The organism is Pseudomonas sp. S2_H01, assembly GCF_054668305.1.
In genome coordinates this window covers 748,326-979,011 of the sequence record NZ_CP162756.1, presented here as the reverse complement: position 1 = coordinate 979,011, position 230,686 = coordinate 748,326, and the positions used below count along the sequence as shown (strand labels likewise).

Below are 230,686 nucleotides of genomic sequence, written 5' to 3'. Positions count from 1 at the left end.
ACTGCTGGCTCGCCGTTACGAGCGCCTCATGAGCTACGGCGTTTAATCGAAGCGAGCCTCTCATCGAGGCCTGCATCGAGGTCCGGCCAGCGTAACGCAGGGTTAAACCAGCATGACCAGGCCGGACACCATCAGGAAAGAGTTATCCAAACGGCTGTTGTCACGCCTTTCCACCTGGCGTGACGCAGCCGGTTGGCGCATTGCCTTCTCGGGTGGGCTTGATTCCACCGTTCTGTTGCACCTGCTGGCCGATCTGGCGCAGCACCATCGTCTTCCTCCTCTGAGCGCCGTCCATGTTCACCATGGTTTGCAAGCCGTTGCCGCGTCGTGGCCAGGGCATTGCCGCCAGATGTGTCAGATTCTGGGGGTGCCGTTTCAGGTCATCGAGGTGCAGGTGCGTCCGGGCGCGAGCCTTGAGCAGGCTGCGCGCGACGCCCGTTATGCGGCGTTCGATGAGGTGCTTCTCCCGGGTGAGGTGCTGTTGGCTGCGCAACACCGTGATGATCAAGCCGAAACCCTCATGTTTCGGCTGCTGCGAGGCGCGGGCGTCAAGGGGCTGGCTGCCATGCCCGCCCAACGGGTATTGGGCAGGGGGCATCTGTTTCGGCCGCTGCTGGATGAACCGCGTGCGCTGCTTGAAGCCTATGCCAAGGAGCAAGGGCTGAGCTGGATCGAAGACCCCAGCAACAAAGACACCCGGTTTTCTCGCAACTACCTGCGCAACCATGTGCTGCCGATGCTCACGGCGCGCTGGCCGCAAGCGATCGCAAGCTTCAATCGCAGCGCCGCGCATCTGGCTGAAGCGCAAGGTCTGCTCGATGAGCTGGCGTTGCAGGACCTGACGCAAGCGGACATACCCTGCCCGTGGCCTTGGCTGAACGTGCCTTCACTGGAGCTGGCGCCGCTGGAGGCCCTGTCCGACGCACGGCAGCGCAATGCGCTGCGTCACTGGCTCGGGCCGCTGACGCGCTTGCCGGACAGCGACCACTGGGCCGGCTGGAATTCGTTGCGCGATGCCGGGCCGGACGGCCGTCCGATCTGGCGCCTGGCGGATGGGCAATTGCACCGCGCCGAAGGACGCATCTGGTGGTTGTCGGGCATCTGGCTCAAGGACGTTGCCGGTTCGCAGCATTGGTCCATGGCGTCGCAGCCTTTGCATCTGCCTGGAAACGGCATGCTGGAAATTCTCGGTGAAATCCCTCGAGGCGGCTTGCATGTCCACTACCGGCAGGGGGGGAAGTCCTCGATGTGCCCGACCGCGGACGCAGGGATCTCAAACGGCTGCTCAACGAAAAGGGCGTACCGGTCTTTCTGCGCGGCCGATTGCCGCTGTTGTATCGCGGCGAGCAGTTGCTGGCCGTTGCCAACCTGCCGGGACTGGACGCCGACCCCCGTGGTGACTGGCGATTGCATTGGCAGCCACCGACGAATGACCACAGTTTGAGATGAGAGCCCGTTTCCGGTAGACTACGCTCCCTTCTTGATACAGCTTCTGTCGATCCTTTCGGAACGACGCAAGTTGCCGATTACCAGCCAGTCTTTACTGGGCGATTCTCAAAATGTGGCGAGCAATGGACAGGTCCGATTTCGACCAGTCGTTTTTAGCGCGGCAATTTCAGAACTGCATCGTGAGATTTGCAGGTCATCGGGGGCTTCGGCCTTCCTTCGCTTTCCCCGGCGGCTCTGACCGCTTTAACGCAGACTTCTAGGGTTTTTCATGACGCGCTACATCTTCGTCACGGGCGGTGTTGTTTCTTCATTGGGGAAAGGCATTGCCTCGGCTTCATTGGCGGCCATCCTGGAGGCGAGGGGACTTAAGGTCACCATGCTCAAGCTGGACCCCTACATCAACGTCGACCCCGGCACCATGAGCCCGTTCCAGCACGGCGAGGTGTTCGTCACGCACGACGGCGCCGAGACCGACCTGGACCTGGGGCACTACGAGCGTTTCATTCGCACCACCATGACCCAGAACAACAACTTCACCACCGGCCGTGTGTACGAACACGTCCTGCGCAAAGAGCGCCGTGGTGATTATCTGGGCGCCACCATTCAGGTGATTCCGCACATCACCGACGAAATCAAGCGTCGCATCATCAAGGGTGCCGGCGATGCCGACGTGGCCCTGGTGGAAATCGGCGGCACCGTGGGTGACATCGAGTCGCAACCGTTCCTGGAAGCCATCCGCCAGCTGCGTTTCGAAGTGGGTGCCAAGCGCGCCATGCTGATGCACCTCACGCTGGTGCCGTACATTGCAACCGCGGGCGAAACCAAGACCAAGCCGACTCAGCACTCGGTCAAGGAATTGCGCTCCATCGGCCTGCAGCCTGACGTGCTGATCTGCCGCTCCGATCACGCCATCGACGTGTCGTCGCGCCGCAAGATCGCTCAGTTCACCAACGTTGAAGAGCGCGCGGTGATTGCGCTGGAAGACGCGGACACCATCTACAAAATCCCGGGCATCCTGCACTCGCAGGGTCTGGACGATTTCGTTGTCGAGCGCTTCGGTCTGCAATGTGCAGGCGCCGACCTGTCCGAGTGGGAAAAGGTCGTGGACGCCAAGCTCAACCCTGAGCACGAAGTCACCATCGCCATGGTCGGTAAATACATGGAGCTGCTGGACGCTTACAAGTCGCTGATCGAAGCGATGAGTCACGCCGGTATCACCAACCGCACCAAGGTCAACCTGCGTTACATCGACTCCGAAGACATCGAGAATCAGGGCACCGGCCTGCTGGAAGGCGTGGACGCGATTCTGGTGCCTGGCGGCTTCGGTCTGCGTGGCGTGGAAGGCAAGATCACGGCCGTCCAGTTCGCCCGCGAAAACAAGGTGCCTTACCTGGGCATCTGCCTGGGCATGCAGGTGGCAGTCATCGAGTTCGCACGTAACGTGCTGGGCTGGAAAGACGCCAACTCCACCGAATTTGACCGCACCAGCCCGCACCCTGTAGTCGGTCTGATCACCGAGTGGGAAGACGCCACCGGCGCGGTTGAAACCCGTACTGAGACGTCCGATCTGGGCGGCACCATGCGTCTGGGTGCTCAGGAGTGCCAGCTGGAACCAGGTTCTCTGGTGCACGACTGCTACGCCAACGATGTGATCGTCGAGCGTCACCGTCATCGCTATGAAGTGAACAACAAGCTGCTGCCGCAACTGATCGAGGCCGGTCTGAAAGTGTCGGGTCGCTCCGGTGACGGCGCGTTGGTTGAAGTGGTCGAGTCCAAGGACCATCCGTGGTTCGTGGCCTGCCAGTTCCACCCTGAGTTCACCTCGACTCCGCGCGACGGCCACCCGCTGTTCAGCGGCTTCGTGAAGGCTGCGCTCGCTCAACACCAGAAGAACAACTGATAGGGAATTCCATTACATGGCACAGAAAATCATCCGCGTCGGCTCCATCGACATTGCCAACGACAAGCCGATGGTCTTGTTCGGTGGCATGAATGTCCTGGAATCGCGGGACATGGCCATGCAGGTCTGCGAAGAATACGTACGAGTGACCGAGAAGCTCGGCATCCCTTACGTGTTCAAGGCCAGCTTCGACAAAGCCAACCGTTCTTCCGTGACCTCCTATCGCGGCCCGGGCCTGGAAGCGGGCATGCGCATCTTCGAAGAGATCAAGCGCACTTTCAACGTGCCCGTGATCACTGACGTGCATGAGCCGCATCAGGCGGCCGCCGTTGCCGAAGTCTGCGACATCATCCAGTTGCCGGCTTTCCTGTCGCGTCAGACCGATCTGGTGGTTGCGATGGCGAAAACCGGTGCCGTGATCAACATCAAGAAAGCCCAGTTCCTCGCGCCACAGGAAATGAAACACATCCTGAACAAGTGCGAAGAAGCCGGTAACGACCAGTTGATCCTCTGTGAGCGTGGTTCGAGCTTTGGCTACAACAACCTTGTGGTGGACATGCTCGGTTTCGGCATCATGAAAGCGTTCGAGTACCCGGTGTTCTTCGACGTGACCCATGCGCTGCAGATGCCTGGCGGTCGTTCGGACTCTGCTGGCGGTCGCCGTGCCCAGGTCACCGATCTGGCCAAGGCCGGCATCAGCCAGGGGCTGGCGGGCCTGTTCCTTGAGGCGCATCCTGATCCGGATAACGCCAAATGCGACGGTCCTTGCGCGCTGCGCCTGAACAAGCTGGAGCCGTTCCTGACCCAGCTCAAGGCGCTTGACGATCTGGTCAAGAACTTCCCGACCATCGAAACGGCTTAAAACCCGCTTCTCCGGCACTGAAGCCTCCGGTACAGTGCCGCTCGTTTCTTTCCCGACCAATGGGTCGGGAATTTTTGTCGTCTCGGGCCTGCCCGCTGTCTAGTGCCTCGAGATGCCAGTCGTTTTTCCCAGCTGCGTCGTTTTCGTCAATCTTGGAGTGTTAACAACAATGGCAAAAATCGTCGACATCAAAGGTCGTGAAGTTCTCGACTCCCGTGGCAATCCCACCGTGGAAGCAGATGTGCTCCTCGACAACGGCATCATCGGCAGTGCGTGCGCGCCGTCCGGTGCTTCCACCGGCTCGCGTGAAGCGCTTGAGCTGCGTGATGGCGACAAGAGCCGTTACATGGGCAAGGGCGTTCTGAAGGCAGTGGCCAATATCAATGGCCCGATCCGCGATCTGCTGCTGGGCAAGGACCCGGTTGATCAGAAAGCGCTGGATCGCGCGATGATCAAGCTGGACGGCACCGAAAACAAAGCCAGCCTGGGTGCGAACGCAATCCTGGCGGTGTCCCTGGCGGCTGCCAAGGCTGCGGCGCAGGATCAAGACCTGCCGTTGTATGCGCACATTGCCAACCTGAACGGCACACCAGGTGTTTACTCGATGCCGGTCCCGATGATGAACATCATCAACGGTGGCGAGCACGCCGATAACAACATCGACATCCAGGAGTTCATGATTCAGCCAGTAGGCGCCAAGACCTTCTCCGAAGGCCTGCGCTGGGGCACCGAGATTTTCCATCACCTGAAAGCTGTTCTGAAGGCCCGTGGCCTGAACACCGCCGTAGGTGACGAAGGCGGTTTTGCACCGAACCTGAACTCCAACGCCGATGCACTCGACGCGATCGCCGAAGCGGTGGCCAAGGCCGGTTACAAGCTGGGCACCGACGTGACCCTGGCGCTGGACTGCGCAGCCAGCGAGTTCTACAAAAATGGCAAGTACACCCTGAGCGAAGAAGGCGAGTACGACTCCGCCGGTTTCGCCGATTACCTGGCTGATCTGGTCAGCAAGCACCCGATCATCTCCATCGAAGACGGCCTTGACGAGTCTGACTGGGACGGCTGGAAAGTCCTGACTGACAAGATCGGTGACAAGATTCAGCTGGTGGGCGACGACCTGTTCGTGACCAACACCAAGATCCTGAAAGAAGGCATCGACAAGAAAATCGGTAACTCGATCCTGATCAAGTTCAACCAGATCGGCACCCTGACCGAAACCCTGGAAGCCATCCAGATGGCCAAGGCCGCCGGTTACACCGCGGTGATCTCCCATCGTTCCGGTGAAACCGAGGATTCGACCATTGCTGACCTGGCAGTGGGCACGGCCGCCGGTCAGATCAAGACCGGTTCTCTGAGCCGCTCCGACCGTATCGCCAAGTACAACCAACTGCTGCGTATCGAAGAGCAATTGGGTGCCAAAGCGGTTTACCGTGGTCGCGGTGAGTTTCGCGGCTGATTGCAAGATGGTAAAAAGGCAGCAGGCGCGGTAGGGCATTTCGCTGAATGCGATTTTCCTGACGCCCTGATCCATGAGCCCGGTGACCACCGGGCTCTTGGTCATTTGAAATGGTCGGTTTTGCTGTCTTTCTCCACCGGGTAACAGATATTCACAATGCGCAGTCCTAACTGGTTGTTCCTCGTTCTGCTCTTGCTGCTCGCCGGCTTGCAATACCGCCTATGGGTGGGCAATGGCAGCCTTGCGCAGGTGGCCAGTCTGACCCAGCAAATCGCCGATCAACATGCCGAGAACGACGCTTTGCTCGAGCGTAACCGGGTTCTGGACGCAGAGGTGCTGGAGCTGAAGAAAGGTCTGGAAACCGTTGAAGAGCGTGCCCGTCATGAACTGGGCATGGTCAAGGACGGCGAGACCCTTTATCAGTTGGCACAGTGATGTTGGTGTAATGACTCAATCCCTTCCTGCCTTCTGGGCAGTGATTCCCGCAGCGGGTGTCGGTGCCCGTATGGCGGCAGACCGTCCCAAGCAATACTTGCTACTGGGCGGCCTCACCATTCTTGAACACAGCCTGCTTTGTTTTCTCGATCACCCCCGACTCAAGGGATTGGTGATCAGTCTGGCTGTGGACGATCCTTATTGGCCGACCTTGCCCTGTGCCCTGGATTCACGAATCCAGCAGGTCGCGGGTGGCAAGGAGCGTGCGGATTCGGTCCTCAACGCGTTGCTTCATTTGCACGCCAATGGCGCGGACGACAATGACTGGGTGCTGGTGCACGATGCCGCGCGGCCGAATCTTGCGCGCTCGGACCTGGACAACCTGCTCAGCGAGCTGAAGGACGACCCGGTTGGCGGCTTGCTCGCAGTGCCTGCCAAAGACACCCTGAAACGCGCGGACGCCAACGGCCGGGTCACGGAAACCGTGGATCGCAGTCTGATCTGGCAAGCCTACACGCCGCAGATGTTTCGCCTTGGCGCGTTGCACCGGGCGCTGGCGGACAGTCTGGTGTCGAATGTCTCGATCACCGACGAAGCGTCGGCAATCGAATGGGCCGGCCAGTCGCCGCGCTTGATCGAGGGGCGGGCGGATAACATCAAGGTCACCCGGCCGGAAGACCTCGAGTGGCTGCGTCAGCGGCGTGGCGAGTTCAATCGCTGATCAGACCTGACCCGTCACGTAGTTCCATTGTAGGAGCGCGCTTTCCCGCGATTGCGGTGTGTCTGCTACCGGAACTGTTGAGCTTGCCTACGTCATCGCGGGCAAGCGCGCTCCTACAATGTAACGCTTTACTGCCGGTACTCCTCACGCATGGCCAACCCCGCTTTCAGATAATCCACCAGCTTCCGGACCTTGGGCGATAAGTGCCTTTGTTGCGGGTACAGCGCCCACACCGCCGTATTCGGCGGCTGATGGGCATCGAGCAGCGACACCAGCGCGCCGCTTTTAAGGTGCTCAAGCACGTAGTAATCCGGCAACTGACACAACCCTACGCCGAGCAGCGCCGCATCCAGCACCGCCTGTCCACTGTTACAGCGCCAGTTCCCGTGGACGCGCTGGGAAAACTCCTTGCCGTTCTGCTGCAGCAACCAACTGTCGGAACTGCCTATCAAGCAGTTATGGCGGCTCAACTCCGACACGCTGTGCGGTCGGCCGTACCGTTCCAGGTAAGAAGGCGATGCGCACAGGTACATGCGGCGGGGGGCAAGGCGCGTGGCGACCAGTCTGGATTCCTGCAAGCGACCAAGGCGGATCGCCAGGTCCATGCCTTCATGCAGCAGGTCCAAGGTGTTGTTGGTCAATTCGATGTCGACCCGCAGCTGTGGGTATTCATCCATGAAGCGCGTCACCAATGGCGCAATGAATCGTTCCCCGTAAGCGACCGCGCAGGTCATGCGCAGCAGGCCCTTGGGCTCGCTGGTCAGATCGCCCACTGCCCGTAACGCTTCTTCACGTCCATCCTGTAAACGCTGGCAATGATGCAAGAACGTCTGACCCGCTTCGGTCAGTGCGACCTTGCGCGTACTTCGGTACAGCAGGCGGGTCTGCAACCGTTCTTCCAGGCGAGCGATCTGTCGGCTGATGTGGGACGAAGAGACACCCAGCCGCTCGGCGGCGGCCGTGAACTGACCGCACTCTGCCACGGCGACGAACTCATCCAGGCCTTCCCAGCGATTGGCGTGCATCGATTATCCCTGTCCAGCATTAATGTTTTGCTTTTGCATGGATTATTAATCAAACGGCACTGCTTTACACTCGGGGTTCGTTTTTACTTCGCTGGAGATCATGATGATCAAGTCACGTGCCGCCGTCGCCTTCGCGCCCAACCAACCGCTGCAGATCGTCGAAGTGGACGTTGAGGCGCCGAAAGCGGGTGAAGTGCTCATCCGCACCGTGGCGTCAGGTGTCTGCCACACCGATGCCTACACCCTGTCCGGTGCTGACTCCGAAGGTGTATTCCCGTGCATTCTCGGCCATGAAGGCGGCGGTATCGTCGAAGCCATCGGCGAAGGCGTGACCTCACTGGCCGTCGGCGACCACGTGATCCCGCTGTACACCGCCGAATGCCGCGAGTGCAAATTCTGCAAATCCGGCAAGACCAACCTCTGCCAGAAAGTCCGCGCCACTCAGGGCAAAGGCCTGATGCCGGACGGCACCACCCGCTTCAGCTACAACGGTGAGCCGGTCTATCACTACATGGGCTGCTCGACGTTCTCCGAGTACACCGTGGTCCCGGAAATTTCCTTGGCCAAGATTCCCAAAGAAGCGCCGCTTGAGAAGGTCTGCCTGTTGGGTTGCGGTGTGACCACTGGCATCGGTGCGGTGTTGAACACCGCCAAGGTGGAAGAGGGCGCTACGGTCGCAATCTTCGGCCTGGGCGGCATCGGTCTGGCGGCGATCATCGGTGCGAAAATGGCCAAGGCCTCGCGGATCATTGCGATCGACATCAACCCCGCCAAATTCGATGTTGCCCGTGAATTGGGTGCGACCGACTTCATCAACCCGAAAGAGCACACCAAGCCGATTCAGGACGTCATCGTCGAATTGACCGATGGCGGCGTCGATTACAGCTTCGAATGCATCGGCAACGTGCAGCTAATGCGCGCAGCGTTGGAGTGCTGCCACAAGGGCTGGGGCGAGTCGGTCATCATCGGCGTCGCACCGTCGGGTCAGGAAATCGCCACGCGTCCCTTCCAACTGGTGACCGGTCGCGTCTGGCGCGGGTCGGCGTTCGGCGGCGTCAAAGGCCGTACCGAGCTGCCAAGCTACGTCGAGAAGTCTCAGACGGGCGAAATCCCGCTGGACACCTTCATCACCCACACCATGGGCCTGGACAAGATCAACGAAGCGTTCGACCTGATGCATGAAGGCAAGAGCATCCGTTCGGTCATTCACTTCTAACAGCAGGCCCAGGCTGCAAGCCGTAACGTGCAAGCAAGAGCGCCTCGCGCTTTTGCCGGTTGAGGCTTGCAGCTTAAGGCGGGGAGTTCACGACGTTGAACCTTGAAAATCTTTCGTGCCAGAAAAGCTTCGGCGGCTGGCATAAACGCTATAAACATCACTCCGATGTGCTGGGCTGCGACATGGTGTTTGCAGTCTATCTGCCGCCTCAGGCAGAACAGGGCGTCAAGCTGCCGGTGGTTTACTGGCTCTCGGGCCTGACCTGCACCGACGAAAACTTCATGCAGAAGGCGGGTGCTCAACGCATGGCGGCCGAACTCGGGCTGATCATCGTTGCGCCGGACACCAGCCCGCGTGGCGCCGATGTACCGGGCGATCCCGACAACGCCTACGACTTCGGTCTGGGCGCAGGCTTCTACCTCAACGCCACGCAGCAGCCGTGGGCTCGCCACTACCGCATGTACGATTACGTGGTCAGTGAGCTTCCGGCGTTGATCGAAGCGCATTTCCCGGCCTCGGACAAGCGCAGCATCAGCGGCCATTCGATGGGTGGGCATGGCGCGCTGGTCTGTGCGTTGCGCAATCCGGGGCGCTACCAGTCGGTGTCTGCGTTCTCGCCGATCAGCAACCCGATGGATTGCCCGTGGGGCCAGAAAGCCTTCTCGCGCTATCTGGGTGAAGACCGCTCACGCTGGCGCGAATGGGACGCCAGTGTGCTGATCGCTGAAGCGCAGGAGCGTCTGCCGTTGCTGGTGGATCAGGGGGATCGTGACGATTTCCTCGCCCATCAACTCAAGCCCGAATCGCTGGTTCAAGCGGCGAAAGCCACGGGTCATCCGCTGGAGTTGCGCATGCAGCCTGGCTATGACCACAGCTATTACTTCATCGCAAGCTTCATCGAAGACCATCTGCGCCATCACGCAGCGGCCTTGGCGGGCTGACGCCAGGGCACTCAATCGCAACCCGGTATCGTGCAATTGAGTGCCATCAGGCCCTAATGTCCGACAAAGTAGGTAGAATCACGCCCTGACTTTTTCAGGGCGTTTTTTTATGCGTATTGGCCACGGCTACGATGTGCACCGTTTCGCTGAGGGCGACTTCATTACCTTGGGTGGGGTGCGTATCGCGCACACGTTTGGGCTGCTCGCCCATTCTGATGGCGATGTCCTGCTGCACGCGTTGAGCGATGCCTTGCTGGGCGCTGCAGCGCTCGGTGACATCGGCAAGCATTTTCCCGACACCGACCCGCAATTCAAGGGCGCGGACAGTCGCGTCCTGCTGCGTCATGTTCTGAAACAGGTGCAGGCCAAAGGCTGGAAGGTCGGTAACGTCGACGCCACCATCGTTGCCCAGGCCCCTAAAATGGCACCCCACATCGACACCATGCGCGCATTGATTGCCCAAGACCTGCAAGTCGACCTCGATCAGGTCAACGTCAAAGCCACCACCACCGAGAAGCTGGGGTTTACCGGTCGTGAAGAAGGCATCGCGGTTCATGCCGTTGCGCTGTTGATCGCCGCATGACCGAATTCGAACTTCTGGGCCCCCGAGCCTATGGCGATGCGTTGGGCACCGCAGTGCTCAAAGCGACGGCCGAGGACTTCCAGGTGGATGAGGTGCTAGACATTCCGCTGTCTGGCGACGGCGAGCACCTGTGGCTGTGGGTTGAAAAACGCGGTTTGAACACAGAAGAAGCGGCGCGCCGGCTGGCCAAGGCGGCCGGCGTTCCCCTGCGCACGGTCAGTTACGCCGGTTTGAAGGACCGTCAGGCGCTTACCCGGCAGTGGTTCAGCATTCAATTGCCGGGCAAGGCTGATCCGCAGATGTCGGCAGCCGAGAACGACACCCTCAGAATTCTCGACAGCAAGCGGCACAAGCGCAAACTGCAGCGCGGCGCCCATGCTGCCAACGGCTTTACGTTGCGTCTGACCCAGTTGCAGGCTGAAAAGGCTGAACTGGATACGCGCCTTGAAGCCATAAAGCTCGGCGGGATTCCCAATTATTTCGGCGCCCAGCGTTTCGGTCATGAGGGTGGGAACGTCGGCGAGGCGCGGCATTACGCTGAGCGCCAGGCTCTGCCGGAACAGCGCAATGTGCGTTCGCGCCTGCTTTCTACGGCGCGCAGCTATCTGTTCAATCGTGTATTGGCCGAGCGGGTTGCCAACGGCAGCTGGGACACGGCGCAAGTAGGCGATTTGCTGGCATTCACCGACAGCCGCAGCTTTTTCCCGGCGGGCGAGGCCGAGTGCAGTGATCCGCGTCTGGCGATTCTCGATCTGCACCCGACCGGGCCGCAGTGGGGCGAGGGCGATTCGCCTGCGGGCGGTGCCACGGCAGCGCTCGAAAACAAGGTCGCTCAAAACGAGTCGTCGCTCTGTAACTGGTTGATAAAAGCGGGAATGGAACACGAACGTCGCATCCTGCGACTGCCCATCGGGCGGTTGACGTGGCATTATCCCGAGCCTGACATTCTGCAACTGGAATTCGTCCTGCCGGCCGGATGCTTCGCCACCGCATTGGTGCGCGAACTCGTCGATCTGGCGCCTGCGGGACAGACGGACAGCTCATGCGTATTCTGATTTCAAATGATGATGGGGTCTCGGCACCCGGCCTGGCTGCGCTCTATGGAGCGCTGGCGGGCTATGCCGAGTGCGCAGTCATCGCGCCCGATCAAGACAAGAGCGGCGCCAGCAGTTCCTTGACGCTAGACCGGCCATTGCACCCCCATCTGCTCGACAACGGCTTTATCAGCCTGAACGGCACGCCCACCGATTGCGTTCACCTGGGGCTGAACGGCCTGCTGGAGCAGGAACCCGACATGGTGGTCTCCGGTATCAATCTGGGCGCCAACCTGGGCGATGACGTGCTGTATTCCGGCACCGTCGCTGCAGCGCTGGAAGGGCGGTTCCTGCAACGCCCGTCGTTCGCTTTTTCATTTCTGTCCCGTCAGGTCGATAACCTGGCAACGGCCGCGCATTTCGCCCGGCTTCTGGTCGAGGCCCACGAGCGACTCGATCTTCCACCGCGTACCGTATTGAATGTGAACATTCCGAATTTGCCGCTGGAACACGTCCGCGGCATCCAGCTGACCCGCCTGGGGCACAGAACACGCGCTGCTGCGCCTGTTCGGGTGGTCGATCCCCGTGGCAAGGCCGGCTACTGGATTGCTGCGGCCGGCGATGCCGAAGACGGTGGTCCGGGCACGGATTTTCACGCCGTGATGCAGGGGTACGTGTCGATTACGCCGTTACAGCTGGATCGGACCTATCAGGACGGTTTCAACAGCCTGAACGCATGGCTGGAGGGAATGGCCTGATGTCGCGTGAGCAAGATGATCTGTTACGTCGTGGCGTGGGAATGACTTCCCAGCGCACGCGTGAGCGGCTGATTCAGCGGTTGTACGAGGAAGGCATCAGCAACACGCACGTGCTGGACGTCATCCGCAAGACGCCTCGGCACCTGTTCGTCGACGAGGCACTGGCCCATCGTGCGTACGAAGACACCGCGTTGCCGATTGGCAACAACCAGACCATTTCCCAGCCTTACATGGTCGCTCGCATGAGCGAGTTGTTGCTGGCGGCCGGGCCGCTGGACAAAGTGCTGGAGATCGGCACCGGGTCGGGTTATCAGACGGCCGTGCTGGCGCAACTGGTGGAGCGGGTGTTTTCCGTCGAGCGGATCAAGGTACTCCAGGACCGAGCCAAGGAACGCCTGGTGGAGCTCAACCTGCGCAACATGGTGTTTCGCTGGGGTGACGGCTGGGAGGGCTGGCCGGCGCTGGCACCTTACAACGGCATCATTGTCACGGCGGTCGCGACTGACGTGCCGCAGGCGCTGCTGGACCAGTTGGCCCCGGGAGGGCGTCTGGTGATTCCGGTGGGGGCGGGTGAGGTGCAGCAGTTGATGCTGATCATCCGTGAAGAACACGGCTTCTCGCGTCACGTGCTTGGAGCGGTGCGGTTCGTGCCTTTGCTCAATGGGCCGCTGGCGTAACCACTGTTTTGCAACTGCAATGAATTCCGTGAGGCGCAGCCTGTCTACAGGCTGGCGATTTGCGATGAGGGCCTTACCCACTCGCTGAGTGTCGTCATGAACACATTTGTAACTACTTTTTTCATGGCTGTCCGTCATCACCGCGACACAATGGGCAGCTTTAATTCAGTCACCAGTAAAGGGAGTGGCGGGTGAGTCTCACAGTCATTCGGCAGCGTACGTCTTCAACAAGCTTTCCACGTCTGGTGATTGGCATTGCCCTTAGTGTCCTTCTGGTTGGCTGCTCCAGCGCGCCGTCGGGCGGGGTGCGCGTTGTTGATCGCAACAATGGCAAGCCTGCAGCACCGACCCGTCAACCGGTGACCACGGGCCAGTACGTCGTCAAGCGTGGCGACACGCTTTTCTCGATCGCATTCCGTTACGGTTGGGACTGGAAGGCGCTCGCCGCCCGTAACAATATCCCGGAGCCCTACACGATCCACGTCGGTCAGGCGATTCGCTTCGACGGGCGTTCAAATTCAACATCCTCGGTCGTGGCGGTTGCACCTGTCGTTGTTCCTCAAACGGGGAGCGGTGGCGCCACCAGTAGCACGACAACCAATTCCAGTTCGCCTTCCGGCTCGCTAAAAACCACCGTTATTACACGGCCTGTCGGCTCAACTTCAGGTAGTGCGACAACCCCTGGCACTACCCCGATAACAACGCCGGTCAACACGCCTGTTGTGACAGGGGCGCGTTCAGCCAGCGGTTGGGGATGGCCAACGAGCGGTGTTTTAATCAGTAAATTTTCTTCAAACGGTAGTTTGAATAAAGGAATTGATATCGCCGGAGATTTGGGACAGCCTGTTTTGGCCGCGTCTGATGGTTCAGTGGTCTACGCCGGGAGTGGTTTAAGGGGCTACGGCGAGTTAGTCATCATCAAACACAGCGATACCTACGTCAGTGCTTACGGTCACAACCGTAGGCTGCTGGTTCGGGAGGGGCAACAGGTCAAGGCAGGGCAGACAATTGCCGAGATGGGTTCCACGGGGACTGACCGGGTGAAACTGCATTTTGAGATTCGCCGTCAGGGTAAGCCTGTTGATCCGCTGGAATTTTTGCCACGTCGTTGATCAGTTACCAGCCTGTTCCTGCCGTAGAGGGGACAGGCTCAAGTGTTGCCAAGGAAGAAGGCGTCACTGGAGCTTGAGGTCGAACTCACCAAAGGACTATAACAATGGCTCTCAACAAAGAAGTGCCGGAGTTTGACATAGACGACGAAGTTCTCCTTATGGAGCACGGGATCGTCCTGGATTCTGCAGCGGATGAGAAGCCAGCTACACCTTCTGTTCGTGCGAAGACCAAAAACTCCACAGCACTCAAGCAGCACAAGTACATCGACTACACGCGGGCGCTGGACGCCACGCAGCTGTATCTCAATGAAATCGGTTTTTCTCCTTTGTTGTCCCCGGAAGAAGAGGTCCACTTTGCGCGTCTGTCGCAGAGCGGTGATCCGGCCGGACGCAAACGCATGATTGAGAGCAATCTTCGTCTGGTAGTGAAAATCGCCCGACGCTACGTCAATCGTGGTCTGTCATTGCTGGACCTGATCGAAGAGGGCAACCTTGGCCTCATTCGAGCGGTCGAAAAATTCGATCCGGAGCGCGGTTTCCGGTTCTCTACCTATGCGACATGGTGGATTCGTCAGACCATTGAACGCGCGATCATGAATCAGACGCGGACCATCCGCCTGCCCATTCATGTGGTCAAGGAGCTCAACGTCTACCTGCGCGCCGCACGTGAGTTGACTCAAAAGCTCGATCACGAGCCTTCCCCTGAAGAGATCGCCAACCTGCTCGAGAAGCCGGTCGGTGAGGTCAAGCGCATGCTCGGTCTCAACGAACGTGTGTCTTCGGTGGATGTTTCTTTGGGGCCTGATTCCGACAAAACCCTTCTCGACACGCTGACGGACGATCGCCCGACTGACCCGTGCGAACTGCTGCAGGACGACGACCTGTCGCAGAGTATCGATCAGTGGCTTTCGGAACTTACCGACAAGCAACGCGAGGTGGTGGTACGCCGCTTCGGCTTGCGCGGGCACGAGAGCAGCACGCTGGAAGATGTAGGGCTCGAAATTGGTCTGACCCGCGAGCGAGTGAGGCAGATTCAGGTCGAAGGCCTCAAACGTCTGCGCGAGATCCTGGAGAAGAACGGCCTTTCAAGTGAGTCATTGTTCCAGTAACGGTGCTCTCTGATTGCGCTGTTAGATAGCACATTAGCATCAACTAAAAACCCCGACGTGTCGGGGTTTTTTTATGCGACCGGTTCGAGTCCTCCCCATGAATAAACGATGAACTTCGCCTCCGATATGTCAGGCTTAATATGAGTGATGCTCGTCGGCTGATATAACTTCCGTTGTAAGAAGCTTCGTACACGAGATGTCAGTTATTTCGCCAAATATCGGAGGCATAACTCCCGGTTGACAGAGCGAATATAGTCATGTTGTTGATTTTACAAGGGTTAATATTTTTAATTCGAACAGCCGTGTAGTGTTTTGAAAACTCAGGGGTGTTGCTCTCGCCGCTCAAATCACTAAGATCAGAACTGTGCCGAGGGATTGGCACAGGCGGTCAAGGAAGACAGCCGAAAGGACATCGCAGGATGCGATTCATCAGGATGATGAAAAAGGATTAAAGGGATTACGGAAAAAATGTGGGCGGGTCAAACCGCCCCTTTTTTTGCCTGCTGAAAAGTGGGGCGATGGCGTTGCTATCCCGGCAATGCAAAAAGGCCCCGAGGGGCCTTTTGCAGAGTCCGGCTTGAGCTTAACGCTCCAGGTCGGCGATCTTGCCAGTCTTGCCGTCCCACTCTTCAGCATCCGGCAGCGCTTCTTTGCGCTCGGTGATGTTGGGCCAGACGTCTGCCAGCTCGGCGTTCAGCTCGATGAAGTTCTCCATGCCGGACGGAACCTCGTCTTCCGAGAAAATCGCGTTGGCGGGGCATTCAGGCTCGCACAGTGCGCAGTCGATGCACTCATCCGGGTGAATCACCAGGAAGTTCGGGCCTTCGTAGAAGCAGTCCACCGGACAGACTTCTACACAGTCGGTGTACTTGCACTTGATGCAGTTGTCGGTGACGACGAAGGTCATTTCTAATTCTCTCCTCAGGCGGCGGCAGCAGAGCCCTTCACGGCAGGGTTGCTCGGTTGGGAACGTTCCCGGGCCATTCAGAACGCAGTCAGCTCGCCTCATGCCGACAGGCGTGAGCGCGAAGCTTTGGTTCGCTGTGTTCGAACGCGGCTCGGATCTCTTACGGCCCGGCTACAAGCCGTACCATTCCCAAACCGCGCGGGATTCTAACAGCTTGTTGCAAATACCGTTAGATCCGGTTTTGCAGTCCATATAACCATTCGATAGCTTGGCGCGGCGTCATGTCGTCGATTTTCAGCTTCGACAGTTCATCGAGCACCGGGTGCGGCAATGTCGCGAACATGTCGGCCTGCTGCGGCGCTGGCGCCTTGCCGGGCTTTGGCTTGGGCTGTTCATGGGGCAGGCTGGTGGTTTCCAGGCGCTGCAAGTGCTCCTTGGCACGACTGATCACCTTGCCTGGAACGCCCGCCAGTTGGGCCACGGCCAGACCGTAGCTCTGACTGGCAGGGCCGGGCAGCACGCGGTGCAGGAACACGATACGTTCGTTGTGCTCCGTGGCATTGAGGTGAACGTTGGCCACCAGCGGTTCGCTTTCCGGTAGCACCGTCAGTTCGAAATAGTGGGTGGCAAACAGCGTGTAGGCGCGCAGCTGGGCGAGACATTCTGCCGCAGCCCAGGCCAGCGAAAGTCCGTCAAACGTGCTGGTGCCGCGGCCAACTTCATCCATCAGCACCAGGCTTTTGTCTGTGGCGTTGTGCAGGATGTTCGCGGTTTCGCTCATCTCGACCATGAACGTGGACCGTCCTCCCGCCAGATCGTCGCTGGAGCCGATACGGGTAAAGATGCGGTCAACCAACGAAAGCTCGCAACTGGCCGCGGGAACAAAGCTGCCAATGTGAGCCAGCAAGACGATCAACGCGGTCTGGCGCATGTAGGTGGATTTACCGCCCATGTTAGGACCGGTGATGACCAGCATGCGGGTGTTGTCGTTCAGGTCCAGATCGTTGGCCACGAAGGGCGATGACAAGACTTGCTCGACCACCGGGTGACGACCTTGCTCGATGCGCATGCACGGCTCATCGGTGAAACGCGGTCGGTTCAAGTCAAGGTTCAGCGCGCGCTCGGCGAGGTTGCTCAGCACGTCCAGTTCGGCAAGCGCTGCTGCGGTGTCCTGCAGCGGTGCCAGATGACCGATCAGGTCTTCAAGCAACCTTTCGTAGAGCATTTTTTCGCGAGCCAGTGCGCGGCTCTTGGCCGACAGCGCCTTGTCTTCGAATTCCTTCAGCTCCGGGGTGATGAAGCGCTCAGCACCCTTGAGCGTCTGGCGACGGATATAGTCGGCAGGCGCCTGTTCGGCCTGTTTGCTCGGCAGCTCGATGAAGTAGCCATGCACGCGGTTGTAACCGACCTTGAGGTTGGCAAGTCCGGTGCGCGCCTTTTCACGTGCTTCCAGATCGATCAGGAACTGGCCAGCGTTCTCGCTCAGTGACAGCAGCTCGTCGAGCTCGGCGTCATAGCCGGTTTTCAACACGCCGCCATCGCGGATCACGGCGGGCGGGTTATCGATAATGGCCCGTTGCAGCAGATTGGCCAGCTCTGGGTAAGTGCTGGTGGTCTGGGCCAGTTGCTGAATGTGCGGTGCTTCAAGGTCGGCCAGAGCCTGTTGCAGTTCCGGCAGCGCGCCAAGGGCGTCACGCAGACGCGCGAGGTCGCGAGGACGCGCATTACGCAGGCCGATGCGCGCGAGAATCCGTTCGATATCGCCAATTTCTTTCAACTGCGGCTGCAGGTTCTCGAAGCGATAGCGCTCAAGGAAGCAACCGATCGATTCCTGACGCGCCTGCAACACCTTCAAATCGCGCAACGGCCGATTCAGCCAACGCGTCAGCAGGCGCGTGGCCATAGCGGTCTGGCAGCGGTCCATGACCGATTGCAGCGTATTGTCGCGACCGCCAGCCAAGTTGGTGTCCAGCTCCAGGTTGCGGCGGCTGGCACCGTCCAGAATGACCGTGTCATCCATGCGTTCGTGACGCAGGCTACGCAAGTGTGGCAACGCCGTGCGCTGGGTTTCCTTGGCATAACCCAGCAGGCAACCCGCCGCGCCGATGGCGAGGGTCAGCGTCTCGCAGCCAAAGCCTTTCAGGTCTTGAGTCGAGAATTGCTGGCAGAGGCTCTTGTGCGCCGAGTCGCGCTCGAAATCCCAAGGGGCACGGCGACGCGCGCCTCGGCGTTTCTCAGCGGGCAGCCCTTGTGGCCAGTCGTCGGGAATCAACAGCTCAACCGGGTTGATGCGTTCAAGCTCGGCGAGCAGGTTTTCCCAGCCCTTGATTTCCTGAACGGTGAAGTTACCGCTGGTGATGTCCAGAACCGCAAGCCCGAATAGGCGCTCATCACCCAGCACCGCAGCAATCAGGTTGTCGCGACGTTCGTCGAGCAACGCCTCGTCACTCACGGTGCCCGGCGTGATGATGCGCACGACCTGGCGGTCGACGGGGCCTTTGCTGGTCGCCGGATCGCCGATCTGTTCGCAGATCACCACGGACTCGCCCAGCTTCACCAGTTTGGCGAGATACCCTTCTGCCGCGTGATACGGGATGCCGCACATGGGAATGCTTTGCCCGGCCGACTGCCCACGGGCGGTCAGCGTGATGTCGAGCAGCTTGGCTGCCTTTTTGGCGTCTTCGTAGAAGATCTCGTAGAAGTCACCCATGCGATAGAACATCAACTGGTCTGGATGCTGATTTTTCAGCTTCCAGTACTGCTGCATCATCGGGGTGTGCGAAGAGAGGTCGGAAATTGCTTTATTCATCAGTTATTTAGGCAAATTCGTTGGGAGATTGAGGCAAATGAGGAGCGTCGCGTGGAACTCCACCTACGTGGGCCGACGTCAGATCCGATTGCTTTTTCGATGGGCGCAAGGTTACCACGCACGTTCGCAGGCCGCAGGTTCGGGTTATTCGTTGCCTCACGTTTCCGAAGCGACACGAGGGGCTCCGGGCTGTCTAGGCTGTCGAGGCTGCTGTCCGATTCCGGGCAGGCATTTCGAAAAAGGACTTTGTGTATGCGACGTAAACGCGGAAGGGATTCCACCAATGGACGTTTTATCACCCTTGAGGAAGCGCGTCGGCGGCCTCGGGAAACCATCATCGAAACCGTGAGGAAGCGATGCCCCGAAAAACAGGAGCGCACTTAGGTGACGGGAGCACGCGTGGCCGGGTTTTCAGTCACGCGTCTTCTTGCGCATGAGCAGCGCTCGTGTAGCGTGTGCCCATGGTGTGATCGATAGAGGAGCGTTTCGTGGACGACATCACTCAACTGGCTGCCACACTGGGCCATCGCCTGCTGGAGTCAGGTGCCCGGGTCAGCACCGCTGAATCCTGTACCGGTGGCGGGATCGCTGAAGCGATCACGCGTATCCCCGGCAGTTCGGCCTGGTTCGAGGCGGGATACGTCACGTATTCCAACCGCCAGAAGACGCAACAACTGAACGTGCCTGAAGCGTTGTTCAGTCAGGTGGGCGCGGTCAGCCGGGAAGTGGTCGAGGCCATGGCCCAAGGTGCTCGACTCAACAGCGCCGCGCAATTTTCGGTTGCGGTCAGCGGTGTTGCGGGCCCGGACGGAGGTTCTGCGGACAAGCCGGTGGGCACCGTCTGGATTTGCTGGGGCGCTGCGCAAGGGTTGATTGCGCACCGCTTTCAGTTTGCCGGCGACCGTGATGCCGTGCGCCGACAAACGGTGAAGGCCGCGCTAGAGGGGCTGATTCAGCTCAGTCGCGGAGAAATACCAAATCAGGGGTAGGCGCGCGCCTAGCCCTGTGGAATAATACTGTCTACTTATACAGTTATATCGGCCATCAGGCCTAACCGATTACGAGAGGACTTCAATGGACGACAACAAGAAGAAAGCCTTGGCTGCGGCCTTGGGTCAGATCGAGCGTCAATTCGGCAAAGGCGCCGTGATGCGCATGGGTGACCATGACCGCCAGGCTATTCCTGCTATCTCCACCGGCTCGCTCGGTCTCGATATCGCGCTGGGTATCGGCGGCCTGCCAAAAGGCCGGATCGTTGAAATCTACGGTCCTGAGTCTTCCGGTAAAACCACGATGACCCTGTCGGTCATCGCTGAAGCACAAAAGATGGGCGCGACCTGTGCGTTCGTTGACGCCGAGCACGCACTCGACCCAGAGTACGCTGGCAAACTGGGCGTCAATGTCGACGACCTGCTGGTTTCGCAGCCAGACACCGGTGAGCAAGCGCTGGAAATCACCGACATGCTGGTGCGTTCCAACGCGATTGACGTCATCGTTGTCGACTCCGTTGCCGCGTTGGTGCCAAAGGCTGAAATCGAAGGCGAAATGGGCGACATGCACGTCGGCCTGCAAGCACGTCTGATGTCTCAGGCGCTGCGTAAGATCACCGGTAACATCAAGAACGCCAACTGCCTGGTCATCTTCATTAACCAGATCCGTATGAAAATCGGTGTGATGTTCGGCAGCCCGGAAACCACCACCGGTGGTAACGCGCTGAAGTTCTACGCCTCGGTTCGTCTGGACATCCGTCGTACCGGCGCGGTGAAAGAAGGCGACGAAGTGGTGGGCAGCGAAACCCGCGTCAAAGTCGTGAAGAACAAGGTAGCGCCTCCGTTCCGTCAGGCTGAATTCCAGATCCTGTACGGCAAGGGCATCTACCGTAATGGCGAGATCATCGACCTGGGCGTGCTTCACGGTCTGCTGGAGAAATCCGGTGCCTGGTACAGCTACCAAGGCAGCAAGATCGGCCAGGGCAAGGCCAACTCGGCCAAGTTCCTGCAGGACAACCCGGAAATCGGCGCGACCCTGGAGAAACAGATTCGCGAGAAGCTGTTGACCGCCGCTCCTGATGTCAAAGCCCAGTCGTCCCGGGTGGCCGAAGACGACATGGCTGCAGTCGAAGCTGACGCCGATCTCTGATTGTCGTCGTCATGCCGGTAGTGCTTGATACGCCCGTCGCCGTACGGCGTACCGCAATGGACCTGCTCGCACGTCGCGAGCACGGTCGAGTCGAGCTGACGCGTAAACTGCGTCAGCGCGGCGCCCCGCCTGAAATGATTGAAGCCGCCCTCGACCGGTTGACGGAAGAGGGTCTGCTTTCAGAATCCCGTTACCTCGAAAGCTTCGTGTCCTACCGTGCCCGGTCTGGCTACGGCCCTTTGCGCATTCGTGAAGAGCTGGGTCAACGAGGTCTGCAACGTTCGGATATCGAGCAGGCGCTGCGGGAATGCGGCGTCGACTGGCGAGAAAAGCTGGAAGAATCCTGGCAGCGAAAGTTCGCCGGACAGTTGCCCAGAGACGCCCGGGAGCGCGGCCAGCAGATGCGCTTTTTGAGCTATCGCGGGTATCCGCCGGAGCTCATCAGCCGCTTGTTAAGCGGGAAGGGCGGCGACGACTATTAGTCGCCGCGCCACTGTTATAACGCGTTGTGAGATGCGTCCCATGCACGGCATGGGAACACCCATCTAAAGCCTGTTTACGGCTTTCGAGTCATGTCGCCTGCATTGGCTCTCGTCCGCGCGACGGTCTTGTCTGCGCAGGGTTTGCCCAGTTCTCGCTCTGATTAATGAAATCCACCAGCATGCGCAGTCGCCCGTGGTTGCGCCCGTTGAAGGTGAACGCCAGCCGGGTGAGGTGGCTGAACTGTTCTTCGTCATGCTCTTGTTGATACCCGTGCTGATGGAAATCATCGCTCAAACGCAGGTCGGCGAACGCTTGCTGCATATGGGCCAAGGCTTTCTCGCTCAGTGCGTGGTGCATGCGAATGACGAAGGTGTTTTTCAGCCAGCGGCTTGAATGAAAGTTGCTGTAGAACTGGTTGATCTCTTCGACCGCCTCGTCGGCGCTATACACCAGTTTCAGCAGGTTCATGTCGGTGGGCAGGATATAGCGGTTGGCCTCCAGCTCGTTCTTGATAAACGTCAGTGCGCCTTCCCAGAACGTGCCGCCAGGTGCGTCCAGCAACACGATCGGTACCAGTGGGCTTTTGCCCGTCTGAATCAGGGTCAGGACCTCCAGCGCTTCGTCCAGTGTGCCGAAGCCGCCGGGGCAGAGCACCAGCGCGTCGGCTTCTTTGACGAAGAACAGCTTTCGGGTGAAGAAAAAGTGGAACGGCAGCAGATTGCCGGTGCCATCCACGGTGGCGTTCGCGTGTTGCTCGAAGGGCAGGGTAATGTTGAACCCAAGGCTGTAATCCAGTCCCGCGCCTTCGTGGGCGGCAGCCATGATGCCGCCGCCGGCCCCGGTAATGACCATCAGATCAGAAGCGGCGAGTTTCTTGCCCAGTTCCCGCGCCAACGCGTACATCGGATGCTCGACGGGGGTACGCGCGGAGCCGAACACCGTCACTTTACGACGGCCTCGGAATTGTTCGAGTACGCGAAAGGCATTATCCAGTTCGCGCAGTGCCTGGAGGGTGATCTTGGCGTTCCAGCGATTGCGGTCGTCCTGGGCCATGCGCAGGACGGTCAGTGTCATGTCCCTGTACAGCGGAAGATTAGGGCTGTTGGGAGCGACCAGGTTCAACTGTTCTTCGACCTTGGCGGTGAGGTCGACGCCGTTGCTCTGGAAGTGACGAGACAACACATCATTGGGTACGTAAGGCATTCAGACTTTCTCCTTCTGCAGAATCATCGATCCTGACTGTCTCGACAGGATCACGACGCCTCATGCGTCGCTGCTGATAGCCCACCTCTGGCGAGGGTCAAGTACGGGATGGCGTCGCGTGGCGCCACACTGATTCTGTCTATGTCCTTGGGTTGAAAAGAAAAACGTTGAGATTGGCGACAGTGGAAAGGCAACCCCCTTTTGCCTGTAAAACGTGACCGAGACAAGACTGTCCGGGTAAAACCAATGGTTTGATGATGTGCCCGAAACATTGATGCTGGCAACGACTCTTTGTGCGGAGAGCTGAATGTGTTTCCCGCTCGTCGGCGGGTGTGGTCAGCTCTTTTGCGTCTGATTTACTGAATGACAGGGCAGGTTAAATGCCTTTGCAACCTGGATAGCGCCGCCGCCTGGCATCACTTGCACATGGGTGGGCCAGAAGTCATCGAGGTTTGCCCGCGCAGGCACAGCGCGTGGACGAGCCAAGGAGGGATGAAATGGAAATCATCAGGCTGGAAGTCGATCAGGATCTGTTTCGCTCACTCAGCGAGGCGGCACGGTGTAACCATTCGACGCTGGAGCAGGAATGCGTGAAGCGCCTGAGGCAGAACGGCAGGCGTTCTTATTATCTGCAGGCCCTTGTGGCTGAACTGCGCGCCGAGGATCAGCAGCGGCGCGCGGCGCACTAGAGAGGGGAGTTACTTCTTCTTGGCAGGTGGTTTCGCGGCGCAATCGGCGGCAGTGATCTGCTGAGTCGTGATCGCGCGATTGGTTTTGTATTCCGTAAACTCGTAGCGCAGGATTGCGCCCTTGGCCATCAGCTGGCGGTAACCGGGGTTGCGACATACGCTCGTGCCCAACTGACGCCCGACCAGCTCAGGGTTCTCGCGCATCTGCTGGGCTTGACCCGCCTGGACGCTCAGATGGTCGATGAGGATGTTTCCCTGGACGGTGTAGCCTTGGTCAAGGATGTCTTCGCTGATCGCATTGGGCTTTCCGACGTTGCTTTTCGCCGCGACTTGTTCCAGCTCTTTGTTCAGTTCGTAATCCTGTTTGGACGCCGCGTTGGCGCACAGCGGAGCGATGAGCAAAAGCGTGAGAGCGGGGGCAATGAGGCGCAGCATTGGATTCTCCTGGGGCAGTGAACGAGGTTGGACCGGTGACATCCACCTGCGTTCACTCGTGACATAAGGCTTTCAAGGCCGGCCAGTATAGGTGAGTCGCATCGACGGACACCAGTGAACCGGGCGCCTCTGATAGACTGCGCCGACTTTTTTCCTGCCGGATATTCTTCGTGTCACTGTCTTCCTGCCGTCCAGCGCCGCGCTGCGGGTGCGTGAGCTCATGAGCCACGCAGTCTCGCGTTTGCGCGCCGAGCGATTGGCCCGCAGCACCAAGCCGTTCATTGCTCGCGGCTCGCGGGCGCCTCGGTGCCCTGGCTGTCGTGTCATCGAAAGTTATTGCCTGTGTGCCTGGAAGCCCTCGGTCAACGCCTCATCGGCCGTGTGCCTGTTGATGTACGACACCGAGCCCCTGAAACCCACCAACACCGGTTGGTTGATCGCCGACGTGATCAAGGACACCGAGGCATTTACCTGGTCGCGAACCGAGGTGGATGAAAAGCTGCCCGCGCTGCTGAACGATCCACAGTGGCAGCCCTATATCGTGTTTCCGGGGGAGTTCGTCGCGGCCGAGCGGGTGGTGACAGAGGTGAGCGTTGCGCCGGGTAAGCGGCCGCTGTTCATACTGCTCGATGCGACGTGGCCTGAAGCCCGCAAGATGTTTCGCAAAAGCCCATATCTGGATCATCTGCCGGTGCTGAGCCTGGCGCCGGAGCAGATGTCGCGTTACCGCTTGCGCCGTTCGAAGCGCGACGATCATTTCTGCACAGCAGAAGTGGCGGCCCTCTGCCTGGAGCTGGCGGACGACCAACAGGCGGCAGGTGTGCTGGATGCTTACCTGGATGTGTTCAGCGCTCATTACCTCGGGGCGAAGTTTCAGCGGTCCATCGATCCGGACGACGCCCCGCACAGCCACCTGAAAGCATTCATTCAAAAGGCCGTCCCGACCTGATGTCGCCCGGCGTATTCAAGGTGAACGTGGCCCCGTCGCAACCTCGGAGAAGCCGACCCGACCTGAGGAATGACTCAATGGGCGACGTCAGCTCTCCTTGGCCACAACTGTGCCAACAGCATCCCCGCCAACATCAGTGCGCAGCCCGCATAGCCGCGTAATTGCAGTGCTTCGCCCAGTAGCCAGGCACCGGCAATGGCGGCAAAGACGGCCTCAAGGGACAGGATGATCGCGGCGTGGGACGCGATGGCGTGCTTCTGCGCGACCACTTGCAACGTATAACCGATTCCCACGGCGACCACGCCGCCATACACCAGGGCGGGGCCCGCCGCGAATATGGCGTCCATTGCGATGGGTTCAAACACCAAGGCCAGGACCAGGCTGACCACCGAGCACGTCACGAACTGAAGAAACGCCAGGCGAATCGGGTCGTGGCGGCTCGCGAACACCCCGACCAGAATCACATGGCCGCCCCAGACGAACGCGCCCATCAATTGCAGCCAATCTCCGGAGGCGACATGGAAGTTGTCGCCTACGCTCAGCAAGAACATTCCGATGACGGCCAACAGGCAGCCCAGCCATGTGCCGATGCCGGTTTTATGGCCCAGGAACAGGCCCAGCAGCGGAACTACAATCACGTAAAGACCGGTGATGAAGCCTGCGTTGGTGACACTGGTGAACAGCAGGCCGACCTGTTGCAGGTTGATGCCCAGCGCCAGTGCGAGGCCCATGACAATGCCGCCTTGCAGCAGGCCGCGGGTCAGTAATGGCTCGGGAGCGGGCCCCGTCGCAGGACGGCGTAACACCCATGGCAGCAGGCAAAGGGAACCCAATGCGAAGCGCAGCCCGGAATACAGATAAGGACCAATGTGGTCCATGCCAGCTGTTTGCGCGACGAAGCCGGTGCCCCAGATCAGCGCGGTCAAGAGCATGAGCAGATCCGCTCGCAGGGCGTGTTTTTGCATGATGGCACTCGCAAGAATCGGGGGCGCAGACTGTGCCGCAAACCACCGAACTTGACCACCCTGAGTTCGCTGGGCATCCTTGGCGCCGCATGAGTGCTTGAACGCCACTCCCCGCGTGCGCTGGCGTTGTTTGCGTCGTACTGACGCGCTGTAAAAAAGTGGCATTTCCCGATGCCATCGTGAGCGCTGAATCCGTCGGCTCTCACCTATAAACAGGATCATGAAATGACCTACGAAATCCTGATCGCCGATGACCATCCCCTGTTCCGCAGTGCCTTGCACCAGGCCCTGACCCTGGGCTTGGGCCCCGACGCCCGACTGGTCGAAGCGGAAAGCATCGCCGATCTGGAGGCGCGTCTGACGGAGAAGTCCGATTGGGATCTGGTGTTACTGGACCTCAATATGCCCGGCGCGTACGGATTCTCAGGGCTTGTGCTGCTCAGGGGACAATACCCGCAGGTGCCGGTGGTCATGGTGTCGGCGCAGGAAGAAGCGGCTGTGGTGGTCAAGTCGAAGGAGTTCGGCGCCAGCGGTTTCATTCCGAAGTCCAGTTCGCTGGAAACGATTCAACAGGCGGTGCGCACGGTGCTCGACGGCGACGTCTGGTGGCCGCCACAGGTCAACGAAAACGTGAGCGTCTCGCCGGAGGCCAAGGCCGCCAGTGAAGGCCTTGCCAGCCTGACCCCGCAGCAGTTCCGCGTGCTGACCATGGTCTGTGAAGGCTTGCTGAACAAACAGATTGCTTATGAGTTGAGCGTGTCCGAAGCCACCATCAAGGCCCATGTGACCGCGATCTTTCGCAAGCTGAACGTACGAACGCGCACGCAGGCCGCTTTGCTCTTGCAACAAATGGAATCGATTTCGCCCAGCTGATGCGTCTGTTTTACCGCTTTTCGCGGCCTCCAGCGGCGGTTCTTCACACTTTTTTGACCGCCGCTGAACTAGCCTCCACCGTCTTCTTTTATCAGTAGTTTTCCTATGACGTCGCCTTTCAAAGGTCAAACCGGCCTTAAACGTATTCTCAATGCTTCCGGGTATTCACTTGACGGCCTGATTGCCGCCTTTAAAGGCGAAGCCGCGTTTCGCCAACTGGTGTTGCTCAACGTCATCCTGATCCCGGTGTCGTTTCTGTTTCATGTCAGCCGGGGCGAGCGGGCGATTCTCATCGCCGTGTGCTTGCTCGCGCTGATCGTCGAGTTGCTGAACTCGGCCATTGAAGCGGCCATTGACCGAATTTCCCTGGACCGCCACCCGTTGTCGAAGAACGCCAAGGACATGGGCAGCGCGGCGCAGTTCGTCGCGCTGAGCATGATCGCTGTGGTCTGGGCGTTGATTTTGTTGGGTTGACCGTACTGCGTTTGCCCGGCGTCGCTTCAGGCGATACTGGGCAACACGATCTCGTCACTGCGCTGCACGCCGGCCGTGAAGGCGCGGCAAAGGTCCAGAAATTCGCGGATGGCCGAGGTCTGGTATTTTTGCTTGTGCCAGATGAAGTAGAACTGGCGCACCAGATCCAGTTCCGGTGTTTCCACCGCCACCAGGCTGCCCCGGCGAAACGCGTCACGCAACGCCAGCCGGGATATGCAACCAATCCCCAGTCCGGATTCCACCGCGCGTTTGATCGCCTCGGTGTGCTCAAGCTCAAGGCGCACGTTCAGGCTGTTGAGGTGGTGACGCATCGCCTGATCAAACGTCAGGCGCGTGCCTGAACCCTGCTCCCGAAGAATCCAGGCTTCCTGCGTCAATTCTGCCAGTGTGGCGTGCCCGCGCTTGGCCAGCGGGTGCTGAGGCGCACAAAACACCACCAACTCGTCCTCCACCCAGGTTTGCACCTCGATGTCGGGATGGCTGCAATCGCCCTCGATCAAGCCCAGGTCGATTTCGTAGTGCGCGACCTGCTGCACGATATTGGCGGTGTTCTGCACATGCAGCTTCACCTGGCTTTCCGGGTGACGTTGCATGAAGCTGCCGATCAACAACGTAGCCAGATAATTGCCAATGGTGAGTGTGGCGCCGACCGCCAATGAACCGAAACCGGACTTGCCGTTGAGCAGGTCTTCGATTTCCTTGGCCTGATCCAGCAATGCAACGGCCTGAGGCAACAATTGCCGTCCGGTGGCATTCAGGCTCAGGCGTTTACCGGCGCGATCGAACAACTGGCAACTGGATTGCCTTTCGAGTTCGGTGATGGAGGTACTGGCCGCCGATTGCGACAGGGAAAGCTGCACGGCAGCGCGTGAAACGCTTTCCTGTTGGGCCACGGCGACGAAGACTTGCAGCTGACGAAGAGTAAATCGCATATCTATATAACCGATAACCCATATCTTGATAATTCAGTTAACAGATATTGTGTCTGCCACTAGAATATCGCGCAATGGCGCTTTGACCGGCGCAGGCACATTTCAGGAGTTCCCACGTACCATGAGCAACATGAATCACGAGCGTGTCCTCAGCGTTCATCACTGGAACGACACCCTCTTCAGTTTCAAGTGCACCCGTGATCCAGGCCTGCGCTTCGAGAACGGTCAGTTCGTCATGATCGGTCTGCAGCAGCCAAACGGGCGCCCGCTCATGCGTGCCTACTCCATCGCCAGCCCGAACTGGGAAGAGCATCTGGAGTTCTTCAGCATCAAGGTGCCGGACGGCCCGCTGACCTCGCAGCTGCAGCACCTCAAGGAAGGCGACGAGATCATCATCAGCAAAAAGCCTACCGGCACGCTGGTGCTCGATGACCTCAAGCCAGGCAAGCACCTGTACCTGCTCAGCACCGGCACCGGTCTTGCGCCCTTCATGAGCGTGATTCAGGACCCGGAAACCTACGAGCGTTTCGAGAAGGTCATCCTGTGCCACGGTGTGCGTTACGTGAACGAAGTCGCCTACCGCGAGTTCATCACCGAGCACCTGCCACAGAACGAATTCTTCGGCGAAGCGCTGCGCGACAAGCTGATCTACTACCCGACCGTTACCCGCGAGCCATTCGAAAACGAAGGCCGCCTGACCGACCTGATGCGCAGCGGCAAGCTGTTCAGCGATATCGGTCTGCCGCCGATCAACCCGCAGGACGACCGCGCCATGCTCTGCGGCAGCCCAAGCATGCTCGACGAAACCAGCGAAGTGCTGAACAGCTTCGGTCTGACCGTTTCGCCACGCATGCGTGAGCCGGGCGATTACCTGATCGAGCGTGCATTCGTCGAGAAGTGATACTGAACCCGCAGGTCTTAAAACTTGCGGGGCGTTTTTGACTGAAGATATTCAGCGTTTAATGCGGCCCCTTCCCGAGCACGCTCGGTCCCACAGGGTTTTGCAGCTGGCTGAATATCGGGGCTTCGTCTGGAGTCCTCTGTGGGAGCGAGTTTCCTCGCGAAGAAGTCAGTGCGGGCGCTAGAGGTTTAGTGCCTGACAAAAAAACCGCCTGGAGGTCACGGACCAGGCGGTTTTTTTGTGGGCGATCGCTGAGTGGCGAGCAGGGTTCAACAGGCAGGGACGATTTCCAGCACCCGAATCAGGCCGGCTTGCGGATAATGCCAGCGCACGTCCAGGTCCCAGAATTGCGCGCCATACACACGCTCTGGCGCTGGCACCTGATACGCCGGCCGTGGGTCTTGGGCCAGGCACTGATCGATCAGCTCCACCAGTGGCTCATCGAGGCGCAGGGCATGTTCACGCGCCTGCACGAGCGCTGCATCGTTCCATTGCACGGGAATCAGCGCCGGGGCGGCATCAGCCATGCGGTTGCTCGCACCGGTAACAACATCGGCATAGGGCACGTAAGGTTTGACGTCCAGCACCGGTGTGCCGTCCAGCAGGTCGATGCCTGACAGCCACAATCGTCCGGCTTCGACCTTCTCCAGCTTCACCACCGATTGCCCGATGCCGTTCGGCCGGTGGGTAGCACGGGTGGCGAACACGCCCATCGACTGATTACCCCCAAGACGAGGAGGGCGCACTTTCAGTCGGGGTTTGTCCTCCAGCGCTTGATGGAACACAAACAGCAGCCAGACATGGCTGACCTGTTCCAGCCCCTGTACGGCCTCACCCTGATCAAACGGCGCCACCAGTTCAAGTACGCCACGGGCGGCCGGTGCCAGTTGTGGCTGGCGCGGGATGGCGAACTTCTCCCTGAAGCAAGAGCGCACGAAACCGATGGGAGAGACGCTGTAACTCGGGTTCATTGGGTCATCGACAGCCTTCAGCCGCGTACGCGCAACGTCAGCCCGCGCAGGAAATTGCGCAGCAGCTGATCGCCGCATGGGCGGTAGTTGTTGTGCCCGGCTTTGCGAAACAGGGCGCTCAGCTCAGGCTTGGAGACGGGAAATTCGGCGGCCTTGAGGATCGCGTGCATGTCGTCTTCCTTCAGTTCGAAAGCGACGCGCAGCTTTTTCAGGACGATGTTGTTGGTCATCGGCAGTTCGATCGGCAACGGAGGGCGGGTTTCATCCTTGCCGCGCTTGAAGAAAACCAGGCCGTCGAGAAAGTAGGCCATGACTTCGTCGCTGCAAGGCTCGAAACCCTCTTCTTCGTCTTTCTTCATGTAGGCCATGATCTGGGCCTTGGTCACGTCGAAGCCGCCCAGCTTGATGATATCCACCACCTTGGCGTCGCTGATATCGAGCATGTAGCGAATGCTACGCAGTACATCGTTGTTCATCATGATGCGTGAGTCCTGATCAATCGGGTGTGAGCGCGCGCGGGTGCCGCGTTGCGCTGGAAATGCGGGTTAGAACTTTTCTTTATCGGTCATGTAGCGCCATTGGCCTTCCGGCACCTTGCCGATCGAGACGCCGCCGACGCGGATCCGCCGGATCGACACGACTTTCAAGCCAACCGCTTCGCACAGTTGCGCGATGACACCGGGCTGGGGGTTCTTCATGGCGAAGCGCAGGCGGGTTTCGTTCTGCCAGCTGGCCTTGACCTTGGGCAGTTCCTTGCCCTTGTACATCAGGCCGTGGTTCAGGCGGTTGAGGCCGTGAGCAACCATCTCGCCATCGATCTCGACCACGTACTCCTGTTCGATCTTGCTGCGGTCGTCGGTCAGCTTGCGCAGGATTTTCCAGTCCTGGCTGAACACCATCAGGCCGCTGGCATTGGCCTGCAACGTCGAGATGGCTTCCAGGCGCAGGAAATGACCCTTGAGCGGACGCTTGCTGAAGCTGTGCTCGGCCGACAACGACTCGGGCGTAATCAGTGACAGGGCTTTTTCAGGGCTCATGCCGACGGGGACGTTGAACAGGATGGTCACGGCTTCAGGGGTGACGGCCTTGGCATCGGGGCTGAGAACGACGGTCTGGTTCTCGACCTTGAATTGCGGCTCGTCGACGACAACGCCGTCCACCGTGACCCAGCCGCCTTCGATGAACAGCTCGGCTTCGCGGCGCGAGCAGCCGACCTGCTCGATAAGGCGTTTGGAAAGGCGAATGGGGTCAGTCATGAGAAAAGCCGTAACAGAAGGGAAAGGCGCCTATTGTACCCGTGCAAGCACCGTTAATCGCGGCAACATTGAAAATGCTTCTTGAATGAGACTCCATCTGAAGGATTTTTCCGGGAGTAGCGTTGGTCTGCTCTTGATTCCCACTTCATATGGAGCTTTTTCATGACCAAATGGTTACCCGCGCTGCTGATGGGCATCAGCTTGCCTTTGCTGGCGGCGCAGACGCCTTCCTATGGCCCGCAACTGGAAGGGTTTCAATACCCGTTCGCGGCGCAGAATTTCAGCTTCGAGTCGCAGGGTGCGCAGGTGCAGATGGGGTACATGGACATCAAACCCACCGGCACGCCCAATGGCAGGAGTGTGGTGATGCTGCATGGCAAAAACTTTTGTGGCGCGACCTGGGAGGGCAGCATTAAAGCGCTGACGGCTGCGGGCTATCGTGTGGTGGCGCCGGATCAGATCGGCTTTTGTCGTTCCAGCAAACCCGCTGACTACACCTACTCGTTCGAGCAACTGGCGCAGAATACGAAGGCACTGTTGACTCACTTGGGCATCGATCATGTGACTGTGGTCGGACACTCCATGGGCGGCATGCTGGCGACGCGTTTTGCCTTGATGTACCCGGATCAGGTGGATCAGTTGCTGCTGGTCAACCCGATCGGCCTTGAAGACTGGAAAGCCAAAGGCGTGCCCGATCGAAGTTTCGACGATTGGTACGCCCGTGAACTGAAAACCAGTGCCGAAAGCATTCGCAAGTATCAGCAATCGACCTATTACGCCAACGAATGGCGGCCGGAGTTCGATCATTGGGTCGACATGCAGGCCGGCATGTTCAACGGCAAGGGCAAGGAAGAGGTCGCCCGGGCGTCGGCGAAGACCTACGGGATGATCTTCAATCAGCCGGTCTTCTACGACTTTGAAAAGCTGAAGATGCCGACGGTGTTGTTCATCGGCCAGAAGGACAACACCGCCATCGCCAAGGACGCCGCGCCGCAAGCCCTGCGCAAGACGCTGGGCAACTATCCCGAGTTGGGCAAGGCGGTCGCCAAGCGGATTGCGCAGGCGACGCTGATCGAGTTCGCAGGGTTGGGGCACGCGCCACAGATTCAGGACCCGCAGCAGTTCAATAAAGTGCTGCTGGAGAGCTTGAAGCGCTGAGCGAGTCGCTGATTTGCGCCTGACACGCTGCATGAACAACCCTGTAGTGTAGGAGCCGGCTTGCTGGCGAATGCTGTAGATCAGCCAACCATCAACGTGTCTGATTCAACGCGTTCGCCAGCCAGCCAGCTCCTACAGAATCACGCGTCACGTTCAAGTTTTGGTTTCAGGCGCATCCGCAACATCGGATACGGGCGTCCCAGGCCGTCCACCTCAGAGCGGCCCACCTGCTCGAACCCCTGCTTCTCATAGAACCCCAAGGCTTGCGGGTTCTGCTCGTTCACGTCGAGTTCGGTCACCCTGTAGTGCTCGATGGCATAGTCCAGCAGCTTCTTGCCCAGCCCCAGGCCGCGATAATCCGGTGCGACGAACAGCATCTCCAGTTTGCCGGGGGTCGTTCCGCCGAAACCGGTAATGTTCAGGTGCGAGTCACGGGTGCAGAACAGGTTCACCGAGTCCAGGTACTGCGTCTCCAGCAGGTTCCTGAGCAGGGTGATGTAGTTTTCCGGCAGGAAGTCATGGGTGGCGCGAACCGAGGCCTCCCACACGCGGGTCAGTTCGGCGTAATCGTGCTGCTTGGGCAGGTAAATGACCGAGTGGTGGGTCATGTTGCCTCTTCTCCTGTTCTGTCGTTGTCCTGATGTGGAGACGATAGCCAGAAAAAACAAACCCCGCCGTTTGAAGGGCGGGGTTGTCATGAAGCTTGACCGGATCGGCGCTTAGACCGGTTCGGCCCACAGGTCATATTCGTCTGCGTCAACCACGCGGCACATGACCTTGTCGCCTGGCTTCAAATCACGATCGCTCTCGACAAAGACGTTGCCGTCGATTTCCGGCGCATCGAAGAAGGAGCGGCCCACGAAGCCTTGCTCGTCAACTTCGTCGATCAGCACTTCGATTTCCTTGCCGATCTTCATCTGCAGGCGTGCGGCGCTGATGGCCTGCTGGTGGGCCATGAAGCGGTCCCAACGGTCCTGCTTCACATCGTCCGGCACGATCGGCGCGTCCAGCAGGTTGGCGGGTGCGCCTTCGACTGGCGAGTACTGGAAGCAACCCACGCGATCAAGCTGCGCTTCGGTCAGCCAGTCCAGCAGGTACTGGAAGTCTTCCTCGGTTTCGCCCGGGAAGCCGACGATGAACGTCGAACGGATGATCAGGTCCGGGCACTGCTCGCGCCATTTTTTGATGCGCGCCAGGGTCTTGTCTTCAAAGGCCGGGCGTTTCATCAGCTTGAGGATCTTGGGGCTCGCGTGCTGGAACGGGATGTCCAGGTAGGGCAGGATCTTGCCCTCGGCCATCAACGGGATGATTTCGTCGACGTGCGGGTACGGGTAGACATAGTGCATGCGGACCCAGACGCCCAGCGAGCCGAGGGCCACGCAGAGTTCGGTCATACGGGTCTTGACCGGTTGGCCGTTCCAGAAGCCGGTGCGGTATTTGACGTCGACGCCGTAGGCGCTAGTGTCCTGGGAGATGACCAGCAGTTCCTTGACGCCGGCCTTGACCAAGCGCTGGGCTTCGTCGAGCACGTCGCCGACCGGACGGCTGACCAGCTTGCCGCGCATGGACGGGATGATGCAGAAGCTGCAGCTGTGGTTGCAGCCTTCGGAAATCTTCAGGTAGGCATAGTGGCGCGGGGTCAGCTTGATGCCTTGTGGTGGCACCAGATCGATCAGCGGGTTGTGATCGAGTTTCGGCGGCGCGGCGTCGTGGACGGCGTTGACTACTTGCTCGTACTGCTGCGGACCGGTTACGGCCAGCACGCTTGGGTGGACGTTGCGAATGACGCTTTCGTCCACGCCCATGCACCCGGTGACGATCACCTTGCCGTTTTCGGCGATCGCTTCACCGATGGTGTCCAGGGATTCGGCCTTGGCGCTGTCGATGAAACCGCAGGTATTGACCACGACCACGTCGGCGTCCTGGTAGGTCGGCACGACCTCATAGCCTTCCATGCGCAACTGAGTGAGGATGCGCTCGGAATCGACCAGGGCCTTCGGGCAACCGAGGCTGACAAAGCCGACCTTGGGGGCGGCAGACGTGGTGACGGTGGACATTGACTAACCTCGGCGTAGGTATGCCTGGGCGATTGACCGAGGCATTGATTGGGCGCTGGGTGCGCCTCTGATCAAAAAGTGCGCAATTCTAGCGATCAGTCGAACGATTGACCAGTGTTATACCGAGAATTACGACGAGTGCTGCGCTATGCTTCGCGCCTTGAGCCCGGCGGCGGTGTCTACCGGGCTCATCGGAATTTACCGGTGTGAGTCAGGTCCATGGGACAGCACCGCACCGTTGTGCTCGAGTCATGGTTTCAGGAGTGGTAAATGGGTCACGCAACTAGTCAGGCCGAGGCCGGACATCAAACGGCGAAACCACTGAGTCTGCTGGTAGGCGCGGTAGGGGTGGCGTACGGGGACATCGGCACCAGCCCGCTGTACACGATCAAGGAGGTATTCGTCGGTGGTTATGGCGTGCAGGCCGGTCACGATGCTGTGCTGGGTATCCTGTCGCTGATCTTCTGGTCGTTGGTGTGGGTGGTGTCGTTCAAGTACATGGCCTTGGTGCTGCGCGCCGATAACGACGGCGAAGGCGGCATCATGGCGCTCACGGCGCTGGCCCGCCGGGCATCGGCCAGGTTCCCGAAACTGCAGGCCACCATGATTGTGTTTGGTCTGTTCGGTGCGGCGCTGTTCTACGGCGACAGCATGATCACCCCGGCGATCTCGGTGCTGTCGGCGATCGAGGGGATGGAGCTGGCGTTCGACGGCCTCGATCACTGGGTCGTGCCGATCGCGCTGATCGTGCTGGTGGCCTTGTTCCTGATTCAGCGGCACGGCACCGCGCGGATCGGCGTGATGTTCGGTCCGATCATGGTGCTGTGGTTCGTGACCCTCGGCGCGCTCGGCATTTTCGGCATCGCGCGTCAGCCGGAAGTGCTCCACGCGGTCAATCCGGTCTGGGCTGTGCGCTTCTTTATCGACCATCCCGGTATTGGCGTGGCCGTGCTCGGCGCGGTGGTGCTGGCGCTGACCGGTGCCGAAGCCCTTTACGCGGACATGGGCCACTTCGGTCGCAAGCCGATTTCACGCGCCTGGTTCGGTCTGGTACTGCCCGCGCTGATGCTCAACTATTTCGGTCAGGGCGCGCTGGTCATCCAGGACCCTGAAGCCGTGCGTAACCCGTTCTACCTGTTGGCGCCGAGCTGGGCGCTGCTGCCACTGATCGGCCTGTCCACGCTGGCAACCATTATTGCGTCGCAAGCCGTGATCTCCGGCGCGTTCTCGATGACGCTGCAGGCGATTCAACTGGGTTACATCCCGCGCATGTACATCCAGCACACCTCGAGTGACGCACAAGGGCAGATCTATATCGGTGCCGTGAACTGGGCGCTGATGGTGGGTGTGATTCTGCTGGTGCTGGGCTTCGAATCTTCTGGCGCACTGGCCTCGGCATACGGCGTCGCGGTGACGGGCACGATGCTCTGCACCACCATTCTCGTTGCGTCCGTGATGCTGTTGGCATGGAAGTGGTCGCCCTGGATTGCAGTGCCTATCCTGGCGGGCTGTCTGTTTGTAGACGGTATGTTCTTCGCGGCCAACGTGCCGAAAATCTTTCAGGGCGGCGCTTTCCCGTTCCTGGCCGGCATCGCGCTGTTCATCTTGATGACCACCTGGAAGCGCGGCAAGCAACTGCTGGTGGACCGTATAGACGAAGGCGGCCTGCCGTTGCCGATCTTTATCAGCAGTATCCGCGTTCAGCCGCCGCATCGCGTTCAGGGGACGGCGGTGTTTCTGACTGCCCGTCCGGATGCAGTGCCGCACGCCCTGTTGCACAACCTGCTGCACAATCAGGTGCTGCATGAGCAGGTGGTGTTGCTGACGGTGGTTTATGAGGACGCGCCACGGGTGCCTGCTTCCCAGCGCTTTGAAGTCGAGGCGTACGGGGAGGGCTTCTTCCGGGTCATCCTGCACTTCGGTTTCATCGACGAGCCGGACGTGCCGGCGGCGCTGAAACTGTGCCATTTGCCTGACCTGGATTTCAGCCCGATGCGGACCACGTACTTCCTCAGCCGTGAAACCGTGGTGTCCACCAAACTGAAGGGCATGGCCCGCTGGCGTGAAGGGCTGTTTGCTTTCATGTTGAAGAATGCGAACGGCAACCTGCGCTTCTTCAAGCTGCCTTACAACCGGGTGATCGAGCTGGGGACGCAAGTGGAGATGTAGTTACCGCGGCTGCGCCTGTTTGCAGGCGCGAGCTTGCGTGCTCGCGATGCGGTGTGTCAGTCGACATACGCGTTAACGGACAGACCGCATTCGTCACCGTCGTAACCGCCGGCAGCACCTACAGTTGGCGTGTTTGGAGCCAAAAAAATCCCCGCAGTCGTGAGAGTGCGGGGATTTTTTATGCTCCGGATTTACTCGGCGCCGGCCGACTCGGGCGCTTCCTTGCCTTTCCATTTGTCGATGACAGCAATCAGGCGCTTGGCCAGCGCCGGGTAGTCCTCATCGAAGTGATGGCCACCCGGCAACTGCAGTTTCTGGCCAGGGGCGGTCGCTTCGGTGCAGCCGCTCTCATCCTTCTCTTCCACGCCATAGACGCAGAACACCTTGTCACCCGGCAGCTTGGCCATTTCCGGACCGGTAGCCGCTTCCTTGCCCGACGCGCCGAGCCAGCCTTCGACAGCGATTTCGAAGCTGCCGCTGCGCGCGAAGGCGAGGAGGATGATGCCGTCGACACGGGCTTTGTCGTCTTCCGGCAAGCGGTTGTAGATCGCCGGCAGCACGTCGGCGCCGAATGAGTAACCGGCAAGAACGAAATGCTTGGCGCCCCATTTCTGGCGATAGTGGGCCATCAGCTCGGTGAGGTCCGCTGCGGTCTGCTCAGGGGATTTGTGCTCCCAGTAGTAGCGCAGGGTGTCGATGCCGACGACCGGATAGCCGCCCGACTTCGCCATGTCGCCGGCCACGTCCTTGTCCAGATCCCGCCAGCCGCCGTCGCCGGACAGGAACAGGGTGACGGTATCCGATGGCTGGCTCGAAGGCACTTCAACCACGGGAATGTTCAGGCCGCCGCTGGCGTCATCGGCGATCAGCAGATGACGGACTTCGGTGTTCAGAATCTGTGGGTACTTGATGTCGTAGTCGCTGATTTTGGTCTCGGCGTTGGGCGTGTCACGCACGAATACAGCGGTTTCATCGTCCGGACCGTCGTTCCAGGCCACGGTCCATTTGCCGTGGGCAGCGGCTTTGGGTGGAGGGACCTTGCAGTCAGGCTGATTGAGGACAAAGTTCACGGAGATCGCTTTGGCTTTGTCATTGTTCTGGCCGGCCAGCCAGTCCCACGCCACCGAACCGCCAGCACTGATGCCAGCGACTACGTCCGGAGTGCCATCGAGCTTCTGCAACGCGGCGCTGAAGGTCTTCTCTTGCAGTTGGCAGTCGTCCTTCGGCAGGACAACCTGAATGACCTGAGCCGAGGCGTCGTAGCTGAGCGCGAGGACCTGCTTTTCGGTCAACGCATCGTCGGTGGTCACGGCCAGTGCGACCCGTGTCTTGACCTTGGTCGATGGCGTGGCGCGAATCAGCGCCGAGCCATCCTCCAGTGTCATGCGTTCCAGCGTCGGTTGTGCGGCAGGGCGGTTCCACAGCCAGAACCCCAATGCCACCACCAGAATTACCAGGGCTGCGAGTAAAAAGCGCCAGTAGCGTTGAATCATCAGCGTTTCACCAATCCAGTCAGGCCGCCCGCAATAAGGGCGGCGGTATCTGCCAGTGCCACCAGCGGATCGAGTCCTGCGGGCACAGCCATATAACGAGGTTCCCAGTCAGGCTGGAATTTGTCTTTGAAGCGGCGCAAGCCCTGGAAGTTGTAGAGCTGCTCGCCACGGCTGAACACCATCGAACCCAGACGCTGGGTCAGTGGGGCACCGCGCCGTGGCTGAAGGCCCGACAGCGGCACCATGCCGAGGCTGAAGCGCGCGTAGCCTTCCTTTTTGTAATGCAGAATCAGGCCGACCATCATGAATTCCATGGTCAGCTTCGGTGCTTCCGGGTGCGAACGCATCAGATCAAGGCTGGCCAGATCATGGCGAGAGGTTTCCAGCAGGTTGGAAAACGCCACGGGCTTGCCTTCGAAATGAACGATGGCGATGCGGAAGTGCTTGAGGTAATCCAGGCTGAAACGGCCGAGTGAGAAGCCTTTCTCGCGCACATTCTTACCGGTCAGCCAGGCATCGGAAATCACTTTCAGCTCATCCATCGGGGCTTGGCCGACTTCGTAGATTTCCAGTGACAGACCATCGCGACCACCCCGGTTCCAGGTGTAGCGCAGGTCCTTCATTTCCTTGCCCTTGGCCTCGATGTCGAACTTGTGCAGGTCGACGCGCGCCTCTTCACCCAATTTGATCGCGGTCAGGCCGATGTCCATGTAGAACGGCAGGTTTTCCGCGCGCACCTGATAGAACACGGGGCGGGCGTGGTGCACGTCACACAGGTCTCGGAACTGCCAGATCAACTCGGCGCGCTGTTGGGTCGGGCCGATCGGGTCGTAAAGCGCGACCAGACTGCGGCCACGATGGGCATACATCAGAAAAGCATTGCCATCGGGGTGCAGCAACACCGCTTTGTCACCGGTCAGTACCAGGCCGCCGTCAGGCTGGTTGGAGGCCTTGATGATCTCGGCGGCCTTCGCCAGCTGCGCTTCGTCCGGCAAATCGATTTGCGGACGTGCGGTACGCAGCAGCCAGGTCAGCGAAACGATGACCAGCAACACCGCGCTGCCCAGTGCCGAGCGCAGCCCGCGCGGTGCATCGGCATCAAGGGTGAACTGCCACCACAGCTGATGGCTGTAAGGCACGTCCTGATAAGCGAACAGCAGCAACCAGAACGAGGCGCCCAGCACGCAGATACTGGCGACCAGATACAGCGGCGAGAACGGCAGTTCCAGCAGCCGGCTCGGCCGATAGAAGGAGCGACGGAAGATCGCCAACAGGCAGGCAGTCAGCAACAGCAGGCTGGCTTCTTCCCAGTCGAAGCCTTTGAGGATCGACAGGATGGAGCCGACGAACAGCAGAATCGTGGTCAGCATCCAGGCGGCGGACAGGCGACGACGCAGGCCCTGAGCGAGCAGCAGGCACAGCACGCCGATCAAGCTGGCGCCGAAGTGCGAGGCATCGATCAGGCGATGAGGGATCAAAAAGCCGAGGCTTTCCAGGCGCGTATCGATTTCGGGCGTCGCGCCGGAAAACAGCAGGACCACGCCGGACAGAAACACCAGCAGCGCCAGAATCGGCGCCCCCAATCCTGAAGCGACGCGCATGGCCTGACGGGCGAACAGGAACCGTTTGGCTTCGCTGAACAGCAGCACCAGGCACGCAATCAGCAACGGCAGGAGCACATAGATCAAGCGATACAGCAGCAGGGCCGCTGCAAGTGGCGCTGCTCCCAGTTCATCGGCAAAGGCGGTCAGCAGGATGGCTTCGAATACGCCAACGCCGCCCGGGACGTGGCTCAGCACGCCGGCCGCTAGCGCCAACAGGTACACCAGCAGGAACGCGCCGAACGGCGGGGCAGAAGGAAGCAGTAGATAAAGGACAGCGGCGGCGGCGGCCACGTCCAGCGCGGTGATCACCAGTTGCATCAAGGTCAGGCGCAGGCCGGGCAGACGCAGTGTACGGCGTCCGGCGCGCACCAGCAGATTGTGCGGGATGGTCTGTTCCGGGAGGCGACGGCGGTAAATCGCGAAGGCCAGAATCAAGCTGATCGCCAACACGGCAACCGCGACAGTCGCCAATACGGGGACCGACACATGCAGCGCCAGCGACGCCGCGGGCAGGTCACTCAATGTAGCCAGCGCGGCCAGTGGTGGCAGCGCGCAACCCAGCGAAAGGCTCGCGAACAGAGTCATGTGGGCGACTTCGCCCGCCCCCAGTCCCAGTCTGGAATACAGCCGGTAGCGCACGGATCCGCCGGACAACATCGACAAACCTACGGCGTTACCGATGGCAAACGCGCAGAAGCCGCCCATGACCAATGACTTGGCGGGCAAATTAACGTTTGCATAGCGGCTGGCGGACCACTCATAACCCAGCAGGATGGTGAAGCCGATGGCGGTCGCCAGAACGGCGCCGCCCAGTGAAGGCAAAGGGACGCTGAGCAGGGAGTCCTGCAGGGCGTAAATGTCGAGTTCGGTCAGCATGTGCCGACAGGCAATCAACGCCAGGGCGAACAGGAGGATAGTGACAGCCAGACCGATAGGCTGACGGTACTTGCTCACCAGTTCGCGCACGCGCAGTCGGGCAGGGGGGACCGGAGTATTCTCCGGAACTGCTTCGTTTGTGTCGGATGGGTTGGCGCGCATCAATCACTCCTTGGATCGTGCGCGACAGGATGGGGGTATACAGCCAAGTTACCAATCCCTACGCAAAAAATAATTCAGGATGTTAGCGCTTCAACGTCTAACGGGCGAATACAGCGGATACGTCTTGGTGACCGTTCAGTCTAGGTTCAGTTACTGGCAAGCGTATCGGCTGGGGGGACAAAAACTGTCGCACCCGGCAACATAAAGTAACAAGCCATTGAAGGCGGAGCCGTACTGACAATGAATTGTGACAAGCGTTTGGTCATGCTGTTCGGGAGCTTTTCGTCAGGGCAAAAAAAAGGCCACTCTTTCGAGTAGCCTTTTTAGACGTTTGGTTGCGGGAGCCGGATTTGAACCGACGACCTTCGGGTTATGAGCCCGACGAGCTACCAGACTGCTCCATCCCGCGTCTGTGAGGCGGCATTCTACAGTCGAACGACGAGGTGTCAACCTTTAATGCTCAGGATCGACAAAATAACCACATTCGTTGTGCCGGTACGCTTAAGTGACCGATGGACAAGGCTTTTATCCCGTCAGGCACTGATTTGCAGCTGGCCATGATCGACGGGCAATGTTTCAGTTGTATGAAGCGGCTGGGGCGGCGTGAAGGGGTAGCAAAAGCAGACGCGCACAAAAAAGGCCACTCTTTCGAGTAGCCTTTTTTGATGTTTGGTTGCGGGAGCCGGATTTGAACCGACGACCTTCGGGTTATGAGCCCGACGAGCTACCAGACTGCTCCATCCCGCGTCTGTGAGGCGGCATTCTACAGAGGAACGACGGGCTGTCAAGCAAATGACAGAAAAAAGTGCTTTTTCTTCAATTGGTTAGCGCCCACCTTCAATAGAAGTGGCTTGCCGAGGCTTGCCACACGGGCCTGTCAGCGGATTCGCCGTGAGGCTGCTGGTGCATTTCTCGTCAGTGATTTGGCGTGGTGAGTGTCAGACCGATACTTGAGTGAGATACTGCCCAACCTGTTTTCCTACGACCACACGCTATGCCGCAGCGCAAAATTATCCATATCGACTGTGACTGCTTTTACGCTGCCATTGAAATGCGTGACGATCCGCGTTTGGCCGGCAAGCCGCTGGCAGTCGGTGGGTCGGCCGACCGGCGTGGCGTCATCGCAACCTGCAATTACGAGGCGCGCGCCTATGGCGTGCGTTCAGCGATGTCGTCGCGGCATGCGCTGACGTTGTGCCCGGATCTGACCATCGTGAAGCCGCGCATGGATGCATATAAAGAAGCGTCGAAGGAAATTCACACCATTTTTCGAGACTACACGGACCTCATCGAGCCACTGTCGCTGGATGAAGCCTATCTGGACGTTTCTGAATGCAGCCATTTTGCCGGGAGCGCCACGCGCATCGCTCAAGACATTCGCCGACGTGTGTCTAACCAGCTGCACATCACCGTTTCCGCAGGTGTGGCCCCCAACAAGTTTCTGGCCAAGATCGCCAGCGACTGGCGAAAGCCGAACGGGTTGTTCGTCATCACGCCGGATCAAGTCGAAGCATTCGTGGCTGACCTTCCTGTCTCCAAGCTGCATGGCGTGGGCAAGGTCACCGCCGACAAGCTGGGTCGCCTGGGCATCGTCAGTTGTGCGGATCTGCGGGGATGGGCCCGGTTGTCACTGGTGCGCGAGTTCGGGTCGTTTGGCGAACGGCTGTGGAACCTGGCGCACGGTATCGATGAGCGGCCAGTCCAGAACGATAGCCGCCGCCAGTCGGTGAGTGTCGAGAATACTTACGACACCGACTTGCCTGATCTGGCCAGTTGCCTGGAAAAGCTACCCGCGCTGCTGGAGAACCTGAATGGTCGGATCGCCCGCATCGACACGCTTTACCGGCCAGGCAAACCTTTCGTGAAGGTGAAGTTTCATGACTTCACCCAGACGACGCTGGAGCAGGCCGGGGCGGGGAAGGATCTTGAAAGTTATGAGCAACTGCTGACTCAAGCCTTCGCACGCGGTGACAAGCCGGTGCGACTGCTCGGCATCGGGGTGCGGCTGCACGATCTGCGCAGCGCCCATGAGCAGCTGCAGTTGTTCAATTGACGTAACGTTATTCGCTGCCCACCGGCACAGCCACCAGACGACCCGCATCTTTCGCCAGAGACTTCAGGAATTCATGCTGCAATTGAGGATCGTTGCGGGTCATCTCGATTAGCGACTGTTCGAGTTCGCTGGCTTCCTCTTCCAGGCCCAGCTCCGACAAGCGTTTGACCCGGTGCACCCACTGGCTCACTTCATCGTCTTCCAGATCGTCGTAAATCAGGTCGTGTGCTTCGATCAACTTGCCGCGCAACGACTTGCTCAAGGGCAAGCTGGCGCTGGCGTGCACATGGGTTTGCTCATCCTCGACCTTGAGGCTTAGCTGGGTCACACGGCTCAGGTCCTTCTCGGCGAAGGGGCTGTCCAGCAAGTTGACGCGCAGAACGCCGTTACGGTCTGTGTTCAGCTCGTCGGTGTCCTTTCCGGCTCTGACCTCAACCGGGCTCTCGCTCCACGGAAGGCTGGAGTGTTCGATTCGGTGGTCGCGCTGGACTTCGTCGATGCCGGCCAGGTTCTGTTGTGCGCGTCCATGCGAGGGGACGTTCATGAACGGGTTGATGCCAGCGACTCCGTAGTTGAGCCAGTCTTTGGTCACGCTGTCGGGCAGGCTGCCAAAGGTCAGCACGTTGACCACATTCGCGCCGACCCCTGCGACGATTGCGACGGCCCCGAGCGGGATCTCGTAGATTTCGCGCCAGGGTTGGTAGGGGGTGTAACGGTCGTAATGACGAGTGACATCGTACTCGGTGATGTCAAAGGTTTTCAGCTCGTGAATACGGACACGGCGTTGCGGCAGCTCAAGGGTCTTGGGCTCGCCGACGTCGATTTGAAAGCTGTGGTCGAGCAGTTTGCGCTCGATGCGTTCTTCGTGTTCGCTGCGTTGAGACAGATGGTTGGCGCAACCGCTGACGAGCAGACTGCCGCACAATGCGGCGCCTGCGAGGCTTGAGGAACTTCGCTTAAACATGAGATCTCTTGTTGCAGGCGGACTTGCCTGGACAAAACAGGTAAAAGCGCGCCCGCTTGAAGCGGGCGCGCCATTGACTCAGCGCTTGATCCGGTCCTTGATGAAGGACAGTACGTCGGCCACCGGCAAGGCCTGAGCTTCAGCCTCGGTGCGGCTCTTGTACTCCAGATTGCCTTCGGCCAGACCGCGGTCGCTGACCACGATACGGTGCGGAATGCCGATCAGCTCCATGTCCGCGAACTTGATGCCGGGGCTGGTTTTCTTGTCACGGTCATCCAGCAATACCTCGAAACCCGCAGCGGTCAGTTCCGCGTAGAGTTTGTCGGTGGCTTCACGAACGGCTTCTGTTTCATAGCGCAGGGGAACCAGCGCGATCTGGAACGGTGCCAGTGCGTCGCTCCAGATGATGCCGTTCTCGTCATTGTTCTGCTCGATGGCAGCAGCCACCACGCGGGAAACGCCGATGCCGTAGCAGCCCATGGTCAGTGTTACCGGTTTGCCGTTCTCGCCCAGGACCTGACACTTCATCGCGTCGCTGTACTTGGTGCCCAGCTGGAAGATGTGACCCACTTCGATGCCGCGCTTGATGATCACGGTGCCTTTGCCATCCGGGCTTGGGTCACCTTTGACGACGTTACGCAGGTCGGCAACTTCCGGAACCGGCAGATCTCGCTCCCAGTTCACGCCGAAATAGTGCTTGTCGTCGATGTTGGCGCCAATGCCGAAATCGCTCATCAGTTCGACCGAACGGTCGATGATGCAAGGCAATGGCAGGTTCAGCGGCCCAAGGGAACCGGCGCCTGCACCGATGGCGGCACGCAGTTCGGCTTCGCTGGCCATGACCAACGGGCTTGCAACCAGCGGGTGGTTGGACGCCTTGATCTCGTTGAGCTCGTGGTCGCCACGAATGATCAACGCGATCAGCTTGCCTTCTTCAGCGGCATGAACCACCAGCGTTTTGACCGTTTTTTCGATCGGCAGACCAAACTGCTCGACCAGTGCGGCGATGGTTTTCGCGTTCGGGGTGTCGACCAGGCGCAACGCTTCGGTCGCGGCACCACGGGATTTCTCGCGTGGGACGGCCTCGGCTTTCTCGATGTTGGCGGCGTAGTCGGAGGTATCGCTGAACACGATATCGTCTTCACCGGATTCGGCGAGTACGTGGAACTCGTGGGAGCCCGCGCCACCGATCGAACCGTTGTCTGCCACCACAGGGCGGAAGTTCAGGCCCAGGCGAGTAAAGACATTGCAGTACGCCTGATGCATGCGGTCGTAGGTTTCCTGAAGGGAGTCCTGAGTCGCATGAAAGGAGTAGGCGTCCTTCATGATGAATTCACGGCCGCGCATCAAACCGAAGCGTGGGCGGATTTCGTCACGGAACTTGGTTTGGATCTGGTACATGTTGATCGGCAGCTGTTTATAGCTGCTCAGTTCGTTGCGAGCCAGGTCGGTGATCACTTCCTCGTGGGTCGGGCCGGCGCAGAAATCACGGTCGTGACGGTCCTTCAGGCGCAACAGCTCAGGGCCGTACTGCTCCCAGCGACCGGATTCCTGCCACAGTTCCGCAGGCTGAATACCGGGCATCAATACTTCCAGTGCACCTGCAGCGTCCATTTCTTCACGAACGACGGCTTCGACCTTGCGCAGCACACGCAGGCCCATCGGCAGCCAGGTGTAAAGACCGGAAGCGAGTTTGCGAATCATGCCGGCGCGAAGCATCAGCTGATGGCTGATCACGACCGCATCGTTTGGCGTTTCTTTCTGTGTGGCGAGCAAATATTGACTGGTACGCATGGTCGGCCGTTGTCGGTTGCTGTGACTGGGAAATGACCTGGCATTGTACGGTGGTGATACGGTCGAGTACAGGGCGGACGGGCTTCGCAGCGCAAGGGATTGGCAGAGTTGCAGGCATGAAAAAGCCCGGCACAAGGCCGGGCTTTTCTATGACGAGTGTCAGACTGTTCGATTACAAGACCGAAATCGGGTAGTCGACGATCAGACGGAACTCGTTGATATCGCCTTCGCCCTCGTCGGTGTTGGCACGGTGCCAAGCTTGACGGATGCGGAACGACAGATCTTTGGCCGGGCCAGTTTGAACGACGTATTTGCTCTCGAAGTCGATTTCGTGGTGGCTACCGTCAGCACCGTACAGACCGGCGTAGGCGCTGTTCGCTGGAGTGTTAGTACCATCGATGTTGGTGCCGCTGACATAACGAGTCATGAAACTCAAACCAGGTACACCATACGGAGCCATGTTCAGGTCGTAACGACCTTGCCACGACCGCTCACCCGGGGCGTTAAAGTCGGAGTATTGAATCGAGTTCGCCAGGAAGATCGAGTCGCCACCGCGGTTGTTGTCGCCGATACCGATGTAGTCGAACGGTGTATCACCGTTAACCTTCTGGAATGCCAGAGTCAGGGTATGGGCGGCCAGGAACGAGTAGGCTGCAGAAAGCGAGTAGGTGTTGTTGCTGATATCGCCTGCTTTCTTGCTGCCAGTGTCCTGGGTGTTGTAGTAGTTGAAGTCGAAGGCCAGGGACTGGTCATCGGTCAACGGCAGTGCGTAGTTCACGTTGCCGTAGTACTGGTTCCACACGTCTTCCAGTTTGTTGTAGTAGAAACCAACACCCAGGTTGTCGGTGACCGAGTACTTACCGCCACCGTAGGTGGACGACTTGGAGGTCACGCCCGCGTACGTTGCCCAGATGTCACCGTTGTGGGTCATGTCGTCTTGGCTGGTGCCCGACGTGAAGCGACCCGCTTCAACGTCCAGACCTTTGATCTCGCTGCTCTGCAAGGTCACGCCAGTCGCCGTTTGTGGCAACAGGCGGGAGCCGCCGACTGCGAAGACAGGGTTCTGCGGCTGCATGTCGCCGATTTTCAGTTCGGTTTTCGAGATGCGGAACTTAACAGCGCCACCGGCTTTGCCGAAGCTGTCTTCGTTTTTGCCGTTGCTGTCAGTAACCAGGTTGCCCGAACCGGAGTACTTGTCGGAGCCGTCCAGTTTGAAGCCGGCATAGCCGAACGCATCAACGCCCACGCCGATCAGACCTTGGGTGTAACCGGAGCTGTAGTTAGCCCAGAAACCTTGCGTCCAGTCTTTGTCATCGACGTTGTGACGGAAAGGGTTGAAGGTGTCTTTCTTGTCACGGTTGAAGTAGTAGTTGCGGGCCTTGACGTCCAGCGTGCTACCTTCAACAAAACCAGTTGCTTCGGACTGATCGCTTACGAATGCCGCAGCCGATGCCAATTGGGTACTGGCCGCAGTAACTGCCAGGGCGATTGCGCTCCACTTCATCACTCTCATCGTGACTTTGCTCCTTTGGTTTTAAGAAGAGTACTGCCGTCCACCTGTTTTTTTATCTGGGCGGCTCTTTCTTTTTGGTGTCGGCGAAACTTATAGCACGCTGACATTATTGGCGATAGTTACGAACCTATCCTTTCAATTTCTTTACGGCCATGTCGCAAATCAGCTCTGTCCATGTCGCTACTGAACAGCTCCTTTTCCGTAGACGTACAACTACCACAGTACTTTTCGACAGTCAGGGTTCTTATCCGCAGTGATCTGAACCCTGTCAATCCAAACGCCCCCAGGAGCTTGCTCGCCGTTTTTGTCTTTGACCGATGCTGAGGTCAAAGACCCGCGCTGTTCGATCCTGTGTGTGACAAAGCAACAACCGTGCACAAAGTTCCCACCTGCGTGAAAAAAATGTGGTTCGGCGCCTAAATACCTTCAGTTGTCCTTCTAATCCATTGTTTTTTATGGATAAAAAAATTTCAGAAAAATGCTTTGCGATGCCTGTGGGAATGAGGTTAACCCGGAAAAATGTCACTGGCGTTACCTGTTACCGCGACGAAGTGGGTAAATCGCGGATAGGGGTTGCGGTTTATGTCCTGGGAGTGAGTCGTTTTGGTGCGCAGAGGTGCCATGTCGCCTGAATTTGGTACGACTGTGCCGCTTCCGCAGGCGCGGTTGACCTGAGAGTCAGTGAGTGGATGACCCAAGCATGCTGAATACCTTGATTCCCAAGGTCTGTAGCCAGGTTCGCAACGCAGAGATGTTGTCCGGAGTGGTTCGATCGTCTGCGTCATGACAGTGCGGGCACGATTTGCCTGAGCTGCGCTGGTGCGCCTGGAGCTTTTTATCTGGAGTGACTCCAGGCCAACAGCGTATGGGCAGAATGTTCGCAAAAAAGGAGTGGCGGGGTGATTCATCGTGTATTCCCGAGTATCCTGCTCGGTATTAAAGACAATGAGTTTCGACGGTTCAATATGTCGAAAACCTAACCCGGCGATCAGGAGTTATTGCGTGTTCGTTTTGGATCCGCGTTTGTTACAGGACACTTTACCAGTCGGCGATTTCCCGCTGTCTCGTCTTTTATTGTCGAATGACTCGCAATACCCGTGGTTCATTCTGGTGCCACGCCGGGCGGAAATAAGCGAAATATTCCAGTTGCCCGACGCTGAGCAAACGCAACTGTGGAAGGAGACAACGGCTCTGTCCAAGGCGCTTAGCCAGTTGTTTCAAGCGGACAAGATGAATGTCGGGGCTTTGGGTAACGTGGTGAGCCAGCTGCATATGCATGTCATTGTCCGTTACAGACACGACATCGCCTGGCCAGCGCCCGTCTGGGGCAAACATCCGGCAGTGCCGTATTCGTCGGAGCAAGTGGCGGACCTCCTCGCGCGTCTGAAGACGGTGCTGACAGAAGATTTCACGTTTACGGAAGCGCAGCCATGAACCTTGACGAGCGGGTAATGGAGCTGGAGAGCCGGCTGGCTTTTCAGGACGACACCATTCAGGCACTCAACGATGTCCTGGTTGCGCAGCAGCGAAGCCTGGAGCGCATGCAGTTGCAGATGGCGGCGTTGATCAAGCGTCAGGAGGAGATGGGTGGGCAGTTCGAAGCATTCGAAGAAGACGCGCCGCCACCTCATTATTAAGTGTCGGCTGGCATAAAAAAACCGCGCCCTCGAGCGCGGTTTTTTTTGAGGCAACGTTTAGCGACGTGGCAGTGCGGCGATCACGTCCTCGGCCTGCAGGCCTTTGTCACGGTTCATGACGGAGAACTCGACACGCTGACCTTCGACAAGCACACGATGGCCTTCGCCGCGAATGGCGCGGAAGTGCACAAAGATATCGTCGCCTGAGTCGCGCGAGATGAAACCGAAGCCCTTGGAGGTGTTGAACCACTTCACGGTGCCGGTATCACGGTTGCCGAGCTCATGGGGTTGCGCGGCGGGAGAAGGAGACGACTTGTAGAAGCTGACGGCGAGGTGGATTGCCACAGCGACCACGACCGCCAGCAGGCTCACCAGAACAGCCGGCTGGCCAGCGATGGTTTCAAGCGGGACGAGCAGCGTAAGAATTTGAAGAACGACGGCCAGTACCAGCAACACACTGACCAGATTCTGCAGTTGGTGACGCGGACCTTTGTTCCAGTAAGGGATCACTGGCGCAAGCACCAGATTGATAAGGCCAAAGAATGCCAGGTACAGCGCATCCGGTTGAGACAGGTAGGAAGACAGCGCTTCACTACGCAGGCTGGGTATGAATGAGAGCAGCAGGGCAGCTGCGCCCGTTAGCAGGTGGACTATTTTCAACATTTTGATAACTCACATTTAAGATGGATCACGAGGAAATAGCTGGCAGCGTTCGGTACGCTTCTGAAAAAAGGGAGGCGTGATACACGAGCGCGGGTCCAGCCTATGCGCTACAGCCTGTTGGCACGTCAGTAGCGACACATCTGTATTTAACAGCAAAGGCGAGAGCTACTCAAATCAAGCGCTTAGGGCGACTGATCACAGGGGATGCTGGCAATTTGTCCACTTTTTACGGGGTGTCGCTAAAGCCACGTTCCAGAGCCGTTATGGCGACAAACACGTATTTTCAAGGCGTGTGATGTTTACCAAGGCGTCCTTTGCCTGACGTTTAGTTGGGCAAGCCACTGCTCCGGCTCGTGTTCGCGTGCAGGTGTCATACCCTCAGATGGCTGCGCGGGCGTCCATGTCTTGATAGAGTGCTGATAGCTAATTTGAAAAAAACCATCATATAAAGAGGGCAACGCATGGCAATCGATATCGGTATCAGCGAAGAAGATCGCAAGTCCATCGTGGAGGGTCTTTCCCGTCTGCTGGCAGATACCTATGTGCTGTATCTGAAAACCCATAATTTTCACTGGAACGTCACCGGGCCGATGTTTCGTACCTTGCACCTGATGTTCGAGGAGCAATACAACGAACTGGCGCTGGCGGTGGACTCTATCGCCGAGCGGATCCGTGCACTGGGCTTCCCGGCTCCAGGCACCTACTCGACGTATGCACGCCTTTCCTCAATTAAAGAGGAGGAGGGTGTTCCCTCGGCTGAGGACATGATCCGTTCTCTGGTGCAGGGCCAGGAAGCTGTCACGCGAACTGCCCGCGGTATTTTCCCACTGCTGGACAAGGTCAGCGATGAGCCTACAGCCGACTTGCTGACGCAGCGCATGCAGGTCCACGAAAAGACTGCATGGATGCTCCGTGCGATGCTCGAAGGCAAGTAATGCCTTGGGTGAGCGGCATGCATTGCCGCTCACTGCACCGCTTGAGTTCGAGACGCGCAGGCGGATTTACAGGCGCAAGCGCAATGCTCAAAGCGCGGATACTGCAGTCCTGGGCTCGTGTTGAGCTGATACTTTTTTTGGCTGCGCCGTGTGCGTTTACTGGCAAAAATATACATATATAACGCCATTTTTTTATTTTGGATTTTTCGGGTCATGATTCTCGAAATTCCCCCTTTTACTGTGGTGATGTCCTACGCCATCTGAGTGTGGGTTCTACTGGTTAACCCCCCGTGAATAGGGCTTGATAGACGTGTTGTTGATTTGATTTCAAACATTTCTATGGCCGTATTCGTCACTGCGTCAAAGGGGGTTAAATGAGTCAAGATGCTGCACGGGAAATCAAGGAAGCTCATCGATGTTTTAAGATTCAGCACGATCCATTCATCGAAAGCTTCAACATGAACCTCGCGCAACCTCAAGCGCGTTCGGTCAGGCTTAACGGGCTGGCCACATGCCTGAGGCTGGAGGAGGTTTACTGGGGCATTCTGTCCGAGATTGCACGCTGTAACAGTTGCTCCATCAATGCCGTATTGTCTTACATCGATCGGGAAGTTCACCTGCGCTACGGCGGGGTAAAGAACTTCAGTGGTCTGATTCGCGTAGTGTGTGTCGCGCATCTGTTGAAAGCCCAAGGCTTCCAGCTGTCGCCTGTCTGAATCCGGATCAGTCCGGCAACATCTCTTTTTGCGGGTGCGCCCTCGGCGGACCCGCCTTCGGTAACGGTTACCCGGCAGCGAGACACGTTCGTGCCGGGTGACTTCTTTACGCGTATCGCCCGACGCGGCTGCACAGCCTTGATTAACCCTATATAATCCCCCGCCTTACTATGGAAGGCAGGGACTGACCGTCGGGTTGAACTGCATGCCAAGGCTCCTGCACCATTGCGCACTGGCGACGGGCGAGAGCTCCACCGAATTCGAATTACGAGAAGTGAACACACGATCATGATGCGCAGCCATTATTGCGGCCAACTGAACGAAAGCCTGGAAGGTCAGGAAATTACCCTTTGCGGATGGGTCCACCGCCGTCGCGACCACGGGGGTGTGATTTTCCTCGACATACGCGATCGTGAAGGTTTGGCTCAAGTGGTCTTCGATCCGGATCGTGCTGACACCTTTGCAATCGCCGACCGTGTTCGCAGCGAGTACGTGGTCAAGTTGACCGGCAAGGTCCGTGCGCGTCCCGCCGGTGCGGTCAACCCGAACATGGCCTCCGGTGCCATCGAAGTGCTGGGTTACGAGCTGGAAGTCCTGAACGAATCAGAGACGCCACCGTTCCCGCTCAATGAATACTCGGACGTCGGCGAAGAAACCCGCCTGCGTTATCGCTTCATTGACCTGCGTCGTCCCGAGATGGCCGAGAAGCTGCGTCTGCGCTCGCGCATCACGTCCAGCATCCGTGGCTTCCTGGACGGTAACGGGTTCCTCGACGTCGAGACCCCGATCCTGACTCGCGCCACTCCTGAGGGTGCTCGCGATTACCTGGTCCCGAGCCGTACCCACGCCGGCAGCTTCTTTGCCTTGCCGCAATCGCCTCAGCTGTTCAAGCAACTGCTGATGGTCGCGGGCTTCGACCGTTACTACCAGATCGCCAAATGCTTCCGCGACGAAGACCTGCGTGCCGACCGTCAGCCTGAGTTCACTCAGATCGACATCGAGACCAGCTTCCTCAATGAAGCCGACATCATGGGTCTCACCGAGAGCATGATTCGCAAGCTGTTCAAGGAAGTGCTGGATCTGGAATTCGGCGATTTCCCGCACATGACCTTCGAAGAAGCCATGCGCCGCTACGGCTCCGACAAGCCTGACCTGCGTAACCCGCTGGAGCTGGTGGACGTTGCCGATCAGCTCAAGGACGTCGAATTCAAGGTTTTCAGCGGCCCGGCCAATGATCCGAAATGCCGTGTGACTGCCCTGCGTGTCCCGGGCGGTGCGAACATGCCGCGTAGCAAGATCGACGATTACACCAAGTTCGTCGGCATCTACGGTGCGAAGGGTCTGGCCTACATCAAGGTCAACGAGCGCGCCAAGGGCGTCGAAGGCTTGCAGTCGCCAATCGTCAAGAACATCCCGGAAGCCAACCTGAACGTGATCCTGGATCGCGTCGGCGCGGTTGACGGCGACATCGTGTTCTTCGGTGCCGACAAGTTCAAAGTCGTCAGCGAGGCGCTGGGTGCCTTGCGTATCAAGCTGGGTCACGACCTCAACCTGCTCACCTGTGAGTGGGCGCCGATGTGGGTCGTTGACTTCCCGATGTTCGAAGAGAACGACGACGGCAGCTTCACGGCGCTGCACCACCCGTTCACTGCGCCCAAATGCTCGCCGGAAGAACTGGCAGCCAACCCTGCGACCGCACTGTCCCGTGCCTACGACATGGTATTGAACGGTACCGAGCTGGGTGGCGGTTCGATCCGTATTCATCGCAAGGAAATGCAGCAAGCGGTCTTCCGTCTGCTGGGCATTGCCGAAGACGAACAGCAAGAGAAGTTCGGCTTCCTGCTCGACGCGCTGAAATACGGTGCACCACCGCACGGTGGTCTGGCGTTCGGTCTGGACCGTCTGGTCATGCTGATGACCGGCGCTCAGTCGATTCGTGAAGTCATCGCCTTCCCGAAAACCCAGAGTGCCGCCGACGTCATGACTCAGGCGCCTGGCCTGGTCGACGCCAAGCAGCTGCGTGAATTGCACATCCGCCTGCGCGAAACGCCGAAGGCTGAGTAACGACGGAGCGGGGCGAGTCGTTTCGACGATTCGCTCCGGTTCCCGGCCCGAGAGGGCAAGATTCGAGTAAAGCGTCCTCGTTCGAGTGATCGGATCGAGGACGTGTGTGTTTCAAGGTTTGGAGCGTGTTATGGCTGGTCATTCCAAGTGGGCGAACATCAAGCACCGCAAAGAGCGTCAGGATGCCAAGAAAGGCAAGATTTTCACCAAGTGGATTCGTGAACTGACGGTTGCGGCCCGTCAGGGTGGCGGTGATCCGGCTTCTAACCCGCGCTTGCGTCTGGCTCAAGACAAGGCGCTGGGCGCCAACATGAGCCGCGACATCATCGACCGGGCTATCGCCCGGGGCGCAGGCGCCGCCGATGCCGACGATATGGTTGAGCTGGGTTATGAAGGCTATGGCCCGGGCGGTGTGGCGGTCATGGTTGAAACCATGACCGATAACCGCAACCGTACGGCGGCCGCTGTTCGTCACGCCTTCAGCAAGTGCGGCGGCAACCTGGGCACTGACGGCTCGGTGTCGTATCTGTTCGAACGTAAAGGCCAGATTTCATTTGCGCCGGGCGTCGATGAGGATGCGTTGATGGAAGCGGCAATGGAAGCCGATGCCGACGACGTTGTGACCCATGAAGACGGTTCGATTGACGTATTCACCTCGTTCGCCGGTTTCTACGCTGTGCGAAACGCGCTGGAAGCGGCGGGTTTCAAGGCCGCTGACGCGGAAATCGTGATGCAGCCGACGACCAGTGCGGTGCTGGATCTTGAAATGGCGGAAAAGGTGCTCAAGCTGATCGACATGCTCGAGGACCTGGATGACGTGCAAAACGTTTATTCCAACGCAGAAATTCCGGATGAGGTGATGGAGCAGCTTGGCTGATCACAACCCTTGTCTGGACATGAGGCCGGAGGCACGAAGCGCTGATTCGATCATCGCTATCGGCCTCCGGCTTCTGCCTTTATGCTGCGTGCAATTGTGCGCATCACTTCTCAAGCTGCAGGCGTTATGACTCTTATTCTAGGTATCGACCCCGGTTCGCGAATCACCGGCTACGGCGTGGTGCGTGACACTGGGCGCGGCTGCGAATACGTGGCTTCAGGTTGTATCCGCACCGGCAGTGGTTTGTTGCATGAGCGGTTGCAGATCGTTTATCGCGGAGTGCGTGAGGTGATTCAGACGTACGGACCGGTGACCATGGGCATTGAGAAGGTGTTCATGGCTCGCAACGCCGACTCGGCACTTAAACTCGGTCAGGCGCGGGGCGCTGCCATTGTCGCCGGGGCCGAGGAGGGGCTGGAGATTGCCGAGTACACCGCCACGCAGGTCAAACAGGCGGTTGCCGGCACGGGCGGGGCGACCAAGGATCAAGTCATGATGATGGTCATGCATTTGCTCAAACTGACGCAAAAACCGCAGATTGACGCCTCGGACGCATTGGCAATTGCGTTGTGCCATGCTCATACGCGCTCCAGCCTGATCCCTCATGGTCTGAATACCGCACGCAGTCGTGGTGGTCGCCTGCGTCTCTGATAGCATCATCCGCTTATAAATTTTCACTTGCAGCTCGTGTGAGTCCTGCAACCATGGCGACCAGGGTTCAGCCCGGTCCATCGCAGCGACGGGCTACTGGAAAGGATCTGATACGTGATTGGACGTTTACGTGGTGCGTTGGTCGAGAAGCAACCGCCGCACCTGGTGCTGGATGTGAATGGTGTGGGCTATGAGATCGAAGTCCCCATGACTACGCTGTATCGCTTGCCCCATCTGGGCGAGACGGTGACGTTGCACACCCATCTGGTGGTTCGTGAAGACGCGCACTTGCTGTTCGGCTTTTACGAGAAGCGCGATCGCGAAATGTTTCGTGAGCTGATCCGTCTCAACGGCGTCGGGCCCAAGCTTGCGCTGGCATTGATGTCCACGCTGGAGGTCGATGAGTTGGTCCGCTGTGTTCAGGCGCAAGACACCTCCGCCCTGACGCGGGTGCCCGGCGTCGGCAAGAAGACGGCCGAGCGCCTGCTGGTCGAACTGAAAGACCGCTTCAAGGCGTGGGATGCGTTACCGGGTACGTTTGCGCTGGTGTCCGAAGGGCCGGGCGCGCCTGTTCAGGTTGCAACTGCCGAGTCGGATGCCATCAGTGCCCTGGTTTCGCTTGGCTACAAGCCGCAAGAAGCGAGCAAGGCGATAACCGCCATCAAAGACAAGAATCTAAGCAGTGAAGACCTGATTCGCCGCGCACTCAAGGGGATGATGTAAGTGATCGAAGCAGACCGGCTGATCGCCGCCACTGGCCGCGACCGAGACGAACAACTGGATCGTGCCATCCGGCCATTGAGTCTCGCCGATTACATCGGTCAGCCGACGGTTCGCGAACAGATGGAGCTTTTCATTCAGGCGGCTCGCGGTCGCAACGAAGCGCTCGATCACACGCTGATCTTCGGCCCGCCAGGGCTGGGTAAAACAACGCTGGCCAACATCATTGCCCAGGAAATGTCGGTTTCGATCAAGAGCACCTCGGGACCTGTGCTCGAAAGGCCGGGGGATCTGGCGGCGATCCTGACCAACCTGGAGCCCCACGATGTGCTGTTCATCGACGAAATCCACCGTCTGTCGCCCATCGTCGAAGAGGTCCTGTACCCGGCCATGGAGGACTTCCAGCTCGACATCATGATCGGTGAAGGCCCGGCAGCGCGCTCCATCAAGCTCGATCTGCCTCCGTTTACGCTGGTGGGCGCAACCACCCGTGCCGGTATGCTCACCAACCCGCTGCGTGACCGCTTTGGTATTGTCCAGCGTCTTGAGTTCTATAGCACAGCCGACCTTGCCACGATCGTGTCGCGGTCAGCCGGCATTCTTGGCCTGCATATCGAAGACGAAGGCGCCTTCGAGATCGCTCGCCGCGCCCGAGGGACGCCTCGTATTGCCAACCGCCTGTTGCGGCGGGTCCGGGATTTCGCCGAGGTGCGAGCCCAGGGGCATATCACCAAGGCCATCGCCGACCTGGCGTTGAACCTGCTGGATGTCGATGAGCGTGGTTTCGATCATCAGGACCGGCGCTTGCTGTTGACCATGATCGAGAAGTTCGATGGCGGTCCGGTCGGCGTAGACAACCTCGCAGCGGCGATCAGCGAGGAGCGCCATACGATCGAGGACGTACTGGAACCCTATTTGATCCAGCAAGGCTATATGATGCGCACACCTCGGGGGCGCATGGTCACGCGGCACGCGTATCTGCACTTCGGTTTAAACATCCCGTCCCGGATGGGCGAGCGGTCGATTCCGGATGAACCGGTCGGCGATGCTGATGAATAAAAGCAGCAGCGACCGATTTATTCGGGCGTTTGATGGTCAGACGGGCAGTCACGGCAATGTGATGGCCGCCTGACAGTGAAATTCGATGAAAAACAGTTGCCTGGCCGGATTGGCAACCTGAGGAGTAAGCACTAGAGTATGCGCGCGCAAAACGGGGCTCAGTCGTTCGCACATCGCTGTCGCGTTTATTACGAGGACACCGATGCCGGCGGCATCGTCTACTACGTCAATTACCTGAAATTCATGGAGCGGGCTCGGACCGAGCGGCTGCGGGAGTTGGGCTTCGCTCAATCCGCAATGGCCGGTGACGAGAACCTGTTGTTTGTCGTGCATTCGAGCGAGGCGCGGTATCACTCGCCGGCGCGCCTGGACGATGAGCTGCTGGTCAGCGCCGAAGTAACCGAATTGAACCGTGCCAGCCTGCGCTTTCTGCAACAGGTCAGGCGGGCTGCGGATGATGTACTGCTCTGCGAGGGGCAGTTTTTGGTGGCGTGTGTGCGCGCCGATAGTTTGAAACCCCGGGCCATTCCCGAAACTCTGCGCGCGGCCTTTGCCGGCCAGAGCGGCGCGGGTACACATTCAGAGCAGGAGATACAGCGTGGAAGCTAACGTCGTCGACCATTCCTCCATGTGGAGTTTGGTCAGCAATGCCAGCGTGGTCGTACAGTTGGTAATGCTGATCCTGGTGGCCGCATCGGTCACTTCGTGGATCATGATTTTTCAGCGCAGCGCCATGCTGCGTGCCGGGCGCCGTGCGCTGGACAGCTTCGAAGAGCGCTTCTGGTCGGGCATCGACCTGTCCAAGCTGTACCGTCAGGCGGGCAGCAACCCAGATCCTGATTCGGGCGTGGAGCAGATTTTCCGCGCAGGCTTCAAAGAGTTCTCGCGTCTGCGTCAGCAGCCGGGCGTTGATCCGGACGCCGTGATGGAAGGCGTTGCACGTGCCATGCGCGTCGCCATCTCCCGTGAAGAAGAGAAGCTGGAGCAAAGCCTCCCGTTCCTGGCCACCGTCGGTTCCACCAGCCCGTATGTCGGCCTGTTCGGCACCGTCTGGGGGATCATGAACTCCTTCCGTGGTCTGGCCACTGCGCAACAGGCCACACTGGCCACCGTCGCACCGGGTATCGCCGAAGCACTGATCGCGACCGCCATCGGTCTGTTCGCCGCAATCCCTGCAGTAATCGCCTACAACCGTTTCGCCGCCCGTGGCGAGAACCTGATCGGCCGTTACTACACATTCGCCGACGAATTCCAGGCCATCCTGCACCGTAAAGTGCACACCAGCGAAGACTAAGCAGGTATTTCCCAATGGCTTTAATCGCTCGCGGCCGACGCAGCAAACGCAAGCCGGTCGCCGAAATGAACGTGGTGCCTTACATCGACGTGATGCTGGTGCTGCTCGTCATCTTCATGGTGACGGCTCCAATGATTAACCAGGGCGTGAAAGTCGATCTGCCCAAGGTCTCCAGCGAGGCCTTGCCGCAGGACAACAACAATCAGGTCCTGACCATTTCGATCAAGGCTGACAAGACCTACTACTGGAACCTTGGCAGCGAAGTCGATACCGACAAACAGATGGACAAGGCCATGACCTTGCCACAGCTGACCAGCGCCGTGACCAAGATCATCGCCGCAGGGCGTGAAGCCGGCAAGCAGACCCAGGTCTTCATTCGTGGCGACAAAACCGTCGATTACGGTGCTGTAATGGGCACGATGGGCGGGTTGCAGAAGGCCGGAGTCGGGAACGTTGGTCTGATTACCGAGGCGCCCTGATGCAGCCGATTCGAGAGCCGTCAGCCTCGGAAAGCTACTTCTGGCCCTCAGTCTGGGCTGTGGCACTGCACGTCCTGATTTTTGGTCTGTTGTTCGTCAGCTTTGCGATGACGCCGGAGCTGCCTGAGTCGAAGCCGATCGTTCAGGCCACGCTCTATCAGTTGAAGTCGAAAAGTCAGGCGACGACCCAGACCAACCAGAAGCTTGCTGGCGAGGCAAAGAAATCCGCTGCGCGACAGACAGAAGTCGAGCAGATGGAGCAGAAAAAAGTTGAACAAGAGGCGATAAAGGCGGCGGAACAAAAGAAAGCCGATGCCGCTCAAAAAGCCGAAGAGCAAAAGGCCGAGGAAGCGAAGAAAGCAGAAGAGGCCAAGAAGGCCGACGATGCGAAGAAAGCCGAGGCCAAAAAAGCGGACGACGCGAAGAAAGCCGCAGAAGAGAAACAATTGGCTGATATAGCCAAGAAGAAAGCCGAAGACGACGCGAAGAAGAAAGCCGAGGAAGACGCCAAACGCGCGGCCGCCGAAGAAGCCAAGAAACAGGCTGCCGAGGACGCTAAGAAGCAGGCTGCTGAAGACGCGAAGAAAAAGGCCGCTGAGGACGCGAAGAAAAAAGCGTCTGAGGATGCCAAGAAAAAGGCTGCTGACGACGCGAAGAAGAAAGCCCAGGATGCTGCCCGTAAATCGGCGGAAGAGAAGAAGGCGCAGGCATTGGCCGACTTGCTTTCCGACAAGCCGGAACGCCAACAGGCGCTGGCCGATGAAAAGGGTGACGAAGTGGCTGGCAGCTTCGATGACTTGATTCGCTCGCGGGCTGCAGAAGGTTGGGCACGCCCACCGTCCGCGCGCAAAGGCATGACAGTCGTGTTGCAGATCGGCATGTTGCCGGACGGTACGGTTTCTTCGGTGACCGTGGCCAAGTCCAGTGGCGATGGTCCTTTCGACAGTTCGGCAGTAGCAGCGGTCAAGAATATTGGTCGTTTGACAGAGATGCAGGGTATGAAACCTTCGGATTTCGCACCTTACCGTTCATTCAAGATGACATTCACACCTGAGGACCTAGCCTTGTGATTAACCTTCTTCGAGGATTGCTTGTCGTTCTTTGTTGTGCAGCGGGTTTCGCCGCTGCCGACGAAAAGAACATTCTGGTCACCAGCGGCAGTGACCGCGCCACGCCGATCGCCATCGTGCCGTTTGGCCTGCAGGGTGGCAGCGTATTGCCAGAAGACATGGCTTCGATCATCAGCAATGACATGCTGAACTCGGGCTATTACTCGCCTATTCCAAAGGAAAACATGATCAGCCAGCCTAGCCAGGCCAGCGAAGTCATCTTCCGCGACTGGAAAGCGCTGGGTGCCCAGTACGTCATGGTCGGCAGCATCTCGCCGGCGGGTGGTCGTCTGCAGGTTCAGTACGCACTGTTCAACGTGGCGACCGAGCAGCAAGTGCTGACCGGTAACGTGTCGGGTACCACCGACCAGCTGCGCGACATGGCGCACTATATTGCCGACCAGTCGTTCGAGAAACTCACCGGCATCAAGGGTGCGTTTTCCACGCGTATCCTTTATGTCACCGCTGAGCGTTTCGCGGCCAACAACACGCGTTACACCTTGCAGCGTTCGGACTACGACGGTGCGCGCGCAGTGACCCTGTTGCAGTCCCGCGAGCCGATCCTTTCGCCGCGCTTCGCGCCGGATGGCAAGCGTATCGCCTACGTGTCGTTCGAGCAGAAGCGTCCGCGCATCTTCGTTCAGCACATCGACACCGGTCGTCGCGAGCAGATCACCAACTTCGAAGGCCTGAACGGCGCACCTGCGTGGTCCCCGGACGGCAGCAAGCTGGCGATGGTTCTGTCCAAAGACGGCAACCCGGAAATTTATGTGATGAACCTGGCTTCGCGTCAGCTCTCGCGAGTCACTAATGATTCGTCCATCGATACGGAACCTTTTTTCGGTAAAGATGGCTCGACCATTTATTTCACTTCGGATCGTGGTGGTAAACCACAGATCTATAAAACGAGCATTAATGGTGGCGGCGCTGAACGAGTCACTTTCATTGGTAACTACAACGCCAACCCTAAGTTGTCGGCTGATGAAAAGACTCTGGTCATGATCCATCGTCAAGATGGCTTCACAAACTTCAAGGTAGCGGCTCAGGATTTGCAGCGCGGTAGCGTAAAAATCCTTACAGATAGCAACCTTGATGAGTCGCCTACTGTTGCGCCCAACGGCACCATGGTAATCTACGCCACCCGCCAGCAGGGCCGGGGAGTCTTGATGCTCGTGTCCATTAATGGACGCGTAAGGCTCCCGCTTCCTACCGCTCAAGGCGAAGTCAGAGAACCTTCCTGGTCCCCTTACCTGAACTGACGCGGCGCTTTACGTTTTACTTAACACACTGGGGTTCATTAGGAGTTTCACGATGGAAATGCTGAAGTTTGGTAAATTTGCTGCGCTGGCTCTGGCCATGGCTGTAGCTGTAGGTTGCTCGTCCAAAGGCGGCGACAATGCCGGTCAAGGCGCTGCTGTAGATCCAAACGCTGGTTATGGCGCAAACACTGGTGCCGTTGATGGCTCCCTGAGCGAAGAAGCTGCTCTGCGCGCAATCACCACTTTCTACTTCGAATACGACAGTTCTGACCTGAAACCAGAGGCCATGCGCGCTCTGGACGTTCACGCCAAGGACCTGAAAGCTAACGGCGCTCGCGTTGTGCTGGAAGGTAACACTGACGAACGCGGTACTCGCGAATACAACCTGGCACTGGGCGAGCGTCGTGCGAAAGCCGTTCAACGCTACCTGGTTCTGCAAGGCGTTTCGCCAGCTCAGCTGGAACTGGTTTCCTACGGTGAAGAGCGTCCAGTTGCTACCGGCAACGACGAGCAATCCTGGGCTCAAAACCGTCGCGTCGAACTGCGTAAGTAATTTGACATGCGAACGTGCCGCCGTGCTTTAACCGTTTTGGCTCTCACCCTTCCTCTTGCAGCGATGGGTGCGGTTCCTGTGGTCGATGACAACTCTGGCTCCGCTGGCAGCAGTTATCCGCCATCGGGTTATGGTACGGCGGGCGCCTACGCCGGAGGTGGGGTTACGACCCAACCTTCGGCGCAAGGTCAGCTGTTCATGCAGTTGCAACAAATGCAGGACGAAATTTCGCGCTTGCGCGGAATTGTCGAAGTCCAGCAGAACGATATCCAGCAAATGAAGCAAGAAGCGCTGGATCGTTACAAGGACCTCGATTCTCGCATCGGAGCAGGCGGCGCACCCGCTGCACCCGCTGCCAACAATTCTGCTTCCGACGGCGGCGTCAATGCCGGCGGAACACCCGTAGCACCTGCCGCCGGTCAGGCACCGCAAACCAGCAGCGAACCCGGTGATCCGGCGAAAGAGAAGCTCTATTACGACGCTGCTTTCGACTTGATCAAGGCCAAGGATTTCGACAAGGCCAGCCAGGCGTTCTCAGCGTTCTTGCGCAAGTACCCGAACAGCCAGTACGCCGGCAATGCCCAGTACTGGTTGGGCGAAGTGAATCTGGCCAAAGGCGACCTTCAAGGTGCTGGCCAGGCGTTTGCCAAAGTGAGCCAGTTGTACCCCAAGCATGCCAAGGTGCCTGACTCTCTCTATAAGCTGGCGGATGTCGAGCGTCGTCTCGGTCACACCGACAAGGTCAAAGGCATTCTGCAGCAAGTCGTCGCCCAGTACCCTGGTACGTCGGCGGCACAGCTGGCTCAGCGCGACCTTCAGCGTCTGTGATGACCCGCTAGTTTGACCACCGATTCAAGAAAGCCGCGCGTTGCGCGGCTTTTTTCGTTAGAATCTCGCACCCGAAATTCCGGTATTGATTACGCTTCTGTGGATTCTGCGAGTGCAGGGTGTACGGAAGTGCCTGACGGAGGCGGATGGCCTGTTTAGCCGTTACGCCCGTGGCCCCTATGCAAGACACATTACGCATCACCGAAGTTTTCTACTCTTTGCAGGGTGAAACGCGCACGGCAGGCCTGCCTACCGTATTTGTGCGTCTCACCGGCTGCCCTCTGCGCTGTGGTTACTGCGACAGCGAATACGCCTTCACGGGCGGCACCCTTCAGACCCTCGACTCGCTCATGGAGCAGGTTGCCAGCTATCGTCCCCGCTATGTCTGCGTGACGGGCGGAGAACCTTTGGCTCAGCCAAACGCGATCCCGCTGCTCAAGCGCCTGTGTGATGCCGGGTATGAGGTCTCGCTGGAAACCAGCGGGGCGCTGGACATCTCGAAGGTCGATCCGCGCGTCAGTCGTGTGGTGGACCTGAAGACGCCGGGCTCTAAAGAAGTCACTCGCAACCGCTATGAAAATATCGACCTGCTGACCGCTAACGACCAGGTCAAATTCGTGATCTGTTCGCGGGAAGACTACGACTGGGCGGTCTCGAAGATCATCCAGTACGGGCTTGATCGCCGCGCGGGCGAGGTGCTGTTTTCTCCCGTGCACCGCGATCTGAATGTCAGGGATCTGGCTGACTGGATCGTTGCTGACAATCTGCCGGTGCGGCTGCAGTTGCAGCTGCATAAAATTCTCTGGGACGACGAGCCGGGGCGCTGACATGAGTGAACAAACGATGACTGAGAAACGAGCGGTAATCCTGCTGTCGGGTGGTCTGGATTCCGCGACCGTGGTTGCCATGGCAAAAGCGGACGGTTTCGCCTGCTACACCATGAGTTTCGATTACGGCCAGCGCCATCGTGCCGAGCTTCAGGCTGCCGAGCGCGTGGCGAAAGATCTGGGTGTGGTCGAGCACAAGGTGATTGGCCTCAACCTGAATGGCATCGGTGGTTCGGCGTTGACCGACAGCAGTATCGCCGTGCCGGAAACACCGGGTGAGGGCATCCCCGTCACTTACGTGCCTGCGCGCAATACCGTCTTTCTGTCACTGGCGCTGGGTTGGGCTGAGGTGCTGGGCGCGCGTGACATCTTTATCGGTGTGAACGCCGTCGATTACTCCGGTTACCCGGACTGCCGCCCCGAGTTCGTCGAGTCGTTCGAGCGCATGGCGAACCTGGCGACCAAGGCCGGTGTGGAGGGGCAGGGCTTCACGATCCAGGCGCCGCTGCAGATGCTCAGCAAGGCTGACATCGTCAAGGCAGGCACGCGTCTGGGCGTCGATTACGGGCTGACGGTTTCCTGCTATCAGGCTGACGATCAAGGCCGTGCGTGCGGGAAATGTGACAGCTGCCGACTGCGTGCAGAAGGCTTCTCGGCAGCGGGCGTAACGGACCCAACGCGTTATTTTTAATTTTATTTGCAATAAGGTGTTGAATTACTGAGAGAAAGCGGTAATATACGCGCCACCACGAAGCGGGTCGTTAGCTCAGTTGGTAGAGCAGTTGGCTTTTAACCAATTGGTCGTAGGTTCGAATCCCACACGACCCACCATCTTCAAAACCCGAGAGGTCCACGAAAGTGTGAATTCTCGGGTTTTTTTTTGCCCTGGATTCAGTGAATTCACTCAGGCAATGCTGAGCCGTTCAAGGTAAGCGCAAAACATGTCGGCCATGGCGTTCGAGTAGTTCTCGATCTCGGCGGCGGTCCGAGGGTGCTCGGAAAACTCCTTACCCACGGTGCTCAGCGTTGTCTTTATCAGCTCGGCTGCCTGGATTCTCGTCGTCTGCTGTGCCTCGGGCAGGACCTCCTCCATAAAACGTTGTATGGCGCGCTCGCCGGTCGCCTTGGCTTCCTGTGCCTCGGGCGCATGCCGATACAGAGGCGCTGCATCGTCGAGTGCGATTCGCATGTCGGCTTCCTCGCACTCGGAACAGATGAAGGTGTGGACCAGGTCCCGTAGCCGCTTAAAGGGCGGCGTGGCGGTGTCACCGAGGATGCGGGTCAGCAGTTCAGTCGTTTGTTTCCATTCATCACTTTGCAGTCGGAACAGGATGGCGGCCTTGTTCGGAAAGTACTGATACAGCGAGCCAATGCTCACGCCTGCTTTTTCCGCGACTCTGGCGGTGGTGAAACGGGCAGCGCCTTCCTTTGCCAAAACCTGAATAGCCGCTTCGAGAATGATGGAAACGGACGCTTCCGAGCGCGCCTGTTTTGGCTTTTTACGCAAAGAAATCGAGGGGTTGCGGGAATCGGTCATGGCGGCTCGGCAATGCGAATATTAAATGTGAGTGATTCGTCGCATTCTAGTCCGGCGTTGAGATTGACGCATCTTCTAACCCGGAGACACCCATGAACACACTGACTACCGCCCCCGTCGCCCCGTTGCTGAACCGCCTGTTCGCCCAAGCATCCGAACGATCCCCGATGTCCATGCCGGGCGTGTCCGAGCTCTCACGCGACGAGCTGGATCGACTGATGCGCAGCAAGACCGACTACCTGGATTTCTACGGCCGTTTGAAAGATTTTCCGCTGGCCGTGTCGCGCGACACAGGCGCGCTGCTTTACATGCTGGCGTGCAGTTGCAAGGCACGCACCATCGTCGAGTTCGGCACATCGTTTGGGGTTTCCACGTTGCACTTGGCCGCAGCGCTGCGAGACAACGGCGGCGGTCTGCTGATTACCAGTGAATTCGAATCGTCAAAAGTGGCGCAGGCCCGCAGCAATCTGATCGCTGGCGGCTTGCTGGACCTTGTGGAAATCCGCGAGGGCGATGCCCTGCTGACATTGGGCAAGGACCTTCCCGACAGCATCGACCTGGTCCTGCTCGACGGCGCCAAGGCCCTCTATCCCGAGATCCTGAACTTGCTGGAAAGCCGCCTGAAGCCTGGGGCGCTGATCGTTGCTGACAACGCCGACTACGCGCCTGAGTATCTGGCGCGTGTCCGTTCTGCGGAGCAGGGCTACATGTCCATCCCGTTCGCCGATGACGTCGAGCTGTCGATGCGGCTGGGGTGAGGAGGGCGGTCGGTAAGTGATCGCTCAACAGGTTACGTGATACATTCGCCGCCGCTTTGCGCGACCTCCCGCTGCTGTCCTCAAACGACTGCAATGCGGGAGGAAAGCGCGTCGCTAATACTATTCGCCGCACGCCCAACGAGGCGTGTGCAAGGCCGGAAACTTCATGACCGTGAGGGTTTCCCGCCTTGATTTGTTGCCTGTTGTTCAGGTGTAAACTCGACGTTCGCGCTTACGCGCATTCAGGTCCTGCGAACATGACACAGATTTCCGAACGCCTTCTGGTGCAGGCGCACCTAGACGCCAAGCAGCCCAAGCCACTGACACCGGAAGAAGAAGCCGAGTACCGCCGCCTGATCGCTGCCGAGCTGAAGGCTCAAGACGCCGTGCTCGTCGCCCACTATTACTGCGACCCGGTTATCCAGGCCCTGGCGGAAGAAACGGGCGGTTGTGTAGCGGATTCACTTGAGATGGCACGTTTCGGCAAGAACCATCCGGCGAAGACCGTGCTGGTGGCCGGGGTGCGTTTCATGGGTGAAACCGCAAAGATACTGACGCCTGAAAAACGCATTCTCATGCCGACCCTGGAGGCGACCTGCTCGCTGGATCTGGGTTGCGGTGTCGACGAGTTCACCGCGTTTTGCGACCAGCATCCTGCACGCACCGTGGTCGTCTACGCGAACACCTCGGCTGCCGTGAAGGCTCGCGCGGACTGGGTGGTGACCTCCAGCTGTGCGTTGGAAATCGTCGAGAGCCTGATGGACAACGGTGAAAAAATCATCTGGGCGCCGGACAAGCACCTCGGCCGCTACATCCAGCGGGAAACCGGCGCTGACATGCTGTTGTGGGACGGTGCCTGCATCGTGCACGAAGAATTCAAGTCGCGTCAGCTCGAAGACATGAAGGCGCTGTACCCGGACGCCGCGATCCTGGTGCATCCGGAGTCGCCGGAGTCGGTGATCGATCTGGCTGACGCGGTGGGCTCCACCAGCCAGTTGATCAAGGCGGCACAGACGCTGCCAAATACGACGTTTATCGTGGCCACCGACCGCGGCATTTTCTACAAGATGCAGCAGCTGTGCCCCGACAAGGTTTTTATCGAAGCACCCACGGCGGGTAACGGTGCGGCATGCCGCAGCTGCGCGCACTGCCCGTGGATGGCGATGAACACGCTGGCGCGCACGCTGCAGTGCTTGCGTGAAGGGACGAATGAGATTTTCGTCGATCCGGCGATCATCCCGCAGGCCGTTCGACCGCTGCAGCGGATGCTGGACTTCACGCAGGCCGCTCGCTTGAAGCTTTCAGGTAACGCCTAGTCAACAACTGCAGGAGCACGCCTGCCCGCGATAGCAGAGTGTCGGCCGCCACAACGGCTCAGGCACTCTGCAATTGCGGGCAAGCGCGCTCCTGCATCAGGCTTTTGATCAATTCATCATCTCTTTCACCGCCCGCTCCTGAGCGATGATTTCCTGCTGCCGCGCATCGATCCGCGAAGCCAGCTGGAAGTTGTTGTTCGCGCGTCGCTTGGCGAACTCGAGCTGTTGAACGGCCTGCTTGAAATCCCCCATCAAGGCGAAATATTCCGCGCGCGCCTGATGCAGGCCGATGGTGTTGCCTGAGAGGCCGCGGGTGTCGGCCACCTGATTCCAGATGTCCGGGTCATCCGGGCGGCTTTTAAGCAGCGTTTCCAGCGATTTCAGTGCTTCAGGTGCCTTGGACTGCTTCAACAGGACGTCGACCTTGGCCTGATTGAGCGGGTAGTTGTCCGGGTACAGGTTCAGCATCCGGTCAACCCGCTGCTGAGCGTCGGGCAAACGGTTGTTGGCAATGTCCAGATTGACCGCCGCCAGGTTGTACGTGATGTTGTCCGGCGCCTTGTCCAGCAGCGGTTTGAGCGTTTCCCGGGACTCGTTCAGCTGACCGGCTTTGGTTTGCGCCAAGGCCAGACCATAGCGGGCTGCATCGTTTTTCGGGTTCTCTGCCAACTGCGCGCGAAAGCGCTTGGCGGCCATGCCCGGTGTTTCCTCGTAGATCAGCACGACCCGCGAGCGCATCAGCTGATACCCAAGGCTGTCTTCCTTGCCTCCCGGTTTGGCCTGCTCGGCGCGGTTGCGGGTGTCGGCAATACGGGACTCCGTGACCGGGTGGCTCATGAGAAACTCAGGTGGCTTGGCGTCGTAGCGATACTGACGGGCCAACTGCTCAAACATGTTAGGCATGTTGCGTGGGTCGTAACCCGCTTTCTCCAGATTGAGGATACCGATTCGGTCGGCTTCCGCTTCGTTCTGGCGGGAGAAGCGGGCCTGTTCCTGAATCGCAGCGGCCTGTGTGCCGGCAATGGCGGCGATACCGGCGTCACCCGCACCCGCAGCGGCCATGACAATGCCGGCGAGCATGGCCGCCATCACAGGCACCTGCATGCGTTGTTGCGCCTGAACGCCACGGGCAAAGTGGCGTTGCGACAAGTGAGCCAGTTCGTGCGCGAGCACTGCGGCGTATTCGCCTTCGGTTTCGGCGTGCAGGAAAAGACCGCCGTTGACCCCGATGATCCCGCCAGGCGCCGCGAAGGCGTTGATTTCGGGCGTGTTGATCAGAATGAATTCAAGGCGTCGGTCCTGCACCTGGCTGGTTTCGGCCAAGCGGTAAACCGACGTCTCGACGAAGTCTTTGAGTTGCGGATCGGAGAGCTGAGACACCTGCGCCCGCAGCAACCCGAGCCAGGCCCGACCCAGGTCGTGCTCCTGCTGGGGCGAAACGATGGAGGAGCTGGCATCGCCCAGCGATGGCAGGTCGTCCGCGAAAGTCGGGCTTGCCATCAGGCAGGCGAGCGTCAGCAGTGTGGGGCGCAAAAAATTCATGCACGAAACTCTGAGGCAGAAAGTCGTTACTGTAGCTGGCTCAATGGCTTGCTGACCAGAGTGGGGTATTCTTGCACGCGTGTAAGAAGGTTCTTCCTCGTTTTGTTTAGCGTTTCCGTGCAATTGGATGTGTCTACCTGGAGAGAAACGATGTCTGACGCTGTAGGGCGCCCTGCGACTTGCGATGCCGAGCTGGATGCCAGTGGCCTGAATTGTCCGCTGCCGCTGCTAAAGGCCAAGATGGAGCTCAATCGTCTGGCCAGTGGAGCGGTGCTCAAGGTCACAGCCACCGATGCGGGTTCCCAGCGTGACTTCCGCACCTTCGCCAAGCTGGCCGGCCATGCCCTGTTACACGAAGAAGCCGCCGATGGCATTTATCGGTACTGGCTGCGCAAAGCCTGACGTTTCCACACCACCGCCTTCTACCCCTTGGCCCAAAGGTTCATTGATGTTCAAAGTGCTTCGCGACTGGATGCAACGCTATTTCTCGGATGAAGAGGCGGTGGTGCTGGCGGTGCTGTTGGTGTTGGCGTTCACGATTGTCCTGACATTGGGCGGCATGCTCGCACCTGTGCTTGCGGGTCTGGTGCTGGCGTTTTTGATGCAGGGGATGGTCGTTCAGCTTGAGCGTGTGCGCATGCCTGAAGGGGCTGCAGTCGGGCTGGTGTTCGCCTTGTTCATGGGCGCGCTGGCGGTGTTTTTGCTGGTGATCGTGCCGTTGCTTTGGCATCAATTGATCACCTTGTTCAACGAACTGCCAGGCATGCTCGCCAAATGGCAGTCGCTGCTGTTGCTGCTGCCTGAGCGCTATCCGCATCTGGTGTCTGACGAGCAAGTGTTGCAGGCCATCGAGGCCGCCCGTGGCGAGATCGGCAAGTTCGGTCAGTGGGCGCTGACCTTCTCGCTGTCCAGCCTGCCGCTGCTGGTCAACATGATGATCTACCTGGTGCTGGTGCCCATCCTGGTGTTCTTCTTCCTCAAAGACCGTCGGATGATTGGCCGCTGGTTCAGAGGCTATCTGCCCCGTGAGCGTACGTTGATCACTCGCGTTGCTGAGGAAATGAACCGGCAGATCGCAAACTACATCCGTGGGAAGGTCATCGAGATTTTCATCTGTGGCGCGGTGACCTACATCGCGTTTGTGACGATGGGCCTCAATTACTCCGCGTTGCTGGCGATGCTGGTGGGGATTTCCGTCGTCGTGCCTTACGTGGGCGCGGTGGTGGTGACGGTACCGGTGGCGTTTATCGCGCTGTTTCAGTGGGGGTGGAGTGACCAGTTCATCTACCTGATGGCGGTCTACGGCATTATCCAGACGCTGGACGGCAACGTGCTGGTGCCGCTGCTGTTCTCCCAGACGGTGAGCCTGCACCCGGTCGCCATCATCTGCGCGGTGCTGCTGTTTGGCGGGCTGTGGGGATTCTGGGGGATCTTCTTCGCGATCCCGCTGGCGACCCTGTTCAAGGCCGTGCTGGACGCCTGGCCGCGTAACGAACCGACGGTGGCGCCGCTGTTGTAAATGGCGCTCCGCGGTGTGTTTTTGTAGGCGCGCTTGCCCGCGAATGATGGGTGAGCGGACAGGTTCTCTGGCGCCTGTTACATCCCTTCGCGGGCAAGCGCGCTCCTACAGAAGGACCACTCAGGCGTTATTGAGCGCCTGAGCCTGTTCCAGGACCGCAGTCACATGCCCCGGGACCTTCACGCCACGCCATTCCTTGCGCAGCACACCGTCCTTGTCGATCAGGAAGGTGCTGCGATCAACGCCCAGGTATTCCTTGCCGTACAGCTTTTTCAGCTTGATCACGTCGAACAGCTGGCAGAGGGATTCGTCCTTGTCCGAGATCAGCTCGAACGGGAATTCCTGCTTGGCCTTGAAGTTCTCGTGAGACTTCAGGCTGTCGCGCGACACACCAAACACCACGGTGTTGGCCGCCTTGAAGTCGGCGTACGCATCACGGAAGCCCTGGCCTTCGGTGGTGCAGCCAGGCGTGCTGTCCTTCGGGTAGAAATAAATCACCACTTGCTGACCCTTCAACGCAGACAGGCTTACGGCCTGATCGCTGGTGGCCTGTACCTGAAAGTCGGCAACGGGTTTGTCCAGTTCTACAGCCATTGTGGTTTCCTTACATAGGGGCTTGCGGGCGCCATGGTTCGATCAGCGCGTCGAGATTGAGTGCGTCGGCGAAGTCCAGGAACTGGTCGCGCAGCCAGCTGATCTGGGTGCCGGCAGGCAATGTCACGGTGAACGTCGCGTTGAGCATCGTGCCGCCGGTCTGCGGCGCCTGATAAGTGTCGCAGATCAGGTTTTCCAGCTCGACGTGATGGTCGATGAAGAACTGGCAGAGTTCATTGATGATGTCCGGGCGATACGCCGAGCTGACGTACGCCACGTACGGCAGGGCTTCTGGACGGCTTTCCAGCGATGCACTGCGCACGACGTTGACGGTGAACGCGTGTTTTTTCGACAGATTGGGCAGGCCGGTCTCGAGGCGCGCCAGAGCGTCCCAGCTGCCGGTGACCTGCAGGATTAACGCACTGCATTCGCCGTGGCGGGTGAGGCGCGAGCTGACCACCGAGCAACGGTTTTCATGACTGGCGCGGCACAGGACGTTGGTCAGCTCCATTGGGTTTGCGCCAAGGGCACTGATGACAAGGAATTGTTCGCGAACTGTGGGGATGGACGACATGCAGCATTCCTAAGCGATGAGCGGTCGGTACATTGTTGGCTTGTGCGGCGGATTCGATGATCGCACGACTTGCAACGTCGACCCGGCCCCTGTCGCGTGTGTCCGGGATGAACCGGTCAACCCGAGTGACAGGCGACGCTGGAGCGGGGTTTGCGACGATGAAAGCGGACAGTCGAACGAGCTGCGCAGATGACCAGTACCGATCAAAGACCGAAGGGTAGCGAAAACCGTCGCTCAGGGGAATGCTCGCCTTGTGCAAGGATCATGGCGCCAGTACCATTACCGCTCTCTTTTTCCGGCAGGAGCGGTTTGCATGATTGCGGGCAGTATGGTGGCACTGGTCACACCTATGGATGCACAGGGTCGTCTTGACTGGGACAGCCTGAGCAAACTGGTGGACTTTCACCTGCAAGAGGGCACCAACGCCATTGTTGCCGTCGGCACTACAGGTGAGTCTGCGACGCTTGACGTCAACGAGCACATTGAAGTCATTCGCCGTGTTGTCCAGCAGGTCGCTGGCCGCATCCCGGTGATTGCCGGCACGGGCGCCAACTCCACCCGCGAGGCGGTCGAACTGACCACCAACGCCAAGAATGCCGGTGCCGATGCCTGCCTGCTGGTGACCCCGTACTACAACAAGCCGACCCAGGAAGGCCTGTACCAGCACTTCAAGCACATCGCCGAAGCCGTGGACATCCCGCAGATCCTCTACAACGTGCCAGGCCGCACCGCCTGCGACATGTCGGCCGAGACCGTGATTCGCCTGTCCAAGGTCAAGAACATCATCGCCATCAAGGAAGCCACCGGTGACCTGCAGCGCGCCAAGGACATCCTGGCCGGCGTCAGCAGCGACTTCCTGGTGTATTCCGGCGACGACGCCACCGCGGTCGAGCTGATCCTGCTCGGCGGCAAAGGCAATATTTCGGTCACCGCCAACGTCGCCCCGCGCGACATGGCCGACCTGTGCAAGGCTGCCATGGCCGGTGACGCTGCCACTGCCCGTGCGCTCCACGAAAAACTGATGCCGCTGAACAAGACCCTGTTCATCGAATCGAACCCTATTCCCGTGAAATGGGCCCTGCATGAGATGGGTTTGATGCCGGACGGTATCCGTCTGCCGCTCACCTGGCTCAGCGAGTCTTGCCACGAGCCGCTGCGTCAGGCATTGCGCCAGTCCGGTGTATTGGTTTAATGAGGAAGCACTACGCAATGAAGCGACTGGCCGGACTTTCCGCACTAGCCTTGATTATCTCCAGCACCAGCGGTTGCAGCTGGCTGTTTGGTCAGGACGGTTACTTCCGTGATCGCAGCAGCGATTACCTGGAAGCGACCCAGAAACCTGCGATGCAGTTGCCTGAAGGCATCCAGGAATCCAAACGCCTGGACCCGCTGCTGCCGATCCCGCGCAACGTGGCCGACGACACCCAGAAGGGTGAGTTCACCGTGCCGCGTCCGCAGGCGCTGTCCACCGCTCAGGACTCCAGCGACTACACGCTGCAGAAGAGCGGCGACAACCGCTGGATTCTCGCTCAGCGCGCGCCCGCCGAAGTCTGGCCGGTGGCGCACCAGTATTTCGAAGACAACGGTTTCCGCATCGCCGAAGACCGTCCTGCGACCGGTGAATTCAACACCACCTGGCAGCGCATGGACGAATTGTCCGCGTCTGTTGCCAAGCGCATGGGCTCGGCCGGCGACGCTGCCAGCACCGAAACCCGCGTTCGCGTGCGGATCGAACCGGGCGTGCAGCGCAACACCAGTGAAGTCTACGTGGTCAGCGTTCAGCGTCCTGCCGGCAGCAGCGAAGAGCCTGCTTTCCCTTCACGCAGCACCAACGTTGGCTTGGACTCGGTCCTGACCGACGACATGCTGGCCAGCCTGACCCGTACCGCCGAGAAGGGTGGGTCGGTGTCCCTGCTGGCGGCGCGTGACTTCGATACCCCAAGCCGTGTCGCGCTGAGCGAAGACGGCAGCGGCAACCCGGTTCTGAACCTCGGTGCCGACCTCGACCGTGCATGGTCCAGTGTGGGTCGTGCGCTGAACCAGGGTGACTGGCGCGTAGAAGACATCAACCGCAGCCTGGGTCTTTACTACATCAACCTTGCGGAAAAAGCGGACAAGCCGGAAAACAAACCAGGCTTCTTTGGGCGCATGTTTGGCAGTGAAGAGACCAAGGAAGAGAAAGAAGCCCGCGCCGACCGTTACCAGGTTCGCCTGAGCAAGGTGGGTGACAACGTTCAGGTCACGGTCGAGAAGAACATCAACACCGTGGCGCCGACAGAAGTCGCCCGTCGCGTGTTGAGCGTCATTCAAGACAACCTCGGTTAAGTGCGTTTCGCGGTTCTGGGCAGCGGCAGCCGGGGTAACGGCACGCTGGTTGCGAGCAACGACACGTACGTGCTGGTCGACTGCGGTTTCTCCTTGCGGGAAACCGAGCGTCGGCTGGACAGGCTGGGCGTCAGCGGTCATCAGCTGAGCGCCATTCTGGTGACCCACGAACATGCCGATCATGTGCATGGCGTGGGTTTGCTGTCTCGGCGATACGATGTGCCGGTCTATCTCAGCGACGGGACCTTGCGCGGCATGCGCAAGCCGGTCGAGGCAGGCGTGAGGCTGACGGGCGGGCAGGGTGTACGGATTGGCGGTCTGAGCATCGATGTGGTTTCCGTGGCCCATGATGCGCTGGAGCCCACGCAGTTTGTCTTCAATGATGGGCGCAAGCGCTTTGGCCTGCTGACCGATCTGGGGTCTTACTGTCCATCGGTGCTCGACAGCTATCGTGGACTGGATGCCCTGATGATCGAGTCCAACCACTGTCGCGATTTACTGGCCCGAGGGGCTTACCCCTACTTTCTGAAGCAGCGGGTGGGCGGGCAATACGGACACTTGAACAATCATCAGGCCGCAGGTCTGGTGAGCGAGCTGGGATGGCAAGGCCTGCAACACTTGGTATTGGCCCATCTGAGCAGCAAGAACAACCTGCCGCATCTGGCCCGGCAATGTTTCGTCGACACCCTCGGGTGCGATCCGGACTGGCTACAATTGGCCGACCAGGATTCAGGGCTCGACTGGCGCGAAATCGCCTAGCGTCCCAAACGGGGCGACAGCCCGGTTGTTGTTAACGGGCGACTCGCCCAGAACCTTTTTACTGGGCGCCTCGCCCGAACTTTTTGCAAGCGGAGCCCATCATGGAAAAACGTGAAGAACTCTACCGCGGCAAGGCCAAATCGGTTTACAAGACCGACGACGCCGACCGCTTGATCCTGCTGTTTCGCAACGACACCTCGGCGTTCGACGGCAAGCGCATCGAACAGCTCGACCGCAAAGGCATGGTGAACAACAAGTTCAATGCCTTCATCATGCAGAAGCTCGAAGCGGCCGGCATTCCGACCCAGTTCGACAAACTGCTGGCCGACAACGAAGTGCTGGTCAAGAAGCTCGACATGATCCCGGTCGAATGCGTCGTGCGTAACTACGCCGCAGGCAGCCTGGTCAAGCGCCTGGGCGTCGAAGAAGGCATGAAGCTCAATCCGTACACCTTCGAACTGTTCCTGAAGGACGACGCCAAGGGCGACCCGTTCATCAACGAATCCCACGTCGTGGCATTCGGCTGGGGCACCGCCGAGCAACTGGTGCGCATGAAGGAACTGTCCCTGAAGGTCAATGACGTGCTGACCAAGCTGTTCGACGACGCAGGCCTGCTGCTGGTCGACTTCAAGCTTGAATTCGGCGTGTTCAGCGACGGCTCCATCGTCCTGGGCGACGAATTCAGCCCGGACGGCTGCCGCCTGTGGGACAAGGACACCAAGAAGAAAATGGACAAGGACCGCTTCCGTCAGGGCCTCGGTGACGTCATCGAAGCCTACGAAGAAGTCGCCCAGCGTCTCGGCGTACCGCTCTAAACCGCGAAAACGCTGCAAGCATCTGAAAGAACGCGAAAAAATCCAAAAAAGGATTCGCGTTCTTCGCCCAAGCTGTTATGATGCGCGCCGTTGGAGAGATGCCGGAGTGGCCGAACGGGACGGATTCGAAATCCGTTGTACTGGCGACAGTACCTAGGGTTCAAATCCCTATCTCTCCGCCATTACAAATAAAGCCCCAGAAGTTATGCTTCTGGGGCTTTTTTGTTTTTGGCGGCCACAAAAGGAGCGGTCCGTGTTCGATCCAGATAGGGAAATGTTTAATGCCGCGCTGCAGATAAAAGTAGGTTCCATCTCGCGGCATGTCGAAAGGGCCAAGGAAGAGTTCGAGAAAGACTCTTCAACGTTTGCCGACGACATCAGTCGTTACGATGCGGCGATATTGAACATTATTCGCGCTTTCGAAGCTGCTGCGAGCGTCGGACAGTTGATCATCTTTCACGCAAAGCTGGGTGTCCCTCGGGATACCGACCACGTGTTCGATCTGCTGCTTTCCCGCTGCGGGTTAACGACGCTGATGCCGACCATGAGCCTGTTGGCGGATTACTGCCACAAGGCACTCCATGATGATCAGGTGTTCACGCCTCTCGAGACGTCTGCGGTCATAACAGACCATCTGGACGTTTTGATTCAATTCGCTGAGGCCATGCTGGCAAATGATCTGACATCGCCACCTTGACGCTTGGTTATTCCAGGCTGGCCAGCATTGTCTTCGGATCCTTCCCCATTCCTCGGCATATCTCGATGAATTCGATGACGTCCAATCTGCGCTCTGAATTCTCCGTTTTCGATACGAATGACTGGGGTCGGCCGAGCCTGTCGGCCAATTCTTTCTGTGTGAGTCCTTCGGCGACGCGTGTCTCCATGAGCAATCTCACGAGCGTTTGGTACCGAGCGTTGTGGATAGTCTTCACGGCGAGCTGCCTTTCATTGGGCCAGCCGTGTAAATAAACCTGATTTGGGATTAACCCAAAATAGGATATTGAGCTATGCTTCTGCCCATGGATATGTAAATGGTAGGGAGTTCTTCTTGGCTATGAATCAGAATGGGACCCGGATTAAGAACGCTCGGCATCGCGGCAGATTGGCAATCCGAGAACGCGGGCCCGCGCGGAAGATGACTGAAGATCAGGTCGTCAGCGCCATGTATGCCTACCTCATGACGAGTTGGGATGAACTGCCTCACGCGCACAAGGTGGCGCTGGGATTTGACTCGGTGGTTGGCGGTGAGCGAGAGGAGGTCGCGCTCAGGCGGCTTGCCAGGATATTCATGGACTACGCCGAGCTGTCTTGTAAGCGAGCGTTGGCAGCAAGGCGTAGACGGCTGAGCAACGCCTAGCTTGAGCCTGAAGGCGGGTTTCTCAGGCGTCTTGTTCTGTGATTGCCCGAACGCAGGTCGATAAAAACCCCACCGCTTATTGATCGTCACCTTCGCACCCAGCGCACCCAGCAATATGAGCGTCGTGTCATATCGAGGCGTTGCGCCGGGTGCGAGGGGGTTGTGAAGGTTCTCCCTGTCTCAATCGCTTGCCAATTGACCTTGCGCTTTGGCGACTTCGGCCAATGCCTTCAGAAAGACCTCAGGGTCTTCCTCCTCACGCGACGCCGTCAGAAACTCGGAAACCGTTTCAGCCTCCGTCAGGTATCTGGATATATCCAGCGGTTTGAGCTCGCTCGTGGGTTTACCTCTGTCTCCAGGGCGCTGAAGGATCTGTTTTTCTGTGTGAGGTCACGCAGTAGGGATGATTGGCCGCCGCCGATCTGCAAACGATACACGACTTCTCCCTGACAACTCTTTCACTGTCCAACCCCGTCGCCCTCAGCCATCATTTCGCAATCGTGTGCGTGACAAAATGACGCAACCACGCCGAGACGAGTAAGATAGGCACCCTGATTTTTCATCTCCCCATTTTCTTCGGACGGATCCTGCGTTGAGTGTCGTGAAACATCGACCTCCGGGGCACCGTTTCGATTACGAATTGACAGAGCAAAACAGAGAAAAGGCGATCACTGAAAATGACCAAGACCTCGCGACCTTTATATATTTCCTACGCTGGCCCTTCGTTGCTGGAGATGCCGCTGCTCAACAAGGGCAGTGCGTTCACGCCGCAGGAGCGTGTGGATTTCAACCTGATCGGCTTGTTGCCGCAGAACGTTGAGACCATCGAAGAGCAGGTGACCCGCGTTTACAACCAGTACCAACAGTGCGCGAGTGATCTCGACAAGCACATCTATCTGCGCTCGATTCAGGACAACAACGAAACGTTGTTCTTCCGCCTGCTGGATTCGCATCTGGAAGAGATGCTGCCGATCATCTACACGCCGACCGTGGGTCAGGCGTGCCAGGAATTCTCGAAGATCTACCGCACCCACCGCGGTCTGTTCATTTCCTACCCAGAGCGTGATCGCATCGACGATATCCTGCGCAGCGCAACGAAAGATCGCATCAAGATCATCGTGGTCACCGACAGCGAGCGCATCCTGGGTCTGGGCGACCAGGGCATTGGCGGCATGGGCATCCCGATCGGCAAACTGTCGCTGTACACCGCGTGTGGTGGCATCAGCCCGGCGTATACGCTGCCGATCGTGCTGGACGTGGGCACCAACAACCAGGAGTTGCTGGACGACCCGATGTACATGGGCTGGCGCCACAAGCGTGTGACGGGTAAAGAGTACGAAGACTTCATCGCGCTGTTCATCGAAGCGGTTCAGCGTCGCTGGCCAGACGTGCTGTTGCAGTTCGAGGACTTCGCCCAGACCAACGCCATGCCGTTGCTGGAGAAATACCGCGACGAGCTGTGCTGCTTCAACGACGACATTCAGGGCACCGCGTCGGTGGCCGTGGGTACGTTGCTCGCGGCCTGTAAGGCGAAGAACGAAACGCTGGGTCAGCAACGCGTAGTGTTCCTGGGCGCCGGTTCCGCTGGTTGCGGGATCGCCGAGCACATCATTGCCGCGATGGTCATCGAGGGCTTGAGCGAAGCCGAAGCACGCAAGCGCGTGATGATGGTCGACCGCTTCGGCCTGCTGACCGACAGCATGGATAACCTGTTGGACTTCCAGAAGAACCTTGCCCAGAAAGCAGGCGACGTGGCGGGCTGGTCGAGCGGCGAGGGTTATCCTGAATTGCTGGACGTGGTCAGCCACGGCAAACCGACCGTGCTGATTGGTGTATCGGGCCAACGCGGTCTGTTCACCGAGCAGATCATCCGCGAAATGCACAAACACTGTGCCAAGCCGTTGGTGATGCCGCTGTCCAACCCGACCTCGAAAGTCGAAGTCACGCCGCAGGAGGTCCTGACCTGGACCAACGGCGACGCGCTGGTGGCCACAGGCAGTCCGTTTGCGCCGGTCACTGTGGGCGACCGCACGTTCCACATCGCCCAGTGCAACAACTCCTACATCTTCCCGGGCATCGGCCTGGGCGTGATCGCGGCGAAGGCCACGCGCATCACGGACAAGATGCTGATGGCGGCTTCCAATGCACTGGCTGAATGCTCGCCGATGGTCACCGGCAAGGGCGACGCGGTACTGCCGCCGCTGAAAGAAATCCAGGACGTGAGCAAGAAGATCGCACTGGCGGTGGCCAAACAGGCTCAGGCCGAAGGCGTGGCGCTGGAAACCACCGAAGAGATGCTGGTGGAGGCCATCGAGCGTAACTTCTGGATGCCGAGCTATCGCAGCTACCGTCGTAGCGCGGTGTAACGGCCTGCGCACTTCGCTTTATGTAGGAGCGCGCTTGCCCGCGATCACAGTGGGTCAGCTAAATATTGCTTGCTGACCCACTGTGATCGCGGGCAAGCGCGCTCCTACGTAGTGATACCTGCCGCTTCACAAAGACCGCCCCATGGAAACATGCGGCGGTCTTTTGTTTTGTGACGAAAAACTTCAGGATGTCCCCTCGATAAAAACAAAAAGATCGACGAGGGACGCATGCAAACGGACAGTGTGCTCTATGACTACGTGATCGTCGGCGCTGGCCCGGCCGGGTGCTTGCTGGCGAATCGGCTGTCACTCAACCCTTCACACCGTGTTCTGTTGCTCGAAGCGGGCGGGCAGGACAATTACGCCTGGATTCACGTGCCGGTGGGTTACCTCTACTGCATTGGCAATCCGCGCACCGACTGGTGTTTCAAAACCGAAGCCGAACCCGGCCTGAACGGGCGAGCCTTGAATTATCCGCGCGGCAAGGTGCTGGGTGGCTGTTCGTCCATCAACGGCATGATCTACATGCGCGGGCAGTCCCGTGACTATGACGCGTGGGAAGCGCAGGGCAACAAAGGCTGGGGCTGGCAGGACGTATTGCCGGTTTTCAAACGCTCGGAAAGCCACTACGCCGGCGACTCCGACCTGCACGGCGGGCAAGGCGAATGGCGCGTTGAGCAGCAGCGTCTGAAGTGGACCTTGCTCGATGCCTTTCGTGAGGCCGCCGCACAGACAGGCATTCCCTCGATTCCAGACTTCAACGGTGGCGACAATGAAGGTTGCAGCTACTTTCAGGTCAATCAGCGGCGCGGCGTGCGCTGGAATGCGTCCAAGGCGTTTCTGCGTCCGGTGGCTCAGCGGCCAAACCTGACGGTGCTGACCCACGCCGAGGTCTCACGCATCGAGTTCGAAAATGGCCGGGCCAGCGCGGTGCTCGGCAAGGTCGGTCATCAGGAACGTCGCCTGAGTGCCAAGCGCGAAATCATTCTGTGCTGCGGTGCTATCGGCTCACCGATGGTGCTTCAACGGTCGGGGATCGGGCCGCGCCCGTTGCTGGAAAGGCTCGGCATCGGCGTGCGTCATGAGCTGCCGGGCGTCGGCGCCAACCTGCAGGATCACCTGCAGTTGCGGTTGATCTACAAAGTCAGCAATGGGCGGACGTTGAACCAGATGGCCGGGAGCCTGTGGGGCAAGATGAACATGGGGCTGCGTTACGCGATCAATCGCAGCGGGCCGCTGGCCATGGCACCGAGCCAATTGGGCGCATTTGCCCGCTCAGGGCCGGAGCAGGCGACTGCGAATCTGGAGTACCACGTGCAGCCGTTGTCGCTGGAACGCTTCGGGGAACCGCTTCACCGCTTCCCGGCGTTTACCGCGTCGGTGTGCGATTTGCGCCCGCAGAGTCGCGGCACCGTGGAGGTCCGCTCGGCCCTGGCGGACGCAGCGCCCCTCATTCGTCCCAACTATCTCAGCCACGAGACTGACCTGAAGGTCGCCGCGGATGCCATTCGCCTGACGCGTCGCATCGCATCAGCGCCCGCGCTCGCGCGTTTCGAGCCGGTGGAGTACCTGCCCGGCGCCAGCCTTCAAACCGATGAAGAGTTACGCCAAGCCGCAAGCAGCATCGGCACCACCATTTTTCACCCGGTCGGCACCTGCAAAATGGGGCAGGGACGCGACGCGGTCGTCGATGAAAGGTTGCGTGTGCATGGGGTGACGGGGCTGCGGGTGGTGGATGCGTCGATCATGCCGACCATCACCTCCGGCAACACATGCTCCCCTACCGTGATGATTGCCGAGAAGGCCGCGCAGATGATTATTGAGGATGCGATCGTCGACGACAAAGGGATCAGTGCTGGCACAGCGCCCCTTGCAGAACTGGCTGTCGAGCCCCTTTAAAGGCTCGGCTTTTAGGTAAAGCGTTCTCTCAGACCGTTTCGAGATGACTGAGAGAACGTACTCGCCTGCAATCGTCTCCAAATGCCGCGCGTCTTGACCAACGCTTACCCTCGGACTCTTCCTGCGGAAAAAGAAGTCAGCGCCAGACCTTTTGTTCTCATCCTTTTCACAAAAAATTGATGGCACGCTGCCTAAAGTTCGCGACGTCGAAAGAGTTTGAATTCTCTTGGTCGACGGTGTCTTTTTTCAGTCAAGCAGACCCTCATGCCGAACATAAAAGCAGTTCGTCCGGAACTCGTGACCGCGCTCGCCAGCATTTTTTTATTGCTCGGGTTTAACCTCACGCTCTGGCAGCACCTTTTCGCCATTACCGATTTCAACGGTAAGGGACTTCTGTTGCGCGGTGCTTTTGCGTTGATGGTGTTTTGTGCTTTTAATATTTTTCTGACGTTATTCGCTTTCAAGCGCGTATTGAAACCGGTATTGATTGCGCTGTTTCTGGTTAGCGCGGGCGTTGCTTACTTCATGAGCCAGTACGGCGTCATGATTGATGCCGGTATGTTTCGCAACTTTGCCGAAACCAATGCGACGGAAGTGCGCGACCTGTTGTCGTTGAAATTGGCAGCGTATGTGTTGTTCCTCGGCGTTCTGCCTTCGGTGATTCTGTGGAAGACGCCCATTATTTACCGTCGTTGGCCACGTGAAGTGTTGAGCAAGGTGGTGGTCAGTACCGTGTGTGCATGTGCGATCGGCGGTGTGGCGCTCATCAATTATCAAGGCCTGTCTTCACTGTTCCGTAATCACCATGAACTGCGTTTGATGGTGGTGCCGAGTAACTACATCGGTGCCTCGGTGGGCTACCTGAGTGAACAGGTCAAATCAGCTCAACAGCCGTTTGTGAGTATCGGGCAGGACGCGACGCTGTCCACCGAGTGGCAACAACACAAGCGCAAGTCGCTGACAGTATTGGTGGTCGGCGAGAGCGCCCGTGCCGAGAACTTCGGCATCCTGGGCTATAAGCGCGATACCACGCCTCAATTGAAGAAAGAACGAGGGCTGCTGACGTTCACCGACGTGCACTCCTGCGGGACGGAGACGGCCGTTTCGGTGCCGTGCATGTTCTCAAACATGGGCCGCAAGGATTACGACGCCAGCGCGGCCAAGAACAAGGAAGGCATGCTCGACGTGCTCAAACGCGCTGGTCTCGACGTGATCTGGCGTGACAACCAGTCCGGCTGCAAGGGCACCTGCGATCGCGTGACCCTGCAGGATGTGAGCAACCTGAAGGATCCTGTCCTGTGCGCCAACAATGAGTGCCGCGACGAGATTCTGCTGCAGGGCCTGCAGAACTTCATCGACCACCTGGACAAGGACACCGTGCTGGTACTTCACCAAATGGGCAGCCACGGCCCCGAATATTTCAAGCGTTACCCGAAAGCGTTCGAGAAGTTTACGCCGGTGTGTGAAAGCAATGCGCTGAACAATTGTTCGCGGGAAAGTATCGTCAACGGTTATGACAATACGCTGCTGTACACCGATCATGTGCTGGCATCGTTGATCGATACATTGCGCAGCAATCAGGACAAAGTCGATACCGCGATGTTGTATTTGTCCGACCATGGCGAATCATTGGGTGAATACAACCTGTTCCTGCACGGCACGCCTTATATGTTGGCGCCGGATCAACAGAAGCACGTGCCGATGATTGCCTGGTTCTCGGATAACTATCAGCAGTCTTTCGCCGTCGACACGCATTGTTTGCAAAACGAGCGTAATGCCCCGCTAAGTCAGGACAACCTGTTCCACTCGATGCTCGGCTTGTTGCAGGTTCACACCAGCGTCTACAACCCGGCGCTCGACATGTTCGCCGGCTGCCGGGGGATATATACGGACGGGGTACTGGCCAATGAGTGAGCAGGCGACCGATAAACGCCAGACCCAGCACTACGTTCAGCACCATGAACAGGGTCTGGCACGGCGTTTGAGCCTGTGGCGCGATGCGCAACTGGCGCGTCAGGCATTGCGTGATGCCGGGGAGCCCGGACTGGTGCTGGATCTGCCGTCAGGTGCCGGGCGGTTCTGGCCGGTGCTGGCCGAACACAGCAACCGCGTGATCCTCGCGGCCGACCCTTCGACTGACATGCTGGATATCGCTGAAGCGCAATCCTCCGTGGAAATCCGCAAGCGCATTCGCACGTTTCAAAGTTCGGCGTTTTCCATCGGCCTGTCGGCGAACGCCGTGGATTGCATCTTTTGCATGCGGCTTTTCCACCACGTCGCCGACAGCGAAAAGCGGATGGCGATTCTCGAAGAATTCCACCGCGTGACCCGCGACACCGCGATTGTGGCGTTGTGGGTCGATGGCAACCTCAAGGCCTGGCGACGAAAGCGCCAAGAGGGCAGCCGCCTGGACGCGAGCGGTACGCCGACCGTGCGCAATCGCTTTGTGGTCTGCCGTTCCGACATTGAGTCGGAGTTTGCACAAGCCGGTTTCCGCGTTGTCGGGTATCACGACTTCTTGCCGGGTTACGCCATGTGGCGCGTCTATGTGCTGCGTAAAGCGGGCGAGTGATCCGATGAGCGGTCGTCGGAAAGTGCCTTGTCGATAAACACGCAAGATGAAGTTGTTCAAGACTTGCAGGACGGATGCCCGGTAAACGCTTAGAGCGATATATACTGCGCGCCATTCTTCAAGGGAGAGCCGTGTGGCCATCGATATTCACTGGATTCGCGACGACGACAGCCTCGCCCAACATTGCGCACAGTGGCAGACGCTGCCGTTTGTCGCGCTCGACACCGAATTCATGCGGGTCGACACCTTCTATCCCATCGCCGCGCTTTTGCAGATTGGCGATGGCTCGCGGGCCTATCTGATCGATCCGCTGCTGATCGATGACTGGAAACCCCTGTCTGCGCTGCTGGAAAACACCGATGTCATCAAAGTGGTTCACGCCTGCAGCGAAGACCTGGAAGTCTTGCTGCGCCTGACCGGCAGCCTGCCCGCGCCTCTGTTCGACACTCAACTGGCCGCTGCCTACCTGAACCTTGGGTTCTCGATGGGCTATTCGCGGCTGGTGCAGGAAGTGTTGAACATCGAGTTGCCCAAGGGCGAGACCCGTTCGGACTGGCTGCAACGACCGCTGTCCGAGACGCAGATCAGCTACGCCGCCGAAGACGCCGTGCACCTGGCCGAGGTCTACAGCCTGCTTCGCCCGCGTCTGTCTGACGAAAAATACGCCTGGGTGCTGGAAGACGGTGCCGAACTGGTTGCCAACCTGCGTCGTGAAACTGACCCGTATGAGGTCTACCGCGAGGCCAAGCTGGCGTGGAAGCTGTCCCGCGCGCAATTGAACGTGCTGCGCGAGCTGTGTGCCTGGCGTGAGCAGCAGGCACGCCTGCGCAATCAACCGCGCAATCGGGTATTGCGCGAACACTCGCTGTGGCCGCTGGCCAAGACCCAGCCGGACAACCTCGCCGCACTGGCGAAAATCGAAGACATGCACCCCAAGACCGTGCGTCAGGACGGCGAGTTTCTGCTCGACCTGATCCAGAAAGCCGGCAGCGTGTCCCAGGACCTGTGGCCGCCGGCATTGCCGGAGCCGCTGCCCATCGAGGCGTCCAATGTGTTGAAGCGCCTGCGCGCCATTGGTCAGCAACAAGCCGAACGCCTGGACATGGCGCCGGAGCTGATGCTGCGCAAGAAGACGCTCGAAGCCCTGCTCAAGACCGGTTTTCCAGACGGTCCCTATAAACTGCCCGACTCGCTGCGTGGCTGGCGCCGCGAGTTGATGGGTCAGATGCTGCTCGACAGCCTGGCCAATGCCGGAGAACAGCCTTGAAACGTATTTGCTCCATCTACCGCAGCCCTCGCAAGAACGAAATGTACCTTTACGTGCTCAAGAGCGATGCGCTCGAACGCGTCCCGGTCGAACTGCTCACCGCATTCGGCAAGCCGCAGCACGCGTTCGACCTGGTCCTGACGCCTGAACGCGCACTGGCCCGTGAAGACATTCACACGGTGCTGGCGAACCTCGAGAAGCAGGGGTACCACCTGCAGATGCCGCCTGCCGAAGACGAGTACATCGAGCATTTGCCCGAAGAGTTGTTGCGCCGCAACGACCCGGTCTGACCGACGTTCGACCCCGTCATTCATCACGGGGGTTTACCGGACCGCTGTCAGCTTCTGCTTGCCCCGTCTTCTTTGAGTTCGGTGGGCGTCAGATGCCTTGCGGTCGCATGTCCTGTTTTTCTGAGTTTTGAATCCATGCGCGTTCTGATTGCCGAACACGATTACCCTGTTTACACCGAGTTACTTCGCAAGGCCGCTCCCGACATCGAAGTGCTGAGCAGCGGCGACTCCGCCGAGCTGTCAAAAATGGCGGCCCAGACCTCGATCTGGCTGGGTCAACCCGACCTGCTCGCCAACCTGCTGCGCCAGGGCCACACCCCACAGTGGCTGCAATCGACCTGGGCAGGCATTACGCCGCTGCTGGCGCCTGGGCTGAACCGGGACTACCGGCTGACCCGCGCGGTCGGCATTTTTGGCCAGGTCATGGCTGAGTTCGTGCTGACCTATATGTTGGTGCATGAACGTGAAGTGCTGGCCCGGCTGGTGAGCCAGGTCGAGCGCAAATGGGACGACCGGATGGGCCAGAGCCTGGCCGGGCGCAAGGCGCTGATCGTCGGCACCGGCGACATTGGTGTCCGGGTTGCCGAGTTTCTGGTGCCGTTTGGCGTTGAGCTGTATGGCATTGCATCCAGTGCGCGCACACAGGCGCCCTTCGTTGAAGTGGGTGCGCTGGAGGATTTGCCGCGTTTGGTGGGCGAGGTTGATTTCGTGATCAATCTGCTGCCCAACACGGCTCAGACCCACGATCTCTACGACGCGAAGCTGTTCGCTAAATTCAAACCCTCGGCGCTGTTCATCAACGTCGGGCGCGGCGTGGCGGTGGTCGATGCCGATCTGGTCCAGGCGTTGAAGGAGGGTCATCTGGCGGGCGCGGTGATTGACGTCTGCCGTCAGGAACCATTGCCGCAACGCCATCCGTTCTGGACGGCCTGGGGGTTGCTGCTGACCGGTCACAGTTCTGCACCGACCTCGCCACCGGCCATGACCCAGTTGTTCGTCGAGAACCTGAAAGCCTACGCCGCCGGTGAAGCGTTGCGCGGGGAAGTGGATTTCGCGAAGGGTTATTGAGCGTTAGTGGGGCGCCCTTGTAGGCGCGCGCTTGCCCGCGATCTGCCGGGAACCGGCAGCAAGACCTGTGCATGCGGGGTGTCAGGCATGATCGAGTTGCCTGATTTTGCTACCGCTGCGCGGTAGATCGCGGGCAAGCGCGCTCCTACAAAAGCTGCGTCAACCTGACGTTTCGAACCGGCAGCAAGAATGGCTCACACCGCCTTACAAACTGAAATCCCCTTCAGCCGCCAGCTCTGCCAAAGGTCGACGCGGGCTTGGCGTTTCGCGGGCTTGCAGGTAGTCGGCCAAGGTCGATTTGTCGCCCAGTTTGCCAATCGCCACCGCAGCGTGAATCGCGTAACCCTCGGGGATTTTCAGCTCCTTGCGCGTCAGCTCCTGATCGAACCCCGCCATGCCGTGGGTGTGCCAGCCGCTGAGGCTGGCTTGCAGTGCCAAATGACCCCACGCCGAACCGGTGTCGAAGGTGTGCCACAGCGCAGGTGTTTCTTCTGTGGCGCCGGGTGCGGTAAAGGTGGTCTTGGAGATCACGATCACCAGCGCCGACGCGTGCTGCGCCCAGCCTCGGTTGAATTCGTTCAGCAGCCCCAGGAAGCGTTCCCAGTTCGGCGTATCGCGTCGGGCGTACAGAAAGCGCCACGGTTGGGAGTTGTAAGCCGAAGGCGCCCAGCGTGCGGCTTCGAAGAAGCTCAGCAGGGTTTCCTGAGGAATGCTTTCGCCGGTGAAGGCCCGTGGCGACCAGCGATCGGTGAATTGGGGGTCAATGGCGTATTCGGCAACACGTGGGTTGGCGCTCATGGGTATTCTGATCCTGAAGAGTGAGTAAACCGCAGCGCGCGAACCGGCGTGCGGGATCAATCAGATGGGCCGTGGACGGCAGGCATCGTCGAACGGGCAGCTGTCGAAAGTGACAGTTGATGCGCAGGTCGCCCGCAAGGCTCTGGCGCCTGCGTGCGAGGGCATAAAGCTACTGCGCCGGCCGTTCGCTGGCAAGTCTGCGCTTACCGACAGTCGCCAGCGCTTGGCCCGGCTGCGATGTGCCACTAGACTGGCGGCCTTTTCATTGCCCGATGCTGATTTCTCGAAACCATGGCCGCCAAAGTCGAACCGTTCTGGATGCGTAAAACCCTCGATCAACTCGATTCGGTCGAGTGGGAATCGCTGTGCGACGGTTGCGGCCTGTGCTGCCTGCAGAAACTCGAGGACGAAGACGACGGCAGCGTTTATTACACGCGCATCGCCTGCAAGCTGCTGGACCTGAAGACCTGCCAGTGCACCGATTATCCGAATCGGCGCGACCAGGTTCCCGATTGCATTCAACTCACGCCGGGCCAGGCCGATGAATTCAAGTGGCTGCCACCGACGTGCGGTTACCGTCTGGTCAGCGAAGGAAAAGATCTGCCCCTTTGGCATCACCTTGTATGTGGCGACCGGGAGCAGGTCCACAAGGAACGCATTTCCCAATCGGGGCGCATGCTCAGCGAAAAGAATGTCGCCGAAGATGACTGGGAAGATTATCTGATCTTCCGCGCGGGCTGATTTGCCTGCGCCTCTACAGGCGTTCGCCACCCGATCCCTGAGCCTGTCGCAACAGGAGTGGTCTTTCCGTGCGTTACCAACTGCCGCTGTGTGCTGTTCTGCTGTTCTTTGGTCTGCCCGCGTGGGCGGCGAAAAAAGTCGATCTGGATTACCACGTCACCTTGCTCCCGCAAAGCGATCAGGCAGAAGTGCGGGTGACGCTGGAGCAGGGTACTGCGGTGCGCAGCCTGGATTTTGATCTGGGCGATCACGGCTATTTCAGCGACTTCAACGCAGACGGGCAATGGACGACCGCGCCAGGGCCGAACAGTGGCAGATTGCGTGGCGTGTGGAAGCCTGCCGCTGGCAAGGCAACGTTGACGTACCGCGTGCATGTCAGCCGCCCCGCGGCGAGCCCTTCGATGGAGAAGCCGCGCTACGACAGCCGCATGACCGCTGATTGGGCATTGTTTCGAGGCGAGGACCTGGTGCCAGGCGCACGCCTGGATCAGCAGGAGGGTGTGCGCCTGCAGGCGCGATTGACCTTCGATTTGCCGACCGGCTGGAAGCACATCGAGACGTCATGGCCGCGCATCGGCAAGAATCGTTTTCGCATCGACAACGTCTCCCGGCTGTTTGATCGCCCGACCGGCTGGATGCTGGCCGGCAACCTGATCAATCGGCGTGCGCGGCTGGGTGACACCGAGGTCACGGTGAGTTCGCCGAAAGGGCAGGGCATGCGGCGCATGGAAACGTTGACGCTGATGACCTTTGTCTGGCCGAAGCTGCAAGCGGTGTTTGCGCGTACCCCGGGCAAGTTGCTGGTCGTTGGCGTGGCTGACTCGATGGCGCGCAACGCCAGCGCCGGGCATGACTCGGTCTTTCTTAACAGCAATCGCCCGCTGATCAGCGAAAGCGGCGTGAGCCCTTTGGTGCGCGAGCTGGTGCAGGTGTTCGGTCGCGTGAAGGCCCGTGATCGCAGTGACTGGATACCCGAAGGCCTGGCCGAGTACTACGCTGTCGAGCTGCTGCGTCGGGCGGGCGGCATGAGCGAAGACCGGTATCAGGATTGGCAGTCGATACTCACGCGTATCAGCCGCAAAGTCAGCACGCTGCGCGCCGACCCTGTCGACCCCGCGATGACGGCCCGGGCGGTGCTGCTGCTGATTGCGCTGGATCAGGAAATTCGGCAACGGACCGACGACCAGAAGTCGCTGGATGACGTGGCTCAGGGTGTGATGCGGATGGGGCCGGTGAGCACGCAAGACTTCGTGCAGGTGGCCGCGGGGGTGATGGGGGAGCCGTCGAAGGTGCTGAGCAGTAGCCTGCTTGAATAACAGTCATCAAAACGGTGATCGCTTGATCGCCGGCTACAGCCTGTGGGAGCGAATTCATTCGCGAAAAATCGTTCAGCCGATACGCATGTGTCGACCGTACAGACGTCTCGCGAATGAATTCGCTCCCACAGTGATACGTTATTTCAACGTTGAAGCGCCGGTGTACGCGCGGGCTTCGCTTAAACGCCCTTCGGCCCGCTCACGGCATCGATGGTGTTGACCACCGCCTCTTCGGCTGCGACCTCGGCTTTTGTTTTGAGCTTGCTCAGTTCAGCACCGGCTTCTTCGATCCGGGAGCGGGCAATGTCCATCTCACTGCGGCTTTTTTCCAGCAGCGCCTTGGTTGAGCAATGACCGGTGATACCACGCGCCAGCACTGCGCCGCCGATCGCCAGTTGCACCAGGCCGAAGATGCCGCCACGGCGCAAGCCTTTGCCCATCATCAGTACGCCACCTGCCAGCGAGCCGATTCGCTCCCAGCCTTGCACGTTCTGCTCTGGATAATCGCGCACGGTTCGTTCGACGCGTTTGATGATCGGGGTATCGCTCATGATGCGGTCTCCATGAATAGGTAAGGTCCCTTAAGCTGACTGCCGCGAGCGAAAACTGTTCAATGCGTTTGTCGTTGCGGGTCGATCAGGTGCGATCGGTTTCACGACCGAATTGCGGGCCGGAGCGGGTGTTGTTGCCCTTGGCCATGCGGTCGTAAAGCACCACGTTCACGGTTGCGGCCAGGTTCATGCAGCCGGTGGTGGGGATGTACACCACGTCTTCGCACCAGTCGCGAATCTCTTTGTCGAGCGAGCCGTCTTCCGGGCCGAAGATGTAGATCGCGCGGTCGGGGTGGGTGTATTCCGGCAGTGCGCGGGCGCCTTCGACCAGCTCGACGGCGACGGGCACGCAGCCCAGCGGAATGATCTTTTTCAGGTCGTCGATGCCGATCAGCGGAATGTCCTGATGGATCTTTTTGGTGTCGGTGACGAAGTCCCGCGCCCGCTCATAGCGTTTGCCGGTGTAGAACACCGACGCCACGCCATAACAGCCCGCCGCACGCATCACCGAACCGACGTTTTCCGGAGACTTGGGGTTGTACAAGCCGATGCAGGCATAGCGTTTGTTGGCCACGGGAGAGGGTGCTCTTCAAAGAAAGCGCGGGATTATACGGGAAGGTGGGGCTCAGCGAACGTGTAGGAGCGCGCTTGCCCGCGATTGTTCGGATCAGGCGACAAGGATCTGTCGGCTGAACGAACGCATCGCGGGCAAGCGCGCGCCTATAGGCTTATTCGTCTTTTTTCATCAATCCCGCCAGCGCAGCAAACGGGTTGTGCGTGGCCTTGGCAGTCTTCGGGCTGCTGGTCGAGCTGTCGGAGAAGTACTGCTGGTCGGTATAACGCGAGTGTTCGTTGTCGTGGCAGTACAGGCACAGCAGTTCCCAGTTGGAGCCGTCCTGCGGGTTGTTGTCGTGGTTGTGGTCGCGGTGATGCACGGTCAGTTCGCTCAGGCGCTTGCCGGAAAACTCACGGGCGCAGCGGCCGCAGACGTGCGGGTACATGCGCAGCGCCTTGTCGCGATAACCCATCTCGCGGTCACGCTGGGCATCGGCCAGGATGCGGTCCAGCTTGGAAGTGTTGGTTGGGGTTCCCGCGCTCATGGTGTCACCTGTTTCGTGTGCTGTTGGCAATGGGGCAAGTCTAGCGCTTTGATCGGCTGTCAGGCTTTGACTTTTTCAGCAATCCAGATCGTGTGCCGCGTTCCTTTGTTGCCGTGGGCGTAAACCTTGACCTCTTCGGCCTTGAATCCGGCCTTGCGCAGTTTGTCGCTGAAGGCGGCGTCGGCGCTGGCCGACCAGACCGCCAGCACACCTTTGGGGCGCAGAGCGCTCGCGCAGGCGGCCAGACCACCGGCGGAGTAGAGCCAGCTGTTGGCTTTTTGGGTCAGGCCTTCAGGGCCGTTGTCGACATCGAGCATGATCGCATCGAACCCCTGAGGCTCGCTTTTCAGCACCTGGGCGACGTCCTGTACGACGACCCGGGCGCGAGGGTCCTGCAACGGGTTGCCGGACTTCTCACCCAGTGGTCCGCGATTCCACTCGACCACGCCAGGCACCAGTTCGGCCACGACCACTTCGCCGTTCTTGCCCAGATGCTTGAGTGCTGAGGCGAGGGTGAAGCCCATGCCCAGCCCGCCGATCAGTACGCGAGGGTTCAGCCGTGACGCGACCTTTTTGCAGGGGATCTCGGCCAACGCGTCTTCGGAGCCGTGCATGCGCGTGTTCATCAGTTGGCCGCCGTCGCCACCCTGAATCTTGATCACGAAGTCTTCGCCGTATTCGAACAGGCACAGGGCGCCGCCGTTGTCGGGGATCGGGGTGGTGTCGAGCAGAACGAAACGTTTCATGGAAAACCCGGTAGAAAGCCTGAAGGTGTGCGCATCAATTTGTCAGCGCACGAAGCGCCGCGCAGGAGTAGCCTGAGCGTCACAGCAAAAGATTGGCAGTGGAGGCCAACGATGAAGCGGTCCATTCTAGCGGCGATTGCCTTGATGATGCTCGGTGCATCGCAGGGGTTTGCCGAGAACCTGCAACCTGTCCTGAATACCCCCGAACCGATCGCCGCGACATCCGGCTCGCCGGGAACTGCCACCCCGACACCTTATCCCCAGGTCACTCCACCGAGTGTGCCGCGCGCGGGAGGCCAGGGTAATCCGCCATTACTGCCGAAGATCCCGCAACCCGGCCCGCCAAAAGAAGATGAGCCGTTGCCGGGGTTGCCGCCGCCCGCCAAGCCCAGTCCTTGATTCACACTGCTGCACTGCAAAATTGTAGGGGCCGGCCTGCTGGCGAACCCATGAGGCCAGCCGCCCTGATGTCGAGTGGCACACCGGGTTCGCCGGCAAGCCAGCTTCTACAGGGAGTGGGATGACCTATTCCTGCTGAGCCAGCACCTGTCCGTCCATCATCCGCAGGCGCTTGGACATCGCGATCGCTATCGCGCGGATGATCTTGGCTGCCACTTTCGGGGCGTCATTGAGCATCTTGTCCAGGGAGTCCTTGCCCAGGTTCAGCAGGTAGCAAGGCGACGCCGCGATGCAGCTTGCCGAACGACGTTCGCCATCCAGCACCGCCATTTCGCCGAATGCCCGACCGCTGCGCAGGATCGCCGTTTCGACCTGTTTGCCTTCGCCATTGAGCTTCTGCACCGACACCGTCCCCGAATGGATGATGCACATGAAGGTGCCTGCATCGCCTTCGTTGAAGATCGGCTGGCCTTTGTCGATGTTGCTGATGCTGAAATAACCTGCCGCCGCGGAAAAGTCGGCGGGCGTCAGGGCGAGGAACAGACCGCAGTCCATCAGCATCTCGCGGATCTCATTGTTCAGGGATGACGGTGTTGGCATGTGATGTTCTTGTTGAGTCGTGAAGAATGGAGACTGAAACAGCTGACGTGCAAAACGTCCCCGGACTACGCATCATCCGGGGATCGTCTGGTATGACACACGGAGATGAGGGAGTTCCTCAGGCCAGTTGCAATACCTTGAAGATAAAACCGTATTCGAGCGCTACGTCACGCAATCCTTGATAACGGCCACTCATCCCACCGTGCCCGGCACCCAGCTCGGTCTTGAGCAGCAACAGGTTGTCATCGGTCTTGGTGTCGCGCAATTTTGCCACCCACTTGGCCGCTTCCCAATACTGCACGCGGCTGTCGTTGTACCCGGCAATCACCAGCATGGACGGGTATGCCTGTGCGGTGACGTTCTCGTACGGGGCATAGGCCTTGATGCGAGCATATACCGCCGGTTCCTGCGGATTTCCCCACTCGTCGTATTCCGTCACGGTCAGTGGCAGCTCAGGGTCGAGCATGGTGTTCAGCACATCGACGAAAGGCACTTCGGCGATGGCGGCCTTGAACAGATCGGGCCGCTGATTGACCACGGCGCCGATCAGCAATCCGCCGGCACTCCCGCCGCTGATCACCAGCTGGTCTGGCGTGGTGAGGTTTTGTGCGATCAAGTGCTCGGCGCAGGCGATGAAGTCGCTGAAGGTGTTTTGCTTGTGCTCCTGCTTGCCGTTGAGGTACCAGGCCTCACCGAGTTCGCCACCGCCGCGCACATGGGCGATGGCGAAGGCGACGCCCCGGTTCAGCAGACTCAGCCGGGCGTGCGAGAACCACGGGTCCAGACTCTCGCCATACGCACCATAGCCGTAGAGGTACAGCGGCACCGGTTGGCCGGCCAGTTCGCGTTTGACCACCAGGCTGATCGGCACCTGAGTGCCATCGGCGGCGGTGGCCCACAGACGCTGGCTGACGTAGGCATCGGCGTCGAACACGCCCAGCACGGGCGTCTCTTTGAGCACCGCTTGCTCGCCGGTGGCCAGGGTCAACTGACGCACCTGCGGCGGGCGATTCAGCGACTGGTAACGCAGGCGAATCTTGTCGCTGTCGAACTCAAGCGTGTCCTGCACATACAGGTTGTAGGCAGCGTCCGGCAGTTGCACCCGATAGGCCGGCAAGCTCTGTGGGTGAACTTCGACGACGGGCAGGCCGCCTTCACGCAGACTCAGGGTCAGGCCTTTGGCATTGAGGCTGAAGCCGTCGAGCATCACCGATTCGCTATGCGGGATCAGCGTCTGCCAGTCCTTGCGCTCGGGCACGCCGCTGGTTTTTTCCGGCGCATGAAACAGCGCGAAGTTGATGCCGTCCTGGTTGCTGCGGATCAGCCAGCTCCAGGTGCCGTCGACCAGGCCATGGTCCACGGAGTACTCATGCCCCTCAGTGCGTGGCGCCATGCAGACAAACGCCTGCTCGGGCTTGCTCGCATCCAGCACCCAGGATTCGCCGGTGGTCTTGCTGTCGATGGCCAACACCAGTTGCCGCTCGGAGCTGGTGCGGTAGCAGTGCAGGAAGAAACGCCCGTCCGGCTCGTTGAACACGAGGTCGGCGGAGTCGTTGCCCAGGGTGTGGCGGTACAGCTTGTGAGGGCGATGGGTGTCGTCCAGCTCGCCGAAGAACAGCGTCTGGCTGTCGTTGGCCCAGGTCATGCTGCCGTCGCAGTCTTCGAAGGGCAGGTTGATGACGTTGCCGCTGCTCAGTTCTTTGACGTACAGCTGGTAGACCTCCTCACCACTGGTATCAAGGCTGTAGGCCAGACGCTGGTGGTCCGGGCTGATGCTGAATGCGCCCAGCGAAAAAAAGCCGCCGTTGGCCAACACGTTGGGGTCCAGCAGCAACTCTTCGGCGCTTTCGTCGACCGTCTGTGAGTCGTCTGCGGGGCGCGGGCAGCGATAGTGGCGGGCGTATTCATCGCCTTCGGTGGTGCGGGTGTAGTACAGGTACGGGCCCCAGGGCGAGGGCAGCGACAGGTCGGTTTCGAGGATGCGGCCCTTGATCTCCTGAAACAGGGTTTCACGCAGCGCCTGCTGATCGGCGAGCTGACGCTCCTGGTAGTCGTTTTCAGCCTTGAGGTAATCGAGCACCTCGTCGGTGTCGCGGTTCTGCAGCCAGGCATACGGGTCGGCGCCGTCGGCTTTGCGGGCCAGCGGGGCGCTAGGAGCAATGTGGGAAGAAGGCATGCTGGGCTCTCTCAATGGGCGTTCTCGAATAAACCGTCCGGCCCGGCGTTGCCCGGTCGGGGGCAGTGCAGACCGATAACTGAAGCCGGGGAAGCCGGGCTTGCGAAAAGTCGTTATCATAAGCGCCTCTTTACCTGCCTTACCACGGACGTCATGACCGACAACGACTATCTGATTGCCTGGGGCCTTTACGCATTCGCTGCGTTGGGTTGTCTGTTGGTGTGGTTCAAGCTGACCGGCTGGATGTGGCGCTACCTGCGCGAGCCGCTGCGCGTGATCGGCGCGGTCCTGCTGTTCTGCCCGACCATCATCGATCCAGTCAAAGACAAGTACGCTCCCGCGCTGGCCATCAGCGTGCTGGATCTTGCACTCAAGGTCGGCAATAACGTCTGGCGCGCGATGCTGGATCTGTCGACCTACGGCGCCGTTGCCCTGGGCCTGTATGTCATCTTCGCGCTGATCCGCCTGCCGTTTCTGCGCAAGAAAAAAGCCCGCCAGGCCCACGCCGAGGAAGCTGCGGCGCAGGCGGCTGCGGAGCAGAAGCAGGCTGAGCAGGACGACGAACCGTTCGCAAACCAGGGGCCGAGCCGCTTCGCCAACCCACCCGCTGCGCCGGCCAATGGCAGCAGTGGCCGCTACCGGGTCGAACCCAAGTTGTGATGACGCTTGTCCCTGTAGGAGCGCGCTTGCCCGCGATTGCGCGCATTCAGGCAAGGCTTTACTGCCTGGCAGGCGGCAAGCGCGCTTGGGCAGTGTGATCTGCGGTTAAGCCTACCGAGAGCCGAGCATGTGTGAACTTCTGGGCATGAGTGCCAATGTACCCACCGACATCGTGTTCAGCTTTACCGGGCTGATGCAGCGGGGTGGGCGAACCGGTCCGCACCGTGATGGCTGGGGCATCGGCTTCTACGAGGGGCGCGGCTTGCGCCTGTTTCAGGACCCTGCGGCCAGCAGCGAGTCGGAAGTCGCCCAACTGGTGCAGCGTTACCCGATCAAGAGCGAGGTGGTCATCGGTCACATTCGTCAGGCCAACGTGGGCAAGGTCTGCCTGTCCAACACCCATCCCTTTGTCCGCGAGCTGTGGGGCCGTAACTGGTGCTTCGCCCACAACGGCCAACTGGCGGATTTTCACCCCCGTGCCACGTTCTATCGGCCGGTGGGGGACACCGATAGCGAAGCCGCCTTCTGCGATGTGTTGAACCGCGTGCGTGAAGGTTTTCCAGAACCTGTCGAGATCGAACAGCTGCTGCCGACCCTGGTCGAAGCCTGTAGCGAATACCGCAGCAAGGGCGTGTTCAATGGCTTGCTCAGCGATGGCGACTGGCTATTTTGTTTCTGCTCCACCAAGCTGGTGCACATTACGCGCCGCGCTCCGTTCGGTCCGGCTCGCTTGAAAGATGTCGACGTGATCGTCGATTTTCAGGCCGAAACCACCCCGAACGACGTGGTCACGGTCATCGCCACCGAGCCGTTGACCGAGAACGAAACCTGGAATCGCTACGAACCTGGCCACTGGAGCTTGTGGCGTCGCGGCGAATGCGTGGCCGAAGGCCGAACCTGACAGAGAGGGACCTATGCTGCGAAGCTATCTGCGACTGGTGTTGTTCACGGCGGGCCTGTTGATCGGCGTGCAGATTCCCGGCTTTATCAGCGATTACAGCAAGCGTGTCGAAGCGCACCTTATCGAGGCGCAGAAGAGCCTCGGTGGCTACAACGACACGGCTCAGCGGTTCTTCAAAGGTGATGTTCAGGCGCTGATCCAGCACTACCGCAGCAGTGACGATCCTGTGTTTCGCACCGACGCCGACAACATCAACACCCTGCTGACGCGAACACAAACCCTCGACCGCGAATGGCTCGCCCTGCAAGGCCCGTGGTACATGCGGGCTTACCACGTGCTCACCGCCGCTGACCCGGACATCCGCAAGGAAACCTGGAACGGGTATTCCTGGCAGGTCTTGCTGTCGCCTGACGTCATCGGTTGGGGCTTGGTCTGCGCGCTGCTGTTTTCGCTGGTCATCGAAAGCTTCGTGCTGTTCATCGACTGGGTGTTCGTGGGACGGCATCACGTGCGACCCGTCAACCGCGACTGGCGCTAGGGAGCGAAACCGTTCAGGCACTTCGCACAGGGCCTGTGGGAGCAAATTTATTCGCGATGCATTGGTACATTCGTCACGAATGTGCCGTCTTGCTGATTTTTCGCGAATGAATTCGCTCCCACAGTGGTAAAGCACCTGTGACCGTACCGACGATGTCCCCTATTGCGGCGCTGAAGAAAGCCGTTCACTTTTTCTTATCTCCCCCTCTCGCTTTTATTCGTTGGACGCCCCAACCCCTCCCGTCCAAGAATGCGCCTGCACATGACAGGCTCGTTTCAGCGCTGCAAACGGACGCTTCCCACGCGTAGACTCAAGGCCCGTCTTCAACCTTCCTTTGCACAGGAGATACCCCTTGGGCCGCCTGTTATTGAACTGTGATATCGGCGAAAGCTACGGCGCGTGGACCATGGGTCTGGATGCCGACGTCATGCCGTACATCGATTGCGCCAACATCGCCTGTGGTTTTCATGCGGGCGATCCCAGTGTCATGCGCAAGACCGTGGCCTTGGCGTTGACCCATAACGTGACCCTCGGTGCACACCCTGCGTACCCGGACCTCGTGGGATTCGGCCGCCGCTCCATGGCCTGTTCGCCGCAAGAGATTCAGGACCTGCTGCATTACCAGATCGGCGCACTTGACGGGGTTGCCCGTGCTCAGGGCGGTCGTGTCAGCTACGTCAAACCCCATGGCGCGATGTACAACGACATGATGGCCAATCCGGCGCAACTGCGTGCGGTCATCGAAGGCATCGCCCGCTACAACGCTGAATTGCCCTTGATGCTGCTGGCCATGCGTGACAACAGCGCAGCGCAAGCGATGGCCGATGAGTTCGGCGTCACCCTGTGGTTCGAGGCGTTCGCCGACCGTGCATACGACAGCGTGGGGCGTCTGGTGTCGCGCAGCTTGCCGGGTGCGGTCCACCATGACCCGGAAACCATTATTGCCCAGGCGCTGACGCTGTCCCGTGGTGAACCCTTGATTGCGAGCGACGGCAGCGAACTGCTGCTCAACGCCGACACTCTCTGCGTGCACGGCGACAACGCCAGTTCCATCGCCGCCGTTCAACGGATCCGTCAGGCGTTGGGCAACACCCCGGCGCAGTTGTCCGCCTCATGAATGTGCGCGTCGAAGTCGTCGCGATCGATTGTTTGATGGTGCGTCTGTTCGATGCCATCGATGAAGCCAACATGCCGTGGATGCTTGCGGCCAGCCTTCGGCTGCGCGAGGGCTTCGGTGCGCATTTGATTGACCTGGTGCCGTCGTACACCACCCTGATGGTGCATTACGACCTGATGGCGCTTGATCCCCTCCAGGCGCGCGAGGTGATCGCGCAGGCCATGACCGACCTGTCCCCTGACGCCGCCAAAAGCGGGCGGCAGCATGTGTTGCCGGTCTGGTATGACCTGAGCGTTGGCCCCGAACTGACGTTGCTGTCCCGACGCAGTGGATTACCGGTGGACGAGGTGATTCGACGCCACAGCCAGCGGCAATATCAGGTGTTCGCGCTGGGCTTTGCACCCGGATTTGCGTTCATGGGACTGGTCGAAGAGGTCCTGGCGGCACCACGGATAAACACGCCGCGTAAACGCGTGGCGGCGGGCAGCGTCGGCATCGCCGAACGCCAGACAGCGGCTTACCCGCTGGAGTCGCCGGGCGGCTGGAACATCCTGGGCCGCACGCCCGCGAAGTTGTTTGATCGCCGGATGGATGGTTACAGCCTGATGCAGCCCGGCGACACCGTGCGTTTCGAGGCTGTCGATCACGCCGAATTCATTCGCCTGGGTGGCGACGACACTGCGCTGGAGGCGCTGGCATGACTGTGCTTACCGTAAAAAGCAGTACGCCGCTGTGCCTGCTTCAGGACGCCGGACGGTTTGGCGTCCGCCATCTGGGCGTGACGCAGGGCGGGGCGCTGGACTGGGTGTCGATGTCCTGGGCCAACAAACTGCTGAACAACCCGCTGGATGCCGCCGTCATCGAAATTACCCTCGGCGGCCTGACCCTGATCGCCGAAGCCGATTGCTGCCTCGCATTGGCGGGAGCGGATCTGGGCGCGATGCTCGATGACCGCTCGATGGCGCCTTGGCGCAGCTTCTTCGTCAGGAAGGGCCAGCAACTGCGCTTCACTCAGCCTGTTTCCGGCGTTCGCGCCTACATCGCCGCGCCGGGTGGCTTTGCTGCTGTTGATGTCCTCGGCAGTTGCGCCACTGTCGGGCGAGAAGGCCTGGGAGGGCTCAACGGTTCCGGAAAAGCGCTGGCTGAAGGCGATCAACTGACGTATTCAGGGGGCTCATTTGAGCTTCACGCGCTGCCCGATCACCTCATCCCCGACTTCTCCGGTCAGCGTCCACTGGATGTCGTCCTCGGCGCGCAGATCGGCCAGTTCAGTGGCCTGAGTCTGTTCGACGCCTTCAACAACGACTGGACCCTCGACAGCCGCGCCGACCGCATGGGCATGCGCCTGTTGGGGCCGGAGCTGGTGTATCAGGGCAAGCCGATGATTTCCGAAGGCATTCCGCTGGGCGCCATTCAGGTCCCGCCTGATGGTCAGCCTATCGTCCTGCTTAATGATCGCCAGACCATCGGCGGCTATCCAAGGCTTGGCGCATTGACGCCGCTTTCACTGGCGCGGCTGGCGCAGAAACTGCCGGGCACGGTGGTGCGGATGAGGGCGGTGGTGCAGGAGATGGCGCATCGGGAGCAGGTGGAGTGGTTGCAGTCGCTCGTGCATTGATTACTTCTGTAGCTTTCGTCTTACGTGTTTATCGGAAATGCTGGTCAGGATGACGAGGTCATCATTTTTTTGTGAGGGTCGTTAAGCACTTCATGCATTCATGAGATGAGGTGTCCACATGAAGCTGATTTTGACAGTTGACCAGAATTACTCGTACAAGCAGGATGCTGAGGCGATCAGCGACAAGATAAAGCCGGTGGTTTTATCCGGCATCGATACGCAGCAAGCGGGAGCCGCCGAGGGCAAGCGTCCGTCGCCAGACGTGGAATACCATGAGGTCAAGCTTGATGGGACATTGAGACCGTCAGGTGATGGTGGCGTTTTCTTTAGATCCCTTAGTCCTTGGGAGTTTTGTGAGCAGGTCAAACTGGATGCTCGCACGCGCGCAGCTGAACTGCTGGCTACGGATATGGAAGGCATGCGAGATGTATTAAAAGCCAAGCTTGAAGTTTCCAGTCCAGAGTTGGCAAAAAAACTTTCACCTTTTCCATCGATGAAACAGGTTTGATCAAACCGATGGGGTTGGGGTGCGAGTTGACGCAGCACGAAGAGAGTACGTTGTACTGCTTAATGAACGAAGATACTGCCTTTGCTGACGCGGCGAGAGAGTATATATGGATTCTGGCTGGGGTGGTTCATCGAACGCTGGAGGGGTTTGATGCTAAGTGGGCTAGGCTGTTCTCGCCCGCCAGTTGAAAGCCCAGTGGAGTTGAGTAGCTCAACTGGGCCCGGTGAAGATTATTTGACCATGTTAGATGAACAAATTTGCGTCAAAGGCGATACACTCATACTGCCGGCATCATTCCCTCTAACAGATAAATGCCAGTAGCCGGTATTGTAGGTGGCCCTCCATTTTGTTTTGGCGTCAGAAAAAACACCTGTGAAAGGTGGGGTTCTATTGTTCCCAATGCACCCGTCAAATCTCATCTTGCCGGAGATGGAGCCCGAAGCGTCGGTGATGTATTCTTTTATCGTAATCTTGTGGGGTTTGTACTCGTCGGGAAGGATGACAAAATGGGCCATTGCGCCCTCCACCGGATAGCCTTTTGAGTCAGTTACCGTCGTTCTCCAGGTCAGCTCGTTTCTGAAGAGGTGATCGTGGAAGTATACAAGAAACCAATCGGAGTCCCCTGAGACTACTGTGCGCCCTCTATCTATCTGCGGTGCTGAGCCGAACTCGACCACAAAATTATCACCCGCTTTGAAATCCATGCCGGGTGAGATTGAAACCCTCATTAGGACTTTCTGATTGGGTGACAGATCTGCCGATATAAAGCTGTGATCGGGTGGAACCTGAACCCATTCTTTGTCAATCTTATATTCGACGTTCCAGTCTGGCCCTTGCGATCTTGATCGCCTGTTGTAGATCATGACTTTTTGCCCGCGAATGGACGTAAAGCTGTAATATTTTACATCGTGCAAATTGTCGGGGAATCCGAAGATTCGAGTTAGTTTATCTGCTAATTCAATGATTGGTGGGTTTGATGCTGTTTCGCCTTGATTGGCGGTGCTCACATTGATGGTCGTGAGTGCGAGTGCCACTGCGACACATAAATTTGTCATTGCGTTCATCTGGAATCCTTTGTTTTGGGCGAGCGCATCCGTGCCGTAGATTTCGGCTAATGAGCGCGATCGTTCGATAGGTGATATGTATCCGTATTATAAAGGTGCAGTCAGGGGCATTGCCTACTGACACAATTTAAATAATCAGCGGTACAAAACTGCGTCAACAGGGAAAATGTAACCAAAGTCATCTTTGATAATGGTTAGTTGTTTTATATCGGAAGATTGCGCCAGTGAGCACGGCAGATGTAGCAGCGCGGCTTGCAGGCGCTGTCACTGGCAAGGCTGGCGCAGCAACTGCCAGGGACGGTGGTGCGTCTGAGGGCGGTGGTGCAAGAGATGGCGCACCGGGAGCAGGTGGGGTGTCTGAATCGACTCGGTCTGCCGTTGTAGGAGCGCGCTTGCCCGCGATTGCGGTGTGTCAGTCAGGGTGATGTCGTTGACACAACCCATTCGCGGGCAAGCGCGCTCCTACAGTCTCAGCATTACTTCGCCAAATACCGCATCCCTTCCTCCAACCCGCGCAACGTGAGCGGGTACATCTGATCTTCGATCAAATCCCGCACGATGTTGGTCGAGGTGGTGTAGGCCCAGGCGTCTTTGGGGTACGGGTTGATCCAGATGATCTTCTTGAACTTGGCCATGAAACGGTGCATCCAGACGTAGCCTGCTTCTTCGTTCCAATGCTCGACGCTGCCGCCAGGCTGGGTGATTTCGTAGGGCGCCATGGCGGCGTCGCCGATGAAGATCACTTTGTAGTCGGCGCCGTATTTGTGGAGCAAATCCTGGGTCGACGTGCGTTCCGAGGTGCGGCGCGAATTGTTCTTCCACACGGATTCATAAATGAAGTTGTGGAAGTAGAAATACTCCATGTGTTTGAACTCGGTCTTGCAGGCCGAGAACAGTTCTTCGCAGATTTTCACGTGGGCGTCCATCGAGCCGCCGATGTCGAACAACAGCAACAGTTTGATGGTGTTTCGGCGTTCCGGGCGCATCTGGATGTTCAGCAAACCGGCATCGCGGGCGGTGTGGTCGATGGTGCCGTCGATGTCCAGTTCGTCCGCCGCACCCTGACGCGCGAACTTGCGCAGGCGGCGCAAGGCCACCTTGATGTTGCGGGTGCCCAGTTCGACCTGGTCGTCGAGGTTCTTGTACTCGCGCTGATCCCAGACTTTCGCCGCCTTGCCCTGACGCTTGCCCGCATCGCCGACCCGAATGCCCTCCGGGTTGTAGCCGCCCGAACCAAACGGGCTGGTGCCGCCGGTGCCGATCCATTTGTTACCGCCCGCGTGGCGTTCCTTCTGTTCTTCGAGGCGTTTCTTGAACTCTTCGATGAGTTTGTCCAGCCCGCCGAGGGATTGAATCTGCGCGCGCTCTTCATCCGTCAGCGAACGCTCGAACTCCTTGCGCAACCAGTCCTCGGGAATCAGCGCCTGTAAATGGTCGTCGAGTTTTTCGAGGCCATTGAAATAGGCGCCGAAGGCCCGGTCGAACTTGTCGAAATGGCGCTCGTCCTTGACCAGAATCGCCCGCGACAAGTAGTAGAACTCGTCCAAGTCGGCGAAGATTACCCGCTGTTTCAGGGCGTTGATCAGGTCCAGCAGCTCACGCACCGAGACCGGCACCTTGGCGGCGCGCATTTCGTTGAAGAGGTTGAGCAGCATGTTGGTTGTCCCGCACTTATCCCAAAGAGCTTAGCGATTGCCACGACGGCTCATGAACGCGAGACGCTCAAGCAATTGCACGTCTTGCTCGTTCTTCACCAGTGCGCCCGCCAGCGGCGGAATGGCCTTGGTCGGATCGCGCTCGCGCAGCACCGCTTCGCCGATGTTGTCGGCCATCAGCAGTTTCAGCCAGTCCACCAGCTCCGAGGTCGAAGGCTTCTTTTTGAGGCCCGGGACCTTGCGCACGTCGAAGAACACATCGAGCGCTTCGCTGACCAGGTCTTTTTTGATGTCGGGGTAGTGCACATCGACGATCCGGTGCAGGGTGGTGCGGTCAGGGAAGGCGATGTAATGGAAGAAACAGCGGCGCAGGAACGCGTCAGGCAGCTCTTTTTCGTTGTTCGAGGTAATGATGATGATCGGGCGCTTTTTCGCCTTGATCGTTTCGTCGATCTCGTAAACGTAGAACTCCATCTTGTCGAGTTCTTGCAGCAGGTCGTTGGGGAATTCGATGTCGGCCTTGTCGATCTCGTCGATCAGCAGAATCACGCGTTCTTCCGACTCGAACGCTTCCCAGAGCTTGCCCTTCTTCAGGTAATTACGCACGTCGTGGACTTTGTCGACGCCCAGTTGAGAGTCGCGCAGACGACTGACCGCATCGTACTCATACAGGCCCTGATGGGCCTTGGTGGTCGATTTGATGTGCCAGGTGATCAGCTTGGCGCCGAAGGATTCGGCCAGTTGCTCGGCGAGCATGGTCTTGCCCGTGCCCGGCTCGCCTTTGACCAGCAGTGGACGCTCCAGGGTAATGGCAGCGTTGACCGCCAGCTTCAGGTCGTCGGTAGCGACGTAGGCAGAAGTGCCTTCGAACTTCATCGGAAAATCCTCGAACATGGCGCCTGAGCAACAACCCAGACCGCCTCAATCAGAAAAGGAGCATGCAGCGACTATAACGCGGGGCCCGCACGACTGTGAACGCAGACGCTTTATTCAGTAGCTGAATGGCGGGTCGTGTTTTGACTCGAACAAATGTGTAACGCGTGTTGAGGTATCGCCAAATTGGCTATACATTGCTGTGATGTCTACCAAACATAGATTCAGGGACAAATACAGGATTCAGCTGCGGGAAAAGGATCACCTGCCGCCCCACGTGCATCTCACCGGGGGCGGTCTGGATGTGTTGATCGGCCTGCAACCGGTTGAACCCATGCTCGGTCATGCACCGGCCGCTGTGCTCAAGGAGGCGCTTGAATGGGTACAGGCCCACCAGACAGAACTGTTGGAGGAATGGACAAGATGGCATCCATGAAGCGACCACGTCTCAAATCGGTCCAGGCGCTGAAGGGGCGCAAGCTAGACCTGACGTTCATCAATGATCAAAGGTTCGTGCTCGACATGAACGCGGACATCCAGAATTTTCCCGGTCTTCGACCACTCCGGATCGAAGATGCCTTCATGCAGGCAGAAATCGGGGACGATGGCTGGACTGTGGAGTGGGTGGATCTGGACATACAGATCGGTGCGGACACGTTGTATCTCGATGCTCAGGCTCAGACTGCCAAGGACGAGAACACCCGCATATTCATCGGTTGGCGAGCACGAACGGGGTTGCCCCTGGCGCTGGCTGCCGAAGCCTTGGGCGTCAGCACGCGAAGCATCACGCGCTACAGCAATGGGCGTGAGGCAACACCCCGAACCCTGGCACTCGCGTGTATCGGCTGGGAAGCATTACAGGGAAGAGGGTTGAGTGGACGGTTGCTCGCCGAAGACCGAGCGTCTTACGGTATTGAGCATGGACAGGATGAAGAGCAGGGCTAAGTGGTGGGTCAGCGCTTGCTCACGAAGGCTGGCTTTCATCCACTAGAGAGGCAGCGGCGCTTCCTGAGTCTTCGTGAGCAAGCGCACGCTCACAGGAGGAGGTGCAATCATCCCGCCTCTTTCTTCCCACTGTCATACCGCGTATTGAACGCCTGCACGAAGGCGTTGCGCAGGATCTGCAGAAACGCCTGGAAAGCACTGACATCCTGCTTATGCACGCTGCCACTGAGTTCGACGCGGGTGGCGAACTGGTTTTCGCGCTGGTTCTTGAGCACGGTTTCGCCACCGCCCACCATGGCCTCCCAGATGGAGCGGAAGAATCCCTTGTTCTTGTTTTCGACGTCTTGTTGCCAGTTGAAAATGTCGACGTCGCGCAACAGCGGTTTGATGTAGCCACTGAGCTGGCCTTTTTTGGCCTGAGCTTCGATCACGATGTCGCCATTTCCCGCGTTGAAATCAAATTTGCCATAGGCCGAGGCGAAATCGTTCATCTGTTTGAGTTGCACGCCGGTGGCGCGCAGCTTGAAATCGAAATTCTCGAAGTTGCTCAATGGGTCGAAGGTGGCACTGCTTTCCAGTGGCGCATGGCCCAGCAGCATTGCCTTGCCTTCGAAGCGCGCGTCGCGCTGGCCTGCGATGTTGGTCAGGTTGTAGATGCTGGCATTGACCTTGTCGGCTTCGATTTTCACCTTGGGCGTGGAGCTGAAATTGTTGAACGTGATCTTGCCGTCTTCGACCCGGAGTTCGTTGAGGGTGATCGGCAGCAGTTTGTTCAATTGAGCCCGCCAGTCGGTGCCGGCACCGGTCTGTGATTGTCGTTTGTCGGGGCCGCCGTCGACGAAGTTGAGCTGCGGGCTGATAAACGCAACCTCTGCCACCACGGCGTGGTCGTACCAGAGTGAGTGCCAACTGACCGCCAGATCGATCACCGGGACTTTGAGCAGCGGAACGGGGACCTTGCCGTCGACCTTGACGATGTTCAGGCCGTTGATCTTGTAGGCGCCGCGCCACAGGGCCAGGTCGACGTCGGTGACCTGGCCCCGGTACTCGCCCATGTCGGCGAGCTTGTTGTTCAAGTAGTTGCGCACCACGTAAGGCAGCGCGATGTGAATGGCGATCAACAACACGACGAGGCCCATGACTGTCCACAGTGGCCAGCTATAGCGACGTTTCATGGCAACGCTCTCCGGTGACTTAGAGGTGTTGACTGTCGGCGTGGTCATCCGTTCGCTACGACTGGACGCATCATGTGCTCAAGGCATAGGCTTTGGGCTTTTCCCCACCTGCACAAGGACCCGGTCATGAGCCGTATTTACGCAGACAACGCCCACTCCATCGGCAATACGCCTCTGGTGCAGATCAACCGCATCGCGCCGCGCGGGGTCACCATTCTGGCCAAGATCGAAGGGCGTAATCCGGGTTATTCGGTCAAGTGCCGTATTGGCGCCAACATGATCTGGGACGCGGAAAGCCGCGGCAAACTCAAGCCGGGCATGACCATCGTCGAGCCCACGTCCGGCAACACCGGCATCGGCCTGGCATTCGTCGCTGCTGCGCGCGGCTACAAGCTGATGCTGACCATGCCGGCGTCCATGAGCATCGAGCGGCGCAAGGTGCTCAAGGCGCTGGGCGCAGAACTGGTGCTGACCGAACCTGCCAAAGGCATGAAAGGCGCCATCGCCAAGGCCGAAGAGCTGGTGGCGAGCGAACCGGACAACTACTTCATGCCTGCGCAGTTCGAGAACCCGGCCAACCCGGCGATTCATGAAAAGACCACCGGCCCGGAAATCTGGAACGACACCGATGGCGCCATCGACGTACTTGTGGCAGGCGTCGGCACAGGCGGCACGATCACCGGCGTTTCGCGTTACATCAAACACACCATGGGCAAGCCAATTATTTCGGTGGCGGTTGAGCCGATGATTTCGCCGATCATCACGCAGGCGATGGCCGGCCAGGAAATCACCCCCAGTCCGCACAAGATCCAGGGCATCGGCGCGGGCTTCATTCCGAAGAATCTCGACCTGTCCCTCGTCGACCGGGTTGAACTGGTCAGCGACGAAGAAGCCAAGGCCATGGCGCGGCGCTTGATGCAGGAGGAGGGCATTCTCTGTGGCATTTCCTGCGGCGCGGCGATGCACGCCGCCGTGCGCCTGGCCGAGAAGCCGGAAATGCAGGGCAAGACAATCGTCGTGGTGCTGCCGGATTCGGGCGAGCGGTACTTGTCCAGCATGCTCTTCAGCGACCTGTTTACTGAACAGGAGCTGGCCCAATAGTCGCATCGCGGGCTGCTTCGGCTTTTTACCGGGCCGACTAAGGCTTATGATGGCCGCCATCCAGACCCGCCGGAACTTGTCACAGGTCATCCGGCGGTACGCTGCAGTGATTCAGACTTATAAGGTTTACGACAGCAGCGTATCAACACTTGGCGATTTGCCTGCTCCAAGGAGAGTTTCATGACCCTTTCTATTGCTGCCAAAGCGGCGATTCTGCTGCTGTTTCTCGGCAGCACGCTGTACGTGCACTTGCGCGGCAAGGCGCGTTTGCCGGTGCTGCGGCAGTTCGTGAACCACTCCGCATTGTTCGCTCCGTACAACGCCTTGATGTACATGTTCTCCAGCGTGCCGTCCAAACCCTATCTGGACCGTAGCAAGTTCCCCGAGCTTGACGTGCTGCGCGACAACTGGGAAACCATCCGCGACGAAGCGATGCACTTGTTTGACGAGGGTTATATCCGCGCCGCCGCCAAGGACAACGACGCCGGCTTTGGCTCGTTCTTCAAGAAAGGCTGGAAGCGGTTTTACCTGAAGTGGTACGACAAACCCCTGCCGTCCGCCGAGGCCCTGTGCCCGAAAACCGTGGAGCTGGTCAGCCGCATTCCCAACGTAAAAGGCGCGATGTTCGCGTTGTTGCCGGGCGGCAGTCATCTGAACCCGCACCGTGATCCGTTCGCCGGTTCCCTGCGGTATCACCTTGGGCTCTCGACGCCAAACTCCGACGATTGCCGGATCTTCGTCGACGGCAAGGTCTACGCCTGGCGCGATGGCGAGGACGTGATGTTCGACGAGACCTATGTGCATTGGGTCAAGAACGAAACCGACGTCACCCGAGTGATTTTGTTCTGCGACATCGAGCGCCCGCTGAGCAACCGCTTCATGACCTCGATCAACCGCAGCGTCAGTGCATTTCTCGGTCGCGCCACGGCGCCGCAGAACACCGATGACGAGCGCGTCGGCGGGATCAACCAGGCGTATGCGTTCAGCAAGCGCTTCAGCAATGCGTTCAGCGGCAAGGTGAAACAGTTCAAACGCGCCAATCCCAAGGCCTACCGCATTCTGCGCCCAGTGCTGGCAGTGATCGTGCTGACCCTGCTGGGTTACTGGCTGTTTGGCTGATAACTAAACGTTGCGTCGTGCACCGCGCGCTGGTTATATTCAGCGCCGGTGTTTTGAAACCTCTCCAAGCACTTAACCCCCATTCCGAAGAAGATCAGCGCCATGCCTGCTCCCCACCTTCAGTTCGTGTTCGACACCGCAGCCCCGTCTGCTGTTGATCCGTGCGGGTGCATGCAAATCGCCTTCATCACGCGTTACCCCCCACCGTCTCCTGTGAGCAGCCCGGTCGTGTGCGTCGTCGCACCACCAGGCGTCGTTGTGCTCGGCTGATCGACCGCTCCACCGCGTTCGATCCACGCCTGCACACGCCAACAAAACATCCGTGAATCCGGTTCTGCGCCGGGTCCGATTTTGTCTGAATCACAGGTGACACCATGTTTGCGAATAAAGCCCTGGCCTCAATGGCCACGACCACGCTGTTTGTCCTGCTCTGGAGTAGCGGGGCGATCGTTTCCAAGTGGGGTCTGGCGCACGCATCCCCCTTTGCGTTTCTGTTTTTCCGTTTCGTGCTGGCGCTGATTGCGTTGGCGATCCTGATCCCGACCCTGGGTTACAAGCTCCCCGGCACGCGTCAATCGATGCTTTATGCGATTGCTACGGGCGCTGTGTTGTTGGGCGCTTACCAGATCTGCTACCTGCTGGCGCTGGACATGAAAGTCGCCCCAGGCGTCATGGCAACGATCATGGGGGTTCAGCCGATCCTCACCGCCGTACTGGTTGAGCGCAGCCGCTCTGGCTCAAGGATGTTCGGGCTTTGCCTGGGGCTGGCGGGCCTGGGGCTGGTGGTCTATCAAGGCATCGGCGACGGTGGCTCGCTGGCCGGCATGGCGTTCGGGGTGCTGGGCATGTTGAGCATGACCGGCGGCTCGATCATGCAGAAACGCATCACCGCCAACCCGCTGGGCACACTGCCGGTTCAGTACTTTGCCGGTGCTGTCGTGTGCGCGGTGTTCGTGCCGTTTCAGCCGTTCCATTTCGAGCACAGCGTCGGGTTTTACGTGCCGGTGCTGTACATGGGGCTGGTGGTGTCGGTGCTGGCGACCTTCCTGCTGTATCGGCTGATCGCTCAGGGCAATCTGGTGAACGTGACCAGCCTGTTCTACCTGGTGCCCGCCGTGACCGCGATCATGGATTACCTGATATTCGGCAATCGCCTGGCCTGGCTGAGCATGCTGGGGATGGTGCTGATCGTGGTGGGGTTGGTGTTTGTGTTTCGCAAGGTGAAATAGCGCGGACCTCCGTATCCCTGCGGCACGATTCTGGTCGAAGACCGTGAGCCGGCTTGCTGGCGAATGCAATATGACATTCAACAGGGTCGTTGACTGACCCTATCCATTCGCCAGCAGGACGCTTCCCATACGGAAGTGAGGTTGATTCGGACGACCGCGGCTACACCACAAACCGCGTGACCAACCCGTTCAAATCCACCGCCAGTCGCGACAGTTCCTGGCTGGCGGCGGAGGTCTGGGTGGCGCCTGCTGCGGTCTGGGTAGACAGGTCTCGGATGCTCACCAGGCTGCGATCGACTTCCCGTGCCACCAGCGATTGCTGCTCGGCTGCGCTGGCAATGATCAGGTTGCGCTGGTTGATCTGCGAAATTGCCGCCGTGATTTTTTCCAGTGCCTGACCCGCGCCGCTCGCCCGTTGCAGCGTTTGCTCCGCGCGGCTGGCGCTGTTCTGCATCGCGCCGACCGTGTCCTGCGTGCCGGTCTGGATGCCACTGATCATCTCTTCGATTTCCTGCGTCGAGTCCTGGGTGCGTTGCGCCAGCGAACGGACTTCGTCGGCGACCACGGCAAACCCGCGTCCTGCTTCGCCGGCGCGTGCGGCTTCGATGGCGGCGTTAAGCGCCAGCAGGTTGGTCTGCCCGGCGATGCCACGAATCACTTCCAGCACCTTGCTGATGTCCTGCGCTTGCGTCGCCAGCCCTTGCGCCTGCGTCGAGGCATGCATGACCTCGCTGACCAGGCCTTGAATCGACTCGATGGTTTCGGTCACCTGCTGGTGGCCGTGCTGGCTGTCGGCGTCAGAGGCTTTGGACGCCTCGGACGTGGACACCGCATTGCTCGCGACTTCGTCCACCGCCGCGCTCATCTCGGTCACCGCGGTCGCGGCCAGTTCGATTTCATCGTTCTGCGCCTGCAGGCTTCGCGTGCTTTCCTCCATCACCGAGCTCATTTCTTCGGCGGCCGACGCCAGTTGCTGTGAGGAGTCGCTGATGCCGCGAATCGTGGCGCGCAGGTTGTCCTGCATGGTCGCCAGCGCAGCAAGCAGTTGTGCCGGCTCGTCCTTGCCCTGATGGACGATGGGCGTGGTCAGGTTGCCAGAGGCGATGGTCCGGGCGACGCCCAGCGCCTGTTGAATGGGGCGAACGATGCTGCGGGTCAGTGCCATGGCAAGCACCAGCGTGAGGATCAGGGACGCGACGATGATCGCCACGACAATTAACTGAGTGCGTTCATAGAGGGCGGCTGCGTCCCTGGCCGCGGCATCGGCCCCTTGCTGGCTGTAGGCGATGAGGGCACGCAGATGCCCGTCCAGTTTGCTGCCTTCCGGTGCCAGTTGCTCGCTCAACAGGGCGTAGGCTTCTGTGGACCGCTGAGCGTCTATCTTCGCGATGACCAGATCCAGAATGTTCGAGTAGGTTGCGATCGAGCGTTCAAGGTTGTCGATCAACAGGCCTTCCTGCGGCGTGCCGGCCTGCGCCTTGTATGTCCTCAATTGCTGCAGCAACTGACTGCGGCTGTCGTTGATGACGGCCTTGCTTTTGCGCTGCACGTCCGCCTCCGGAATGGCAATCAGCCGCAAGGCTTCCATGCGAATGGCGGTGATACGGTCTGCCATCGCGTGGGTGTCTTCGATATGGGGCATCCAGGATTGTTCAATCACCTGCGCGCTTGAGCGCAGCACCGACATCTTTGCAAGGCAGAGCACGCCGACAGCTGCCAGCAACAGGGCGACCAACCCGAAACCCAGGCTGGCCCGGCTACCGATCCGCATATTTCTAATCAAGACTCATCGCTCCTAATGGCTTCTTTTCAGGTCATCCAGAGGCCATGTTGTTTTTGTCATCTATTGGCCGGGGATGGTTGTATATCAAATTGATATCACTTGAAACGGTCTGACTGTTGCCAAATGAAAGCGTTCCGGTGGCCCAGCCCATCCGCTGCTAAGCTCGGCGCTGGAACGATTACGAGATATTTCAATGTCCTCGCCTTGGCCTGCTGCCGACATCGCCCGCCTGATCCTTGAAGGCTTTGACGATTACCGCGATCACTTCAGACGCATCGCCGATGGGGCTCAACGCCGGTTTGAGCAAGCGCTGTGGCAGCAAGCGCAGGCCGCGTCGGCGGCGCGAATCAGTCTGTATGAGGAGAAGGTCGGTGAACTCACCGCTCGGTTGATCAAGACCTTCGCGGGCGATCTTTTGCTGGACGCCGACCGCTGGCCGCAGGTCAAGCGTGCCTACATCGAGCGGATCGACCCGCGTCTGGACGATGAGCTCGCGGAGACCTGGTACAACTCGATCTTCTGCAACCTCTTCAGTCATGACCTGATCAGCGACGACTGCATGTTCATTCACACCACCCGGCCTGCGTCACGCCATCATGAAAGTTCGCCGCAAACGCGTACGTACCGGCCAAAGGGCGATCTGCCAGCGATGCTGGCTGAGGTGTTCAGCGACTACCGCTTCAGCGTCGCCTACGCCGACCTGAAAGGCGATCTGCAACGCCTGGAGGCCCTGCTGCGCGAAAGCCTGCCTGAGTGGGTCTGCAAGGATCCGGCGCTGACCCTGGAGCTGTTTTCTTCTGTTTTATACCGCAACAAAGGCGCTTACCTGGTCGGCCGCATCTACACCCTCGACGAACAATGGCCACTGGTGATCGCGCTGCTGCACCGCGAAGGGCAGGGCGTGCAGATCGATACGTTGATCACCGACGAGGCCGAGGTGTCGATCATCTTCTCGTTCACGCGTTCGTATTTCATGGTCGATGTGCCGGTGCCTGCCGAGTTCGTCGGTTTTCTGAAAGGCATTCTGCCGGGCAAACACACGGCCGAGTTGTACACCTCGATCGGTTTCTACAAGCACGGCAAATCCGAGTTTTATCGCGCACTGATCAAGCACCTGGCCGACACCGATGACCGGTTCATCATGGCGCCGGGCGTGCGGGGCATGGTCATGAGCGTGTTCACGCTGCCGGGTTTCAACACCGTGTTCAAAGTCATCAAGGATCGGTTTTCGCCGTCCAAGAATGTCGACCGCGCCACGGTGATCGAGAAATACCGGCTGGTGAAAAGCGTGGACCGGGTAGGGCGCATGGCCGACACCCAGGAATTTGCTGACTTTCGCTTTCCGGTTGCCCGGTTCCAGCCGCAGTGCCTGGAGGAGTTATTGGACGTCGCCCCGTCGACGGTCGTGCTCGAAGGCGACGTGGTCTTGATTCGTCATTGCTGGACCGAGCGCCGCATGACGCCGCTCAACCTGTACCTGGAAAACGCCAGTGAGGCACAGGTGCTCGAAGCGCTGGATGATTACGGGTTGGCGATCAAACAGCTGGCGGCGGCCAATATCTTTCCCGGCGACATGCTGCTGAAAAACTTCGGCGTCACACGGCATGGGCGCGTGGTGTTTTACGACTATGACGAGATCTGTTATCTGACCGAGGCCAACTTCCGGCGCATCCCTGAGCCGCGCACACCGGAGGACGAAATGGCGTCCGAGCCCTGGTACTCGATTGGTCCGCTGGACGTGTTTCCCGAAGAGTTTCCGCCGTTTCTGTTCGCCGACCTGAGCCAGCGCCGACTGTTCAACAGCCTGCATGGCGAGCTGTACGACGCCGATTACTGGAAGGGCGTGCAGGCAGCGATTCGGGCGGGGAAGGTGATTGATGTGTTTCCGTATCGCAGGAAGCCGGACCAACCTCTGTAGGAGCGCGCTTGCCCGCGAACCCGTACTTCAGACACTACGGCGGTGACCTGAAAAACTGTGCGCGGGCAAGCGCGCTCCTACAAGAGGTCAGCAATCAATCAACGCGATCTTGACCTCACGTCAGGCTCACATGCCGACTCAACAACGCCCGCAATGCCGCAGGTTTGACCGGTTTGGCGAGGTACTCCAGCCCCGCCGCATGCACTTGTGCGATCAGCTCGGGGCGACCATCGGCGCTGATCAGCACGCCCGGCACCGGCTCGCCCAATTGGGTGCGCAGCCAGGCCATCAGCTCGGTGCCGGTCTCGCCGTGGTCCAGGTGGTAGTCGACTAGCGCGAGGTGCGGACGGATGCCGTCGTCGAGCAGTGCCTGACACTCTTCACGGTTACGCGCGGTCCACACCTGACAGCCCCAGCGACTCAACAAGCTGTTCATGCCGATCAGGATGCTGTCTTCGTTATCGATGCACAGCACCTGTGTGCCGTTGAGCGCAGTCTTTTTAGGCTCGGCGGTCGTCGGTTGCGGCAACGTTTGCGAACGTGCCAGCGGCACCGTCACGCTGAAGACGCTGCCTTTGCCCGGCCATGAACGCACCTCCAGCGTATGGCCCAACACACGACACAGGCCGTCGGCGATCGCCAGACCCAAGCCAAGCCCTTTTTCTGCGCGCGTCTGATGGCTGTCCAGGCGTTTGAATTCCTCGAAGATCACCTGGCGTTTGTCTTCCGGAATGCCCGGTCCGCGGTCCCAGACTTCCAGGCTCAGGTGGTCGCCTTTGCGTCGCACGCCCAGCAGGATCGGCCCCTTGGCGTAGCGGAAGGCGTTGGTCAGGAAGTTCTGCAGCACCCGGCGCAGCAGTTTTACGTCGCTGGCGATCCGAAGTTGACTGCCGCGCACGCGGAAGCTCAGACCTTGCTCCTGCGCCAGCGCCTTGAACTCTGCGCCCAGGGTGTCGAACAGATTATTGAGCGGGAACGGTGCGACGGTTGGGGTGAACTTGCCGTTTTCCAGGCGGGAAATGTCCAGCAGGTCGCTGATCAGGTCCTCGGCCGAACGCAGTGAACTGTCCAGATGCTGGATCAGTGTCCTGGCTTCATCGGGCACGTTGTCGTCGGTGTGCAACAAGGCGGCGGAAAACAGGCGCGCGGCGTTCATGGGCTGCATCAAGTCATGACTGACCGCCGCCAGAAAGCGCGTTTTCGACTGGTTGGCGGCTTCGGCGTGGGCCTTGGCCTCGGTGAGTGCCAGGTTCAGTTGCGACAGTTCGCGGGTGCGTTCGGCCACCCGTTGTTCAAGGCTTTCGTTGACGCCTTTAAGCGCTTGCTCGGCTTCGCGGAAGGCCGTGATGTCGGTGAAGCTCATGACGAAACCGCCGCCGGGCATCGGGTTGCCGATCAGTTCGATCACCCGGCCATTGGGGAACAGCCGCTCGGAGGTGTGCGCGCGGCCCTGACGCATCCAGTGCAGGCGTCGTGCGATGTGCACCTCGGCTTCGCCGGGGCCGAGCAAGCCGCGTTCGGCGTTGTAGCGAATGATGTCCGCGATGGGCCTGCCGACGCTGATCAGCCCGTCCGGGTAGTTGAACAGCTCCAGGTAGCGGTCGTTCCAGGCCACCAGTTTCAGCGACTGGTCCACCACGCTGATGCCTTGGGTGATGTTCTCGATGGCGCCTTGCAGCAATGCGCGGTTGAACTGCAGGACCTCGGACGCTTCGTCGGCGATGCGCACCACGTCTTCCAGCTGCATGTCCCGGCCTTCAATGGCCGCCTTGACCACCGCGCGGGTGGACGACGTGCCGAGTACACCGGCCAGCAGCCGTTCGGTGTGGGCAATCCATTCGCCGTTGGCGTTCTGGTTCGGGTTGAAGCCTTTGCCCTGGCGATAGGCAAAGCGGATGAAGCTTTGTTGCGCGCGCTCTTCGCCGACAAAGCGCGCCGAGAGCTTGAGCAAGTCCTCGATCTGCACCGCCAGCAGCGAGCGATTGTTGGGCCGTGCCTGCAACTCCTGCCCGATGAATCGGCCCGCCTGCCAGTGCTCCGACACGCGCGTGCGCGACAGCAGCGAGACCCAGGCGAACAGGATGAAATTGCCGGCCATCGACAGCACCACGCCTTGGGTCAGCGGGCTGATCGGCAGGTTGAGCGGGTTGCTGTGCAGCCAGGCCAGCAGCGGGAAACTGCTCAGTGACCAGCCCATGCTGTGCGCGGTCAAGGGCAGCACGAGGGTGTAGAACCAGATAAAGACACCGGCCGCCAGGCCCGCGAACACGCCACGGCGGTTAGCCGGTTTCCAGTAAAGGGCGCCGATCATCGCGGGCGCCAGTTGAGTGATCGCGGCGAACGCGATCTGTCCGATGGTCGCCAGGCTGGCCGTCGATCCCAGCAACCGATAGCTCACGTACGCCAGCAGCAGAATCACCACGATGCTGACCCGGCGTACCGAGAGCATCCAGTAACGGAACACTTCAAACGGACGCTCGGCGGTTTTACGGCGCAGCAGCCATGGCAGCAACATGTCGTTGGACACCATGGTCGACAGGGCCACGCTGGCCACGATCACCATGCCGGTCGCGGCCGAGGCGCCGCCGATGAACGCCAGCATCGCCAAGGCCGGGTGCGCGTGAGCAAGGGGCACGCTGATCACGAAGGAGTCCGGGAGCACCGAGCTTGGCAGCAGCATTTGCCCGGCCAGTGCGATGGGCACCACGAACAGCGCGGCGAGCAACAGGTAGGCCGGGAACACCCACTTGGCCAAGCGCAAATCCTGCGGCTCGATGTTCTCCACCACCGTCACGTGGAACTGCCGTGGCAAGCAGACGATGGCCATCATCGCAACGCCGGTTTGCACCACCATCGAGGGCCAGTTGATGGTCTCCTTCCAGTATTGCTCGAGGCGCGGCGCGAGCATGGCCTGATTGAACAGATCGTCGACCCCGTCGTACAGGCCGAAGGTCACGAAGACGCCAACCGCCATAAAGGCGAACAGCTTGACCAGCGCCTCGAACGCGATAGCCAGCACCATGCCGCGGTGGTGTTCAGTGGCGTCGAGGTTGCGCGTGCCGAAGACGATGGTGAACAGGGCCAGCACCAGCGAAACGATCAGTGCGGTGTCCTGCGCCCGCGTACCCGTGGCATCCGCCCCCGCGCCGATCAGGATGTTCACGCCCAGCACGATGCCTTTGAGTTGCAGGGCGATGTAGGGCAGGACGCCGATCAGGCAGATCAAAGCGACAACGACCGCCAGCGACTGGGATTTGCCGTAGCGCGCGGCGATGAAGTCGGCAATGGAAGTGATGTTTTCCTGCTTGCTGATCAGTACCATTTTCTGCAGCACCCAAGGCGCCAGCACCATCATCACGATGGGCCCGAGGTAGATCGGCAGGAACGACCATAGCTGCTCGGCCGCCTGACCGACCGCCCCGAAGAACGTCCAGCTAGTGCAATAGACCGCCAGGGACAGGCTGTACACCCACGCCCGCAATCGGGGCGGCAGGGCACCGCTGCGACGGTCGCCGTAGAAGGCGATGGCGAACATGATGGCCATATAGGCCAGGGCGACGGCAGCGATCAGCCCGCTGGACAGCGACATGGGAACTCCAGATTCAAACAGGTCACGATTCGACGGCGATCCTTCGCCGGTCAGACAGTCTCGCACGCTGCATCACGTTCGTCTGTTTCGACCAAGGTCTGAGCGGCGCGGTGTCGCAGGTGGCCGGGGCAAACCTCCGATTGTTTTCCCATATTGACCTGGATCGACCGCGCACATCCTGTAGGAGCGCGCTTGCCCTCGAATGTGGCGTGTCAAACAACACCCCTGTTTCTGACTGTCCGCCTTCGCGGGCAAGCGCGCTCCTACAGGGAATTGTGTATATCTGTTAAATCTATGAGGTATAGAGAAATTACCCGCTTAATAGATATCGGGTCGCGCCGTAACATGAATACCACCTCACATGAGGACAGGAGCGACCCATGCAGTACACCCTTTTTATGCCGCGCAGACCTTTCAGCCAACTGAGCCATCCGCGCGAAGTCATTCGCCAATTCACCCCCAACTGGTTCGCCGCGACCATGGGCACCGGCATTTTGTCGGCTGTTCTGACGCAGCTTCCGGTTCACATTCCCGGCATGTTCCAGCTGGCCGAAGCCCTGTGGATGTTGAACATCGTCCTGTTCCTCAGCTTCAGCGTTCTCTACGCCGCGCGCTGGGTGATGTTCTTTGATGAGGCGCGGCGGATATTCGGGCATTCAACGGTTTCGATGTTCTTCGGCACCATCCCCATGGGCATGGCGACGATCATCAACGGCCTGCTCACGTTCGGTATACCCCGGTGGGGTCAGGGCGTGTTGCCGCTGGCCGAAGCGCTGTGGTGGCTGGACGTGGCGATGTCGCTGGCGTGCGGCGTGGTAATCCCGTTCATGATGTTCACCCGTCAGGAACACCGCATCGATCAGATGACGGCGGTCTGGCTGCTGCCGGTGGTGGCGGCGGAAGTGGCGGCGGCCAGCGGAGGGTTGCTGGCGCCGCACCTGGCGGACAGCCACAGCCCGTTCAGTGTGCTGATCACCAGCTACGTGCTTTGGGCGATGTCGGTGCCGGTGGCGTTCAGCATGCTCACCATCCTGTTATTGCGCATGGCCCTGCACAAACTGCCCCACGAAAGCATGGCGGCCTCAAGCTGGCTGGCGCTGGGCCCGATCAGCACCGGGGCCTTTGGCTTGATGGTGCTGGGTGCGGACTCTCCTGCGATCTTTGCCGCCCATGGTTTGGGCAGTGTGGGTGAGATCGCCTCGGGCCTGGGCCTGATCGCCGGGATCATTCTGTGGGGCGTCGGTGTGTGGTGGCTGCTGATGGCCGTGATGATCACCGTTCGCTATTTGCGCAACGGCATCCCGTTCAACCTCGGCTGGTGGGGGTTCACGTTTCCGCTGGGCGTGTTTGCCTTGACCACGCTGAAGCTGGGGGCTGTCCTGCAGTTGGGGTTCTTCTCGGTACTGGGAAGCCTGCTGGTGGCAAGCCTGGCGATGCTATGGCTGGTGATCATGCGCCGGACCGTGGTGGGGGCTTATAAAGGAGAACTGTTTGTTTCGCCGTGTATTGCGGGTTTGAAGAAATGAACGGTTTTCCTGCTCGCGCGATATGAAGCGGTGGGAGCGAATTCATTCGCGAAAAATGTTCCGGAGTATGGAGATGTGTTGACTGTACCTGCCCTTCGCGAATGAATTCGCTCCCACAGGGTGTGCGCCTATCGACAGAAATGCCGGTTACGTCTTCAATGTGGCTCGGACTGGAATCCCGTCTTCCAATCCAAAAGCCGACCCCGGCGTCATTCAGGATGAAGTTTGATGAGTCAGTCGCAGTTCAATCTGTTGGGCAAACGGCGGTTCCTGCCGTTCTTCGTGACGCAGTCCCTCGGGGCGTTCAACGACAACATCTTCAAGCAATCGCTGATCCTCGCCATTCTCTACAAGTTGACCATCGACGGTGACCGTTCGATCTACGTGAACCTGTGCGCGCTGCTGTTCATTCTCCCTTTCTTCCTGTTCTCGGCGCTGGCCGGGCAGTTCGGTGAGAAGTACCCCAAGGACAAGCTGATCCGCATGATCAAGGTGCTGGAGATCGGGATCATGGTGGTCGGCGCCGTCGGGTTTCTCTTCGATCACCTGTCCTTGATGCTCGCCGCACTGTTCGCCATGGGCACGCACTCCGCGCTGTTCGGCCCGGTGAAATATTCGATCCTGCCGCAGCACCTGCATGAGAACGAACTGGTGGGCGGCAATGGCCTGGTGGAGATGGGCACCTTCCTGGCCATCCTTGCCGGGACCATTGGCGCAGGGATCATGATGTCGGCCGCTCATTACGCGCCGATCGTCTCCACCGCCATGGTGGTGGTCGCCTGCCTGGGCTATCTCGCCAGCCGAGGCATCCCGCCCGCGGCAGCCGCGAGCCCGGAAATGCGCCTGAACTGGAACATCTTCAGCGAGTCCTGGGCGACGCTGAAACTGGGCCTGGGCCAGACTAAAGCCGTCTCGCGCTCCATCGTCGGCAACTCCTGGTTCTGGTTCGTCGGCGCGATTTACCTGACGCAGATCCCGGCCTACGCGAAAGAATTCCTGTACGGCGATGAAACCGTCGTCACCCTGATCCTCACGGTGTTTTCCATCGGCATCGCGGCAGGCTCCATGCTGTGCGAACGACTGTCGGGGCGAAAAGTGGAGATCGGCCTCGTGCCGTTCGGCTCGATGGGCCTGACGGTGTTCGGCCTGTTGTTGTGGTGGCATTCGGGTGAGTTTCCGCAGAACGTCCAGGCCAATAACTGGCTGGCGGTGCTGGGTTACGGGCAAGCGTGGTGGGTGCTGTTCGACATCCTTGGCATCGGTGTCTTCGGCGGCTTTTATATCGTGCCGCTGTATGCGCTCATACAGTCGCGCACGCCCGAGAAAGAGCGCTCGCGGGTCATCGCCTCGAACAACATTCTCAACGCACTGTTCATGGTGGTGTCGGCGATTGTGTCGATCATCTTCCTGAGCGTGGTGAAACTCTCGATTCCACAGCTGTTCCTGGTGGTCTCGCTGATGAACATCGCGGTGAACACCTACATCTTCAAGATCGTCCCGGAATTCACCATGCGGTTCATGATCTGGCTGCTCAGCCACTCCATGTACCGCGTAGAGCACCGTGACCTGGAACAGATTCCTGACGAAGGCGCCGCGTTGCTGGTGTGCAATCACGTGTCATTCGTGGATGCCTTGTTGATCGCCGGCTCCGTGCGTCGGCCGATCCGTTTCGTCATGTACTACAAGATCTTCAACCTGCCGGTGCTCAACTTCATCTTCCGCACCGCCGGCGCGATTCCCATCGCCGGACGCAGCGAGGACCTGATGATCTACGACCAGGCCTTCAAACGGATCGCCGACTACCTGAAAGACGGGGAACTGGTGTGCATCTTCCCGGAAGGCAAACTGACCACCACCGGTGAGATCGACGAATTCAAAAGCGGCATGACCCGCGTGCTGCAAGAAACCGACGTACCGGTGATCCCCTTGGCGTTGCAAGGCTTGTGGGGCAGCTTCTTCAGCCGCGATCCCCGCAAGGGCGTGTTTCGCCGGTTGTGGTCACGGGTGACATTGGTGGCGGGGCCCGCGATGGCCGGTGATGAGTCCGAACCGGCCCTTGTGCGCGAGCGGGTGGCAGCGTTGCGCGGGGCGGTGCGCTGACCGAGGCCACTCGGTGCAGGCATTGACATGCAATGTCCTGTGGGAGCGAATTCATTCGCGAGACGCAGGTACCTCCGACGCATCTTTGTCGGAGGGCCCACCGCATCGCGAATGAATTCGCTCCCACAGTGCTGTGGCGTTTCACATAACGCGGTTGTTCTGACCCATTGCCAGCAACCCTTCAGCCCACCACAGGCCTGTCTTCCGTCACCCCTTCATCCGGCGCCATCTTCCTGAAATACGTCGACAGCAAGGCCCCCGAGATGTTGTGCCAGACGCTGAACAGCGCGCTGGGCACCGCTGCCAGTGGCGAGAAATGGGCGCTGGCCAAGGCGGCGCCGAGGCCGGAGTTCTGCATGCCGACTTCCAGCGACAGCGACTTGCGTTGGGCCAGTGGCAGTTTGAACACTTTGCCGGTGAAGTAGCCCAGCAGGAAACCGAAGCTGTTGTGCAGCATGACAACGGCCATGATGAGCAGGCCGGACTCGGCGATTTTTGCCTGGCTGGCGGCCACGACGGCGCAGACGATCATGACGATGCTTACCACCGAGATCAGCGGCAGCACGTCGACCGCGAACTGCACACGGGCGCCGAGCAGGCGTTGAGCGATGACGCCCAGCACGATCGGCAGCATCACCAGTTGCAGGATCGACCAGAACATTTCCATGAAGGACACAGGCAACCATGCCGACGCCAGCAGCCAGATCAGGGCCGGGGTCAGCAACGGGGCGAGGAGGGTGGTGACGGCCGCGATGGCGACCGACAGCGCCAGATCGCCTTTCGCCAGCCAGGTCATGACGTTGGACGACGTGCCGCTCGGACAGCACCCGACCAGAATCACGCCGACGGCGATTTCCGGCGGCAGGTGAAACGCTTGGCACAGCAACCAGGCCACGCCCGGCATGATCACGAAATGCGCGACCACGCCCAGGGCCACGCGCCAGGGATGACGCACGACCTCGGAAAAATCATCAAGCTTGAGGGTCAGGCCCATGCCGAACATGACCAGCCCCAACAGCGGCACGATCAATGTTTTCAGGCCGATGAACCAGGTGGGGAACAGGAACGCCAGCACGGCGAACAGCAGCACCCAGTACGCGAAGGTATTGCCGACAAAACGACTCAATGCAGCCAGGGCACGCATGGCTTGCTCCTTTTATTGTGGGGTGAATCAGGTACGCAAAACTGTAGGAGCCGGCTTGCTGGCGAAAGCGGTGGGTCATTCAACATCAACGTGTCTGAAATGACGCTTTCGCCAGCAAGCCGGCTCCTACAGGACCGAGAGTTGTTTAGATCCCCTGCGGAATCTCTTCGCCACCCAGTGCGTCGAACAGCTGCGGCAGGAACTCGCCGAAGGTCAGCATCATCAGGGTGAAGCTGGCGTCCTGTTGGCCCAGTGCGTCGTCGCCACCGTCCTGCTCCGCCTGATCCTGCAGCAGGTCCTCGAACTTCAGGCGTTTGACGCCCAGTTTGTCGTCGAGCACGAAAGACAGTTTGTCCTGCCAGGCCAGCGACAGTTGGGTCACGACTTTACCGGTGCTCAGGTGCAGCTGGATTTCGTCGCTGGTCAGGTCCTGACGCTTGCACTTCACAATGCCGCCGTCTTCGTGGGTGTCGCGCAGTTCGCATTCGTCGAGGACGAAGAAGCTTTCCGCGGTCTGACCGGTCTTGACCCATTCGGTCATCACGGCGGTCGGCGCGGTTTTCACGGTCACCGGACGGACCGGCAGCGAGCCGACCACTTCACGGAGCGTCGACAGCAGGTCTTCGGCGCGTTTCGGGCTCGACGCGTTGACCAGAATGACGCCTTGCTTGGGGGCAATGGCGGCAAACGTCATGGAGCGACGGATAAAGGCGCGCGGCAGGAAGGCCTGGATGATTTCATCCTTGAGCTGGTCGCGTTCCTTCTTATAGACCTTGCGCATCTGCTCGGTCTCGATCTCTTCGACTTTCTCTTTCAATGCGTCGTTGACCACGCTGCCCGGCAGGATGCGTTCTTCCTTGCGCGCCGACACCAGCATGAAATCGCCGCTGACATGCACCAGAGGTGCGTCTTCACCTTTGCCGAACGGGGCGATGAAACCGTAAGTGGTCAACTCCTGGCTGGCACAAGCGCGTGCAGGTTTGGTCGCCAATGCGGTTTCCAGCGCCTCGGCATCAAATGGCAGGTCCTGGGTCAGGCGATAGACAAGCAGGTTTTTGAACCACATGGGGTACGTCTCTCCTTTATACAAAGGGGGGCATTATTCGCTGCCGCGACCCTGCGGCCAACCCTGACGTAAGCCTTTGGCGGGAATATAAAAATTATTTAAAAAAGTGCTTGCCAGAGGTGGGATCGCTCCGTAGAATGCGCGCCACACCGAAGCGAAGGGTGATTAGCTCAGCTGGGAGAGCGTCTGCCTTACAAGCAGAATGTCGGCGGTTCGATCCCGTCATCACCCACCATTCGTTTCAAGTGTTACGCGCAGCGGTAGTTCAGTCGGTTAGAATACCGGCCTGTCACGCCGGGGGTCGCGGGTTCGAGTCCCGTCCGCTGCGCCATATTGAGTTACGAGGCCCTTGAACTCCTCGTAACGACAAAAAGAGCGACCTTAGGGTCGCTTTTTTTGTGCCTGTTATTTGGTGATCGCAACAAAAATCCTGTAGGAGTGAGCTCACTCCTACAGGGTTGGCGTATCAATTGGCGGTCTCTGATCTCTAGCCCACATCAATCTCCACCACATCGCCCGCCAACCGGGCGGGCCAAGTGCGCAATTTCAAGGCCGGATCCTCAAGGCAGGTCCCGTCCTCCAGCCGATAATGCTGCTTATACAGTGGCGAGGCGATCACCAGATCGCCCGCCAGGCTGCCGACCAAACCGCGACCGATCACGTTCACACCCGACACCGGATCGCGGTTCTCGACCGCGAACAGTTGCGGCGTACCGCTGATCGAGGCGACATGAAACAGTGCCACCTGCGTATTGCCCACCAGCGCCACAACGCCGGAGTTGAGGACCAGGTCCTGACGGGCGCACACCACGCGCCAGGCTTGGGTTTGAGGCATGTCCATCGTCAGCGCATTGGCCTGGCTCATCGTGCGATCTCCGCAACAGGAATAAGGTTGAGTTCATTAGCCCGCGCCGGGCGGCGTTGGCTGCGTTCCTTGACGAAATGAATGTCCGGGTCGGCGCCCTTGTCGTTGACGAAGGTGCGGAAGCGCTTGAGCTTTTCCGGGCTCTTCAGCGCGTTGGCCCATTCGCACTCATAACGGTCCACGACCCGTTGCATGTGCTCCTCCAGCTCGACGGCCAGCCCCAGGCTGTCATCAATGACTACGGCCTTGAGGTAATCCAGGCCGCCTTCCAGCGATTCGCGCCAGACCGACGTACGCTGCAGCTTGTCGGCGGTGCGGATGTAGAACATCAGCACGCGGTCGATGTAGCGAATCAGCGTCTCGTCATCCAGGTCGGTGGCGAACAGCTCCGCATGGCGCGGGCGCATGCCGCCGTTGCCGCAGACGTACAGGTTCCAGCCGTTCTCCGTGGCGATGACGCCGATGTCCTTGCTTTGCGCTTCGGCGCATTCGCGGGTGCAGCCGGACACCGCGAATTTCAGCTTGTGCGGCGAACGCAGCCCCTTGTAACGGTCCTCGATGGTCAGCGCCATTTGCACGCTGTCCTGCACGCCATAACGGCACCAGGTGCTGCCGACGCAGGATTTCACCGTTCGCGTCGACTTGCCGTATGCATGCCCGGTCTCGAAACCGGCCGCGATCAGCTCGGCCCAGATGTCCGGCAACTCATGCAATTGCGCGCCGAACAGGTCGATGCGCTGGCCGCCCGTGATCTTGGTGTACAGGTCGTATTTCTTCGCCACCGCGCCGATGGCGATCAGGCCGTCCGGAGTGATTTCTCCGGCAGGAATCCGTGGCACTACCGAATACGTACCGTTCTTCTGCATGTTCGCCATGAAGGTGTCGTTGGTGTCCTGCAAAGGCACCAGCGAAGGGTCCATGATCGGTTTGTTCCAGCAGGATGCAAGGATAGAGCCGACAGTGGGTTTGCAGATGTCGCAACCGACGTGGCCTTTGCCGTGGCGGGCAATCATCTGCTCGAAACTCTCGATATTTTCCACGCGGGCGAGGGCATACAGCTCCTGACGCGTAAAGGCAAAGTGCTCGCACAGGCTCTTGTCGACGGCGACACCGCGCGCCGTCAGCTCGTGTTCGAACACGCTTTTGAGCAGGGCCGAGCAGCCACCGCACCCGGTCGCCGCTTTGGTGCAGGCTTTGATTCCGGCGAGGTCGGTACAGCCGCTGTCGATGGCCGAGCAGATCGCGCCTTTGCTGACGTTGTGGCAGGAGCAGATGGTCGCGGTGGCGGGCAGCGCGTCGGCGCCCAGTGTCGGTGCGCCTTCGCTGTGAGGCAGGATCAGGCTGGACGGATCGGCCGGGAGCTTGATGCCGTTCTGCGCGTATTGCAGCAGCGTGTCGTAATAGCTGTTGTCTCCGACCAGCACCGCGCCCAGCACTTGCTTGCCGTCGGCGGACACCACCAGACGCCGATAGGTGGCAGTGGCCTCATCAATGAAGCGATAGCTGCGCGCGCCGGTCAGTGCGCCATGGGCATCGCCGATGGAACCGACGTCGACGCCGAGCAGCTTCAGTTTGGTCGACATGTCCGCGCCGTAGAACGGCTCGGCATCCTGATCGCACAGTTGCGCCGCGACGTTGCGCGCCATCTGATAACCCGGGGCGACGAGACCGAAGACGCTGCCGTTCCAGGCCGCGCACTCACCGATGGCAAAGATGTCGGCGTCGCTGGTGCGGCAGTGTTCGTCAATGGCGATCCCGCCGCGCGGACCCAGCGCCAGCTCGCACTGGCGGGCGAGGGCGTCCTGTGGCCGAATCCCGGCCGAGAACACGATCAGGTCGGTCTCAAGGCATTCGTCGCCCGCGAAATTCATGCGATAGCGGTATTCCTCACCTGCGCTGATCGACTGGGTGGCGCGAGAGAGATGCACGCCGACACCCAAGGCCTCGATGCGGGCCTTGAGGGCCGCGCCGCCAAAATCGTCCAGCTGCACGGGCATCAGGCGCGGGGCGAATTCCACCACATGCGCTTCCAGGCCAAGAGACTTCAATGCATTGGCCGCTTCCATTCCGAGCAAACCGCCACCGACCACGACACCGCGTCTGGCCTGATGGGCAGCGGCGCGAATGGTGTCCAGATCGTCCAGCGTGCGGTACACCAGCCGAGAATGGCCTTCGGCGCCTTCGATGGGCGGCACGAACGGGTAAGAGCCGGTCGCCAGGACCAGTTTGTCGTAGGCAAAACAGCCTCTGGACGTGATGACTTCGCGGCGGTTGCGGTCGATTTCCAGCACCGGTACGCCCAGGTGCAGCGTCAGGCCGGGGTGTTCATATAAAGCAGCATCGCTGAGGGCCAGTGACTCGGCATCGCGACCGCCGAAGTACTCGGACAGGTGGACACGGTCGTAGGCGCGCTGGCCTTCTTCACCGAACACATGGATGCGATAGCGCTCGAGGGCACCGGCGGCGATCAGTTGTTCGACGCAGTGGTGACCGACCATCCCGTTGCCAACGACGATCAGTGTTTGCACATCGTGAAGAGCGGCTGTGGTGTTCATATCGAGTCCCGGCCAAGGCCAATCAGGTTTTTTGAAAGCAAAAAAAAGGCGCCCGGAACCGTTCGGTTCCAGGCGCCTTTGCCTGTTCTTTTAAGGGTTGTCACTCGACCACAGTGTCGGCACAACCTGAAGAGCCCCTCGCCGTGTGGCGCGGACGATCATCGTTGACCGCCGGGGCTGCCCACCGCGCATTCGGGTTGGGCTTGAAAGGGATGAAGCAATGGGTGTGCCAATAGCGGACGCACCGCGATGAGTGTAGGAGCGTGGCTTGTCCCGCGATCTGCCGCGAAGCGGCAGTCAATCTGATGAATAGGGTGCATCGGGCTGACCGCATCCACAGGTTTTACGACGGGTTCCCCGCCGATCGCGGGACAAGCCACGCTCCTACAAGGGATAGCGCATGGCACGCAAACGGTGCGATTTCGTCCGCTTCGCCCCATTGCGAGGCTCAAATGCGAGCGTCCGTGGCCGCTTTGCGCTTCAGCCGCAGCGGGTATGAACGTGCCACCGCCAGCCAGTCGCGCTCGCTTCAAAGCCTCCCCATCAGGCTGGCCTGTCCTTTGCAATCATCCTTCTATAGGCAGTCAACGCCGATTGCCCTCTTCACGACAAAGGCGCCGTGTGCTCCCCGTTTTTCGACGGAGGAGAACAGGGCGTCTTTTTTTTGGGTTCGGGAAACGGGTTATGGCGAGCAACAGCGTACGAAGCGTGTGTCCTTATTGTGGTGTCGGTTGCGGCATCGTCATGCAGGTCGACAATAACCGTGTGATCAAGGTCAGCGGCGACAAGGCGCATCCGACCAATGCCGGGCGTCTGTGTACCAAAGGCACCACCTGTGGCCAGGCAATTGCCGACGCTGGCCGCATGACGTCCGCCTACCTGCGGCATCAGCGCAGTCAGGACCCGGTGCGCACTGATATCGACGCGGCGATCTCGGAAACGGCCAGCCGTCTGCGCGGCATTCTTGATCGTGACGGGCCCGATGCACTGGCGTTTTACGTCTCGGGCCAGATGTCCCTGGAAGCGCAGTACCTGGCCAACAAACTCGCTAAAGGGTTCGTGCGCACGAACAACATCGAATCCAACTCCCGGCTGTGCATGGCGAGCGCTGGCAGCGGCTATAAATTGTCGCTGGGTTCGGACGGCCCGCCGGGTTCCTATGACGATTTCGACAAGGCCGACCTGTTCTTTGTGATCGGCGCCAACATGGCCGACTGTCATCCGATCCTGTTCCTGCGCATGATGGATCGGGTCAAGGCGGGCGCGAAGCTGATCGTTGTCGACCCTCGGCGCAGCGCCACCGCGGACAAGGCCAGCCTGTTCCTGCCCATCAAACCCGGCACCGATCTGGCGTTGCTCAACGGCCTGCTGCATCTGCTGCTGGAAAACGGCGATGTCGACACCGACTTCATCGACGCTTTTACGCAAGGCTGGGAGGGGATGCCTGAATTTCTGGCCGATTACACGCCCGCTTACGTCGCGCAGATAACCGGTCTGCCTGAGGCAGATATTCGTCAGGCTGCCCGGATGATTGGCCAGGCGCCGCAGTGGATGAGTTGCTGGACCATGGGGCTGAACCAGAGCACCCACGGCACCTGGAACACCAACGCATTGTGCAACTTGCACTTGGCCACAGGCGCGATTTGCCGCCCGGGCAGCGGGCCGTTTTCACTGACCGGGCAACCCAACGCCATGGGCGGCCGGGAAATGGGCTACATGGGCCCTGGCCTTCCCGGCCAGCGATCGGTGTTGGTCGAGGACGACCGTCGCTTTATAGAAGACCTGTGGTCGATTCCCCGCGGCAGTCTGGGTCAGACACTCGGCGGCGGCACCGTCGACCTGTTCGAGCAGATGCGTGACGGTCATATCAAGGCCTGCTGGATCATCTGCACCAACCCGGTGGCAAGCGTCGCCAACCGCTCGACGGTGATCCAGGCCCTGCAAAATGCCGAGCTGGTGATCACTCAGGACGCGTTTCTCGACACCGAAACCAATCGCTACGCCGACATTCTCTTGCCCGGTGCGCTTTGGGCAGAAGCGGAAGGGGTGATGATCAACTCCGAACGAAACCTGACCCTGACGCAAAAAGCCGTCGATGCGCCCGGTGAGGCGTTACCCGATTGGCAGATCATTGCCCGGGTCGCCTGCGAAATGGGCTTTGCCGAAGGCTTCAGCTACGGTTCGGCCGAGGCCGTGTTCGAAGAAATCAAACGGGCCTGGAACCCGAAAACCGGTTACGACATACGCGGTGCCAGCTATGCGCGTCTGCGTGACCAATCGCTGCAATGGCCGTGCGCGCCTGACGACACCGGCACGCGTCACCCGATTCGCTACCTCGATAAAAGCGGGGCGCAGTCGGAACGCCTGGCCCTGCTTTTCGCGACGGAGCACGGCAAGGCGGTTTTTCTGCCGCGTCCGCACATGCCGCCGGCCGAGATGCCAAACGACACGTTCCCGATGGTGCTCAATACCGGTCGACTGCAACACCAGTGGCACACGCTGACCAAGACCGGAAAAATCCCGACACTCAACACGCTCAATCCCGGTCCCTTCGTCGAAATCCACCCGACCGATGCGACGGCGCTGGGCATTCGCGACAAGGACGCCGTTGAAGTCCGTTCGGTGCGCGGTCATGCGGTCCTGCCCGCTGTGGTAACCGACCGGGTGAGACCGGGCAACTGTTTTGCGCCGTTTCACTGGAACGATGCCTACGGCGAACACTTGGCGATCAACGCCGTGACCAGTGACGCCGTCGACCCGGTGTCGAAGCAGCCCGAATTCAAGTTCTGCGCGGTTGCGCTGCGCAAGGTCGAGCTGATCGGTCATCGTTTTCTTGATGTGCCACAGCCCGATGCGCACACGCTGGAAGTCTGCGAAGGTGAGCCGCTGCTCACCTTGCTCTGGGCCTCGCAAACCGGCAACGCAGAGGCGCTCGCCAAACGCTTCGGCACGCACCTGCGCTCAGCGGGCATCCCCGTGCAGGTCGCTGCGATGGACCGATTTCCGGTGGCACGTCTGAGCGATGTCAGCCATGTCGCGTTGATCAGCAGCACCTTCGGTGACGGCGATTCGCCCGACAACGGTCAGGGGTTCTGGCAGTCGCTGAGCGAACGCCAGGAGCGGCTGGAGTCGCTGCGTTACGCCGTGCTCGCTCTGGGGGATCCGAGTTACGACCGCTTCTGTCAACACGGCAAGAATCTGGATCAGCGCTTACTGACATTGGGGGCGTCGCCGTTGATGCCCCGGGTCGATTGTGACGGCGACTTTCAGGACCACGCCGACGGCTGGTTCAAGGCGCTGCAACAGGTGCTGGATATTCCCTCCATCGAAATGGCCCCGGAAACGTCGAGCAACCAACCGTCCCGTGCGCACCCGCATCACGCCAGGCTGTCGATCAATCGCCGTCTGAACGGCGAGGGCGCGAGCAAGGACACACGCCAGTTTGCGTTGACGCTGGGCGACTCGGGTCTGGCCTATGAGGCAGGCGATGCGCTGGGCGTGTGGCCGCGCAATTGTCCGGCGTTGATCGATGAAGTGCTGACGTTGACGGGCCTGCAGGGCGACCAGCCTGTGAGTGTCGGCAAGGCGGGTGAGATGCCGTTGTCGCAGGCACTGACCTCGCAATTCGAAATCGCAAGACCCACGGCACAAGCGCTGGGTTTCATTGCCGAGCGCAGCGGCAGCAGCGAGCTTAAAACGTTGCTGACCGAGCCTTTCAACAGCGAGTTGAAGGACTGGTTATGGGGGCGACAGCTGGCGGATGTGCTGCGGGAGTTTCCGCTGAGCTGTTCAGCGCAGGAGTTGCTGGAGCACCTCAAGCCGCTTCAGCCGCGGTTGTACTCCATCGCGTCCAGTGCAAAGGCGCATCCCGATGAGGTTCATCTGACGGTCTCTGCCGTGCGGTACGGCAAGCGCAAGGGCGTGTCCTCGACTTTTCTCGCCGACCGTGCGGGTGATGGCCAGGTGCCGATTTTCCTGCAACCGACCCAGCACTTTCGTGTACCGGTCGAGGGTGACGTGCCGATGATCATGATCGGTCCTGGCACCGGCGTGGCGCCGTTCAGGGCGTTTCTGCAGGAGCGGCAAATGCGCGCTGATCGCGGGCGAAACTGGCTGTTCTTTGGTGAGCAGCATGCGGCCACGGATTTCTACTACCGCGATGAACTCGAAAGCCTGCACAAAGACGGGTTGCTCACGCGCCTGAGCCTGGCGTTTTCCCGCGATCAGGCCGAGAAGGTCTACGTCCAGCATCGCATCCGCGAACAGGGCGCTGAACTGTGGCGGTGGTTGCAGGACGGCGCGCGCATTTACGTCTGCGGGGATGCAACGCACATGGCCAAGGACGTCGATCAGGCACTGCGCGAGGTCATCGTTGCCCATGGCGGGATGAGCGCAGAGCGCGCCGCCGAGCATCTGCGGGATCTGGCGGGGGAAAGGCGTTATCTGCGAGACGTCTATTAAGGACGGTCATCGGCGGGCCCGATACGCGAAAGCGGGTCGGTCAGGCGCTCAGTAGCCTTGGTGCCGTGCGATTACGCCATGCATCGCTTCCCCTCGCTGATGGCGACGAAGGTTGCCGAGCAGCACCTCGAATGCGGTGTCGGGAGAGGTGTTTGCACCGATGTGGGGTGTGAGCCAGAGGTTGGGATGGCTCCAGAACGGATGATCGGGCGAAGGCGGTTCGTCCTCAAGCACGTCGACGACGGCATCGCTCAGTTGCCCACTGTCCAGTGCATCCAGCAGGTCGCGCTCGATCAGATGCCCACCCCGTCCCAGGTTGATCAACTGCGCGCCTTTGGGCATCGCGGCGAAGGTCTGTGCGTTCAACACGCCGCGGGTGTCGTCCGTCAGAGGGAGCAGGCAGATCAGAATGTCGCACTGGGCGAGAAAGGGCTTCAGTTGCACATCGCCGGCGAAGCATTGCACACCGTCGATGTGTTTGTGTGACCTTGCCCAACCCCGCAGTTCAAAGCCGAACGGTCGCAAGGCTTGCGTGACCGCCACCCCGAGATTGCCCAGGCCCATGACGCCGACACGACGCCGTCTGGCAGGCGTCAGTTCATGGTCTTGCCAGACCCTGGCCCGTTGCTGGCGCAGATAGAGGGGAACCTGCCGATGCAGGCTCAGTACGGCAAAACAGGCGTACTCGACGATGCCTTGGGCGATGCCGGGATCGAGCATCCGGACCACCTGGATATGCCCTGGCAGTTCGCCGAGGTCGAATTGATCGACCCCGGCCGAGGTGGCGAAAATCACGTCGAGATTGGGAAAGCGGGTGTGCAAGTCGTGTGGTGGCTGCCAGGCGGCGAAGTAACGCACCTGCGAGGGGTCCCCTATGTCCGGCCACAGTCGCACGTCGATGTCCGGTGCATGCTGTTCGAACAGTGATTTCCAGACACTGCCGCGTGAATCTTCAACTTTGAACAGCAGGGCCATGGGGGACTCGCACTCGCAGGGAAGGTGTTCATACGATGGCAGAGCCCGGCGCAACAATCTCCCGAATCCGGGCGAAAGAACGGGAGATTGCGCGCTATTGGCGGGATCAGACAGCAGCGGCGATGGCTTTGCCCAGCGCTTCGGTGTTCCCGGTGCCGCCGATGTCAGCCGTCAGCGGGGCGTCCGCTGGCCCCATCGCCAGCACGGTTTCGATGGCGGTCAGCACGGCTGCCCCTGCGTCCGGATGGCCCAGGTGTTCAAGCATCATCGCCCCGCACCAGATCTGTCCGATCGGGTTGGCGATGCCTTTGCCGGCGATGTCGGGCGCCGAACCGTGCACGGGCTCGAACAGGCTCGGGAAGTTGCGCTCCGGGTTGATGTTGGCCGACGGCGCGATGCCGATCGTGCCGGTGCAGGCCGGGCCCAGGTCAGACAGGATGTCGCCGAACAGGTTGCTCGCCACCACCACGTCGAACCAGTCAGGGTGCAGGACGAAGTTCGCGGTGAGGATATCGATGTGGTACTTGTCGACGTTCACCTGCGGGTATTTTTTGCCCATCTCGGCAACGCGTTCATCCCAGTACGGCATGGTGATCGCGATGCCGTTGGACTTCGTCGCTGACGTCAGGTGCTTCTTCGGCCGGCTCTGCGCCAGGTCATAAGCGAACTTCAGAATGCGGTCGACGCCGACGCGGGTCATGACCGTTTCCTGCAACACGATCTCGCGATCGGTGTCGGGGAACATCTTGCCGCCAACGCTGGAGTATTCGCCTTCGGTGTTTTCGCGCACCACCCAGAAGTCAATGTCGCCGGGCTTGCGATTGGCGAGCGGCGCCTTGACGCCTGGCATCAGGCGGCAGGGGCGCAGGTTGACGTACTGATCGAATTCGCGGCGGAACTGGAGCAACGAGTCCCACAGGGAAATATGGTCAGGCACCACGTCAGGCCAGCCGACGGCGCCGAAATAGATGGCGTCGTACCCCTTGAGAAGGTCGAACCAGTCGTCGGGCATCATCTTGCCGTGGGCGAGGTAGTAATCGGCGCTGGCGAAGTCGAACCAGTCCCATTGCAGGTCCAGGTTGTGTCTGGTCGCCACCGCGTCCAGCACGCGAACGCCCTCGGGCATGACTTCCTTGCCGATGCCGTCGCCGGGGATCACTGCAATTTTGTACCGGGCTTTGCTCATGGGATTCGACTCCAGGGATTGTTGAGGAACGCTACGCAGTGTATGGAGTGTTGCTGGATTAATAATTAGTCTTGGTCGAAAGCCATTCTTAGTTTCAAGGAAAGAATCCGTGAGCATGATCGATGACCTGAGTTTCTTTCAGCAGGTGGCAACGCGGGGAAGCCTGACGGAGGTCGCGCGTCACTTGGGTCTGTCTTTGCCTGCGGTCAGCAAGCGGCTGAGCCAACTGGAGGCGCGTCTCGGCGTGCAGTTGCTCCAGAGAACAACGCGCCGCCTGTCGCTGACCCCGGAAGGGACGTTGTACCTGGAAGGCGGGCGTCCGATCCTGCGCCAGCTGGAGGAGCTCGAAAGTGCGCTCGACAGCCGTCAACCCACACTGAAGGGCCGATTACGGATCAACGGCACGCTGGGCTTCGGGCGGCAACATCTGGCGCCGGTGGTGTCCAGCTTCGCCCGCCTGCACCCTGAGCTTGAGATTTCCCTCGAGCTCACGAGCCAGCCGTTGAGCGTGCTGGATGACCAGTTCGACCTCGGGGTGTGCATGGGAGAGCCGCCTGACTCCCGCTTGATCGGTGTCCGCCTGCTGGAAAATCCACGCATCCTCTGCGCGTCTCCCCAATACCTTGAAGCTATGCCTGCGTTGACGCGTGTTACCGATCTGGCGGCGCACAATTGCATCGTTCTGCGGCAGTTTGGCAGTGACTACGCCATCTGGCGGTTCAGCAAGGACGGTCAGGATTACGCCCACAAGGTCAGTGGGACGCTGTCGAGTAATGATGGTGAAGTCGCTCTGAGCCTTGCGTTGGATGGGCATGGTTTGATTCTGCGTTCGCGCTGGAATGTACAGGCGTATCTTGAACACGGCCGTCTGCAGGCGGTATTGACCGATCATCGAGCGCCTTCGGCCGATATTTTTGCGGTTTACCAGCACCGTCGACACATACCGCAAAGGATCTCGGTGTTTGCCCGATACCTGGCGCAGGAGCTGGCCAGACGCTTGCCGTTCGCGGCCATTCAGTGAATAACAAGCCATCACCCGGATCGGTGTGCTTGCGTATGACTCCAGGTTATGGTTGGCCTGACTATTGGTGCATTGCCCCCGGATGTCATGCTCTTGTAACGTCGAAATGTCCCGCTCGGTCGAATAACAAAATCAAACCTGAGCAAAGCACTGCGGTGCAGGGTGTTCAGTCGAGGTTTTTAACGCTGCCGAATTAATCTACGTCCAGGATGATTTGCCATGAAAACCTTGTCTGTCGCTGCAGCTGTCGGTTCCGTCATATCCCTGTTGAGTCTGGCCGTGGCGTGCGCTACGCCGGCCATGGCCGATGAAATCACCTTCGTCTCCCAAGGGGGCAGCTACCAGGAGGCCCAGACCAAAGCCATTCTGGACCCCGCTGCGAAAAACCTGAAAATGACCATCAAGCAGGACAGCGCCCCGGATGCCTGGCCGATGGTCAAGGCTCAGGGCGAAGCGAAGAAGCCCGTCTGGGACGTGATCGATACACCGCCTTCCAACTGTGTGCGCGGCGGTAACGAAGGGCTGATCGAGGCGCTCGACTTGAGCAAGATGCCCAACGTGCAGAGCATGCCTGCGGCCTACCGCACACCTTATTCGGTCGCGTATGAGTTCTATTCGTCAGTGATCGGGTACAACAAAAAGTCCCTGAAAAAAATTCCGCAGACCTGGGCTGAGTTCTGGGACGTGAAGAACTTCCCCGGCACCCGTGCCTTGCGCAACGATCCGATGAGCACGCTGGAAGCCGCTTTGCTGTCGGACGGTGTACCTCGCGACAAGCTGTACCCGCTGGATGTCGATCGGGCCTACAAACGCCTGGAGCAGATCAAGCCCAATATCGCGGTGTGGTGGACCTCGGGTGGTCAGTCCGCGCAATTGCTTGCCGACGGCGAGGTGGACATGTTGATGATCTGGAACGGTCGCGCGAGCGCCGTGCAAAAGAGCAACCCGGACGTCGCCTTCACCTACAACGACGGCCTGCTGCAGAACACTCAGTTGTGCATCCTGAAGAATGCACCCAACTACGCGGCGGCCGTGAAGTTTGTCAACGAAGCGGTTTCGCCTGAGTTGCAGGCCAATCTGCCGCTGTACATCGATTACGGTCCGGGCAATCCAGCGGCGTTTGGCACGGGGAAAATTACCGCCGAGCGCGCCAAAGAGTTACCAAGCTCGCCGGATAACGCCGCCAAGCAGGCATTGATGTCAGAGGAATGGTGGGCCTCGGCGGCAGGCATTGCAGCCAAGGATCGCTGGCTGAAATTCGTTCAGTAACGCCAGGACGCCGACATGATCGACTACCTGATCCTGGGAGGCGGATCGGCAGGCTGCGTGCTTGCCGCCCGGCTCTCGGAGGACCCCGACAAGCAGGTGTACCTGATCGAGGCCGGCCGCGATATTTCTGCGCAGACCATGCCCTCCGCGATTCGCAGCCGCTACCCCGGCCGTGCGTATCTGGACGTCAGCAATATCTGGCAGCGGCTCACCGCGCTGATGGGCCATCGCGCCATTACACAACGGCGTTATGAGCAGGCTCGTATCCTCGGGGGAGGGTCGGCGATCAATGCGCTGATGACCAACCGTGGTTCGCCTGCCGACTATGACGAGTGGCAGGCGTTGGGCGCTGAGGGATGGCGGTGGGATACCTGTCTGCCGTACTTTCGCAAGCTGGAAACCGACACGGACTTCAGTGGCCCGCAGGACGCTGTGTTGCATGGCCACGACGGTCCGATGAGGATTCGGCGCACGCCTGCCGCGCGACTGTCGCCTTTTGTCAAAAGCGTCATGAAGGTCTTGGGGGCAAGGGGGCTGTCGCACAAGCCCGATCAGAACGGGCCTTGGGAAGAAGGCGTGTTCGTCGGCGCGATTGGTGTCAGTGAGCAAGGCGAGCGTATCCCCACCTCGGTGGGTTACCTCACCGATGAGGTGCGACGACGCAGTAATTTGAAGATCCTGACCAACTGCCTGGTTGATCGCGTGTTGATCCATAACGGCGTGGCGATTGGCGCCCGGGTCTGGCGTGAAGGGGGCGACGTCGAGTCGCTGATGGCCGGGGATGTGATTGTGTCTGCCGGGGCCATTCACAGCCCGGCGGTGTTGATGCGCAGTGGAATCGGCCCGGCGGATGATCTGGTTTCGCTGGGGATCACGCCGGTCGTTGATCGGCCGGGTGTAGGCGCCAACCTGATGGAGCATCCGTCGATTGCGGTGTCTGCGTTGCTGACACGAAGGGGGCGGACAGCGTTTCCCGAGGAGCATCACGAGCAGGCTGTCGTGCGCTTTTCATCGGGACTGCCCGGCACGGCGCCCTGCGACATGCATGGCGCGATTCTGTCCCGTTCGGGCTGGCATTCGGTCGGGTATCGCTTGGGAACGATCTTTTTCTGGGTCAACAAATCGTATTCCAGAGGTCGCCTCCGTCTGGCGTCTGCCAACCCCCGTGATGAGCCTCAGGTGAGCTTCAACATGCTGTCCGATGAACGCGATCTTGAGCGCCTGAAACAAGCGCTGCGATTCGGCGCTCAGACGTTGTCGGCAGACGCGTTGGCAGGGAAACGGAGTGTGGTGTTTCCTTCCAGCTATTCGCCGCGGGTGGCCAAGGTCGCCATGCCTGGCGTGTTCAACGGCGTGCAGCGTGGGGTGTTGAGCCTATTGCTGGACATTGCCGGGCCGTTGCGGGGATGGCTGGTTCATCGTCTGGTGACGCAAGGGGTGACCGTCAAAAAGCTCCTGGACGACGACACGGCGCTGACCGAGTTCGTGCAACGCAATGTCGGTGGTACCTGGCATCCTTCGGGCACCTGCCGCATGGGCCGCGCCGATGACCCATTGGCCGTGACCACGGGGGACGGTCGGGTCATCGGCGTTGAGCATTTGCGCGTGTGCGACGCATCGCTGATGCCCTCTATCCCGTGCGCCAATACCAACGTCCCGACCATCATGATCGCCGAGCGGATTGCGGACCTGATCAAGGGTGAGGCGGTTGATTCTGCCGAATCGGTAGAGGCCGGATGGCGCGTCACGCCGCCTTGCATTTGATCCTGGCCGAAGGCCGCAGGAGGCACGCACCGGTCATGCCGGTGCATGCCCAGAGTGACTCAGTCGGCGTTTCTCAAGCGCCCCATCCCACGACACCCTTGGTTTCCAGAAACGCCTCCAGGCCCCACTCGGCATATTCGCGGCCATTGCCCGATTGCTTGTACCCGCCAAACGGCGCACCGGCATCCCAGTCCGGGTAGTTGATGTACACGCTGCCCGCGCGCATTTGCAGCGCCACTTTTCGGGCTCGGTCCAGGTCTGCCGACTGTACGTAGGCGGCCAGGCCGAAGACGCTGTCGTTGGCCATGCTCACCGCATGGGCCGGGTCGTCGTAAGGCTGAATCACCAGCACCGGGCCGAAAATTTCTTCCCGCGAGATCGTCATTTCCTGAGTGACGTTGGCAAAGATCGTCGGCTGGACGTAATACCCTTTAGGCAAATGCGCCGGCCGACCGAGGCCGCCGCAGACCAGTTGCGCGCCTTCTTCGATGCCGATGCCGATCATTTTTTGAATGGCGTTGAACTGCCGTTCGCTGATGACCGGGCCCATGCGGGTGGACGCCTCTTCCGGCGCGCCGAGGGTATGGGCCAATGCCGCGAGGCGAGCGATTTCAACGGCTTGATCATGCAAGGCTGCCGGCACCAGCATGCGCGTGGGGGCATTACAGGACTGGCCGCTGTTGCCAAAGCAGCTGTCCACGCCGGATGTCACCGCTGACTCCAGGTCAACGTCGTCGAGGAGGATGTTTGCGGACTTGCCGCCCAGTTCCTGATGCACGCGCTTGACCGTCGGCGCGGCCAACCTTGCAATCTCGATACCTGCCCGAGTGGAACCTGTGAACGACACCATGTCCACCTGAGGATGAGCCGACAGGGCAGCGCCGACCAGGGGGCCGTCACCGTTGATCAGGTTGAACACCCCGGCCGGCACGCCAGCGTCGTGCATGACTTCGGCAAACAACAAGGCATTGATCGGTGCGATCTCGCTGGGCTTGAGCACCATGGTGCATCCGGCTGCCAGCGCAGGCGCGACTTTGCAGACGATCTGATTGATCGGCCAGTTCCAGGGTGTGATCAACGCGACGACACCCACCGGCTCCTGACGCACCAGGGTTGTGCCCCGGGTTTTCTCGAATTCGAAGGTCTCCAGGGTTCGCAGCAGTTGTTCCAGATGCCGCCTGCCGATGCCTGCCTGCCAATCGTGGGAAAGCGCCTTTGGCGCACCCACCTCTTGAAGGATGGCGTCGGCGATCTCATCGTAGCGGTCCATGAATGCGGCAAGAATACGTTGCAGCAGCTGTGTGCGCTGAGCCGGTGATGTCTCTGCGAAAGATGGGAACGCGCGACGAGCCGCGGTCACTGCGGCTTCCACGTCTTCCAGATTGCCCATCGCGATTTCGCCGAACGTCTGCTCGGTGGCAGGGTTGACTACCGGCAGGCGGGTATCGCTGCAGGGGTCTACCCAGCGGCCATCGATATAAAACTTCAGGGCGTTTCGGATCATCGGAGCAGTCTCGTGGGGGGAATGAGGAAGAGGACGCACAACGGCTGGCCGATGGGCGAAAGCTGCGGGCGGTCGCTCGCAAGAATAGCCCCGGTTTTTTTCACCGGACAATTTACTAATAGTTGTGGGAGGCATAAGCTCAGGTCATGTCTACTCTTCGTCGAAAGCTCCCCAGTTCCAGCTCCTTGTTCGTCTTTGAAGCCGCCGCCCGTTGTGGCAGCTTCACCCGGGCGGCGGATGAACTGTGCGTCAGCCAGCCAGCGGTCAGTCGCATGTTGTCGCGACTCGAAGAACACCTCGGCGTACAGCTTTTCGAGCGCGTTCGCGGCGGCGCGCGACTGACCGAGAGCGGCAGCATTTTGTACCGTCGGGTGCAGGAAGGGTTCAGCACCATCGAGTCGGCGATCAGTGAAATCGAAGCGAGAGCGACGGGCATCGAGACCGTCACGCTGTCGGTTTCAACCGCGTTCACCACCCACTGGCTGATGCCGCGCATGAGCCGGTTCAGTCAGCGATTCCCTACCGTCGACATGCGTTACCAGTTGATGTCTGGCCGGATCGGCGGCCCGTTGGTGGACGTTGATCTGGGCATGCGTTATCTCGATGTGGGCAGCCTGAAACCCACGGAAAGCCTGGTCATTCCTGAAATAACATTGCCCGTTTGCAACCCTCAATACCTGGCCGATGTGTTGCAGGGAAAGGGTAAGAAACGGACCCCGACCCTGATCAGCATGGACAACCAGGAACGCGAGTGGGCGTCCGCTTTTGAAACGGCGGGACGCACGGTCAACACCTTGGTGTTTTCCGATTACGCGGTGGTGGTTCAGGCTGCACTGCTTGGCCAGGGCATGGCGCTGGGGTGGCTGAACGTGATCTCGAACTCACTGTGCAAAGGCGAACTGGTGCCCGCAGTCGATGCGTGTCGGGTCACCTCCCGCCGATGCTGTCTGGTGGTGCCGGCCAACCGTCCGGTGCGGCCGATTGTGGAAAATGTGCGCGACTGGATCATCGAAGAAATGCGCGCAGACATGCTCGAAATCGACGCGCTTTACCCTCATCTGGGGTTGGCATCGATCCTGGAATCGCACCGTTGAGCACAGGTGCCGCACCCCAGGTAGAAAAACAGTAGGTTATGCCTCCAGGGCAGGGCAAAACAGAATATTGCGCGAGAGAGCGGGCAGATAATGAGTCCGTCCAGTCAGTTTCACCCACACGACTTTTCTTGCGGAGCGCCCTATGTCTTTCAAGCAGTTCAAAGCCCTGACGTTCGACGTCGTCGGTACCCTGATCGATTTCGAGGCCGGCATCCTCGCCCACGTGCGTGAAGTCGCGGGTGACGCGGGCAAAGCCTGCAGCGATGACGACATTCTCAAAGCCTACCGTGAGGCGCGTGCCTCGACCGACTCCGGCTGGTGGCCCGATGACCTGGAGCGTTGCTACCACGTGATCGCTTCCAAGCTCGGCCTGCCAGACAACGATGACTACGCCAAGGGCCTGGCCCAGTCGGTGAAAAACTTCCCGGCATTTCCTGACTCGGTCGAAGCGCTCAAACGCCTGCGCAAACACTTCAAGCTGGTGGCGACCACCAACTCGCAGATCTGGGCGCTGGATCACATGGCAGAAACCCTGGATCAACCGTTCGACGTGCGCGTGACCGTTGATGACGTGCGTTTCGAGAAGCCCGATCCGCAGTTCTTTGCCTACGCCCGTGGCATTCTGGCGACCCAGGGCATCCTCTTCGAAAACATCCTGCACGTTGCTCAGAGTCAATACCACGACATCGGCGTCGCCATGCGTCTCGGTTACCAGACCTGCTGGATCGAGCGCCGTTTCGCTCAGAAGGGGACAGGCGGCACGCTGGAGTCCGAGCGCACCGAACCGCATTACCACTTCACGTCGCTGGCGCAATTGGCCGACGCGGTCGAGAAAGAACTGGGTTGAACCCCTCGGCGCTCTGGGCCTGCTCACCCCTGGCCATGGGCGCCAGTCCTCCTTTAGCCGAGACGCTGGCATGACTGTTCAGAGCTTATGGGCGGCCACCGCCCAACCTGCACCTGCGCTGCAATCGCTGGAAGGCGAACGTCAGTGCGACGTGGTGATCATCGGCGCTGGTTACACCGGCCTCTCGGCGGCGCGTCATATTGCTGAAAGCGGTCGCGAGCCGTTGATTGTCGAAGCCAACACCCTGGCGTGGGGTGCAAGCGGGCGAAACGGCGGTGTGGTCTCACCGAAGTTTCGTGTCGGGTTTTCCACCCTCATGTCGCGCTTTGGCCGCGACACCGCCTTACAGATGTACCGCACCGGCTACGCGGCGGTGGACAGTCTGGTCGAAACGGTGGAAACCCTGAGACTGACCGGGGCGAACCTGCAGATGGGAGGGCATATCGCTGCGGCGCACAATGTCCATGCGCTCGGCGGCCTGGAGTCGACCGCTCAGTGGATCAAGCGCGAAACCGGCGGGGAGTCATCGGTGATGATTTCCGCCGACCAGGTCCGCGAGATGACCGGCGCCGCGATCTTTGCCGGTGGCCTGCTGACGCCTCGAGCGGGCGGTATCCATCCCCTGAACTACGCCCGCGGGATCGCACAGCATCTGGTTGACCGGGGCGTGAAACTGTTTATCAACAGCCCGGCGCAGCAGGTCCGTCGTGAAGGGGATCGCGTCATCGTGCAGACGCCACAGGGACGTATCAGCGCCAGGCACGTGATCTATGCCACCAACGGTTACTCGGATCAGACCCGTGTAACCGACACCTTGCACCGTCGCCTGATTCCGTTCCGCAGCGCGATCATCGCCACCGAAGCCCTGCCTGCGTCTGTCCTCGCCACGATCATGCCGGGCGGCCAGGTGTGCGGAGACACCAAGCGCATGCTGCGCTGGTTCAGGGTGATCGGGGACCGTTTGATTTTCGGGGGGCGAGGTGCGTTTGGCAAAGACGATTCACAGAGTGCCTTCGATGATCTGCAACGCAGCATGGGGGTGGTCTTTCCCGTCCTGCGTGACCAGAGAATCGCCTATCGCTGGTCAGGTCTGGTCGCCATGACCCTGGATTACCTGCCCCACGCGGGGCAGCTGGACGATCGCAGTTTCTACGCCATCGGTTACAACGGCGGCGGGGTGGCGATGTCGACCTGGATGGGCAAACAACTCTCTGCCATGACGGCGGGCGAGAAGGTCGAACTCGGTCTGCTGGCAGGCGATCACTTCAACCCGATTCCCCTGCATGCTTTCCGCGCACCAGGTGTTCGCCTGGCGGCGGGTTGGCAGCAATTTCTTGATGTCATCGGACGATGAGCGAGCGTTAAGCGTATGCCACCGATTTTGCATTACTCCCATCCTCATTCTGACCGGCAGCTGCCCTGCGCGGCGTTTGCATTGCCAGGCGACCCACTGGCGGCGGGGCGGGTGATCCACTTCCACGATCCGTTACAAGGGTATGCCGCGGGCAGCAGTGTCAGCGTGGGCGCCAACCTGTTGATCGAGCGGTTTCCATGGGTCGAGCTGGGGGTTGTCGAAGCGGGCGAGCTGCGGTTGCAGGGCGATGGTTTCGACCTGCAACTCAACGCCGGCGATTGCTTCGTGGTGCCGCGTGGCATTGACGTTCGCTGGCATCATCGGGGGCAGTTACGTCGACTGTTCATGGCCTTTCCGGGACTCGAAGCGTGCTCGGACATGCCCAAGGTGCCGATCAGGCTTGACCTGTCCCAACCGCTCAGCGAAGCCAGTCCACCGGCCGCCAGCGTGCTGCTGACCCCGACGCCAAACGCCTGGAGTGAAACGCTGTTCAGCGTTGCCAACCTGCGTATCGGCCTGTGGCAATGCGAGCCCTACGCACGCAAGCAGGTTGAACCGGCTTACTCCGAATTGATGTTCATCCTGGAAGGCGCGGTGACACTCGCCGCCGGGCAGGGCAAGACTCACGTGGTACGTGCGGGAGAAACCGTGGTGGTGCCCAAGGGCGCTACCAACGCCTGGACCAGCGAAGACACCGTGCGCAAGGTGTTTTGCATTCTTGGGTGATTGCAGGTGCGTGTGCCTGGCCTGACATTATCTCCGTGTCGGACGGTATCGGTATTCAAGACAGCTCGCGGCTTTTGATTCTGGCCGCAGACCGTAGGAGCGTGGCTAGTCCCGCGATCTGCCGCGGAGCGGCAGCAAAGTCAGGCGACCCGGTTGTATCACGCACTCCGCATGCACCGGTTTTGCTGCCGGTTCCCGGCAGATCGCGGGACAAGCCACGCTCCTACGCCCTGCGGGCAGAAGCGGGGCAAGCGCGCTCTTACGCCCTGCGGGAAGAAGCGGGACAAGCCACGCTCCTACGCTCTGCGGGCAGAAGCGGGGTCGCCAGAGACGCCGGATTGCGATCTGACGGTATGCCGCCTACGGTTGATTCTGGCCGGAGGCCGTGGGAGCAAGCTTGCTCTGGGCCGCACTCGGACGATCTGGCGCGAAGCGGCAGCAAAGTCAGGCGGCTCGGCAGTACCTGACCCTGCGCTTGCATCAGCCTTCAAACCGCCCTGACCAGACTCCTCAACGGCACGGTGCTCTTGACCACGGGCGACTTGATCACGATGTAGCTGAAGTATTTTTCGATGCCGATGTTCTTGTCCAGGATCGACTCCATCAGCTCCTGATAATGCTGAATGCTGCTGCACAGGAATCGCACCAGGTAGTCATAACCGCCGCTGATCAGATGGCACTCCAGCACCTCATCGATGTTACGGATGCTCGACTCGAACTTCACGAAGTCGGCGCGCTTGTGATCTGACAGGGTCATTTCAGTGAAAACCGTCACGGAGTTGGCAAACTTGGCCAGATTGACGTGGGCTTCGTAGCCACTGATATAGCCCGCAGATTCGAGACGTTTGACGCGCTGCAGGCAGGGACTGGGCGACAGGCCGACGGCCTCGGCGAGGCTGACGTTGGTCATGCGCCCGTCTTTCTGCAACTGCACCAGAATGTTGATATCGATACGATCGAGCTTGGTTGCAGCGTCCATTGATCAGTCCTCGCAATGTCAAATCCGGGCCGTCGGTCTCAGGCGTGCAATGCCATTTGATGGGCATGTGCAAGGTCAGCGAGGCTGGCGTATTCACAGCGCTTGCCATCCATTGCCTGAGGCGAATGGTTCCACGGCAGGTTATGGCCGCGGCGTAGCGTGCACACCGGAAAGTCCACCCGATCGGTCCACGGGTCGTCGGCTTCCGTACTGCGCACCGGTAACAACGCTGAACGCTCCAGGCCCAGGCGGTGCAGCTCGCTTTCAAGGCTGCGGTGCCAGTCGTCGTCGCAGGGTTCGATGATTGCATCGAATTCGACCGGCAGACGACGGCTGAGGGCTGTCACATCAATCCCGTGAGGTGGGGCGATCAGTATCAAACGGTAGAACTTGCTCAGGTACTGAAGGGCACCTGGAGCATCCTCGAAAATCGGCCACTGGGAGGAAGAGCTACTGAACGCCACACTTTCATCCCAGCCCGGGATGATTTGCAATTGTTGCGCCACCCGTTGGTAAAGCTGACCGTGAAAAGCCGTCGCGCTCACCGGCATCGCCCGTGCGCCAAGCTCCTCTGCCACCTGTCGATATGCGTTCAGCAATTGCGCGTCGCTGGTCACGGATTCACTTTGCACTGCCAGCGGTCGCAGGCCTTCGAGAATGCCCCGTTCACGATCAACCAGGGTGGCAAATGACAGGCCCAACGCCTTGTACTGCGTAACTCTCATGATCTGCTCCAGAGTAAGGCTTTCGCGCATCCATTAACCTTCAAGCCCAAGGCCCGACACTGCGTCACCAGATCGGGCCGACACCTCGCTCAGCAGGCGGCAGCCAATGCCTTCTCCAGCATCTGCAGCGCCTCGGTCACCTGCTCCGGCGTCGTCACCAGCGGTGCGAGGAAGCGCACGACGTTACGGTGCACACCGCACTTGATCACCAACAGACCGGCGTGGCGGGCTTCGTCGATGACCTTTTGCGCCAGCGCGGCATCAGGGGTCTGCGCCGCATCGTCAGCGACCATTTCGATGGCCTGCATGAAGCCCAGGCCACGGACATCGCCGATTCTCGGGTAGCGTTTTTGCAGGGCCTGCAAACCTTCTTTCAGTTGCGCCGCCAGTTTCTCGCCTTGTGCCAGCAGATCCTGCTCTTCGAACAGGTCGAGCACGGCCAGTGCCGCAGCACAAGCCACTGCGTTGCCGCCGTAGGTCCCGCCCAGACCGCCGGGCGTTGGAGCATCCATGATGTCTGCGCGACCGACCACGCCGGACAACGGCATACCGCCGGCCAGACTCTTGGCCACCGTGACCAGGTCAGGCTGGATGTCAGCATGCTGGAAGCCGAACATCGTGCCGGTACGCCCGAATCCTGCCTGGATTTCGTCGAGGATCAGCACGATGCCGTGTTGGGTGCAGCGTGCGCGCAGGGCTTGCAGGAAGGCCTTGGGAGCGGCCAGGAAACCGCCGTCGCCTTGAACAGGCTCGATGATGATGGCGGCCACACGGTCCGGTGCGACGTCCGTGGCGAACAGTTCATCGAGCTCGGCCAGGGCGTCGTCGCTGCTGATGCCGCGATAGGCATTCGGGTAAGTCGCGTGGTAGATCTCGGCGGGGAAGGGGCCGAAGTTCTGTTTGTAGGGTTGACTCATGCCGGTCAGCGTCACGCCGAGCAAGGTGCGTCCGTGGAAGCCTCCGCGAAAGGAAATCACCGCCGTCCGGTGGGTGTGGCCACGGGCGATTTTGACGGCATTTTCTACCGCCTCGGCCCCCGAGGTGAACAACACGCTTTTGTAGTGCGCGTCGCCGCCGATCATTTTGTTCAGCCGGGCGGCGACTTCAATGTAGTTCTCATAGGCAACCACCTGGAAACTGGCATGGGAGATCTCCCCGACCTGACGGCGCACCGCCTCAACGACTTTTGGATGATTATGACCAACGTTGAGTACGCCGATACCGCCGACGAAATCCAGATAGCGCTTGCCATCGACGTCCCACAACTCGGCGCCCTGCGCTTTTGCGGCAACGATCGGGTGAGCCGTGGCAATGCCGCGAGGCACGTGTTGCTCGCGCAGGGCCAGCAGGCGTTGGTTTTCAGTCAGTGCAGAATTCATCTCGATCTCCGTGATCGCCGAGGTTGGCGGTTGATGTGATCAGGATAAGGATTGGCCGGAACCACAAGCGCTGAACTTGGGGCGGGCAGCGCTGTGATCGACTGTTTTGAGGGGGCGTTACGAAATATTTCGCTGCGGTGACTGTTGCGGGTGAGGGGGGGACGATCGCTCCCTCGCGCAGGGATGGAGCGATCAGCAAGACACGATGACCAGCGTCAAACCCCGGCGCGCGGCACCACGATGGTGTCTTCCGGGTGCAGTCGCATCATCATCGGGGAACCAATCGGTGGCAGCGACAGGTTGCCTTCGTGGTGGCTCGGCTGGCGCAGGCTGACGGTCGGTCCCCCTTCCAGATCCACGAACACTTTCAGGCTCTCACCCTGGAACACAATGTCCGAAACACGACCGCGCAAGCGATTCCACTCGCGGCCGCAGCTGTCGTTATCCAGCAGCAGCTTTTCTGATTGCAGCGCCAGGAAGACATCCCCTGACGGCGGTATCGGGCGAGTCGTGCGCAGCGCCGTAGCGCCCAACGTCAGACCGTTGTCGGCGCCACGTTGCAGTGGCACCAGCGTGCTTTCACCGATGAAGCTGGCCACGAAATCGTTGGCCGGATGATCGTGCAGACGACGGGGCGTATCGACCTGCACCAGCTCACCGCCGCGCATGATCGCGATGCGGTCGCTCATGGTCAGGGCTTCGCGTTGATCGTGGGTCACGTAGATCATGGTCGCGCCCAGCCGCTTGTGCAGGGCACGCAGTTCGATCTGCATGATCTCGCGCAATTGCTTGTCCAGTGCCGACAGAGGTTCATCCATCAGGATAAGTTTGGGCTCGAAGACGATCGCACGGGCCAGGGCCACGCGCTGGCGCTGGCCGCCCGAGAGCGCCGCGATATTGCGGTCTTCGTAGCCCGACAGCTCAACGGTCGCCAAGGCGCTCTTGACCCTGTCCCGGCTCTTGCTCGCGCTTTCGCCACGCGCGCGCAGCGGGAAGGCCACGTTTTCGCCGACGGTCATGTGCGGGAACAACGCGTAGTTCTGAAACACCACGCCGATTTCGCGCTTGTGCGGCGGCATCAAGGTGACGTCGCGTTCACCGAAGAAAATGCTCCCGGAGCTGACCCGGATAAACCCGCCGAGAATACTCAACAGCGTGGTCTTGCCGGACCCCGAAGGCCCCAGCAAGGACATGAATTCCCCGGCTTCCACCTTGAGATCCACATTGTTCAGCGCCTTGAGGTTGCCGTAGTGTTTGCACACCTTGTTCACGCTGACCGATTCAAAACCTTCAGTGAAATTCATTAAGCGTCCTCCTCTGCAGAGCCGGGGGTTACCCGTACCGTCTGCTAGTCATCTGAACACAGGCCCAAGCCTGGTTCGTGCCGTTTTGGGGCGTCGGACCGACAGGATCTGCTGTCCGACATAGCCGATATCTCACGCTTGTTCCAAGCGTGCTTGTCTGGGTTACATCGCGACGATGGCAGCGTGTCAGTGAATAAAATGTGCCTGAGACACCGCAATCGCGGGCAAGCGCGCTCCTACAGGTATGCGGTGCTTAAGAGAAGGGCATCCATTAACCCAACCCGCCGATGTGCCAGGCCTTCACTTCAAGGAACTCATCCAGCCCGTACTTGGAACCTTCGCGACCGGTGCCCGATTGCTTCATGCCACCGAAGGGCGCGACTTCCATTGAAATGATCCCGGTGTTCAACCCGACCATGCCGAATTCCAGGCGTTCGCCGACGCGCCAGGCGCGGCGCATGTCCTGGGTGAAGTAGTAAGCGCCGAGCCCGTAAGGCGTGGCGTTGGCCAGGGCCAGTGCCTCGTTTTCGTCCTTGAAGCGGAACAACGGCGCGACGGGGCCGAAGGTTTCTTCGGTGGCCAGCAGCATGTCGGCGTTGGCGTCGCGCAACACGGTGGGCTGCACGTAAAGCCCTTCGCCCTGAGGGACTCCGCCAATCGCGAGGGTGGCGCCTTTTTCCAGCGCATCGTTGACGTGCCGGGCCACTTTGTCGACGGCTGCCGCGTTGATCAGCGGGCCGATGGTGACGCCGCTTTCCAGGCCGTCACCCACTTTCAACTCGGCCACTGCAGCGCTCAGGCGCTCGGCGAAACGGTCGTAAATACCGTCCTGCACCAGAATCCGGTTGGCGCAGACGCAGGTCTGTCCGGCGTTGCGGAACTTGCTCTGCATGACACCGGCGATGGCCAGATCCAGGTCGGCATCGTCGAACACGATGAAAGGGGCATTGCCGCCCAGCTCAAGGCTCAGACGCTTGATGGTCGCCGCGCACTGGCTCATCAGCAGTTGACCGATGCGGGTAGAGCCAGTGAACGACAGCTTGCGCACGACGGGGTTGGCGGTCATCTCGCCGCCGACACCTGCGGGCATGCCGGTCAGTACGTTGAACACGCCCGCTGGGATACCCGCGCGCTCGGCGAGGACGGCCAGCGCGAGGGCCGACAGCGGTGTCATGTCCGAGGGTTTGACCAGCACGGTGCAGCCTGCTGCCAGCGCCGGCGCGCATTTGCGGGTGATCATCGCGTTGGGGAAGTTCCACGGCGTGATCGCCGCGACCACACCGATCGGTTGCTTGAGCACCAGAATGCGTCGATCGGCAGCCGGCGCCGGAATGGTGTCGCCATAGATGCGTCTGGCCTCTTCGGCGAACCATTTGACGAAACTCGCGCCGTAGGCGATTTCACCGCGAGACTCGGCCAGCGGCTTTCCCTGTTCGGCGGTCATGATCAGTGCCAGGTCTTCCTGGTTTTCCATGATCAGGGCGAACCAGGTCTCCAGGTAACGCGCACGTTCTGCCGCCGGCACTTCACGCCATGACGCGAATCGCGCTTCGGCGGCTTCGATGGCGCGGCGGGTTTCGCTTGCCTGAAGCGCCGGAACGCGCGCGATGACACTGCCGTCGGCGGGGTTGGTCACGTCGAGGGTCGCGCCGTCATCGGCCTCGATCCAGGCGCCGTTGGCATAGGCGCGCTCGACAAGCAGGGAAGGGTCACGCAGTTGGCTTTTCAACATGATCGGGGGCCTTGAGGGTGCGAACGATGGCTTCATTGTAAAAACGCTCGCCCAGTGGCCGATGCCGAGATCAAGGGTTGGGCGGGTGATTGATGCTGAATTGCGAGAATTGACGGCAGGCTGTGCTGGGGCCGAAACACGACGGCCCTTGTAGGCGCGCGCGTGCCCGCGATTGCGGCGTGTCAGCGAGAAAAAGATTGACTGACACACCGCGATCGCGGGCACGCGCGCTCCTACAGTCGCGAGGGTCTCAACCCTGCTTGTTGCGCCCGGCAATCACCACCAGGATCAACGACGCCAGGATCAGGATCGAACTGATGGCCGCGATGGTCGGGTCGATCTCGTCGCGCAGGGCCGTGAACATGCGCTTGGTCAGGGTCTGGTTGTCGCCGCCGGAGATGAACAGGGCCACCACGGTTTCATCCAGGGAGGTGATGAAGGCAAACAGCGTGGCCGAGACCACGCTCGGTTTGATCTGCGGCAGGGTCACGGCCAGGAACGCCCGAAAGCGGTTCATGCCCAGGCTGCGGGCAACCATTTCCTGAGACATGTCGAAGTTACGCAACCCCGCCAGCAGCGCAATGATCACGTAAGGCAGCGCCAGCATGATGTGCGCCAGCACCAGCCCGGTCATGGTGCTGATCAGACCTACGCGTGCGTAAACGAAGAACACTCCCGCCGCGATAAGGATGATGGGGACCATCATCGGCAGCAGCAGAATAATCTGCAGCGTGCGCACGATCTTCAGGCTCGAATTGTTGATGGCGTACGCTGCGGCCATGCCGATCGGCAGGCTGATTACCATGGTGAAAAACGCGGTGATCAGACTGACGCGTGCGGCCGACATCCACTCCACACTGTTGAAGAACGCTTCGTACCAGTGGAATGACCACTGCTTGGGCGGGAACTGCAAGAAGCGCGCTTCGGAAAACGACATCGGGACGACGATCAGCACGGGGATGATCAGGTACAACAGGATCGCGGCCACCACCACCGTGAACAGCAGGTGCGAGAGTTTGAGGTGACGCAGGTTGGCAAGCAGGTTCATTTAGCGCGCTCCCAGAATGCGTTCGATGGGGATGAAGCGGTTGATGCCCCAGAAGATCAGGAACACCACGAACAGCAGCACCAGGCCGACTGCGCTGGCCGCGCCCCAGGCGTGGTAAAGCTCGACGTTGCGTTGCACCAGCATCGACACCAGGATCGTGCGACCACCGCCCAGCAGTTCAGGGGTGATGAAAAAGCCCAGGCAGATCACGAACACCAGAATGGAACCCGCCATGATCCCCGGGGCGGCCATCGGCAAAAACACCCGGCGGAAGGTATAGAAGGGTTTGGCGCCCAGACTCTCCGAAGCCTGCATCAGGTCTTGCGGAATCTTCTTCATGACCGAATACAGCGGCAGGACCATGAAAGGCAGCATCACATGCAACGTGCCGATCACGGTGCCGGTGGTGTTGTGCATCAGGTTGAGCGGCTGATCGATGATGCCCAGGTCAATCAGTGTCTGGTTGACCAGGCCGCGACGCTGCAGCAGCACCAGCCAGGCGTAAGAGCGCACCAGCACGCTGGTCCAGAACGGCAAGATCACGCAGATCAACACCAGATTGGCCCAGAAGCCATGAAGTCGCGACGCGGCGTAGGCAATGGGAAAGCCCATGAAGATGGACAGAATCGTGACCAGGAAACTGATCTTGAAGGTCAGCGCAAACGTGTCCCAGTAGATCGTCTCCTGAAAAATCCTGGCGTAGTTGGCCAGGGAAAATCCCTCTTCGGTCTGAACGGATTGAAACGCCAGCCAGCACAGCGGCATGATCAGCAGAACCACCACCATCACCAGCGCCGGCGTGAGCAGCAACAGCATCGAGGTGTTTTCCCTGCGCTCCTCACGTGCCAGCGCGTGTTCGCTGGTCAACGGCGGCGCAAGCGGATCGCTGGAGTCAGGCAGGGATTTGGCGAGATATGCATTGGACATAGGTCCTCCCATTACTTTTTCTGAACGAAGGACAGCCAGCGCTCTTCGGCTTTGACGCCCGCATCCGACGCCCACCATTGGGCGGAAAGCAGCGCCTGGCGCGACAGGTTTTCCGGAGCCGACGGCAGCTTGGCTTCACGCTCGGCCGGTATCACGCCGGTCTTGAAAGCTTCCGGATTCAGCGGGCCGTAATCGATGATCATCGGCAGCGCGGCCTGCAGCTTTGCGTCGATGGCTTCATTGACGAATTTCATCGCAGCCGCCTTGTGCGGGGTGCCTTTGAGCACGCACAGCGAGTTGGTTTCCAGTACGCCCTGATTGTAATCGAACGCCACTGGCGCGCCTGCGGCCTGTACCGCACTGATGCGACCGTTCCAGGCCTGGATCATGTCCACTTCCCCGTCGCTGATCAGTTTTGCGGACTGGCCACCCGATGTCCACCAGGTCGCGATGTCCGGTTTGATTTGCTCAAGCTTGCGGAAGGCCCGGTCGACGTCCAGCGGATAGAGTTTATCGGCGGGCACGCCGTCGGCCATCAGCGCTATCTCCAGCGTAGGGCGAGGCAGGTTACGCAGCGAGCGTTGGCCGGGGTATTTTTTCGTATCCCAGAAATCGGCCCAGGTCTTGGGCGCTTCCTTGCCTTTGAACGCATCGGTGCGATAGGCAAGCACGGTGGAATAGCTGATGTAGCCGACGCTGTAGTCATCTTTCAGATTGGCGGGCAACTGTGCGGCGTTAGGGATCAGGCTCGGGTCGAGTTTTTCGAACAGACCTTCGGCCTCACCGCGAATGCAGTCACCGGTGGGCAGGTCCACCACATCCCACGTGACCTTGCCGCTTTCGACCTGAGTTTTGATGACGGGGTATGCCTTGGGCGAGCTGTCTTGCTTGAGCGTCAGCCCCAGTCGTTTTGCCGCGGGTTCCAGGATCGCCTTGCTCTGGGCTTCTTGATAGGCGCCACCCTGGGACACGAATGTGATGTCTTCGGCAAACGCCTGAGAGGTGCCACCGATCAGCAGCGCCAGGCTCGCCAGTCTGAAAACTTTGCTACGCGTTTTATTCATGTGAAGACTCCGGATGGTTGGCAGATTTCATAAGCGAGCTGGAGGTTTTGTTATCGGTCGCTCTGCGGGACCATGCTCACTTAATGTACTGGCTTGTCCATGCGCGAAGAGGGCATAAATGCGCGGCTGAAAAGTGCTTTATTGCGAAATAGTGAACCGTGACGGCATCTCCTGCGTTTACCGCGGCCGGACGATTCCTGCGCCCGAAATGCTTTTTTCTGACAGTGGCCTGAACCAAAACTGAACGGTTTTCTCGATGGAACAAGAAAACCTTTGGTTACCTGAACTTATCTGCCTTTTCCCCCTCTCATGCCGGTAGCCATTGATCGCGGCGGCCTGATAAGCTCGCGGCTTTACTCGTTTGCCCTATTGGCGCATGAACAAGGAAACAGGATGAAACAGCATCGGTTGGCAGCGGCGATTGCCCTGGTCGGTCTGGTACTCGCGGGCTGCGATAAGCAAGCCAGCACAGTAGAGCTGAAAACCCCGGCACAAAAAGCCTCTTACGGCATCGGCTTGAACATGGGCAAAAGCCTGGCTCAAGAGGGCATGGACGATCTGGATTCCAAAGCCGTAGCGCTGGGTATCGAAGACGCCGTCGGCAAGAAAGAGCAGAAGCTCAAAGACGAAGAGCTGGTCGCAGCCTTCGGCGAGCTGCAGAAGCGTGCTGAAGAGCGCATGGCCAAAATGAGCGAAGAGTCGGCAGCTGCTGGCAAGAAATTCCTCGAAGAAAACGGCAAGCGCAAGGAAGTCACCACCACCGCTTCCGGCCTGCAATACGAAATCATCAAGAAGGCTGACGGTCCGGTACCCAAGCCTACTGACGTCGTGACCGTTCACTACGAAGGCAAGCTGACTGACGGCAAAGTGTTCGACAGTTCGGTTGAGCGCGGTAGCCCGATCGATCTGCCGGTCAGCGGTGTCATCCCGGGTTGGGTGGAAGGCCTGCAACTGATGCACGTCGGCGAGAAGATCAAGCTCTACATTCCTAGCGAACTGGCTTACGGCGCGCAAAGCCCAAGCCCGATGATTCCGGCCAACTCGGTGCTGGTATTCGATCTGGAACTGCTGGGTATCAAGGACCCGGCTGCTGCAGGTAACGACGCCGCTGGCGGCGCTGCCGGCGCGGACGAGGAAGAAGACGCTGCACCGGCTCCAGAACCTGCGAAGCCTGCAGCCAAGAAGTAATCGACACCTCGATTGCCGCTTGTACGAAATGCCCCGTCTAGACGGGGCATTTTCATTTTTGTCGAAAAGAAATCGAACCGGGCAGGGTGGCTAGAGTCCCAATACCGTTGGCGGACCGGGCAAATGTCGAGATTTTTTGTCGATACGCAGAGTCTTAAAGCAAGGCTCGATAGCCTCGACATCCACCCAAGTCAACGGTTTTTACGTTTGGTGATATGAGTAAAAAACGCGCGATTTAAGCAAAACCCCTATGGCACGGGCGCTCCAGCGCCGAATAGCGGGTCTGTTCACAAGGTTATCCACAATTTGTGTGGATAACCTTGTTTGCGTGAGGCTCCCTGTTTGGATGAGGGGTCTTCCCACCGTAGCGATTGACCGTCAGGTCGATTTTTATCGATATCGCTGGAGTGAATATGAAAGCACCCTGGAACTTCATTCGTTACCTGCCCATGGCCAAGCGGCTGATGGCGGCAGGCCGGTTGCCCGCTTTGTTGTTCGCTGTGGCGGGCAAGGCTGCCAGTGAAGGCAACCGGTTAGGAAAGCTCAAGGACGATCTGAAACTGCTTCAGGCGCTCTGTCTGGCCTACTGGCGGGGCGAGTATCGCGCCATCAGTGGCAAGGCAATCTTGTCGGTGGTAGCGGGGCTGATGTATTTCCTCAGTCCGCTGGATGCGATTCCCGACTGGATACCCGGTCTGGGCATGCTCGATGACATCGCCGTTCTGGCTTGGGTAATGAAAAACCTCGAGGCCGAGCTCAATGCGTTCCGTGCTTGGCGTGCGCGTCAGAACCCCGAGAAACTGGCGGTGGTCGAGCGGTTGCCGCCAACACCGAGGTTGCTGGAGCAAGAAAAGAAAGATTGATCCAAAAAACCTTCGGAAAAAGTCGCATCTGAGAAAGCCGTGTCGATCAGGTGCACGCAAGTTCTGCCCATCCACTGTTAAGATGCCGCCAATACAAAGAAAAAGACTACAAGAAACGGTTTTTTGTCCTACAGGGGGTGGTATGGATCTTCAGGTTATTTCTCGCGATGGAGAGCCGGAATACGCGGTGCTGCCTTGGGCGCAGTATCAGGCGTTGTTGCAGGCGGCTGGCGGCGTCCAGTCGCAGAATCCCGCTTGCGTTGCTCAGCCTGTCGATTCAGCCGCTTCTGCTTCCAACGACTATCCCTCTTTTGATCAGTTAGGCCCGCTGCGTCAGGCCAAGGGGCTTGAGCTGGCGCAACTTGCTCGCGCAGTGGGTATCAGTCCTTCGTACCTGGCGTTGATCGAGAACGGCACGCGCCAGCCGGACGCGGCTATTCGACGAAGCCTGGCCTGGGAGTTAGGCGTCCCTGGCTGGCGAGGTGAGCCGTGAGCGTGCGCATCAGCCGTCAGCATTGGGACGCGCTGTTGGCTGAGCTGGATCTGGCGCGTCGGCAACGTCATCTGGTGACTTACCGCGCGCTCCTGGAACGCCTGCAACTCCCCACTCCGGCCATGCAAACCCTGACCGCGGCCCTTGAACACTTGGCCGCCCTCGACGCGCGCGTCGAACAACCGTTGCGCAGTTCGCTGGTCATCAGCCAGGGCGCCAGCCGCCTGCCACGCACCGGCTTCTTCGAATGCGCCGAACGCCTCGGACGTTTTTCAGGCCCCTCCGACGGCGTCGCCGCAGCGTCGTGGCATGCCTCTGAAGTGGTCCGCGTGTTCGAGTTCGAGTACCCGGAAGAGGCGAAGCCGGAGTAAATCTTAAGTCGTTCACTGCCCGTAACTGCGAAATCGTGTCAGTCCAGCTGCATCGATGTTGGCTGACACACCGCGTTCGCCAGCAAGCCGGCTCCTACAGGCATCCGGCGTCAGGGACCATGAAGATACGCCGACACGATGGGTTTAACCGCCGCGATCGGGCGAGCACGGCGGGGCATTCACATCCTGAAGCAGATCGTTAACACCAGTTTGAACTCGCCGCTGTACGCTTTTTGTCTTCTCATCCGACAAAGAGCAAGCGAATGACAGAGATCTACCATGGCGCTCAACTTCGCAGCGGTCGTTACTCTCAAAACGACCAGATCTATCTGATAACCGCCGTCACTTATAACCGTGAACCGTTCTTTAATGATCTAAGAGCGGGGCGGTTGTTGGTGCATCAATTTCGTCAGGCGCAATTGGACTGCTGGGTAGAGTCATTAGCCTGGGTCGTGATGCCGGATCATTTTCACTGGCTAATTGACCTTAGACACAGCGACCTTTCTACCCTGGCATTGGCAACCAAATCCCGTGCGGCCCGCAACATCAATGCGCACCTGAAACGATCAGGCCAATTCTGGCAAAGAGGCTCATGATCGGGCTCTTAGACGAGAAGAAGATGTACTGACGGTCGCTCGCTATATCCTTGCCAATCCGTTACGCGCGGGGCTGGTCAGGCGGGTTCATGACTACTCTTTGTGGGATGCAATCTGGGTTTGAATAAGGCAGCAGTCTGTAGGAGCCGGCTTGCTGGCGAATGCGGTGGCGCTGGAACGTATAGGGTGTCTGACACCGCGCGACGATGGGGATCAACTCCCCGAAATCGCCTGATTCAACGCAGCCATCACTTCCACCGCCAGCGTGTCGATCACATGCACGCTGGCGCCGATTACGTCTTTGGCGTGGTGTTTGGCCTGTGAGGCGAGTTCGGCCAGTTGGCTGGCGTCCAGGCTGCTGCAGACCTCTGGGTGCAGGTGCACCACGCCGATCGACAACGACAGCAGCGCAAATTCCTGGCGTTGACCCTGGCGGTTGAGGGCGACGAAGCAGCCCGCTTCCAGATGCTCGGCGCGGTAGAAGCGTCGGCATTGGTTCTGAAAATCTTCCAGCAGCAGGTTCAAACGTTTGCGCCAGTCGTCTGAGCCCAGCACCATCAGGAAATCGTCGCCCCCGATATGGCCGACGAAGTCGCGGCTGGGATCGATGCGGTCGTTCAGGCATTGCGCCAGGCACAACAACACTTCATCGCCCCGGCCGTAACCGTAGATGTCGTTGAAGGGTTTGAAGCTGTCGATGTCGACGTAGCAGATCATCGACTCGCGGCCCTGTTGCAGCAGGCGCGTCAGGCACTGCTGGATCGGCACGTTGCCCGGCAGCAGGGTCAGTGGATTGGCGTAGCGGGCTTGTTGGATCTTCAGCTCGGTGATCAGCTTGAGAACGTCGATCACCCGGCCCAGCCCCAGATACACGCCGTGCTGCATGATGATGAAATCTTCTTCGATGCGTTGCCGCGCGCGGCTGGTGATCAATCGGCTGACCTGTTGCAACGACTGGCTCAATTCCACCGCAAGGAAGTCGTCGCTCATCAGCCGGCTGATGGGCTTGCGCGCGTAGATCTCGGTCGCGAACGGCTGCAGGAGAACGTCCGACAAGGTGTGCCGGTGGACGATGCCGATCGGGTGCTGTTGGTCATCCAGCACCGCCAGAGAATTAAGGTTCGCCTGCTTGCGAAAGGCTTCCAGCACTGCGGCGGTCGGCGTGGTTTGCTGCACCGCGGGCACCGAGTTGAGGAGTGCGCTCAGGTCGCTGCCTTCTTCAGTCAGCACCACCGCCGTGGGGTCGATCTTGGGCAGCAGCGCACGGGCATCGCGCGGCGGGTGTTCTTGCGGGCGGCACAGCAAATAGCCCTGGACCAGCTCGACGCCCATGTCGATCAGCACCGCCAGCTCTTCTTGCAGCTCGATGCCCTCGGCGATGACCAGTGCCCGCGAGGCTTTGGCCATCTGCAACATGGAGCCGACGAATTCGCGCTTCACGGCATCCTGATGAATGCCGTCGATGAAGTGGCGATCGATCTTGACGTAGTCCGGACGCAATTCGGACCACAGCCGCAGGCTCGAGTAGCCGGCGCCCAGGTCATCCAGCGCAATCGAAAACCCCATGTCGCGGTAGTGGTAAAGCGCGTTGTACAGCAAGCCAAAATCATCGGTGGGCGTCTGCTCAGTGAGTTCGATCACCACTTGGCTCGGCGGAATGCCATAGCGCTGTAAAAGCTGAAGCGTGCGCCCCGGTGGGTGCGAAGGCTCCAGAAGCGATTCGGGCGAGATGTTCAGGAACAGTTTGCCTTCCAGCTTCTGCTCGCTGAAGCGACGACAGGCGGACTCGCGACAGGCCAGTTCCAGTTCGCTCAGGCGACCGGCCTGGCGGGCCACGGCAAACAGACTGACAGGGGAGTGCAGCGCGCTGTTGGACGGACCTCGGGTCAAGGCTTCGTAGCCGAGAATACGACGGTCTGACAGCGACACAATCGGTTGGAACAGACTGGACAAGTCGCGGTGAGTCAGAATCGCACTCAATGCGCTCAGCTGTTCGGTCACGGTCATGGCAATCTCGGGGCAAGAAAAAGGGGCTCGACGCCTGTAGCGCCGAGCCCCCGTATTTCACGACAGATTCATGACTGTTTGATGACGATTTGCCACCATCTCGTCATCTTTCATGACGAGCCGATCACGGTTTTACTTTTTTGCGACGGAACCACTCAGGCCGAGGTAATCGATGAGGATTCGCCCAGTTTCGGCCAGGTAAGCGTCGTCTTCCGGTTTGGTCTTGTCGTCATCCACCGGCAGCGCGTCTTCGTCTTCTTTCTTCAGCTCTTTAAGCGGTTCTTCGCCCTTGGCCTTGCGACGGGTATTTTCCATCACCAGTTGCTTGCTCTCGACATCGGCGTGCTCGGAGCGACGCTCGGCTTCGTTCAGGCTGACGGTTTTTTCGCTCATCAGTTTCTTGGCCAGCGCCAGCTTCTGCTCGACGAACACGAACTCGGCGTCTTTGGCCGAACGCACGTCGTGGCGCGATTGCAGTTGGGCCAGGAACGGTTTGAACGGGTCCACCGCCGGCTTGATGGCAGGCTTGATGGTGTCGTAGGTCATCGCTTCTGGCAGCGCGCTTTCGCCGATTTCCTTGGTGTCGATGATCGACGGGTAGGCGATGTCCGGGAGAACGCCCTGATGCTGGGTGCTCTGACCGGAAACCCGGTAGAACTTGGCCAGTGTCAGTTTGAGTTCGCCGTGGTTCAGCGGCTGAATGGTCTGCACGGTGCCTTTGCCGAAGGTCTGGCCACCGATGATCAGCGCGCGGTGATAGTCCTGCATGGCGCCAGCGAAAATCTCCGAAGCCGAGGCGGACAGACGGTTGACCAGCAGCGCCATCGGGCCTTTGTAGAATGCGCCGCTGTTCTCGTCTTCCAGCACGTCGACCTTGCCGTCTGCGTTACGCACCAGCACGGTCGGACCTTTGTCGATGAACAGGCTGGTCAGCTCGGTGGCTTCCTGCAGCGAACCACCGCCGTTGTTGCGCAAGTCGATGACCACGCCGTCGACTTTCTCCGATTGCAACTCGGTCAGCAGTTTCTTCACGTCGCGGGTGGTGCTCTTGTACTCAGGATCGCCCGCGCGGTAGGCCTTGAAGTCCAGGTAGAACGCAGGGATCTCGATCACGCCGAGCTTGTAATCCTTGCCGTCCTGGTTCAGGTGCAGGATCGACTTCTTGGCAGCTTGCTCTTCGAGCTTCACGGCTTCGCGGGTGATCGACACGATCTTGGTGGTCTGATCGTTCGGCGCGTTGCTCGCCGGGATGATTTCCAGACGCACCACCGAGCCTTTCGGACCACGGATCAGCTTGACCACTTCGTCCAGACGCCAGCCGATCACGTCGACCATCTCTTTGTCGCCCTGGGCGACGCCGATGATCTTGTCAGCCGTCGCCACTTGTTTGGTCTTGGCGGCAGGGCCGGCGGGAACCAGACGCACGATCTTGACGTTGTCGTTGTCGCTTTGCAGGACGGCACCGATGCCTTCCAGCGACAAGCTCATGTTGATGTCGAAGTTTTCCGCGCTGTCAGGTGACAGGTAGTTGGTGTGCGGATCGTAGGACATCGCGAAGGTGTTCAGGTACGCCTGGAAGATGTCCTCGCTGCGGGTCTGACCCAGACGCGCCAGCTGGTTCTTGTAGCGCTTGGTCAGGGTTTCCTGAATCTTCGCCGGGTCTTTGCCCGCGATCTTCAGGCGCAGAACCTCGTCCTTGACGCGCTTGCGCCACAGGTCATCCAGTTCGGCTTCGTTCTTTGGCCAAGGGGCGTCCTTGCGATCAACCAGCAGGGTTTCCTGCGTGTTCAGGTCGATCTTGTCGACGCCTTTACTCAATTGGGCCAGCGCGAAATCCAGACGCGACTTGATGCGGTCCAGGTAGCGCTTGTAGATAGTGAATCCCGGGTTCAGGTCGCCGCTCTTGAGGAAGTCGTCGAACTGAAAACGCCATTTGTCGAACTCAGCGATGTCACTGGCCAGGAAATAGCTGCGCGCGGGGTCCAGCAGTTTCAGATAGCTCTGATAGATGATTTCCGAACGCTTGTCGTCCAGCGGCGGCTTGCTGTAATGATGGCGTTTAAGCAGCTCCACGACGTTCAGGCTGGCGATGACCTCATCGCGATCAGGCTGAAGGTTGTCCCAGCTGTTGGCTGCAAATGAGCTGGCTGACATCGGCAATGCGGCCAGGCCAATGAGTAATGCAAGGGTGGTGCTGGGCAATAATTGCTTCATGCTGATTCGACGCGGGGACAATTGATAACGCATAGTAGGCCGTCTTAGAGGTCGCCGGTTCCGTTCAGATTCGTGAAAGCTACTGCGCTCGACAATACTGCGTTAAAAACAGGCGGGAAATGCTCATTTAGAACACCTAAACTCCGCTTCCCGCCTGTTTTTGCCTTGTCTTGCCTTCGCTCGTGACGCTTTCACGATTCTGACCCGAAACTCGGTCGCATAATGCAAGAAAGCCAGAATGCTTTTCTGCACGCTGGCTCAGTCAGAACTCACTATGGAGGCACCGTGAAAGCATTGCAAGGCGTTGAAGGTCACGTGGAATGGGTTGAACAGCCATCACCGACGCTCGATGTGGGGCAAGTTCGCATTAAGGTCGCTGCGGCGGGGCTTAATCGCGCCGATCTGCTGCAACGCGCGGGGCTTTATCCGCCACCGCCGGGCGTCACGGAAATCCTTGGAATGGAGTGTTCCGGTGTGATCGCTGAAGTGGGGTCCGGCACGTCATGGAAGGTAGGAGACCGCGTCTGTGCGCTGGTTGCGGGCGGTGCGATGGCCGAAGAAGTGGTCGTCGACGCACGGCATGTTTTACCCGTACCAGCGGGTATGTCGTTGCATGAAGCCGCTGGCATTCCGGAAGTCTATGCAACGGCCTGGCTAAATCTTTTTCAGTTGGCCGGTCTCAAGCCCGGCGAAAAAGTGTTGCTGCACGCAGGAGCAAGTGGGGTTGGTTCAGCCGCCATTCAGCTGTGCAAGGCGTTTGGCAACCCTTGTTGGGTCAGTGTCGGTTCGGCTGAGCGACTGGCGTACTGCGAAGCGCTCGGCGCGCAGGGCGGCGTGATTCGCGGTGAAAGTCTGGACGGCTTGAACGATTTCGCACCGTTCAATGTGATTCTCGACCCGGTGGGCGCCAATTACGCCGCGCTCAATTTGAAAGTGCTCGGCACTGACGGACGCCTGGTGTTGATCGGTTTGATGGGCGGGCGCAAGGCTGAACTGGATTTCGCGCAGGTGCTGGGCAAGCGCATCCAGATCCTGGGCTCGACCCTGCGCAGCCGTGACGATCAGTTCAAGGCCGACCTGCTCAGCGATCTGGGTCAGCACGTCTGGCCGCTGTTCACCGAAGGCCGGCTCAAGCCGCAACTGGCCCGCAGTTTCCCGATCAGCGAAGCCGAAGCGGCGTACGCCGAACTGGCGACCAATCAGGTGTCGGGCAAAGTGGTGTTGATCATCAACGAAGGGCTGGTTTAGGCCGAACCCGCACTTAAGGTTTGTGCCCGCGAACGTGGCGGATGACGCCCGACGAACGGGGCACAAACCTATCATTTCTGACAGTACCTCGCGCTTTTAAATCGGTATCCACTAAAGGTCGACGTTGCCCCGCTGGCAGCACCGTTCGACTGACCTGATGCCGTTGTTTGTCGTTCATGCTGCTGGTTTTACCTGACCTCCACGAATGGATCGCGAGGAAGCATGACATGAAGGATACGACGCAGAAAAAAGCAGAAAAGGTCGCCAAGGGAGATGAAACCAGGCAGGCGTACAAGGCCGCCAAGGTCAAGCGAGATAGAGCGGAAGTCGCAGCCAGAAAGGCGCGCAGGGCTGCAGCACCAGGGACTTCTGCCGTCTCGGGCGGTGGGGCCAATATTATGCAGGATCCGGTTATTACCCTGGATCCGCCTGAAGTGGCTGGCATTATCGACCCGGCGGACGGAACGCTTGACTCCAATGTGCTGAACGCACCGCTGCAAGTCACCCTTGAAAAGTGGGAAAACTCGCCAGAAGCGCCCGGCGATACCAACAGAATTTTCTTGGAATGGGCTGATGGCACACCGCCGATCGCTGATGGCGAATATCGGATTGTTGAGACACTGGACATCAGCTTCCCGACTACGTTTCCGATAACCTCAATGAGTGTCCCGTTAACCGAGTTTCGAGGCGATGGTCCGTACACCCTTCGCTTCCGGGTTTTGCTAACCAACGGTGACCCGGCTGTCTCATTCCCGCTGCCCCTGATCGTCGATAGAACGGAGCCATGGCGGCCTGATGAACCCGGTATCCTCACCTTTCCCGTGACTGACGTAACCGATGCCTATCTGACCGGTGCGGGCGGCAGCCTTGTAGGTGATTTGCCTGACTACGGTGACTGGCAACTGGGGGATAAATATTATGTTTATGTCGACAACACAGTCCCTACAGACCCTCCCGGTAATGCGCCTGTGGACCAAGGCTCGACGATCCAGACGGGTCAGAAGGTCACTGTCCCAGGCGCTTCCCTGACCGCACTCGGTGACGGGCCGATCTTCATCGGCTATGTGTCCTGCCATTCGCGTGCAGGTCCCCGACCTCACGCGTTACGGCCTGAACGACGGCGACACAGTCACCGTCCACTGGCGTGCTTATCCTGACCGCGATCTCTCCTCGTCCCCCATTCCCGGTGCAGAAATGGACGTTGACATCACGCTGGGCACTGCTACTCCGGCGACCGGCTTTATCTGGAGGGTGCGGCCATACGAAGACAAAATACTGCCGACGTATGAGCCAGGCAACACCGATGGCAGGGGTGAAACCTGGTACACCTTCACCATTGGCGGTGAGACCTTTACATCCAGAATCGATAGCAAGGACGTCGGGATGTATAACGCCAACAGCAGCTGTCCAATCCCCCCCCCGTCCCTTAACAGACCGCGCTTGAGTTACAGGGCTGCTGCGTTGAACGCGCTGCGGCCCTCGGCCTGTCAATTCCGACAACAGAGACTACTGTAGGAATAGAGATACGTATTTATAGGACATGTCCTACTTATTGCGCGTGTGGATGCTTGTAATCTCCCGGCCTTTCCACCGGGCCGTAGAGTTTCATCCTACATTGGAAGAGCCGATTGCCCGTCACTCCGAGCAAGGTGTTTATGATGGACCACCGCAATTTCGCTGCACTCAAAAGCTTTCCTTTTATCTTCACGCTGGCTTCACTGGTGCCCCTGTCCACCTTTAGCCAGACAGCGCAGGCGCTGACGATTGTAGGGCCTGGTGACGCACTGGCCATCGACGCCAATACGGCGCCCGATGAATACCAGCTTGCGGCCGGTGCTCAACTGAACGCTAACGGCGCGACGACGCAGCGCATTACCACCACAACCGGCGCCACAGTTAACCTGACCGGGACGACGGTCAATGCGACGGGGACTGGCGTCCAGTTGACTGGGTCGCAGGCCACCATCACCAATAGCCAGATCGGCAGCGACGTTACCGGTCTGACCGCGGCCCGCCTGCTCGGGAACAGCCCGACCAGCCAGGCGCAAGTCAGCGACAGCACCATCACCGCCGGAAATCGGGGAATCGTGATCAGCACCGACAGCTCTGTTTCATTGCTGAACACCGAGGTGACCGCTGGCCGTTTGGGCGCAGAGGTTTTGGACGGCACGCTGTCTGCGGTCAACAGTTCGATCACGGGAGGCACCGACGGCGTTCGACTTCGCAATGACAACCCGAGAGTGGGCAGCGGTCAGCTTGATCTGGACAGCACCCGAGTGGAGGGGCTAAACGGGGCAGCCATCACAACAGTCGCCACCGGCGGAGGGGCGACCACCGCCGATATCAACGTGCGCAACGGCTCGACCCTGGTGGGCAGCAACGGTGTGATGCTCGATGTCGGCGCCAATACCACTGCCAACATGGTGGTCGATAACAGTCAGCTTGTCGGGGATGTGGTGGTCGATGCCGCAGGCACAGCCAACCTGACACTCCAAAACGCCGCGACCCTCACCGGGCGTCTGGACAATGTGCAAAACCTGGCGATCAACAGCAACGCCGAGTGGGCCTTGGTGCAAGACAGCCAGATCGGTAACCTGGCCATGAACGGTGGCGTTGTGCGTTTCGGTCAACCCGGCGATTTCTACGTGCTGTCGGTGGCCAATCTGTCCGGTAACGGCATCTTCGACATGGAAGCCAACTTCGCCGAAGGCAAGGTCGACTTTCTCGACGTGACCGGCACTGCCGAGGGCAACCATGACCTGCGCATCCGAAGCAGCGGCGCCGACCCGTTGGCTCAGACCAGCCTGCACGTGGCCCACATTGAAGCAGGCGGCGCGCAATTCTCGTTGCTGGGCGGCCCCGTGGACCTGGGGACCTACTCCTACGACCTGGCGCGTGTGGGCAATGACTGGTTCCTCGACGCCAGCACCAAAACCATCAGCCCCGGCACTCAATCGGTGCTTGCGCTGTTCAATGCCGCGCCAACCGTCTGGTATGGCGAATTGACCAGTTTGCGCACGCGGATGGGCGAGTTGCGCCTCAACGGTGGTCAGGCCGGCGGCTGGGTGCGTTCGTATGGCAACAAGTTCGACGTGTCGACCAGCAGCGGCGTGGGTTACCGTCAGACGCAGCAGGGTTTCAGCCTGGGTGCCGATGCGCCGCTGCCTTACGGTGACGGGCAATGGCTGATCGGCGTCATGGCCGGTTACAGCAAGTCCGATCTGGACCTGCGTAAAGGCTCCACGGGCACGGTCGACAGTTATTACATGGGCACGTATGCCACCTGGCTCGACGCCCAAACGGGTTACTACTTCGACGGCGTGCTCAAGTTCAACCGCTTCAATAACGAGAGCAAGGTCACGCTCAGCGACGGTCAGCGCGCCAAGGGCGATTACGACAACGATGCGCTGGGGGCCTCGCTGGAGTTCGGTCGCCACATCGCGCTGGATGACGGTTATTTCGTCGAACCCTTCACGCAACTGTCGGGTGTGGTGATTCAGGGCAAACAGTACGATCTGGATAACGGCATGCAAGCCGACGGGGACCGCACCCACTCGCTGCTGGGCAAGGTCGGCAGCACGGCCGGGCGTAATTTTGATCTGGGCGACGGCAAGGTGATTCAGCCTTATGTACGGGCCGCCTGGGCCCATGAGTTCGCCAGCAATAACAGCGTCTCGGTCAATGACAACTCGTTCAACAACGACCTTTCAGGTTCCCGTGTCGAGTTCGGCGCTGGGGTGGCGATGTCGGTCACTGAGACGATGCAGGTGCACGCCGACTTCGATTACAGCAGTGGCAGCAAGGTCGATCAGCCGTGGGGCGCAAACATCGGCGTTCGTTACAACTGGTAGAAACAGGCATCCATTAAGCCAAAGGGAAGGTTGGAAAACCTTCCCTTTTTTATTGGAAAAAGATCGCCTGACGGGGCGGTGTCAACCTATCACTTCTAAGAGTATTCACCCCGTATCAAGCCCTTTTAAATGGTCATGATGAGGCACGATTTGGCGTGTTTTCGGTGCCTGTCCACATCCTGTTCAAGAGGTGTTTACGTCATGCTCAAAGAAGAAAGCGACGATACCGTAGATCTCGATCCGCCCCGCATTCCTGCGATCCTGCCGGACATACACGGAGGGGAAGAAAACCTGCTGCCTGCCGGCGTCTGGAACGCGGATCTGCTCGTCGAGTTCATTAAATGGCAAAACTCCAACCCTTCGCCGGGAAACCCGGAACTCCTCGAGCTGTATTGGGCGACATAGGTTATTTTTTAAGGCAGATCCCGCGGAAGTAGCTTCATATCAGCAGAAAAAGATGAACTCAAGAAGGCCGTCTGATGATATCCCGGTTACAGAAAGAAAGAGCGAGTACAGGATCCGTGCTGGTAAGCCAAAAAGGGTTCTACGTGCCTTGGTCGCAAAGCAAAAGCGCAGCCGTTCATGAGCGGCTGCTCCCCTTCCTTCCAACGGTTTCCCGAACATGCGGCGATTAACCTGGAACCCAACACCTACAACTCAATCAACCCCAGTTTAATAGCCTTGAGCACTGCCGCACTGCGTGAGTACACGTTGAACTTGCGTCGAATGTTGCTGAAATGAAAGTTGATCGTGGCCTCGGTGCAGCCCAGGATCTGTGCAATTTCCCATGAGGATTTGTCCAGTGATCCCCAGTGCAGCACTTCATGTTCCTTGGGCGTGAGAGGCGTGAGTATGGAGGGCGTCGTAGAGAGGTCACCTTTGCTTGCGCTGAGGTCATGGCCGGTGGTGCGTTGACGAATCTGAGGCATGCTGAGCACTTCCTATGCAGGGCGACGCACATTCCGTGGCGCCGCGTGACGAGCCGTAGGGTCGGTCACCTCAACGTATTCGCTGGACTGCATGGACAAGACCGTGGCTCGGCCTTTTATAAACCCAAACCGTGCGTTTGAAAGCTGTCAGAAATGACAGTGCCCCTGGATTTATTGACCGGCACGGCCTCCTTTGGTCGGAAACCGTGTCGGCACGCCCCGAACCTCTCTGTTCTGATAGGTCCTCAAGGCGGCCGATCGACGTAGCCTGTGCCGACTTACGTCCAGCTGTGAATCGGCCAGCCGGCGTTCTGCGCGGTCTCACGCAGCACCGGATCGGGGTTCACCACGTGGGGGAAATCGACCTTCTGCAACAGCGGCAGGTCGTTGCGTGAGTCTGAATAGAAACTGGCGCCTTCGAGGTTTTCGCCTTCCTGATCCAGCCACTCCATCAAGCGGGTGATCTTGCCTTCGCGGTAGGTCAGCACGCCTTGGGTCTTGCCGCTGTAGACGCCGTGGGCGATGTCCAGGTCGATGGCCAGCACTTCATCGACGCCGATCCGCTCGGCAATGGGTTTGACTAGATGCACACCGGAGGCCGAGATGATCAGGATGCGGTCACCGGCGGCGCGGTGTTCGGCGATGGCTTTGGTGGCGTCGCTGAAAATGATCGGTTCGATGAAGTCCTCGACCCACGGCCCTACCAGAAAATCCACTTCTTCAGGCGTGCGACCGATCATGGGTTCGAGGCTGAACGCCATGTAGTCTTCCATCGCCAGATCGCCCTTGCCGTAGGCCTCCATCAACTCATGGTCTTTCTTGATGAAGGACTCTGGATCGACCCAGCCCAGACGGCCCATCTGCTCGCTCCACAGGCTGGCGCAGTCGCCATGAATCAGGGTTTCGTCCAGATCGAATATTGCTAGTGCCATTACCGCTGTCCTCTCTCGTGATACGTACGCAATCCCTGTAGGAGCGCGCTTGCCCGCGATTGCAATCCTTGGGTCCTGAAGATAAACCTGCCAAGCCGTAATCGCGGGCAAGCGCGCTCCTACAGGTAGGCGCTGGATTCAAGCCACTTCACACAGCGCCGAATCTTCAATGCTCAGGGTGACGCGCTGGCCGTTCGGGTGCAAGTCGTTGGCCGAACGGTTGAGCACATCGACCACCAGTTCCACACCTCGCGCTTCGACACGATAACGGATCACATTGCCCAGCAGGCTGTGGCTGCGCACTTCGCCTTCCAGCGAGCCGGTCAGACTCAGCTGTATCGCTTCAGGCCGAATCGCCACTCGGCTGTTGATCGGCCGCTGCATCAGGCGGCTGGCGGCGTCGGGTTCGAGCAGGTTGTAGTTACCGATGAAGCCGGCCGCAAACGCATCGACCGGTGCGGTGTACAGGGTTTCGGCATCGCCGCTCTGCACGATCCGGCCTTGGTTCATCAGGAAGATCCGGTCCGACATGGTCAGCGCCTCTTCCTGATCGTGGGTCACGAAAATCGTCGTCAGGCCCAGTTCCTGCTGGATCGCGCGGATCTGTTCGCGCAGGTGTTTGCGAATGCGTGCATCCAGCGCCGACAGCGGTTCGTCGAGCAGCAGCAGGCGAGGGCGGGTCACCAGCGAGCGCGCCAGGGCCACACGCTGGCACTGGCCGCCCGACATCTGGTGAGGGTAGCGTTTGGCGAACTCGGTCAGTTCCACCAGTTTCAGCACCTCGGCGACGCGCTGTTTCGTTTCGTCGGCGCTGACCTTCTGCATGCGTAAACCGAAGGCGACGTTCTGCTCCACATTCATGTTGGGGAACAGCGCGTAACTCTGGAACACCATGCCGATGCCGCGCTTCTGCGGCGACACCGGCACCAGGTCCTTGCCGTCGAGAAAGATCCGCCCGCTGGTGACCGAGGTCAGCCCGGCGATGCAACGCAGGAGGGTGGACTTACCGCAGCCGGACGGGCCGAGCAGGGTCACGAACTCGCCCTTGTTGATCACGCAGTTGATGTCGCTGAAGACCGCTGTGCTGCCGTAGTTCTTTTGCAGGTTTTCGACACTGACGAAGCTCATATCAGTCTTTGTCCTTGTTGAGTCGATTGGCCGCCCAGGTCAGCACCAACACGAAGAGGAAGTAGGAAATCACCAGCGCGCTGTTGAAGTGACCGCTGCTGTTGCGCATGTTGTTCAGGTAGACCTGCAGCGTTTCGTAGCGCGTACCGACCAGCAGGTTGGCGAACACGAACTCACCGAACAGGAAGGAGAACGACAGCAGCAGGGCGATCATCAGGCCTTTGCGCAGGTTAGGCAGCACCACCAGAAACGCCGCTTGAAAGGTACTGGCGCCGAGCAATTGAGCTGCGTCCATCAGATCGACCAGGTTGATCGCCTGCAGGTTGTTGGTGATCGCCCGGTACATGAAGGGCAGGGCGATGGTGAAGTAGCAACCGATCAGAATCCACGGCGTACCGACCATCGCCAGCGGGCCGGAACCGTAGAGCTGCAACAGCCCGACCGACGACACCACCGGCGGCACGGCAAAGGGCAGCAGGATCAGGATATTCATCAGCGCGTCGAGTTTCGGGAAGTGGTAATGCACCACGAACAACAGGGGCAGGATCAGCACCACTGACAGGATCAGCGCACCGACGCAGACCATCAGCGACTGAGCAAACGCCATCAAGAAGCGCGGGTCGCTCCATAGCGCCACGTACCATTTGTAGGTGAAGCCTGCGGGCAAAATCGTGGCCGACCAACTGGTCGCAATTGAATACACGAAGGTGCCCAGCAGAGGCGCCAGCAGGATCAGAAACAGGATGTACACCACCACGCGGTGGTAGAGCCCGGCGGGGCCGCGTTCAGCGCGAGACATGGTAGCTCCTCTTCAACAGCCACTGATGAACGATGGTCACCAGGGTCATCATGCCGACCAGAATCATCGCCAGGGCGCTGGCCATGTTCGGGTCCAGCGTGATATCGCCCGCGACCATGGCCGCGATGCGGATGGGCAGAACGTTGAAGTTGCCGGTGGTCAGCGCGTACACCGTGGCGTAGGCGCCGAGGGCGTTGGCCAGGAGGATCACGAAAGTGCCGAGCAGGGCCGGCGTCAGCACCGGAATGCCAATGTGCCGCCAGAAATCCCAGGTGCTGGCGCCCAGCAGGGAAGCCGATTCGCGCCAGTCTTCGCGCAGCGCGTCGAACGCCGGATAAAGCAGCAGCACGCCGAGCGGAATCTGGAAGTAGGTGTAGAGGATGATCAGCCCGGTTTTCGAATACAGGTTGAAGTCATCGATGATGCCCGCCTGCTTCAGAATCAACGTCAGCGCGCCGTTGAAGCCCAGCAGAATGATGAACGCGAACGCCAGCGGTACGCCGGAAAAGTTGCTGGTCATGTTGGCGAAGGCGCTGACGAAGTCACGCAGCCGTGACGGCACCTTGCGCAGCGAATAACTGCCAAGGATGGCGATGAGGATGCCGATCAGACTCGACCAGAAACTGATCTCCAGGCTGTATTGCATGGCCTGTCGGTAGAAGCGCGAGTTGAAGGCCTTGATGAAGTTGTCCACCCCCCAGCCGGCGTCCGAATACAGGCTGTTGATGGCGACCCAGGCGAGCGGGGCGATCTGGAACGCGATGAAAAAAAGGGCAAAGGGCACCAGGCACAAGAGCCCCAGCCATTTGCCGCGACGCTGTGAGCTCACTTGAGCACCTCTCTGCAGACAGGTTTGTCGTGGGGCACGCCGAGCAGCTCGCAGACTGTCCCGCAGATCTCGGTCTGTCTGGGCGAGGCCTGGGGATCGAGGCTGAACGCATCGCCGATCACGAACAGCGGGACTTCACGCTCTTCAGGCAGGATGCCGTTGTGGGAGCGGTCGTTGTTCATGCCATGGTCGGCGGTCACCAGTACCTGATACCCGGCGTCCAGCCAGCGCTGCAGGTATTCGGCGAGGATGATGTCGGCCGAGCGCGCGCTGTTGCGGTATTGCGGGGTATCGAGGCCGTGTTTGTGCCCGGCGTCATCGATGTTCATCGGGTGGATGAACAGGAAATTCGGTTGATGCGCCGTTCGCAGATGCTCGGCATCGTCGAACAGGTGGGAATCGGGGTAGTGATCGACGTAGTAGAAATGACCGTGCTGGATCGGCAGGTCAGCGTCGTCGGTGTGGCGGTCGCGGCTGGCAATGAACGGGCTGCGGTTGTACAGCTCGCTGACCCAGTGATACGCGGCGGCGGACGTGGTCAATCCCGCTGCGGTGGCATAGTGAAACACGCTGCGCTGGTTGGACAGGCGTGAAACATGGTTGTGCACGATACCGCTGTCGATGGGCGCGACGCCCGTCAGGATGCATTCGTACAACGGTCGGGAAAGCGCCGGCAGTTCGCATTCGAGCTTATACAACGCGGCGCGGCCTGCGTTTCGATACGCCAGCAAATGCCCCATTGCATGCTGCGCCACGCTGTAACTCAGGCCGTCCAGCAGGATCAGAATGACGTTGTGTTTCATGGCCTCTCCGGGAGGTTGACAGCACAACCTGTAGGAGCGCGCTTGGTCTGGGCCGCATCCGGACGATTGCGGTGTGTCAGTCAAAATGGCTGTCACAGTCATATCGAAATCGTCCGGATGCGGCCCAGACCAAGCGCGCTCCTACAAAAGGGCGCGCGGTTTGTTTATTGCATCTCGACGATGACCTGCTCGTTCCACTGCTGAGGCAGGGCTTTCGAGGTTTTTTCCCAGGCGGCAGGGTCTTTGATTGGCGTCACGTTCTTGTACTGCTCGTTAGGCAGCAGCTTGGCTTGCACTTCCGCTGGCAGCTTCAGGTGCTCGGCACGGATCGGACGGGCGTTGCCGTTGGCCAGGTTGATCTGACCGGCGTCGCTGAAGATGTACTCACGCGCCAGCTTGGCCGCGTTCGGGTGTTTGGCGTATTTGTTGATGATGGTGGTGTAGCCCGAGATCACCGAGCCGTCAGACGGGATCAGCACGACGTAGTCGTCCGGGTTGGCCATCTTGGCTTTGTAGCTCAGGCCGTTGAAGTCCCATACCACGCCGACTTCCACTTCGCCTTTTTCCATGGTCTGGATGGTCGGGTTGTTGATGCCCAGACGCTTCTGCTTGGCCAGTTCGGTGAATAGCGCAAGGCCTGGCGCGATGTTGGTTTCGTCACCTTTCATTGCGATCGATGCCGCCAGCACGCCGTTGGCCGCTTGAGCCGCGGTGCTCACGTCGCCGATGGTGACTTTGTATTTACCGGTCTTCAGGTCAGCCCAGGATTTCGGCACTTCAGAGCCGTGCAGCAGCTTCTTGTTGACGATGAAGGCGATGGTCCCGGTGTAGGCCAGTGCCCAGTGACCGTCCTTGTCTTTCGCCCAGTCTGGAACCTGATCCCAGGTGGTCGGCTTGTAAGGCTGGGTCACGCCCTTGGCCACGGCGATGGGGCCGAAAGCGGCGCCCACGTCACCGATGTCGGCGCTGGCGTTGTCTTTTTCCGCATCGAACTTGGCCACTTCCTGTGCCGAACTCATGTCGGTGTCCATGTGCACCAGACCGTACTTGGCGGTGAGGTCGGTCCAGGTGCCTTTCCAGTTCGCCCAGTCATCGGGCATGCCCACGCTGTTGACCGCGCCTTCGGTTTTCGCGGCGGCTTCCAGATCTTTGATGGAGTCGGCGGCCATGGCCGAGGTGCTCAGCGCGATGGCCGAACCCAGGAGTGATGCCAGCAAAAGGTGTTTCATTCGAAGCTCCTTTGGTGCACTTCTCGACGTTTTATAAGAAAGGGTCGGTGAAATGCTCGTTGCGGGTTGGGATGTCTGGTGCGTTGGTCTAGGTCAGCAATACCTGAGCCAAGTTAGGCCACTCTCATGACACTTTCGTGTCTGGACCGACTTTTGCTGGGGTGAATACGAGCAGACGGTACGGCTGTGGGGTAAGCGTAGACCATGGCCAACTCACTGATATAAAAAGCCTAATTTCTTTTTATTGTCTGGTTTTTCAAGCGGATCGCGCTGGCTTGTCACGTAACAGTCATCTACGCTGCCTAGGCTCTAGAGCACTGAAACGGGCCATCACGCTGCCGATCCTGCCCCCCTTTAGCACTGGTCTAGTCCAGATAGGTAACGCAATGCGCCAGGATGTGCCTCGAGCGGTGACGACCATCTGCAACGCCCTGCAGGAGCAGATCGAGCACGGTTTGTTGCTGCCCGGTAGCAAATTGCCTGCCGAACGCAAGCTTAGTGAAGTATTCGACACCACGCGCATTACCTTGCGTGAGGCGCTGGTGCAGCTGGAGGCTCAAGGGCTGATCTATCGCGAGGAGCGTCGCGGCTGGTTCATCTCGCCGCCTCGGCTGGCCTATGACCTGATGCGCCGTAGCCACTTCCACGCGATGGTGCAGGCGCAAGGCCGGGTGCCGGCGACGCAGGTGATTTCCGCCCGACTGCAACCGGCGTCGGCGGCGATCTGTAATTTGCTGCAGCTTCCGGCATTGTCCAGCGTGATCCAGATCTGCCGCGCACGGCGCATCGACGAGCGCTTGGTGCTGTACGTCGAGCATTACCTGAACCCCGAATATTTCCCGCAGATCCTGGAGTTCGACCTCAATCAGTCACTCACCGAGCTGTACGCCAGTCACTACGGCATTCGGTACGGTCAGGTGCGGTTCGAAATGGTGCCCACGGCGCTGCCGATGGAGGCGGCGGCGGCTTTGAAAGTCTCGATCGGCAGTCCCGGTTTGCGCATTGCCAGGGTCAACCACGATCAGAGTGGCCGGCTGATCGATTGCGACCTGGAGTATTGGCGGCACGATGCGATTCATGTGAGTGCGGTGGTGGGGGATGTTTGAGACGTGTCCCTGCTGACCTGAGCATCCGTTCCTGACTCGCTGCAGTCTCCTACAAAAAGGTTGTACGCCTGCGGTTACAGATCCCGCACACCAAAACCGAGTGACTGAGCGTCGTCCAAATGTACATCCGTGTACATCAAAAGACCATGAGCGTACAGTTGCTCCACTCGTTTTCAATCAAAGGCGACACGCATATGTCGGAATCAGGTAAGAGCCGGGGCAAAACCCAGGACTCCGGATGGCGGGGCTCGCCCGAGGGCTGGCTGGAGGCTGCCTACGATGCCTTGAAGGAATCAGGCGTGGACGCCGTGCGCGTCATGCCGCTGGCCAAGCGGCTGAATCTGTCGCGCACCAGTTTCTACTGGTTCTTCCAGGACCGCGAACAACTGTTGGCTGCCTTGCTGGCGCGTTGGAAAGACAAGAACACCGGCGGTATGGTCAAGCAGTCCGAAAGCTACGCGGAAAACATCACCGAGGCGATCCTTAACGTATTCGAGTGCTGGCTGAACCCTGCGGTTTTCGATTCCCAGTTCGAGTTCGCGGTGCGCAGCTGGGCGCTGCAGTCGGAGGAGGTCACTCAGGAAATCGTCGCGGCGGACGACGCGCGTATCAGCGCACTGACCGCCATGTTCAGGCGTTTCGGCTACGAGCAGGACGGCGCCGACACACGGGCCCGAACGATTTATCTGACGCAGATCGGCTACATCTCGATGAAGACCACCGAAGACATCACCGAGCGTTTCCGACGCATCCCGCACTACGTCGCGATCTTTACCGGCAAGGCGCCCAGGAAACGTGAGCTGGACCGCTTTTACGGCAAGTTCGGTTACGCCGAAAAAGAGCCGGGCGAGTTCGTTCCGCTGGCAGCTACCTTCGAGGAGACAACCGGTGCGAGCTGACTCGGTGGGCATCATCGGCGGCACGGGCTGGCTGGGCGGGGCACTTGCGCAGGCGTTGCTGGAGACGGCCTTTGTCGGCGCTGGCCGGCTGTTTCTGTCCAACCGGTCCGGCAGCCATCCGCTGGCGGACGCGGGTGCGCAGTTGATGACGAACAATCAGGCGCTGGTGGACGCCAGCGACACCGTCATCCTGTCGGTGCGTCCCGAGCAGTTCAGTGCATTGAGCGTGGACGCTTCGGGCAAACGGGTGATTTCGTTGATGGCGGGCGTCACATCACAGGCGATCAGCGCCGCGACTGGCGCATCCGTCATTGTGCGGGCGATGCCTAACGCAGCGGTGGACATCCGGCAGTCGTTTACGCCGTGGCATTGCGCGAGTGAGTTGTCGGCGTCCGACGTCGATTACGTGCAAGGTCTGTTGACGTGTGTCGGCACGGCGAGCCGGGTGCCAACGCAAGACTGCATCGACTACCTGAGTGCGTTGTCTGGCACGGGGCCGGCGTTTCCCGCGCTGTTGATGATGGCGCTGACTCGTCAGGCTGTGGACGCCGGCATTCCAGAGGAGGTTGCCCGAGACGCAGCGCGAGGCGTGGTGCTCAACGCGAGCCAGTTGCTGAGCACGACCGAGCCCCAGGCGCTGCTCGATTCGTTGGTGGCCTATAAAGGTGTAACGGCGGCGGCGTTGCAGAGCCTGATGAACGCGGGTTTCGAAGGATTGATTGGCAATGCCGTACAGGCAGGGGCTGAGGTCGCGCGCAGAGGCATGTAGGCGCGGAGCCTGGATCGATCCTCAGATCTGGATGGGAATGACATCCTGTGGGAGCGAATTCATTCGCGAAAAATCGTACAGAAGACAAAGATCCATCCCCCGTGCCGACCCATCGCGAATGAATTCGCTCCCACAGGCAATCGTGTTGTCCCGTCGCGCCTCGGTGCCTGGCCCGACGGACACAGCCTACAAATCCTTCACCAACCGCAGCGCGTCATAAATTGCGGCGTGGGTATTGCGCGCGGCCACCGCGTCCCCGATGCGGAACAGCTGGAAGCGTCCGTCCGGGTTGGTCACCAGGTTCTGCACCTTGCCCGCGATCAGGTCGTGCTGTTCCACCGCGCCGCCGTTACTGGAATGCGGACGCAGGTCGAAATACAGGTCATCCAGCGGCAACGTGCCGTGGTTGATCACCACTTGGTCGACCACACGCTCCTTGTTGACCTTGCCGTAATCGCTGCCGAAGACCGCCACCAGCTTGCCGTCGCGCCGCAGCACCGACTCCACGCGATAGGTCACGGTGAACACCACGTCCAGATCCTGCAGGCTGCGCATGTACGGCACCAGGTTCATCGCCATCACTTCCGGTGAAAAGGCACGGTCTGGGGTTACGATCTCCAGCCGTGCGCCACTCTGCGCGATCACTTCGGCGGCTTGCAGCGCGGCGTGATCCCCCGCGTCGTCGAAGATCAGCACGTTCTTGCCCGGTTTGACGTCCCCGGAAATGATGTCCCAGGCCGAGACCACCAGGTCGTTGCCTGCCTTCAGCACTTCCGTATCCGGCAATCCGCCGGTGGCAACGATGACCACGTCCGGTTCCAGATCCTGCACCGTTTGCGCTTCTGCCCACGTATTGAACTGAAACTTCACGCCCATGCGTTCGCACTGCGCCATGCGCCAGTCGATGATGCTGATCATCTCGCGGCGACGCTCGCTCAACGACGTGAGACGGATCTGCCCGCCGGGCTGGGCCGCAGCCTCCAGCACGGTGACGTCATGGCCGCGCTCAGCCGCCACACGCGCCGCTTCGAGTCCGCCAGGGCCTGCGCCGATTACCACGACCTTGCGTTGCGTCGCGGCCTTGGGAATCTCGTGCGGCATGGTGGTTTCACGACCGGTCGCCGGGTTGTGGATGCAATAGGCCGCACCGCCCTGATAAATGCGGTCCAGGCAGTAGTTCGCGCCGACACAGGGCCGGATGTCCTCTTCGCGTTTCTCGATGATCTTGCGCACGATGTGCGGATCGGTCATGTGCGCGCGGGTCATGCCGACCATGTCGACCTTGCCCGATGCAATGGCGTGGCGAGCCGTCGCCACGTCGGGAATCTTGGCGGCGTGGAAGGTCGGGAAGCCCGTCGCGGCGCGGATTTCGCCGGCAAAGTCCAGGTGCGGCGAGTTACGCATGCCCTGGATCGGGATCACGTCCGTCAGGCCGGCATCGGTGTCGATGTGCCCTTTGACGACGTTGAGAAAGTCCACCAGCCCGCTGTCCTTGAGCTTGTGGGAAATCGCGATGCCTTCCTCGGCGCCGAACCCGCCCGCCAAGTCTTCGTCGCCGGTGTAGCGCACGCCGAGCAGGAAGTCCTCACCGCATTGTTTGCGAATCCCGCGCAGGATGTCGAAGGTGAAGCGCAGGCGGTTGTCCAGCGAGCCGCCGTATTCCCCTTGAAGGTCGTTGGTCAGCGGCGACCAGAACTGGTCCATCAAATGCCCGTACGCCTGAAGCTCCAAGCCGTCCATGCCGGCGGCTTTCATGCGTTCGGCGGCGTCGACATAGTCCTTGATGATGCGCTGGATGTCCCATTCCTCCAGCTTCTTGGGGAACGACCGGTGGGAGGCCTCGCGCCGATGCGAAGGTGACACCACCGGCAGCCAGTCAGCCTTGTCCCAGCGTGTCCGACGCCCCAGGTGCGTCAGCTGAATCATCACGGCCGCGCCGTGCTCGTGGCATTCGTCTGTCAGGTCCTTGAGCCAGCCCACCACTTCATCCTTGTACGCCAGCACGTTGTTGAACACCGGCGGACTGTCACGGGACACAGCAGCCGAACCTGCGGTCATGGTCAGTGCAACACCGGCTTTGGCGCGCTCCACGTGATAGGCCCGGTACAAGTCTTTCGGCATGCCATCGACCGGATAAGCCGGTTCGTGGGAGGTGGTGATGATGCGATTTCTGAGGGTCAGGTTCTTGATCTTGTAGGGCTGCAGCAGCGGATCGCTGGACATCGTGGGGCGCTCCTGTCGGGGAACATCAGGCTTGGTTTGACGCAAAATTAGGTGGAATGTACATGAGTGTCAAGCATGGATGACGCAGGTGTACATTTCGCTTGCGCCCCCACTCGCTGTGTGGCTACTATCGGCCGAACAGCTGGCCGAGACTGGCGATTCGACACTTTCACTGCCGCACCCAGTAACACCCATACACGACAGGGGACATGCACGATGGATGCTTATTCGCCGTATAAGAAAAAACGTATTGGTTGGTTAGCAGGGATTGCCTTGACGACTGTGAGCCTGATGAGCCACGCCGCGGATCAACCGCCTGTGCGCATCGGATGGGTGAACTGGTCGGACACGGAAATCACGGTGAAGCTGGCCAACCTGGTGTTGGAAGATCAGTTGAAACAGCCGGTCAAGCTGGTGATGGCCGACATCGGCATTCAGTTCCAGGCCATGGCCAACGGTAATATCGATCTCATCCCGATGGTCTGGTTGCCGGGCACGCACAAGGCTTTCTACGACAAGTACAAGGACAAACTCGAAGACTTGGGCGTGCTGTATGAGGGACGCATCGGCATGGCGGTGCCGGACATCGTGCCTGCCAGCGAGGTGTCGAGCCTTGCTGACCTTAACAAGCCGGGCATCTCGGAGAAATTCGACGGCAAGATCCTGACGTCCGAGGTGGGCAACGGGCAGTACAAACTGACCGAGAAAGTCCTCAACGATAAGAAGATCGTCGGCTACAAAATGGTCGCGTCTTCGGAAAGCGGCATGCTCAGTGAACTGGACCGCAACCTCAAACGCGGGAAGTGGTCACTGGTCAACGCCTGGAGCCCGCACTGGATGTTCGCCAAATACCCGCTGCGTTACCTGGATGACCCGGAGCATCTGTTTGGCGGCACCGAGCAGATTCATGTCGTCGCCCGCAAAGGGTTCAGCGCGCAGTATCCGAAAGTGGCGCAGTTCTTCACCCACTTCTCCATCCCGCAGGCTGATTTGCAGTCGATGATGTCCGAAGCGCGGGAGCAGGGCAGCTCACCTGAAAAAGTCGTAGCCGCGTACTACGCCGCGAACAAACAGCGTTTTGCGGCGATGGTTGAGGGCAACAAGACGGCGGCAATCAACCCGTAACGTCATCTGCAGAGATCGGGTTGCCGCGCCTCTGATGGGCTGGCAGCCACCCTCTCTGTGGGAGCGAGCTTGCTCGCGAAGGGGCCTGTGCGGCCATGCAGCTGCGTTGGACCGGCTGACGTCTTCGCGAGCAAGCTCGCTCCCACAGGTTATGCGATGCATCAGTTGGCCGATGCATCATCCTTCTTCCCGCGCAGCTCACTCACGCTGCCGCCGCTGGTGCTGACCTGCACGTTCAAACGCGGTGTCGCCAGGTCCATCCCCGCTTCATCGAGATAGCGTTTGAGCGACAGGTTGAACGCCCGGGACACTTCCCATTGTTTGATCGGGGCCGTCTTGAAGCGCGCCCGCAGGATGGCGTTGCCCGACTCGAAACTCTCGACACCCTGAATTTCCAGCGGCGACCAGATGTTTCGGCGTTGCAAGGGGTCGGTGCGCATCTTCTGGCCGACGTCGCGGATCATCTTCAGCGCGTCGTCGATGTTCATGTTCGACGGAATGGCGATGCGGAAGATGGCGTAGCCGAACTCCCGCGAATAGTTCTGGATGCTTTTGATCTCGCTGAACGGGATCGTGTGGACGATACCGTCGATGTCCCGCAGCCGGACCGTGCGGATGGTCAGCCCTTCGACCGTGCCCAGGTGTCCGCCCACGTCCACGTAATCGTCGATCGCCAGCGAGTCCTCAATGATGATGAACAAGCCGGTGATCAGGTCCGCCACCAGCGACTGCGCGCCGAAACCGATCGCCAGGCCGATCACACCGGCGCCCGCCAGAAGCGGCGTAACGTTCATGCCCATGTTCGCCAGCGCCACAATCACGGCGATGATGAAAATGGTCACGAACAGCACGTTGCGGATCAGCGGCATCATGGTCTGCGCACGGGCGTTGGCCAGGCCTTTGCGCGAGCGGGTCAGGGCGTGATGAATCGCAGTGTCGGCCAGAATCCAGACCAGCCAGGCGAACATCAACGTCGTCGCAAGGCCTGCAAAGCGCACGCTGATGTCGTGACCGTCGCCTTCGGAAAAGCGAATCAGCGACAGGCCCCAGACCCGCAGGCCCAGCTCGATGAACACAAGCCAGACCACCAGATGCACCACGGTGTAGAAAAAGCTTTTCAATCGGTCCGAGTAGAGCGCATGGCGTTTGTGGCCGTGGGACGGTTTCTGCGAATGGCGACGCACAAGGCCGTTGAGCACCATGCACACCACCAACAACACGGTGCAGATCAGCGACTGGCGCAGCGCGGTGCTGGTGTCGCCCGCCGAGAAGAACGTGGCGAACAGCGAGACGCCCACCAGCACCATCGCAGGCAAGTACCAGAAGCTGCCGAGAATCTCGATGGTGTCGCTCAGCGCCCGGCGTTTCAGGCGCCGGGACAGCGGCTGATTGCGGATCAAGTGCGCAATCGGGCGACGGAAGCGGACGATGAACAGTCCTGTGGACACTGCCGCCATGACGTTGGCCAATGTGGCTGCTGTATGGGCCAGATGCACGCCCAGGCTGGCGACAAGGCGTGGATCACTCAAGGCTTCGCCGAACGCCGCGAAGCTGCCGATCCACCACAGTGGACGGAAGGCCTGATGGCGCAGGATATGCAGCGCCTGATGCCGGTGCGGACCGTCCAGCAGCGAAAACGCGATCACGCAGATCGCCGAAAACAACGTGCCGACCACCAACGCATAAGCCAGCACCATCGCCAGGTCGCGGCCCAACGACGGCGGCAGGGAGTAGCTCAGGTAGACGGTGATCACCAGCGCGATCAGCCAAGGGCCGAGTTTGCGCAGGGCAAAGCGCAGCATGTCAGAAGGGCGAGGGTGTTGCGGCAGTTCTTCCGACAGGCCGAAACGCACGCGAACCCGGTGGCTGAGCCAGATCAGCGCCGCCGCCAGCAGGCTCCACAGCGCAATGACCACGGCGAAGCCGAAGATGATCGGCCACCACTGGTTGGCCGGCAGCATCAGGTCCATCAGTTCCTGCTCGGCCAGCGATACCTCGTCGCCCCATCGGCTGAGCGGGCTGTCATCGCCGGTGAACTGCTTCTCGAAGCCCGACAGCGTGCTCCCGATCAGCCCCAATACACCCTGTTCGGCGGTGGGTTGGGCTTTCTTGGTGGCGTCACGGAGTTTTTTCAGGTCATCAAGCAACTTGCTGCGTTGCTGATCGTTCTCCAGCGAGGTGATCACCTCGTCGAGTGACTGACCCAGCGGCTCTTGTGCCTGGGGCTGGGCTTTCTGGCCGCTCAACAGGCTGGGCAGGCCAGCGGCCTGGGTCAGCGCGAAGGGAAACAGCGTCAGCAGACAAATCAGGAACAGGCGCGGCATGACGGACAGGCGGGCGGAAACAATCACCAGGCAATGAACCTCGAATCGACAGGCGCCTCATGCGACCAGGCGACGTCGGCCGGGCATTCAGGCAAAAAAGTGAGTTTACGAGCGGTGTCAGGTGTTGGCGAGAAGCATTTTGCGCTGCAACCCGCCAATCACTTCACGTTCGTGGGATCAGGTGAGCCTGTCCAGGATGTGAATTGCGGCAGTGCCGAGCATCAGCACCATGCCAAGGGTGATCGACGCAACGCCGCTGCGGTATTCGCGATAGCTGAAGCCCACGCACAGCATCAGCATCCCGATCACGACCGGGATCAGGATAGAGAAATAGTCGTCCATGATGGCTGGCCCTCTGTTTGTGACAGATACAGAGAGTCTAGGCCGGATTTGTCAGCGGGAGCGGCGAGGGCCGCAACACCTGCGTTGAGGTGCTCGTTGGCTGACGAAAGCGAAAGCATTCGCCAGCCTGTTCACACAGCGGTTGCGTTGCCTATGGCAGCTCTGCGCTGGCGTAAAACGCGCTGAGCACCTTCACCAGATGCGCCAGGTCCTGACTGCCCGCCAGCTCACGGATGGAGTGCATGGCGAAGGTCGGCAAGCCGATGTCGACCGTGCGCACGCCCAGATGACCGGCGGTGATCGGGCCGATGGTTGAGCCGCAGGCCATGTCGGTACGAACCACGAAGCTCTGCACCGGCACTTCCTCGGCCATGCACAGATGACGGAAGAACCCGGCGGTTTCGCTGTTGGTGGCATAACGCTGGTTGGTGTTGACCTTGATCACCGGGCCGGCGTTGAGTTTCGGGCCGTGGTTGCCGTCGTGCTTCTCGGCATAGTTCGGGTGCACGCCGTGGGCGTTGTCGGCAGAGATCAGCAGCGACTTCTGGATGGTGCGCACATAGTCGTCGCCCTCGGGCAGCAGACGTTGCAGCACTTGCTCCAGCATCGGGCCATCAGCGCCGCAGGCGGAGGTCGAGCCGACTTCTTCGTGGTCGGTGCAGATCAACAGGCATGTTTCGTCGCCATCGGCATTGAGCAACGCTTGCAGACCGGCGAAGCACGACAGCAGGTTGTCCAGGCGCGCGCCAGCGATGAAGTCGCCGTTGAGACCGATGACGGCCGCGCTTTGGGTGTCGTAGAAACTCAGCTCGTAATCGAGCACCACGTCGGCGTTCAGGCCATGCTCACGGGCGAGCTGGTCGGTGAGCAGTGCGCGAAAGTCTGCACGCTCGTCGCCAGCGACTTGCGCGAGAATCGGCGGCAGTTCGTTCTGCGGGTTGATCGGCCAGCCTTCGTTGGCGGTGCGATTGAGGTGGATCGCCAGGTTCGGGATGATCGCGATCGGCAGTTTGAAGTCGATCAGCTGGCTTTCGACCTTGCCGTCACGGCGGAAGGTGACACGGCCGGCCAGCGACAGGTCGCGGTCGAACCACGGGGCGAGCAGGGCGCCGCCGTAGACTTCGACGCCCAGTTGCCAGAAGCCCTGGCGCTGCAGTTCGGGCTGCGGCTTGACGCGCAGGCACGGGCTGTCGGTGTGTGCGCCGACCAGGCGGATACCGCCGATCAATGGCGAAAGACGGCCGAGTTTGAAGGCGACGAGGGAGGAGTCGTTACGGGTGACGTAGTAGCGGCCGCCGGCTTCGGTGTGCCATGGCTCACGTTCGTCCAGGCGCTGATAACCGGCGCCTTCGAGACGTTGCACAAGGCTTGCGGTGGCGTGAAACGGGGTGGGAGAGGCCTTGAGGAAATCGATCAGGCCTTGGTTCAACTCTTCGCGCATAAGTTACTCCAGACAGCAATGGCGGGAGTTTACAGGCCTCTGGGTGAGGTAGCGAGCTTGGTGGTTGTAGGATTTTCTGATCGTTCACACGCAGAAACGTCTGATCGTTCCCACGCTCTGCGTGGTAATGCATCGTTTGACGCTCCGCGTCGACTTGGACGCAGAGCGTCTTGCCCTGCATTCCCACGCGGAGCGTGGGAACGATCACCCAGAAACTTCCGAATGACGCAGTCCCTGTAGGAGCGCGCTTGCTCTGGGCCGCACTCGGACGATCTACCGCGCAGCGGAAGCAAAATCAAGCGACTCGATGAGGCCTGACACCCCGCGTGCACAGGTCTTGCTGCCGGTTCCCGGCAGATCGCGGGACGAGCCACGCTCCTACGCCTTCCAGGCAAAAGCAAGGCTGTGCCAGGCATAACGTGCGTTCCCTCCGGCCAGGCTCGGGATTGAGGAGGGTTCGCGGCTTTTGATTCTGGCCGGAGGCCGTAGGAGCGCGCTTGCTCTGGGCCGCACTCGGACGATCTGCCGCGCAGCGGTAGCAAAATCAGACGACTCGATGAGGCCTGACACCCCGCGTGCACAGGTGTTGCTGCCGGTTCCCGGCAGATCGCGGGACGAGCCACGCTCCTACGCCTTCGGCAGAATCAAAAGCGGGGCAGCGAACTGCTCCTGCTCTCGCTTTTGATCTTCATACCGAGAACGTTTGGACGACACAAAACGCGACTTGGGTGCAGGCTGAACGCAGGCGATGCGGAGTGGGCCGAGCGGCATGGATGCCGCGAGAGCCGCCCCCCGCCATGGATGGCGGATGGCGGCGGGCCCACGGAGCGTCGCCGGAGTGAAGGAACCTCGACGAAGTCGAGGCCAAACCGGGAGCCTGAAACCCTTGGTTACTTGGGGTTATCAAGTAACTCGCCGAAGGCGAAACAGGTCTGGCGTTAGCCAGGACTTACACCAGCACCGCAGAGCACCCGAATGAACGCAGTAATCCGAGCGGCAGAATCAAAACGGCGCAGGACACTCAAACCGCAACCGCTCTCCCGAAACAGGATGGGTAAACGCCAACATACTCGCGTGCAGACACAACCGTGGGTACGCCGCCAGCGCCTCGGGATGCGCATACAGCCCGTCCCCCAGCAACGGATGCCCAATCGACAACATATGCACCCGCAACTGATGCGAGCGTCCGGTAATCGGCGTCAGCTCGACCCGGCAATGCGTGTCAAAACGCTCCAGCACCTTCCAGAACGTCAGCGCATGCTTGCCGAACTCGTGATCCACCACATGCCGGGGCTTGGTCGGCGGGTCGTAACGCAAGGGCAAATCGATGCTGCCGCTGTCCAGCGCGGGTTGTCCCCAGGCCAGCGCGGTGTACGCTTTCTCGGTTTCCCGGTCATGAAACTGACGAGACAGTTCGCGGTGCGTGTCCGCGTCGCGGGCCAGCAGGATGATGCCGGAGGTTTCCCAGTCCAGCCGATGGACGATACGCGCCTCGGGGTAGCCGTTTTCCTGCAGGCGCGTGATCAGGCAATCCTTGTTGTCGTCGGCACGACCGGGCACCGAGAGCAGCAGGGTGGGTTTGTTCACCACCAGCACGGCGTCGTCCTGATGGAGAATGTGAACATTGGACAGCGGCATCAAACAGCCTCGTAGCTAAACGGTCTCGTCGCAAAAAACAGACCCGTTGAAAGCACCAACGGCGGCTCGCTCACCCGCACCCCGCAAAAGGGTTCAGGTGACCGAGCCGCCGTGGCGACTGCCGTTTCGATCAACGATCAGGCAGGGTGATATTGAGTTCCAGAATCGAGCAGCTGCCGTCGTTTTCCAACGCGACATGCACGTCATCGTTGCCGATATTGACGTATTTGCGGATGACCTCCACCAGCTCCTTCTGCAAGGCTGGCAGGTAATCCGGAGTGCTGCGTTGGCCGCGTTCGTGCGCCACGATGATCTGTAGACGCTCTTTCGCTACCGACGCGGTGCTTGGCTTTTTGTTGGCACGAAAGAAGTCAAAAATACTCATTAATTACCCCCGAACAGACGTTCCAAAAATCCTTTTTCTTTACGTCCAGGAAACGGTGCTCGACGGCTTTGCCCAGCAAACGATCAACGGCGTCACTGTAGGCCTGTCCGGCATCGCTCTGGTCATCGAGGATCACCGGCACGCCCGAGTTGGATGCCTTGAGCACCGCCTGGGATTCCGGGATCACGCCGAGCAAGGTGACCGAGAGGATCTCCTTGACATCTTCGACGCCCAGCATTTCGCCATCGCTCACTCGCTGCGGGTTATAGCGGGTCAGCAGCAGGTGTTCCTTGATCGGGTCTTCATTGTTTTCAGCGCGGCGGGATTTGCTCGCCAGCAGGCCCAGCATACGGTCCGAGTCACGTACGGAGGAGACTTCCGGGTTGGTCACGACGATCGCTTCGTCAGCGAAGTACATGGCCAGATGAGCGCCTTTTTCGATACCCGCCGGGGAATCGCAAACCACGAACTCAAAGTCCTGCTTGAGTTGCATAAGAACTTTTTCGACGCCTTCCTGGGTCAGCGCGTCTTTGTCACGGGTCTGGCTGGCCGCCAATACGTACAGATTCTCAAGGCGCTTGTCTTTGATCAGGGCCTGTTGCAGGTTGGCTTCGCCGTTGACCACGTTGACGAAGTCATAAACGACGCGACGCTCGCAACCCATGATCAGGTCGAGGTTACGCAGGCCGACGTCGAAGTCGACGATCACTGTTTTGTGGCCGCGCAGAGCGAGACCGGTACCGATAGCGGCGCTGGTGGTGGTCTTGCCCACACCACCCTTGCCGGATGTAACCACGAGAATCTTGGCCAAGGTGAATCACCCCTAGAGGAAAAGGATTTTTAGTCCCTGAAGAGCCCCTCGTGACACAGCGTGATGCGAGCAACGGTGAAGACACGCGCCTGATGGAGGCTCATGTTTCGAGAAAACAAATGAATTTCCCGGATTTCCTTTCCCTTTGCATCGTTTTCGCGGTGAATCAGAGTGGCTTTGAAAATGGCGCAGTATCCGTTAAAGACGGGTGATGTTCAACACGTCGCCGGACAGACTGACCTGTACCCCGGCTCCCCACAGAGGATCTCTGCGCAGGTCTTCGGAAACCTTGTATTGCCCGGCGATGGAGACCAGTTCAGCCACCATTTGCTGGCAGAAAATCCGCGCTTTGGTATCGCCTTTGATGCCTGCCAGTGCCCGACCCCGCATGGGACCATACACATGGATGTTGCCATCGGCGAGAAGTTCCGCGCCCGGGCTGACGGAGGAAATCACCACCAGGTCCGAGCCTTGGGCATAAATCTGCTGACCGCCGCGCACCGGGGCCGTGATTATCTTGGTCGGCTTGATCAGCGGCTCGGGTGGTTTCTCGATGATTTCAGGCTTTTTCCGGACTTCGCCTTCCGTCGGATCGAGCGGTCGCTCCCGCGCGCCGGACGGTGGCAACACGGGCAGGTCGATGGCGATGGCGGCGGCGATGTCTTCAATGCGGTTGGCGCGGATGGCCAATGTGCGCAGACCATGCTGGCGGCAGATGCGCATCATTGTCGGCAGGTCAATCGCGCCTTCGTTGGGCGGCAGCTTGTCCAGCGCCAGTACCAGCGGGGTATTGCTGAAGAAGTTCGGGGCCTGGGCGACTTTTGCCGCCAATTGACGATCCAGCGCTTCGAGGTTGTTGCGGGCCAGTTCCAGCACGGTGATGGCCAGCATGCTGCCCTTCAACTGGAACACGGGATCCTGGTCTTGCAATTCGATTTGGCTCATGTCGGCATACAGCGGCTTGTCGCTAAAAGTGCCGAGACTTATAACGAGAACGCCCGCGAGTCGCAAGCGAGCTGCAACCGACGAACCGCCACCGATCCCGTCGAGACGATGTAGAATGCCCGCCTTTGCCTTGACGGAAGCTGTAATGGATCGCCCGCGTTTTCGAGCTCAATTTCTTCATCCACGCTACTGGCCGCTCTGGCTGGGGCTGGGTTTGCTCTGGCTGGTCGTGCAGTTGCCATTTCGAGTGCTGGTGGCCATCGGCCGGGCGCTGGGTAGCGTCATGTATTACTTCGCCACCGATCGGCGGATCATTGCCGCGCGCAATCTGGAGCTGTGCTTCCCGCAATACGCCAAGGCCGAGCGCAAACGTCTGCTCAAGGAAAACTTCGCTTCCACCGGCATCGCCTTCTTCGAAATGGCCATGAGCTGGTGGTGGAGCCCGCAACGGTTGGCCAAGCTGGCCCATATCGAAGGGCTGCAGCACCTCAAGCAACCGCATCTTGAAGGGCAGGGCGTGATTTTGATGGCGCTGCATTTCACCACCCTTGAAATCGGTGCGGCATTGCTTGGCCAGCAACACACCATTGACGGCATGTACCGCGAGCACAAAAACGCCTTGTTCGATTATGTTCAGCGCCGCGGCCGTGAGCGTCACAACCTGGATTCGATTGCCGTTGAGCGCGAGGACGTGCGCGGGATGATCAAGCAGCTGCGCAAGGGCCGCGCCATCTGGTACGCACCGGATCAGGATTACGGCGCCAAGCAGAGCCTCTTCGTGCCGCTGTTCGGCATTCCGGCCGCCACCGTGCCGGCCACCAGCAAGTTCGCCACCCTTGGCCGGGCGCAAGTGGTGCCGTTTACCCAAGAGCGTTTGGCGGATGGCAGCGGCTACAAGCTGGTGATCCACCCGCCGCTTGAGAACTTCCCCGGTGAAAGCGATGAGGCCGACTGCCTGCGCATCAACCAATGGGTCGAGCGCGCTGTCACGGCATGTCCGGAACAATATCTGTGGGCGCATCGGCGTTTCAAAAGCCGACCGCCGGGCGAGCCGAAACTGTATAAAAAGCGTGGTTGAACCCCAGAGCTGAGCCTTCATGACGACAAGCGCAACAGAACAAAAACCAGTCAACAGCGCTTCAATGCGGTCGCAGGTCCCGGATGCCATCGAACCGGTCACCGGTCTGATCCTTTCTGGTGGTGGTGCCCGGGCGGCCTATCAGGTCGGCGTGTTGGCGGGCATCGCCGACTTGCTCCCGGTCGGTGCCAAGAACCCTTTTCCCGTCATCGTCGGCACCTCGGCGGGTGCGATCAATGCGGTGAAGCTTGCCAGCGGCGCGGCGCAGTTTCGTACCGCAATCCATGAACTGACTGACTTCTGGCAGGGCTTTCGCAGCCATCAAGTGTTGCGCAGCGACTGGGCGGGTGTGATTCGTCAGGCAGCACGATTCTTCGGTCGCAGCCTGCTGGGCATCGGCCGCAAACAAGTGCCCGTCGCCCTGCTCAACAGTTCGCCGTTAAAGGACCTGCTCACTCAGCGGCTTAATCTCGACGGGATCGACGAGGCCATTGAGGCGAAGCACCTGCACGCGGTGGCGGTCACGGCGTTTGGGTACGAGTCGGGCCAGGCCGTCACCTTTTATCAAGGTAAGGGCACCATCGACGCCTGGTTGCGGCATCGGCGGGTCGGCGTGCCGACCCGGCTGACGGTCGATCACTTGCTGGCCAGCTCGGCGATCCCTCTGTTGTTCGCGCCGGTCAGGCTGGAGCACGAATATTTCGGCGACGGTGCAGTGCGTCAGTCGGCGCCCATCAGCCCGGCCTTGCACCTGGGCGCCAATCGCGTGCTGGTGGTCGGTGTCAGTGGCAACCCACGCGGGCTGGGCGCGAATACGCCGGTGCAGCGCGCGGTGAGTGGCATGCAGCCGAGCCTCGCGCAGATTGGCGGGCACATGCTCAACAGCACGTTCATTGACAGCCTTGAGAGTGACATCGAGTTACTGGAGCGGCTGAACCTGTTGAGCCGCATGCTGCCAGCCCAGACGCTTCATGAGCCTTCACCGCACGTCTCGGAGCAGCCGACGCCCGCCCAGTCGCTGGCGCCGGTCGAAGTGTTGGTGATTTCTCCCAGCCAACCCATTGATGAGATCGCTGCACGCCATCGCCGGGAACTGCCGCCTGCACTGCGCACGTTTCTGCGCGGCCCGGGCGCGACCAAGACCAGCGGGGCGGGGGTGCTGAGTTATCTGCTGTTCGAGTCGGGGTATTGCAGTGAGCTGATCGAACTGGGCCGCGGCGATGCGATGGCCCAGAAGGAGCAGTTGATGAGGTTTTTGCGGCTGGATTGATTCAGTCCTGTGCTGGCACGCTGAATGTGTAGGAGCCGGCTTGCTGGCGAAAGCGGTGTTTCAGTCACCTGATTCAGTGCCGGGTATACCGCATTCGCCAGCAAGCCGGCTCCTACGCCTCCCACGCACGCAGCGAAAGGGGAGTCAGGTATCACGCCGTCAGCTTGTCATCCCGAAAATCGCGCAGCGCCTGTTCGATCTCTTCACGGCTGTTCATCACGAACGGGCCGTATTGCACGATAGGCTCGCCCAACGGTTTACCGGCAATCAGCAGCACCTTGCTGTCGACCGATGCGGTCAGTTGCAGCTCGCCGTTTTCCGACAGTCGGGCCAGACGGCTCTTGCCGAGTTTTTGCGTTTGACCGGCGATCTCCACCTCACCTTCGTACACATACAGCAGCACGCGGTGGCCTTCCGGGACTTTTGGGCTGATGCTCGCGCCCGCCGGCATATGGAAGTCGAAGTACTGCGGCTCGGTGTCCGGACGCTGCACTGCGCCGGCCTGTTGCGTCTGACCGTCGTCAAACTGCCCGGCGATGACCACCACCTCTACGCCGTTCTGCGTGGTGATGCGTGGGATGCGTTCCGGCTGGATGTCGTCGTAACCGGCATCGCCCATCTTCGATTTGCCTGGCAGGTTGAGCCATAGCTGGAAGCCGCGCATCACGCCTTCTTCCTGCTCCGGCATTTCGCTGTGGATCACGCCGCGCGCGGCGGTCATCCATTGCACACCGCCGCCTTGCAGCAGGCCGACGTTGCCCATGTGATCTTCGTGGCGCATACGGCCTTCGAGCATGTAAGTGACGGTCTCGAAACCACGGTGTGGATGGGGCGGGAAACCCGCGATGTAGTCGTCAGGTTTGTCGGAACCGAACTCGTCGAGCATCAGAAACGGGTCGAACACCTCGACGCCGGGACCGCCGAAGACGCGTGTCAGCTTGACGCCTGCGCCGTCCGAGGTCGGTTGACCGGCCTGGATTGACAGCACTTTGCGTAATTGAGTCATGGGGCTCACTCCGGAACAGGTGGGAATGGCGCCTATGGTATGCCTGTTGAGGCGATAGATGGTTGATGATTTTGCGAGGGATTGATCGGGGTTTTAGATGAGTTTGAAGGCGTATGCGATCACTTGTAGGAGCCGGCTTGCTGGCGAATGCGGGGTGTCAGCCGACTCATTTGCGACTGATTTAACGCGTTCGCCAGCAAGCCGGCTCCTACAGATCGCTACTGACTGGAGGCTTATTCCGAAATCTGCAACTTGCGCGCCTCGGTGTACACGTACCGCACCTTCTCGTACTCGAACGGCGAGTCCATCTGTCCATACCGGAAGCTGGTGGTATAGCGCCGGTCGATCGCGCGCAGCAGGTAGAGCTCGGGATGGTCTTCGCTGACCTGCGCAACGTTCAGGAAGTTGATCTGCGATTCGGCGGTGAAGTCGAACACCAGGCCGCCCGTATCACGGAAGTTCGACGGGCCGAGGATCGGCAGGACGAAGTACGGGCCGGCCGGCACGCCGTAGAAGCCCAAGGTCTGACCGAAGTCTTCGCTCTGCTTGGTCAGGCCCATCATGGTCGCCGGGTCCCACAGGCCGGCGATGCCGATTGTGGTGTTGATGATCAGGCGTCCTGTCGTGGACATCGAACGCTTGCCCTTGAACTGCAACAGGCTGTTCAGCAGGTTGGGGATATCGCCCAGGTTGCTGAAGAAGTTGCTGACGCCAGTGCGCACGAAACTGGGCGTGACGTATTTATAGCCGTTGACCACGGGCAGAAAGACCCATTCATCAAACCGGTAGTTGAAGTGGTAAACCCGACGGTTCCACGACTCCAGCGGGTCATAGACGTTAAGGGCGTTGAGCGAGGAACGCTCGAACTCCTGCGCATCCAGGCCGGGGTTGAATTTCAGCGACTTCAACGGCTCGGTGAAACCATCGTCGTTGTCCAGGCGCTGCACGGGCGCGGCCTTGGAGACGATCGGCGCATCGGCCGCGTGAACGGCGCCTGCACAGAGCAGAGCGGCAATAAGCAATAGACGTTTAGCCACGGAAAAACTCCAGCATGGCGTCGCTGTTGACGCGATAGTTCATGTTGCCGCAGTGACCGCCATACGGGTAAACGGTCAGGCGATCGCCAAAGGTCTTGCGCAGGAATCCGAGGTCGCCCGGGCCGAGGATCACGTCGTCGGCGTTGTGCATCACGGCAATTTTCTTGCTGGTGCTGAGGTAATCCTTCAGTGCATACAGGCTGACCTGATCGACCAGTTGCAGCAGGCTGCCACCGTCGGTGCGGGCGCGCCACATCGGGATCACCTGTTCGGTCACGTAGCAATCGAAGTCGCATTGCAGCGCGCGCTTGAGGAACGGCGTCAGGCTGGTGCCTTCGCTGATCGGCGTCTTGGGCGGCGTAATCAGGCCGCGTCGGTTGATCAGGTCTGAAGTGAACGCGATGTCGGCGGCCGAGAAGCGGAACGAGGTGCCGATCAGCATTGCCATCTGCTCGTTGGACAGATGCTGTTTGGACTGCTGGAAGTCGTAGAGCAAGGCATCGTTGAGGTCGATGTAGCCTTTCTCGCGGAAGTAACGGGTCAGCTTCTGCAGCACCAGCTCATAGAAGGTGGTGCTGTTGGTGATGCCCTTCACGTCGGTCTGGACCATTTTGTCCAGGTTGGTGATCGAGGTGTAGAGGTTCACTGGCGGGTTGATCAGCAGCACTTTCTTGAAGTTGAAGCTGCGACGGGTTTCGTCGAGCTTGCTCACAAAAGCTGCGTCCAGCGCACCGAGGCTGTAGCCGGTGAGGTAATACTCGGTAACTTGCAGCTTGCTCTGCTGGGCACGCACGGCCTGCATCACCCGGTACAGGTCTTCGGCGTCTTCGGACGTCACGCCGGGCGTCGCGAAGCGTGAGGCCGCGCTCATGAAATCGTAGCTGGTGGGCGACGAAAGCTGCACGACGTTGTAGCCCGCTCCGTAATAAAGCCGCTTCAGGTATTCATTGAGGGTGCTGTTGTACGGGGCGCCGGTGCCGGCAATAAGAAAGATCAGCGGAGCGGGTTTGTCCTGTTTCGCCAGGCGGTAACGCAGTTTCTTCACGGCCCAGAAGTTGTCCGGGAGCGTGAATTCGCGGTCGGGGCGCAGGGTCAGGCTGTAGTCATCCTGATCGATGTCGGCGTCCTCCGGCACTTTGGCGCGCAGGTCGGGCGGCGTGGTGGCGATGGTCGCTTCAAACGGGTTGGTCAGAGGGAAGCCATAGCTGGACGGGTCGATGTCGACCGCCATCACGGACGCACTCAAGAACAAGCCGCCAGAGAGGGCGGCGAGGCGCAGAAAACGAAGCATGACTAAATCCCTTGGGAAAGAAGTGCTGTTGAGATACGCAGGCTATGACACGGGTGTAGTGCCAAAGTGCCGTGCTGGCAAGCAAGCCCGGTACAGACCCTAGGCGACAATACACGTTCTGGCACATTTGGCGTGTCCGGCTGTGCTTTTTATGTGATGCGGTATCTGTCTCCAGGCGGCTGCGGCTATGCTGGGCGTCGTTTTCCAGAGCTGGGGTGTTCCGTGTCGCGTCGTCTGTCGCTGGTGGTTTTGTTCGTTGCGCTGGCCCTGTGGCTTGCCGCTGCCTATGGCGTGCGTTACGGGCTGATGGAAGATGTGCAATGGGTAGGGCTGTGTTCCGAAGGTGCCGCGAAATGGCAATGTCAGGTGCGCTCGAATCTGGGCCTGATGATCCATTTCGGGGTATTTGGCTGGGGAGCGCTGATTGCCTCGGTGATCGCGTTTTTTGTACCGCGCCGACTGGGCCGGATCCTGGCGCTGATCGGTTTGCTGCTGGGGATGCTGTCACTGGTGCTGTATAGCGCGAGCCTTGCCGTGTTCGCCGTGGTGATTGCCGGTTTGCGGCTGGTGCGCGCTGCCTGATAACCACCGGTTGAACACCGACCCTGTAGGAGACGTCGCAGGTTACGACGGCAGCGAACGCGGTGTGTCATTCACTGTGAATGTCGCTGACCCACCGCATTTGTCCGATCGCGGCCTGCAGCAAACCGGCTTCTACCGTTCAGGGGCGTGACTGAAAAGAAGTCCCAAATCCCAAACGCCAGACAGCATAAAGGGGAGCCGAGGCTCCCCTTTAAATCGTTGCACGTGCTCTTTTCTTATTGTTTTAGGGCGGTCTATTGTTGTTTTTGGCAACCAGTCCCTTTACAGCGTTCTTCAGTGATCCCCATCCGGGATACAAGAGCAAACGTATTTTTTTGAGCGCTGATCTGCTTTGATCCAATTCGCTTGTGGCGAAGATCCAACCCGTTCCGGACGCTACCTGAAGGTAGTTTTATTGTTCTCTGTCGGGCTGCGAGGCCAAGACCTCGCTAAAGCACATCTACTCCAAAAAAATCTGTTGGCTGCGTCTCTGTACCGTTGTTCTTGTTATGTCAGAGCCGATTCATCTTATTTTTATTGGGTTTTCACATTTTGTTCTTGTTATGCAGGAGATATAGCAGGTGCCGTGCCAACTTTTTAAATCTCTTGCAAATCAATGAGTTATAGAAATCAGATGATTTCAAGGCCAGCGCGCGCAAGCCATTCTGTTTCCGTGTTACCCGTATTCTGTTTTGGAATCCCGCCATCGGTAACACAATGTGTTTCGTGTGCCGTCACCCGTTCGCGCGCGCGGGTAACGGCGACGTCGAAGGCTGGACGTCCTGTGATCTCGCGCCCACATTCAGGCTGCGCCACAGCGCCAACGTCATGAGTGCGCTGACCACTGCCCACGCCCACGCCTGTGGATTGCTCAACCCTTCTCGGAACAGTTGCGGGACGATGCCCGCACCCACGATAAAGGCCAGCAAGCCGATTTCCCGGCGCGGCGCATTCACGGGCATTACTAACACGGGGCTTACTGACACGGGCCTTACTAAATAGAAGAGCGCGGGCAGCCACAGGGTCGCGGTGGCGAAGCTGCGGTAACGCGGATCGAACACCATCGCCAGCATCATGACCGCCCCGGCGAACCCTGCGGCACCCAGCCACCACGCGGCGCGGGATTCGAACCAGGTGAACGCACGGCCGCGCCAGCCGGATCGTTCGCTCAAGGTCAATGCCGCATGCGCCAGCACCAATAGATTGAGCACCGTCAAGCTCACCGCCCACAAGTATTCGCCTGCGAACCGGCTGGTCACCCGCGCCAATTCGCCCCATGTACCGATGCAGCCTGCACCAAACACCGCGAGCAGCGGCAGGATCAGGGCACTGCGTGCGCGCGTGACCTGTCCGGCCAGTGCCAGTGTCGCCAGGCTGATCACACCACTCACCGCCAGCCAGAACCCCCAGTAGGGCAGGTTCGACACCGGGCCTGCCAGTACGCCTTTCTCCTGGCGATCGGCGTCGAACAAACCCCAGTAACCGCCGACCGCGCCTTCGGCTTCGCGCTTCCAGGGTTGGTCGAAGGCCTCGATCAGGTTGTAGTGCCAGCCATTCTGTTCGGCCATCGCCACAAAACTGCGGATGAACTTCGCTTCGTTGACCCGACTCGGCAAGGCGGTCTCTCGCTGACGGCCTTCGCTGGGCCATCCGGTTTCGCCGATCAGGATGTCCTTGGGGGCGAACGTGCTGCCGAAGGTCTGACGGATCTGCGCCACATGGGCCAGCGCCTCATCGATGCCTTTCGGGTCGTCCTCCCAGTACGGCAGCAGGTGAATGGTCAGGAAGTCCACGGCAGGTGCGATTTCCGGGTACTGCAGCCAGTACTCCCAGACGTCGGCGTAGGTGACGGGCTGCTTGACCTGGGCCTTGACCTGACGAATCAGTTTCGCCAGTTGCGCGCCCGTCACTTCTTTACGTAACAACGCCTCGTTACCCACGATCACTGCGGTGACAACATCCGGGTAGGCGTTGGCGGCCGCAATCAGCGCCTTGACCTCCTTGGCGGTGTCCTCGGGGTTGGCATTCACCCAGGCGCCCAGCATGACTTTCAAGCCATGTTTGCGCGCCAGTTCAGGGATCGCCTCCAGGCCGGTCATCGAGTAGGTCCGAATGCACTCGAAGCGTGTCGCCAGCAGCGCAAGGTCAGCATCCATCCGCGCCGGGCGCAACGTGAGCGGCTGGTCGAACGGCGATTGATCCTTGTCGAACGGCGTGTAGGACGCGCATTGCAGCTTGTGAGTCGGGGTCGCCGCGTCCGGCAGCACCACCGGTTTCCCGAGCCAGTACCAGTAGCCGGACAGGGCGATCAAAGCAATCAGACAGGAGAAAAGATAGAGAACGACAGGCGAGCGGGAGGTGGCGGGCATGATCGGGCCGAGAGAGGGCAGAGGGCCGCAGTCTAGCAAGCCAGCGCCATTACATCTGTAGGCGCGTGGCTCGTCCCGCGATCTGCCGGGAACCGGCAGTAAAGCCTGAGGCGTTGGTCATCGCTGGCACACACAAGGCGTCTGGTTTACGACTGCTTCTCAGCCGATCGCGGGACAAGCCACGCGCTTACCCATGAGCGCGACACAGGATACTAAATGAGACATGCAATTTTCGGACGGACTGCCACCCGTTTTACGACCTGTTTGTCGTTGATGGCCCGGTGATGTCGTTTCCCGGTGCCTGAGTGTCGCCCAGAGGAAAGGGGCGAGGCCGGTGCCGGTCGATGATCGAACCGTCAACGCAGCGAGTGCGGCTGCGCAGGCAAGTGGTTGAGGCGTGAAAGGTGCGCGACGCGCCAAACGTGGGCGCAGGTCGCGGCCTTATAAGAACGTTAACGATTCCCGACGCCGTCGGGTTCAGGACTACCGGGGAAGTAACGATGAAGATTCGAAATATCCTGGGTGCAGGCGCCGCTCTGGCCCTTGCCATCAGTTCCACGCTGGCCGTTGCCGCTGACAAACCGGAGCTCAGCATCGGCTACGTGGATGGTTGGTCGGACAGCGTCGCGACCACCAACGTGGCTGCCGAGGTCATCAAGGAAAAACTGGGTTACCCCGTCAAGCTGCAAGCCGTCGCGGCCGGCATCATGTGGCAGGGCGTTGCGACCGGCAAGCTGGACATGATCCTGTCCGCCTGGCTGCCCGTGACCCACGGTGAGTACTGGGCCAAGAACAAGGACAAGGTCACCGACTACGGTCCGAACTTCAAGGACGCCAAAATCGGCCTGATCGTGCCGGAATACGTGAAAGCCAACTCGGTGGCGGATCTGAAAACCGACGAGTCCTTCAAGAAGAAAATTGTCGGCATCGACGCCGGTTCAGGCGTGATGATCAAGACCGACCAGGCCATCAAGGACTACGGTCTGGATGGCTACAAGCTTCAGGCGAGTTCCGGCGCCGGCATGATTGCCGAGCTGACCCGCGCTGAAAACAAGAAGGAATCCATTGCCGTGACCGGTTGGGTGCCGCACTGGATGTTCGCCAAGTGGAAACTGAAGTTCCTCGAAGATCCAAAAGGTGTTTACGGTGCTGCTGAAACCGTCGACAACATCGGCAGCCTGGAGCTGGCCAAAAAAGCGCCGGACGTGGCTGAATTCCTGAAGAAATTCCAGTGGAGCAGCAAAGATGAGATTGGCGAAGTCATGCTCGCCATCCAGGACGGCGCCAAGCCTGAAGCCGCCGCCAAGGACTGGGTCGCCAAGCACCCTGATCGCGTCAAAGAGTGGACCGGTAAATAAGTTGCCATAAAGATTTAATCTTCAAGAAACCGCCTGTTGAGTGATCGCCAGGCGGTTTTTTTCCGCCGCTACACACTCACTGTGGGAGCGAGCTCCCTCGCGAATACCGTGCATCACTCCTCATTTATTCATTCACCGACCCCTGCATTCGCCAGCAGGCCGGCACCCCACGGCCTCCGGCCAGAATCAAAGCCACTGCGTAAGGCTGTTACGCCAAACATGCCTCTGGTTTTTCTCTCGGGCCAGAAAGTGCAGGTCCGCGCACACCAACTAATGTCGTTCTAATACTAAGGTCGTCTGGAGTGCGCCTCAGAGCGGACTAAAGTGGAATACGTGACATCCATCTGTGCTGCGAGGACAAAAACAATGAACGACAGCATTTACCTCTCGATTCAGAACAGTGCCCGTTTCAAGGAACTGGTCTCGAAAAGGGAACGATTCGCCTGGATTCTCTCGGCGATCATGCTTGGGCTCTATGCCGCATTCATCCTTTTGATTGCGTATGGGCCTCAGATTCTGGGCGCCAAACTCAGCGCCACATCATCCATCACTTGGGGAATGCCAATCGGCGTCGGCCTGATTGTCTCTGCATTCGTGCTGACAGCCATCTACGTTCGCCGTGCCAACGGTGAGTTCGATGACCTGAACAACGCGATCCTGAAGGAGGCACAGCAATGATCCGCCCTCTGGTTGCGACCCTTGGCCTGTCTGCATTCGCACCGACCCTGTGGGCGGCCGATGCGTTGACGGGCGCTGTACAGAAACAGCCGCTGAACATCGCGGCGATCGTCATGTTCGTGGTCTTCGTAGCGTTTACGCTGTGCATCACTTACTGGGCTTCGAAAAAGAACAAGACGGCAGCGGATTACTACTCGGCGGGCGGCAAGATCACAGGCTTTCAGAATGGCCTGGCGATCGCGGGCGACTACATGTCGGCGGCGTCGTTCCTGGGTATTTCCGCGCTGGTTTACACCTCTGGCTACGATGGCCTGATCTACTCGATCGGCTTCCTGGTGGGCTGGCCGATCATTCTGTTCCTGATCGCCGAACGCCTGCGTAACCTGGGCAAATACACCTTCGCTGATGTGGCGTCCTATCGCCTGAAGCAGAAGGAAATCCGTACCCTCTCTGCCTGCGGTTCGCTGGTGGTGGTGGCGTTCTACCTGATCGCGCAGATGGTTGGCGCAGGCAAGCTGATCCAGCTGCTGTTCGGTCTGGATTACGCGGTTGCCGTGGTACTCGTCGGTATCCTGATGTGCCTCTACGTGCTGTTCGGCGGCATGCTGGCCACGACCTGGGTACAGATCATCAAGGCCGTGATGCTGTTGTCCGGTGCGTCGTTCATGGCGCTGATGGTCATGAAGCACGTCAACTTCGACTTCAACGTGCTGTTCTCCGAAGCTGTGAAGGTTCACCCTAAAGGTGAGGCGATCATGAGCCCGGGCGGTCTGGTCAAAGACCCGATCTCGGCATTCTCCCTGGGTCTGGCACTGATGTTCGGTACCGCTGGCCTGCCGCACATCCTCATGCGCTTCTTCACCGTGAGCGACGCGAAGGAAGCCCGTAAATCGGTTCTGTATGCGACTGGCTTCATCGGCTACTTCTACATCCTGACCTTCATCATCGGCTTCGGCGCGATTCTGCTGGTGAGCACTAACCCTGCGTTCAAGGATGCAGCGGGCGCACTGTTGGGCGGTAACAACATGGCCGCTGTCCACCTGGCCGATGCAGTGGGTGGCAGTCTGTTCCTCGGCTTCATCTCGGCGGTGGCGTTCGCCACGATTCTGGCGGTGGTTGCCGGTTTGACCCTGGCCGGTGCCTCGGCGGTGTCGCATGACCTGTACGCCAGCGTGGTCAAAGGCGGCAAGGCCAACGAGAAAGACGAGATCCGCGTATCGAAGATCACCACCATCGCTTTGGCGGTTGTGGCGATCGGTCTGGGGATTGCGTTCGAGAGCCAGAACATCGCGTTCATGGTGGGCCTGGCGTTCTCCATCGCAGCGAGCTGTAACTTCCCTGTGCTGTTGCTTTCGATGTACTGGAAGAACCTGACCACCCGTGGCGCCATGATCGGTGGCTGGATGGGGCTGATCAGTGCGGTGGTGCTGATGATTCTTGGCCCGACCATCTGGGTGCAGATCCTGCATCACGAGAAGGCGATCTTCCCGTACGAGTACCCGGCGCTGTTCTCCATCGCCATTGCGTTTGTCGGCATCTGGTTCTTCTCGGTGACAGACAAGTCGAAAGCAGCGGAAGGTGAGCGTGCGTTGTTCTTCCCGCAGTTTGTGCGTTCGCAGACCGGGCTTGGGGCAAGTGGTGCGGTGTCTCATTGATTTGAATGTTTAAAGCAATATAAAACCCCGCTTCGGCGGGGTTTTTTATGCGGTTTTGGTGGCATCAGGTCAGGGGTAGGTCAGTTATGTCGGAGGCGCTTATTTTGGTTCGGCCTAACGGCCGATCTATTCCGCCTTCGGCGGGTTACTTGAAAACCGGAATGCCGGACCATCCCCAAGTAACCAAGGGCCGGCTCCTGGTTGGGCCCGACTTCGTCGGGTACCCGCACTCCGACGACGCTCCGTGGGCCCGCGCCGAACGGACATCCATGTCCTGACGGCGCTCTCGCGGCATCCATGCCGCTCGACCCACTGCGCGTCGTCTGCGTTTGGCCTGCACCCAAGTCGCGAAGTGTGTCGTCTGCCTGCATTCTTAACTGTAGGAGCGCGCTTGCCCGCGATCTGCCGGGAACCGGCAGCAAGACCTGTGCACGCGGGGTGTCAGGCCTCATCGAGTCGCCTGATTTTGCTACCGCTGCGCGGTAGATCGCGGGCAAGCGCGCTCCTACATTTCGGGGGGGGGGGCGTGCGGACGATTGATGACCGAATGAAGAATGCGAGGAGCGTTAGCTCCAGCCCGAGTTGCTCTTGTACGCGACAGTCCAGACACCACCAAGCGCGACTTGGGTGCAGGCCAAACCAGTTCACCTTTTGGTTACTTTTTGATGGTCCGGCACTCCGGCTCTTGAAAAAGTAACCCGCCGAAGGCGGAACAGATCGGCCGTTAGGCCGAACCAAAATATCAGCATCACCCTAGAATACGGATCCATACCCATAAAAAACCCCGCTAAAAAGCGGGGTTTTCCAGATGCTGCCAGGGGGTTATATCCTGCCGAGCAACACCAAAATCAACAGAATCACCAGAATCGTACCGATGATGCCCGATGGCCCGTAACCCCAACTTCTGGAGTGCGGGAACACTGGCAAACCGCCGACCAACAGGAGAATCAGGATGATGATAAGAATTGTGCCGATGCCCATGACGAGTTCCTTCTTGTGTACCTGGAAAGTGGCTATGCCGTTCAAGCTTCTGGCCAACTTGGCAAAAAGTTGTACCGCTTGATTACTCCGACTGTGGTGATAATCAAAAGGTTCGGATCAAGAGAAATAAAAAATAACATTTTTTAAAAACACATAAAAAACAGTAGGTTGGCGATTGGTCGAGATGAGTAAAGGTGCCTTTAGTTGGTGGCATTTCATGTGAGGATTGCACGTAATGAGTCAGGAACTTACAACCCGTCCACCGGTCCCCGAAGTTGCCGGAGAGATCAAATAGGAAGCAAGCTATGTTTTATTCCCTCATGGCGGACGCGGTGGTCGTCTTCCATCTTTTATTTATTCTCTTCGTCATGTCCGGCGCACTTCTGGCGTTGCGTTGGCGCGGATGGATCCTGATTCATTTACCGGCGGTGGCCTGGGGAATGGCCGTGGAGTTTCTGCACCTGTATTGCCCGTTGACCCCGCTTGAAAACAGCCTGCGTCTCAAGGCCGGTATCGCGGGTTATGAGGGCGGTTTCATCGGCCACTATCTGATACCGCTTATCTATCCCGCCGGCCTCACACCGCAGATTCAGATCGCGCTCGGGGCATTGGTGCTCGTCGTCAATGTCACGGTGTATCTGATCCTGATCCAGCGTTGGCGTCGCCGACGCCGAGTGGCCTGAGGCGCCGGTTTGCCTCGCATATTCAGCGAGCTAATGAAGGCATTGTCCGACAATTTGTCTGTTTACACTCAGCTCACTTCTTCGCAATCGACAAGGCACTGCTATGCAAAATCGCATCATGATCACTGGCGCCGGTTCTGGTCTGGGGCGTGAAATCGCACTGCGCTGGGCACGCGAAGGCTGGCGACTGGCGCTGTCGGACGTGAGCGATGCCGGGCTTCAGGAAACCCTGAGGCTGGTGCGTGAGGCGGGTGCAGACGGTTTCGTTCAGCGTTGCGATGTACGGGACTACAGCCAGTTGACGGCCTTCGCTCAAGCCTGCGAGCAGAAGTTCGGCGGCATCGACATCATCGTCAACAATGCAGGCGTGGCATCTGGCGGGTTCTTTGGCGAGTTGTCGCTGGAAGACTGGGATTGGCAGATCGCGATCAACCTCATGGGTGTGGTCAAAGGCTGCAAAGCATTCCTGCCGTTGCTGGAGCAGAGCAAGGGCAAGATCATCAACATCGCTTCGATGGCGGCGTTGATGCAGGGCCCGGCGATGAGCAACTACAACGTCGCCAAGGCCGGTGTGGTGGCGTTGTCGGAAAGCCTGCTGATCGAATTGCGTCAGCAAGAGATCGGCGTCCATGTGGTGTGCCCGTCGTTCTTCCAGACCAACCTTCTGGACTCGTTCCGGGGGCCGACACCGGCGATGAAAGCCCAGGTCGGCAAGCTGTTGGAGAGCTCGCCGATTAGCGCGAGCGACATCGCCGAGTACATTTTCGATCAGGTCGGCAAAGGCGAGTTCATGATCCTGCCCCACGAGCAAGGGCGCATGGCCTGGCAACTCAAGCAGAAAAACCCGCAGATGCTGTACGACGAGATGGCCAACATGGCGGACAAGATGCGGGCCAAGGCGAAGTCCGGGAAGGAGTGAGTCGAGGCGTTTTCTGATAGGGTGCGCCGTATCTTTCCGGCCACCTTTGAAGAGTTTTCACCGTGCTCAATTACGTTTGGTTCTTTCTGGCCGCCCTGTTCGAAATAGCCGGTTGTTATGGTTTCTGGATGTGGTTGCGACAGGGCAAAAGCGTGCTCTGGGTGATTCCGGCATTGGTCAGTTTGACGCTGTTTGCGCTGCTGCTCACGCGGGTCGAAGCGGCTTATGCGGGACGTGCGTATGCCGCGTATGGCGGGATCTACATCATCACTTCCATTGCCTGGTTGGGCGTTATCGAACGCGTGCGTCCGTTGACGTCTGACTGGGTCGGCGTGGCGTTCTGCGTCATCGGGGCGACCATTATCTTGCTGGGTCCTCGGTGGGCGGCGACCTGACAGGGCCCGGTAAAAAGCCCAGGCTGTGCGGGCTTTTTTTCCGATCGGCGTCGCGGGTTCTGATGGTCCGTAGGATGTGTCTGTCAGCAATCGCCCTTAAGGCTTGAAGGGCAAGACTGATTTTCTCCAGGTGCATTGAAGCGCTCGGGGCCGCGCGGCAACCTGCTCTCTCGGTTACAACCAAGGGAGTAGGAAAAATGCTGGTATTGACGCGAGAAATCGGAGAAACCTTCTCCATCGGCGATGACATTACCGTGCAGATTCTGGGCATCACCGGCAATCAGGTACGTCTGGGCATTGATGCCCCGCAACATGTGAAAATCCACCGCGCAGAAGTCTACAAGCGCATCGCTGCGCGTCTGCAGCAGATGGCAGCGCAAACATCGGGCACCTAGACCCGTCGTCACACCGATCAACCCTCTGCCTTGCGGCCACCTTTGTTATTCGTCGAAGTACTCTTTGGGCACGTCATGCTTGAGCATCAGCTGACATTGCTGGCTGTCCAGATCGAAGAAAATCACCGCCTGACCTTTACTCAGCGCGTGCCGGACCCGCAGGACGCGGGTTTCCAGCGGGGTTTCGTCGCCATTGTCGGTCCCGTCCCGCGTCACGAAATCCTCGATCAAACGCGTCAAGGTGTCGGCTTCGAGTTGGTCGTAGGGGATCAGCATGGGGTTCTCGGTCAGGGCGAAGGGGGAGATGGCGGGATGCTAGCGCGGTCGAGGGTGTGAGGCTACAGCGGTAGTTAATTTTTCCTACGCTGCTGCTGATTTCTGCACTTCAACTGTGGGAGCGAATTCATTCGCGAGACGGTGGTAGAGGCTCAACATCCCTATTGCCTGCAACTTTGCATCGCAAATGAATTCGCTCCCACAGGACTTCTTTGATCATTCCCACCCAGGGTGTAGGAATGATCAGCGCGGGGCGGATAAATGCTTAACGCTGCCCCACCAACGTATCCACCGACGGCACCCGTGTGTCGGTTTCCATCTGCGCGTCGTGCTCCAGCTGATGGCTGAAATTCTCCAGCGATGCATTCGAAGGATGCGCATCGCTGGCGAATACCGGCGGGCTCATGATGTACGCCGAGAGCAAGCGACTCAGCGTACTCAGGCTGTCGATGTGCGTGCGCTCATAGCCGTGGGTCGCATCACAGCCGAAGGCCAGCAACGCGGTGCGCGTGTCATAGCCTGCGGTGATCGCCGAGTGCGCATCGCTGTAGTAATAACGGAACAGGTCGCGGCGCACCGACAGCTCTTTTTCCTGACCCAGGCGCAGCAAATGCCTCGACAGGTGATAGTCATAGGGACCGCCGGAGTCCTGCATGGCGACGCTCACCGCGTGTTCGCTGGAGTGTTGACCGGGGGCGACCGGCGCGATGTCGATACCGACGAACTCACTGACGTCCCACGGCAGGCTGCCCGCTGCGCCGCTGCCGGTTTCCTCGGTGATCGTGAACAGCGGGTGGCAGTCGATCAGGGGCTCGGCGCCGCTGTCGACAATGGCCTTGAGCGCGGCAAGCAGGGCGGCGACTCCCGCTTTGTCGTCCAGGTGCCGCGCGCTGATGTGGCCACTTTCAGTGAACTCGGGCAGCGGGTCGAAGGCGACGAAATCACCGATGTTGATCCCCAGCGACTCGCAGTCCGCGCGGGTTGCGCAGTAGGCGTCCAGGCGCAGCTCAATGTGGTCCCAACTGATCGGCATCGTATCGACGGCAGTGTTGAACGCGTGCCCCGAGGCCATCAATGGCAGCACGCTGCCGCGAATCACACCGGTGTCGGTAAACACACTGACCCGGCTGCCTTCGGCAAAACGGCTGGACCAGCAACCGACCGCCGACAGGCCCAGCCTGCCGTTGTCCTTCACTTCACGTACGCTGGCACCGATGGTGTCCAGGTGGGCGGAAACGGCGCGGTCGGGGCTGTTCTGCCTGCCTTTCAAGGTGGCCCTAATGGTCCCGCGCCGGGTTAACTCAAAAGGAATGCCCAGCTCTTCCAGACGTTCGGCGACATAGCGCACGATGGTGTCGGTAAAGCCCGTGGGACTTGGAATCGCGAGCATTTCCAGCAGGACTTTCTGCAGATAGTTCAGATCCGGGTCGAGGATTTTTTGTGCAGTGGTCATGGAGAGGCTCCTGAATGTGTGAGCGGGTCCCTTGTAGGAGCGCGCTTGCCCGCGATATCGGCGTGTCAGCGACGAAGATGCTGACCGGCGCTACGCAATCGCAGGCAAGCGCGCTCCTACAAAAGCAGGGGAGCGCGCCGATTTTCAGCCGTGCACGGGCAGGCTGTGGGGAAACAAAAGGTCGACGAAGCGTTCGGCGGTCGGCTGCGGTTCGTGGTTGGCGAGGCCGCAGCGTTCGTTGGCTTCGATGAACACGTAGTCCGGCTGGTCGGCGGCCGGGACCATCAGGTCCAGACCGACCACCGGAATATCCAGGGCGCGGGCGGCGCGGATGGCCGCATCTTTCAATACCGGATGAAGGATCGCTGTCACGTCTTCCAGGCAGCCACCGGTGTGCAGATTCGCCGTACGACGCACCGCCAAACGCTGATCGGCAGGCAGCACGCTGTCAAAGGTGAAGCCAGCGTCCTCAACGGTACGACGGGTTTCCTCATCCACCGGAATCTTGCTTTCGCCACCCGTGGCCGCCGCGCGACGGCGGCTTTGCGCTTCGATCAACTGGGCGATGGTGTGACGACCGTCACCCATGACTTCGGCGGGCCGTCGAATCGCTGCCGCCACCACATCGAAACCGATGACGACAATGCGCAGGTCCAACCCTTCGTGAAAGCTTTCCAGCAGCACGCGGCTGTCGAATTGACGGGCGCGTTCGACGGCTGCCTGGACGTCGTCGATGGTTCGCAGATCGACGGCAACGCCTTGGCCCTGTTCACCGTCAACCGGCTTGACCACGACCCGTTCGTGCTCGTCGAGAAACGCCAGGTTGTCATCGGCATTGCCCGCGAGTTGCTGCACGGGCAATTCAAGACCCGCAGCTTTAAGCACCTTGTTGGTCAGGCGTTTGTCCTGGCACAGCGTCATGCTGACCGCGGTGGTCAGATCGCTCAGCGACTCACGGCAGCGAATGCGTCGCCCGCCATGGATCAGCGTGAACAGGCCAGCTTCGGCGTCGTCCACTTGCACATCGATCCCACGGCGGTGAGCTTCTTCAACGATGATCCGCGCGTATGGATTGAAATCCGCCTGCGGGCCCGGGCCCAGGAACAGCTTTTCGTTAATGCCGTTCTTGCGCTTGATGGCGAAGGTCGGCAGGTTGCGAAAACCGAGCTTGGCGTAAAGGTTCTTTGCCTGCTGGTTGTCGTGCAGCACCGACAGGTCCAGGTAGGCGAGGCCGCGGCTCTGGAAATGCTCGATCAAGTGCCGAACCAGCACTTCGCCAACGCCGGGACGCGTGCATTGCGGATCAACCGCCAGACACCACAGGCTGCTGCCGTTTTCCGGGTCATTAAAGGCCTTCTGATGGTTCAGACCCATGACGCTGCCGATGACCGCGTTTGTGGTCTCGTCTTCAGCGATCCAGTACACCGGACCGCCCTGGTGACGCGGGGTTAGCAGCGCCGGGTCGATGGGCAGCATGCCCCGGGCGATGTACAGATTGTTGATCGCCGTCCAGTCATCCTGGCTTTGTGCGCGGCGGATGCGAAACCCGCGAAACACGCGCTGCGAAGGACGGTAGTCGCTGAACCACAAACGCAACGTGTCCGACGGGTCGAGGAACAACTGCTGCGGTGACTGAGCCAGCACCTGTTGCGGTGCGGCCACGTAGAGCGCGATGTCGCGCTCGCCAGGCTTCTCGTTCAGCAACTCATGGGCCAGCGCCGCAGGATCTGGGTACGTGTGACCGATCAGCAGTCGCCCCCAGCCGCAGTGCAGGGCCAGAGGTGCTGCGTCCGGCGTACTGCCGTCTTCGGCGAAGCGCGCCTGCAGCCGTTCATAGGACGGCGCCTGACCGCGCAACAGGCGCTGGTTGTAGATCGAAGCGTTGGCTTTCATCGGTCAAAGTCCTTGTTCGCTGAGCCACAGGTTCAGGGCCGCGAGCTGCCACAGCTTCGAGCCGCGCAGCGGGGTCAATTGACCATCGGGATCGGTCAACAACTTGTCGAGCATGGTCGGGTTGAACAGGCCACGGTCCTGGCTCGGGTCGAGCAACAGGTCGCGCACCCAATTCAGCGTATCGCCCTCAAGGTGCTTGAGGCCCGGCACGGGGAAATAACCTTTCTTGCGGTCGATGACCTCGGACGGAATCACCAGGCGCGCTGCTTCCTTGAGCACCTGCTTGCCGCCGTCCGGCAGCTTGAAGCGGGCGGGCACACGGGCCGACAGCTCGACCAGGCGGTAGTCGAGGAACGGCGTACGCGCTTCCAGGCCCCAGGCCATGGTCATGTTGTCCACACGCTTGACCGGGTCGTCCACCAGCATCACGGTGCTGTCCAGCCGCAGCGCTTTGTCCACCGCCGCGTCAGCGCCTGGCATGGCGAAGTGTTCGCGCACGAAATCGCCCGCGGCGTCATTGGCGGTCAGCCATTGCGGCGCAACGGTATCGGCGTATTCCTTGTAGCTGCGGTCGAAGAAGGCATCGCGGTACGCGGCATACGGATCGCTCGCGCCATCGACCTGCGGGTACCAGTGGTAGCCAGCGAACAGTTCGTCGGCGCCCTGGCCGCTCTGCACCACTTTGCAGTGCTTGGCGACTTCCCGGGACAGCAGGTAAAAAGCGATGCAGTCGTGGCTGACCATCGGCTCGCTCATGGCGCGGAACGCCGCCGGCAATTGCTCGATGATTTCGCTTTCCTTGATGCGCAACTGATGGTGATTCGTGCCGTAGTGCTTGGCGATCAGGTCCGAATACTGGAACTCGTCGCCGCGCTCGCCACCCGCATCCTGAAAACCGATCGAGAAGGTCGAAAGATCCTTCACGCCGACTTCGCGCAACAGGCCGACCAGCATGCTCGAGTCAACGCCACCGGAAAGCAGCACACCGACGTCCACCGCCGCACGTTGACGAATGGCCACGGCTTCGCGGGTACTGTCGAGCACGCGGTCGCGCCAGTCTTCCAGGGTCAGGTGCGCTTCATCGGCGTGAGGGCCGTAGGGCAGGGTCCACCAGGTTTTCTGCTCGACCTTGCCATCGGCGCCCACGCGCATCCACGTGGCCGGCGGAATTTTCTCGACGCCCGCCAGCAGGGTGCGCGGTGCTGGCACCACGGCATGGAAGTTCAGGTAATGGTTCAGCGCCACCGGATCCAGCATCGGGCTGATGTCACCGCCTTTGAGGAGCGCGGGCAGTGCCGAGGCGAAACGAAGGCGCTTGTCGGTCAGCGACAGGTACAGCGGTTTGACGCCCAGACGGTCGCGGGCAATGAACAGGCTGTTGTTGTCGCGCTCCCAGATGGCGAAGGCAAACATGCCGTTGAGCTTGGGCAGCATGTCGGCGCCCCAGGCGTGATAACCCTTGAGCAGCACTTCGGTGTCGCCACCGGAATGGAACTGATAACCGAGGGCTTCAAGCTCGGCACGCAGTTCCGGGAAGTTATAAATCGCACCGTTGAAGGCCAGTGACAGGCCCAGATGGCTGTCGATCATCGGCTGTGCCGAACCGTCCGACAAGTCCATGATTTTCAGGCGACGATGGCCGAGGGCAATCGGCCCCTGGCTATGAAAACCCCAGGCATCCGGGCCGCGAGGGGCCAGATGATGGGTGATGCGTTCTACCGCGGCGAGGTCCGCAGGTTGGTTGTCGAAACGTAACTCTCCAGCTAATCCGCACATATAATCCTTACCGGTTTTCCGTTGGGGAACGTAGACGGGACGTCCGGCTACCCAAAGACTGACCGGCAGGGATTGTGAGAGTTTTAGAACGATGAGTTATAAGCGGGGCGTGAGTCTGACATCGCACTGACCGGCCGATGCTCGTCTCAGGGCCGTAACACGGGACCCGACGGTTGCCTCAATTGCCCATGACGCTGCAGTACCTGTAGGAGACGTCCGAGGTTACGAGGGCAGCGAATGCGCAGGTTCAGTCACCAACGATGCCACCTGACCCACCGCCTTCGCCAGTAACGCACGTTACCTGTAGGAGACGTCCGAGGTTACGAGGGCAGCGAATGCGCAGGTTCAGTCACCGACAATGTCACCTGACCCACCGCCTTCGCCCGTAACGCACGTTACCTGTAGGAGACGTCCGAGGTTACGAGGGCAGCGAATGCGCAGGTTCAGTCACCGACAATGTCACCTGACCCACCGCCTTCATCCAAACACGGCCCGCACCCAGCCAGCTCCTGCTCATTGCGCGTCAACCGCAGCATCTCAATACCCTGTCATCTCCAGATACCCCACGCCTTTCTGACTGCCGCTTATCTGCACCGGGCCTTCCCAATAAGGGATCTGCAAATTCATCCAGGCCTGGGGGTTGAGCGCTTCCACGGTGATGTCCACGTCCTTGCCGGCGATTTTTACCGACCAGCGGGTGGGCATGTCGCGACCGTCGACCTCGGTGGTGTCTTGCGGCTCCAGCTCGATGTCCTTTGCTTCGAGCCGGTGGGTGCTGCCGTCACCGTTGATCCAGGTCCCGGTGAGGTACGGCTCGCCGTCCTTGTGCCGCATGCGATAGAGCATCACGTCGGCACCGTCGCTCAGGTGCAGGGAGAACCAGTCCCAGCCGGTCTGGTTTTCCGTCAGCGGCTGGCTGCTCCATTCGCGGTCCAGCCAGGCGGGGCCCGTGACCTGATAGGTCTTGCCATCGATCTCAAGGCTGCCTTCGGCCTCAAAGAACGGCTGACTGTAGTAGTACGACGCCTGGCCTTGCTCCGATTTCTGGCTGAATCCCTGCTGGCCTTGCAGCACCAGCGGCTTGCTCGACGTCAGGTGCAGGCGATAGCTGAACTGCGCCCCGCGGGCTTCCAGTTGCATGTCGGTCAACGGGTCTTCGACGCTGGCGTGGCTGGTCAACGCCCAGTCATCGATCCACGCCGACATGGGCGCCAGCGTGACGCCCGCCTGACCCACGCCCCCTCGGGCATACCGCTCGGCGGCGTAGTGCTCGTCCTGCGAGGTGACGGCTGCATGGCCCATCCACAGGTTGCGATTGCTCCAGCCGTGATTGTCCTGCGGCGCCGTATTGGAGCGGGGCAGTGCGTTGCGGAACAGCGTCCATTGCACGCCAAACGACTGGCCGTCGGCGTCCTTGAGGTTGGCGGTGATGTACCACCATTCGATGCGAAAGTCGTTGTGCGCGCCATGATCCAGCGGAAACAGGAACGTCTTGCCCGGCGTGACCTGCGCGTAATGGGCCGCATCATCCGCCAGCCCCGCGAAGCCTTTTTCTTCCTCGGGTTTGTCGTCGCAGGCGGCCAGTAACAGCACGACCGTCAGCAGGGCCATCGCCTTAGCTTTCATTGGCGAATGTCCTCAGCAGATCGGCAGGTCGGGTGCGGTACAGGCGGTACAACGGCCACGCCGAAGCCAGCAGGGTGGCAAGCATCGCCAGCAGCATCAGACGCAGCAGCTGCATCGGGAACACCTGCAACGGCAGACGCCAACCGAAAGCTTGCACGTTGATGACTGCATCCAGACACCAGGCCAACAACAGCCCCAGCGGGATCGCCAGCACCAAGGTCAGCACCGCCAGCAGCCAGGTCTGCGCAAGATTTAGCAGCATCAATTGCCGGCGCGTGACACCCAGTGCCCACAACGGCGCCAGTTGCCCCAAGCGGCTCTGGCTCTGGGTGAGCAGGCTGATGAACAGCGCTACCCCTGCGACCATCAACGTCAGGCTGTTCAAGGCGGCGGTCGCGGCGAAGGTGCGTTCGAACACTTGCCGCGACCACGCCTTGAGCTGGATCTGGTCGACGATGCGGTTGTCGTCGATGGTGAACTTGTTGTGCAACACGCGCAGCAACTGCGGGATGGCGCGAGGATCGATGCGCAGGTTGAAGCGATTAGGTGTCAGCTGTGGCCAGTGTTTGAGCAGGTGATCGGCGTTCACCAGTATGTGGCCCTTCGGGTTGCCATAGTCTGCGTAGATACCGACCACGCGCAGCGGCCAGTCGCCGTCGGGTGCGGGCAGACTGACTTGATCGCCGACACCGACCTTCAGGCGTCGTGCCAGTTGCTCGCTGAGCATCAGCGTGTCGTCAGACGCCAGTTGCGCCCAGGCATCGCCACTGACCGATTGCAGCAAGGGCCAGTGTTGCCGGTAATGTTCGTGGTCGATCACGCCATACAGCTCGGCCGGCCAGCCTTTGAGTTGCAACGACACTTGATAGTTGGGCAGCACGGCAGAGGTCAGCGGTTGCTCGCTCAGCCATTTTTCCAGCGGCGCGGCCTGGGCCGAATTTTGCGGGTTGATGTACAGCTCGGCGCTCAGGCGTTGTTCCAGCCAGTGGGTGAAGGTCTGGCGAAAACCCGACGTCATGCTGCCCGCGCCGATGTTGGCCGCCATCGCCAGCAGCAGGGCCATCAAGGCCAGGCTCAGTGCCGGCAACTGTTGGCGGCAGTCGGCGAGAAACCATTGCCCCAGTACCGATCGGCTTTTACCCAGCAGCAGGTTGAGCAGGGCGTTGAGCAGCACCGGCAGACCCAGCGCCGCACCGAGCAGCAGGCTCGCCATCAGCACGAAGCCCACCGCAAGGCTGTTGCCGAACAGCACCGCGAGGACCGCGATCACGACCGAAATCCCTGCGACCCAGCCCTGACGTTTCAACCAGCGTGCGTGGGTTTCATGCCAGGCTTGTGCGTTGGCCAGCGCCAGCAAAGGCAGGCGCGCCGCGCGCAACACGCTGCTCGCCCCGGCGAGAAACGCTCCGAAAAGGCTCACGCCCAATCCACTCAGCCACCACCCGATGCTCAGGTTCAGGTGCCCGGCGACTTCAGCGCCATACAGGCCCCGCAGGCTGGCGGCGACGTCAGGCAACAGCAGGCTCGCGAGCCAATAACCGCTGATCACGCCTGCGATTCCGCCCAGCAGCGCCAGCACGCCCAGTTCGATGATCAGGCTGACGATCAGTCCCCGCGCACTGACGCCGCACGCGCGCAGGTTTCTCAGCAGACCCCGACGCTGTTCCAGCGCCAGACCAATCGCCGCGTGAACGATGAACAGCCCGACCACGAACGACAGGAAACCCAGTGCATCGAGGTTCAGGTGAAAGCTTTCGGTGAGCCGCCCGAGGTCATTGTCCTCGCCGCTCTTGCGCATCACCAGTTCGCCCTTGAGGTCGTCGGGCAGGTCCGGGGCGTTTTCGGCAAAATCTCTGGGCAAAATAAGACGCGAGATCTGTCCCGGTTGATTGAGCAGTTGCTGAGCGAAGCCGATGTCCATCAGCAACAGGCCGGGTGCCATGTCGGCTTGGGCATGCAGCGGTGGAAGCGTCTGGCCTGAATCGGTTTGAGGCTGTTCGCCTTCATGCAGGCCCAGAGCCTGAAGGGTTTGCGGGGAGATCCAGGTGCTGCCCGGCGGGGTGAAAAACGACACGATCTGCGCAGTGTCCAGAGACTGCCCCGCGAGGGCGGTATTGACCGGCAATGACACCGGCTCGATGCCGAGCAAGGTCAGGCGTTGGTCGGGCAGGTCCTTGAGCGTGACGCGGCCTCGCAGCGCGGGTGAGACCGGCCAGCCGGCACGACGCAGGCTGACGAACAGCTCTTGCGGGAAATTTGCGCCGTTGGGGGTGACGAGGATTTTCTGCGGCTCGCCGCCAATCAGCTGACTGGCCTTGGCGTAGCTTTCGCGTGCCTGGCTGTTCAACGCCTGCACGCCGGTCAGCAGGCTGGTCGCCAGCCACAGGCCGGTCAGCACGCTGAAGAATTGCACCGGATGACGCCGCCAATGGCTGAGCAGCGCTTTCAGCGTCCAGAAGAAGACGGGCATCAACGTTCGCCTTCAGTGGCCAGACGTCCCAGATGCAGCACTTCCTGACGGTCCAGTCGGGCCGCGACTCTGGGGCTGTGGGTGACCATCAACAGGCTGGTCGGGCTGTCGGCGAGCAGGTCGAGCAGCAACTGCAAGACCTCATCGCTGGTGTTTTCGTCCAGGTTGCCGGTGGGCTCATCCGCCAGCAACAGGCCGGGGCGCGAGGCGAGGGCGCGGCCAATGGCGACACGCTGCTGTTGCCCGCCGGAGAGTTGTTCGGGGTAACGCTTGAGCAGAGCGCCCAGGCCCAGACGCTCGGTGAGTTCGGCTTGCCATTGAGGCTGATAGCGCCCGGCAAGGCGAGCCTGAAAGGCCAGGTTGTCTTCCACCTTGAGGCTGCCGATCAGGTTGAACTGCTGAAACACCAGGCCGATTTCCGTGCGTCGCCAGTTGGCCAGTTGCGCTTCGTTCATCTGATCAAGGCGCCGGCCGGCGATTTCGATGCTGCCTTGATCGACTTGATCGAGGCCCGCGACCAGGTGCAACAGAGTGCTTTTTCCGCTGCCCGATTCGCCCATCAACGCCAGGCTTTGCCCTTGGCCCAATTGCAAATCCACCCCGCGTAATACCGCCAGCGGGCCTTGCGCCGTGGCATAACTCTTGAACACGCCTTGGACTCGCAGCATCGACCTGCACCTGGAAGAGGAGTGAGGTGGAGAATACCGGGTTGGCCGGGGGGGATGTAAACAGCACGATCGTGCAGATGTGTAGCCGGTTGGATACGTTGAGGCAAAGGTCGCTTGAATGCCGTGGCACTGTGGGAGCGAATTCATTCGCGATTGGCCAGCAAGACCCACACAGCGCTGTCGTCAGGACTATTTTTCGCGAATGAATTCGCTCCCACAGGGGCAGTGCAGCGTGTCAGAGGCCACTGATTCACTGCCTTTGCCAGCAAGCCGGATGCAACAGAGAGGTGTGCTGAGGCCAGCTACTTCCCTCTGATCAACCCGCGCAATACAAACCGGTTCGGATGGCAGGCCTCGGCCACGGCGCGGGGCAGGGGCAGGGGTTCGTTGTCGAGCCAGGCGGCGATCAGCTCGCCGGACAGTGGCGCGGTGATCAGGCCGCGTGAGCCGTGCCCGCTGTTGACGTACAAACCGTCTACCCAAGGGCAGGCAGTGTCGGGCGTTTGCCGGGCGTCCTTGCGCAGCATGGCGTAGGCCTCGAGGAAGGCGTCCTTGTCCGCCAGCGGTCCGACGATAGGCAGGTAATCCGGACTGGTGCAGCGAAAGGCGGCGCGGCCCTCCAGTTGCTCGACAGGCAACCTATCGGCATCCAGGCGTTCGGTCAGGTCGTCGGAGATCTCCCGCAGCAGGTCCAGATTGCCCAGATGCTCCTCAGTGGTCGGCGTCAGGTCATCACGCTTGAAGTCGAAACTCGCCCCCAGCGTGTGTTCACCCAGACGCGCCGGTGCCACGTAGCCCTCGGCACAGACCACCGTGCTCAACGAAGCGCTGGCGCGGGTTTCATGCAGTCGGGTGATTTGCCCACGAATGCGTTTGAGCGGCAGGTCGGCGCTGGTCGGGAAGCGCTTGACCTCTGCGGCACCTGCGAGCACCACGACCGGTGCTGAGTCCAGCAGCCGGTCGCCGTCCCATGCCTGCCAGTGATGACCTTCGCGTCTTAATTCGACGACGTCTTGATGTGGCATAAGGCGGATGTTCGCCGCGCTCGCCTGACGACGACACAACGCAGGCGGGTGAACCCAGCCGCCTTCGGGGTAAAACAGGCCACCGCTGTTCAACGCAATACCCGCCTTCGCGTCGGCGGCGGGCGTGTCCAGAACGTGCAGCAGCTCGGGTGAAAATGCGTCGGCCAGTTGCGCCTGACGTTGCTGTTCCTTGGCGTCGAACGCCAGTTGCAGCACGCCGCAATCGTCCCAGTCCACGCCGCGTTCCAGTCGTTCCAACAGGCGGCGGGTGTGACCAAAACCACTGAGGATCAGTTGCGAAAGCGCGGTGCCGTGGGCGGACAGCTTCAAGTAAAGAACGCCTTGCGGATTGCCGGATGCCTCTTGCGCAAGGTCCGCATGACGCTCGAGCAAACTGACCTGCCAACCCCGGGCAGCCAGGCTGGAAGCGGTCGCACACCCGGCGAGTCCCGCGCCGATGACCAGCGCCTTGCGTTCTTTGCCGGGCGATGGCGGTCGCGCAAACCAGGGTTTGGGCTGCGCGGGTGCAGGCATGTCTTCTGGCCAGCCGAGAAAGCGACCCTTGAGCACTTCCCATTTGTGGCCGATGCCGGGCACGCGCTTCATCTTGAAACCTGCCGCGTTCAATGCCCGGCGGACCCAGCCGGTGCTGGTGAACGTGCCGATGGTCGAGTCTGGCGCGGCAAGGCGAGCCAGTTCGGCGAACAGCTCGGGCGTCCACATTTCCGGGTTTTTCGATGGCGCGAAACCGTCGAGAAACCAGGCATCGATCTCCCCATCCACCTGCGGCAGCATCTCCAGCGCATCGCCGATCAGCAGGGTGAGCGTGATGCGTCCGCTGTCAAACACCAGGCGCTGAAACCCCTCGTGGATGGCGACGTATTGCTCCAGCAGTTGATCAGCAAATCCTTTCAGTTCCGGCCACAGTGCGAGCGCTCGTACCAGGTCGGCGCGGCTCAACGGGAATTTTTCGACGCTGACGAATTGCAGGCGCGCGCCGAGTGGGGCGCAGGCCTCGAACAGCTGCCACGCGCAGAGAAAATTGAGGCCGGTGCCAAATCCGGTTTCACCAATCACCAGACGCCCGTTCGCCGGCAGCGCAGCGAAGCGTTCGGGGAGTTCGTTCTGGGTCAGGAACACATGACGGGTTTCGGCGAGGCCCGACTCATTGGAGAAATAGACGTCGGCGAACGCTCGAGAGATCGGGTTGCCGTTTTCGTCCCAGTCGAGCTGGGCATGCTGGAGAGTCGTCATGATTGGGCTGTGAAAGGCGCTTTGGCAGGTGCAAGGTGGGCATCTTAACGCACTGCGGGTGCGGTATCGCAGCCGGCGAATTGACCCATGGCACGGATTTGCGGTCACAACCGGCACTGACTTATTCGATCCGCTAGTCTTGAGCGATCAGGAACAGGAGCCGTACATGTTCGAATCCGCTGAAATCGGCCACACCATCGACGACGAAACCTACGACGCCGAAGTGCCGGCCTTGCGAGAAGCATTGCTTGAAGCGCAGTACGAACTGCATGAACAGGCCAAGCGTCAGATCATCATTTTGATCAACGGCATCGAAGGCGCGGGCAAGGGCGAAACCGTCAAGCTGCTCAATGACTGGATGGACCCGCGCTACATCGAAGTGCGCACTTTCGATCAGCAGACCGACGAAGAACTCGCCCATCCGCCCGTGTGGCGCTATTGGCGTCAGCTGCCGCCGAAGGGGCGTATCGGCGTGTTTTTCGGCAACTGGTACAGCCAGATGATCCAGGGTCGGGTACACAAGCAGTACAAGGACCCGGTGCTGGATCAGGCCATCAACGGTGCCGAACGCCTTGAAAAGATGCTCGTCGATGAGGGGGCGGTGATCTTCAAGTTCTGGTTCCATCTGTCAAAGCAGCAGATGAAATTGCGCCTCAAGACCCTCAAGGACGATCCGTTGCACAGCTGGCGGATCAGCCCGCTGGACTGGCAGCAGTCAAAGACCTATGACAAGTTCGTGCGCTTCGGCGAGCGCGTGCTGCGTCGCACCAGTCGCGACTATGCGCCGTGGCATGTGATCGAAGGCGTCGACCCCAACTACCGCAGCCTGACCGTGGGACGTCTGCTGCTCGAAGGTTTGCAGAATGCGCTGAAGACGCCGGAAGGCAGCACCAACCTGGTCAACCTCGGGCCGCTGCCCAGCAACACCGACGAATTGAGCCTGCTGGACAACCTGGACATGACCCTGGCGCTGGAGAAGGACGATTACGACGAGCAACTGATCACCGAGCAGGCACGTCTGTCGGGTCTGATGCGCGACAAGCGCATGCGCCGTCACGCGTTGGTGGCGGTGTTCGAAGGCAACGATGCGGCTGGCAAGGGTGGCGCCATCAAGCGCGTGGCCGGTGCGCTGGATCCTCGGCAGTACCACATCGTGCCGATCGCAGCGCCGAGTCAGGACGAGCTGGCGCAGCCGTACCTGTGGCGCTTCTGGCGGCAGATACCGGCACGGGGCAAGTTCACGGTGTTCGACCGTTCCTGGTACGGCCGGGTGTTGGTGGAGCGCGTGGAGGGTTACTGTTCCGAGGCCGACTGGTTGAGGGCGTACAGCGAGATCAACGACTTCGAAGAACAACTCACCGACGCCGGCATCGTCGTCGTGAAGTTCTGGCTGGCGATTGACGACAAGACCCAGCTGGAGCGTTTCCAGGCGCGGGAAAAGATCCCGTTCAAGCGCCACAAGATCACCGAGGATGACTGGCGCAACCGCAAGAAGTGGCCGCAATACCGCGAGGCCGTCAGCGACATGGTCGACCGCACCAGCACCGAGATTGCCCCGTGGACGCTGGTCGAAGCCAACGACAAGCGCTGGGCGCGGGTGAAGGTCCTGCGCACGATCAACGAAGCGCTGGAGGCGGCGTTTGCGAAGGACGATAAAAAGCGCAAATAGGCGGTAAAGGCTGCGCGCGGTCGAACCTGTGGGAGCGAATTCATTCGCGATGCGGTGGTGCATCCGATGAACATCTTTCGGATGCACCGGCCAATCGCGAATAAATTCGCTCCCACAGACCTATGGTATGGGCTGGCGGTCAGTCATCACCCCGTACCTATAGGAGCGCGCTTGCCCGCGATGCGTTGTATCTGGCGATGGAAATGCATCGACTGTACCGACGTCATCGCGGGCAACCGCGCTCCTACGCCCTGCGGGCAGAATCAAAGCCTCCAGAAGAGGCTGTACATGTAGCGTGAGGAAGACAGTCACTACGGCCTGCGGCCAGAATCAAAGACCCAACGTTGGGAGCACTGACTACCGCTCCCGCAATGCCTCCGTCCTGGCCTTCAGCACCGGTTTCAACAGGTAGTCCATCACGCTTTTCTCGCCGGTGATGATGTCCACGGTGGCCACCATGCCGGGGATGATCAGCAGCGGCTTGGCGTCGCTGCCCAGATGGTTTTTGTCGGTGCGCACCTGGATCAGGTAGAACGTGTTGCCCTTGTCGTCGGTGGTGGTGTCGGCGCCGATCAGCTCCAGTTTGGCGGGCAGGCCGCCATAGATGGTGTAGTCGTAGGCGCTGAATTTCACCATCGCTTTCTGACCCGGATGCAGGAACGCGACGTCCTGCGGCCGGACCTTGGCTTCGATCAGCAAGTTGTCTTCCAGCGGAACGATTTCCACCATGTCGCTGCCCGGTTGAACCACGCCACCGATGGTGTTGACCTTCAGCGTCTTGACGATGCCTTTCACCGGCGAGGTCACCGTGGTGCGCGTCACGCGGTCGTCGATGGCGATGCTGGTGGCGCTGGCCTTGGCGAGGTCAGCGCGTTTGTCGTTCAGGTCCTTGGCGGCGTCCGAGCGGAAGCTGTCCTGCGATTCCTGGATCTTGCTTTTGATCTCATTAATGGCGGCCTCCGCGCGAGGGATCGCCAGCGAGGTGGCGTCCATCTGACCACGTGCTTCAGACGCCTTGCCTTTGAGCCGAATGATCTCGACCGGCGACACCGCACCACTGTTCACCAGCGGTGCGGACATGCTCAGCTCCTGCTGAATGAACCCGAGTTGATTGCGGTACTGATCCTGTTTCGAGCGAAATTCGGCGACTTCCTGAGTCTTTTGCCGCAGCTGTTCTTGCAGCGTGCGTTGCTCGCTGGCCAGGCGACGCTGGCGTGAGTCGTACAGCGATTGCTCGTCTGCCGCGACCTGTGGCGCCTTGGCCAGCACCACGGCGGACGGTTTGAACGGACGGCCTTCAGACTCCGCCGACAGGCGATCAACCTGAGCCATCAGCGTGTATTTATCGACCTCGCTCTCACCCTTGTTTGACAGAAAACGCGTGTCGTCCAGGCGCAGCAGCGTGTCGCCCTTGTTCACGATCTGGCCTTCACGCACGAAGATCTCGGTGACGATGCCGCCTTCCAGGTTCTGTATCACCTGGACTTTACTCGACGGGATCGCCTTGCCTTCGCCCATGGTGACTTCCTGCAACACGGCGAATTTGGCCCAGGCCAGCGCGCAGATGATCAACGCGGCCGTGATCCAGACCGTGATGCGAGACCCACGGGACGAGTCTTGTGCCGCGACGCCGGCGACTTCCGGCATGAACTCGGTATCGACCTGACGACCAGGGTGAAAATAACCTTGAGCGGATGACATAGGGAACGCTCCTTAAACCGTGGCCGGGCCGACACGGCCCTTGCGCAGTGCTTCGACGACGAGCTCTTTGGGACCATCTGCGACGACTTTGCCGTTGTCCAGCACCACCAGCCGGTCGACCAGGCTCAGCATCGACATGCGGTGGGTCACCAGCAGCAGTGTCTTGCCTTGCATCAGGGTGAACAGCTTCTGACGCAGCACGTCTTCGCTGCCGTTGTCCATGTGGCTGGTGGGTTCGTCGAGCAACATGATGGGCGGGTCGAGCAGCAGTGCCCGGGCCAGCAACACGGCCTGGCGCTGACCGCCGGACAGCAACTGCCCCCGCTCACCCACCGGCCGGTCGAAGCCCAGTGGGTGATTACGCGCCAGCTCGGTCACGCCGGTCAGTTCAGCCACTTCCAGCATCCGGGCGTCGGTGACGTAACGGGCGCCCAGAGTGAGGTTGTCCCGCAGGCTGCCCGCCAGCAGCGGCAGGTCGTGGGCGACATAACCCACCTGCTGGCGCAGGTCGGCGACGTCCACCTGGCGTAGGTCCAGACCGTCGAGCAATAGCTGCCCTTCATCCGGCGTGTAAAAGCCCATGATCAGCCGCGCCAGCGTGCTCTTGCCTGAGCCGCTGCGGCCAATGATGCCGATCCGCTCACCCGGTTTGACGGTGATGCTGACCTGGTTCAAAGCCGCCGATGTGCCCGGACCGCCGTAGGCAAAACTGGCTTTGACGACCTCCATCGCCCCTTTGAGCTGAGTGTGCTGCAGCGGGTGTTTGGTCGGGTCGCGCTCTTGCGGCAGGGCCATCAACGCGTCGGTGCTTTTCATGGTGATCTGCGCCTGTTGATAGCGCGTGATCAGCCCGGCGATCTGCCCCAACGGCGCCAGCACCCGGCTGCCCAGCATATAAGTGGCGACCAGTGCGCCGACGCTGAGGTTGCCGGCGATGATGCTGTAGACGCCCGCAACGATGGTCGCCATGCCCGAAAACTGCTGAATGAACAGCGTGCCGTTGCTGGCCAGCGCCGAGAGATCGCGCGCGTGGCTGTCGAGGCGGGTGAGGGCGCCGTGGGTGTGCTCCCACTTGTGCTGACGTTCGCTCTCGGCGCCGCAGGCTTTCAAGGTTTCCAGACCGCCCAAGGTTTCCACCAACAACGCCTGACGCTCGGCACCCAGCGCGAGGCTGCGTTCGACGGTGTCGCGCAGGCGAATCTGGATGATCCAGGCAAACAAAATGGTGACCGGGAACGCCACCAGCGGAATCACCACCAGCCAGCCGCCCAGTAGCCCGATCACCGCCAGCATCAAGATGGCAAAGGGCAGGTCGATGATGCTGGTCAGGGTCACGGCGGTGAGGAATTCGCGCAGCCCCTGAAAGTCATGAATGCTCTGAGCGAAGCCGCCGATGGTGGCGGGACGTGCCTTCATCGCCATGCCGGTGATGCGCTCGAACAAGGTGGCGGACAGGATCACGTCGGTCTTCTTGCCGGCTTGATCCAGCAGCCGCGCGCGCACCAGGCGCAAGGTCAGTTCGAAGCCGGTGCCGATCAGTAACCCGATGGCGAGGACCCACAAGGTGGATGTGGCCTGGTTGGGCACGACGCGGTCGTAGGTCTGCATGACGAACAGCGGCACCATCAACCCCAGCAGGTTGATCATCAGGCTGGCGAGAATCGCGTCGCTGTACAGCCAGCGCGACAGCTTGAGCGTGTCGCGAAACCAGGCGTTGACCCTTGGCACCAGCGGCGAGCGCAGGTTTTCCAGCTCGTGGCGGGGGCGTGCGAACAGCGCCTGGCCGGTGTACAGCGTGGCCAGTTCCTCACGGGTCACGCGTTGTTCGCCGCCGTCCGCTTCGCTCGGCAAAATCAGCGCCCGACCGTCTTCTTCCCATCGTCGAAGGACCGCGCAGCGATTGCCCTTGAGCAGCAGTAATACAGGCAGGTTCAGACCGTCGATGGCGTCCAGGTTGCGGCGCAGAACACGCGCCTGCAACCCGGCGCGAGCGGCGGCGCGAGGCAGAAGGTCGACGCTCAAGGATTGTTGCGCCAGCGGCAGACCGGCGCTGAGGCTGGTCCGGCTGGCGCTGCAGTCGTGGAGGCGGCAAAGGATGAGCAAGCCATCCAGCAGCGGGTCATCGAAGTTCGAACGTGGGTCAAATGCAGGTGCTGATTCAAATACAGGCGGCATGCTGGTCACAGACTTCTCCCGCGCTAAATGCGCTACTGCTTACTTCAGTTCGCTTACTTCAGTTCGGGAAGCCGGGCTTCGCTTTTGACTTCTGTCAGCGCGACGGCGGCCGTTGGCAATACCACACGCGCCTTGCTCAGCAGCTCGCCTTCGGTGGCCAGCACCCGGTACATCGAGTACTCCTCGGTGTAGCGCAGTTCGGTGTAGCGACGGGCGGCGTTGTACAGCTCGTTTTCACTGTCCAGCAGGTCAAGCAGGGTCCGTTGACCCAGGCCAAACTGATCCTGATACGCGGCGCGAACCTTGGTCGTGGTTTCGGCGTATTCACGGGCGATCGGGGTCTGGACGCGGGCGTTGTTCATGGCGTTCCAGGCCAGCGACAGGTTTTCGTTGATCATGCGCAATGCGTTGTTGCGGATGTCCATCGCCTGGCCGGTCTTGTAGGCGTCCGAGTTCAAGCGGGCCTTGTCACGGTTGCCGTTGAACAGGTTGTAATTCATCACCACGGCGGCGCGCCATTCGTTGTCGTGGCCTTCTTCGCCTTGCAGGTTGTTGTTCGCGCCGACAGCCAGTTCACCGTCGAACCGTGGATAAAACGGCGATTTGGCGACTTCGTATTGTTTCTCGGCGGCGTTGACATCGGCCTGTGCGGACTTCAGATAAGAGTTATTGACCAACATGCTCTGCCGGGCGTCGCTCAGGCTTTTTGGCACTTCGCCTTTGATCGACGGGGGCGCCTCAAGCTCATCGGGCATCTTGCCCACGGCACTGAAGAAATTGGCTTCGGCGTCGGCCAGGTCCACCTGTGCGGTGTAGAAGTTGTTCTCGGCCAACGCGCGGCGGGCTTTGGACTGATCGCTGTCGGCATTGCTGCCGATGCCACGGTTGGTGCGCAGGCCGATCTGGTCATTGATGCGCAGGTGGGCCTGCAGGTTGTTCTTCGCAAGGTCGAGCAACTCACGGCGTTTGAGCACTTCGAGGTACACCTCGGTGGCCCTGAGCGCCAGATCTTCAGCGGTGCCGCGCAAGTAGTACGCCCGGGAATTCACCACGGCCTGCGTCCGGCCGACCTCGTTCTTGGTGTTGAAACCGTCGAACAGCATCTGGCGCAGACGCAATTCCGACTGGGTGTAATTGAGCGTTTCTTCGTTGTGATTTCCGAAGGCGCGTGTGGTGGGGCTGTCGGTGTGTTCGCGGCCGTAGGCGGCGATCACGTCCACGGTCGGGAGATAGCCCCCTTTGGCGAATTTCACATCTTCATCTGCGGACAATCGGTTGTTCACGTTGGAGTGAATTTCCGGGTGGTTGTCGACAGTGTTCTGAATCGCCTGACTCAGTGACATGGCTTGCGCCTGGGCGCAGGCGACCGCCAACACAACTGCACTGTAGAGCGGGGTCAAATCGCGCATGGAACTTCTCCCTGGATTGTTATCTTCTGCTAACGCCAAAAAACCGTCGAATGTTGCGGTTAAAACCGTATCAGGTTTGTAACATCAGAGCTAAGAACAACTTTGGGAAAAGCTCAGACGTTTTTTTCATAAGCCTTATTCCAAAAAAACTTATGCCATTTCTGGTTTTCAAGCGAAGGTTGATTTCAGGAAACGCTTATATTCAAGGTTTTACAAGCATCTTACGGTTGCGGTGGAAGTTTCAACGGAAATTTGACGGCGTTCGATCAAGTGGTTTTTCGAGCAAAAAACTTGAAAAAATTCAGCGACATAAAATTGTCGTATGAAGCTGGCTCTTAGCCATTTCTGTGCGCCGAATGAACAGTTTTTGTTGGATTCGTAACATTTTCTGATCCGGTATTTGCAGCAAAGGAGTGGATATGGCCAGGTTGATCGGTACTGTGCAGCAGGTGGTGGGCGACGTTTTCGCGGTGGCGGGCAACGGCACCAAGCGTCTGGTGATCGAAGGCGACAAGGTTTATGCCGGCGAACAGCTGCAAACCGGACCCACGGGCGCGGTCGCGATACATCTGGCCAAGGGAGGCGAACTGACGCTGGGGCGAGACAGCAGCATGCCGCTGACGCCGGAGATCCTCGCCAACCACGCGACCCACGTAGACACCCCGGATGCGGCGCCCAGTCAGGCCCAGTTGTCCGACGTGCAGCAAGTCCAGCAGGCGATTGCCGCCGGGGCTGACCCGAGTCAGGTCACCGATCCGCCCGCTGCTGGCAATGCCAACCCAGGCGGTTCGCCGACAGCGTTGGGGGGCGGGCACTCGTTCGTGCTGCTGACCGAAACCGCAGGCGTCGTGAACCCGGTGATCGGGTTTCCGACAGCCGGTCTGAGCACCACCTTCCTCCTGCCGGAGCTTGAGGTGGGTACGTTCGTAAACGGCTCGCCCGACGCGAGTCTTCCGCCGATCGTGGTGCCGCCGCCGGTGGTGACCCCGCCAGACAATCCTCCGCCTGATCAACCGCCACCGCCGCCGCCGGTGGACAACGGCGTGACCCTCGGCTCCAGCGAAGTCACGCTGAACGAAGCCAACCTCGCCGATGGCAGTAACCCCAGCCCGGATTCGCTGACTCAGAACGGGGTGATCAAAGTCTCTGCGCCTGACGGTTTGCAGACCCTGACCATCGGCGGCATCGATGTCGTGATCAACGGCGTGGCGATCACTTCGCCACAATCGATCACCCTGCCATCCGGCAATACGCTGACCATCCTGGGTTACAACCCGACCACGGGCGAGGTGACTTACACCTACACGCTCACTGGCGCGGAAACCCACAATCAGGGCGATGGCACGGTCAACAACGAACAGATCGCCGTGCATGCCGTGGACAGCGACGGCGACGTGGCCGATGGCACGATCAGCGTCCACGTGACCGACGACGTGCCGCAGGCCAATCCCGACATTGGCTACGTTAAAGAAGGTGGCGAAACCAGCGGCAACATCCTTGGCAACGACACCGCAGGCGCCGACGGTCCGGGAACCGGTGGGTTGATCATTGGCGTGCGCGCGGGCAGCGACACCTCGACCCCGGTTTCCGGGGGCGTAGGCACGGTCATTCAAGGGCTATACGGCACGTTGACGGTCGACGCCAACGGCAATGCCTCGTATCAGGCCAACCCCAACTCGGGCGGACAGGGCGACGCGCAGGATGTCTTCACTTACACCATCCGCGACGCCGACGGCGACACCAGCACCACGACGGTGACCGTCAACGTCTACCACAACGATGGCGTGATCATCGGTGGCAGCGATTGCACCCTCAGCGAAGCCAACCTGGCGGACGGCAGCAGCCCGGACGCCGCGGCGCTGACCCAGACCGGCACCGTTAAGGTCACCGCCCCGGACGGCCTGCAAACCCTGACCATCGGTGGCATCAACGTGATCGAAAACGGCGTAGCGATCACGTCGCCGCAATCGACCACGTTGCCTTCGGGCAGCACGTTTACCGTCATTTCCTATAACCCGGTCACTGGGGAAGTCACCTACAGCTACACGCTCAACGGTGCGGAAACCCACAACCAGGGCAACGGCACGGTCAACAACGAACAGATTGCCGTGCATGCGGTGGACAGCGACGGCGACGTGGCGGACGGCAACATCAATGTCCACGTGACGGACGACGTGCCGCAGGCCAATCCCGATATCGGCTACGTTAAAGAAGGTGGCGAAACCAGCGGCAATATTCTCGGCAACGACACCGCAGGCGCCGACGGTCCGGGAGCCGGTGGTTTGATTGTTGGCGTACGCGCGGGCAGCGACACCTCGAACCCGGTTTCCGGTGGAGTCGGGACTGTGATTCAGGGTCTTTACGGCAACCTGATCGTCGATGCCAACGGCAACGCTTCTTATGTGGCCAACCCGAATAATGGTGGTCATGGCGACGCGCAGGACGTCTTCACTTACACCATCCGCGACGCCGACGGCGACACCAGCACCACGACGGTGACCGTCAATGTCTACCACAACGATGGCGTGACCATCGGCGGTGGCGACTGCACGGTCGATGAAGCGAACCTGCCGGGCGGCTCGCATCCGGATCAGGATGCGCTGACGCAGACCGGCACCATCAAGATCACCGCACCGGACGGTCTGCAGACCTTGACCGTGGGCGGTATCAACGTAATCGATCACGGCGTGCCGCTATCGTCCCCACAATCGACGACCCTGCCTTCGGGCAGCACGCTGACCATCCTCACCTATAACCCGACAACGGGCGAGGTGACGTACACCTACACGCTTAACCAATCGGAAAACCATAACCAGGGCGACGGCACGTCACTCAACGATCAGATCCCCGTGCATGCGGTGGACAACGACGGTGACGTCAGCGACGGCAATGTCGTGGTCAAGATTCTCGACGACACGCCTCAGGCGCACTGCGACATTGGCAACGTTGCGGCGGGCGGTGATGTCAGCGGTAACCTGCTGCTCAACGATTCGGCGGGCGCAGACGGCGCTGGCCCTAACGGCCTGATCGTCGGCGTGCGTGCCGGTGGTGACACTTCAACCCCGGCATCGGGCGGTCTGAACAATGTGATCACCGGGTTGTACGGCACGTTGATTGTCGACGCCCAAGGCAATGCGACCTATCACAGCAACCCGGCGCTGGTCGGTCCGCATGGCGAGCAGGACGTGTTCACTTACACCATCCGCGACGCCGATGGCGACACCAGCACCACCACGGTCACGGTCAACGTCGCCCCGCCTTGCCCACCGGTTGCCTGCAACGATCATGACGTCACCGTGCAGGAAAGCGCGCTGGATACCCACAAGGACGGCCAGGACCTGGCGCCCGGGAAAGTCACCGGCAGCCATCCTGGCTCGACTGCGGAAACCGGCACCGGCACGGTTGCCGACTCGGCCCACGGCGGTTATGGCGCGTTGACCTTCAGCCTTGACGGCGCACACAACGGCACCGCTCAAGGTCAGTTTGGCGTGTTGCATCTGAACGCGGACGGCAGCTACACCTACACGCTGACGTCGGCACCGAAAACCACGCCTGCCGCCAACGACGGGCCGAACATCACCCACGACACGTTCAATTACACCGTCACCGACTCGCTGGGGCATTCATCCACCGCGCAGATTGTGGTCAACATCGTCGACGATCAACCGAAAGCGGCCTGTATCGACAAGACGGTGACCAGCGAGGGCGTCGACACCAACCTGATGCTGATCGTCGATAACTCGGCGAGCATGAACGAGGCGTCGGGTGTGAACGGGCTGTCTCGTCTGGGCCTGGAAAAACAGGCGATCATCGAGCTGCTGAACAAGTACGAAGCTCTGGGTGATGTGAAAGTGCAACTGGTGACCTTCAACAGCCAGGCGAACATTGGCAGCAACGAATGGGTGGATGTCGCCACGGCCAAGGCCATGGTCAATGCGTTGACCGCTGGCAACGGCACCAACTACGACGCCGCGCTGGCCGCTGCACAACAAGCATTCGTCGAGAAAGGCGCCATCGCGGGTGCGCAAAACCTTGCGTACTTCTTCTCGGACGGCAACCCGACGACGTCGCCGCAGCATTCTGATCCGGACCACGTGCCTAACCCTGCACGCGGTGACGGTATCGACGCGACTGAAGAACACGCCTGGACCGCGTTCCTCGACAGCCATCACATCAACGCCTTCGCCATTGGCGTCGGTACTGACGTGAGCAGCACCTACCTCAACCCGGTCGCCTACAACGGCGCGACGGGCACCAACACCAGCGCCGTGGTGGTCACAGACCTCGGTCAGCTGAATGTGGTGCTCAGTGGCACCGTGCAGGGCGGGGTGCATGGCAGCCTGCTGGAAGGCGGCAGCTTCGGTGCCGATCAGGGCTTCATCAAATCCGTCAGCGTCGACGGCACCACGTACACCTTCGATCCCAAGGCTTACAGCCATCAGGGCGGCGTGACGACCAGCGGCGGGGACAACCACGGTGTCTTCGATGCCCAGAACCACACCCTGACGGTCACCGGTGAGCACGGCACGCTGGTGGTCAACATGGGCACCGGCGAATACAGCTACACGCCGTCAGTGGGCGTCACCCAACCGGTGACCGAGAACATTCACTATGTACTCAGCGACAACGACGGTGATCTGGCCTCGGCCAACCTCAATGTTCAGGTCGTTCCGCCGCCTGTGTACGAAGTCCCGATTGCGGTGGCCGACAACGTCATCACCAACCTGGGCGGTTCGAGCATCGTCATCCCGGGCGCCGCACTGGCGGCCAACGATGTGCCGGGCAATGGCGGCTCGCTGACGGCCTCGCCGACTTCCTTCAACACCGGGTGGACCGCCAAGGGCGCTGACTTCTCTGCGGGCTCGCTGAAAACCCTTCAGTTCGCAGGGACCCAGAACAAAGACAGCAATCACCTGAAAAACCTGGACCGCAGCGACTTCTTCAACAACACGGCGACCACGGCCTTGCTGGTGATCAGCGGTTACCTGGGCGCCGTCAATGCGGCGCCGTCCAACGCACAGGACCTGTACAGCGTGCACCTCAGGGCGGGTGAAACCGTCACGGTCGACCACAGCCTGACCAACGACGTGTTGGGCATGGCGTGGAAGTTCGAGGACGGCGCGTACCACGGCCTCTCGGATGGCGGCACGTTCACGGCGACCGAAGAGGGCACGTATCGCCTGATCGTGGTCAATCAGGCCGACGCCGGGGTGAAAGAACACTACAACCTGAACCTGACCATCGATTACGCGGCGGTCAACACCACCCCGGATGTCCACAGCACCTACACCGTCACCGACCCGCACGGCGGCAGCAGCACCGCCGCGGTGAACATCGCGCATCAGGACGGGCACACGGTACTGGGCACGACGGGTGATGATGTGTTGGTCGGCGCGGCCGACAGCCACCTCCACGGTGGCGACGGCAACGACGTGCTGGTAGCAGGGCCTGGCACCAACGAACTGTTTGGCGACAACGGCAACGACATGCTCTTCAGCGGGCCGGGCAACGACCTGCTCGATGGCGGGGCCGGGAACAACACTGCCAACTACTCGCTGGCCACGGCCGGCGTGACCGTCAGCACCGCCGAGCTGGGTGCGCAACACACCGGTGGGGCCGGGACCGATACGCTGGTCAATATCCAGAACCTGATCGGTTCCAACTTCAACGATCACCTGACGGGCGATCAGGGCAACAACGTGCTCAATGGCGGTCTGGGCAACGACGTCCTCAACGGCGGCGCGGGCGATGACCTCCTGATTGGCGGGCCGGGTAACAACATGCTGACCGGTGGTCCTGGGCACGACACCTTCCAGTGGCAGGCCGGCAACACCGGGCATGACACGATCACGGATTTCAACTTCGGTCTCGACAAACTCGACCTTTCGCAGTTGTTGCAGGGTGAACACGCCGATGCCAATTCACTGGAGAACTTCCTGCACTTCAGCGTCAGCGGCAACGGCGCGTCGTTGGTGTCTTCCATCGGCGTAAGCAGTGTGGCGGGCGGGGCGACCACTCAAACCATCGACCTGGCCGGGGTCAACCTGGCACAGCAGTACGGTGTTTCTCCTGGGGCAGGCGGTGTGGTGGCGAGCGGGCACGATACCGCTTCGATCATCAACGGCATGTTGGGGGATCACTCGCTGAAGGTGGATACGGTTTGATTGAAAGGCTTGCGGTGTGCCTGGAACACCGCACCAATGGTTTCGCGTCGCGATGTGCGCTTGGGTTGGGGGCGTTTGGTGCGGCGCGGATTGTTTCTGCTTCTAAAGCCGGGTTGGCTGTGCGGTCGGGTGTTTATCTAATCGTTCGGTGGCGCTGATGGTGGGTTCTGCCTGACGGCAGAAGCGTTCCGCCTTCGGCGGGTTACTTGATAACCCCAAGTAACCAAGGGTTGGCTCCCGGTTGGGCTCCTCCTTCGTCGGAGTACCTTCACTCCGGCGACGCTCCGTGCGCCCGCCGCCATCGGCCATCCATGGCCGGGGGCGGCTCTCGCGGCATCCATGCCGCTCGGCCCACTGCGCGCCACCTGCGTTCAGCCTGCACCCAAGTCGCGTTTTGTGGTGTTTGGACTATCGCGCTATAAAAGCAAAAATCAAAAGCATTGGATCACGCGATTCCTGTAGGAGCGCGCTTGCCCGCGATCTACCGCGCAGCGGTAGCAAAATCAGGCAACTCAATTGTGACTGATACCCCGTATGCACAGGTCTTGCTGCCGGTCCCCGGCAGATCGCGGGCAAGGTGGAACGCCACCCCGGTCGCTCCTACGCCTTCGGCAGAATCAAAAGCAGAGCTGCAAGCTGATCCTGATCCTGATCCTGATCCTGCTTTTGCTTTTCCTGCCTCGTAAGTCCGGACGCCACAAAACGCGACTTGGGTGCAGGCTGAACGCAGGCGATGCGCAGTGGGCCGAGCGGCATGGATGCCGCGAGAGCCGCCCCCGGCCATGGATGGCCGATGGCGGCGGGCCCACGGAGTGTCGCCGGAGTGAAGGAACCCGACGCAGTCGGGCCCAACCAGGAGCCTAGACCCTTGGTTACTTGGGGTCTTTTCAAGTAACCCGCCGAAGGCGGAACAGTTTGGCCGTTAGGCCAAACCATGATTTAACCGCCACCCGAAATGTTGGGATATATAAACGTTGTGAGCGCCAAGCGTGCGTAAGCAGAAAAAGCCCTCACCGCCGCAACGTCTTCTGCCGCAAGATATAAACCGTCACCAAGACCGCACTCACCCCCATAAACACCCGCGCCCAGACCATCGGCACCAGCCAGCAAGAAACCCCGATACTGATCCACATCAGGCCGATCGCATACACCTTGCCTTTCAGCGGAATGCCTTCCCCGTTCAGATACCCACCGATCCACGGACCGAGCCGAGGGTGATCGACCAGCCAGTGATAAAAGCGGGGAGAACTGCGCGCGAAACAAGCGGCAGCCAGCAAAAGAAAAGGCGTGGTTGGCAACACCGGAAGAAAAATCCCGATCACACCCAACGCCACGCTCAGCCAGCCGATGCCCTGCAACAGATACCGCACGAACCGGGACCGGCTCGTGCGGGGTGTGGAATCACCGGAACTGCCGTGCGCCATAGGCGCCGACTCAGTGGTGGCGAGGTTTGAGGATCGCCGGTTTTTCATCCGGGGCGTGCAGCAGCAGATACAGCGCGGTCAGCGCCTCAGGGATCTGCACGATCATGTCGTCCATCAGATTGGCATCCGCTGCGATGTCGGCGAACTCAGGTTGCTCGTCGAACAGGCCCGAGCCGACCATGATTGGCAGCAGCATCTCGCTGACTTCCTCTTCGTCGTTCTCGAACCAGGCCGATTCGCGCAGGAAGACACCTTCCATGAAACCGATGCACCAGCCGCGCAGTTCGGAATCGTCCGGGTCATCGCCCAGGTCCAGGTCGCAAGGCAGTTCGAATTCCTCGTCCGACGCCAGCTGACGGGCGATGTGCGCCTTGAGCAGGATCAGGGTGGATTCGATCTCTTCGTGCTGAGCCTGGTCCGCGTAGTGCGGTGGCTCGGCGAACAGGGCGTCGATCCACTCACGGTCCGGCACGGTTTCGGCACAGATCGACAGCGCGGTCAGGTAGCCGTGGGCGGCTACATAGTCCAGCGCTTCGTCATGCAGCTCATCGGCGTCGAGGAAGGCTTGCAGGCGGTGTAATTGCTCAGCGAAGGACATTGAAGGACTACCTTGGAAATAAACGATGCTGAATTCTAGGCCCTGAGCGCTGCAGATGCCAGTCACGAGGCCCTTGGAATCGGCATTGCTGCTAATTTCGACCGCTCGTGTCACCGCTGTCCTATCTGTCCGGGCGCTCCGGTATACTGCCGCGCTTTGCGATTTCTACAGCGAATCTTCACCCGCTGCAGGGGCACCATCCGGGGTATTTATGCTCGACCAGGCTCAACGCGTACTTAAAGACATCTTCGGCTACGACAGTTTTCGTGGCTTTCAGGGTGCCATTATCGAGCGCGTGGCCAGTGGTGGAGATGCATTGGTACTGATGCCGACCGGCGGCGGCAAATCCCTGTGTTTCCAAGTGCCCGGCCTGTTGCGTGAAGGTCTGGCGGTCGTGGTGTCTCCGTTGATCGCCCTGATGGACGATCAGGTGGCCACCCTGGAAGAACTGGGCGTGTCGGCGGCGGCGCTGAACTCGACCCTCAGCGCCGAACAGCAACGGGACCTGGCCAACCGGATTCGCCTGGGCGAAGTGAAGATGCTGTACCTGGCGCCCGAGCGTCTGGTCCAGCCACGCATGCTGTCGTTTCTGCAAAACCTCAATATTGCACTGTTCGCCATTGATGAAGCCCACTGCGTTTCGCAATGGGGCCATGACTTCCGCCCTGAATACCTGCAACTGGGGCAACTGGCCGAGCTGTTCCCGGACGTGCCGCGCATTGCGCTGACCGCGACCGCCGACAAGCGCACGCGGGAAGAAATCGTCACCCGTCTGCATTTGCAGAATGCCGAGCGCTTCCTGTCCAGTTTCGACCGCCCCAACATTTTCTACCGCATCGTACCCAAGGAGCAGCCACGCAAGCAGTTGCTGGCCTTTCTCTCCGAGCGGCGCAGCGATGCGGGCATCGTCTATTGCCTGTCACGCAAGAAAGTCGAAGAAACCGCCGCCTTTTTGAGCGACAACGGTTATCCCGCGCTGCCGTATCACGCGGGCCTGCCCATCGAAACACGCTCGGAAAACCAGCGCCGCTTCCTGAATGAGGAAGGCCTGATCATGGTCGCCACCATCGCCTTTGGCATGGGCATCGACAAACCCAACGTGCGCTTCGTTGCGCACATGGACCTGCCCAAGTCGCTGGAGGCTTATTACCAGGAAACCGGGCGGGCAGGGCGTGATGGCCTGCCGGCTGATGCGTGGATGGCCTACGGTCTGCAAGACGTGTTGATGCTCAAGCAGATGCTGCAGAACTCCGAAGGCGACGAGCGCCACAAACGCGTCGAGCACCACAAGCTGGATGCGATGCTGGCGCTGTGTGAAGAAACGCGCTGCCGGCGTCAGGCGCTGCTGGCCTACTTCGACGAAGACATGCCCAACCCTTGCGGCCATTGCGACAACTGCGTCGACGGCGTGCAGACCTGGGACGCCACCGAGCCGGCGCGTCAGGCGCTGTCGGCGATCTACCGTACCGGCCAGCGTTATGGCGTCGGTCATCTGGTGGACGTGCTGTTGGGCAAGGAAAACGACAAGGTCCAGAGCTTCGGCCATCAGAAGCTGGCGGTGTTCGGGGTGGGCAAGGCTCGCAGCGAAGGCGAATGGCGCTCCCTGTTCCGTCAGCTGGTGGCGCGTGGTCTGGCCGACATCGATCTGGAAGGCTATGGCGGCCTGCGCCTGAGTGACACCTGTCGCCCCTTGCTGCGTGGCGAAGTGACGCTGCAGCTGCGCCGTGACCTCAAACCGCAAACCACGCCGAAAGCGTCGGGCAGCCCGGCCAGTCAACTGGTCCGTGGCGAGGAGCGCGAACAGTGGGAAGCCTTGCGCGCCTTGCGCCGTAAGCTCGCCGAAGAGCATGGCGTACCGCCGTACGTTATTTTCCCCGACTCGACGTTGCTGGAAATGCTGCGCAGCCAGCCGGGTACCATGGCCGAGATGGGACGGGTCAGCGGTGTGGGCGCGCGCAAGCTGGAGCGTTATGGCGAGGCGTTCCTGGAGGTGCTTGGCGGTTCAGCGCCTGCTCCGCGTGTCGTGACCGATCTGCGGCATGAACTGATCAGTCTGGCCCGAGCCGGGATGACCCCGATGCAGATTGCCGGTCAACTCCAGTGCTCTGAAAAGAACGTCTACACGATGCTCGCCGAGGCGATTGGCAAACAGCAGCTGTCATTGGAGCAGGCGCTGGATTTGCCCGAAGACCTGCTCAGTGAAATTCAGGATGCTTTCCTCGACGGCGAAGGCGAGCTGCCTCCCGTCGCCGCGATCGCCGAACTGTTCACCGGCCGCGTGCCCGAAGGCGTGCTGTATTGCGTGCGCGCGGCGTTGCAGTCGGAGTTTGAGGTTTAAGTCACGCCGCCGCCCACCCATATCGGAAGACTCTCTGGTTCTTGACCAAGAGTTTGCAGAACCTCCGACAGCGCCCACAGGTGTGGCGATGTCCCACGGATTTTCGGCTGACAGAGACCCTGTGGGAGTCAGCTTGCTGACGAAGGCGGGGTGCCCGTCGGTATCTGTTTTGCTGACCCACCGCATTCGCCACCGTCGTAACCTCCGACAGCTCCCACAGTTTCTGTGTTCAGCCCCCCGTCGACGTTAGGATCGTTCCAACGCTCTGCGTGGGAATGCCTGCCAGGACGCTCTGCGTCCACGCTGACGCAGAGCATCAGTCGCTGCGTTACCACGCGGAGCGTGGGAACGATCAAAGATGTCTGGCCTGCTGCGGTATGAAGATCAAAAGCCAGAGCGCGCCCAGCGCCGCATTCTCCACGCCAAACCCGCCGCTCTTGGGACTCACCCTGCCTCTGCGACGAAACACCACGTCCGGCCACTTGCCTCGCCTCAAGCTCCATGGTTAGCTGCCTATTAATTAGGAATCGTCTTTAACCATCGAGTTACCTATGCCGTTAACAGAAGAACACCGCTTTGGCATGCAGCTGGCCAGCTTGTCTCGTGGCTGGCGTGCCGAGCTTGACCGTCGTCTGGCCGATCTTGGGTTGTCCCAGGCCCGTTGGCTGGTCCTCCTGCACCTGGCGCGTTTCAAGGAAGCGCCAACTCAGCGTGAACTGGCGCAAAGCGTGGGCGTGGAAGGCCCGACACTGGCCCGCCTGCTCGACAGTCTTGAGAATCAGGGGCTGGTCCGTCGTCAGGCCGTGGTCGAAGACCGCCGCGCGAAAAAGATCCTGCTGTGCGACACCGCAAGGCCTCTGATCGAGAAAATCGAAACCATTGCCACGGCGTTGCGTCATGAGCTGTTCGAAGGCATCGACGAGGAAGATTTGCGCGTCTGCCTGCGCGTTCACTCGACAATTCTGGCGAATCTGGAAAAATCCTGAGCTCATGGCGTTGAGCCAGCGACAAATACGTTGATCGTGTCGAAACATCCTGTTCTATTTGCACCCATACTGGTTTTTCCCGGACACGGTGTCCGCATCACGAAATTGCAGGGAAGCCTGCCTTATAAGGGTTCGCATGCTGAAGAGTTTTCAGGCCGGTCGTCGGCGCGGGAGTTACGCATCACTTCGCGTTCAGTCGGGTCTTCGCACAGGGTTGCTCGCCGTGGCGGTCGCGTCGGCATTCATGCTCCACAGCTCCATGGCGGCCGCGCTGGGCCTGGGCGAGATCACCCTGCATTCGGCGCTCGGCCAGCCTTTCAACGCTGACATCGAACTGATCGAGGCGGGCGGCCTGACCCCTGAAGAAATCGTTGTTGCCCTGGCACCGGCCGAAGCCTTCACCA

The 230,686-nt window shown here is 59.9% G+C and carries 197 protein-coding genes, 6 tRNA genes and 8 pseudogenes (2 of these 211 only partly in view); 120 read left to right on the top strand and 91 right to left on the bottom strand.

Annotated features, from left to right (window positions below; translation table 11 throughout):
* The 7 genes and pseudogenes from accA to ispD form a co-directional block, all read left to right on the top strand.
* Positions 1-46: the end of an acetyl-CoA carboxylase carboxyl transferase subunit alpha gene (gene accA / locus AB4N84_RS04405; protein ID WP_074752721.1), read on the top strand. It extends 902 nt beyond the left edge of the window; only the last 46 of its 948 coding nucleotides appear in the window; the start codon falls outside the window, past its left edge; it ends in the stop codon at positions 44-46.
* 66 nt (positions 47-112) lie between these two features.
* Positions 113-1,449 (top strand): annotated as a pseudogene (tilS, locus tag AB4N84_RS04400) (tRNA lysidine(34) synthetase TilS).
* Positions 1,450-1,717: 268 nt separating this feature from the next.
* On the top strand, positions 1,718-3,349 hold the full coding sequence (locus AB4N84_RS04395; RefSeq protein ID WP_074752719.1) for a CTP synthase: 1,632 nt from the start codon (positions 1,718-1,720) through the stop codon (positions 3,347-3,349).
* A 16-nt stretch (positions 3,350-3,365) separates the two neighbouring features.
* Positions 3,366-4,211 (top strand): 3-deoxy-8-phosphooctulonate synthase, encoded by an 846-nt coding sequence (kdsA, locus tag AB4N84_RS04390; protein ID WP_074752718.1) that lies wholly within the window; start codon positions 3,366-3,368, stop codon positions 4,209-4,211.
* Between the two features lie 169 nt (positions 4,212-4,380).
* On the top strand, positions 4,381-5,667 hold the full coding sequence (gene eno / locus AB4N84_RS04385) for a phosphopyruvate hydratase (RefSeq protein ID WP_460045365.1): 1,287 nt from the start codon (positions 4,381-4,383) through the stop codon (positions 5,665-5,667).
* A 156-nt stretch (positions 5,668-5,823) separates the two neighbouring features.
* The gene (gene ftsB / locus AB4N84_RS04380; RefSeq protein WP_074752716.1) at positions 5,824-6,102 is read left to right on the top strand and encodes a cell division protein FtsB; all 279 of its coding nucleotides are present in this window, start codon (positions 5,824-5,826) and stop codon (positions 6,100-6,102) included.
* A 10-nt stretch (positions 6,103-6,112) separates the two neighbouring features.
* The gene (ispD, locus tag AB4N84_RS04375) at positions 6,113-6,823 is read left to right on the top strand and encodes a 2-C-methyl-D-erythritol 4-phosphate cytidylyltransferase (protein WP_074752715.1); all 711 of its coding nucleotides are present in this window, start codon (positions 6,113-6,115) and stop codon (positions 6,821-6,823) included.
* A gap of 128 nt (positions 6,824-6,951) precedes the next feature.
* On the opposite strand, the gene AB4N84_RS04370 is transcribed toward ispD, so the two are convergent.
* Positions 6,952-7,848: a LysR substrate-binding domain-containing protein gene (locus tag AB4N84_RS04370; protein ID WP_460045364.1), complete on the bottom strand. Its 897-nt coding sequence runs from the start codon at positions 7,846-7,848 to the stop codon at positions 6,952-6,954.
* Between the two features lie 103 nt (positions 7,849-7,951).
* On the opposite strand from AB4N84_RS04370, the gene AB4N84_RS04365 reads away from it, so the two are divergent.
* From AB4N84_RS04365 to rpoS, 8 genes are all read left to right on the top strand, one after another.
* The gene (locus AB4N84_RS04365) at positions 7,952-9,064 is read left to right on the top strand and encodes an S-(hydroxymethyl)glutathione dehydrogenase/class III alcohol dehydrogenase (protein WP_074752713.1); all 1,113 of its coding nucleotides are present in this window, start codon (positions 7,952-7,954) and stop codon (positions 9,062-9,064) included.
* 95 nt (positions 9,065-9,159) lie between these two features.
* Positions 9,160-10,005, top strand: coding sequence for an S-formylglutathione hydrolase (gene fghA, locus AB4N84_RS04360; RefSeq protein WP_460045363.1), 846 nt, complete (start codon positions 9,160-9,162; stop codon positions 10,003-10,005).
* 109 nt (positions 10,006-10,114) lie between these two features.
* Positions 10,115-10,588, top strand: a complete 474-nt coding sequence (ispF, locus tag AB4N84_RS04355; RefSeq protein ID WP_074752711.1) for a 2-C-methyl-D-erythritol 2,4-cyclodiphosphate synthase — start codon at positions 10,115-10,117, stop codon at positions 10,586-10,588.
* Positions 10,585-11,643 (top strand): tRNA pseudouridine(13) synthase TruD, encoded by a 1,059-nt coding sequence (gene truD, locus AB4N84_RS04350; RefSeq protein ID WP_460045362.1) that lies wholly within the window; start codon positions 10,585-10,587, stop codon positions 11,641-11,643. Before ispF ends, truD begins: the two co-directional genes overlap by 4 nt.
* Positions 11,631-12,380 carry a 5'/3'-nucleotidase SurE gene (gene surE, locus AB4N84_RS04345; RefSeq protein WP_074752709.1) on the top strand — a complete coding sequence of 250 codons (750 nt, stop codon included), beginning with the start codon at positions 11,631-11,633 and terminating at the stop codon, positions 12,378-12,380. The genes truD and surE overlap by 13 nt, the downstream gene beginning before the upstream one ends.
* A gap of 41 nt (positions 12,381-12,421) precedes the next feature.
* Positions 12,422-13,057, top strand: a complete 636-nt coding sequence (locus AB4N84_RS04340; RefSeq protein ID WP_208605160.1) for a protein-L-isoaspartate(D-aspartate) O-methyltransferase — start codon at positions 12,422-12,424, stop codon at positions 13,055-13,057.
* A gap of 191 nt (positions 13,058-13,248) precedes the next feature.
* On the top strand, positions 13,249-14,169 hold the full coding sequence (locus AB4N84_RS04335; RefSeq protein WP_074752707.1) for a peptidoglycan DD-metalloendopeptidase family protein: 921 nt from the start codon (positions 13,249-13,251) through the stop codon (positions 14,167-14,169).
* Positions 14,170-14,273: 104 nt separating this feature from the next.
* Positions 14,274-15,278 carry an RNA polymerase sigma factor RpoS gene (rpoS, locus tag AB4N84_RS04330; RefSeq protein ID WP_074752706.1) on the top strand — a complete coding sequence of 335 codons (1,005 nt, stop codon included), beginning with the start codon at positions 14,274-14,276 and terminating at the stop codon, positions 15,276-15,278.
* A 583-nt stretch (positions 15,279-15,861) separates the two neighbouring features.
* Here rpoS and fdxA read toward each other — a convergent pair.
* Positions 15,862-16,185, bottom strand: a complete 324-nt coding sequence (gene fdxA, locus AB4N84_RS04325; RefSeq protein ID WP_460045361.1) for a ferredoxin FdxA — start codon at positions 16,183-16,185, stop codon at positions 15,862-15,864.
* Between the two features lie 229 nt (positions 16,186-16,414).
* Entirely contained in the window at positions 16,415-18,982 is a 2,568-nt protein-coding gene (gene mutS, locus AB4N84_RS04320) for a DNA mismatch repair protein MutS (protein WP_460046935.1), read from the bottom strand.
* A gap of 500 nt (positions 18,983-19,482) precedes the next feature.
* On the opposite strand from mutS, the gene AB4N84_RS04315 reads away from it, so the two are divergent.
* From AB4N84_RS04315 to recX, 3 genes are all read left to right on the top strand, one after another.
* Positions 19,483-19,983 carry a CinA family protein gene (locus tag AB4N84_RS04315; RefSeq protein ID WP_460045360.1) on the top strand — a complete coding sequence of 167 codons (501 nt, stop codon included), beginning with the start codon at positions 19,483-19,485 and terminating at the stop codon, positions 19,981-19,983.
* Between the two features lie 85 nt (positions 19,984-20,068).
* Positions 20,069-21,133, top strand: coding sequence for a recombinase RecA (gene recA / locus AB4N84_RS04310; RefSeq protein ID WP_074752702.1), 1,065 nt, complete (start codon positions 20,069-20,071; stop codon positions 21,131-21,133).
* Between the two features lie 11 nt (positions 21,134-21,144).
* A complete protein-coding gene (gene recX / locus AB4N84_RS04305; protein WP_346829456.1) occupies positions 21,145-21,615 on the top strand; it encodes a recombination regulator RecX in 471 nt (156 codons plus the stop codon).
* An 88-nt stretch (positions 21,616-21,703) separates the two neighbouring features.
* Here the strand turns inward: recX and AB4N84_RS04300 are convergent, their stop codons facing one another.
* Entirely contained in the window at positions 21,704-22,819 is a 1,116-nt protein-coding gene (locus AB4N84_RS04300) for an LOG family protein (RefSeq protein WP_460045359.1), read from the bottom strand.
* A 497-nt stretch (positions 22,820-23,316) separates the two neighbouring features.
* Here AB4N84_RS04300 and AB4N84_RS04295 point away from each other — a divergent pair, with 497 nt between their 5' ends.
* On the top strand, positions 23,317-23,508 hold the full coding sequence (locus AB4N84_RS04295) for a hypothetical protein (RefSeq protein ID WP_074752699.1): 192 nt from the start codon (positions 23,317-23,319) through the stop codon (positions 23,506-23,508).
* 9 nt (positions 23,509-23,517) lie between these two features.
* Here AB4N84_RS04295 and AB4N84_RS04290 read toward each other — a convergent pair whose 3' ends face one another.
* Positions 23,518-23,943 carry a PA3611 family quorum-sensing-regulated virulence factor gene (locus AB4N84_RS04290; protein WP_074752698.1) on the bottom strand — a complete coding sequence of 142 codons (426 nt, stop codon included), beginning with the start codon at positions 23,941-23,943 and terminating at the stop codon, positions 23,518-23,520.
* Between the two features lie 220 nt (positions 23,944-24,163).
* Here AB4N84_RS04290 and AB4N84_RS04285 point away from each other — a divergent pair, with 220 nt between their 5' ends.
* A complete protein-coding gene (locus AB4N84_RS04285; RefSeq protein WP_074752697.1) occupies positions 24,164-24,892 on the top strand; it encodes a tRNA-uridine aminocarboxypropyltransferase in 729 nt (242 codons plus the stop codon).
* A gap of 74 nt (positions 24,893-24,966) precedes the next feature.
* Here the strand turns inward: AB4N84_RS04285 and AB4N84_RS04280 are convergent, their stop codons facing one another.
* Positions 24,967-25,857 carry a DMT family transporter gene (locus AB4N84_RS04280; RefSeq protein ID WP_460045358.1) on the bottom strand — a complete coding sequence of 297 codons (891 nt, stop codon included), beginning with the start codon at positions 25,855-25,857 and terminating at the stop codon, positions 24,967-24,969.
* 225 nt (positions 25,858-26,082) lie between these two features.
* Here AB4N84_RS04280 and erdR point away from each other — a divergent pair, with 225 nt between their 5' ends.
* Together erdR and AB4N84_RS04270 are read left to right on the top strand one after the other, a co-directional pair.
* On the top strand, positions 26,083-26,730 hold the full coding sequence (erdR, locus tag AB4N84_RS04275) for a response regulator transcription factor ErdR (RefSeq protein WP_460045357.1): 648 nt from the start codon (positions 26,083-26,085) through the stop codon (positions 26,728-26,730).
* A gap of 105 nt (positions 26,731-26,835) precedes the next feature.
* On the top strand, positions 26,836-27,204 hold the full coding sequence (locus AB4N84_RS04270) for a diacylglycerol kinase (RefSeq protein ID WP_074752694.1): 369 nt from the start codon (positions 26,836-26,838) through the stop codon (positions 27,202-27,204).
* A gap of 26 nt (positions 27,205-27,230) precedes the next feature.
* Here the strand turns inward: AB4N84_RS04270 and AB4N84_RS04265 are convergent, their stop codons facing one another.
* A complete protein-coding gene (locus tag AB4N84_RS04265) occupies positions 27,231-28,157 on the bottom strand; it encodes a LysR family transcriptional regulator (protein WP_074752693.1) in 927 nt (308 codons plus the stop codon).
* Between the two features lie 121 nt (positions 28,158-28,278).
* Here AB4N84_RS04265 and fpr point away from each other — a divergent pair, with 121 nt between their 5' ends.
* A complete protein-coding gene (fpr, locus tag AB4N84_RS04260) occupies positions 28,279-29,058 on the top strand; it encodes a ferredoxin-NADP reductase (RefSeq protein WP_002554680.1) in 780 nt (259 codons plus the stop codon).
* A 269-nt stretch (positions 29,059-29,327) separates the two neighbouring features.
* Here fpr and tsaA read toward each other — a convergent pair whose 3' ends face one another.
* From tsaA to AB4N84_RS04245, 3 genes are all read right to left on the bottom strand, one after another.
* Positions 29,328-30,029: a tRNA (N6-threonylcarbamoyladenosine(37)-N6)-methyltransferase TrmO gene (tsaA, locus tag AB4N84_RS04255; RefSeq protein ID WP_460045356.1), complete on the bottom strand. Its 702-nt coding sequence runs from the start codon at positions 30,027-30,029 to the stop codon at positions 29,328-29,330.
* A gap of 17 nt (positions 30,030-30,046) precedes the next feature.
* On the bottom strand, positions 30,047-30,508 hold the full coding sequence (locus AB4N84_RS04250) for a YehS family protein (RefSeq protein ID WP_074752691.1): 462 nt from the start codon (positions 30,506-30,508) through the stop codon (positions 30,047-30,049).
* A gap of 66 nt (positions 30,509-30,574) precedes the next feature.
* A complete protein-coding gene (locus AB4N84_RS04245; RefSeq protein ID WP_460045355.1) occupies positions 30,575-31,285 on the bottom strand; it encodes an rRNA pseudouridine synthase in 711 nt (236 codons plus the stop codon).
* Positions 31,286-31,447: 162 nt separating this feature from the next.
* Between AB4N84_RS04245 and AB4N84_RS04240 the strand changes: the two genes are divergently transcribed.
* Entirely contained in the window at positions 31,448-32,443 is a 996-nt protein-coding gene (locus AB4N84_RS04240; RefSeq protein WP_074752689.1) for an alpha/beta fold hydrolase, read from the top strand.
* Between the two features lie 140 nt (positions 32,444-32,583).
* On the opposite strand, the gene AB4N84_RS04235 is transcribed toward AB4N84_RS04240, so the two are convergent.
* A complete protein-coding gene (locus AB4N84_RS04235; RefSeq protein ID WP_460045354.1) occupies positions 32,584-33,051 on the bottom strand; it encodes a GNAT family N-acetyltransferase in 468 nt (155 codons plus the stop codon).
* Between the two features lie 111 nt (positions 33,052-33,162).
* The gene (rimO, locus tag AB4N84_RS04230; protein WP_074752687.1) at positions 33,163-34,500 is read right to left on the bottom strand and encodes a 30S ribosomal protein S12 methylthiotransferase RimO; all 1,338 of its coding nucleotides are present in this window, start codon (positions 34,498-34,500) and stop codon (positions 33,163-33,165) included.
* Between the two features lie 270 nt (positions 34,501-34,770).
* On the opposite strand from rimO, the gene AB4N84_RS04225 reads away from it, so the two are divergent.
* A complete protein-coding gene (locus AB4N84_RS04225) occupies positions 34,771-36,669 on the top strand; it encodes a potassium transporter Kup (RefSeq protein ID WP_074752686.1) in 1,899 nt (632 codons plus the stop codon).
* A 191-nt stretch (positions 36,670-36,860) separates the two neighbouring features.
* On the opposite strand, the gene AB4N84_RS04220 is transcribed toward AB4N84_RS04225, so the two are convergent.
* The 4 genes from AB4N84_RS04220 to AB4N84_RS04205 all read right to left on the bottom strand — a co-directional run bounded on the left by AB4N84_RS04220 (position 36,861) and on the right by AB4N84_RS04205 (position 41,551).
* Positions 36,861-38,162 carry a virulence factor family protein gene (locus AB4N84_RS04220; RefSeq protein WP_460045353.1) on the bottom strand — a complete coding sequence of 434 codons (1,302 nt, stop codon included), beginning with the start codon at positions 38,160-38,162 and terminating at the stop codon, positions 36,861-36,863.
* A complete protein-coding gene (mprF, locus tag AB4N84_RS04215) occupies positions 38,162-40,804 on the bottom strand; it encodes a bifunctional lysylphosphatidylglycerol flippase/synthetase MprF (protein WP_074752684.1) in 2,643 nt (880 codons plus the stop codon). The genes AB4N84_RS04220 and mprF overlap by 1 nt, the downstream gene beginning before the upstream one ends.
* Positions 40,805-41,136: 332 nt before the next feature.
* A tRNA-Met gene (locus AB4N84_RS04210) sits at positions 41,137-41,213 on the bottom strand.
* A gap of 261 nt (positions 41,214-41,474) precedes the next feature.
* Positions 41,475-41,551, bottom strand: a tRNA-Met gene (locus tag AB4N84_RS04205).
* A gap of 247 nt (positions 41,552-41,798) precedes the next feature.
* Between AB4N84_RS04205 and dinB the strand changes: the two genes are divergently transcribed.
* Complete coding sequence (gene dinB / locus AB4N84_RS04200) at positions 41,799-42,857, top strand: DNA polymerase IV (RefSeq protein ID WP_074752683.1); 1,059 nt, start codon at positions 41,799-41,801, stop codon at positions 42,855-42,857.
* Between the two features lie 7 nt (positions 42,858-42,864).
* Here dinB and AB4N84_RS04195 read toward each other — a convergent pair whose 3' ends face one another.
* The 3 genes from AB4N84_RS04195 to AB4N84_RS04185 form a co-directional block, all read right to left on the bottom strand.
* Positions 42,865-43,821 (bottom strand): hypothetical protein, encoded by a 957-nt coding sequence (locus AB4N84_RS04195; RefSeq protein WP_460045352.1) that lies wholly within the window; start codon positions 43,819-43,821, stop codon positions 42,865-42,867.
* Between the two features lie 78 nt (positions 43,822-43,899).
* Entirely contained in the window at positions 43,900-45,615 is a 1,716-nt protein-coding gene (locus tag AB4N84_RS04190; RefSeq protein WP_460045351.1) for a proline--tRNA ligase, read from the bottom strand.
* A gap of 172 nt (positions 45,616-45,787) precedes the next feature.
* Complete coding sequence (locus AB4N84_RS04185) at positions 45,788-47,128, bottom strand: OprD family porin (protein ID WP_460045350.1); 1,341 nt, start codon at positions 47,126-47,128, stop codon at positions 45,788-45,790.
* 1,002 nt (positions 47,129-48,130) lie between these two features.
* Between AB4N84_RS04185 and AB4N84_RS04180 the strand changes: the two genes are divergently transcribed.
* Both AB4N84_RS04180 and AB4N84_RS04175 read left to right on the top strand, forming a co-directional pair.
* The gene (locus tag AB4N84_RS04180) at positions 48,131-48,562 is read left to right on the top strand and encodes an HIT family protein (protein WP_460045349.1); all 432 of its coding nucleotides are present in this window, start codon (positions 48,131-48,133) and stop codon (positions 48,560-48,562) included.
* Positions 48,559-48,765, top strand: a complete 207-nt coding sequence (locus AB4N84_RS04175) for a SlyX family protein (protein WP_074752678.1) — start codon at positions 48,559-48,561, stop codon at positions 48,763-48,765. The genes AB4N84_RS04180 and AB4N84_RS04175 overlap by 4 nt, the downstream gene beginning before the upstream one ends.
* A gap of 57 nt (positions 48,766-48,822) precedes the next feature.
* On the opposite strand, the gene AB4N84_RS04170 is transcribed toward AB4N84_RS04175, so the two are convergent.
* On the bottom strand, positions 48,823-49,020 hold the full coding sequence (locus AB4N84_RS04170) for a cold shock domain-containing protein (RefSeq protein WP_238591726.1): 198 nt from the start codon (positions 49,018-49,020) through the stop codon (positions 48,823-48,825).
* Between the two features lie 132 nt (positions 49,021-49,152).
* Positions 49,153-49,428, bottom strand: a pseudogene (locus tag AB4N84_RS04165) (cold shock domain-containing protein membrane protein); the annotation flags it as partial.
* A 461-nt stretch (positions 49,429-49,889) separates the two neighbouring features.
* Between AB4N84_RS04165 and AB4N84_RS04160 the strand changes: the two are divergent.
* From AB4N84_RS04160 to AB4N84_RS04080, 17 genes are all read left to right on the top strand, one after another.
* Positions 49,890-50,363: a Dps family protein gene (locus AB4N84_RS04160; protein ID WP_074752676.1), complete on the top strand. Its 474-nt coding sequence runs from the start codon at positions 49,890-49,892 to the stop codon at positions 50,361-50,363.
* Between the two features lie 374 nt (positions 50,364-50,737).
* Complete coding sequence (locus AB4N84_RS04155) at positions 50,738-51,079, top strand: ribbon-helix-helix domain-containing protein (RefSeq protein ID WP_074752675.1); 342 nt, start codon at positions 50,738-50,740, stop codon at positions 51,077-51,079.
* A gap of 288 nt (positions 51,080-51,367) precedes the next feature.
* On the top strand, positions 51,368-53,143 hold the full coding sequence (gene aspS, locus AB4N84_RS04150; protein ID WP_460045348.1) for an aspartate--tRNA ligase: 1,776 nt from the start codon (positions 51,368-51,370) through the stop codon (positions 53,141-53,143).
* Between the two features lie 130 nt (positions 53,144-53,273).
* Entirely contained in the window at positions 53,274-54,020 is a 747-nt protein-coding gene (locus tag AB4N84_RS04145) for a YebC/PmpR family DNA-binding transcriptional regulator (RefSeq protein WP_346829481.1), read from the top strand.
* Positions 54,021-54,146: 126 nt separating this feature from the next.
* Positions 54,147-54,671, top strand: coding sequence for a crossover junction endodeoxyribonuclease RuvC (ruvC, locus tag AB4N84_RS04140; protein WP_074752867.1), 525 nt, complete (start codon positions 54,147-54,149; stop codon positions 54,669-54,671).
* A 114-nt stretch (positions 54,672-54,785) separates the two neighbouring features.
* Positions 54,786-55,394 carry a Holliday junction branch migration protein RuvA gene (ruvA, locus tag AB4N84_RS04135; RefSeq protein WP_092409161.1) on the top strand — a complete coding sequence of 203 codons (609 nt, stop codon included), beginning with the start codon at positions 54,786-54,788 and terminating at the stop codon, positions 55,392-55,394.
* A complete protein-coding gene (gene ruvB, locus AB4N84_RS04130) occupies positions 55,395-56,450 on the top strand; it encodes a Holliday junction branch migration DNA helicase RuvB (protein ID WP_460045347.1) in 1,056 nt (351 codons plus the stop codon). It abuts the gene before it with no gap.
* Positions 56,451-56,588: 138 nt separating this feature from the next.
* Positions 56,589-57,059, top strand: a complete 471-nt coding sequence (ybgC, locus tag AB4N84_RS04125) for a tol-pal system-associated acyl-CoA thioesterase (RefSeq protein ID WP_074752670.1) — start codon at positions 56,589-56,591, stop codon at positions 57,057-57,059.
* Complete coding sequence (gene tolQ / locus AB4N84_RS04120; protein ID WP_074752669.1) at positions 57,049-57,744, top strand: protein TolQ; 696 nt, start codon at positions 57,049-57,051, stop codon at positions 57,742-57,744. The genes ybgC and tolQ overlap by 11 nt, the downstream gene beginning before the upstream one ends.
* Positions 57,745-57,758: 14 nt before the next feature.
* Positions 57,759-58,223 carry a protein TolR gene (tolR, locus tag AB4N84_RS04115; protein WP_062382730.1) on the top strand — a complete coding sequence of 155 codons (465 nt, stop codon included), beginning with the start codon at positions 57,759-57,761 and terminating at the stop codon, positions 58,221-58,223.
* Positions 58,223-59,293 carry a cell envelope integrity protein TolA gene (tolA, locus tag AB4N84_RS04110; protein ID WP_074752668.1) on the top strand — a complete coding sequence of 357 codons (1,071 nt, stop codon included), beginning with the start codon at positions 58,223-58,225 and terminating at the stop codon, positions 59,291-59,293. The genes tolR and tolA overlap by 1 nt, the downstream gene beginning before the upstream one ends.
* Positions 59,290-60,591, top strand: coding sequence for a Tol-Pal system beta propeller repeat protein TolB (tolB, locus tag AB4N84_RS04105; protein WP_074752667.1), 1,302 nt, complete (start codon positions 59,290-59,292; stop codon positions 60,589-60,591). Before tolA ends, tolB begins: the two co-directional genes overlap by 4 nt.
* A 52-nt stretch (positions 60,592-60,643) precedes the next feature.
* Positions 60,644-61,144, top strand: a complete 501-nt coding sequence (gene pal / locus AB4N84_RS04100; RefSeq protein ID WP_074752666.1) for a peptidoglycan-associated lipoprotein Pal — start codon at positions 60,644-60,646, stop codon at positions 61,142-61,144.
* A 6-nt stretch (positions 61,145-61,150) separates the two neighbouring features.
* Positions 61,151-61,972 carry a tol-pal system protein YbgF gene (ybgF, locus tag AB4N84_RS04095; RefSeq protein WP_460045345.1) on the top strand — a complete coding sequence of 274 codons (822 nt, stop codon included), beginning with the start codon at positions 61,151-61,153 and terminating at the stop codon, positions 61,970-61,972.
* Between the two features lie 179 nt (positions 61,973-62,151).
* Positions 62,152-62,799 carry a 7-carboxy-7-deazaguanine synthase QueE gene (gene queE / locus AB4N84_RS04090; RefSeq protein WP_346829486.1) on the top strand — a complete coding sequence of 216 codons (648 nt, stop codon included), beginning with the start codon at positions 62,152-62,154 and terminating at the stop codon, positions 62,797-62,799.
* A 16-nt stretch (positions 62,800-62,815) separates the two neighbouring features.
* On the top strand, positions 62,816-63,490 hold the full coding sequence (queC, locus tag AB4N84_RS04085) for a 7-cyano-7-deazaguanine synthase QueC (RefSeq protein ID WP_167362056.1): 675 nt from the start codon (positions 62,816-62,818) through the stop codon (positions 63,488-63,490).
* 64 nt (positions 63,491-63,554) lie between these two features.
* A tRNA-Lys gene (locus AB4N84_RS04080) sits at positions 63,555-63,630 on the top strand.
* A gap of 73 nt (positions 63,631-63,703) precedes the next feature.
* On the opposite strand, the gene AB4N84_RS04075 is transcribed toward AB4N84_RS04080, so the two are convergent.
* Positions 63,704-64,336, bottom strand: a complete 633-nt coding sequence (locus AB4N84_RS04075; RefSeq protein ID WP_460045344.1) for a TetR family transcriptional regulator — start codon at positions 64,334-64,336, stop codon at positions 63,704-63,706.
* Between the two features lie 92 nt (positions 64,337-64,428).
* On the opposite strand from AB4N84_RS04075, the gene AB4N84_RS04070 reads away from it, so the two are divergent.
* Positions 64,429-65,094, top strand: a complete 666-nt coding sequence (locus tag AB4N84_RS04070) for an O-methyltransferase (RefSeq protein ID WP_460045343.1) — start codon at positions 64,429-64,431, stop codon at positions 65,092-65,094.
* Positions 65,095-65,351: 257 nt separating this feature from the next.
* Positions 65,352-66,410, top strand: a complete 1,059-nt coding sequence (gene nadA / locus AB4N84_RS04065; RefSeq protein ID WP_460045341.1) for a quinolinate synthase NadA — start codon at positions 65,352-65,354, stop codon at positions 66,408-66,410.
* Between the two features lie 108 nt (positions 66,411-66,518).
* Here the strand turns inward: nadA and AB4N84_RS04060 are convergent, their stop codons facing one another.
* Positions 66,519-67,952 (bottom strand): M48 family metalloprotease, encoded by a 1,434-nt coding sequence (locus AB4N84_RS04060; protein ID WP_074752659.1) that lies wholly within the window; start codon positions 67,950-67,952, stop codon positions 66,519-66,521.
* Positions 67,953-68,102: 150 nt separating this feature from the next.
* Between AB4N84_RS04060 and AB4N84_RS04055 the strand changes: the two genes are divergently transcribed.
* Both AB4N84_RS04055 and AB4N84_RS04050 read left to right on the top strand, forming a co-directional pair.
* The gene (locus tag AB4N84_RS04055) at positions 68,103-68,354 is read left to right on the top strand and encodes a sulfurtransferase TusA family protein (RefSeq protein ID WP_346829492.1); all 252 of its coding nucleotides are present in this window, start codon (positions 68,103-68,105) and stop codon (positions 68,352-68,354) included.
* 46 nt (positions 68,355-68,400) lie between these two features.
* Complete coding sequence (locus tag AB4N84_RS04050; RefSeq protein ID WP_074752657.1) at positions 68,401-69,471, top strand: AI-2E family transporter; 1,071 nt, start codon at positions 68,401-68,403, stop codon at positions 69,469-69,471.
* Positions 69,472-69,591: 120 nt separating this feature from the next.
* On the opposite strand, the gene AB4N84_RS04045 is transcribed toward AB4N84_RS04050, so the two are convergent.
* Positions 69,592-70,065 (bottom strand): peroxiredoxin, encoded by a 474-nt coding sequence (locus AB4N84_RS04045; protein WP_074752656.1) that lies wholly within the window; start codon positions 70,063-70,065, stop codon positions 69,592-69,594.
* Between the two features lie 10 nt (positions 70,066-70,075).
* Positions 70,076-70,639 (bottom strand): glycine cleavage system transcriptional repressor, encoded by a 564-nt coding sequence (locus AB4N84_RS04040; RefSeq protein ID WP_074752655.1) that lies wholly within the window; start codon positions 70,637-70,639, stop codon positions 70,076-70,078.
* Positions 70,640-70,952: 313 nt separating this feature from the next.
* On the opposite strand from AB4N84_RS04040, the gene dapA reads away from it, so the two are divergent.
* From dapA to AB4N84_RS04010, 6 genes are all read left to right on the top strand, one after another.
* Positions 70,953-71,831 carry a 4-hydroxy-tetrahydrodipicolinate synthase gene (gene dapA, locus AB4N84_RS04035; RefSeq protein ID WP_460045340.1) on the top strand — a complete coding sequence of 293 codons (879 nt, stop codon included), beginning with the start codon at positions 70,953-70,955 and terminating at the stop codon, positions 71,829-71,831.
* A gap of 17 nt (positions 71,832-71,848) precedes the next feature.
* Entirely contained in the window at positions 71,849-72,964 is a 1,116-nt protein-coding gene (gene bamC, locus AB4N84_RS04030) for an outer membrane protein assembly factor BamC (RefSeq protein ID WP_460045339.1), read from the top strand.
* Entirely contained in the window at positions 72,965-73,723 is a 759-nt protein-coding gene (locus AB4N84_RS04025; protein WP_460045337.1) for an MBL fold metallo-hydrolase, read from the top strand.
* A gap of 101 nt (positions 73,724-73,824) precedes the next feature.
* Entirely contained in the window at positions 73,825-74,538 is a 714-nt protein-coding gene (purC, locus tag AB4N84_RS04020; protein ID WP_460045336.1) for a phosphoribosylaminoimidazolesuccinocarboxamide synthase, read from the top strand.
* A gap of 92 nt (positions 74,539-74,630) precedes the next feature.
* Positions 74,631-74,720 (top strand) — tRNA-Ser (locus AB4N84_RS04015).
* A gap of 71 nt (positions 74,721-74,791) precedes the next feature.
* Positions 74,792-75,235 (top strand): DUF86 domain-containing protein, encoded by a 444-nt coding sequence (locus AB4N84_RS04010; protein ID WP_460045334.1) that lies wholly within the window; start codon positions 74,792-74,794, stop codon positions 75,233-75,235.
* Between the two features lie 7 nt (positions 75,236-75,242).
* Here AB4N84_RS04010 and AB4N84_RS04005 read toward each other — a convergent pair whose 3' ends face one another.
* Together AB4N84_RS04005 and AB4N84_RS04000 are read right to left on the bottom strand one after the other, a co-directional pair.
* Positions 75,243-75,470: a helix-turn-helix domain-containing protein gene (locus AB4N84_RS04005; protein ID WP_346829497.1), complete on the bottom strand. Its 228-nt coding sequence runs from the start codon at positions 75,468-75,470 to the stop codon at positions 75,243-75,245.
* A gap of 605 nt (positions 75,471-76,075) precedes the next feature.
* Positions 76,076-76,168, bottom strand: coding sequence for a hypothetical protein (locus AB4N84_RS04000; protein WP_460046933.1), 93 nt, complete (start codon positions 76,166-76,168; stop codon positions 76,076-76,078).
* 404 nt (positions 76,169-76,572) lie between these two features.
* On the opposite strand from AB4N84_RS04000, the gene AB4N84_RS03995 reads away from it, so the two are divergent.
* The 7 genes from AB4N84_RS03995 (at position 76,573) to AB4N84_RS03965 (ending at position 85,357) form a co-directional block, all read left to right on the top strand.
* Positions 76,573-78,261: an NAD-dependent malic enzyme gene (locus AB4N84_RS03995; protein WP_460045332.1), complete on the top strand. Its 1,689-nt coding sequence runs from the start codon at positions 76,573-76,575 to the stop codon at positions 78,259-78,261.
* 228 nt (positions 78,262-78,489) lie between these two features.
* A complete protein-coding gene (locus tag AB4N84_RS03990) occupies positions 78,490-80,160 on the top strand; it encodes a GMC family oxidoreductase (RefSeq protein WP_460045330.1) in 1,671 nt (556 codons plus the stop codon).
* 264 nt (positions 80,161-80,424) lie between these two features.
* Entirely contained in the window at positions 80,425-82,074 is a 1,650-nt protein-coding gene (locus AB4N84_RS03985; RefSeq protein ID WP_460045329.1) for a phosphoethanolamine transferase, read from the top strand.
* Positions 82,067-82,732, top strand: coding sequence for a class I SAM-dependent methyltransferase (locus tag AB4N84_RS03980; protein ID WP_460045327.1), 666 nt, complete (start codon positions 82,067-82,069; stop codon positions 82,730-82,732). Before AB4N84_RS03985 ends, AB4N84_RS03980 begins: the two co-directional genes overlap by 8 nt.
* A gap of 133 nt (positions 82,733-82,865) precedes the next feature.
* Complete coding sequence (rnd, locus tag AB4N84_RS03975; RefSeq protein ID WP_460045326.1) at positions 82,866-83,999, top strand: ribonuclease D; 1,134 nt, start codon at positions 82,866-82,868, stop codon at positions 83,997-83,999.
* Complete coding sequence (locus AB4N84_RS03970) at positions 83,996-84,289, top strand: YcgL domain-containing protein (RefSeq protein WP_074752643.1); 294 nt, start codon at positions 83,996-83,998, stop codon at positions 84,287-84,289. The genes rnd and AB4N84_RS03970 overlap by 4 nt, the downstream gene beginning before the upstream one ends.
* Positions 84,290-84,424: 135 nt before the next feature.
* Positions 84,425-85,357: a D-2-hydroxyacid dehydrogenase gene (locus AB4N84_RS03965; protein WP_460045325.1), complete on the top strand. Its 933-nt coding sequence runs from the start codon at positions 84,425-84,427 to the stop codon at positions 85,355-85,357.
* A 204-nt stretch (positions 85,358-85,561) separates the two neighbouring features.
* Here the strand turns inward: AB4N84_RS03965 and AB4N84_RS03960 are convergent, their stop codons facing one another.
* Entirely contained in the window at positions 85,562-86,155 is a 594-nt protein-coding gene (locus AB4N84_RS03960) for a nitroreductase family protein (protein WP_074752641.1), read from the bottom strand.
* Between the two features lie 291 nt (positions 86,156-86,446).
* Between AB4N84_RS03960 and AB4N84_RS03955 the strand changes: the two genes are divergently transcribed.
* Both AB4N84_RS03955 and AB4N84_RS03950 read left to right on the top strand, forming a co-directional pair.
* The gene (locus AB4N84_RS03955) at positions 86,447-86,896 is read left to right on the top strand and encodes a YcgN family cysteine cluster protein (RefSeq protein ID WP_460045324.1); all 450 of its coding nucleotides are present in this window, start codon (positions 86,447-86,449) and stop codon (positions 86,894-86,896) included.
* A 68-nt stretch (positions 86,897-86,964) separates the two neighbouring features.
* Entirely contained in the window at positions 86,965-88,212 is a 1,248-nt protein-coding gene (locus AB4N84_RS03950) for a hypothetical protein (RefSeq protein WP_460045323.1), read from the top strand.
* Between the two features lie 179 nt (positions 88,213-88,391).
* Here the strand turns inward: AB4N84_RS03950 and AB4N84_RS03945 are convergent, their stop codons facing one another.
* The 4 genes from AB4N84_RS03945 to AB4N84_RS03930 form a co-directional block, all read right to left on the bottom strand.
* Positions 88,392-88,763, bottom strand: coding sequence for a YgaP family membrane protein (locus AB4N84_RS03945; protein ID WP_074752638.1), 372 nt, complete (start codon positions 88,761-88,763; stop codon positions 88,392-88,394).
* 85 nt (positions 88,764-88,848) lie between these two features.
* Entirely contained in the window at positions 88,849-89,337 is a 489-nt protein-coding gene (locus AB4N84_RS03940) for an RNA methyltransferase (RefSeq protein WP_074752637.1), read from the bottom strand.
* A 154-nt stretch (positions 89,338-89,491) separates the two neighbouring features.
* Entirely contained in the window at positions 89,492-89,863 is a 372-nt protein-coding gene (locus AB4N84_RS03935; RefSeq protein WP_074752636.1) for a YajD family HNH nuclease, read from the bottom strand.
* 59 nt (positions 89,864-89,922) lie between these two features.
* Positions 89,923-90,609, bottom strand: coding sequence for a spermidine synthase (locus AB4N84_RS03930; protein ID WP_346829509.1), 687 nt, complete (start codon positions 90,607-90,609; stop codon positions 89,923-89,925).
* Between the two features lie 111 nt (positions 90,610-90,720).
* Between AB4N84_RS03930 and AB4N84_RS03925 the strand changes: the two genes are divergently transcribed.
* Complete coding sequence (locus AB4N84_RS03925; RefSeq protein ID WP_074752634.1) at positions 90,721-91,008, top strand: hypothetical protein; 288 nt, start codon at positions 90,721-90,723, stop codon at positions 91,006-91,008.
* A gap of 126 nt (positions 91,009-91,134) precedes the next feature.
* Here the strand turns inward: AB4N84_RS03925 and AB4N84_RS03920 are convergent, their stop codons facing one another.
* Entirely contained in the window at positions 91,135-91,608 is a 474-nt protein-coding gene (locus AB4N84_RS03920) for a Crp/Fnr family transcriptional regulator (protein ID WP_074752633.1), read from the bottom strand.
* A 118-nt stretch (positions 91,609-91,726) separates the two neighbouring features.
* Entirely contained in the window at positions 91,727-93,784 is a 2,058-nt protein-coding gene (locus AB4N84_RS03915) for a S9 family peptidase (RefSeq protein ID WP_460045322.1), read from the bottom strand.
* 153 nt (positions 93,785-93,937) lie between these two features.
* Between AB4N84_RS03915 and AB4N84_RS03910 the strand changes: the two genes are divergently transcribed.
* The 7 genes from AB4N84_RS03910 (at position 93,938) to AB4N84_RS03880 (ending at position 99,126) form a co-directional block, all read left to right on the top strand.
* A complete protein-coding gene (locus tag AB4N84_RS03910) occupies positions 93,938-94,444 on the top strand; it encodes an MFS transporter (RefSeq protein WP_074752631.1) in 507 nt (168 codons plus the stop codon).
* 127 nt (positions 94,445-94,571) lie between these two features.
* Positions 94,572-95,345, top strand: a complete 774-nt coding sequence (locus AB4N84_RS03905; protein WP_074752630.1) for a class II glutamine amidotransferase — start codon at positions 94,572-94,574, stop codon at positions 95,343-95,345.
* A 13-nt stretch (positions 95,346-95,358) separates the two neighbouring features.
* Positions 95,359-95,883, top strand: coding sequence for a DUF2937 family protein (locus tag AB4N84_RS03900; RefSeq protein WP_074752629.1), 525 nt, complete (start codon positions 95,359-95,361; stop codon positions 95,881-95,883).
* A gap of 352 nt (positions 95,884-96,235) precedes the next feature.
* Positions 96,236-97,000: a 5-oxoprolinase subunit PxpA gene (locus tag AB4N84_RS03895; protein WP_460045321.1), complete on the top strand. Its 765-nt coding sequence runs from the start codon at positions 96,236-96,238 to the stop codon at positions 96,998-97,000.
* Positions 96,997-97,701, top strand: a complete 705-nt coding sequence (locus AB4N84_RS03890) for a 5-oxoprolinase subunit B family protein (RefSeq protein ID WP_460045320.1) — start codon at positions 96,997-96,999, stop codon at positions 97,699-97,701. The genes AB4N84_RS03895 and AB4N84_RS03890 overlap by 4 nt, the downstream gene beginning before the upstream one ends.
* Positions 97,698-98,618, top strand: a complete 921-nt coding sequence (locus tag AB4N84_RS03885; RefSeq protein ID WP_460045319.1) for a 5-oxoprolinase subunit C family protein — start codon at positions 97,698-97,700, stop codon at positions 98,616-98,618. Before AB4N84_RS03890 ends, AB4N84_RS03885 begins: the two co-directional genes overlap by 4 nt.
* A 118-nt stretch (positions 98,619-98,736) precedes the next feature.
* On the top strand, positions 98,737-99,126 hold the full coding sequence (locus tag AB4N84_RS03880) for a hypothetical protein (RefSeq protein ID WP_460045318.1): 390 nt from the start codon (positions 98,737-98,739) through the stop codon (positions 99,124-99,126).
* 230 nt (positions 99,127-99,356) lie between these two features.
* Here the strand turns inward: AB4N84_RS03880 and AB4N84_RS03875 are convergent, their stop codons facing one another.
* The 3 genes from AB4N84_RS03875 to AB4N84_RS03865 form a co-directional block, all read right to left on the bottom strand.
* Positions 99,357-100,190, bottom strand: coding sequence for a hypothetical protein (locus AB4N84_RS03875; RefSeq protein WP_460045317.1), 834 nt, complete (start codon positions 100,188-100,190; stop codon positions 99,357-99,359).
* 476 nt (positions 100,191-100,666) lie between these two features.
* The gene (locus AB4N84_RS03870; RefSeq protein WP_460045315.1) at positions 100,667-101,845 is read right to left on the bottom strand and encodes a vWA domain-containing protein; all 1,179 of its coding nucleotides are present in this window, start codon (positions 101,843-101,845) and stop codon (positions 100,667-100,669) included.
* Positions 101,846-101,875: 30 nt separating this feature from the next.
* On the bottom strand, positions 101,876-102,721 hold the full coding sequence (locus AB4N84_RS03865) for an AAA family ATPase (protein ID WP_460045314.1): 846 nt from the start codon (positions 102,719-102,721) through the stop codon (positions 101,876-101,878).
* Between the two features lie 202 nt (positions 102,722-102,923).
* Here AB4N84_RS03865 and AB4N84_RS03860 point away from each other — a divergent pair, with 202 nt between their 5' ends.
* A complete protein-coding gene (locus AB4N84_RS03860) occupies positions 102,924-103,154 on the top strand; it encodes a DUF4160 domain-containing protein (RefSeq protein WP_346829521.1) in 231 nt (76 codons plus the stop codon).
* Positions 103,151-103,663 carry a DUF2442 domain-containing protein gene (locus AB4N84_RS03855; protein WP_460045313.1) on the top strand — a complete coding sequence of 171 codons (513 nt, stop codon included), beginning with the start codon at positions 103,151-103,153 and terminating at the stop codon, positions 103,661-103,663. Before AB4N84_RS03860 ends, AB4N84_RS03855 begins: the two co-directional genes overlap by 4 nt.
* Positions 103,664-103,770: 107 nt before the next feature.
* On the opposite strand, the gene AB4N84_RS03850 is transcribed toward AB4N84_RS03855, so the two are convergent.
* Positions 103,771-104,838, bottom strand: a complete 1,068-nt coding sequence (locus AB4N84_RS03850; protein WP_460045312.1) for a DUF748 domain-containing protein — start codon at positions 104,836-104,838, stop codon at positions 103,771-103,773.
* 126 nt (positions 104,839-104,964) lie between these two features.
* Here AB4N84_RS03850 and cysK point away from each other — a divergent pair, with 126 nt between their 5' ends.
* From cysK to AB4N84_RS03835, 3 genes are all read left to right on the top strand, one after another.
* A complete protein-coding gene (gene cysK, locus AB4N84_RS03845) occupies positions 104,965-105,939 on the top strand; it encodes a cysteine synthase A (protein ID WP_460045311.1) in 975 nt (324 codons plus the stop codon).
* A 180-nt stretch (positions 105,940-106,119) separates the two neighbouring features.
* Positions 106,120-107,058: an aspartyl/asparaginyl beta-hydroxylase domain-containing protein gene (locus AB4N84_RS03840; protein ID WP_460045310.1), complete on the top strand. Its 939-nt coding sequence runs from the start codon at positions 106,120-106,122 to the stop codon at positions 107,056-107,058.
* A gap of 374 nt (positions 107,059-107,432) precedes the next feature.
* Positions 107,433-108,287, top strand: a complete 855-nt coding sequence (locus tag AB4N84_RS03835) for a DMT family transporter (RefSeq protein ID WP_460045308.1) — start codon at positions 107,433-107,435, stop codon at positions 108,285-108,287.
* A 160-nt stretch (positions 108,288-108,447) separates the two neighbouring features.
* On the opposite strand, the pseudogene AB4N84_RS03830 reads toward AB4N84_RS03835, so the two are convergent.
* Together AB4N84_RS03830 and AB4N84_RS03825 are read right to left on the bottom strand one after the other, a co-directional pair.
* Positions 108,448-109,041: pseudogene (locus AB4N84_RS03830) on the bottom strand (methyl-accepting chemotaxis protein); the annotation flags it as partial.
* A gap of 309 nt (positions 109,042-109,350) precedes the next feature.
* A pseudogene (locus AB4N84_RS03825) lies at positions 109,351-110,058 on the bottom strand (MCP four helix bundle domain-containing protein); the annotation flags it as partial.
* Between the two features lie 205 nt (positions 110,059-110,263).
* On the opposite strand from AB4N84_RS03825, the gene aceK reads away from it, so the two are divergent.
* Positions 110,264-111,988 carry a bifunctional isocitrate dehydrogenase kinase/phosphatase gene (aceK, locus tag AB4N84_RS03820; protein ID WP_460045307.1) on the top strand — a complete coding sequence of 575 codons (1,725 nt, stop codon included), beginning with the start codon at positions 110,264-110,266 and terminating at the stop codon, positions 111,986-111,988.
* 115 nt (positions 111,989-112,103) lie between these two features.
* Here aceK and AB4N84_RS03815 read toward each other — a convergent pair whose 3' ends face one another.
* Positions 112,104-115,577: a hybrid sensor histidine kinase/response regulator gene (locus tag AB4N84_RS03815; RefSeq protein ID WP_460045306.1), complete on the bottom strand. Its 3,474-nt coding sequence runs from the start codon at positions 115,575-115,577 to the stop codon at positions 112,104-112,106.
* Positions 115,578-115,957: 380 nt separating this feature from the next.
* On the opposite strand from AB4N84_RS03815, the gene AB4N84_RS03810 reads away from it, so the two are divergent.
* Together AB4N84_RS03810 and AB4N84_RS03805 are read left to right on the top strand one after the other, a co-directional pair.
* On the top strand, positions 115,958-117,103 hold the full coding sequence (locus tag AB4N84_RS03810; RefSeq protein ID WP_460045305.1) for a TDT family transporter: 1,146 nt from the start codon (positions 115,958-115,960) through the stop codon (positions 117,101-117,103).
* Between the two features lie 225 nt (positions 117,104-117,328).
* Complete coding sequence (locus AB4N84_RS03805; protein WP_460045304.1) at positions 117,329-119,203, top strand: MFS transporter; 1,875 nt, start codon at positions 117,329-117,331, stop codon at positions 119,201-119,203.
* Positions 119,204-119,384: 181 nt separating this feature from the next.
* Here AB4N84_RS03805 and AB4N84_RS03800 read toward each other — a convergent pair whose 3' ends face one another.
* Entirely contained in the window at positions 119,385-120,347 is a 963-nt protein-coding gene (locus AB4N84_RS03800; protein ID WP_460045303.1) for a bile acid:sodium symporter family protein, read from the bottom strand.
* A 145-nt stretch (positions 120,348-120,492) separates the two neighbouring features.
* Positions 120,493-121,413, bottom strand: a complete 921-nt coding sequence (gene rdgC / locus AB4N84_RS03795; protein ID WP_074752608.1) for a recombination-associated protein RdgC — start codon at positions 121,411-121,413, stop codon at positions 120,493-120,495.
* Between the two features lie 159 nt (positions 121,414-121,572).
* Between rdgC and AB4N84_RS03790 the strand changes: the two genes are divergently transcribed.
* Together AB4N84_RS03790 and AB4N84_RS03785 are read left to right on the top strand one after the other, a co-directional pair.
* Positions 121,573-121,648: transfer RNA gene (locus tag AB4N84_RS03790), tRNA-Val, on the top strand.
* Between the two features lie 19 nt (positions 121,649-121,667).
* A tRNA-Asp gene (locus AB4N84_RS03785) sits at positions 121,668-121,744 on the top strand.
* A gap of 156 nt (positions 121,745-121,900) precedes the next feature.
* Here AB4N84_RS03785 and nirD read toward each other — a convergent pair.
* Positions 121,901-122,278, bottom strand: a complete 378-nt coding sequence (gene nirD, locus AB4N84_RS03780; RefSeq protein ID WP_074752607.1) for a nitrite reductase small subunit NirD — start codon at positions 122,276-122,278, stop codon at positions 121,901-121,903.
* The gene (gene nirB, locus AB4N84_RS03775; RefSeq protein WP_460045302.1) at positions 122,275-124,833 is read right to left on the bottom strand and encodes a nitrite reductase large subunit NirB; all 2,559 of its coding nucleotides are present in this window, start codon (positions 124,831-124,833) and stop codon (positions 122,275-122,277) included. The genes nirD and nirB overlap by 4 nt, the downstream gene beginning before the upstream one ends.
* 684 nt (positions 124,834-125,517) lie before the next feature.
* On the opposite strand from nirB, the gene AB4N84_RS03770 reads away from it, so the two are divergent.
* Complete coding sequence (locus AB4N84_RS03770; protein ID WP_460045301.1) at positions 125,518-129,294, top strand: molybdopterin-dependent oxidoreductase; 3,777 nt, start codon at positions 125,518-125,520, stop codon at positions 129,292-129,294.
* Between the two features lie 48 nt (positions 129,295-129,342).
* On the opposite strand, the gene AB4N84_RS03765 is transcribed toward AB4N84_RS03770, so the two are convergent.
* Together AB4N84_RS03765 and AB4N84_RS03760 are read right to left on the bottom strand one after the other, a co-directional pair.
* Positions 129,343-130,269, bottom strand: coding sequence for a 2-hydroxyacid dehydrogenase (locus tag AB4N84_RS03765; protein ID WP_460045300.1), 927 nt, complete (start codon positions 130,267-130,269; stop codon positions 129,343-129,345).
* A 106-nt stretch (positions 130,270-130,375) separates the two neighbouring features.
* Positions 130,376-131,455 (bottom strand): tartrate dehydrogenase, encoded by a 1,080-nt coding sequence (locus AB4N84_RS03760; protein WP_460045298.1) that lies wholly within the window; start codon positions 131,453-131,455, stop codon positions 130,376-130,378.
* Positions 131,456-131,564: 109 nt separating this feature from the next.
* Here AB4N84_RS03760 and AB4N84_RS03755 point away from each other — a divergent pair, with 109 nt between their 5' ends.
* From AB4N84_RS03755 to AB4N84_RS03745, 3 genes are all read left to right on the top strand, one after another.
* On the top strand, positions 131,565-132,476 hold the full coding sequence (locus AB4N84_RS03755) for a LysR substrate-binding domain-containing protein (RefSeq protein ID WP_460045297.1): 912 nt from the start codon (positions 131,565-131,567) through the stop codon (positions 132,474-132,476).
* Between the two features lie 219 nt (positions 132,477-132,695).
* The gene (locus AB4N84_RS03750; RefSeq protein WP_074752601.1) at positions 132,696-133,745 is read left to right on the top strand and encodes an ABC transporter substrate-binding protein; all 1,050 of its coding nucleotides are present in this window, start codon (positions 132,696-132,698) and stop codon (positions 133,743-133,745) included.
* Positions 133,746-133,760: 15 nt separating this feature from the next.
* Complete coding sequence (locus AB4N84_RS03745; RefSeq protein ID WP_460045296.1) at positions 133,761-135,509, top strand: GMC family oxidoreductase; 1,749 nt, start codon at positions 133,761-133,763, stop codon at positions 135,507-135,509.
* A gap of 73 nt (positions 135,510-135,582) precedes the next feature.
* On the opposite strand, the gene AB4N84_RS03740 is transcribed toward AB4N84_RS03745, so the two are convergent.
* The gene (locus tag AB4N84_RS03740) at positions 135,583-137,010 is read right to left on the bottom strand and encodes an aldehyde dehydrogenase family protein (RefSeq protein WP_460046932.1); all 1,428 of its coding nucleotides are present in this window, start codon (positions 137,008-137,010) and stop codon (positions 135,583-135,585) included.
* Between the two features lie 149 nt (positions 137,011-137,159).
* Between AB4N84_RS03740 and AB4N84_RS03735 the strand changes: the two genes are divergently transcribed.
* The 4 genes from AB4N84_RS03735 to AB4N84_RS03720 all read left to right on the top strand — a co-directional run bounded on the left by AB4N84_RS03735 (position 137,160) and on the right by AB4N84_RS03720 (position 141,034).
* On the top strand, positions 137,160-138,107 hold the full coding sequence (locus tag AB4N84_RS03735; RefSeq protein ID WP_074752599.1) for a LysR family transcriptional regulator: 948 nt from the start codon (positions 137,160-137,162) through the stop codon (positions 138,105-138,107).
* Positions 138,108-138,249: 142 nt separating this feature from the next.
* Entirely contained in the window at positions 138,250-138,954 is a 705-nt protein-coding gene (locus AB4N84_RS03730) for an HAD-IA family hydrolase (RefSeq protein WP_074752598.1), read from the top strand.
* A gap of 70 nt (positions 138,955-139,024) precedes the next feature.
* The gene (locus AB4N84_RS03725; protein ID WP_074752597.1) at positions 139,025-140,308 is read left to right on the top strand and encodes an NAD(P)/FAD-dependent oxidoreductase; all 1,284 of its coding nucleotides are present in this window, start codon (positions 139,025-139,027) and stop codon (positions 140,306-140,308) included.
* A gap of 15 nt (positions 140,309-140,323) precedes the next feature.
* Positions 140,324-141,034, top strand: a complete 711-nt coding sequence (locus tag AB4N84_RS03720) for a cupin domain-containing protein (RefSeq protein ID WP_074752596.1) — start codon at positions 140,324-140,326, stop codon at positions 141,032-141,034.
* A 487-nt stretch (positions 141,035-141,521) separates the two neighbouring features.
* Here the strand turns inward: AB4N84_RS03720 and AB4N84_RS03715 are convergent, their stop codons facing one another.
* The 8 genes from AB4N84_RS03715 to AB4N84_RS03680 all read right to left on the bottom strand — a co-directional run bounded on the left by AB4N84_RS03715 (position 141,522) and on the right by AB4N84_RS03680 (position 150,192).
* Complete coding sequence (locus tag AB4N84_RS03715) at positions 141,522-142,013, bottom strand: Lrp/AsnC family transcriptional regulator (protein ID WP_074752595.1); 492 nt, start codon at positions 142,011-142,013, stop codon at positions 141,522-141,524.
* A gap of 38 nt (positions 142,014-142,051) precedes the next feature.
* On the bottom strand, positions 142,052-142,738 hold the full coding sequence (locus AB4N84_RS03710; protein WP_074752863.1) for an HAD family hydrolase: 687 nt from the start codon (positions 142,736-142,738) through the stop codon (positions 142,052-142,054).
* 89 nt (positions 142,739-142,827) lie between these two features.
* The gene (gene gabT / locus AB4N84_RS03705; RefSeq protein ID WP_074752594.1) at positions 142,828-144,117 is read right to left on the bottom strand and encodes a 4-aminobutyrate--2-oxoglutarate transaminase; all 1,290 of its coding nucleotides are present in this window, start codon (positions 144,115-144,117) and stop codon (positions 142,828-142,830) included.
* 215 nt (positions 144,118-144,332) lie between these two features.
* Entirely contained in the window at positions 144,333-145,421 is a 1,089-nt protein-coding gene (locus tag AB4N84_RS03700) for an ABC transporter ATP-binding protein (RefSeq protein WP_460045295.1), read from the bottom strand.
* A 271-nt stretch (positions 145,422-145,692) separates the two neighbouring features.
* On the bottom strand, positions 145,693-147,153 hold the full coding sequence (locus AB4N84_RS03695) for an NAD-dependent succinate-semialdehyde dehydrogenase (RefSeq protein ID WP_460045294.1): 1,461 nt from the start codon (positions 147,151-147,153) through the stop codon (positions 145,693-145,695).
* A 250-nt stretch (positions 147,154-147,403) separates the two neighbouring features.
* Positions 147,404-148,201, bottom strand: coding sequence for an ABC transporter permease (locus tag AB4N84_RS03690; RefSeq protein WP_460045293.1), 798 nt, complete (start codon positions 148,199-148,201; stop codon positions 147,404-147,406).
* Positions 148,202-149,128, bottom strand: coding sequence for an ABC transporter permease (locus tag AB4N84_RS03685; RefSeq protein ID WP_460045291.1), 927 nt, complete (start codon positions 149,126-149,128; stop codon positions 148,202-148,204).
* 11 nt (positions 149,129-149,139) lie between these two features.
* Entirely contained in the window at positions 149,140-150,192 is a 1,053-nt protein-coding gene (locus AB4N84_RS03680; protein ID WP_460045290.1) for an ABC transporter substrate-binding protein, read from the bottom strand.
* 393 nt (positions 150,193-150,585) lie between these two features.
* On the opposite strand from AB4N84_RS03680, the gene AB4N84_RS03675 reads away from it, so the two are divergent.
* The 5 genes and pseudogenes from AB4N84_RS03675 to AB4N84_RS03655 all read left to right on the top strand — a co-directional run bounded on the left by AB4N84_RS03675 (position 150,586) and on the right by AB4N84_RS03655 (position 153,827).
* Positions 150,586-151,380 carry an FKBP-type peptidyl-prolyl cis-trans isomerase gene (locus AB4N84_RS03675; protein ID WP_074752588.1) on the top strand — a complete coding sequence of 265 codons (795 nt, stop codon included), beginning with the start codon at positions 150,586-150,588 and terminating at the stop codon, positions 151,378-151,380.
* Between the two features lie 413 nt (positions 151,381-151,793).
* Entirely contained in the window at positions 151,794-152,243 is a 450-nt protein-coding gene (locus tag AB4N84_RS03670) for a YkvA family protein (protein ID WP_074752587.1), read from the top strand.
* Between the two features lie 142 nt (positions 152,244-152,385).
* Entirely contained in the window at positions 152,386-152,736 is a 351-nt protein-coding gene (locus AB4N84_RS03665) for a helix-turn-helix domain-containing protein (protein ID WP_460045289.1), read from the top strand.
* Entirely contained in the window at positions 152,733-153,107 is a 375-nt protein-coding gene (locus tag AB4N84_RS03660) for a hypothetical protein (protein WP_460045288.1), read from the top strand. Before AB4N84_RS03665 ends, AB4N84_RS03660 begins: the two co-directional genes overlap by 4 nt.
* A gap of 263 nt (positions 153,108-153,370) precedes the next feature.
* Positions 153,371-153,827 (top strand): annotated as a pseudogene (locus AB4N84_RS03655) (REP-associated tyrosine transposase).
* A gap of 89 nt (positions 153,828-153,916) precedes the next feature.
* Here AB4N84_RS03655 and AB4N84_RS03650 read toward each other — a convergent pair.
* Together AB4N84_RS03650 and AB4N84_RS03645 are read right to left on the bottom strand one after the other, a co-directional pair.
* A complete protein-coding gene (locus AB4N84_RS03650; RefSeq protein ID WP_460045287.1) occupies positions 153,917-155,710 on the bottom strand; it encodes a bifunctional diguanylate cyclase/phosphodiesterase in 1,794 nt (597 codons plus the stop codon).
* A 132-nt stretch (positions 155,711-155,842) separates the two neighbouring features.
* On the bottom strand, positions 155,843-157,924 hold the full coding sequence (locus AB4N84_RS03645; protein WP_208605158.1) for a carboxy terminal-processing peptidase: 2,082 nt from the start codon (positions 157,922-157,924) through the stop codon (positions 155,843-155,845).
* A 285-nt stretch (positions 157,925-158,209) separates the two neighbouring features.
* Here AB4N84_RS03645 and AB4N84_RS03640 point away from each other — a divergent pair, with 285 nt between their 5' ends.
* The 4 genes from AB4N84_RS03640 (at position 158,210) to AB4N84_RS03625 (ending at position 163,428) form a co-directional block, all read left to right on the top strand.
* The gene (locus tag AB4N84_RS03640) at positions 158,210-159,172 is read left to right on the top strand and encodes a zinc-binding dehydrogenase (protein WP_460045286.1); all 963 of its coding nucleotides are present in this window, start codon (positions 158,210-158,212) and stop codon (positions 159,170-159,172) included.
* Positions 159,173-159,399: 227 nt separating this feature from the next.
* Positions 159,400-160,329, top strand: a complete 930-nt coding sequence (locus tag AB4N84_RS03635) for a hypothetical protein (protein WP_460045285.1) — start codon at positions 159,400-159,402, stop codon at positions 160,327-160,329.
* A 498-nt stretch (positions 160,330-160,827) separates the two neighbouring features.
* The gene (locus tag AB4N84_RS03630; RefSeq protein ID WP_460045284.1) at positions 160,828-163,023 is read left to right on the top strand and encodes an autotransporter outer membrane beta-barrel domain-containing protein; all 2,196 of its coding nucleotides are present in this window, start codon (positions 160,828-160,830) and stop codon (positions 163,021-163,023) included.
* Between the two features lie 201 nt (positions 163,024-163,224).
* Positions 163,225-163,428 (top strand): hypothetical protein, encoded by a 204-nt coding sequence (locus tag AB4N84_RS03625; protein ID WP_460045282.1) that lies wholly within the window; start codon positions 163,225-163,227, stop codon positions 163,426-163,428.
* 245 nt (positions 163,429-163,673) lie between these two features.
* Here AB4N84_RS03625 and AB4N84_RS03620 read toward each other — a convergent pair whose 3' ends face one another.
* The 7 genes from AB4N84_RS03620 to AB4N84_RS03590 all read right to left on the bottom strand — a co-directional run bounded on the left by AB4N84_RS03620 (position 163,674) and on the right by AB4N84_RS03590 (position 169,672).
* On the bottom strand, positions 163,674-163,952 hold the full coding sequence (locus tag AB4N84_RS03620; protein WP_460045281.1) for a LuxR C-terminal-related transcriptional regulator: 279 nt from the start codon (positions 163,950-163,952) through the stop codon (positions 163,674-163,676).
* Positions 163,953-164,230: 278 nt separating this feature from the next.
* On the bottom strand, positions 164,231-164,884 hold the full coding sequence (locus AB4N84_RS03615) for an HAD family hydrolase (protein ID WP_460045279.1): 654 nt from the start codon (positions 164,882-164,884) through the stop codon (positions 164,231-164,233).
* A 138-nt stretch (positions 164,885-165,022) separates the two neighbouring features.
* Complete coding sequence (locus AB4N84_RS03610; protein ID WP_074752578.1) at positions 165,023-166,012, bottom strand: ABC transporter ATP-binding protein; 990 nt, start codon at positions 166,010-166,012, stop codon at positions 165,023-165,025.
* Between the two features lies 1 nt (position 166,013).
* Positions 166,014-166,811 carry an ABC transporter permease gene (locus tag AB4N84_RS03605; RefSeq protein WP_460045278.1) on the bottom strand — a complete coding sequence of 266 codons (798 nt, stop codon included), beginning with the start codon at positions 166,809-166,811 and terminating at the stop codon, positions 166,014-166,016.
* Positions 166,798-167,640, bottom strand: a complete 843-nt coding sequence (locus AB4N84_RS03600) for an ABC transporter permease (RefSeq protein ID WP_460045277.1) — start codon at positions 167,638-167,640, stop codon at positions 166,798-166,800. The genes AB4N84_RS03605 and AB4N84_RS03600 overlap by 14 nt, the downstream gene beginning before the upstream one ends.
* The gene (locus AB4N84_RS03595) at positions 167,637-168,443 is read right to left on the bottom strand and encodes an alkaline phosphatase family protein (RefSeq protein WP_460045276.1); all 807 of its coding nucleotides are present in this window, start codon (positions 168,441-168,443) and stop codon (positions 167,637-167,639) included. The genes AB4N84_RS03600 and AB4N84_RS03595 overlap by 4 nt, the downstream gene beginning before the upstream one ends.
* Before the next feature lie 164 nt (positions 168,444-168,607).
* Complete coding sequence (locus AB4N84_RS03590; RefSeq protein ID WP_460045275.1) at positions 168,608-169,672, bottom strand: ABC transporter substrate-binding protein; 1,065 nt, start codon at positions 169,670-169,672, stop codon at positions 168,608-168,610.
* 386 nt (positions 169,673-170,058) lie between these two features.
* Here AB4N84_RS03590 and phnR point away from each other — a divergent pair, with 386 nt between their 5' ends.
* The 3 genes from phnR to AB4N84_RS03575 all read left to right on the top strand — a co-directional run bounded on the left by phnR (position 170,059) and on the right by AB4N84_RS03575 (position 172,446).
* Positions 170,059-170,778 (top strand): phosphonate utilization transcriptional regulator PhnR, encoded by a 720-nt coding sequence (gene phnR, locus AB4N84_RS03585; protein ID WP_460045274.1) that lies wholly within the window; start codon positions 170,059-170,061, stop codon positions 170,776-170,778.
* Between the two features lie 194 nt (positions 170,779-170,972).
* On the top strand, positions 170,973-171,677 hold the full coding sequence (locus AB4N84_RS03580) for a TetR/AcrR family transcriptional regulator (RefSeq protein ID WP_074752861.1): 705 nt from the start codon (positions 170,973-170,975) through the stop codon (positions 171,675-171,677).
* Positions 171,667-172,446: a pyrroline-5-carboxylate reductase family protein gene (locus AB4N84_RS03575; RefSeq protein ID WP_460045273.1), complete on the top strand. Its 780-nt coding sequence runs from the start codon at positions 171,667-171,669 to the stop codon at positions 172,444-172,446. Before AB4N84_RS03580 ends, AB4N84_RS03575 begins: the two co-directional genes overlap by 11 nt.
* A 186-nt stretch (positions 172,447-172,632) precedes the next feature.
* Here the strand turns inward: AB4N84_RS03575 and AB4N84_RS03570 are convergent, their stop codons facing one another.
* Entirely contained in the window at positions 172,633-174,669 is a 2,037-nt protein-coding gene (locus AB4N84_RS03570) for an oxidoreductase (protein WP_460045272.1), read from the bottom strand.
* Between the two features lie 216 nt (positions 174,670-174,885).
* On the opposite strand from AB4N84_RS03570, the gene AB4N84_RS03565 reads away from it, so the two are divergent.
* A complete protein-coding gene (locus tag AB4N84_RS03565; protein WP_460045271.1) occupies positions 174,886-175,794 on the top strand; it encodes a glycine betaine ABC transporter substrate-binding protein in 909 nt (302 codons plus the stop codon).
* Positions 175,795-175,955: 161 nt separating this feature from the next.
* Here AB4N84_RS03565 and AB4N84_RS03560 read toward each other — a convergent pair whose 3' ends face one another.
* The 6 genes and pseudogenes from AB4N84_RS03560 to minD all read right to left on the bottom strand — a co-directional run bounded on the left by AB4N84_RS03560 (position 175,956) and on the right by minD (position 182,735).
* On the bottom strand, positions 175,956-178,118 hold the full coding sequence (locus tag AB4N84_RS03560) for a mechanosensitive ion channel family protein (RefSeq protein ID WP_074752860.1): 2,163 nt from the start codon (positions 178,116-178,118) through the stop codon (positions 175,956-175,958).
* Between the two features lie 177 nt (positions 178,119-178,295).
* Positions 178,296-178,460: a hypothetical protein gene (locus tag AB4N84_RS03555; protein ID WP_167362053.1), complete on the bottom strand. Its 165-nt coding sequence runs from the start codon at positions 178,458-178,460 to the stop codon at positions 178,296-178,298.
* A gap of 151 nt (positions 178,461-178,611) precedes the next feature.
* Positions 178,612-179,901 (bottom strand): M18 family aminopeptidase, encoded by a 1,290-nt coding sequence (locus AB4N84_RS03550; RefSeq protein WP_074752569.1) that lies wholly within the window; start codon positions 179,899-179,901, stop codon positions 178,612-178,614.
* A gap of 1,002 nt (positions 179,902-180,903) precedes the next feature.
* Positions 180,904-181,539, bottom strand: coding sequence for an RluA family pseudouridine synthase (locus tag AB4N84_RS03545; protein ID WP_074752568.1), 636 nt, complete (start codon positions 181,537-181,539; stop codon positions 180,904-180,906).
* A 130-nt stretch (positions 181,540-181,669) separates the two neighbouring features.
* Complete coding sequence (gene minE / locus AB4N84_RS03540) at positions 181,670-181,924, bottom strand: cell division topological specificity factor MinE (RefSeq protein WP_037013831.1); 255 nt, start codon at positions 181,922-181,924, stop codon at positions 181,670-181,672.
* Positions 181,924-182,735, bottom strand: a pseudogene (minD, locus tag AB4N84_RS03535) (septum site-determining protein MinD). The gene minE and the pseudogene minD overlap by 1 nt, the downstream one beginning before the upstream one ends.
* 50 nt (positions 182,736-182,785) lie before the next feature.
* Between minD and AB4N84_RS03530 the strand changes: the two are divergent.
* Positions 182,786-182,947, top strand: a complete 162-nt coding sequence (locus AB4N84_RS03530; RefSeq protein WP_460045270.1) for a hypothetical protein — start codon at positions 182,786-182,788, stop codon at positions 182,945-182,947.
* On the opposite strand, the gene minC is transcribed toward AB4N84_RS03530, so the two are convergent.
* On the bottom strand, positions 182,934-183,680 hold the full coding sequence (gene minC, locus AB4N84_RS03525) for a septum site-determining protein MinC (RefSeq protein ID WP_074752566.1): 747 nt from the start codon (positions 183,678-183,680) through the stop codon (positions 182,934-182,936). The genes AB4N84_RS03530 and minC overlap by 14 nt on opposite strands.
* 145 nt (positions 183,681-183,825) lie before the next feature.
* Here minC and AB4N84_RS03520 point away from each other — a divergent pair, with 145 nt between their 5' ends.
* The 3 genes and pseudogenes from AB4N84_RS03520 to AB4N84_RS03510 all read left to right on the top strand — a co-directional run.
* A complete protein-coding gene (locus tag AB4N84_RS03520) occupies positions 183,826-184,758 on the top strand; it encodes a lipid A biosynthesis lauroyl acyltransferase (RefSeq protein WP_460045269.1) in 933 nt (310 codons plus the stop codon).
* A 64-nt stretch (positions 184,759-184,822) separates the two neighbouring features.
* Positions 184,823-185,717, top strand: a pseudogene (locus tag AB4N84_RS03515) (patatin-like phospholipase family protein); the annotation flags it as partial.
* A gap of 62 nt (positions 185,718-185,779) precedes the next feature.
* Positions 185,780-186,028 (top strand): annotated as a pseudogene (locus tag AB4N84_RS03510) (patatin-like phospholipase family protein); the annotation flags it as partial.
* Between the two features lie 151 nt (positions 186,029-186,179).
* Here the strand turns inward: AB4N84_RS03510 and AB4N84_RS03505 are convergent.
* The 3 genes from AB4N84_RS03505 to AB4N84_RS03495 form a co-directional block, all read right to left on the bottom strand.
* Positions 186,180-187,034 carry a pirin family protein gene (locus AB4N84_RS03505; RefSeq protein WP_074752563.1) on the bottom strand — a complete coding sequence of 285 codons (855 nt, stop codon included), beginning with the start codon at positions 187,032-187,034 and terminating at the stop codon, positions 186,180-186,182.
* Between the two features lie 233 nt (positions 187,035-187,267).
* Entirely contained in the window at positions 187,268-188,071 is an 804-nt protein-coding gene (locus tag AB4N84_RS03500) for an MlaA family lipoprotein (protein WP_074752562.1), read from the bottom strand.
* On the bottom strand, positions 188,064-189,362 hold the full coding sequence (locus AB4N84_RS03495; protein ID WP_074752561.1) for an alpha/beta fold hydrolase family protein: 1,299 nt from the start codon (positions 189,360-189,362) through the stop codon (positions 188,064-188,066). The genes AB4N84_RS03500 and AB4N84_RS03495 overlap by 8 nt, the downstream gene beginning before the upstream one ends.
* A 222-nt stretch (positions 189,363-189,584) precedes the next feature.
* Here AB4N84_RS03495 and AB4N84_RS03490 point away from each other — a divergent pair, with 222 nt between their 5' ends.
* Positions 189,585-189,944, top strand: coding sequence for a hypothetical protein (locus AB4N84_RS03490; RefSeq protein WP_460045268.1), 360 nt, complete (start codon positions 189,585-189,587; stop codon positions 189,942-189,944).
* A gap of 734 nt (positions 189,945-190,678) precedes the next feature.
* On the opposite strand, the gene AB4N84_RS03485 is transcribed toward AB4N84_RS03490, so the two are convergent.
* Positions 190,679-192,313, bottom strand: coding sequence for a glycoside hydrolase family 17 protein (locus AB4N84_RS03485; RefSeq protein WP_460045267.1), 1,635 nt, complete (start codon positions 192,311-192,313; stop codon positions 190,679-190,681).
* 500 nt (positions 192,314-192,813) lie between these two features.
* On the opposite strand from AB4N84_RS03485, the gene AB4N84_RS03480 reads away from it, so the two are divergent.
* The 3 genes from AB4N84_RS03480 to AB4N84_RS03470 all read left to right on the top strand — a co-directional run bounded on the left by AB4N84_RS03480 (position 192,814) and on the right by AB4N84_RS03470 (position 196,004).
* A complete protein-coding gene (locus tag AB4N84_RS03480) occupies positions 192,814-193,671 on the top strand; it encodes a glycine betaine ABC transporter substrate-binding protein (protein ID WP_460045266.1) in 858 nt (285 codons plus the stop codon).
* A gap of 366 nt (positions 193,672-194,037) precedes the next feature.
* Positions 194,038-194,349 carry a DUF485 domain-containing protein gene (locus AB4N84_RS03475; RefSeq protein ID WP_062390323.1) on the top strand — a complete coding sequence of 104 codons (312 nt, stop codon included), beginning with the start codon at positions 194,038-194,040 and terminating at the stop codon, positions 194,347-194,349.
* The gene (locus AB4N84_RS03470; RefSeq protein ID WP_460045265.1) at positions 194,346-196,004 is read left to right on the top strand and encodes a cation acetate symporter; all 1,659 of its coding nucleotides are present in this window, start codon (positions 194,346-194,348) and stop codon (positions 196,002-196,004) included. The genes AB4N84_RS03475 and AB4N84_RS03470 overlap by 4 nt, the downstream gene beginning before the upstream one ends.
* An 822-nt stretch (positions 196,005-196,826) precedes the next feature.
* Here AB4N84_RS03470 and AB4N84_RS03465 read toward each other — a convergent pair.
* Positions 196,827-196,985 carry a DUF3309 family protein gene (locus AB4N84_RS03465; protein ID WP_020290439.1) on the bottom strand — a complete coding sequence of 53 codons (159 nt, stop codon included), beginning with the start codon at positions 196,983-196,985 and terminating at the stop codon, positions 196,827-196,829.
* A gap of 305 nt (positions 196,986-197,290) precedes the next feature.
* On the opposite strand from AB4N84_RS03465, the gene AB4N84_RS03460 reads away from it, so the two are divergent.
* The 4 genes from AB4N84_RS03460 to csrA all read left to right on the top strand — a co-directional run bounded on the left by AB4N84_RS03460 (position 197,291) and on the right by csrA (position 199,377).
* Positions 197,291-197,668 (top strand): DUF2784 domain-containing protein, encoded by a 378-nt coding sequence (locus tag AB4N84_RS03460; protein WP_460045264.1) that lies wholly within the window; start codon positions 197,291-197,293, stop codon positions 197,666-197,668.
* 103 nt (positions 197,669-197,771) lie between these two features.
* Positions 197,772-198,587 carry an SDR family oxidoreductase gene (locus AB4N84_RS03455; RefSeq protein ID WP_460045263.1) on the top strand — a complete coding sequence of 272 codons (816 nt, stop codon included), beginning with the start codon at positions 197,772-197,774 and terminating at the stop codon, positions 198,585-198,587.
* 62 nt (positions 198,588-198,649) lie between these two features.
* Positions 198,650-198,982 carry a YnfA family protein gene (locus tag AB4N84_RS03450; RefSeq protein ID WP_460045262.1) on the top strand — a complete coding sequence of 111 codons (333 nt, stop codon included), beginning with the start codon at positions 198,650-198,652 and terminating at the stop codon, positions 198,980-198,982.
* A gap of 197 nt (positions 198,983-199,179) precedes the next feature.
* Positions 199,180-199,377, top strand: coding sequence for a carbon storage regulator CsrA (csrA, locus tag AB4N84_RS03445; RefSeq protein WP_074752552.1), 198 nt, complete (start codon positions 199,180-199,182; stop codon positions 199,375-199,377).
* A gap of 45 nt (positions 199,378-199,422) precedes the next feature.
* Here csrA and AB4N84_RS03440 read toward each other — a convergent pair whose 3' ends face one another.
* The 8 genes from AB4N84_RS03440 to mnmC form a co-directional block, all read right to left on the bottom strand.
* Positions 199,423-199,653: a YheU family protein gene (locus AB4N84_RS03440; RefSeq protein ID WP_062390314.1), complete on the bottom strand. Its 231-nt coding sequence runs from the start codon at positions 199,651-199,653 to the stop codon at positions 199,423-199,425.
* Positions 199,654-199,918: 265 nt separating this feature from the next.
* Positions 199,919-201,106, bottom strand: a complete 1,188-nt coding sequence (locus AB4N84_RS03435; RefSeq protein WP_074752551.1) for an osmoprotectant NAGGN system M42 family peptidase — start codon at positions 201,104-201,106, stop codon at positions 199,919-199,921.
* A gap of 144 nt (positions 201,107-201,250) precedes the next feature.
* A complete protein-coding gene (ngg, locus tag AB4N84_RS03430; RefSeq protein WP_460045261.1) occupies positions 201,251-202,999 on the bottom strand; it encodes an N-acetylglutaminylglutamine synthetase in 1,749 nt (582 codons plus the stop codon).
* 3 nt (positions 203,000-203,002) lie between these two features.
* Complete coding sequence (locus tag AB4N84_RS03425; RefSeq protein ID WP_460045260.1) at positions 203,003-204,775, bottom strand: N-acetylglutaminylglutamine amidotransferase; 1,773 nt, start codon at positions 204,773-204,775, stop codon at positions 203,003-203,005.
* A 537-nt stretch (positions 204,776-205,312) separates the two neighbouring features.
* Positions 205,313-206,401 (bottom strand): lipocalin-like domain-containing protein, encoded by a 1,089-nt coding sequence (locus tag AB4N84_RS03420; RefSeq protein ID WP_460045259.1) that lies wholly within the window; start codon positions 206,399-206,401, stop codon positions 205,313-205,315.
* Positions 206,391-208,871: an ABC transporter permease gene (locus tag AB4N84_RS03415; protein ID WP_460045258.1), complete on the bottom strand. Its 2,481-nt coding sequence runs from the start codon at positions 208,869-208,871 to the stop codon at positions 206,391-206,393. The genes AB4N84_RS03420 and AB4N84_RS03415 overlap by 11 nt, the downstream gene beginning before the upstream one ends.
* Positions 208,871-209,539, bottom strand: a complete 669-nt coding sequence (locus tag AB4N84_RS03410) for an ABC transporter ATP-binding protein (protein ID WP_460045257.1) — start codon at positions 209,537-209,539, stop codon at positions 208,871-208,873. Before AB4N84_RS03410 ends, AB4N84_RS03415 begins: the two co-directional genes overlap by 1 nt.
* Before the next feature lie 302 nt (positions 209,540-209,841).
* Positions 209,842-211,818 carry a bifunctional tRNA (5-methylaminomethyl-2-thiouridine)(34)-methyltransferase MnmD/FAD-dependent 5-carboxymethylaminomethyl-2-thiouridine(34) oxidoreductase MnmC gene (gene mnmC / locus AB4N84_RS03405; RefSeq protein WP_460045256.1) on the bottom strand — a complete coding sequence of 659 codons (1,977 nt, stop codon included), beginning with the start codon at positions 211,816-211,818 and terminating at the stop codon, positions 209,842-209,844.
* Between the two features lie 166 nt (positions 211,819-211,984).
* On the opposite strand from mnmC, the gene pap reads away from it, so the two are divergent.
* The gene (pap, locus tag AB4N84_RS03400) at positions 211,985-213,487 is read left to right on the top strand and encodes a polyphosphate:AMP phosphotransferase (RefSeq protein WP_460045254.1); all 1,503 of its coding nucleotides are present in this window, start codon (positions 211,985-211,987) and stop codon (positions 213,485-213,487) included.
* Between the two features lie 357 nt (positions 213,488-213,844).
* Here pap and AB4N84_RS03395 read toward each other — a convergent pair whose 3' ends face one another.
* The 3 genes from AB4N84_RS03395 to AB4N84_RS03385 are packed head-to-tail and all read right to left on the bottom strand — an operon-like array spanning position 213,845 to position 218,772.
* Entirely contained in the window at positions 213,845-215,188 is a 1,344-nt protein-coding gene (locus tag AB4N84_RS03395; RefSeq protein ID WP_460045253.1) for an HlyD family type I secretion periplasmic adaptor subunit, read from the bottom strand.
* Positions 215,189-215,200: 12 nt separating this feature from the next.
* A complete protein-coding gene (locus AB4N84_RS03390) occupies positions 215,201-217,363 on the bottom strand; it encodes a type I secretion system permease/ATPase (protein WP_460046931.1) in 2,163 nt (720 codons plus the stop codon).
* A gap of 53 nt (positions 217,364-217,416) precedes the next feature.
* Complete coding sequence (locus AB4N84_RS03385; protein WP_074752542.1) at positions 217,417-218,772, bottom strand: TolC family outer membrane protein; 1,356 nt, start codon at positions 218,770-218,772, stop codon at positions 217,417-217,419.
* A 419-nt stretch (positions 218,773-219,191) separates the two neighbouring features.
* On the opposite strand from AB4N84_RS03385, the gene AB4N84_RS03380 reads away from it, so the two are divergent.
* The gene (locus AB4N84_RS03380; protein WP_460045251.1) at positions 219,192-224,936 is read left to right on the top strand and encodes a retention module-containing protein; all 5,745 of its coding nucleotides are present in this window, start codon (positions 219,192-219,194) and stop codon (positions 224,934-224,936) included.
* Between the two features lie 1,010 nt (positions 224,937-225,946).
* Here AB4N84_RS03380 and AB4N84_RS03375 read toward each other — a convergent pair.
* Positions 225,947-226,360 (bottom strand): YbaN family protein, encoded by a 414-nt coding sequence (locus tag AB4N84_RS03375; protein ID WP_074757363.1) that lies wholly within the window; start codon positions 226,358-226,360, stop codon positions 225,947-225,949.
* Between the two features lie 10 nt (positions 226,361-226,370).
* Positions 226,371-226,958 carry a UPF0149 family protein gene (locus AB4N84_RS03370; protein WP_074757362.1) on the bottom strand — a complete coding sequence of 196 codons (588 nt, stop codon included), beginning with the start codon at positions 226,956-226,958 and terminating at the stop codon, positions 226,371-226,373.
* A 211-nt stretch (positions 226,959-227,169) separates the two neighbouring features.
* Between AB4N84_RS03370 and recQ the strand changes: the two genes are divergently transcribed.
* The 3 genes from recQ to AB4N84_RS03355 form a co-directional block, all read left to right on the top strand.
* Complete coding sequence (gene recQ, locus AB4N84_RS03365) at positions 227,170-229,296, top strand: DNA helicase RecQ (RefSeq protein ID WP_460045250.1); 2,127 nt, start codon at positions 227,170-227,172, stop codon at positions 229,294-229,296.
* Between the two features lie 551 nt (positions 229,297-229,847).
* Positions 229,848-230,282, top strand: a complete 435-nt coding sequence (locus tag AB4N84_RS03360; protein WP_074757358.1) for a MarR family transcriptional regulator — start codon at positions 229,848-229,850, stop codon at positions 230,280-230,282.
* A gap of 136 nt (positions 230,283-230,418) precedes the next feature.
* A protein-coding gene (locus tag AB4N84_RS03355) for a FimV/HubP family polar landmark protein (protein ID WP_460045249.1) crosses the window boundary here: on the top strand, positions 230,419-230,686 show its start. Its footprint extends 2,042 nt past the window's final position; the window shows 268 of its 2,310 coding nt (coding positions 1-268); its start codon is at positions 230,419-230,421; the stop codon falls past the right edge of the window.

What these genes read in the sequence shown, in the direction of transcription:
- AB4N84_RS03625 (WP_460045282.1), top strand. Translation starts at nt 163,225, where the DNA reads ATGCTCAAAGAAGAAAGCGACGATACCGTAGATCTCGATCCGCCCCGC.
- AB4N84_RS03850 (WP_460045312.1), bottom strand. Translation starts at nt 104,838, where the DNA reads ATGAAACGTCGCTATAGCTGGCCACTGTGGACAGTCATGGGCCTCGTC.
- AB4N84_RS03480 (WP_460045266.1), top strand. Translation starts at nt 192,814, where the DNA reads ATGAAGATTCGAAATATCCTGGGTGCAGGCGCCGCTCTGGCCCTTGCC.
- truD (WP_460045362.1), top strand. Translation starts at nt 10,585, where the DNA reads ATGACCGAATTCGAACTTCTGGGCCCCCGAGCCTATGGCGATGCGTTG.
- AB4N84_RS04295 (WP_074752699.1), top strand. Translation starts at nt 23,317, where the DNA reads ATGGAAATCATCAGGCTGGAAGTCGATCAGGATCTGTTTCGCTCACTC.
- AB4N84_RS04060 (WP_074752659.1), bottom strand. Translation starts at nt 67,952, where the DNA reads ATGAATTTTTTGCGCCCCACACTGCTGACGCTCGCCTGCCTGATGGCA.
- AB4N84_RS03745 (WP_460045296.1), top strand. Translation starts at nt 133,761, where the DNA reads ATGATCGACTACCTGATCCTGGGAGGCGGATCGGCAGGCTGCGTGCTT.
- AB4N84_RS03840 (WP_460045310.1), top strand. Translation starts at nt 106,120, where the DNA reads ATGACCCTTTCTATTGCTGCCAAAGCGGCGATTCTGCTGCTGTTTCTC.
- AB4N84_RS03860 (WP_346829521.1), top strand. Translation starts at nt 102,924, where the DNA reads ATGTCTACCAAACATAGATTCAGGGACAAATACAGGATTCAGCTGCGG.
- AB4N84_RS03720 (WP_074752596.1), top strand. Translation starts at nt 140,324, where the DNA reads ATGCCACCGATTTTGCATTACTCCCATCCTCATTCTGACCGGCAGCTG.
- AB4N84_RS03715 (WP_074752595.1), bottom strand. Translation starts at nt 142,013, where the DNA reads ATGGACGCTGCAACCAAGCTCGATCGTATCGATATCAACATTCTGGTG.
- phnR (WP_460045274.1), top strand. Translation starts at nt 170,059, where the DNA reads ATGCGCCAGGATGTGCCTCGAGCGGTGACGACCATCTGCAACGCCCTG.
- AB4N84_RS03800 (WP_460045303.1), bottom strand. Translation starts at nt 120,347, where the DNA reads ATGCGTGCCCTGGCTGCATTGAGTCGTTTTGTCGGCAATACCTTCGCG.
- AB4N84_RS03675 (WP_074752588.1), top strand. Translation starts at nt 150,586, where the DNA reads ATGAAACAGCATCGGTTGGCAGCGGCGATTGCCCTGGTCGGTCTGGTA.
- AB4N84_RS03590 (WP_460045275.1), bottom strand. Translation starts at nt 169,672, where the DNA reads ATGAAACACCTTTTGCTGGCATCACTCCTGGGTTCGGCCATCGCGCTG.
- AB4N84_RS03505 (WP_074752563.1), bottom strand. Translation starts at nt 187,034, where the DNA reads ATGACTCAATTACGCAAAGTGCTGTCAATCCAGGCCGGTCAACCGACC.
- AB4N84_RS03945 (WP_074752638.1), bottom strand. Translation starts at nt 88,763, where the DNA reads ATGAGCGATACCCCGATCATCAAACGCGTCGAACGAACCGTGCGCGAT.
- cysK (WP_460045311.1), top strand. Translation starts at nt 104,965, where the DNA reads ATGAGCCGTATTTACGCAGACAACGCCCACTCCATCGGCAATACGCCT.
- AB4N84_RS04235 (WP_460045354.1), bottom strand. Translation starts at nt 33,051, where the DNA reads ATGACCCACCACTCGGTCATTTACCTGCCCAAGCAGCACGATTACGCC.
- AB4N84_RS04265 (WP_074752693.1), bottom strand. Translation starts at nt 28,157, where the DNA reads ATGCGATTTACTCTTCGTCAGCTGCAAGTCTTCGTCGCCGTGGCCCAA.
- AB4N84_RS03700 (WP_460045295.1), bottom strand. Translation starts at nt 145,421, where the DNA reads ATGAATTTCACTGAAGGTTTTGAATCGGTCAGCGTGAACAAGGTGTGC.
- AB4N84_RS03985 (WP_460045329.1), top strand. Translation starts at nt 80,425, where the DNA reads ATGCCGAACATAAAAGCAGTTCGTCCGGAACTCGTGACCGCGCTCGCC.
- gabT (WP_074752594.1), bottom strand. Translation starts at nt 144,117, where the DNA reads ATGAATTCTGCACTGACTGAAAACCAACGCCTGCTGGCCCTGCGCGAG.
- AB4N84_RS03385 (WP_074752542.1), bottom strand. Translation starts at nt 218,772, where the DNA reads ATGCGCGATTTGACCCCGCTCTACAGTGCAGTTGTGTTGGCGGTCGCC.
- AB4N84_RS04175 (WP_074752678.1), top strand. Translation starts at nt 48,559, where the DNA reads ATGAACCTTGACGAGCGGGTAATGGAGCTGGAGAGCCGGCTGGCTTTT.
- AB4N84_RS03475 (WP_062390323.1), top strand. Translation starts at nt 194,038, where the DNA reads ATGAACGACAGCATTTACCTCTCGATTCAGAACAGTGCCCGTTTCAAG.
- ybgC (WP_074752670.1), top strand. Translation starts at nt 56,589, where the DNA reads ATGCGCGCGCAAAACGGGGCTCAGTCGTTCGCACATCGCTGTCGCGTT.
- AB4N84_RS04395 (WP_074752719.1), top strand. Translation starts at nt 1,718, where the DNA reads ATGACGCGCTACATCTTCGTCACGGGCGGTGTTGTTTCTTCATTGGGG.
- AB4N84_RS03910 (WP_074752631.1), top strand. Translation starts at nt 93,938, where the DNA reads ATGACCGACAACGACTATCTGATTGCCTGGGGCCTTTACGCATTCGCT.
- AB4N84_RS03390 (WP_460046931.1), bottom strand. Translation starts at nt 217,363, where the DNA reads ATGCCGCCTGTATTTGAATCAGCACCTGCATTTGACCCACGTTCGAAC.
- AB4N84_RS04270 (WP_074752694.1), top strand. Translation starts at nt 26,836, where the DNA reads ATGACGTCGCCTTTCAAAGGTCAAACCGGCCTTAAACGTATTCTCAAT.
- rpoS (WP_074752706.1), top strand. Translation starts at nt 14,274, where the DNA reads ATGGCTCTCAACAAAGAAGTGCCGGAGTTTGACATAGACGACGAAGTT.
- AB4N84_RS03770 (WP_460045301.1), top strand. Translation starts at nt 125,518, where the DNA reads ATGGCGAGCAACAGCGTACGAAGCGTGTGTCCTTATTGTGGTGTCGGT.
- fpr (WP_002554680.1), top strand. Translation starts at nt 28,279, where the DNA reads ATGAGCAACATGAATCACGAGCGTGTCCTCAGCGTTCATCACTGGAAC.
- AB4N84_RS03610 (WP_074752578.1), bottom strand. Translation starts at nt 166,012, where the DNA reads ATGAGCTTCGTCAGTGTCGAAAACCTGCAAAAGAACTACGGCAGCACA.
- AB4N84_RS03605 (WP_460045278.1), bottom strand. Translation starts at nt 166,811, where the DNA reads ATGTCTCGCGCTGAACGCGGCCCCGCCGGGCTCTACCACCGCGTGGTG.
- AB4N84_RS03875 (WP_460045317.1), bottom strand. Translation starts at nt 100,190, where the DNA reads ATGAACGCAATGACAAATTTATGTGTCGCAGTGGCACTCGCACTCACG.
- AB4N84_RS03930 (WP_346829509.1), bottom strand. Translation starts at nt 90,609, where the DNA reads ATGAAACGTTTCGTTCTGCTCGACACCACCCCGATCCCCGACAACGGC.
- AB4N84_RS03900 (WP_074752629.1), top strand. Translation starts at nt 95,359, where the DNA reads ATGCTGCGAAGCTATCTGCGACTGGTGTTGTTCACGGCGGGCCTGTTG.
- mprF (WP_074752684.1), bottom strand. Translation starts at nt 40,804, where the DNA reads ATGCGCGCCAACCCATCCGACACAAACGAAGCAGTTCCGGAGAATACT.
- AB4N84_RS03595 (WP_460045276.1), bottom strand. Translation starts at nt 168,443, where the DNA reads ATGAAACACAACGTCATTCTGATCCTGCTGGACGGCCTGAGTTACAGC.
- AB4N84_RS04045 (WP_074752656.1), bottom strand. Translation starts at nt 70,065, where the DNA reads ATGGCTGTAGAACTGGACAAACCCGTTGCCGACTTTCAGGTACAGGCC.
- recX (WP_346829456.1), top strand. Translation starts at nt 21,145, where the DNA reads ATGCCGGTAGTGCTTGATACGCCCGTCGCCGTACGGCGTACCGCAATG.
- AB4N84_RS03410 (WP_460045257.1), bottom strand. Translation starts at nt 209,539, where the DNA reads ATGCTGCGAGTCCAAGGCGTGTTCAAGAGTTATGCCACGGCGCAAGGC.
- AB4N84_RS03685 (WP_460045291.1), bottom strand. Translation starts at nt 149,128, where the DNA reads ATGTCCAATGCATATCTCGCCAAATCCCTGCCTGACTCCAGCGATCCG.
- AB4N84_RS03395 (WP_460045253.1), bottom strand. Translation starts at nt 215,188, where the DNA reads ATGTCATCCGCTCAAGGTTATTTTCACCCTGGTCGTCAGGTCGATACC.
- AB4N84_RS04250 (WP_074752691.1), bottom strand. Translation starts at nt 30,508, where the DNA reads ATGATGAACAACGATGTACTGCGTAGCATTCGCTACATGCTCGATATC.
- aspS (WP_460045348.1), top strand. Translation starts at nt 51,368, where the DNA reads ATGATGCGCAGCCATTATTGCGGCCAACTGAACGAAAGCCTGGAAGGT.
- AB4N84_RS03555 (WP_167362053.1), bottom strand. Translation starts at nt 178,460, where the DNA reads ATGGACGACTATTTCTCTATCCTGATCCCGGTCGTGATCGGGATGCTG.
- AB4N84_RS04290 (WP_074752698.1), bottom strand. Translation starts at nt 23,943, where the DNA reads ATGCTGCGCCTCATTGCCCCCGCTCTCACGCTTTTGCTCATCGCTCCG.
- recA (WP_074752702.1), top strand. Translation starts at nt 20,069, where the DNA reads ATGGACGACAACAAGAAGAAAGCCTTGGCTGCGGCCTTGGGTCAGATC.
- AB4N84_RS03935 (WP_074752636.1), bottom strand. Translation starts at nt 89,863, where the DNA reads ATGAGCGCGGGAACCCCAACCAACACTTCCAAGCTGGACCGCATCCTG.
- dapA (WP_460045340.1), top strand. Translation starts at nt 70,953, where the DNA reads ATGATTGCGGGCAGTATGGTGGCACTGGTCACACCTATGGATGCACAG.
- eno (WP_460045365.1), top strand. Translation starts at nt 4,381, where the DNA reads ATGGCAAAAATCGTCGACATCAAAGGTCGTGAAGTTCTCGACTCCCGT.
- AB4N84_RS04145 (WP_346829481.1), top strand. Translation starts at nt 53,274, where the DNA reads ATGGCTGGTCATTCCAAGTGGGCGAACATCAAGCACCGCAAAGAGCGT.
- AB4N84_RS03550 (WP_074752569.1), bottom strand. Translation starts at nt 179,901, where the DNA reads ATGCGCGAAGAGTTGAACCAAGGCCTGATCGATTTCCTCAAGGCCTCT.
- AB4N84_RS04225 (WP_074752686.1), top strand. Translation starts at nt 34,771, where the DNA reads ATGGGTCACGCAACTAGTCAGGCCGAGGCCGGACATCAAACGGCGAAA.
- AB4N84_RS03620 (WP_460045281.1), bottom strand. Translation starts at nt 163,952, where the DNA reads ATGCCTCAGATTCGTCAACGCACCACCGGCCATGACCTCAGCGCAAGC.
- tolR (WP_062382730.1), top strand. Translation starts at nt 57,759, where the DNA reads ATGGCTTTAATCGCTCGCGGCCGACGCAGCAAACGCAAGCCGGTCGCC.
- AB4N84_RS03650 (WP_460045287.1), bottom strand. Translation starts at nt 155,710, where the DNA reads ATGACCGTGACCGAACAGCTGAGCGCATTGAGTGCGATTCTGACTCAC.
- tsaA (WP_460045356.1), bottom strand. Translation starts at nt 30,029, where the DNA reads ATGAACCCGAGTTACAGCGTCTCTCCCATCGGTTTCGTGCGCTCTTGC.
- AB4N84_RS04285 (WP_074752697.1), top strand. Translation starts at nt 24,164, where the DNA reads ATGAGCCACGCAGTCTCGCGTTTGCGCGCCGAGCGATTGGCCCGCAGC.
- AB4N84_RS03645 (WP_208605158.1), bottom strand. Translation starts at nt 157,924, where the DNA reads ATGAAGCAATTATTGCCCAGCACCACCCTTGCATTACTCATTGGCCTG.
- AB4N84_RS03440 (WP_062390314.1), bottom strand. Translation starts at nt 199,653, where the DNA reads ATGCTGATCCCCTACGACCAACTCGAAGCCGACACCTTGACGCGTTTG.
- queC (WP_167362056.1), top strand. Translation starts at nt 62,816, where the DNA reads ATGACTGAGAAACGAGCGGTAATCCTGCTGTCGGGTGGTCTGGATTCC.
- rdgC (WP_074752608.1), bottom strand. Translation starts at nt 121,413, where the DNA reads ATGTGGTTCAAAAACCTGCTTGTCTATCGCCTGACCCAGGACCTGCCA.
- AB4N84_RS03545 (WP_074752568.1), bottom strand. Translation starts at nt 181,539, where the DNA reads ATGCCGCTGTCCAATGTTCACATTCTCCATCAGGACGACGCCGTGCTG.
- AB4N84_RS04220 (WP_460045353.1), bottom strand. Translation starts at nt 38,162, where the DNA reads ATGATTCAACGCTACTGGCGCTTTTTACTCGCAGCCCTGGTAATTCTG.
- AB4N84_RS04160 (WP_074752676.1), top strand. Translation starts at nt 49,890, where the DNA reads ATGGCAATCGATATCGGTATCAGCGAAGAAGATCGCAAGTCCATCGTG.
- minC (WP_074752566.1), bottom strand. Translation starts at nt 183,680, where the DNA reads ATGAGCCAAATCGAATTGCAAGACCAGGATCCCGTGTTCCAGTTGAAG.
- AB4N84_RS03725 (WP_074752597.1), top strand. Translation starts at nt 139,025, where the DNA reads ATGACTGTTCAGAGCTTATGGGCGGCCACCGCCCAACCTGCACCTGCG.
- AB4N84_RS03855 (WP_460045313.1), top strand. Translation starts at nt 103,151, where the DNA reads ATGAAGCGACCACGTCTCAAATCGGTCCAGGCGCTGAAGGGGCGCAAG.
- AB4N84_RS03815 (WP_460045306.1), bottom strand. Translation starts at nt 115,577, where the DNA reads ATGTCGCTGTCCAGCGGGCTGATCGCTGCCGTCGCCCTGGCCTATATG.
- surE (WP_074752709.1), top strand. Translation starts at nt 11,631, where the DNA reads ATGCGTATTCTGATTTCAAATGATGATGGGGTCTCGGCACCCGGCCTG.
- AB4N84_RS04300 (WP_460045359.1), bottom strand. Translation starts at nt 22,819, where the DNA reads ATGCCTTACGTACCCAATGATGTGTTGTCTCGTCACTTCCAGAGCAAC.
- pap (WP_460045254.1), top strand. Translation starts at nt 211,985, where the DNA reads ATGTTCGAATCCGCTGAAATCGGCCACACCATCGACGACGAAACCTAC.
- pal (WP_074752666.1), top strand. Translation starts at nt 60,644, where the DNA reads ATGGAAATGCTGAAGTTTGGTAAATTTGCTGCGCTGGCTCTGGCCATG.
- AB4N84_RS03670 (WP_074752587.1), top strand. Translation starts at nt 151,794, where the DNA reads ATGAAAGCACCCTGGAACTTCATTCGTTACCTGCCCATGGCCAAGCGG.
- AB4N84_RS04055 (WP_346829492.1), top strand. Translation starts at nt 68,103, where the DNA reads ATGTCTGACGCTGTAGGGCGCCCTGCGACTTGCGATGCCGAGCTGGAT.
- AB4N84_RS03920 (WP_074752633.1), bottom strand. Translation starts at nt 91,608, where the DNA reads ATGCCAACACCGTCATCCCTGAACAATGAGATCCGCGAGATGCTGATG.
- AB4N84_RS03730 (WP_074752598.1), top strand. Translation starts at nt 138,250, where the DNA reads ATGTCTTTCAAGCAGTTCAAAGCCCTGACGTTCGACGTCGTCGGTACC.
- AB4N84_RS04245 (WP_460045355.1), bottom strand. Translation starts at nt 31,285, where the DNA reads ATGACTGACCCCATTCGCCTTTCCAAACGCCTTATCGAGCAGGTCGGC.
- AB4N84_RS03635 (WP_460045285.1), top strand. Translation starts at nt 159,400, where the DNA reads ATGAAGGATACGACGCAGAAAAAAGCAGAAAAGGTCGCCAAGGGAGAT.
- AB4N84_RS03680 (WP_460045290.1), bottom strand. Translation starts at nt 150,192, where the DNA reads ATGAATAAAACGCGTAGCAAAGTTTTCAGACTGGCGAGCCTGGCGCTG.
- AB4N84_RS03495 (WP_074752561.1), bottom strand. Translation starts at nt 189,362, where the DNA reads ATGCTTCGTTTTCTGCGCCTCGCCGCCCTCTCTGGCGGCTTGTTCTTG.
- AB4N84_RS03990 (WP_460045330.1), top strand. Translation starts at nt 78,490, where the DNA reads ATGCAAACGGACAGTGTGCTCTATGACTACGTGATCGTCGGCGCTGGC.
- AB4N84_RS03630 (WP_460045284.1), top strand. Translation starts at nt 160,828, where the DNA reads ATGATGGACCACCGCAATTTCGCTGCACTCAAAAGCTTTCCTTTTATC.
- AB4N84_RS03750 (WP_074752601.1), top strand. Translation starts at nt 132,696, where the DNA reads ATGAAAACCTTGTCTGTCGCTGCAGCTGTCGGTTCCGTCATATCCCTG.
- ruvC (WP_074752867.1), top strand. Translation starts at nt 54,147, where the DNA reads ATGACTCTTATTCTAGGTATCGACCCCGGTTCGCGAATCACCGGCTAC.
- AB4N84_RS03735 (WP_074752599.1), top strand. Translation starts at nt 137,160, where the DNA reads ATGTCTACTCTTCGTCGAAAGCTCCCCAGTTCCAGCTCCTTGTTCGTC.
- AB4N84_RS03870 (WP_460045315.1), bottom strand. Translation starts at nt 101,845, where the DNA reads ATGCTGCTCAACCTCTTCAACGAAATGCGCGCCGCCAAGGTGCCGGTC.
- AB4N84_RS03695 (WP_460045294.1), bottom strand. Translation starts at nt 147,153, where the DNA reads ATGTTGAAAAGCCAACTGCGTGACCCTTCCCTGCTTGTCGAGCGCGCC.
- AB4N84_RS04075 (WP_460045344.1), bottom strand. Translation starts at nt 64,336, where the DNA reads ATGACCGATTCCCGCAACCCCTCGATTTCTTTGCGTAAAAAGCCAAAA.
- AB4N84_RS04050 (WP_074752657.1), top strand. Translation starts at nt 68,401, where the DNA reads ATGTTCAAAGTGCTTCGCGACTGGATGCAACGCTATTTCTCGGATGAA.
- AB4N84_RS03460 (WP_460045264.1), top strand. Translation starts at nt 197,291, where the DNA reads ATGTTTTATTCCCTCATGGCGGACGCGGTGGTCGTCTTCCATCTTTTA.
- AB4N84_RS04340 (WP_208605160.1), top strand. Translation starts at nt 12,422, where the DNA reads ATGACTTCCCAGCGCACGCGTGAGCGGCTGATTCAGCGGTTGTACGAG.
- AB4N84_RS04070 (WP_460045343.1), top strand. Translation starts at nt 64,429, where the DNA reads ATGAACACACTGACTACCGCCCCCGTCGCCCCGTTGCTGAACCGCCTG.
- recQ (WP_460045250.1), top strand. Translation starts at nt 227,170, where the DNA reads ATGCTCGACCAGGCTCAACGCGTACTTAAAGACATCTTCGGCTACGAC.
- AB4N84_RS04040 (WP_074752655.1), bottom strand. Translation starts at nt 70,639, where the DNA reads ATGTCGTCCATCCCCACAGTTCGCGAACAATTCCTTGTCATCAGTGCC.
- AB4N84_RS03360 (WP_074757358.1), top strand. Translation starts at nt 229,848, where the DNA reads ATGCCGTTAACAGAAGAACACCGCTTTGGCATGCAGCTGGCCAGCTTG.
- fdxA (WP_460045361.1), bottom strand. Translation starts at nt 16,185, where the DNA reads ATGACCTTCGTCGTCACCGACAACTGCATCAAGTGCAAGTACACCGAC.
- AB4N84_RS03690 (WP_460045293.1), bottom strand. Translation starts at nt 148,201, where the DNA reads ATGAACCTGCTTGCCAACCTGCGTCACCTCAAACTCTCGCACCTGCTG.
- AB4N84_RS03455 (WP_460045263.1), top strand. Translation starts at nt 197,772, where the DNA reads ATGCAAAATCGCATCATGATCACTGGCGCCGGTTCTGGTCTGGGGCGT.
- AB4N84_RS03710 (WP_074752863.1), bottom strand. Translation starts at nt 142,738, where the DNA reads ATGAGAGTTACGCAGTACAAGGCGTTGGGCCTGTCATTTGCCACCCTG.
- AB4N84_RS03810 (WP_460045305.1), top strand. Translation starts at nt 115,958, where the DNA reads ATGCAGTACACCCTTTTTATGCCGCGCAGACCTTTCAGCCAACTGAGC.
- AB4N84_RS03570 (WP_460045272.1), bottom strand. Translation starts at nt 174,669, where the DNA reads ATGTCCAGCGATCCGCTGCTGCAGCCCTACAAGATCAAGAACCTGACC.
- AB4N84_RS03865 (WP_460045314.1), bottom strand. Translation starts at nt 102,721, where the DNA reads ATGAAGTTCGAAGGCACTTCTGCCTACGTCGCTACCGACGACCTGAAG.
- bamC (WP_460045339.1), top strand. Translation starts at nt 71,849, where the DNA reads ATGAAGCGACTGGCCGGACTTTCCGCACTAGCCTTGATTATCTCCAGC.
- AB4N84_RS04185 (WP_460045350.1), bottom strand. Translation starts at nt 47,128, where the DNA reads ATGAGAGTGATGAAGTGGAGCGCAATCGCCCTGGCAGTTACTGCGGCC.
- erdR (WP_460045357.1), top strand. Translation starts at nt 26,083, where the DNA reads ATGACCTACGAAATCCTGATCGCCGATGACCATCCCCTGTTCCGCAGT.
- AB4N84_RS03420 (WP_460045259.1), bottom strand. Translation starts at nt 206,401, where the DNA reads ATGAAAGCTAAGGCGATGGCCCTGCTGACGGTCGTGCTGTTACTGGCC.
- AB4N84_RS03890 (WP_460045320.1), top strand. Translation starts at nt 96,997, where the DNA reads ATGAATGTGCGCGTCGAAGTCGTCGCGATCGATTGTTTGATGGTGCGT.
- AB4N84_RS03465 (WP_020290439.1), bottom strand. Translation starts at nt 196,985, where the DNA reads ATGGGCATCGGCACAATTCTTATCATCATCCTGATTCTCCTGTTGGTC.
- AB4N84_RS03665 (WP_460045289.1), top strand. Translation starts at nt 152,386, where the DNA reads ATGGATCTTCAGGTTATTTCTCGCGATGGAGAGCCGGAATACGCGGTG.
- AB4N84_RS03885 (WP_460045319.1), top strand. Translation starts at nt 97,698, where the DNA reads ATGACTGTGCTTACCGTAAAAAGCAGTACGCCGCTGTGCCTGCTTCAG.
- purC (WP_460045336.1), top strand. Translation starts at nt 73,825, where the DNA reads ATGGAAAAACGTGAAGAACTCTACCGCGGCAAGGCCAAATCGGTTTAC.
- AB4N84_RS03520 (WP_460045269.1), top strand. Translation starts at nt 183,826, where the DNA reads ATGGATCGCCCGCGTTTTCGAGCTCAATTTCTTCATCCACGCTACTGG.
- AB4N84_RS03835 (WP_460045308.1), top strand. Translation starts at nt 107,433, where the DNA reads ATGTTTGCGAATAAAGCCCTGGCCTCAATGGCCACGACCACGCTGTTT.
- AB4N84_RS03995 (WP_460045332.1), top strand. Translation starts at nt 76,573, where the DNA reads ATGACCAAGACCTCGCGACCTTTATATATTTCCTACGCTGGCCCTTCG.
- aceK (WP_460045307.1), top strand. Translation starts at nt 110,264, where the DNA reads ATGTCCTCGCCTTGGCCTGCTGCCGACATCGCCCGCCTGATCCTTGAA.
- AB4N84_RS03925 (WP_074752634.1), top strand. Translation starts at nt 90,721, where the DNA reads ATGAAGCGGTCCATTCTAGCGGCGATTGCCTTGATGATGCTCGGTGCA.
- AB4N84_RS03905 (WP_074752630.1), top strand. Translation starts at nt 94,572, where the DNA reads ATGTGTGAACTTCTGGGCATGAGTGCCAATGTACCCACCGACATCGTG.
- AB4N84_RS04365 (WP_074752713.1), top strand. Translation starts at nt 7,952, where the DNA reads ATGATCAAGTCACGTGCCGCCGTCGCCTTCGCGCCCAACCAACCGCTG.
- AB4N84_RS03435 (WP_074752551.1), bottom strand. Translation starts at nt 201,106, where the DNA reads ATGACCACTGCACAAAAAATCCTCGACCCGGATCTGAACTATCTGCAG.
- ispD (WP_074752715.1), top strand. Translation starts at nt 6,113, where the DNA reads ATGACTCAATCCCTTCCTGCCTTCTGGGCAGTGATTCCCGCAGCGGGT.
- AB4N84_RS04240 (WP_074752689.1), top strand. Translation starts at nt 31,448, where the DNA reads ATGACCAAATGGTTACCCGCGCTGCTGATGGGCATCAGCTTGCCTTTG.
- AB4N84_RS03415 (WP_460045258.1), bottom strand. Translation starts at nt 208,871, where the DNA reads ATGCCCGTCTTCTTCTGGACGCTGAAAGCGCTGCTCAGCCATTGGCGG.
- AB4N84_RS03375 (WP_074757363.1), bottom strand. Translation starts at nt 226,360, where the DNA reads ATGGCGCACGGCAGTTCCGGTGATTCCACACCCCGCACGAGCCGGTCC.
- ybgF (WP_460045345.1), top strand. Translation starts at nt 61,151, where the DNA reads ATGCGAACGTGCCGCCGTGCTTTAACCGTTTTGGCTCTCACCCTTCCT.
- AB4N84_RS03760 (WP_460045298.1), bottom strand. Translation starts at nt 131,455, where the DNA reads ATGAGCAAAGCCCGGTACAAAATTGCAGTGATCCCCGGCGACGGCATC.
- ftsB (WP_074752716.1), top strand. Translation starts at nt 5,824, where the DNA reads ATGCGCAGTCCTAACTGGTTGTTCCTCGTTCTGCTCTTGCTGCTCGCC.
- AB4N84_RS03425 (WP_460045260.1), bottom strand. Translation starts at nt 204,775, where the DNA reads ATGTGCGGATTAGCTGGAGAGTTACGTTTCGACAACCAACCTGCGGAC.
- tolA (WP_074752668.1), top strand. Translation starts at nt 58,223, where the DNA reads ATGCAGCCGATTCGAGAGCCGTCAGCCTCGGAAAGCTACTTCTGGCCC.
- AB4N84_RS03955 (WP_460045324.1), top strand. Translation starts at nt 86,447, where the DNA reads ATGGCCGCCAAAGTCGAACCGTTCTGGATGCGTAAAACCCTCGATCAA.
- AB4N84_RS03880 (WP_460045318.1), top strand. Translation starts at nt 98,737, where the DNA reads ATGAAGCTGATTTTGACAGTTGACCAGAATTACTCGTACAAGCAGGAT.
- mnmC (WP_460045256.1), bottom strand. Translation starts at nt 211,818, where the DNA reads ATGACGACTCTCCAGCATGCCCAGCTCGACTGGGACGAAAACGGCAAC.
- AB4N84_RS04190 (WP_460045351.1), bottom strand. Translation starts at nt 45,615, where the DNA reads ATGCGTACCAGTCAATATTTGCTCGCCACACAGAAAGAAACGCCAAAC.
- AB4N84_RS03765 (WP_460045300.1), bottom strand. Translation starts at nt 130,269, where the DNA reads ATGGCCCTGCTGTTCAAAGTTGAAGATTCACGCGGCAGTGTCTGGAAA.
- AB4N84_RS03470 (WP_460045265.1), top strand. Translation starts at nt 194,346, where the DNA reads ATGATCCGCCCTCTGGTTGCGACCCTTGGCCTGTCTGCATTCGCACCG.
- AB4N84_RS03560 (WP_074752860.1), bottom strand. Translation starts at nt 178,118, where the DNA reads ATGCCGCGCCTGTTCCTGATTTGTCTGCTGACGCTGTTTCCCTTCGCG.
- AB4N84_RS03980 (WP_460045327.1), top strand. Translation starts at nt 82,067, where the DNA reads ATGAGTGAGCAGGCGACCGATAAACGCCAGACCCAGCACTACGTTCAG.
- AB4N84_RS04280 (WP_460045358.1), bottom strand. Translation starts at nt 25,857, where the DNA reads ATGCAAAAACACGCCCTGCGAGCGGATCTGCTCATGCTCTTGACCGCG.
- nirB (WP_460045302.1), bottom strand. Translation starts at nt 124,833, where the DNA reads ATGAACACCACAGCCGCTCTTCACGATGTGCAAACACTGATCGTCGTT.
- AB4N84_RS03380 (WP_460045251.1), top strand. Translation starts at nt 219,192, where the DNA reads ATGGCCAGGTTGATCGGTACTGTGCAGCAGGTGGTGGGCGACGTTTTC.
- AB4N84_RS03485 (WP_460045267.1), bottom strand. Translation starts at nt 192,313, where the DNA reads ATGCCCGCCACCTCCCGCTCGCCTGTCGTTCTCTATCTTTTCTCCTGT.
- AB4N84_RS04155 (WP_074752675.1), top strand. Translation starts at nt 50,738, where the DNA reads ATGAGTCAAGATGCTGCACGGGAAATCAAGGAAGCTCATCGATGTTTT.
- AB4N84_RS03965 (WP_460045325.1), top strand. Translation starts at nt 84,425, where the DNA reads ATGCGCGTTCTGATTGCCGAACACGATTACCCTGTTTACACCGAGTTA.
- minE (WP_037013831.1), bottom strand. Translation starts at nt 181,924, where the DNA reads ATGAGTATTTTTGACTTCTTTCGTGCCAACAAAAAGCCAAGCACCGCG.
- AB4N84_RS03615 (WP_460045279.1), bottom strand. Translation starts at nt 164,884, where the DNA reads ATGGCACTAGCAATATTCGATCTGGACGAAACCCTGATTCATGGCGAC.
- rimO (WP_074752687.1), bottom strand. Translation starts at nt 34,500, where the DNA reads ATGTCCACCGTCACCACGTCTGCCGCCCCCAAGGTCGGCTTTGTCAGC.
- csrA (WP_074752552.1), top strand. Translation starts at nt 199,180, where the DNA reads ATGCTGGTATTGACGCGAGAAATCGGAGAAACCTTCTCCATCGGCGAT.
- dinB (WP_074752683.1), top strand. Translation starts at nt 41,799, where the DNA reads ATGCCGCAGCGCAAAATTATCCATATCGACTGTGACTGCTTTTACGCT.
- nirD (WP_074752607.1), bottom strand. Translation starts at nt 122,278, where the DNA reads ATGAGCCAGGCCAATGCGCTGACGATGGACATGCCTCAAACCCAAGCC.
- AB4N84_RS03960 (WP_074752641.1), bottom strand. Translation starts at nt 86,155, where the DNA reads ATGAGCGCCAACCCACGTGTTGCCGAATACGCCATTGACCCCCAATTC.
- AB4N84_RS03370 (WP_074757362.1), bottom strand. Translation starts at nt 226,958, where the DNA reads ATGTCCTTCGCTGAGCAATTACACCGCCTGCAAGCCTTCCTCGACGCC.
- queE (WP_346829486.1), top strand. Translation starts at nt 62,152, where the DNA reads ATGCAAGACACATTACGCATCACCGAAGTTTTCTACTCTTTGCAGGGT.
- AB4N84_RS03915 (WP_460045322.1), bottom strand. Translation starts at nt 93,784, where the DNA reads ATGCCTTCTTCCCACATTGCTCCTAGCGCCCCGCTGGCCCGCAAAGCC.
- AB4N84_RS04195 (WP_460045352.1), bottom strand. Translation starts at nt 43,821, where the DNA reads ATGTTTAAGCGAAGTTCCTCAAGCCTCGCAGGCGCCGCATTGTGCGGC.
- ngg (WP_460045261.1), bottom strand. Translation starts at nt 202,999, where the DNA reads ATGAAAGCCAACGCTTCGATCTACAACCAGCGCCTGTTGCGCGGTCAG.
- AB4N84_RS03565 (WP_460045271.1), top strand. Translation starts at nt 174,886, where the DNA reads ATGGATGCTTATTCGCCGTATAAGAAAAAACGTATTGGTTGGTTAGCA.
- ispF (WP_074752711.1), top strand. Translation starts at nt 10,115, where the DNA reads ATGCGTATTGGCCACGGCTACGATGTGCACCGTTTCGCTGAGGGCGAC.
- AB4N84_RS04370 (WP_460045364.1), bottom strand. Translation starts at nt 7,848, where the DNA reads ATGCACGCCAATCGCTGGGAAGGCCTGGATGAGTTCGTCGCCGTGGCA.
- AB4N84_RS03580 (WP_074752861.1), top strand. Translation starts at nt 170,973, where the DNA reads ATGTCGGAATCAGGTAAGAGCCGGGGCAAAACCCAGGACTCCGGATGG.
- nadA (WP_460045341.1), top strand. Translation starts at nt 65,352, where the DNA reads ATGACACAGATTTCCGAACGCCTTCTGGTGCAGGCGCACCTAGACGCC.
- kdsA (WP_074752718.1), top strand. Translation starts at nt 3,366, where the DNA reads ATGGCACAGAAAATCATCCGCGTCGGCTCCATCGACATTGCCAACGAC.